Source organism: Clostridiaceae bacterium HFYG-1003, from assembly GCA_024579835.1.
Classification (GTDB): domain Bacteria; phylum Bacillota; class Clostridia; order Clostridiales; family Clostridiaceae; genus JG1575.
In genome coordinates this window covers 115,343-346,028 of record CP102060.1, presented here as the reverse complement: position 1 = coordinate 346,028, position 230,686 = coordinate 115,343, and the positions used below count along the sequence as shown (strand labels likewise).

Genomic DNA, 230,686 nt, shown 5'->3' with positions numbered 1-230,686 from the left:
AAAAAATACAGCCTGAAATCCCGCATGCTGCTCATGGTCACGTCCCTGATCCTGGCGGTGTTCGCGCTGACCTTCATCAGCTTCAACCTGCTCATTTCAAACTACATAGAAACCAATGCCACCGAAGCCCTCACCCAGTCGCGGTCCAATCTGCCCCCCGACCGGACGGAGGCCGGTCCCTCCGTCCGGGAACGCAAGCCGCCCCAGTCCGTCGGCGGCAACGCCGAGCGGCTGTTTGTGACGGCAGACCGTCAGGTTCTGCTGCCCGATTTCTATCCGGCGCTGGATGAATCCTCCCCCCTGTACGATTTCATCCAGCACGTCGAGGACGGAACTGTTCTCCTCGACCGTTCTGACATCCTGAAGCTCACCACGGATCAGGGGCTCTACTACTATACTGTGGTGCCGTCCGCGGAAGGCATCGCCACCTTTCAGGTCTACTTCATCAACATGACCAACCTCTACAGCTTTGAACAGAACCTCTCCCGCCTGCTGCTTTTGATCATGAGCGTCGCCCTGGTGCTGGCCGTTGCGGCCACCTATCTGATCGCTTCCCGGATCGCCGGGCCGGTCAAAGCCCTGAGCGTGTTTGCCCGGCACATCGGCAATGGCGATTATCAGACGCTGGAGGAAGATTTTGCCGACCGGGAGGTTCATGAGCTCAAACTGTCCATGAATGAATCCAGCGAGAAACTCAGACGTTATGACGAAGAACAGCGGGTCTTTTTCCAGAACGCCTCCCATGAGCTGCGCACGCCGCTCCAGATCATTAAAACCAATGCGGAAGCCCTGGAGCTGGATCTGATTCCGAAGCAGAAAGCCCTGCCGGTCATCCGGCAGGAAGTGGACAGCCTCAGCCAGCTGGTGGAAGACGTAATCCTCCTGTCCCGCCTGGATGCCCGTTCCCGCGATCTGGTGCAGACCACCGGTGATCTGAGGGAAACCCTGTCCTACACCGCGGAACGCTTCGCCTCGGTTCTGGCCGAACAGAAAATCCAGATCCAGTATGACTTTCAGGAAGACCCCGTTCTGTTTACCTATGACGACAAATCCATGGAACGGGCGCTTCAGAACCTGATTTCCAACGCGGTGCGGTATGCCCGGAGCAGCCTGACCTTAAGCTGCCGCGAAGAAGCCGGACGCATCGTAATCCGCGTAGCCGACGACGGCCCCGGGATCTCGCCGGAAGACCTGCCGCACATTTTCGACCGCTTCTACAAAGGAGCTAAGGGCAATCATGGCATCGGCCTGTCCATTGTCCGCTCCATCGTCACGTCCTACGGCGGACGGGTTGAGGTCGCCACCAGTCCAGAAGGAGCCGTCTTCACGATCTTCCTGCCTCCCCTGACCCCCTCGACCCGATCAAACGGATGAACCAGATGAACCGGATGAAGTGGATCAATCAGCTGAATCGGATGAAGTCAGAGTCGAAGATGAAACCACTCAAAATCTGTGCCTGCTGGGCCAGCTCCCTCCGGAGCTTGCCGGCAGGCTTTTTCGTGTCCCGGAGGGCCTCTGCAGAATCGTTCTGCTTTGCGGCAGTTCTGCGTATTGTTGCGTTCAGTTTTTCGGAGAAGTATTCCCGCATCGGGTCTAAGATAAAACCAGATCAGGAAATCGGAACCAGCTGACCGGGAGAAATCAAGGAACTCCTGCGATGGACAGAATCCGGTGGAAAGGAGAACCCATGATTCACCCAGGCTATCGCAATGAACTGAAATATCTGATCAGCCCGTCTTCCCGGCAGGTGCTGTCCCGCCAGCTCGAACGCGTCCTCCGGCGGGATCCTCATGCCATAGGTAAAGGCTACGCCATCCGCAGTCTCTACTTTGATACGGCTCAGGCCGACGCTCTGCAGGACAACCTGATGGGCAGCGCTGTCCGGGAGAAATACCGGCTGAGGCTCTACAATGAGGATCCTGCCAGGATCCGGCTCGAAAAAAAAGTCAGGCACGGCAATCAGGGCTTTAAGGTTTCGGCTCAGCTGACCCGGCAGGAAGTGGAATCGATCCTGAAGGGCTCCTTCGGGTTTCTGAAAGACCACCGTGAAGATCTGCTCCGCGAATTCTATGTCCGGCTGCGCTCGGGAGGCCTTTCGCCCTGCCTGGTTGTGAACTACTTTCGGGAGCCCTTCCTGTTTGATCCGGGCAATGTCCGCGTCACCCTGGACTATGACCTGGCCTACTCCCGGAATCCGCGCAGCTTTCTGGATTTCTCTCTGCCCCTGATCCCGGAATCCAGAAGCAAGTGCCTGCTGGAAGTCAAATACGATGAGTTTCTGCCAAGTCTGATCCCGTCCCTGCTGGAAGGGCATCAGCCCATGCGGACCGCTCACTCCAAGTATGTCACCGGACGCTTCCTGACCGGAGCCTGAAGTACAAACCATTACCGGAACGCTTTGATGACAGACTGAAATCCAGAGTTGTTCGAAATTCCAATCCCCGATGAACCGAAACGCCATTGGGCAAATATCACCCCCTCAATGTCCCCTATTAGCAATAAGGAGCTGATCTTATGACATTTCAGGATATCTTCAAGTCCAGCTATCTGGAAAAACTCGCGGAATTTTCTTTTCTCGATGCCGCCATCGCCCTGATTCTGGCCTTTCTGACCGGACTATTCATCCACACCATTTACCGGCGAACCTTTAACGGCGTTCTGTACTCCAAGCCGTTCAATACCTCTCTGGTGCTTCTGACCATGCTCACCACCTTCATCATCCTGGCGGTAACTTCCAATGTGGTGCTCTCCCTTGGCATGGTGGGCGCACTCTCCATCGTTCGCTTCCGAACCGCCATCAAGGATCCCCTGGATCTGGTCTTCCTGTTCTGGGCCATCGGCTCCGGCATCGTCCTGGGCGCCGGCATGGTGCCCCTGGCCCTGGTCGGCTCCCTGCTGATCGGTCTGGTCATTCTGGCATTTGCCCGCGGAACCGATCAGGATCAGCCCTTTGTGCTCATACTGGATCTGGAAGATGAATCCGCGGAGGTTGAATCCCTGACCTATCTGAAAAAGGAACCGCACCGCCTGAAACTGAAATCCAAGACCATTACCCCCGGACAGATCGAAATCATCTATGAGCTTCGCCTATGCGCCCAGAATACCGCCTTTGTCAATGAACTGGTCAGCCTGCGCGGTGTCCGCAACGCCACCCTGGTCAGCTGCAACGGAGATTATGCCGCCTGATGCCCAGTTTCCCCGGTGAACCAGAGTAGGAAACAGGCACCCAGGGATTTTGCGACATCAAACGAAGACTTGCGACATTCAACATGAGTCATTCAATTGAAAAGCTGCGACATACGACATTCAGACATATGATAAAAGGTATACAACATTAGACACCGCACCCGGCCGCATCCGACTTTGCCAGGGAACTCCGGCAGGAACGATGCTGTCAATCGGAATCATTTGATTCAGACCGGTCGGGCTCTGGAACATCAGACCTGGCCAATGATCAGGCAATGCCTGCAGAAAGGATGAAATCATGAATAAAAAATGGAACAGACGCTTACGAATCAGGGTCGTGGCCGCCCTGGCCGCAGTGACCCTCACTGCTGCCGGCTGCAGTGCATCCCCAGTGGGCAGCACTTTGGCAGGGACAGCTTCGACTCAGATCACGGTTGCAGGAACAGCTGCCGGTACACAAACCGCCGGCACAGCAGGCAGACCGGACACATCGGGCACTGCCACTTCCGGCGAATCCCAGGAGGCAGCCCTGACCGTCGAGTACAGTTCAAAAGATCTGGAGACGACGGTGGATGAAACTGCCGCCACAAAAATCCGGTTCGGGGAAAAAATCACAGTCAGCGGTGAAGGCGCTCAGGCCTCCGACAAAATTCTGACCATCAGCCAGGCGGGAACCTATCTTCTGTCCGGAGAATCCGCTGATGGCCAGATCGTGGTGAACGCGCCGGAGGATGCCGATGTCATCCTGGTTCTGAATGGGCTGAAACTGACCTGTCCGTCGGCCTCAGTGCTGCATATTCTGGAAGCGGATCAAGTGATCCTGACGCTGACTGCCGGCTCGGAAAATGTGCTGACCGACGGCGTCGACCGAGTTCAGGCGGACAGCGAGGCGACGGATGCGGCGATCTACAGCAAGGCGGATCTTACGATCAACGGCAGCGGCAGTCTCAAGGTTACGGGTCAGTATGCCCATGGCATTGTCAGCAAAGATGACCTGAAAATCGTCAGCGGTCAGATCACGATCACCGCAGTCAACGATGGGCTGCAAGGCAAGGATCTGGTTGCGATCCGGGACGGCAATCTGAACATCACGGCAGGCGGCGACGGCATCCAGTCGACCAATGATGAGGAGGCTGCCAAGGGCGGAATCCTCATCGAAAACGGCACCTTTGACCTGACAGCCGGCCAGGATGGCATTCAGGCTGAAACCAGCCTGTGGATCAAAAACGGTACTTTCCGGCTGGTCACCGGCGGCGGCAGCGCCAATTCCAGTCAGACCAGCGGCTGGGGGAACTGGGGACCGGCACCCGCTTCCGACAGCCAGACCTCCGATTCCGCCAAGGGTCTCAAAGCCGGCACTGCGCTGGTGATTGACGGCGGAGTCATCCAGCTGGATTCCTCTGACGACGCAGTCCACTCCAACGGTGATGTCACCATCAATGGCGGTGCCATCGAACTGTCCTCCGGCGATGATGGAATCCATGCCGATCAGGCTCTGCTGATCAATGCCGGCGACATCTACATTGAGACCAGCTATGAGGGACTGGAAGGCGCCAGTGTGACGATCCGGGATGGAAAGGTCCACGTCGGCGCGATGGACGACGGGATCAACACCTCCGGAGGCAATGACGGCTCCTCTGTCAGTGGCCGGCCCGGGCAAAACGGATTTGATCAGTCCGATGGCACCCTCCTCTCCCTGCTGGGCGGCTACGTTTTTATTGATTCCGCGGGGGACGGCATTGATGCCAACGGCGACATCGTAATGGAAGCAGCCACCGTCATCGTGAACGGCCCCACCAATAACGGCAACGGGGCGGTGGACTATGCCGGCACCTTTACCCTGAATTCAGGAACGCTTCTGGCCCTGGGCAGCTCCGGCATGGCTCAGAACATCAGCGAAACCTCCAGCCAGGCAGCTTTTCTCCTGAACACCAGTGAAATCAGTGCTGACACCCTGGTCCGGATCACCTCATCCGACGGAACCGAGCAGATCACCTTCTCCTCCCCCAAACCCTTCAGTTCCATCCTTTACTCCAGCTCCGACCTGAAGGCCGGTGACACCTGCCTCATCTCCAGCGGCGGCACCTCTGACGGAACCGCCACCGACGGAATCATCCAGGGCGGCACCTGGTCCGGCGGCACGCAGCTGACCCAGGTTGAGATGACCTCAGCTCAGACAACCATCGGAGGCGGCATGGGCCCCGGCCCGGGCGGCATGAAGCCCGGTCCCGGGAACCCAGGCAAACGTCCCTGATTTAATATAGATATCCTCCTTACCCTGCGCAGCGGTTCTTCTCAGAGCCGCTGTTCTTTCCTGTCCTGACCGCCCATCCAACGGTGGACTGATGGCGTCCACCGGACAGTGGACTGACTGCACGAACCGGCCGTGGACTGACTGCACGCACTGGCCGTGGACTGACTGCACAAACCGGCCGTGGATTGATTGCATCCAAACTTTCATACTCCCGAAACAATGACTTGGTATAATGATTTCATCGGGATGTTATCCCAGGTGAAAGGTGTGATGACAATGGCTCCTTATGAAACAGCCCCCTATCAGGTTCTGAAAGCAGAACCGCCCTTTGAGCTGCGGGCCTATGATGCGTTTGTCACCGCTTCAGTGGACAGCCGGGACTGGATAAATTCAGACGGATTTAACCAGATCTTCAATTACATCAGCGGCAGCAACGAAGCCGGTCAGAAAATTTCCATGACGACTCCGGTATTCAATGAACTGGAAAGCAGTCGGGCCACCACGGAGTTCGTCATGCCCCGGGAAGTGACCCCGCTCCTGCCTCGACCCCAGGATCCCTCCATTACGTTGAAGTCTCATTCCCCGGTGAAAACCGCAGTCATTACCTTCTCCGGCCGCATGAATGAAGCAGCGGTGCAGAAAAATAAAGCCCGGCTGACGGACTGGATTCACCGCCAGGGCCTGACCCCGGCCGGTCCCATCCGGCTGGCGCGCTACAATCCGCCGTTTATCCCCCCGTTCCTGCGCCGCAATGAGATTCTGATGGATGTGCGGGACGAATAAACCAGAGGAAGGAATACATGGTACACTCGATAATTACAGATCTTACTGACAATACAGAAACCAGCCTGGCGGCTTCCCCCGCCAGGCTCCTGGAGTTCGCTCAGGCGAATTTTCATCGGGCTGGTGATAATCATCCGGCTCTGATGGAATCCTGCAGCGCTTTGGCGCAGGCCCGCAATGAACAGGAACTCCGCTGTGTAATCGCCGGCCTGCAGGCGGACCTTGAGCCCTGGCGAGCCAAAACCGCGGCGGAGCTGACCCGGAATGACCTGAACCAGCTCCGGACAAAGATTACGGACCGTCTGACCGAGATTGACCGGAACGGCTCCCTGATGCCGGAACCCTGCCTGGAGTTCTTTATCGAACAGGGTTACCTGGAAACGGCAGAAGAATTTCTGCTCCAGGCCCGGATGCAGGATGGCAGCCTGACCATGGAGGAAGCATTCCAGGCCCTGCGCAATGTCTGGATCATGAACAGTCTGCAGCTGCTCTGGGGAATTCCCCTGTCCGTCACCCCCTCGGTCTATGCCTACAGCATGCTATACCCCTATACGGACAATTTCCTGGATGATCCCCAGGTGGATCCCCTGGAAAAAGAACAGTTTAATCACAAGCTGAGCCTTGCTCTGGGCGGTGAATTCCCCGCACCGGCGGGAGCGCATCAGCGGAGGGTATTTGAACTGGTGGACCAGATCCGGACTCAGTATGACCCGGTCCGGTATCCCCAGGTATTCGAAGGGATCAGACTGATCCAGCAGGGACAGATCCTCAGTCTGATGCAGGACCGCGGCAAGACAATGTCACCTGAGGAACTTCTGACCTTGAGTTTTTTCAAGGGCGGCGCTTCGGTGCTGGCTGATGCCCTCCTGGTCCGGCCCGACCTGACGGAGTCCGAACTGACCTATGCCTTTGAGTACGGTGCCTCCCTGCAGCTTCTGGATGACATGCAGGATCAGCAAAACGACCGCCGGGACCGCCACCAGACGCTGTTCAGTCAGGTGATTCCCCCCGCAGCCTGCGACGAGCTGATTCAACAGCTTTTATCTTACCTGCAGTTGATTCATCGCCACACTGCCACGGATTCAGTCCAAGCCGCCCGCCTGAAGCGAATCATCGCCACCTGGACCGGTCTGATGGTCTTTGATGCGGTGGGCCGAAATCCCTCCCTGACATCCACCGCCCTGTACCGGGCTCTGGAGGCAGCCTCAAAAGTCCGCCTGAATTTCTATCAGGAAATCGAAGCCTCACTCAGTCCTTATTTAGACCAGATGGATTCAATCCAGACCCTGGCCGACAGTCCCGCCAACCTGCCCTGATCCGTGCTCTGCCGCTATTTCAGGAGCAATCGGATCCGCGCAAGATGATCCGGAATACGTGTAATAAAATCATGCAAGAAAACATCTAAGAAAACATCTAAGAAATCATGTAAGAAAACATGAAAGTAAAACATGTCCGGACATAGGACAGCCCTTTATGGACAATCCTTTATGGACTAACATATGCCTTCAAACAAGTGATCGGCATACGCCTGAAGACAAGAGCTGAACGTAAATCCATACGAACGTGTGAAAGCTGCCGGCCCACTCTGAAATTCAGAGCAGATGGCAGCTTTTTTATCGTTTCAAAGGCTTGTTGGTATGAGTCATGCGCTGGTCGATTCGACCGGCGGCAAGTGCGCCGCTCGATGCAGGTGCCTTTGGTGTTCACGGATTCAGGGTTTGAACTCACGACGTTCCGAGCCATCCGGCTCCATCATGTGATAGGTGTTCATGTCATTGTTGTAGTAGATGATCTGATCTTCCAGAAAATGAACCAGCGAATAGGTGCCGGGGCCAAGAATCAGTTCTCTGGTCCGGTCTTCGAGGTGGAATCGAACCATCCCTTTGTCCTTGCCGGTAGCGTAGTAGTAGAGCCATCCCTGGTGGATGCCATAAAGGGTACCGGTTTCGCCATTGATGCTCTCGTTCTGGGTCGCGTCGGTCTTCATCCGGCGCAGTTCGTGATCTGATTCGGTGGTGTAGTAAATCCAGTCCTGATCCAGGGTCATCAGGGCGATGGCCTGGCCGGTGACCGGAAGAACTTCGCTTCCGTCGCGCCGGATCTTACTGATGCCCTCTTCCCCGGCCTGATCGTTGGTCAGCGAGGGTTCAAAGTAAATCCATTCGTCATCCAGCTTCAGATTGCGCACGGCCATCTGAGTCAGCTGCTGCAGCCCGGTGCCGTCCACCCGGATTCGACATAAGGTCTGGTCCAGGGACTGATTGACAAAGTACATCCATTCATCAAAGACCACGAGCTCGGAAGCGCTCTGGTCGGCAACAATGCCGTAGCCGGTGCCGTCGATCCGGACTCTGGCCAGGCAGTCGTAAAAACCGGTATCAATAAAATAGAGATAGTGGCCGGACAGGTTCAGATGATTCCCCGGCCGCTTGATGACGGTACTGATGGAAATTCCGTTGCGCAGCGTCTTTCGAATCTCGCCCATATAGTGATCCAGGGAAAAGTAGATCCAGTTCCCGCCTCGGACAAACCGGCTGTGGGCGTTCGAATTGGGGACTCCCAGACCCCTGGCATAATCCGGTTCTTCCGGATCATCCCGGATCCAGTCCACGGTGTAGGCCGGTTCCATGCCGGAGCCGTCCAGTCTCACCCGGTAAGGTCGATTGACATCATCGGCATTGGAAAAATAGATCCAGCCGCCGGCGATCTGTACCCCGAAGGCCCTGGTGTTCATCAGCAGCACCGGATCGCTTCCATCAAGCTCAGCCCGGTAAAGTCTGCCGGTCTCGCGAATGACATAAAACAGCTGATCCTGGTAGATCGTCATGCCGCACAGGCTGTCCCGAAGCAGTTCCATGGCGCCGCTGCCATCCAGTCGCATCCGCATGAGCACCCGCTGATCATCCGCCAGACTGGTATAGTAAATCCAGCCTTCGTAAGGAATGATATTGGTGCAGACCTCCTCGGCCAGGAGCCGGTCGTCAGTTCCATCCGGCCGGATCGTGCGCAGTTCGTCTCCCTGCGCCTCCTTTGCCACATAATAGATCCAGTCCCCTTCCAGCGTCAGACTCCGGCTGGTTCTGGCATTCAGCCGGACCGGTTCGGTTCCGTCTGTCTTCATCCGGTACAGCGACCCATTCTCCGCCAGGTTGGAAAAGAAAACATAGTCGCCCTTGACGAGAATATTGGCACAGGAATCGTAATCGCAGGGAATCGGGCTGATGCGCTCGATGCTCTTGCCCTCGGTGGTCATGCGATAAATATAAGCTTCATCCAGCCTGGTCCGCTTAATGTAATAGATCCAGCCGCCAGCCACATTGATGCTGCTGACCGGCTTTTCATTGTAATCGGTGATCTGGGTGTCGTCGGCCCGTTTGCGCATTAACCGGGCGCCCTGACTGGCGTCTGCATAATAAATCCAGCCGTCCTTTTCGGCAAAGCAGCCGTGAGTACCGTAATTGGTATTGGTGTTCCCCGGTTCGCAGCCGCAAAGCGTAAACTCCGTGTCAGAGGGAGCTGTCGACGGGTTCACCTGGACAGAGGTGGCAGTCGGTCCGGTACCGGGCTTTAAAGGCGCAGCCGCAGTCCCCGGCGGCGGGGAATGAGAACAGGCGGTGAGTCCCAGCGCCAGCGCCAGGACAGTCATCAGGCTTCGGTGCAGCGATTTCATGGAAAAGCTCCTTTTGGTCCGTCGGAGAAGCCCTGTGGGCACGTCGGTCAATGAAGCTGAAGGAACTGCCGGAGCGGTCCGGCAAGCTTCCGGGGCAATTCAGTTCTGATTTAATCACAGTTAATAAAACTGGTATTTCGTTACTATAATTATAATTTTTATCTCGCTCTTTGTCAAATTTTTAATTATCTTTTCATTTTTAGTATAAATTTATTATTGCTCCCCTGATTAAACCTTGCGCATATTAAGAGGCATATTTTGTGGTTTTTGAATGGAAGAACCCCCTGATTTTATTAGGACGCAATTGCACAGTTTTTAAATGAGATCGAACATTATGTTCAAGCTCCTCATCGCTCCTGGGACTTGGTTTTTTACTTATGCCACGTTTGAGATCGCTGTTGAGCAATTCATCAGGATTGTACTCTGGAGCATACGGTGGCAGGTAGAATAGCTCAATTTCTTCCTTGATGTATTTCTCAAAGGCTGGCTGCATCCAGAGCATGTCGCGGGTCGGCCGTTGCATCTACAACGGGCCGATGGAAGGGTTCTTGGGTATCCTGAAGTGTGAGATGTTCTACCTTAAGACCTTCCACACTTACGAGGAACTCAAGCAGGCGGTGGATGACTACATCCGCTTCTACAACACGAAGCGGTACTTGAGAAAGTACAAAGGTCTGGATCCTCTTGAGGTGAGGAACCAGGCACTGGCTGCATGATCTTGTTTTGGTTATTTCACTGTCCACTTGACAGGAAGCAGTTCAGAAGCGGCTTTCTTCTTTTTTTGCCTTTTTGTTCAACTGTATTTTATGCGATTTTTCCAAGGGTTATGCAAAGATAAGCTGAAACCAGAATTAATCAGAGGCCCCTAACTACTTGGAAGATTAATACCCCAACTAATGTATCCATTCATCCTTCGGAATGATGAGAACTCAGTTAGTTATTGTTTTTGTCTTTTTTCTGTATGATGTTATTTTTTAATCAATATATTTTCATTATGTGACTCTAAATATAAATTTAATTCTTGTTGTTGAGTTGTATTCTCATATTCCGCAAGATTGAAATAAAAAATTTCAGTTTCTTTATTATTTATAACTCCATACATATAAAATTCTGTAGTTGGGTGATATGATATTTGAAACAATATGACATTATTTTCTCCCTCACTTTCTCTAAGTAAAGGTTTTTTAGTGTTATTCTCGAAAGTTCCGACTTCAAAAAAATCGACAGGGAAATTCTGTGTGTTATTAATTTTGATCTGAACGAGGTATTGTATATTTCCTCCTTTGGAGGTATGAGGGCTTGAGATATTTAAACATGAAGTAAAAAGTGATAATAAGATTAAAAGATAACTTAAAAAAACTTTAGAATGTCTCATGATTATTCTCCTATAGTTTTTAGGGAAACAATAACTAGGCCTTGTTTGAAAAATCGACCCGCATGATCACTGCAACAGGATCATGATCGAGGCAAGGTAAACAAAGGCCAGAAAAGACTGGTCCTGTTTGTCATATCGGGTCGCGATCCGGGGAAACCACTTCCTTTACGAAAGTTTAGCATATTATTGCTCCCCTGATTAAACCTTGCGGATATTAAGAGGCATATTTTGTGGTTTTTGAATGGAAGAACCCCCTGATTTTATTAGGACGCAATTGCACAGTTTTTAAATGAGATCGAACATTATGTTCAAGCTCATCATCGCTCCTGGGACTTGGTTTTTTACTTATGCCACGTTTGAGATCGCTGTTGAGCAATTCATCAGGATTGTACTCTGGGGCATACGGTGGCAGGTAGAATAGCTCAATTTCTTCCTTATGCTTTTCTACCCACGCCATGACTTTTTTAGCGTGATGAACCCGCAGATTATCGAGCACCAGGAATACTTTCTTGTTGCTGTCATGCACTAACCGCCGCATAAAATCAATCAGTTTGTCGGCATTCATGTTGTCTTTATAGAGGACAAAGCGCAATTTTCCTCGATTGGAAATTGCTGAAAGCATGTTGATCTTGATATGCTTTGCTTCGGTTCGAACCACCGGCGTTTGTCCGATTGGCGCATACCCACGCAAGCAAGTTGACTGGTTTTGCAATCCGGTTTCATCTCCAAAGAAAATCTCTGCATTCTCAGCCTCTGCTCGTTCAGTAATGCCAGGAAACTCAGTTTCGACCCAGTGCTGCACCTTCTCTGTGTCTTGCTTGTAGGCGCGTTTCATCGGCCGCTGGACTGAGAATCCCCACCGCGCCAAGTAGACCCCTAAAGTAGATACGGGCAGGCTGATTTTATACTTTTCATAAATGAGCTCTGCAATGGTTTTTCTGCTCCACATGCAGTCTTTGAACTTCAATTGATCCGGTGTCTTATCAACCAGGATTTGCTGTATTTCCTTTTCCTGGGCAGGAGTAAGGGTTCGTTTCGCACCCTCTCGGCGACCACGCTTTTGGGGCTTGATCCCTGCGATCCCGCCTTCCTTGTATTGTTTCTTAGTGTTCTGGACGTGACGCAAGCTTACATCTAAGATTTCCGCTATTTCCTCATTCGTTTTACCTTTTTCTGATAGTCGGATGATGTTCTTGCGAATCTGATATTGCTCTTCCGGACTAAGCCGAACTGCTTGGGTCTTTAAATCATTATTCATAAGATTATTATATCAGAAATCATCAAGAAACGCAAGGTTTATTTAGTGAGTCAATAATAAAGCCAGGAATCTGCCTTCCAGCCATTGAAAAAGCCAGTTCAGCTGACACTGGATCCAGGAATCCTTTACAGGTATTTATGGGTATTCAGCTGTTGCACCGAGAACCGCCCCGGGTATGGGGAGGGCACCGGACCGTATCTTCCTTTCATTCATCAAAGGGATTACTCCTCCAGCTTCTTTTTCTCTCAAAAAAAAATTTCCTGAACCAGAGGGATCGGGTCGGATCGGAAAACAAACGGGGACAGTCGCCTGCCCCCTGGATCGCAGGCTGAATCGCGCTGCTGTTTGTTGTTGTCTATTGTTGTTTATTACCTGTTCCCGCCGGAAAGGCTGGATGGTAAATTAGTCGAACCAGCGGCCTTTGATCAGATCCTTCGCATCCCGGGTCAGTGGGATCAGATCCGTCTGATCCAGATATTTCATGTCAAACTTCCGGTTGAGGGCGGCAAAGTGCTTCAGTCCAAAGGCCAGTTTGTTCAGATACGAGAAGACGCCAATGGCTCCCGGAGAAAAATCATCGGCCGCTTTTCCATACAGTGCCCGCAGTTCCGGCAGATCGCCGTAGATCTGTGCCACACTGGAGCCGTACTTCTGGTACGCCTTGGGAACTTCCCCTGCCTCGATTCTCTGGCCAATGTGCTTGCCGGTCATGGCCGCAGCCATGGCGGCTCGGCCGATTCCAACGGATGTCACATGACCCCTGCCGTAGGCCAATGCCTTGAACACCTGATCTTCTGAACTGAATCCGCCGGTGATGGTGATGGCGGGCACATACAGCCCGTTGTTTTTCATGTCCCGGGTAATCTGCAGGACAGTTTCCTCCAGTAACACGGTGGGCAATCCCCACTCATTCATCATTTTGCAGGGGCTGTAGCCACTGCCGCCGCCGGCACCGTCAAAGGTGATCATGTCGACTTCCGCCTGACTGCCCAGCTGCAGCACCCGTCGGATGTCCTCCCGGTCATAGCCGGCCATTTTGAGATAGATATTCTTTGCCCCCAGCTGGCGCAGCTCAGCGATTCGGGGAATTAAATACTCCTCATCCCAGATTGGCAGCCGGGAATAGATATAGAAGTTGGGACAGACTCCGTCAGCCTCCGCCTGAACAATGGCGGGATCCGTGGGATCCGGCAGCACCAGATGACCCAGTGCCTGCTTAATTAACGCCTCTTCCCGGTCCTTCAGCCGGTTGACCGGCTGGGTGCCCTTGGCCCCCTGGCCAAACTTGAGCTCAATGGCCTGAGCGCCATGAACCTGGATGGCATATTCGGGAACGCCCATCATGTCATCCTCAATATTGCACTGAAGCACAATCTGACCATATCCCCGGTCATAGCGACGGAAGGCATCCAGCATCTTCTGCAGCGCCGGGAAATGAACCACTTTGCCATGCTCCAGCCGCAGTTCGGGATCCTTGGTTCGGGAATCTTCCCCAATGACGCAGGTGACGCCGGCCATGGCCGCACCGCCGAAATAATCCTCCCAGTTCATCTTGATCAGGGCTGGCAGAATCAGGGGCATGGCCAGCCGAACCGGATGGAATCGGCCGTATTCGCTCTCAAGGTTTACCCGGAAAATATTCGCCTCGGCAAAATTCAGACCCGCTCCGACGGCACCGAACACTCTGCCGTTGATGTTGAAGTGCGAGTAATCCAGGGGATAGTCCTTTTCCGAAGCGATCTGATTGGCCCCGGTGTTGGTGGGGTATACCGCCCGAGCTCCCAGAACAGCCGCCAGGGCAATCTCGCAGGGGCCTTCGCAATCCTCCGTACAGAATGAGCACATCCCGGACTGGGGTGAGAGATGACGGCTGCGGTGAAAGGTATCATTGAAGGCTGATGACAGGTTGGGTGAGTAGGTCATGACAAAATCCTCCTCTTTCTATAATCTTAAATTCGATTAAAAATCTCGCAAAAAATTTCGTTCATGGATTTTTACTTCGCTGCTTTAGCTGGTCAATGTTTGAACTCACAGACAGGCGCCGTATGATAACGATTTCCACTTCCATTATTTCACATCGGACTGGCGAATGGAAATACAAAGATCATCCGAATATGCCAAAAAGCTCAGGGGGGCAGCTGAAACCAGGTTCCCTGAGCTCATAGCGGCGCTGCGATCCGGCGCAGACTGTCCGTTTGGAGAATGTTCTGCGGCAGCCTGCAAACACATAACCATCAATGGGCAGGAACTCACTCCGTCAGCACCTGTGTTTTACAGGTGCTGCCCCCGGGAATCAGGCATGGCACTCCTCGTGATGACTATGTTCGTGGCACACCGAACCGGTGGATTTCAGTTCTCCGGCCAGATAAGCCAAGGCCGCGGCTCTGGCGTCGCCTCTGGCGCCGACGATTACTTCGATGTTGTGCTGGTTGAAAATTTCAATGGCTCCGCCGCCCATGCCACCGGAAATGATGACGTTGACTCCCAGGTCATTCAAAAAGTTCGGCAGAAAGCCCGGGCGATGTCCCGGATTGGGAATGCTGGCATGTTCCATAATCTCATCATTCTGAGCATTGTAGAGGTTGAAATTAACACAATGTCCGAAGTGTTCTGTCACCATGTCGTGTTCACTGGCTACTGCGATCTTAATCATTTTTGTTTCCTCCGCTTGTTCGATTTGTACTTACTATTTGTCTTTATTGTTCCGTTAATTCCTATGAGTTCCAACCGGTTCACTGCCTGCCGGAATCATGCCTTCCAGTTCCTGGGCCAGCTCATGGAGCCAGTCCCCGGCATACAGCTCGATCATGCCGCGGTCAGTGGCGGCCGCCAGTCTGGGATCGATGGGAAGCCTGGCCTGTACTTTCAGCTGATGAGCCGCGGCGACTTCGTCGATGTGGCTCTCCCCGAAGATCCGGTACTCCTTGCCGTTGTCCGGACATTTGAAGTAGGAGTAATTCTCCACCAGACCAATGATCGGAATATTCATCATCTTTGCCATTTTGACGGCTTTCCCCACAATCATGGAAACCAGTTCCTGCGGGGAGGTGACTACCAGGATGCCGTCAATCGGAATGGACTGGAAGACAGTGAGCGGAACATCTCCGGTTCCCGGAGGCATGTCGATGAACATGAAATCCACATCCTCCCAGATGACTTCCGTCCAGAACTGCTTGACCGTATTGGCCAGAATCGGACCGCGCCACAGCACGGGATCTGTCTCGTCTTCCAGCAGCAGGTTGATCGACATGATGTCAATCTCTGTTTTGGTTCGAATGGGAAGCAGGCCATACTCATTGGTTTCCGGCTGAGTTCTGATGCCGAAGGCTTTGGGGATCGACGGACCCGTAACATCCGCATCCAGAATTGCGGTATGATACCCCCGCCGATTCATTTCCACCGCCATCAGCGAGGTCACCAGCGATTTGCCGACGCCACCTTTGCCGCTGACGATTCCAATCACCTTTTTCACCCGACTCATGACATGAGGCTGTTCCAGGAAATCCTTCGGGCTGGTCTTTCGCTCAGAACAGGTTTCCCCGCATCCGGAACAGTTCTGGTCACATGTTTCACTCATAGATTTCTTCTCCTTTAATTACACGAAAAAATAACTACCTCCGGAGCAACCCGGCGGCTTCCCCGCGGCATGCCAGTTTCCAATGCATTGCTCCGATTGTCTATCTATTTATCTATCCATTTATCTATGTTCTCGGCTTCAGCCTTGCTGCGATTTCATATAGGAGTTCGTCGCGATCTTTGGGCAATACTCCCTTGATCTGGATCAGGTTGGTTGGGTGAGTGGTATTAAACAGCGTTGGCTGGCTGGGGTTCAATTCTTCCAGCAGCGTCCGGAGCTCCAGCAGCAGCTCAACGGGCTGGGCCGGAACAAACCGGCCGCTGTTCACCATGGTCTCCAAAGGGGGCCGCCGAAAATTTTCAGATTCATGGTGATGATGGTCCGGGTGGTGAACTGATTGATCATGTCGGCTGTCGCCCTGGCATATTTCTCACCCTGGCCTGCCCCGGCTATTCCATACATGATGATGGTATTGAACGGAAGCCTGGCCTGATTGAGCTTTTTCGCCTCGCGGATCGCGTCTGTCCGCCGATGAGATTTTTTCATCAAGCTGAGAACTTCATTATCCTCTGATTCGAATCCGATGTAGAGCAGTCGCAGACCGTCATCGTGCAGAATCGTAAGTTCTTCCACGGTATACTGCGCCAGATTCCGGATGGAGGCATAGGATGCGACACAGGCGCAATAGGGCAGATACTGACGAATCATGACCAGGAGCGATTTCATTTTTCGGAAGCCAATGGCCAGAGGGTCTGCCCCGGTCAGAAAGACTTTTTCCGTATACCGTCCCGCGTTCATCACGCACACTGATTATAGGAACAGCCGCGCGTTACCGGCAGAAGGAAGGTGTTGAGTTCATCCTGCGGATAGTAGACCATGTCTTTTTCCATGTTCTGTTCCCCTCCTGAAATCTGCGGGACCCATCAGTTTAGCATACGTTCAGTGGAAATTCTGATCCAGGTGATTCGCATCCGGCAGGACCGCACCCAGGTGTCAGCAGGTCTTACTCTTTTTTTGAGAGTATGGTCAGGCTCTTCCCCTTCCCCAGCTGAATCAGTGTTTTGCTGAATACTTCCCGAACCGCGTCTCCGGCCGGGCAATCCAGGTCAACAATGGTCCTGCCCGTGTTGATGGCCTGAACCGCCATGGGATCAAAGGGGATCCGACCGGTAAAGGGAATTCCGCGTTCCTCGCAGAATGACTCAATCAGGGCGGCGTTCCCTTCATTGGTATCGGCCTTGTTGATGCACACCGCCACCGGGGTCTGGAATTTAGCGGCAGTCAGCACAATTCGGTCCAGATCGCTGATGCCGGACAGAGACGGCTCTGCCACGATGAGCACCAGATCCACACCGCTGATGGAAGCGATGACGGGACAGCCAATGCCGGGAGACCCGTCGATGATGGCCAGTTCGGCAGATGGTGCCGCGGCCATCAGCCGCTTCTTGACTTCCGTCACTAAAAGTCCCGAAGTGCCTGAGCCCATTTTCAGCTGGGCCGTGGAGAAGACGCTCCGGTCATCACCATACAGCATCAGTTCGCCGGCAGTTGCCGGCTTCAGTTCAATGGCCCGGACCGGACAGACGGCTGCGCATACGCCGCAGCCTTCACAGGCAAAGGGATCCACCTGGTAGGTGCCATTGACATGAATTGCCTCAAACCGGCAATGCTGGCGGCACAGATCACACTCGATGCACTGATCGGTATATATCTGCGCTTTCGGCAGGCCATAATAATCAGTCCGGTCCAATACCGGAAGATTCTGCATGACCAGATGCAGGTTGGGCGCGTCGACATCACAGTCGGCATAGGCTCTGGCCTGAGATAATTTGATAAAAGCCGACGCGACCGTAGTTTTTCCTGTACCGCCTTTACCGCTCAGAATCAGCAGCTGTTTCATAGCCGGCCACCTCCCTGATTTTTTGATGCAGTCTGGTGAACATCTCATGATACTGGGGCAGTTCACGTGCCAGGATTCGTCCATTGGAATTCAGCCGGCCAATGGTTTTATCAAAGGGTATGGACTCCAGGATTGTAATCCCCTGTTCCAGACAGTAGTCTTTGGACGGGTTGTCGCCTTCGATGCATTTATTGAGAATGACTCCGTGCGGTTTCTGAAACAGCCGCACCAGTTCATGAACCATCTTCAGGTTATGCAGCCCAAACAGGGTCGGTTCTGCCACCAGGATGCAATAATCAGCATCCCGGATACTGTCCATGACGATGCAGGCGGACCCTGGCGGACAGTCCACGATCATCGGCTGGTCCAACGGCGACTCAGCGGCAAACAGCTTTCGGATGATCGGAACTCCGGAGGACTGACCCGGATCAAGCCAGCCGGTTCGAACGGTTACCCCTTCCGAGGTGCCAGTCTGAATCTCGCCGATGGATTTTTCCACTTCATGCAGTGCCTGCTGCGGACAAAGCAGGGTACAGCCCCCGCAGGAATGACAAATGTCATCAAACAGCATCCACCTGGTCCCGACCATCGCCAGGGCATGGAACTTGCAGAATTCAACGCAGGTCCGGCAGGCATTGCATTTCGTCTCATCCACTGCCGGAATTTTTACCGTAACTGCCTCCCGCTGAATGGACTTCGGACGAAAGAAGAGATGTCCGTTGGGTTCCTCGACGTCGCAGTCCAGATAGACGGAAGGTGCAATGGCGGCCGCCAGATTTACCGATACCAGTGTTTTCCCGGTGCCGCCTTTGCCGCTTAATACCGCGATCTTCATGGGCTGACTCTTAGTGTCCATGATATCCGGGATGAATCTCTTCCAGAAGCGGAAGCTGCCCGGCCTTGAATGCTTCAATATTTTCGGTCAGGCTGCCTTCGATGCTGCGATGAATCCGGACATTTGCCCCATTCAGAACCTTGGCTGCGTTTTCGCCGCACCGGGGCGTCAAAAGTACCTGGGCTCCTGAATCCACAACGGCCTGAGCAGCCTTGATTCCGGCTCCGCCCTGGCTTTGGGCTGCCTCGTTGACCATAAAGGTACCCGTCCCGGCTTCGGTGTCAAAGATCAGATAGTACGGGGTCCGGCCAAAGGAAATGCAGACATTTCCTTCCATTTTTTGTTCATCGGCTGGTATTGCTATTTTCATCGATTATTCTCCTCATGTTCCGACCCATCATCCGGGTCATTTTCTAAGCCACTTTGGAAGCATCGGCCATACAGGCCTCTGCGGCACTGATGGCATCCCATGCGCCGTTCCTTGTCATTGTACAACTGGTAATCACCGCCTCCAATCCGCAGACGGTCGCCGTATACCAGTGCCTGAGCGATTTTTCCCCTGGCTTCCTTGTAGATTGACTGAACCGTGGCTCGGGCAACCTGCATCCGTTCGGCGCATTCTTCCTGAGTCAGTCCTTCCAGATCAATCAGGCGAATCGTCTCATATTCATCGACTGTCATAGAAATATCCCGCTTGGAGTCATTCGTTCCGCTTAGCGGCCCGAACAGCTCCATTTCAGGCAGACAGCACACTTTCCGCCACTTTCTTGGTCTTGGCATTCAATCACCTCCCGTTCTTCCCGTTTCCCATTCCCTTCCAAATCGACTGTTGATCATAGCTTTTCTTCGAGTCTAATGGATCGATCAAGTTTTCGGCATATGCTATTTATAGTTTTATAATACTCCGTTAATGGCATATGTCAATAACGGAGAGTGCACAATTTGATGGAATGCCAGGAAACAAACGACAGCTTGCTTCTCCAGTCACTATACTGAGTTCGTTCAGGGCCGCTGCCGGTTTCCATAAGGATCTGTCCACGAAGATAAAAACCACGTCCGGTGAGATTAACTGATCTCTGCAGGCGTGGTTCTGACTGGTAAATATTAATTCAGAATGAAGTTTCATCCGGAGAATATTGAATCATTCGATCCTCCGTTTTCTCCGGCCGCTCTCTCCAGCTGCTGGATCATTTCCGCCAGGTCGATGTCATACCGCCGGGCAATGGTCTCAAGGGAATCAAACAAACAGTGACATAACAGACACTGTCCGATCTGTTCGTCATAGGCGCGAAATACCGGATCCGTCTGCGGATACTGTTCCACAATGTCCAGCGGCGTGTCTTGCTTTAAAATCATCCATTCATCTCCCCCTTTTTCTTTTTCTGATTATACCTTACCGGATCGATTCCTGATACACTGAAGTCATACAACCTCCCGCCACACCGACCCGCCAGGCCGATCCAAATCGGAGACTCCTTCCCATCAGCCTGGAAAACGGCAGGGCTGAATACCAGGCAAGTCGCTGCGCAAAGTCTGAGCCATGGGAGACGAACCGGTTTCGGAGCTGAAGAACACGCTGCACCATGTAGCTATTACCGGCCCGAAAATGAATTCACATTACAGCACGGGATAAGGGTATTGTTTCCGGATCGTATAATCGATTCATTAGGCCGAAAACATGTTTTGAGAACTCTTCTCGGAAACAACAGAAAATTAAGGAGATTCTATGGATAAAATAGCCTCGGAACGGATGGAACGTTACACGATTCACCCGGGCGATATGGAAAAAGTAAAGTTTGAGGAGTTAACCGATGCGCAAAAGGCCCGAGTGAAAGAAATCGCAGAGGAATTGGGCATAAAAATCAACGACCGGTAAACTCGAGTAAAAACGTGGCGAACGGAAAAATGATTTCATATCACACAGCGCATGTGGAGCCGCGTCGGCGACAGACTCCACACGATGAACGGGTAAACCCATTTTTGACAGTCTGGAAAGTCGTGAAAGCCGTCTTTTCCGGGATCGGATCCATCGGTCGGAAAACATTGACCCCATCCTGTCCGATCTGCTGTATGATCCCCAGACCTCCGGTGATCTCTCCATCAGTCTGAGCGGACGAGACGTACCCGCACTTCTTGAAAACCTGCAGGCCTCTCCTGTGGCGTATGCCGTCATCGGCCGGGTTGAGCCCTACGCTGGCCACTATGTCATCGTCGACTGATTACACCTGAAATTTAAACGGATTGTCCCGATCAATGAACAAACCTGGCAGAAGCGGCTCAGACCGTCTGCCAGGTTTGTTCATTGATCGGGTGGGTTTCTTTTTTACCGGCCTGCTGCTGCTCTTCTCCCACTGTAGGAATGAGTTATGATTACGTGGAAGGTGCGTGACTGGTTCTTATTAAGTACGTTAGGGGTTGTTAGGGGTCATTATGGGTATGTTGCGGGATGACTAAATAGATGACTTAGCAAAGGCTGACCATGCTTCCTTGAGCTAAGCCCTGAACCGGGGCAAGCCTGCCCTACTGGTCAAACTGCTCTGCCTTCCGGTATATTTCCTCTACCTCGGCCTTACTGATCAGACGGCTGAGAATCCAGGCAATGAGGATGATGCCGGGAATATCCACGGCCAGTCGGGTCAGGGCAAAGCGATTCCCCAAAGCAGCCATTTCAAACAGCAGCATGGGGATTTTCGTGGTAGACCACGCCCCGATGAAGATCAGGATGTTGGAGAACTTCACGCCCTTCTTCATGAACACGGCCGCAACGGGAAAGGCGCCGTACAGGGGGCCGGCCGCAGCCGATCCGATGAAGATGGCCAGGAGAATGCCCACCAGTCCGGATCCTTCGCCCATAAACCGAACCATGGTTTCCCGGGGGACCCAGACATCGAGGAGTCCCAGGAGAACAAAGATCGGCGGGATGACTAGCAGCATTTCCTTGAGGGTATAGCCGGTCACGTCGATGGCTTTTGTACCCAGTTCCCGGTTGACCAGGGTGAGCAGGCCAAGAGCTGCCGCCGCAATGAGAAAGGCCCGATACCGCCGGAGCAGGGACTTCGGTCCGCGACCTGTCATTTTCTCTTTCTGCATTATCTCACCACCATTCCAATGACCCAGGCTACCACAAAGGAGAAGGCAAACGCGATGCCGTTGCGGTACAGGGTCAGCTTTTTCCCGAAGTACTTCATTTCTACCGGCATGGTCACGACACCCACCATCATCAGGGTCGAGACGAAGGCGCCGATCTGCATGGGGCCGGCTCCGCCTTTCAGCAGCAGCGCTGCCATGGGGAAAGCGACAAATCCAGGAATCAGGGTAACGGCTCCCACCAGGGCTGCCAGTATCACTCCGGACCAGCCGGATTCACTTCCGATCACCTTCGAGATCAGGGCTGGATCGGCCAGTGCCAGCAGGATTCCAACCATCAAAATGACCACCAGAAATTCCGGCAGAATGTTTTCAAAGGATTTCCAGGCTTTTTTGATCGCCATGCGGGTCTTTTTCCGATCCCGGGTCCACGACAGGACCAGGAGCAATGCGGTCACAAGGTACAGTGCCAGATTCAAAATAACTTCCTCCCTTTCTTTCAGAAAGCTCCTCTCCGTATGTCCTCGAACGGCCACCGGATGAAGGGCTTTTTCTAACTATTAATTTAGCAGAAGAATCCCCTGCCTGCTACCGGAATAAATATACCATAGTTCGTTGTCATAATAAGAAAGATTTCCATCTCGAGAAAACTACAATACTGACTGGATCATACCGCCCTTTGTGCTCTGATTCAGAACTCTCAGCTTACCTGAGGCGGATGGACTGCGGAAATGCCTGAATTCTGGAAATATTCCACATCCGGTCGATATAGGCCGTGGTATAGATCTGCTCCACCTGATGATACAGCAGCATGCCCCGATCCGTCAGACGATACCGGGTTCCCTCCTGTCTGAGAATTCCCAGTTTTTGCGCCAGCCATATTTCCCGCCCGTACATTTTGGCCAGGGGCTGGCCGATCACCTGCTGAAAGCGCGCCGGATCGATGAGCAGGCCATAGCAGCTCCAGAACAGGAAATAGGCTGCCCGCTGCCTGGACGTAAAATCCAGGGTCAGGGAGGTCGCCAGCCTGCCCTGGGAGATTCGCTCAACATACCCGTCCAGGGAATGGGTATTGATTTTGAACTGGTTTCGCAGCAGACTCGTGGCCGACAGGCCGAATCCTAGAAAAGCTTCCCGGGTCACGGAAGAATACTGGGAAGTGCCCGGCTTGGCAAAGGTCCAGACGGAGGTCCGCACCAGTCCCTGATCCTTGCAGGTTTTGGCCAGGTGCTTCAGCAGACGCAGCTTATCCTTGTCCGACATAGGATGCCAGGTGTTATGGGCAAAGGTAAAATCGATGAATGGATAGGTCGACACTTGGGTAGCGCCATTGGCAAAGGCGGTCTGAATATCCCGGGTCAGGGATTCCTCCGTCTGGCCCGGAATCGCGAAGATCAGATCCACATCGATGACGTCAAATCCGGCGGAATGAACCAGGCGCACCTTGTCGGCAAAGGGTTCCCAGGAGCGGCCCAGCTTTTCCAGACATTCCCTCTCGAAGGACTGAATGCCCAGGCTTGCCATAGTCACCCCGGCCGATTTCAATTTTGTCAGCGTCTCCGCGGTCAGATCTGACGGATGGAGCTCCACTCCGATGCCCCCCCGGATTTCAAAATACCGCTCCAGGGCAGCAATGATCTCGGCCAGATCATCCCCCATCAGGGCAGGCGTCCCACCCCCGAAGTAGAGGCTGGTCACCGGCCGTCTTTCCCGGAGATGACCCGCCGCCAGCTCAATTTCCGCCAGCAGGCTCTCCTTATACTGCCCGGCCCGCTGCGGATCATAGATCTCCTTGCAGTAGGGACAAAAACTGCACAGCGTCCGGCAAAACGGAATATGGACATAAAGCCCGAATTCCTCCAGATCCTCAAAGGGCAGCGGCTGATCCATCCGGTTTCTGAACTCAAACGGAGCCATGGACCGTGTCAGGCCAAGGCGAAGCAATGTGGTCAGCATGGTAAACTCCCTCCCTTAAATGGATCTTGCGACAAATAAGCAGACGACTGACCGGTCAGAACTGTCTGAGATATGTCCTCAAAAACTCTCCGACTACGGGTAGATTCCCCTGAAATACCAGGGACAGCTCCGCGGCGAAGGCAAAGCCGCATTGTTCGCACAAACCTGGAATCTCAATGCAGCGGCCGCAGGTCCAGCCTGCTCCGTTCTCCATCACCACGCACTGCCGGCATGGCGCTTGAAATCTGTGCTCGATGAGCCTGGGCAATGCCCGGACCAGATTCAGAATGGGCAGGCCGTCCTGCTTCATTGCCGTGATGGCCTGAACGGCTGACCGGGCCTCTTCCCCTGACAGCTGCAATGATTCTACCCCTGGATAAGGTGTGTGAAAATTGAACGCGACGGCCTTCACCTTGGTCAGCCGTTGGGCAAGCCGGCTGACTTCCTCGATGTCCTGCCAGTTGATGTTGTTGACCGCCATATAGAGGCAGATATTTCGGTTCGGCGCGGCTGCGATATGATTTAGAATCCGGTCATAGGTATCGCCCCGGATTTCATTGTGATGGCGCCGGTTTCCGTCCAGACTGACCAGGATCAGATCCGCTTCGGGCAAGTCCAGAGGGAATGTTCCGTTGGTCACAACCTGGACCAGGATAAATCCCATGGCCTTGGCTTCGCTTACCAGATCCCGCAGCGTTCGGTCCGAATCCTCCCAGAGAAAGGGTTCACCGCCGTAAAACAGCAGGATTCGAACCCCCTGCCGGTACAGGTGCTCCATGTCACGCCTTACGCTGGAATAGGGGTAAATTACGCGGGCTTTGTTGGCCACGGCACAGTGCCGGCAGGCCAAGTTGCAGCGGTCTGTCAGGATGAGGGATCCCACCAGCGGATCCTGGCGGTGAAGCAATACGGTTGTCAGTCCAAAGCGAATCAGATACATCAGATCCCGCCCTTTCATGAATATCCCCTCCTCAGGGTTTGTCCGTTGGGGCAGTGTCAGCCAGATCCGCCGCTTTCTCGCGGAATTCCGCCTGATCGATTTCCCCCCGGGCGTAGCGCTCCCGCAGGATCGCCATGGCATCATCCGGTTTGGGCAGCCATCGCCCCAGACCGATCTTTCGGAGCAAACGCACGGCCAGCACGATGGCGCCTGCCCAGAACAGCAGATACAGGGCCATGGATACCAGCCCGACCCACCAGAAATCAACGTCTCCGATCATCATGCTGCTTGGTCCATAAAACGGATGCATGGCGTTCCTCCTCTCAAAAAAGCCGACCCGGACGGGTCGGCTGGCATCAGCTCATTGATCAGGCATGGATGCTGAGGGTACAGATCTTCCCTTCCTTGCCTTGAGTATAATCCCGATCAGGCCCTCACGCAACGAGGGAACAGCGGAGAACCCATTCCTTGGACTTCGTTACAGAATTCCCGACTGGCCATTGATGATGGCCTCTTCGTCTTCTTCCAGCGGAATGATGATGCATTTCTGGCCGTCGATGTACTGGGCTTTGATCTGAGCCACTTTTTCCGGCCGCACCTGCAGCTGGACATCGATGCCCTCCGTCTGCTCCATGGTCAAGGGCAGTGTCGGATCCTGAGCGCTGTCACGCAGCATCTGCTTAAGATTTTCCACCTGTTTTTCCAGAGCCTGCTCCTTCTTGCGCTTTTCTGCAGTTTTGAGGGCTTTGGGATCCAGCATCCGATCAGCCAGGGGCAGATCGCTCTGGAAATATTCCTCGTACACTTCCTCAATCTTCTGCAGGACTTCCACCGGAGCCTTGTCTGCCAGAATATCCTGAATCTGAATACTGGTCAGGACAACGGGTTCCGGATCCGACTCCGACTGGTTTTCCTGCTCCGCCACGATGCTGTGGAGCTCTTCCTGCAGATCGAGGAACAGGTTCTCGGCTTTCTCTTCCTCGTAGCCGACCGCTTCCTGAAGCAGAGTCTGCAGGGATTCACGCTGCAGAGCGGTGGTCATGACGCCTTCGCAGCCCAGGACGGTCTCCATCAGTTCAGGATGGGGTTCCCGCGGGTTTTTCGTATAGTACAGCAGGCTGTTGACGTCCCCGCTGTGCTCGGAAAAGGCGGGAAAGAGGAATCCCTGGGCGGGAGCGGAAACAACCCAGTCCCGTCCCAGCGCTCGCATTCTTTGTTCTCCGGCTTCGTAATGGAGACCCGGATCCGACAAAGTGACCGGACAAACGGCGCACAGAATGTATTCAAAGGTTTCCTCCGACTCATCCAGCTTGAGATTGTCCCTGGTTCGCTTCATGACGTCATAGGCATCGGAGAACAGCAGGATCAGAAAATTACCCTCGGTCTGGTACGTGTCGATGATCTGACGATAGAATGCCTGGATGAGCTCGTCATCCTTCAGACGGCTCCGCTTCAGATCCACCAGCATGGCCTGCCGGCCCTCGGCTCCGATCTCTTCTCTTTGAAATCCCAGTTCCAGCAGATGGTTGCCCCAGGTGCCGGAAAGGATCTTCTTGGCAATTTCCAGGTATTTAAAGAACTCGGATTCCTCCAGGTTCAGAAAGGTTTCACGATAGGTGGCGACAATCTGCTTCTCACTGTTGACATAGCAGCCGCTGACCTGGCTGATGGTGCAGTGATCCTTCTTCAGGCGTTTTTTCAATTCAAGAACATCTTTATGCTTCAAGTTGTTTTCCCCTTTGATTCATGCTTGGCCCGTTATGGGCACGCTTACTATTATACCATTTTCCTTTCCGGTCATTCCGGTTTGAGAATCACATCATTTGCTCACTGTTCCCTCGGCTCTGCCTGCGTTGTTGAATCCTTCTCACCGCAGCAAAAAAACTGCCGAAACAGGTTTTCCGGATTCCCGGACATTGTGTCATCCTGCCGGCTCTGCGCAGTCCCCAACTGACGGTCGGGCAGAACCCGTTTTCCTCAGTAATCGCCTCAGCGTTCCCCGGTTTCCGGGTCATCCATCCCCACGATGGCAAGGTAATTCTTTCCCTTGCTTTCTGCAAGCCTCCTGCCCGGCTGGAGCCGGGCACGTCAAAACAGACGGGAACGTTGCGGCACCCGTCTGTTGATTCCCGTATTCAAATGCCCTTGATTGATCCGCCATTCCGCCATGGTCTGTCCTGGCCGCTGACCTCACTGCTTCGCTTCATCCGGAGCGGGGGTCATCATCTCAGGCTGGTCTCCTGCAAAACAGATCTGATCCGGTCTCAGGACCGGGACAGCGCGACCCGATAGGGGAAAAGCTCTGCTGTCATAATCCCTTCCGCGACCCCGGGATCGCTGGCCATGATTTCCCTGGCTTCCTCCGGAGAATCGGCTTCAAAAACTACAATCCCAAACGTCGTTTCATCCAGACCCCCTGTCTTCCCGGCCAGAATCAACCGCCCCTCTGCCAGCATCCGTTCCAGACGGGCAAAATGACGCCTGGTAATGGCTGCCTCTTTCTCGGTCCAATGCTCCGCCACCAGAAGACGTTCAACGGGTCGAAGCACATAAAGATACTGCTGACGTTCTGCCATACTCTGTTCTCCTGCCTCCTGCGATTCGTCGGAAATGTCGCAATGCATCCCTTTCCTGCCTGAACTGAACCTCGTGGCTGAGGTCCCGGTCCATCCTCATTTTACTGCTTTATCTGAATGCCTTCCACTCACGATGGCAGCTGGCATCATCCATCTGTCTGAATCACCAAAGCTCTGACCAGCGGGGGCAGCTCAACCTTGTTCGTTCATATTGCCGTCAGGCCCTCCGGCTGCTCATTCCCGGGATGGGCTGACTGCCGGGAGCTGGCTGCGCCACGCCAAAAACCAGCTCAGGAGCAGCACCATAGTTTCAGTGGCGGGGAAGGACAGCCAGACACCGGGCAGACCCAGCAGACGGCTCAGCAGGAGGACCAGCGGAATCAGCAGGATGCTGCTGCGCAGCAGGGAAATCCCGATGGCGGGAAGTGTTTTCAGCGTAGCGCTGAGATAGGAGATGAGGAGAATATTGATTCCGCCGGCCAGAAAGCCGACGAAGTAGATCTTCATGCCCTGATTGGCCATCCGGGCCAGTTCAGGATCTCCGGCTTCATTGAATACGGCGCTGATCTGGGGTGCCCAGAGCAGGACGCTGCCCAGGACCAGGACGGCCAGGATGAAAGCGACCATGGCTCCCAGTCGTCGCAGATGGCGCAGGCCAGCATTATCCTTCCGGCCAAAATACAGGCTGGCCAGGGGCTGGATTCCCTGCGCCAGTCCGGTAAACAGTGCGGTGGCAATGATGGCAACATTGGCGACAATTCCATAGGCAGCAACGCCCAGGTTTCCTGCCAGCTTCAAGATAACCAGATTGAAGGTAAACAGGGTGACGGCGGCGGCCCATTCTGTGATCAGCGCCGGGATGCCCAGAGTCAGCACCTGGCGGAAGCGGAGGGAATCAACCGGTCCGCGGCTCCAGCCAAAGCGGCTGTGATGGCCCCGGAAGTGAAGAGCCAGGATGGCCAGGCTGATCAGAGGCGACAGTCCGGTGGCAAAGGCAGCGCCGAACATCCCCATGCCCAGGGGAAACATAAACACATAGTCCAGGACGATGTTGGACAGGCTGCTGATCAGCATAGCCCGCATGGCCAGACCCGGCTCTCCGTCATTGCGCACGAAGCCCAGCAGGATATTGTTCGCCAGAAACACCGGTGAAAACCAGAGAATGGTGGCAATATAGGTTCTGGTTGGCGCCAGGGTAATGGCATCCGCCCCGAGAAATCGGGAGATCGAAGCGGGCAGCCAGGCACCCGCCGCCACAAACACCATCGCGAAGGCCGCCCCCAGAATCAGGGTATGACGGAACGCCCGGTCATCCCGCTGTCCGCCCCGGGACTGATCTACGGCAAAATCAATGGCTCCCCCTGTTCCCAGCATCAGACCAATGCCCTGAATAACTGAATAGACCACAATGGCGAAGTTCAGGGCAGTCAGCCCCACTGCTCCCAGCGCTTTGGCGATAAAGAAGGTATCCGCCAGAATATAAACCGAGACTCCGACCATCGCCGCCATGTTGGTGGCAGCATATTTCAAGAAATCACGGGTGATTGATTGTTTCATGCCTGATGCTGCCGGCCGGGCCGGCTTTCTCCTTTATTTTTCTGTCGACGGACAGTCAGCCGATCCTTCGACCGGATGCTTCCTGTCCTTGATGTTCCGCCTGACCCACGCACAGCCTGATCCGGCTCGGGGCACAAACGGTTTGCTTCCAGTCGTTCGATCTGAAGCTGAAATCGACTGCTCAGTGACAAGCCACCCGCTCCGAACAAGAGCGGGTGGCTCAGGGTGCTTCGAAATTTAGTCCGAACCTTACTTTTCCTTTGGAAGCTCCTGCAGGAGCTCAGTCAAGCGTTCCTGCGCCTCCTCCGGATTAAAGGTGGAGAAGATCCGGCGATCGTCGGGATCCAGAATCCGGAAATGGCGGGAGAACAGATTCTGCTGCAGCCGATAGCCATGCTCATCATTCAGGCTCTTCCACCAGACTTTTCCGCCCCAGGTCTTGGGGTAATCCACCGTTATGTCCCGGAACGCAATCGCAATGATGATGTCATCCAGGTCGCCGCCGGTGGCATCCTGCAGCACAATACTGCCGGAGAAAATGCTCGCCAGCGCCACCGCTCCAGTCCAGCCCAGACTTTTCCGGTTTTTTTCAATTTCGACCAGCGTCTTTTTCGAAATCCCCAGCACAACAGCCATTTTATCCTGAGTCAGTCCATATTCGGTTCGGACCAGTTTCAGTTTTCCATCCATGAATTCCACAAAATCTGCTTTTGTCATATTATGCTCCCTAAGACGTCTTAATAGTGTAAGTTTACTCACTATCACTCTTCAGTTCAAGCTTCCTCCGATAAATTTTCAGTTCAGTCAAGCATACTTTCAAGTACCTATGTTTTTAAAACCATTCTTCAGAGCACCCCAGCAGGTAACAGCTGCCACATTCTGTCCGGGAATGCCCAAGCAATTTGTCTGGGACCCTGGTATTCTGTTTGGAGCAAAGCCACTCTGCATCAGTTAAGCGATGCCCGCCCCGGCCGACTGATGTATTCACCTTGCCGATTCATTGCTTAAAACGGCAGATCATCCGCCTCGAGATAAGGCAAAGCCGGGCTACCGGATTTATCATAGCCGCTAACACAATCTTTCCTCGATTCTATTTCCGCCTCGGTCAGAAGTCCTTCGTCCAGAGCTTCCTCCCAGGTGAGGCCGTAAGGGGTGCCGTTGTCATGGTATCCGGCAATCATAAAGAATTGATCGCTGCTTTCCCAGAATTCTCCGTCATCACGGAAAGACGCCTCAGCTTGTCGGGCCTTCTTTTTTCGCTTCTTCTTTTTCGGGATCGGCTTTCCGCTGATGGCTTCTGCCAGACGGCGAGCTGATATAGGCTGCGGCGACCGGAGTTTGATTCGGTCTAACCGATAACCCTGCCAGTTTTTTTCGGTCGGGACGGCTTTGCGCAGTTCCAGAAGATTCAGCACGCTGTATCCCCTGCTTTGGAGAAAGCGGAGCATCGTCTGATTGGTGGGATGAACCTGAACATAGACCATGTCTTCTCCAAACGACCGGGCCAGTGCTTCCGCCTGGGCAAAGAGAGCGGATGCCGTCCCCTGCCGCCGGGCATCCTCCCGGACAAACAAGGCTTCCACCCAGACGGTGGGTTCCACCACCCGGCAGATCATCAGACCGACGTACTCAACTCCCTGACGAGCCCCATAGATCCGGTGTCCGGCTTCGACCGCCTCCTGCAGTTCCCGCTTGCCTGCATCGGCATCCAGGATGTTAATGATTCCCTGGAATGCATACATATCCGTGCGAAATCCGGCCGCCAGCAATGCCAGATCATCCAGATTACCGCCTTCCATTTTCAAAACTTCCATCCGCCTCACTCCCATCGTTAAGCTCTCAGTTCCAGTTCCTTTTCCATTCATATCATATCAGACGGTCCGTGGTTTTGGCTTCCCCAGAAGAGGACTTCACTGACCTGACGAAGAACTTTGACCCGATCAAGTCCCAAATGAAAACCAACCTAATAAACAACCGCAGACTCCTGCCCCAGATCAATGGGCCGAAGGACTGCGGTCTTTTGTTACAAATTGTCTGTCATACGATCGATACGGACACCATTCGATCAGGCAACCGTGCCGCGATGGCCGTCATACTGCTCGTAAGCCCGGCTTTCCATGATTTCAATGAGGATATCAACCAGACGGTAGACATCTTCATAGGAAACATAGAAGGCCACCGGCGCCAGCCGGATCACATTGGGATAGCGGAAATCCGGGATCACGCCCCGGTCCTTCAGCGCCTTGTTGATGCGGATGGCGTCCTCATGCTCGAGGGCGACATGGCCGCCGCGGCGGTCATCCTGCGTCGGATTACCGTAGGAGAAACCCCAGGTCTTCAGCTTTTCGTCGATGAGGTACATCAGGTAAGCGGTCAGATTCAGCGACTTGGCCCGGACCTGTTCGATTCCGGCTTCAGCGAACATCCGAAGGCTGCCCTCGATGGGTGCCATGCTGAGGATCGGCTGGGTACCGGTCTGCCAGGCCCCGGCGTCATGTGCCGGTTCAAAGTTCATATTCAGATCAAACTGAGTGTCCTTGCGATTCCCCTGCCAGCCGGCCAGACCCGGTCCCCGGTCGAAGTGATTCTCGTTGATGTAGAGTCCGGCAATGGCTCCCGGCCCGCCGTTGAGATACTTGTAATTGCACCAGACGGCAAAATCGCAGTCGATGGCAGCAAAATCGTGGGGTACGCTGCCAATCGAATGGCTCAGGTCAAAGCCGCAGATGATGCCGCGGTCCCGGGCTGCATCCGCTATTTTCTTCATATCCACCAGATAGGAGCTCCGGTAGAGTACGGCGGGAAGCAGGATCAGACAGACATCCTCCGTCATTGCTTCAATCAGATCCTCCTCATGGAGTGTCTTGCCGTCCCGGCTGGGCACGACCTTGACCGCATCCGCCGGATCCAGGCCATGAAGCTTGACCTGGCTGTCCACCGCGTATTTGTCCGTCGGGAAGTTCAAGTCATCCAGCAGGATCCGAAACCGTTCCGGCGTGGGGTGATAGAACGTAGCCAAAGCCTTGTGGATGTTGATGGTAGTGTTGGTACAGATGGTCACCTCACTGCCCTTCGCGCCGATGAGCGGCGCCATGAGACTGGCCAGCCGGTCCTGATACAGGAAGTAATTGGCCTCGGGATGAGACCAGACATCAATGCCGTAGGTTTTCCAGTCATCCAGTGCCCTGAGCAGTGTTTCTTCCGCGTCTCTGGAACAAAGACCGCAGGAGTTCCCATCCATGTAGATCCCATCCTGAGGGATGTAGAAGCGTTCCTTGAACCGACGCAGCGGATCCTGTTCATCCATGGCCCGGGCAAACGCCAGACCGTCCTCAAACTGACGCACCATGATTCCTCCTTGTGCCCTCAAGGGCAGACATTCTCTGTGATTGCTTGGTTCTTGATACCTGATACTTGGTTCTTGGTTCTTAGTTCTTGGTTCTTAGTTCTTGATTCTTCCTTCATTGGTACTTAAGTACTCTGGTCCGGAATTCCGTTGATTCTTGGGTGGATCAGGGCATCTGGATTTATTTACCAAAATCCTAACACCATTGCATAACCTTGTCAATGGAATTATAATGTTAGTAAACAAGGATTTTCCACGCTTCGATCAGATTTCACAGGAAAGCGGCCAGGCAGAATGGCCGGAAAGGACAGCCGATGGGAAAGCAATTGACTGACAAAAATAATCAGCTGACAGCACCGTCTCCTGCTGACACAAAGCAGAGCGGCAGCGCTGCCCGCTCAGAAACAAGCGGTTATTTTACGATTCGGGAAGCAGCTGAACTGGTCGGGGTCTCACCAGCCACGTTGCGCAACTGGGAAAAAAACGGCCTCATTCAATCCAGACGGCGTGGCAATAACTATCGGGTCTTTGACTGGAACGATGTACAGGCCCTGCAGAGGATTCGTGCCTACTCCGTGGAAGCCGGTCTGTCTCAGGATGCAATCCGCGGCCTGATGGGCCGAACCGGGCAGGCTGAAGCTGCCTCAGACCGGGAGGAACGAAAGGACCGGACTGAAATTGATTCTTCTGTACAAACTGCTCTTTCATCCGAAACATCCCTGGTCTCTCCGGAGTCCCGTCTCCTGAGAGAATACCGGGAGCAGGCCGGTCTGACGTTGGATGATGCGGCCAGATCCGTCGACATTTCCCCTTCGTACCTGAGCCGCATTGAACAGGGCAAGACCAATGCCTCCTTCGACGTCCTCAGTCGCCTGGCCCGGTTTTACGGAGAGAGCCCGCTGCGCTTTTTCCGGCCGAATGAATCGAAGGGCAGCGCCCTGGTTCGGGCGGGCGAGGGAGCGATTCTGAACTCCGGACTTTCCGGGGTAGGAATCGAATCCCTGCTGGAATCCCCTTTAGCGCCTTTTCAGGCTGCCCGCTTTACCGTCAGCCCCGGCTGCGGCGACAACCGGTCCCATGCTCACCGCTCCGGTTTCGAATTTCTGCTGCTGCTTTGCGGTCAGCTCAGCGTAACCCTGGATGAGACCACTACCTGGCAGCTCGGTCCGCAGGACTCCCTGCATTTTGCTTCGAGCCGCCCCCATGCCTGGCATAATCCCGGCCCGGAGGAAGCTGTCCTGCTCTGGGTTCATTCCTATCTCTAGCACCCAATCTCTGGAAACCAGGTTGCGATCAGCAGTCAACGAGCTGCTGAGCTGCTGAGCTGCTGAGCTGCTGACCTGCCGGTTGATCGTTGTTTAATCGATGGATTTGCTGAAGGGTTGAGTTGCGATTTACTGAAATTCTATATTCTGAAATTCTATATTCTGAAATTCTGAAATTCTGAATTCTGAATTCTGAATTGCAAAGAACCAGACAGCCCTCCTGATGCTGGCATCAGGAGGGCTGTCTGGTTCTTTGGCTTACTCCGGCTTGATACTGGAGGATTTGTTATTCAAAGCGGATGGATTCCAGACGAACCGGCCGTTTTCGACGATTCGTCCGAATCAGCAGATTAAATCTCCAGGGCCCGATTGATACTCTCCATGTCAAACCCGACGATGATTTCACCACCGATGTCCAGCACCGGAACTCCGCGCTGACGGGATTTATGGATCATCTCCATGGCGGCTTCCCGATCCAGGGAGACATTCTTCTCGACAAACTCAACATTCTTGCTGTTCAGGTAATCCTTTACCCTGTAGCACCACGGTCAGGTGGGGGTGGAATAAACGATGACTTGCTTCATACTTGATTCCTCCGTTTCATTTGTTATGGTCCGGTCACTGGGGACATTCCTTTCTGCGGGATGGACTGATTTCCATCAGGCGGTCTGACACTGTAAGATATCTCTTAATTTTTTTATACCACGGGAAGAAAATTACTGCAACCGGCTGTTTTCCGAGGATTTCTCACCACCGGTGAGAGTCGCCTTGGGCACATCGGCCGCTTTCAGAAACTGAGTCTCGTAGAGCTCGCGGTAAATGCCGTTCCGAGTCACCAGATCCGTATGAATGCCCCGTTCGACAATGCGGCCGTCCTTGAGGACCAGGATTTCATCCGCCGCCAGAATGGTGGACAAGCGATGAGCAATGATGATGCTGGTCCGCGACTGAATCAAAGGATCAATGGCTTCCTGAATCGTAGCTTCGGAGATGGAGTCCAGCGCGGAGGTGGCTTCGTCAAAGATCAGTACCGCCGGATCCTTCAGGAGCACCCGGGCAATGGAGAGCCGCTGCTTCTCGCCGCCGGACAGCTTCAGGCCGCGGTTGCCCACCAGCGTGTCATACCCCTGGGGCTGCCGCCGGATGAAATCCAGGATATTGGCCTGATCACAGGCCCGATCCAGCTCCGCCTGCGTCGCCTCCGGCCTGGCATAGAGCAGGTTGTCGCGGATGGTGCCGTTGAACAGATAAGTATCCTGGGTCACAACGCCGATCTGCCGGCGCAGAAAACCCAGCTCCAGCCGACGGACATCGATTCCGTCCAGCCGCACCCGGCCGCCGGTGACATCATACAGCCGGGGAATCAGATTGATGATGGTGCTCTTCCCCGATCCGGAGGGACCGACGATGGCAATGCTTCTGCCGGGATCCAGTGAGAAGCTGATGTCCTTGAGAATCGGGCGGTCCGGATCATAGGCAAAGGAGACCTGTTCGAAGTCGACGCGTCCTGCCGCCGCTTTGGGAACTACCGCGTCCGGCGGGGAAGCGATGTCCTGGGGCAGGTCAAAATACTCAAAAATTCTGGTAAACAGCGCCATGGAACGGATCCAGTCTACCTGGATGTTCATCAGGGCATTGACCGGCGCATACATTCGGCCCAGCAGAGCTACCAGCACGGTAATGTCGCCCACGGTCAGGTTGGAGTCATAGCGCATCATGAGCACGCCCCCCACCAGGTAGATCAGCATCGGCCCGATGCTGGAGAAGGTCGTGAGCGCCACCCGAAACCAGCGGCCTGCCATCCGTTCGCGGATGTTCAAATCAATCATGGCCCGATTGGCAGCTTCATAGCGCCCGTACTCCGCATCCTCCCGGCCGTACAGCTTGACCAGCATCTGGCCGCTGACCGACAGCGTTTCATTCAGGATGCTGTTGATCTCATCGTTATGCACCTGCGCTTCCCGCGTCAGAGACCAGCGGGTCTTGCCCACCCGCTTGGTCGGCAGAGTAAACAGCGGAACCAGAATCAGTCCCAGCGTCGCCAGAATCCAGTTCTTACGGTACATCGCAATCAGCGCCACCGTGAGGGTGATGGAATTCGAAAGAATGCTGGTCAGCGTGTTGGTGATGATCAGCTGGACACCGGAAATATCGCTGGTCATGCGGGTGATGATGTCACCCTGCTGGTTGGTAGTGAAAAACTGCTGGGACATGCCCTGGAGATGCCGGAACATGCTGTTGCGCATGTCGAAGGTGATGTGCTGTGAGATCCAGGCATTGAGATAGCTCTCCAGCACTCCGATCAGATTGGCCCCCAGCGTAACGCCCAGAGACATACCAATCAGAGAAACCACTACCGGCAGATTTCTGCCGATGAGCCCCTCGTCAATAATTCGTCCGGTCAGGATGGCGGGGAACACCTGCAGAACGGATGCTGCCAGTATGGCGACGAACACCAGACTCAGCTGCTTCCAGTAGGGGCGCAGATATCCCCAGATCCGCAGAAGCAGTTCCCGGCTGACCTTGGGGCGATTCGCCTTCTCCTCGTCCGACAGAAATCCGCGGGACCCTCGACCCATTCCCTTTACGTCCATGGCGCTCCTTTCTCCGATGCGGAATCCGAATCCCTCTCCTGATGTTCCCGTTCTTCCAACCCAGCTGCCAGTTTTTGCGCCAGATGGGTCAGCTCCGCGGTTTCCTCCGGGGTCAGGATGCCGGCCAGCTGATCGGCCAGTTCTGTCCGCTCATGGCGCAGGTGCTCCAGATGCTGTCTTCCCCGGGGCAGCAGCCGCACGACAAAAACCCGCTGATCCTTGTCATCCCGGTCTCGCTGAATCAGCCCCTTCGCTTCCAGCCCTGCCAGTTTCTCATTCAGCGATGACGGCCGAACGTCCAGCCGATCCGCCAGATCCCTTGTGGAAATTCCATCCAGCAGCTCGATCAGCCGCAGCATCCGAAATACTCCCCGTCCGCCATGGGGACGCTCCGTCGGCCGCCGCCGCAGCAGCCGCATCACCCGATCCAGCGCTCCCAGCATTTGTTCTTCATTATTTTGATCGATCAACATGATCCACTCCTCTTTTGTAACAGGTACCTGTTTATTTGCTTTCATTTTATAACAGGTACCGTTCGAAGTAAAGAACTTTTTCAGAGACCCCCTCCCTCCCGGTCACCCGAGAGTCTCTGCCTGATCACCTGGTATGGAAATGTTGCCTGGTATGGAAATGGAGTGAGTGCAGGCACTCACTCCATTTCCATGTAGCCCGACATCATGCAGACACCGGCTGCACCGGCTGCAATGGCCAGATGAGCATTGTCCGCGCTGATGCCGCCGATGGCGAAGACGGGCAGGCTGACACTGCGGCAGACTTCTTCCAGAAACTCGATCCCTCTGGGAGACAGACCCTGCTTGCAGGCGGTGGCAAATATGTGTCCCGCCACCAGCCGGGTGGCTCCCATTTGCTGGGCTGCCTTGGCCTCTTCTGTCGAGTGGACGGATACGCTGATTTGTTGGAAATCAGCCAGTTCGTCCCGAAAGTGCCGGAGATGGTCAAAGGGCAGATGAATCGAAGCGCAGCCCAGCTGACGGGCAAGTGCGGGCCGACTGCGCAGAATGCATTCGATGCCATGGCGCCGGGCAAGCGCCAGGACCGCTTTGGCCATGGTGATGTACTCTGCATAGCTCAGATCCATTTCCCGAAGCAGAATCGCGTCCGGCATGGTCCGGGCGATGACTTCCAGCTGTTCCAGGAACGGCCGGCGGGACATTCTGCGGTTGGTTACCGCAATTCGACGGCCGCTAAAGGTAGACATATTCATTCCGCACCGCCTCCAGTCCCCTGCTCTGTATGGCGATCGTTACTTCCGCCACGGTTCTTGAATCGAAGATTTCGAACTGTTCATCGCCGGTGTCCTCCCCGGAGACATGGGACCCGATCCCGGTACTGACTCCGGCCGAAATTTTTGTAGCCATCCGGCCAATGACCTGGTCCCTGAACTGCGCCCGTTCCCGGGTGGATATGGTCAGATTGGCGTACGGCAGAAACAGCCGGTAAGCCGCCATGATCTGGAGCAGCTCCTCCTCACCGATGAGCTGAGGATCGATTGGCTCTTCCGTTCCGGCCGGACAAAGCCGGGGACAGGATATTGAGATCTCGGCATGAGGGTATTTGCGCTGAATCAGGTGAGCGTGCAGCCCGGTAGCGAAGGCATCTCTGCGAAAATCCGCCAGACCCAGCAGCGCACCGAAAGCAACTCCGCGCATTCCTCCCCGCAAAGCCCGTTCCTGGGCATGGAACCGGTACGGAAAGCTCCGTTTCCGCCCGGCCAGGTGCAGTTCCCCATACCGGATCGGATCGTAGGTTTCCTGAAACACCGTCACAAAGTCAGCGCCGGATTCATGAAGATGGGCATACTCCCGACTGTCCATGGGATAAACCTCAACTCCTACCATTTTGAAATGCCGGCGGGCCATGGCACAGGCCGCCGCGATGTACTCCACATCGGAAGCGGCCGGACTCTCTCCGGTCAGCAGCAGGATCTCTTCCAGGCCGGTATCGGCGATGGCCCGAAGTTCCTCTTCCATGCGCTGGGGATCCAGCTTCATCCGGCGAATCTGATTGCGGCAGTTGAACCCGCAGTAGACACAATGATTCTCACAGTAATTGGAAAGGTAGAGCGGAGTAAACAGATACACTGAGCTTCCGAAATGCCGGCGGGTTTCTTCCGTGGCCCGACGGACCATTTCCTCGAGATACGGCCGGGCAGCCGGGGACAGCAGGGCGGCAAAGCCATCCGCTGAGAGCCGGTCGGACTGAAGCGCCCGCTCCACATCCGCCCCGCTGAAGGCGCCTTCATTGTATGCCGCCCGGGAAGTCAGCACCCGGTTCATGATGTCCTCGGGGATTGCTTCCATGTCCGGCAGATATGCCATGGGATCCATTCCTCTCATCATCTGCCCGTCTCCTGCAGCAAACCGGTGAGGGGTGACGAAGCCGCCGCTCCCTGCCGGATGATCCGCCCCAGGCCGGAGCGGCACGCCAGCCGACCGGCCTCGATGGCCTGACGGAAGGCACCCGCCATCATGGCAACATCTCCGGCAGTGGCAATGGCGGTATTCGCCATAATCGCCGCCACGCCCATCTCCATGGCTTCACAGGCCTGCGAGGGCCGGCCGATGCCGGCGTCGACAATGACCGGCAGGTCCATCTCATCCACCAGGAGCTGAATAAACTCCCGGGTGCACAGGCCCTTGTTTGAACCGATGGGCGCGGCCAGCGGCATGATGCAGGCTGCGCCGGCATTGGCCAGATCCCGGGCCACATTCAGATCGGGATACATATAGGGCATGACGATGAATCCTTCCTTCGCCAGAATTTCCGTAGCGCGGATGGTTTCCTGATTATCCGGCAGCAGATACTTACTGTCCCGGATTACTTCAATTTTGACAAAATCGCCGCAGCCCATTTCCCGGGCCAGACGGGCAATCCGCACCGCTTCCTCAGCGGTGCGTGCCCCCGACGTATTGGGCAAGAGCGTCACCCCTGCCGGAATATGATCCAGGATGCTCTCCCCCGAGGTGTTGGCCCGGCGCAGCGCCAGGGTTACGATTTCGGCCCCGGCATGTTCCACCGCCGCCCGGATCAGCTCCATGGAATATTTCCCCGATCCCAGGATGAAGCGGGAAGAAAACTCCCGCCCCCCGATGATCAGCTGATCCTCCCGATTGCCTGCTTGTTCTGTCCTTCTGTCCTTCAATTCGTATCCTCCCCATGGATCATCTGATGATCCCTCATTGCGCGATTTGTCGTTCTGTTTATCCGTTTGTTCTTTCCAGCTTTTAGTCTGACCGATGGATCCATCGGTCAGATCTGTGTCTCGCCCAGGAGCAGGCGGATTGCCCCGTTGGCCTGATGGCCCGCACAGATGCTGACCCGGGCCGCCATCAGGCCGATGCCGGAGTCGATGTCGGTGGTGCCGTCACCGCACAGGCAGAGCCGTCGCCCCATCCGGCGAGAGCTGATGGCATTGGCGCTGCCATATCCCGCCATGCCCGAGCCCGCGATGACCACAGTTTCTGTGGTTTCACCCAGCAGGGTATTAACGAGCATGGCTTTGGCCTGCGGCCGGTCAAAGGCTTCACAGACGATGGGATCGGCCCGGAAGATCTCACCGGCGTTTTGCTCGGTCACCCGCAGCTGATCCGTCCGGATGTCCAGATAAGGATTGATCCGTTTCAGTTCTTCGCTCAGCGCCTGGGTCTTGGCCATCCCCAGGTGCTCCAGCCGGTAGGCCTGACGGTTCAGGTTGCTCAGTTCAACCACATCAAAATCCACCAGGTGGAGGCAGCCCACTCCTGAGCGGGCCAGCATCACCGCGATATGGGAGCCGAGCCCGCCCAGTCCCGCGATTCCAACCCGGCCCCGGCGGAGTTTTTCATGGACCGTCGGCGAAAAGCGCTCGTCCATGACCTTCTCAAATTCCTGTGGTGAGGGGATCCCTCCCTCGCAATGGTTTCGTTCCATAATCCTGTTTAACCTCCTCCGACAAACTGCACAATTTCCAATGTATCCCCCGCTGCCAGCACCAGATTGGCATACTCTGTCCGTCGCACCAGTTCTCCGTTGCGTTCCACCGCAATCCGGTCCTGTGCAAATCCTGCCTGTTCCAGAAATTCAGCCAGAATCAGGCCTGCGGCCTCTTCCCGGGAAATGCCGTTTACCCTGATCATGCGCTCACCCCCCTGTGTCATGAATGATCGGTCTGCATTCCACGCTGCCCGAACAAGCAAAAAAGGCCACACGAAGAAGCTACACCCGCGGTGGTGTACCCCTTCGTGTGACCTTTCACACTCTGGCAATATTATATCAATTGAACGAGAAATGTCAAATGGCTCCCAGGGCGGATTGGCATGACCTGCGGCTGATCGGGCGATCTCTTGCCCGGCGGAGCGGCGTGCCCTCATAAAAAAAGCCTGGGATCAGAGAAAAATCCCCAGAGGACATTTTTGCCGGCTATGGCCGGATTTTTCCGGTCCGTTTCAGCCACTCATCCTCCAGCAGGGCGTAGACGCAGTCGTCCAGCCACCGGCCGTCCTGCCGTAAGCTTTTGATGAAATGGGCTTCCTGGCGAAAGCCCAGGTTCTTCAGCAGGCGGATGGACCGCTCATTGTCCGGATCCACGGAGCCGGTGATCCGGTGTTTCCCCCGAACGGTGAACAGATAATCGATGACGGCTGACACTGCCTCCAGGGCATAGCCTTTGCCCCAGGCAGCGGGAGCGAGGGTATAGCCGATCTCCATCTGATGCTCATCCACAAAGTGAAGGCCGATGTCGCCGATCAGGCGGCCATCGGGCAGACAAACCGCCAGCTGAACCCAGCCGTACCCTTTTTCCGCCTGCTCCAGCGAATTGGTCCGGGCAAACTCCCGGACTTCCTCCACCGCCCCCGGCCGCCAGGACTGGTACCGGCTCACCTCAGGCAGGGAGCGGTAGTCAAAGAGCGCTTCGCTGTCGCCTTCGCCCAGAACGCACAGCTCCAGCCGCTCGGTCCGGATGCGGATCGTTGCTGTCTCATCCATGGTGTGTGCCTCCTTAATTCATAGGCGGGTCGTTCCGATCCGCCAATCATCTGATCTGCCGGAAGGATCCGGCGCCAGGATCGGTCCTGGCCCCGGGTTACTCGAAGGCCGGCGTGCTGGCCCAGCTGTACTGATCCTGCAGGAACTGGCGTACTTTCTGGCTCGTCAGATGCTTGATCAGCGCTTTCATGCCGTCGCTATCCTTGTTGTCGCTGCGCGCTACCAGGGAGATGGCGTAGCCTTTCGTCACATCATCCTGCTTCTCCACATAGAGGCGCTGTTCATTGCCTTCCAGCTTCAGGCTCTTGGCGTAGGTAGGATACATGACGGCCAGTCCGGTCTCGCTGTATTTCTGAGCCAGACTGGTCAGCGGCACCTGGTCATCCAGCTTCAGATTCTTGGGATTTGTTGCAATGTCTTCCAGGGTCAGACCCGTGGTCTTGCCATCCTTGAAGGTCAGAAGGCCGGCCTGTCCCAGCAGATACAGCGAACGGCTCAGGTTCGTGGCATCATCGGCCAGGGTAATGCTGGCACCGTCCGGAAGATCCGCCAGATTCTTCGGGTCTTTGGAATACAGGGCAAAGGTTGCGTGGTAGATGGGCTGAACCGTCACCAGATCGGAGCCGTTGGCCTTGTTGAAGGATTGCAGGAAATAGTCATGCTGAATCATGTTGGCATCGAGCTCCTTGCTCTTGAGCAGGTTGTTCGGAGCCTGATAATCCGAGAACTCGCTGATATTGAGTTCAAAGCCGTCTTTCTTCAGATCATCCTGAATCAGAAGCAGCAGCTCCTTCATCGGATAGAACGCGACGCCAACCTTGATCTGTTTGCTCTGGGCGGGAGCCGGGCTGCAGCCTGCCAGGGACAGGGTCATCGGGACCAGCAGCAGTGCGGCCAGCCAGGCGGTCGAACGGATTTTTTTGAATGATTTGTGAAACATGAAGAATTCTCCTTTATCGTTTGTCGTAATGTTTCGCGATCCAGTTTCCGGTGGTCTGGACCAGATGCACCATGAGGATCATGGCAATGATGATGATCCACATCAGTTCGTAGTTGAAGTTGTGATAGCCTTCGCTGATGGCCAGGTAGCCCAGACCGCCGCCGCCGATGATGCCCATTACCGTGGAATACGACAGCAGGCTGATGGTGGTGGAGGTAAAGCTCAGGACCAGCGAGCTGCGCGCTTCCTTCAGCAGAAAGTACCGGAAGTACTGCAGCGTGTTGGCGCCCAGGGCGTAGGAGGTTTCATAGGTGCTTTTGCCCACATCCAGCAGATCCTGCTCGGTGAAGCGGGCAAAGGTGGCGATGCCGATGAGGCTCAGCGGAACCTTGGAGGCGTTGACGCCAAAGCCGGTGCCGATGAGCATTCGATTCAGCGGAATGATGACGATGATGAACAGGATAAACGGAACCGATCGGATAATATTGATGGCCCCGGACAGCAGAAAATAGACGAGCCGGTTCTGCCGGATTCCGTCCGGCCGGGTCAGGAACAGAAAAAAGCCCAGGATCAGCCCGCCGGTCAGGGCCAGGATCATGGCGGTCAGCATCATGTCGCCGGTCTCCAGAAAAGCCTTCAGCAGGTCCCCTTGGAATTTCTCAAAGGCCTGCAGGGATCGATCAATCATAGCGGAAGGCCTCCTGATAGGACACCGGCTCGATTTTATGGGGCCGCAGCGTCAGGATGTCCGAAATCCGGCCGTTCTCGATGATGGCGACCCGGCCGCACATAGCCTTGATGACGGCAATGTCGTGGGACACCAGGACAATGGTTGTGCCAAAGCGCTCGTTGATCTCCTTGAGCAGCTTAAGCACCTCGTAGGTCATTTTCTCATCCAGCGCCGAAGTCGGCTCATCACAGAAAATCAGCTTCGGCCGGGTCATCAGGGTCCGTGCCATGGCAACCCGCTGCTTCTGACCTCCGGACAGCGTCCGGATATAGGCGTTCTCGTAATCCGCCAGCCCGACGAAGGACAGGAGCTCTCTGGCCCGGACCAGATGGTCCGCTTTACTGCCTCCCCGCCAGCGGGTGGGCAGCAGGACATTTTCGATGACATTAAGATTGCTCAGCAGATTGAAGCCCTGAAACAGCATGGAGGTTTCCCGGACCAGTTCATGGCGGGAGATCCGGTCCAGCTTTCTGCCCATCAGATGGATGACACCGGCTTCCGGCTCAATGAATCCGGTCATCATGCGCAGGATGGTGGACTTGCCGCTGCCGGTTTCCCCCACCAGGCCGAAGATTTCCCGCTCACGGACGCTCAGGCTGACATCGTTGATGACAACGGTCTGTTTGCCGTTGATGTCAAAGTGTTTGGACACTCCTTCAAAGCGGATCATCGGCTGCTCCGATCGGTCCGGGGAAAACCCCATCGGTTTTTCGGTTGTTTGCTCATAGGTCATTCCAAACCGTTCCGTCCGGGGACGGAGGTCTTCCTCCCTTATTGATTCAAGCGGTTGATCCCGGAGATGCCGCAAAGGGTTTCCCGGAACAACATAGCAATATTATATCTTGACGAAGCGCTTCCGACAAATCGCCGGGTAAAAATGAGCCGGACAATCAGTCCGACTCAGTGCTGGTCCGGCTTTGCTGCGACTGCCTGATTTGACCAGTCCAGTACGCGCAGGGCCCGCAGGGTGTTCCACCGGCTGGGTGTTCCGGCCTGCTCCATGTCAAAAAAAGTCGCACCGGGATGCTTGCGCGCCAGATTCCAGGTTCCTTCCCGGTTTCGGCGGGAATCCAGCCAGGACAGGGCCGGCTTCAGCCGGTCGTCCCGGCAATTGACCGCCCGAAAATAATCCAGAACGGTCAGGACATCATAGTGCCAGTAGCTGGGATAGGCCAGGCGCAGCCAGTCCGGTCGATCCGGCCGGAGCAGGCTCTGCTCCAGCAGGAATTCATGGGCTTTTGCCTGCGCCAGCTTTACCCCGGCATGCTGTGGATCCACCTGCCGCTGGAATTCGAACAGACCCTTCAGGATCAGCAGGGTATTTTCACAGGCATAGCGTTGCGCCCCCGGCTTGTCATCATACACCCAGGAGCCGTCGGCTTGCTGCAGTGTGACCAGAAACTCGGCAATGGCGGTAACCCTGGGATCTTCATAGCCAAACCAGGCGAGAATCCCGAGAACCAGGCCGGTCACCCCGGTGTCCCTCAACTTCTGGCCGGAGGAGTAGCGAATCTCCCGGTCCTCAAAGATGCCGCGGCGAAACAGCTGATCACAGGCCAGCGCAGTCTTTCGGTTTTGCGGCATTCCGCATTCCTTGAGCTGCAGCATGACATAAGTGGTGGAAACCCATTTTCCGACATACAGCCGGCCCGACCACAGTCCGTCATCATCCTGCTGTTCCAGCAGCGCCCGGCCCCAGCCAGTTCGCTCCATCCGGTTTCGCTCAGCTTCCACCTCCGTTTCTCGGGCTTCCGCCAGATCTCGGAGAACCTGCCAGCGGATGGCGGGATCCCCCGCCATGAGCCATTGAATCATTTCCTTGCGGTTCATCGGCAACCTCCTTGGTTCAGGTGATAGAAATCATCCCAGCCATTTCGATATCAGCCAGACGGCAAGAGCAATCCAACACAGGATCACCGGCACCGCGTAGAACCAGCGGCTGCGAGCTCCGCCGCTGCGCAGCTGCTGCGCCTGCTCCCGGCATTCATTGAGAATCTCCGGGGGAATCCGCCGGATCGTCAGCGCCGTCAGCAGAGGCAGGATCACCAGGTCATCCAGATAGCCCAGCACCGGAATGAAGTCCGGGATCAGATCAATCGGTGACAGGGCATACCCTACGGTAAGGGCCGCCAGCACCTTGGCTGAGCGCGGCGTATCGCTTCGCTTCATCGCCAGCCACAGGGCTGGAATCGAATCCATCGCTGCCTGGGCTTTTTCTTTCAGGTTCATTCGGTCCCCCCTCTAAAAAATCTAAGGATTCTTCGGTCTTGTCGCGATGGAATCCATTTTGAATAACGGGATCAGATCCTGGCTTCGGGATCTGATTCCCTGGACTCCCGCAGGAATCAGGCGGCGGCCAGTTGGGGTTAAAATTCGATCAACAGCGGCTGGTATCCTTTGGGCAGCGGCTCTTCCTCGAGAAATTCGAAGGTTTCATCGTTCAGAATCGGCAAAAACGCTTCAAAGGGCATGACCGGGAACTCGAAGGCATAATTGCTGGCCCCGAACCATTTGCCTTCCCGGGCTGACAGGTTCAGATCCCGGGCAAACTTGGTCTGGTTGGAGCAGTCATGGACCACCAGATCCCACTGCTCGTCATCGGCGATCTTCATGAATTTCAGTGTCAGTTCCCGGCTCCAGACCGGAGACAGATAGCCCTGGCGACACAGGTACATATTTTCGCCATAGTAGTTCTCCAGATTGTTTTCATTCAAATGGAGCTCTGCGCAGTTGATAAAATCCAGGCCGGTGGCCAAAATAGCCTCCTTCTTGCGGAAGAACGTCTCAAAGAATTCCGGAGTCATGGGGGTTTCGATGCCCACCAGCGGAATGTATTTCTTGGCCAGGGCAATGTTCTGAATCACAAAGTCCGAGCAGTTAGACGCGCCCAGGTTAAAGCGCAGTTCATTCAGACCGGCTTCACCCAGGGCCTTCAGCGTTTCCTCCGAGGCCAGGGTGCCATTGGTGTACAGATGCTGGTAGATTTTGGCTTGGCTGAACTTCTTGATCATGCCGTAGTATTTTTCAATTTCCATGAACGGTTCCAGATAGACATAAGCAACGCCGGATGGCTTCTTCTGGATGGACAGGAGCAGTTCCATGTCTTTTTCATAGAATTTCGTTCCGCCGATCTCCCACATGCCCTCTCCCACCGGACTGATGTTGTCAAGCTCGCCGTAGTTGTAGCAGAATTTGCAGTCCAGATTGCAGGTATTGGTTTTGCGGATGGCATTCAGTCCGGTTCCCAGGAGGCAGGATTTGCAGCCTCTGGGGAACTTATCGTCATTGCCCACGTAGTATGTCCGGTTCTCCAGGGTTTTCAGTCCACGGATCTGTTGCTTCAGTTCCTCATTACGCTGATCCACCACGGCTTCAATCTGGGCAAATACAGCATAGGTAATTTCCTCATGCTTTGCCGTAATTTCCTCTTCCCCGGTCAGCTGCGAAAAATAATCAAACCACAGCAGTGCGTCCGTTTTCGATATCTTCATTATATAGTTCCCTTCTTTTGGCAAAATTTTCAATCCAAAGTCATCTCAATTTCTGAGGCTTCATCCCTCTACTTTACCATATATTGGAAATGACAAAACCTGTTTTTTTTAGATCCTCCCGTATACCAGTCGGAATCCGCTCCGGACTGAAATCACCTCCGGACTGAAACCCACCCGGTCCGGTTTTTCCTGCGTCAGAAAGGAACCGCCCAGCGGGAGCGGTTCCTCGGGTTGTTATTCAATTCTCCGAACGCTCTATCCGGCATCTGACGGCGGATTCATCCGGCGGTAGAGGCCAAGAGCCAGAGCCATGGCAAACCCGATGCCGGTGATTATTACCAGCATGTTGGGATCATCGATGGTCAGGGGAGCCAGGATCTGAAGAATCTGGCCACGGATGGGGGCTCCCTGGTTAAAGGCTCGGACCAGAAATCCAAAGGGAAGCGCAGCCAGTCCGGAGATCAGGGCGAAAAATGTCATGGCGCGGAATCCGTAGAGGATGCCGCCGATCATAGCGCCGTATACGGCACCCATGATGCCGATGGCCAGGGCGTCCGCCAGTCCTGAACTGGAGAAGGACTCTGGCAGGATGGGCACCAGGTCAAACAGACCGGCGATGCCAAAGGCTGCCAGGATCGCAATGGGTACGCCGAACAGACAGGCCGCAACAAACTGCGGCAGTTTTTTCCATAAGCCCACCAGAATCGCCAGCAGCAGACCGCCGATTCCGCCGGCGACACCGGAGAGGAGGAAGCTTTGATCGGCAGCTGATCCGATCAGGGTGATCACCACCGCCCCGACGGCAAAGGCAATCAGCCCGGCCAGTGCGGTCCAGAGGACTCCCAGTGGTTTTGATGCAAGTCGTTCCATCATCTCATCTCCTTCGAATGCGTTGAGACTGGATGCCGGGGTAAAACCCCAGGTTCTTTAGTGTTATTTTACACTTTTTAGTGAATTAATTCAACCTCTGGACTATTCCCAATGGGTGATGTTGAAGCAGCTTGTCTCACCGGCCTGCCCTGGCTTTCAGAGCCTCGGCCATATCCGTTCTTTCCCAGGGCAGATCCAGCTCCGGGCGGCCAAAATGACCGTAGCAGGCGACCTGGCGATACAGCGGCCGCCGCAGGTCAAACTGGGCAATGATGGCTGCTGGCCGCAGATCGAAACTGGTTCGGATGAGGTCTTCCAGATCTGTTTCCGGAATCCGGGCCGTGCCGAAGGTATCCACCAGAAGGGCCAGCGGCCTGGCCACGCCGATGGCGTAGGATATCTGCACTTCACACTGATCTGCCAGTCCGGCAGCCACTATATTTTTGGCCACATAGCGGGCGGCATAGGCACCGGAGCGGTCGACCTTGGTCGGGTCCTTGCCGGAGAAGGATCCGCCGCCGTGGCGGGAATAGCCGCCATAGGTATCTACCATCAGCTTTTTGCCGACCCATCCGGAATCTCCTTCCGGACCGCCCACCACGAACCGGCCCGTGGAGTTGACGTAGATCTTGGTGTTCTCATCCAGCAGGGCCGCCGGCAAAGCCGCGGGAATGACCCGTTCGATCATGTCCCGCCGCAGATCCTCATAGGCAATGGTCTCATCGTGCTGACAGGCTATGACCACCGCTTCGATGCGGACCGGCTGATGTCCGAGGTATTCCACCGTCACCTGGGTTTTTCCGTCGGGGCGAAGATAGGGCAGCGCTCCGGTCTTTCTCAGCTCTGCCAGTCTTTTGGCCAGACGGTGAGCCAATGTGACCGGCAGTGGCATCAGTTCCGGGGTTTCATGGCAGGCGAAGCCAAACATCAGCCCCTGATCGCCGGCTCCCACCAGGTCCATTTCATCCTCGGATCCGGCCCGGGCTTCCAGGGAGGTGCTGACGCCGACTGAAATATCAGGGGATTGCTGATCAATTCCGGTCAGTACCGAACATTTGCCGCCGTCGATGCCATAATCCGTATCGGTATAGCCGATCTCCCGGATGATCTTGCGGGCAATGCCGGGAATATCGACGTCTGCTGTCGTCGTGATCTGACCGAAGATGGTGACCAGTCCGGTACTGGCTGATACGTCGCAGGCGACCCGGCTCATGGGATCCTGTTCCAGGATCGCGTCCAGAATTCCGTCCGCGATCTGGTCGCACAGCTTGTCCGGGTGCCCCTCCATGGTGGACTCTGAAGTAAAAAACCATCGTTTCATTGTTTTTCCACCTCCCTGAATCAATGGGCCCGATCGTTCGCTTTGTCGCCGATCAGACCGCTTTGTTTGACAGTACCGCCAGCCAGTGTTCGGTCCAGACAGGATCCATTTTCTTCAGCCGGTTTTTCTTCAAATTTTCCTTCATGATCCAACGAATGTCCGGATCGGTCTGAACCAGCCAATGCTCCATTCGGCTCTTTCCCGCGTCCGGTGCCGACACCGCCGCGACGCTCCAGCAGTAGCCCAGGCCCTGGCGAAGCACTTTCAGATCCTCTGATGTGCGATCCCGGCTCTCATAGAGACTCTGGGTCATCTGATCGAGCAGGTCAAAGACCGGTCCAGGATCTTCCATTCGCCGGAGCAGCCGGGGTTCGCACAGCGCGGCGGCCGCCGCCCGTTTTTCCAGCCAGGTGCCCTGACTCCAGGCTTTCATCTCCTGCAGCAGCCGATCCGGATTCCGGTCACCGTAGTTCTGCAGGGCCATGGCGGCTGCTTCCCGGATTCTCCAGCGAGGATCGGAGGCTGCCCGGCGCAGCTGTTCAAAGAGCTCCGTATGATCCTCTGAGAGGATTTCCCCCAGCCCCAGCACACCGCAGACCGGCAAAAATTCCAGGCAGGAACCGTACGGCGCTTCCTGCGCCGAGTACTGCAAATACCGAAGAAACAGCTCCAGATTTCCTTCCAGAGCCACCGCCTGAGCCAGCTCCAGATTGGCCCGGGGGCCCGGCAGGCGCGACTCTTCCAGCAGATACTGATCCCAGTCGCTGCGTTGTTTCAGACTTGCCCGGTACTCATCGACTCTGCTCACGGACTTTTCTCCTTCTAAATATTGCTGCTTATTGACATCCAATTGTTCCAAATCAGGCTGCTGGTTCAGACTTCGACGGTCTCTCCCGGCTTGAGCCGGAGCACGGCCACATCACTCCGACTGCGGACGATCTGCTCAAAGATCGCCGGATCCTCCTTGGATTCATGCATCGGAATCACCCAGCGCGGACGGATCCACTCCAACGCCTGGGCCGCTTCTTCGGGGTCCATGACAAAGGTGCCGCCGATTGGCAGCATGGCCAGATCCGGTGAGCCCAGTTCTTTCATCTCGGGGATCCGGTCCGTGTCGCCCGCGAAGTAGACGAACCAGTCCGGGCTCTGAATCAGATAGCCCACCCCATCCCCTGGATGATGGACTTTACGGGTGGAGTGACTCTCAGGTACATTGCATGCCATGACCGCCGTCATCCGAAGCGGGCCCACAGTCCAGACATCCCCCACCTCCACCACCGTAACCCCAGGCCGGGCAATTTTTGCGGCAGCCCGCCGGGGTGCAAAAATCATGGTTTTGGGGTCACTGATCAGATCCAGGGCAACCGGCTGGAGGTGATCCTTATGGTCATGGGAGATCAGGACGATATCCGCCTTCTCACTCAGTGCTTCCATGGGAATCCCCTGATTCTCAAAATATCCCGTATACCCGGGATCCAGATGAAGAATGCAGCCGGCGATGTCCAGCCTGAACCAGGACGCCCGCGAGCACCGGGTGATCCGGATGGTCAGTTCCCTCATTTGTCTGGTCAATTCCTTCACCTCCCTGGAGGGTCGGTGGCAATCCCTTCCAACAATCAGCCGCATTGTCTGGATTCATCGTTCGGTTGTCCGACTGATCATCCGGGTCCGGACCTGCCCTTGTCTTTTTTAGCAATCTGGTCAGCGGCCAATTTCCCGGTGATGATGCAGGTCGGGGTGCCAGCCGGACTGTAAGCCCATTGACCGACCTGAAAAACATTCGGGATTGGTGTACGGATCGATTGATTCACTTTGCGCATCTGATCGATGACCGGAATGTGCGCCTGAAACGACCATCCTACAATTGCCCCGTCGGTGCTGCCAACCCTTTTCTCAATGCTTAAGGGTGTAAACGAAAACTGTCGCTCCACGCGGTCTTTGAGTTCGGGAAATAAGCTCTCAGACAGAATCCGGAGGATGGTATTCTCAATTTCAATTCTGAACTCTTCATACCATCCGGATGCATCAACCTTTTTAAATAATTCCGCTTCCATCAGGACGCTGATGATTAAGCCGGTTTTTCCCTCCGGAGCAAGGCTTGAATCCCGTACCGCTGGGATGGAGATTTCAAACGTATTGTATTTCAGAAAACGGGACAGCCAGGACAGAATCTCTCCTTTCTCCAGCTGTTCCCACTTCTCGAGCAGTTGAGTCAGCTCATTTCGGTGAATGCTGCCCAGACCCTTTCTGGATGGGGTGTAAAAAAGATGCCCGATCAGAGCTTTCTTAAAATAGTCCACCGGGAGATCCACGCCCAGATACAGCGAGAAGACTGATTCACTGGGCTTGCCCTGAGCGATTTGGGTTTTTCGGTCTTCGACACGCCGCTTAACAGCAGGGGACAGGCTGCCCAGCTCGGTGATATCGTACAGCGTCTTTAAATCCGCGGCCCAGACCAGGTTCCGATATCGATATTCCATTCCCTGGTCGTCGACAACTACCTGCCGGTCCGCCTGAACCTGACGGATCACTGTATTGGTCAGTATCTCGCCCTGATGTTCCCGGATTTTTTTCGCCAATGCCTCCGTCACTGCACCGGTGCCGCCTTTGGGGTAAACATAACTTCTGTACAGCGTGAAGTAGCTCAGTGCAAAAAATGCTGGAGTTCCTTTGAAAAAGTGCTGCGCAATGATATCGGCGAGTCCCTGATCCTGCACGAGGTCCTGCACATATTCTTCGCATGGCTCTGACAGGGCTTCCATCCGGTTCATGGCATACAGAAATTTGGGCAGCCAGGGCAAAAGCTCCTTCAATAAATAGGATTTGTCCCCCGGAATATCCTTAAACAACGGATTGTCGATGCCGTAAATGATGTCGATCAACTTCATGATTTTCACCATGGCTCGGATGAAATGGTCAATCTCTTCCGTCCGATCCGGATACATCTTCTTCAAAAGATCCCGGTAATCCATCACCGAAGAGGCATCATCAATCAAAATGATATGATCTTCCACCCCAAGGGAAACTTTGCTGGGAACCACCTCCACCTCCAGCTTCAGTTCTTTGAGCATATTCAGCACGACACCTAAAATCGCCCGGGCACCCGCATCAAACACAAACCCGTCCCGATTGAAGGAATGGACCAGACCGCCTAATTCAGCATTTTTTTCAATCAGCAGGATCCTCTTGCCCGATTGAGATAAAAACACGGCACAGGAAAGCCCGGCCAGTCCTGCGCCAACGATGATCGCATCATAGGATTGTTGCTGTGTATGATTCATTCAGTCCCCCCATTTCCAGGCTTTTCTGCCAAAGAATTTTTGCACTGCTTTCATCCAATGCCGGCGGAGCAGGTTCTTCCCACGTGGTTAGATTGAAAAATTGGCCGCTGACAGATTCAATGTCCTGTGAAACGCCCAAATAATATATAGCCTGCGCGGCTATTGAAACGGAATCCAACTTTTTGTCCAGTAAATTCCGTTTAAACCACTGATAAAGGCGCCCATTATCCTGTCCGGCGGATGTTTTTACGGCTCCGGGATGCATGGCATTGATCGTTACTCCGGAGTCCTGAAAATACTCCTGAAACTGATTCATCGCCAAAAGTTGGGCCAGTTTTGCCGATCCATAACTTTTCAGGCCGGTATAATGTCTCTTCGACCAGTCCAGATCATCAAACCGAAGTCCCCAGGCCGCAAAGCGATGGCCCTCCGAGTTCACCAGGAGGATTCTGGCCTTCCCCTCAGATATTAAGCGATCCTTCAGGATGTAGTTCATAATAAATGAGGACAGATAATTGACCATGAAGACTTTCTCAATACCGCCGGCTGTGGTTTGGCGACTGGTCAGATAAATGCCGGCATTGTGAATCAGGATATCAATGGATCGCCCCATCTGCAGCAGCTGATGGGCCGCCTGGTGTGTCTGATCCAGATCACTGAAATCTGCCAGGATGTACTCACAGGTAATCCCAAACTCATGCTCCAACTCCTGCTTCAAAGCCAGCGACTGTTCCTTGTTTCTGTTCACGCAAATCAGGTCGGCCCCCTTTGAGGCAAACTTTCTGGCAGCAGCGTAACCGATTCCTGACGTAGCGCCGGTGATAACCACCAGTTTGCCCTGACACTCGTCCGGGCAAATCAGGGGCTGTTTCCTGCCGTTTTTGATCATGGCCAGTACATTTGAGATCCGATATTCCTTAAAATATATGCCGATTTTGATTCCATTGTTTTTCATGCGGCTACCCAAACTTTTTCTTCATGAATTTACGGTACCTGGTCCCGAATCGAGGAATGTTATCGAAGATGTCGCCCCACAAATCATAATAATCCCGCTGCTCGACGATTTTGCCCTTATCATTGATGGTGAACCGGGAGATGCCATATAAGATCGAACTAGGATACTTCGTATAACTGATCGTCATCTCCCATTCGATGAAGAGATCATTTCCGTTCTGCTGGGCTCTGACCAGATGCATGCTTAAATCCTTTGAGCGATTGGTCAGCCGTTCCGTCATCTCTCTGAACTCAGCAATTCCCCTGATTTCCTGGATGGAATCCCTGAAATAAATCTCATCGTCATAATACGGCAGGATATGGGACCAGTCGGGCTTTCCCTGACTATTGTAGGTTTTTGTCCAAAGATCCATCACTGTGTCCAGTGTCAGCTGATAGCCTGTCTCCACTTTGAAATCTTCCATCGATAGCCTCCTTGCTTCCTGGAAATCATGGCACTGTCCGTTTTAATTACCCATATTATACTGTTTGTCCGGTGAACTGGGCCATTCCCCCGAAGAATTAACAGAAAGAGGGGCTGGGGCTAGCGGCCCATTCCCCTCGAACTGAGACAGGTCTTCTCGTACAGTCCCCGGAAGATGTTGTCCGGATCGGTTCTGGCTTTCACCTGGTCAAAGTTGTCCTTGTTCCAGATGCTCCAGAATTCTTCTTCGGAATAAGCATTCGTCGAAATCAATGTTTTGATCGCTCCCAGCTCCATCAGCTTCTTCTCGATGATCCGGTACACATGCTGCGGGTCGTCCCGTTTCATCCCATAGAGGGCAATATCAAGAAAGAGTTCATCCTGAATCTGGCTGCAGTACTCTTTGGACAGCCATTCGTAATGACTGACGATCTTGTAGGGGACGCACCACAGCGGAAAGTGATTAACTTCCGCTTCGTACCAGTCCATGAAATCATTGATTTTGGAAAACGGAATAAAAGTATCCACCGTGATGGGAATCTGTCCCGACGGGATGATTTTCCGGAATTTGTTGGCGATCTGCAGGGTGGTGTTGGAGTTGATGATTTTGCCGAACAGGAGCCGCAGCAGGAAGGACTGGGGGTGGACATTTGTCACACCTTTGTCGTATCGGAAAAAATAATCCGCGGTCTTGAGGTAGTCTTCCTGACGCTGGGACGTACTGCGATAGTAGATCCGCATCCAGTCATAGCTGTGAGTATAGGGTGCCTGATCCACGAACTGGCCGATGCTCAGGACATATTCGCGGGGGGAATGGATGATGCCGTCCATGAAGTCAGCGTCCTGCAAGGTATAGTGCCGATGGATCGCTGCCTTGTATTCATCAAGAGTTGGATATTTCTCATAGGTCAGCCAGACATAGGGTTTGGCCGGAACCAGTCGGAAAGTCAGCCGGGTAATGATCCCCAGGGTGCCGAATGTTCCGTGCACCATTTGGAATACCAGCTGATTCTCATTGTCCGGCGTGCAGCTTACAACTTCCCCCTTGGCTGTCACGATCTCATACTCGAGGCAGCTGTCATGGAAACCGCCAAACTTGTAGGACATGGACTCGATGGAACATCCAGCCACCGCTCCGCCGATGGTGATGGTTTTCAGTTCAGGCACGACCACCGGCACCAGACCGTGCCGCAGTGTTTCCCGGACAAGCTCCTCAAACGTCACCCCCGGTTCGGCAATGCAGACCCGGGCCTGCGGATCGATCGAAAGAATCTCATTCAAATCGCTGACATCCAGCTTCTGATCAAGATGTTTTTTATCCTCTGGCCTGGGCACCACGTGCGATACCGTTTTTTTCTTTAATGACAAAGGTTGTGTACTCGTTCGTTCCTTGAGTTGCCTGGATATCCTGCCAACTTTCTCTTCATGTCTGCCCATCCTTCAGCCTCCGATGTCTTCATTTTTCCCGTAAGTGTTCCAACCTGCGCTACCTCTGACGAGCAGCCGCTGTTCCATCGCTCCGATGCCATCATGCTTATCTTCTTTTTTTCATCGGATCCAAATCCCTCTGAGCGGAAGTCCGGATCCGATGTGAAACCGAAGTCTTTCAATATAATTCTTAATCAATATATTTCTTTGGTGGCTTCAACAGGTTTTCGCCCTGAAGCGTCCGTCTTGCCTACGTTTATCTTACACTGATTCCGCCGGAGGCGATGATATCAAATTCATAATTTCAACGGATCTGATCATAAGTGACCATGGAACCACGCATAATCTCAAGCTTGCCTGATTTCATGCAGACACAGACACAGAAAGGCGACCACTTCAAAAAGGTGACAGACCTAATAAAACGGCAGACACAGAAAGGCGGCAGCCGGCTTCATCCTGCTGGATGATGCCGGCTGCCGGGAAGTATGGAAAAGGAGCTGGGCAATGAAGCCTGTTGGGAGAAGGAAGTTCGGTAAAATCCTCAGCGCTTCAGTTCCAGGGGAATGCGCAATGGTTGCTTTCGGGTAAACTGGGGCGAGCGCAGCGTAATGGTGCGGTGGTTGGTCAAACCCAGCCCCGGGTCAAAACTAAGGCTGAGGACTCCGTTCTCGACGGTCATGCTGTGGGATCCGTCCATGAAGAACCAGTCCAGCTCCGCTGTCTCCGGCCAGCTCATGGCAACCCGCACTTCATTCGGCGCGATAGGACTGCGCCGGATCTCCTGAATCCGGATGGGCACTCCCGCGAACAGGAAGGACGTGTCGGGCTGAATCACTTCACCCGGCTGCGGGATTTGGATTTTGACTTTGCTGGTATCCTGTGTCGTCCAGGACAGGGACGGGATCACCAGCTTGCCTTTTCCGGCCGGCGCATCCAGTGTCAAGGGCGGCATAAAACCGGTTCCGTAGCTGGCCGGAAGCACCAGCGGATAGGTTTTGCCGTTATCGGAAAGAAAGCTGACTTCGCCGTCGAAATCCAGAGATTCGGTAAAGCTCAGGGGTTTCACCACATCTGACAGGGCATACAGATAGACTTCCCAGCCTTGTTCGGCCGCTACCGGATCGGCCATGATCAGGATGTCTCCCAGCCTGGCATGGGGCAGGTCCGAGGGATCCTGCGCACTCAGGGAGCGCAGCGTGCCTTCCACGGAAAGTCCCAGACCCGGATGGTTGAAGCGGACCTGATCCCCGGCTTTCGCGGCTGTTTCAAAGAACACCTGAAAGACGGTCTCGCGGTCGGATCCGGAGGCGGAACCGACCGGCCTGGTCGTGACCGGCTCTCCGTTGAGGAGGGCCTGAAATTTGCCCAGGTCAAGACTTTGATCGGTTTTCGGCCCGCCCGCCGACTTGATCTGAACAGTCATCTGGATATGCTGACCGTCTGACAGCAGGACCGGACGGCGCAGAATCTGACTCTCCCCCGACAGGATCCTGACATCCGACGCGGTCAGCAGTTCATGCCTGCTTTCCACCATGCCGATTCCGGGAACCAGCGACACCAGCCGTCGAACCGTCGCCTGAACCTGGGGACTCAAAAGAGTCAATGTGCCGATGACGGCCAGGGCGGCAGCGATGCGGCGCAGGGTCCTGGTTCGACCAGGCTTTCTCTGCTGATCTCCTGCGCTGATTTTTAGGTCGCGCTGGGTTTGATCAACGGCGGCCATTCGGTGTGGATGACTTTGTCCGGATAGAGACTCCCCCATCCGCTGCTTCACCTTGGCCTGGATCCGATCCTTCACCTCATCGTCCAGGGCAAAATCCTGCGGTTCCATGCCGGCCAGAAGCCGATCCAGGTCTTCCTGGGTCAGCTGTTCCAAAAATTGATCTCGGTTGCTCATGCCAGATTCACCTCCCGGTACTGTCGAAGCTTTGCGAGGGCTCTGCGGATCCGCTGATCCACGGTATTGGGCGTCAGATCATGGACTTGGGCCAGTTCCCTGGCGGAGCGACCGAAGAAGTAGCGGCCGATCACCAGGCTTCGGTCCGGCTCCTTCAGGGTATCCACCAGATCCAGAACCTCCCGGGACTGCTCCCGGGTTAAAATCTGGGGCAGCACTTCTTCCTCCTCCGCCCCCAGCCAGTCTTCTTCCAGAGGCAGGTCGCACCGAACGCGGCGCCGGCGGTCAATCGCCCGGCGCAGCGCAATGACTCCAAGATAACTCTTGAGACTTCCCCGCTCCGGATTGAACCGGTGCCAGTTCTGCCAGGCCTCCACAAATACATCCGCGACCGTTTCTTCGATATCTTCGGGATCTCTTAAAATCCCTCCGGCGATATGCCAGAGCAGCCCCGAATATTGATGGATCAGTAGTTCCCAGCCTTTCCCGGGATCTTTGCCAATGGCCTTCATCAGCTGCGCATCGTCCATAGGATCACCTCTCTTTGCCTCTTAATTCGCAGGAGTCTCTCACAATCTGACAAAAATCTGAAACTATTATCGAAAAAGAAATCAAACCTCCCGTGGTCCTCTCAGGGGTCGTCGGATCGTCCGGTTATGGTCAACGGGCCAGTGGTGATTCCCGCTCGTATCCTTCATCAGGAAACCGCACGATCAACAAATTCCGCAACAGCAGAGCAGACGCACGTCTCTCGTCCGGGGAGACGTGCGTCTGCTGAGGTGTCATTCATCTGATTTTCCTCTCTGTGCCATGGTGGCTCCGGTGTTTAGAAATCGGCTCAGCGCCAGATTTCAGTGGGCACTTCCATGGAGGCCGGTGCGGCGTTCTGACTGACGGAGGATATTTCAAATGCAGCCGAGGGCTTTGTCTGGTCAGCGCGGTGGCGAAGATCCATTCTGGCCCAGTCCGAGGGCGGGATCATAATGTGCCACTCCAGATGGATTTCCCATTCATCAGAAAAGAAGAGGTAGTGGGCCACAACCAGCCACTGGGGGCTGACCATGGTTCCGGTCCACTGGGTATCCTTGGTGATTTTGTACTCGGGATGCGTCTCAGCCAGATAGGTGATGAAGGGGTCCAGCAATTCCTTCGCTCTGTCCTTGCGGTCATCCTCGCCCTCGATCACATCAAAGGTCATGGTCTGGCTGTTGGCAATGGATCCCCGCTTGCTTTCGATTTTGACTTTCACCGACTTTCCGACGCTGGCGGGCTTTGGCACAGCGATCACTTCAGCAACTTTTCCTTCAACAATGTTCTGCTGAACCACTTTGATCTCAGCGTCCTCGGATGTGGCAGACATGGTGACAGGATCGGTCTTTGCTTCCTCACTCACGGTAACCAGATAGTGAATTTCCTGTCCGGCAATCGAAAATCCTTTCAGTTCCTGGGGTATTACAGTCAGTTGAAACGGAGTGCTCAGTTCTTTCTCAGTACAGCCGCCGAGGAGAAGCAACGCAGTGACAAGCAGACCTGCTAACTTCCTTTTCATTGACGTTCACTCCTTCCAGATTCTTGTCCATCCGGGATCGGACGGCCAAGGCAAAGGCGGGAAGACCTGGGTGGTCATTGAACCATCCAGCTTTCTGCAACTTCATTATACTACTTTTCATCCGTCTCTTTTTTACCGTACAACCTGTTCCATCAGCCTCTGATCAGGCTTCGCCCCTGCCCGTCCATTTTTTACGATCCCCTGAGCTTGTAACTTTCACGAAACGTTAAGAACTTGATCGAATCATCGCCCTCACCGTCTCAGAGTCTGATTCTCCGAGTGGATCTTCTCATTTCTTCAGGTTCTGATCCTCCGAGAACATCCTCTGACTTTCTTCAGGTTCTGATCCTCCGGGAAACATCGTTCATTGCTTCGGACAGGACCTTCTCCGAGAACCGCCGCACACTTGATTGAATTAGCATCCGAGAAATCATCCGGTGGCAAGGACTTATCCTGATGACGATTGAACCTTGGTGCTCTTTCCTGAATAGTTGAAATAAACCCATTGAAAATTTGATCGTTCGGTAAGGAAGTCCCTCATTCGATGTGTATCGCCTGGTGATTCAGGTTCCTGTCAGAGGTTCTTGCCATTATCAAACAATCAGTTATTTTTGTCCGCATCCTTTTGTTATTTATATGTTACTTTGCACCTGGCTGAACCTACTAAAGTGAACGTAATGGGAAAATGCTTCCCGAAATCTAATGACAGAGGAGGTTCTGAAATGCTTATCCGAAAAAAGATCGCTCGATTCACCGCACTTCTGCTCGGTCTGGCATGCCTTGGCTCCTGCAGCCTGAAGGGCGTGAATTCCCCCGCAGCAACCCAAAAAACAACTCCCAAGCAAAACGAGGCTGCGCCGTCGTCCGGAGAAGTCGCTACTGCGGATCCGTCCGGAACTCCGACGATCACAAAAATAGTGCCCAATCTGAATTATGTCAAAGGCAAAGCTGAACTAAGCCGGGGTCATCTTCTGAAAATAACGTATGAAAATCTGACGGATCGTGTGTTCGAGTACGGGGAAGACATCATGCTGGAGAAGTGGGATGGTCAAAAGTGGGTCGCCGATCCGAAGGTAATCCCTTACCGCACCATCGCCTATTCGCTGAAATCCCATGGTTCGTTTGAAGAAACCACGGATCTGAACCGACATTTCGGAATTCTGCCTCAAGGCAAATACCGACTGACCAAGCAAATGTCCGAAGAAAATAGTAACTTCGGGGTGAGTACTGAATTCGACATCCCATGATTCGATGGTTCAGACGTTAAGCCCAAATGAACATGCTCTCCCATTCACCCTGAGTTCCGCATAAGCCTGCGAAATTCAGGGCTTTCTTCCGTCCGCTTCGATCGCAAGCAATCCAGAAGACACTGCCGCTGCAACAGTGCTGTAAAAATTTAACCTCTTTTCTGGATTCCTGCTGAAGATGCCTTGATTTGTCATCTTTATTAACTTTTTTTCCACTGGAAAATAGGCTATGATCGAACAAGACTGTCCTGCGGCCGACTTTCCTGCAGCTTTCTCTGAGTTCAGATTGATGGTGAACTGTTCATGGTGAACTTGTTCCTGATGGCCTTTGTCCTGTTGAAATTGCTATTGGGATCCTGTATCCAGGAGTTTCGAATCATGGCAGTGGGACTTCGTGGGTCGGAGTTCGGATGAATTGACCCATCGGATGGAAGCTCATGCGGGAAGGCGCCTGTTTTGAGCTTATGGGTGAAGTCTATGGTTACCCTGTGGGTGGAGCATCATGGGGGGAGCCGATGGTGGAGTCGGGGAATATATGACTGAAAAGTTTTTTCATATCACTGAAAAGTTTTTTTATTGAGGATGCAACCAAAGGGTCGAAATCCGGTCTATATGGTTGGGGACAAGACTGAGAGGAGAGAATGGAAGATGGAAGACGAACAGATCGTTGACCTATACTGGCGGCGGTCGGAGGAAGCAATCGGCGAAACCGCCCGGCGGTTTGGCCCGTACTGCCTTCGAATCGCGGTGAATATCCTGTGGGATCCGCAGGACAGCGAGGAGTGTGTCAATGATACCTACCTTCGGGCCTGGCAGGCGATGCCGCCGCATCGGCCGAATCGTCTGTGGGCATTTCTGGGGAAGATTACGCGAAATCTGGCCATCAACCGACTGGAGGAGCGGCAGGCTTTGAAGCGTGGGGGCGGTGAATTCGAACCCTCGCTGGATGAACTGTTGCCCTGCATTCCGGATTCCGGCGGACTGGATCAGGCTCTGGCCATTCGGCAGCTGACGGAGGGGATCAATCGATTCCTGGGGACTCAATCCACCCAGGCAAGAAGTATGTTTGTCTGCCGCTATTTTTACTGTGATGCCATCCAGACCATCGCCCAGCAGTTTCACTGCAGCGAGAGTCAGGTGAAATCCAGCCTGTTCCGGACGCGAAACCGCCTCCGGCATTTTCTGGAAAAGGAGGAGATCATGCAATGAATCGACTGGATCTGGCCAAAGCGCTGACCGAGATAGACGAAGAGTGGATCGAAGAAGCCTGTCAGGTTACGCCCAGCCCATGGTGGCGCAAGGTCTGGCCGCTGGCCGCTGCAGCCGCCCTGGCACTCATGTTCCTTTGGTCTTCGTGGACCCAGCCCACTGTGGTGGCCCGTTTCCAGGGCCAGGTTCTCACAGCGACCGCCTTCAATCTGGGGGACCTGTCCAACCTGCCTTCCCCCGCCACCTCAGGACCGCGAAGCTTTCCCGGCCTGACTCTGCCCCTTCGCCTGGAGCTGGATGAGCCCCGTCAAGTGGAAGCCGAAAGCGGACTCCTCTTTGCCCGGACCGATGCCGGTGCAGTTGTGCTGGAGGACGGCACCCGCTTCGAGGCTGCGGGAGTGCTGGACCTTTACTGGACCATCGATCCGGCTCAGCCCGGACCCTTCCGTCTGCTGATTTTTGGTGATGGCGATTGTCTCGAGATTCTCCTGACCCGAACCGCTGACGGAACCTGGCAGCTGTCACAGCTGCCCTGACCCGCTTCCTCCCCTTTCTCAGTCTGTGTCCCCAACACCTGACCGCATGGCCGGACGCCTGTCGACCTGGCCGTGCACCAAGAAAACGGAGGAATATTTACTATGAATAAGATGAAAACCCTGGGACTGATTCTGCCCCTCACCCTGGCGCTGACGCTCTCTGCCTGCGCCGCACCGACGCCTGCCACTTCACCTGCTACAAAGCCCGCCGTTGTCTCCACTCAGGCACCGGCCACTTCCACCCAAACCGTATTGAACACTCAGCCGGCTACTCAGCCTCAAACCGCGCCATCGGCAACGAAAGCCGAAGCCGGTTCATCGGCCAGCGCGCTGAACCTCCTTCAAACGATCTGGGCCGGCTATCCGGAAAGCGATCAGTTCCCTGCCACCGGCGGCGATCCTTCCGAAGCCAATTCCACCATGAAGGGGCCCGGAGCCTTTTCGCTGGAGGATCTGGCCATGGCAGACAACATCCTCGGCCTGCCGCAGTCTGCCGGACCGGACATTGCCGATGCCGCCTCCCTCATGCACATGATGAACGCCAATACCTTTACCGCCGGCGCTTTCCGGGTCAAGGATCCGGCCAAAGTAGCGGATCTTGGGGAGCAGCTTCAGGCGAACATTCAGAAGCGCCAGTGGATGTGCGGATTTCCGGAACAGCTGATCATCCTGTCCGTGGGCGATATTGCCATTTCAGCCTTTGGCCATTCCGAGATCATTGAGACGTTCAAAACCCAAGTCCTGGATGCCTTCGGGGAAGCCAAAGTCCTGGTGGAGGAACCGATCCGGTAGGCGCGGTATGGTATTTTCCAGCATCACCTTCTTATTCTGCTTTCTGCCGGCGGCACTGCTGCTTTGTCATGCGGTGCCCGCCCGATGGCAGAACGGGGCACTCCTTCTGGTCAGCCTGGTCTTTTATGGCTGGGGGGAGCCGCGTTCGCTGTGGCTCCTGCTGCTCAGCCTGCTGGCAGGCTGGTGGACGGGGCGGGCCATCGAAGACCGTCCGAAATCCCGAAAACGCTTCTGGCTCACGGCATCTCTGGTGGTTTCCCTGGGTGCCCTGGCTCTGTTTAAATATGCGGATTTTCTGCTCGCGACGCTCTCCGCCCTGACCGGAACTGCCTTTTTGCCGCTGGGCCTGAAGCTGCCCATCGGCATCAGCTTTTATACCTTCCAGATGGTCAGCTATACCCTCGATGTGTATCGCGGAACGGTTCCGGCCCAGCGCCGGCTGGTGGACCTGGGCGCCTACATCACTATGTTTCCCCAGCTCATCGCCGGGCCCATTGTCCGCTACAGCGACATCCAGCCTCAGCTGGAACGCCGCTCCGTGAATCTGGCCGATGCAGCGCTTGGCCTGCGCCGGTTTCTCCTGGGACTGGGCAAGAAAGTCCTGCTGGCCAATACCCTGGGCAGCCTGGTTGAAACCGCCCGCACCACCAGGGATCCGTCCCTGCTGTTTTTATGGCTCTACGCTGCGGCCTTCTGTCTGCAGATCTATTATGACTTCTCAGGCTACAGCGACATGGCCATTGGACTGGGCAAGCTCCTGGGCTTCTCCTTTATGGAGAATTTCAACTATCCCTTCACCGCCCGCAGCATCACGGACTTCTGGCGGCGCTGGCACATATCCCTGGGAACCTGGTTTCGCGATTATGTCTATGTGCCGCTGGGGGGCAACCGTTGCAGTCGGCCCCGCTGGATCCGGAATCTGATTCTGGTGTGGGGTCTGACGGGCCTGTGGCACGGAGCCGCCTGGAACTTCGTTCTGTGGGGACTGGGCTTTGCCCTGGTCCTGCTGGCGGAGAAGCTTTGGCTCAGCCGGATTCTGGAAAAAATCGGGAGGCTGCGCCATGTCTATGTCCTGCTGCTGATTGCGGTCAGCTTCGTCCTGTTTGATTCGACGAATCTGACGCTGGCATGGACCCGGATCAGCGGTTTGTTCGGCGCCGGCGATCTGCCCCTCGTCTCCCCCACTGCCTGGTATCAGCTGCGCAGTTATGGCTGGCTCCTGATCGTGGCAGCCCTTGGCTCCACCCCATGGCCCGCCCGCACCTGCCGCGCCCTGGAGGGCAGCCGCGCCGGCATGGCGATTCAGCTGACGGAACCCCCGTTTCTGCTGGGCCTGGCCGTTTGCATCACCGCCTTCCTGGTGGATGGCAGCTTCAACCCGTTTTTATATTTCCGCTTTTAAGGAGGCCCTATGGAAAAATTCAGGCAGCGTCTGCTGATCGGTCTGTTGGCCGGATATGCCCTCGTATTCAGCATCTGGTCGGCGCTGAGTCCCGCCGGTGACATGTCCTGGAGTGAGCGGCGGCTCCTGAACCAGCGCCCAGTGCTGACCCTTGCGAATGTAGCGTCCGGGTTCTACATGTCCCGGTTTGAACCCTACCTGCAGGATCAGTTCCCCTTGCGGGACAATCTGCGCCGTCTCAAGGCCCTGGTTTCGTCTAAGCTCCTGCGCCAAAGCGACCAGCACGGCATCTATCTGTATCAGGGCATCGCCGGAAAACTCGAAGAACCGCTGGATCCCGCTGGAATCCGGCGAAAAGCCGCCCTGTTCTCAGATCTCATCCGGACGCAGCTGTCCGCCAGCGCAGGCCGAATCTGGTTCGCCCTGATTCCGGACAAAGCTCAATATCTGGCTTCTGATGCCGGTGTCCCTTCCGTGAGTCACCAGGACCTGGCGGATCTGCTGCGGCAAGAGCTGTCCGGCTGCACCGTGCTGGATCTGAAAGACCAGCTGACTCTGGAGCATTTTTACCGCACCGACCTGCACTGGCGCCAGGAAATGCTGCCGGATCTGGCCGCGGATCTGGCCCGGCGGATGGGGACATCCCTGTCCGAAACCTGGCAGACCGAAACCCTCGACGCGCCCTTCCACGGCGTCTACCAGTCTCAGTCCGCACTGGCCATGGAACCGGACACCCTGCGCTATCTGACGAATGAGATTCTCGCGGCGGTAAGGGTCTATGACCACGAGACCAGCCGCTGGAGCAGCCTCTATGATCCCGCCGCTGCCGGCGGACCCGATCCCTATTCCCTCTTTCTGTCCGGACCCAAACCGCTGCTGACCCTGGAGAATCCTGCCAGCTCCAATCCCCGCGAACTCCTCGTCTTCCGCGACTCCTTCGGCTCCAGCCTGATTCCGCTCCTGGCTGAAGGGTATGCCCGCATCACCCTCATCGATCTGCGCTACCTTTCTGCATCCCGACTGGATCAGCTGGTCGACTTTCACGGTCAGGATGTCCTCTTTCTCTACAGTGCTCAGGTCCTGAACGAAGGCAATTTTCTTCCGTAGCTGACCGAGCGCCCGCACCAGCCCCCTCTCAACCGCCGTTTCGTACCTGTCCGATCTGGTCCGGACGCAAGCAGCCCCGACGCTTTTCCGGCGTCGGGGCTGCTGTCTTTTATTATGCGGCGGTTACGCCAGATGGCGTTCTACGATGGCGTTGCAGAAGAAGGTGGCGACGTCATCGGCGTACTTGCCAGGCCCGAATCCGGCATCGAAGCCGATTTCCTTGGCCAGGTCATTGCTGATGCGGGGGCCGCCGGCGATGAGGATGATCTGATTCCGGATGCCTTTGGCTTCGAGAAGTTCCACCAGTTCTGTCATGTTGGCCACATGGACATCCTTCTGGGTCACCGTCTGGGAAACCAGGAGGACATCGGCTTTGAGCCGGATGGCTTCCTCGATGAATTCCTCATTGGGTACCTGGGAGCCCAGATTCACGGCGTCAATCATGTCGTAGCGCTCCAGGCCGTAGTGGCCGGCATAGCCCTTCATGTTCATGATGGCGTCAATGCCCACCGTGTGGGCATCGGTACCGGTGCTGGCGCCCACTACCACGATTTTGCGGCCGATCCGGTCCCGAATGAAGTCATCGGTTTCCGGCATGGACAGAACGGTCTGCTCGATGACCTCGACCTTGATCTCATCCAGGTTCACGGTATGGCTGACCGCGCCGAAAACGACATAATTGGTAAATTCCTCGTCCAGGGAAATATGGGCAGCGATCAGCGGATCGGGAATTCCCATCTTGATGGCCAGCTGCTTGGCCGCTTCGGCTCCGCGGTCATCATCCTTGATGGGCAGGGTGAAGCTGAGCTGCACCTGGCCGTCATTCATCGTGTCGCCGTAGGGGCTGACCCGGGTCCGGTCAAAGTGCTGATTGTAATCCTTGGCTTTTGTGCTGTATAATCCGGAGCTCATTTATTCACCTCTTCCCAGTAACAGACTGATAAACGGATTGAAGTAGCTGCTGTCCTTCTGAACGACGCCGTCCAGTCCCTTGCCGCGGTCCTGGCCGCGCTTGATGCCGGCAAACTTGCCCTGCTCCAGGGTCAGGAACAGGCCCTCGCGCTGAATATCACGCAGGATATTGCGGGCGTCTTCCAGGACATTTTTCGCCCGGGTCTGCACCATCCCGTCTTCCTTGAAGGTGATTTCTTCCCCCAGGTCGGCCATGGTGCGGAAAATGTAGGAGGCGTTGTCAATGGAAATGGCCCGTTCGGACATGAAGGGGGTATGGATGGCTTCGGTGATCATGCCGAGCAGGTGGATCTTCTGCTGGGTCAGGATGGTCACGATGTTGAACAGGGTATCCTGAACCTGTGCCCGGAAGATGTCGCCGGTCTTGAATTTGGTCGGCGGCATGTACTTTAACGGCGCCTGGGGGAAGATCTCCCGAGCCATCTGGGCCTGAGCGATTTCGTAGACAAAGGCGTTGGGCAGGTCCGGGTTCATTTCAAAGGCGTGCCCCAGTCCCATCTGCTGTTCCGGCAGGCCGGCCAGCAGCGCGAACTGCTCGTTGATGAACTGGGAGGCCAGCACCGTATGGGCTTCTTCAAAGGCATCGGCTGTGGTCAGATAGTTGTCTTCTCCGGTGTTGATGATGACGCCGGCATAGCCGTTGATCATGCGGGAGAAGTACTGGTCGATCATGGTCCGCTTCATGTTGATGTCCCGGAACAGGATGCCGTACAGGGCATCGTTGAGCATGACGTCCAGCCGTTCCATGGCACCCATGGCGGCGATTTCCGGCATGCACAGGCCGGAGCAGTAGTTGCACAGGCGTATGTAGCGGCCCAGCTCTTCCCCTACTTCATCCAGGGCAGCCCGCATCAGGCGGAAGTTCTCCTGGGTGGCCACGGTTCCGCCGAAGCCTTCTGTAGTGGCGCCGTAGGGCACATAGTCGAGCAGGCTCTGACCGGTGGTGCGGATGACGGCGATGACGTCGGCGCCCTGCCGGGCTGCCGCCTTGGCCTGGACGATATCCTCATAGATATTGCCCGTGGCTACGATCAGGTACAGGTAGGGTCCGGTCTTGTCGCCGTAGCGGTCCAGATAGTCTTCCCGGATCTCGCGGTTGGCCTTGATTCTGGCAACTGCTGCCTGAGCCAGGGGGGTGATGGTGCTGACGATGTCGGCCTGGGGCGCCACCGGCAGGGTAGTCAGATCCAGTTCGCCCCGGTCAATGGCTTCCGCGATGTCCTGGGGCGTCTTGCCGGTCTGAATCATGGCGTTGGCCAGATAGAAGCTGACGCCGGCGGCCAGTGCGTTTTTGGCTTTCAGGTGATCCACCACCACATTGGGCAGCGGCACCTGGTCTTCATTGATGCCGTCGATGCCCAGCAGCCGGCAGATGGTCCGCTCCACCGTTACGGTGGTGTGACGCTCGACGAAGGTCTGGGTGTCCTCGGCGATGGCCCTGGCCAGGGATCTGGCCTCGGCGATGGTCGATTCATTTAAGTTCAGTTTGCTCATAGTCATCTCCTAGGATTTGTTTGATTTCCCGCATGAGATCCGGATCCGTCCCTAGGAATTCCATCACGTGGATGGCTTCTTTGGGCACTTCCGCAGTGGAAGACACTTCCCGGATCCGGTAATCCATATTTCGTTCCAGAGCGGCAATGGCATCTTTGGGCTCTTTGCCGCTCCACTCTTTGATGTTGTCTTGCAGTAAGTTCTTCAGGCCCATGATCTGGAAGTGGCGCATGCCCTCTTCCGGCAGATCCGGCAGATGGGTAGCCAGGAAGAAATAGTCGTCCCCGGCCTTGAAATGGCGGCACAGCGCCTTCACAATGGCCTGGGCTTCCAGAGGATTGGTGCCCCTGGCCGGCTCATCCAGAAGGATCAGCCCGCAGCCCGTTTCCGCCTGCTTCAGGATCTGGTTGATCTCCAGGACCTCCACGCCGAAGCTGGAGAGCCCCCGGGTCACGTCCTGGCCGTCTTCCGCTCCGTAGTGGACAAAGTCCGGGAGCTTCAGGCTGGCGGCGCGGCAGGGCAGGAAATACCCCAGGCGGAACAGTTCCACCTGGAGAAGGAAGGTTTTGAGGGTGACGCTCTTGCCGCCCATGTTGGCGCCGGTCAGGATGGCGCTGCCTGGGGTCAGGCTCAGCGTCAGGGGTTCCATCCGGCTGCCTTTCTCCTTCAGGATGGCTTCGACCATGGGATTGACCATCTGGTCGACGCACAGGCAGCTGGTCTGGGCAAAGGCCGGCCGGACACAGGCATGCTTGCGGGCGTAGTCCGCCTTGGCAATCCGGTGATCCAGTCTGCCCAGCTCCTGCATGTTGCCAAGCAGCGCTGGTGCCCACTCTTCCAGACCGGCGGACAGCTTCTGGCGCACCTGCCAGGTCACTTCTTCCAGTTCCTCGGACAGACGCTGCGCTTCCCCGGGATAATCCGGATGCTGCCGGCCGCGCCGGTCCAGCTGACGCTTGGCCTGGCGCAGTTCCTTGAGCAGGGGCGAATAGGCATCGTAATAATGAAAGGTTAACAGTCCGGTGCCCTCCGGATCCAGCAGCCGGGAAACCGGCGCCAGATCCTTCAGGTCAATGGCTAAATTCAGTTTGGCCAGGTGCCGGCGGACCCGCTGGCAGTAGGCGGCAAACAGCTTGATTTCAAAAAATTCCACCTCATCCAGGACGTGATTGCGGCTGAGCCGCTCCACGGAGCCTGAAATGTCCTTGAGCTGGCAGAACAGGTGCATCATCTCGCGCAGGGCGCCTGCTTCCAGGTAAGCCATGCACTTGTCGATTTCCTCGTGCTCCTGCCTCAGGTCCGCCTCCTGGCCGGGCTGCCAGGTCCTGAAGGACCGCTTGCGCTGTTCGCCGAAGGGCGTCATGGTGTTGACCCGCTCCAGGACATAGTCCAGCCCGATGAGTTTACGTTGACTGGCGTTTAAATTCATCGCGTTCCCTCCTGACATTGAGTACGGGGATGCCGCTGACTTCCAGAATCTCCCGGGCCCGGACCTCATCAAAGAGACGGCCGCGCGGAGACGTCGGATTCAGGGCGATGCAGAGCAGCCGGACCGGCTGCAGCACTTCAAAGGTAATGTGGCGCTGCTGGAGCTTCTGGAAGGTGGCCGGAGTGACCATCAGCCGGGTGGCATCCTCCAGGATCACGGTTCGGCCCCGGAATTCCTTCCACTGGAGCAGTTCCCGGACCATGGCTTCGGACAGCAGCCCCTTCAGGGCCAGCACCGGCTCGGCCTGCCAGGCCTTGAGGATCCGGCTGATCAGCGAAATGTGCTTACTGGTCTGAGCGGCCGGGAAAGCGACAGCCTCCTCCCCCAACAGCCAGGCATCCGCCTGGGAAAAATCCACGTCCTGGCTGGCTTTGGGAAAGCTCAGCTGAGCCGCGGTCATCAGGGTCTTGTCCATGACGCGCTGAAAGCTGGCGTCGACGCTGGCGCCGGTACAAAGAATGACCTCATCGGCCAGGCCGTGACCGGCGCTGGACAGGCGGGACAGGGCACCGTCAATGAGCGGGAGCACCTCATAGTCCCGGCGGACCGCTTCCACCAGTTTCTTCATGTCGGCTATGGCGGAAGGTCCGGCCAGTTCGACATAGCCGTCATCCAGGGCACGAAACAGAATGACCTCGCCCATGGCAGTGGCAAGGCCGGTGGTCTGTAGAATTTCCTTATCCACGGTACAGCGGGGCAGTACGCTCCGGGCCGTGGCGATCAAAGCCCCCGCCGAAACGAAGATCCGCGGTTTGTGGGTGCCAGTTACCTGATCCACGGATTCCCCGTCATAGCCGATGCTGGTGAGGAACAGCGTTCGTTCCTCACCGATGACATCGAGCAGGTGGTTGAGCACCGTGGTCTTGCCGGTATTCTTTTCCAGGCCGACGATGGCGATGCTCTTCGCCTGCCGCAGGGCTTCCTTTAGCATGGTCTAATCATTCCTTTTGTGGCGTTCCAGGTTGGCGGGTTCCAGGGAGATCCGGTTGCCGGCCAGAAGACCCGATACACCAACCAGTTTCTTGTTCAGATCCCTGCATTCTTCGCAGTGGCACTCTTCTTCGTAGTGTCCGGGCTGCTCGTAGGTGGTAATGACGCCTTCGTAGTTGCGCAGGACAACGCGCTTTTCGTTGCGGCTGATGACATAGTCGGGCATAACCGGAATCTTGCCGCCGCCGCCGGGGGCATCCACGACGAAGGTGGGCACGCAGTAGCCGGAGGTATGGCCGCGCAGGCCTTCGATGATCTCGATGCCCTTGCTGATGGTGGTCCGGAAGTGTTCCAGTCCCAGGGACAGGTCGCACTGGTAGATGTAGTAGGGGCGCACCCGGATCTTGACCAGTTCGTGCACCAGCTTGCGCATGGTGTGGACGCAGTCATTGACGCCGCGCAGCAGAACGGACTGGTTGCCCAGAGGAATGCCGGCGTTGGCCATGCGGGCGCAGGCTGCCTTGGATTCCTCGGTGATTTCATTGGGATGGTTGAAGTGGGTGTTCAGCCAGATCGGGTGGTATTTCTTCAGCATGTTGACCAGATCGTCGGTGATGCGCTGGGGCATGACCACGGGAACCCGGCTGCCGATGCGGATAATCTCGACGTGCTCAATGGCGCGCAGGCTGGAGATGATGTACTCGAGCATTTCATCCCGGATCAGGAGCGCGTCTCCGCCGGAGAGGAGGACATCGCGGACTTCGGGATGCTGGCGGATGTACTCAATGCAGCCGTCGATCTGTTCCTTCTTCACCGGGGCGTCGTGCTGGCCGGCAAACCGGCGGCGGGTGCAGTGGCGGCAGTACATGGAGCACTGGTCCGTCACCAGGAACAGCACGCGGTCCGGATAGCGGTGAGTCAGTCCCGGTACCGGTGAATCCTCATCCTCATGGAGGGGATCCAGCAGATCCGCTTTCGAGCGGTGTACTTCCAGTTCCAGGGGAATTGCCTGCCGTCTGACCGGATCATAGGGATCGTTGAAGTCGATCAGGGTCAGGTAGTAAGGCGTAATCGCCATGCGCAGCGTCTTCAGGGTTTCGGCCACGCCTTTTTCCTCGGTTTCGGTCAGGTTGACGAACTTGTGCAGGTCGTCCATGGATTCCAGGCGGTTTTTCAGCTGCCAGTGCCAGTCGTTCCAGTCAGCCTCGGATACATTGGGGAACAGCTTCTTTCTATTTTCAGCGGCGATTGAATTCATTATTTGTACGTCCCTTCAAAAATTTTTCTCATGGTCTCGGATTCTCTCAGTTCTTCCAGAGTGATTTCAGCATGGCCCTTGGTGTAGCCATTGCCGATGATCATGGTGATGTCCTTGCCGATGCCTTCCGCGCCCAGAGCTGCTTTGGTAAAGCTGGTGGCCATGCTGAAGAAGTAGACGGTGCCTTCGTCCTTGACCGGAACGATGCTGGACATTTCTGTATTGGGGACGTTTACCACGTTGATGGAGAGGTCGTATTCCCGGCCGTTGTTCGCAGCCAGTGCCTTCTCCAGGATTTCGATGGGCTTGGTGGCATCGCCGATGATGACTTCATGGCAGAAGCCGTAGCTTTCCAGTTTCTCGCGGGCGGCTTCGCCGTAATCCAGGCCGACAACTCGGCCGGTGGGTCCGACCCGCTTCTTGGCCTCATAGCAGCACATCAGTCCGCTCTTGCCGGCAGCTCCCAGGATCAGGACGCTGTCGCCGGGCTTGACCAGCTTGGCGGTCTGTGCCGGCGCGCCGGCGATATCCAGGGCCGCCAGAGCCAGGGACTCGGGCATGTCTTCGGGCAGCTTGGCGTAGATGCCGGACTCGAACAGAATGGCCTTGCCCTTGATGGTGACGCGGTCGATGTCCGGTTCGATGTTGGTGATTTCGTCAATGCGCAGCGGGGTCAGGGACAGGCTGACCAGTGTCGCGATCTTGTCGCCGACTTTCAGGTCGATGTCCAGGTCCGAGCCAATTTTTTCCACGGTACCGATGAGCATGCCGCCCGAACCGGTGACCGGATTCTGCATTTTGCCGCGCTCGTCCACGATCTGGCGGATCATGTCAGCGATCCGCGCCGTATCGTGTTCGGATGCTTCTTCGATCTGCGTGAAGCTGGCGGAATCGATGTTCAAGGCGATGACGTCAATGAGGATCTCATTGTCGTAGATGTCCATGTTGTTGTCTATTTTAACGGCGGTCTGAGGCATAACCCCTTTGGGTTCCAACACCCGATGCATGCCGTACTTATTTCCCTGTGCCATTTATTTCTCCTCCAAGCCTAAAATTCGTCTTGCTTCCCGGGGGGTAGCGATTTCACGTCCCAGTTCCTGGGCAATTCTTACCACGCGGCTGACCAGTTCACCATTGGACTGAGCCGGTACGCCTTTGGACATGAAGACATTGTCTTCAAAGCCCACGCGGACATGACCGCCCATGACGATGCCCAAGGCAGCCATGGGGAACTCGCTGCGCCCGACGCCGGCAACGGTCCAGGTGGAACCGGCCGGTATGCTGTCTACCAGGAACGCCAGATCCCGCGCGGTCGCGGTCATCTGAACGCCCAGCACAAAGTCAAAGTGCATCGGCTGCTTGATGTAGCCCTGTTTGGCAAAGCGAATGGCGTAATCCACCATACCCTTGTCGAAGACTTCAATTTCCGGCTTGATGCCCCGTTCGATGAGGATTTTGCCGAAGTTCTTGATGGTGTTTTCCGTATTGATGAATATTTCATCGCCGCCGAAGTTCAGCGTGCCGCAGTCCAGGGTGGCCATCTCGATGCCCGGGATTTCCGTGGGCTGGAGCCGCTCCAGGTCGCTCATGCCGACTGCGCCGCCGGTGGAAGGCTGAATGATGGCGTCGGGACAGACTTCCCGGATCGCCTGAATGCATTGCTCAAACCGGGCCTTGTCCTGGGTCGGAGTTCCGTCATCGCGCCGCACATGGAGGTGGATGATGGAAGCGCCGGCGTCATAGGCCGATTTGGCTTCCCGCTGAATCTCCGCCACCGTATAGGGTACGGCGGGATTCTGCACCTTGGTCACTTCCGCGCCGCAGATGGCAGCGGTAATAATCAGTTTCTCCATGCTATTTCCTCTGGCTGGCCTTGGGCACGACGCAGGTTCCGGAAGCGATGCAGACCACCACCGGCTCTTCCAGGAAATCCGCTGCCGAGGCCGAAATCTCCGGTCTGGCCACGATGACCTTGCGGGCCTCGAATTCCATTTTACGGGAGCTGTTGCCCTCGGACACAATCCGGCCCACTGCCTCAATATAGTCCCCGGCATAAACCGGCGCCTTGAATTCCACTTTGTCGTAGGCGACAAACAGTCCTTCGTCCCCGTCCCGGCGGATCAGCAGCTCCGTCGCCACATCGCCGAACAGGCCCAGCATGCGGGCACCGTCCACCAGATTCCCGCCGTAGTGGGCGTCATGAGAACTCATTCTCATTCGAATCATTACTTCTTCCATAAAATCTTCCCCTCCTGATGTTCTCTTTTTCTTTTTCTCTTACCTGGAATTGTTTCTTCCCCGGACTTTCTCTTCTGTATGGTTTTTTCGACTCGAAAATTTTTATCTTCTGTTGGCGGAATAAACGACAAAAAGCGCTATTCACAATTTCTTGTGAATAGCGCTTCATGCTGAGCATGACAGTGGTAAGCTTTTTGCCTTTCCACCAAGGAATAATGCGGGGATACACATTAACCCTTTCGGCCTTAACGCCTTCCCGGACTTCGGATTATCCCATCCCTGAAAGCCCGGTACCTCGTTTTGGCACCTCTATCCTAAAATATTATACTCCGTGTTAACCTTTTCTTCAATAATTTTTTAACAAGATCCTTAATAATCCGAATTGCAACTTAAAGTGAAAGACTTTTTTAGCTAAGCAAACATAAATGTAGTTTCATTCTGGACGGTGTCCTTCCCCTCGACGGGGTCCTTCGGTCAGGGTTGTTAACCCGATTGGGCCTGACCTTGATCGGTGGGCTCCGTCGAGGGATGCTACATCCTGCCAGAATGATACAGGGCCTTTGCCTCGTATGCTGTCAATCCGCCCAATACCCGTCTTGGGTAATTATTCAGCCACTCCTGAAGTTTCTGTATCTGAGCATGGCTATAATCTTTAATCGCAGCCCCCTTTGGGATGTGGTACCTGATCAGTCCATTGTTCTGCTCATTGGTTCCTCTCTCCCAAGAACTGTACGGATGACAAAAGTAAACTCTTGTCCGTGGCTTCTTACTGCCTGTCACCGATCGAATCAGTGCCTTCCAGTCGAGAAACTCAGAGCCGTTATCCACGGTGATCGATTTAAACATCTCACTGAATTTGACTCGCCCCATCCTACGCTCCAGCCGGTTAAGTACCTTCAAAACTTCGTCCTGGGTTTGCCGTGCAATCTTAAAGACCAGGCTCTCCCTTGTCATCCGATCATTCAGCGTCAGAAGGGCTGCGAGCCCTTTGCCTTTGCCTGATACGATGCAATCCATCTCCCAATGCCCGGGTTCACTTCGTTCAGTGCTTTCCACTGGGCGCTCTGTGATGCCAGGGGCATCCAACACCTTATTGGCACGTTTAACCCGACGATACGTACGCCTGGTCTGGTTCCCTTCCCGGGGCAGATTTTGATTGGAAACATCCGTGATATACCCCTTGCTGATGTAGTTATACAGAGTACGGGTTGAAACAAGGGTCTTGGATGGCATGATTTCCTTTTTCTTCAAGTCCATGATAATAGCATCCGGAGACCAGCGCTCTTCAAGGATCTTATGAGCTACATAAGCAACAAACTCATGGTCATCGCCAATTTTGAGGGCAGGTCCCTTGTTGGTGGCGGCATAATCATATGCCTCCTGTGCGATATCCGCGGAGTAGGACACATAGAGGGTCAAATCGGAGTTCATGAGTTCAACTCGCCCTTTTTTCAACTCCCGGCTTACAGTAGCCTCACTGCATTGTAAGACCGTCGCCATGTGTTTTTGGGTCATTTGTTTATGCTTCGCAAGAAGATGGTTTGATCGAACCATCCCCTCGAGTTGTTGACGATCCTTGTAGGATAAATGAGAGTATTTCTTTCTGGAGACCGAGGTGTTAGAATAGAGGTGGCTCATAGCTTTGCTCCTTAATGTTTGTTTAGTCACCTACATTATACCGCATAGCTATGGGCCACTTTATTTCACTTTATTCTACAACTCGCCCAAGATCCTTAATAATTGTAGAAACCACGCTTGGTCTTGCGACCCAGCTGATTTCCGCGCACCATCTTGCGCAGCAGGCTGTGGGCGCGGTATTTGCTGTCGCCGAATTCCTCATAGAGGACATCCATGACGGAGAGGCAGACATCCAGTCCGATCAGGTCGCCCAGTTCCAGGGGACCCATGGGATGGTTGGCGCCCAGCTTCATGGCGGTATCAATGTCCGCCGCACTGGCGATGCCTTCCGCGTAGATGCCGACCGCTTCGTTGATCATGGGGATCAGGATGCGGTTCACGACAAAGCCCGGCGCTTCCTGGACCTGGACCGGCGTCTTGCCCAGCTGGGCGGAGATCTCCACGATCCGGTCATTGACTTCATCGGTTGTGGCTACGCCGCGGATCACTTCCACCAGCTTCATGGCGGTGACGGGATTGAAGAAATGCATGCCGATGACTTTTTCCGGATAGCGGTACTGCATGGACAGCTCTGTGATGGACAGGGAACTGGTATTGGTCGCGATGATGGTGTCCTTGAGATCCAGTTCGTTCAGCGCGCTGAAAAACTCTTTCTTGGATGCCATGTCTTCCCGGATGGATTCCACGATGAGATCGCAGTCAGCCAGCTCCTGAATGTCGCTGACATAGCGGACACGAGCGAGCTGAGCGTCGCGATCCGCTTCGGACAGCTTCCCCTTTTCCACGGAACGGGCCAGACGCTTTTCCATGGCAGCTTTGCCCTGATCCAGAGAAGCCTGGCTTCTGCCCTTTACGACCACATCAAATCCGGAGGCGGTGAACTGCTGAGCAATTCCTCCTCCCATGGTTCCCATTCCAATGACTCCAACTTTCATACTATTTTCCTCCAAATGCAGGTTTGCGTTTTTCCAAAAATGCCGTCATGCCTTCCTTCTGATCGCCGTGCTCAAAACATTCGGCAAACCGTTCCACTTCAGCGGCCAGTCCCGCTTCAAAGCCCTCTGCCAGTCCCTGAGCCATGGCGCGTTTGGCCTGTCCGACCGCGGCCGCGGAGTTCTTCTGAATCTCCTGGGCCAGGGTCAGCGCGGCGGCTTCCAGCTCTTCCGGTTCCGTGATCTGACTGATCAGACCGATAGCCAGCGCTTCCTCGGCTTTGATGATCCGGCCGGTGTAGATCAGTTCCTTCGCTTTGGCCGGTCCCACGGCCAGGGTCAGGCGTTGGGTTCCCCCGAAGCCCGGTATGATGCCCAGGCCCACTTCGGGCTGACCGAACTTGGCCCGGCTGCTGGCGACTCGAAGGTCACAGGCCAGCATCAGTTCGCAGCCGCCGCCCAGGGCAAAGCCATTGACCATGGCAATGACCGGACAGGGCAGATTCTCGATGGCGGTGAAGACTTCATGTCCCCGCCGGCTGAATTCCTTCGCTTCCTGGGGATTGAGCGCTTCCATTTCCTTGATGTTGGCCCCGGCCACAAAGCTCTTGCCCACGCCGGTGATGATCAGAACATCCAGCGCCGGCAGGCTCTCTACCGCCTGGCGGATCTCGCCGAGGAAATCCGAGCTGAGGGAGTTGAGGGTCTCCGGTGAATCCAGGGTCAACAGGCCGATGCCTGACCGGTTTTCAAAATGCACTCTAGTCAATTTTCATTACCTTCAGGTGATCGCTCACGATCAGCTGGGCTTCCGTGGCTGCCTGGACATCCTCCAGCGTGTACTCCGGATTGATTTCAGTGAGCTCGATGCCCGCTTTGGTAATCTTCATGACGCCCATTTCCGTGATGATCAGATCCACTGCGTGGGATGCGGTCAGGGGCAGGTGACACTCCTTCAGAATCTTGTGAGCGCCCTTGTTGGTATGCTCCATGGCTACGATCACCGTCTTGGCGCCCGCGACCAGATCCATGGCGCCGCCCATGCCGGGGACCATTTTACCGGGGATCATGTAGTTGGCGATGTTTCCCTTCTCGTCGACCTGAAGCGCGCCCAGAACCGTCATGTCCAGATGGCCGCCGCGAATGATGCTGAAGCTCATGGCGGAGTCAAAGAACGCGCCCTGGGGCAGGATGGTGGCCGGAAGTCCACCGGCATTGACCAGATAGGGATCCGGGGTCTGGGGGTTGGGTCCCAGCCCGGTAAAGCCGTTTTCCGACTGGAAGGTGACACTGATGCCCTCCGGAACGAAGTTGCTGACCTTGGTGGGCAGTCCGATGCCCAGATTGACCAGGTCGCCGTCCTTCAGTTCCTGCGCCACGCGCCGGGCGATAAAATTCTGCATCTGTTCCTTATCCATCATTTATACCTCCACCATGTAGTCCACAAAGATTCCAGGCAGGCGAACCTCATCCTGGCTGATTCCGCCCAACGGTACGATTTCCACCGGTTCCATGATCACGGTCTGTGCCGCCATGGCCATGACAATGTTGAAGTTCTGGGTTGAACCGTGGTAGGTGGCATTGCCGAACTCATCGGCTTTTGAGGCAAAAATCAGGGCGACATCGGCCTTCAGCGGCTTTTCCAGAAGGTAGGTTTCGCCGTCGATGTCGATTTTGGTCTTGCCCTCTTCCACTCTGGTATCCAGACCGGTCTTGGTCAGGACACCGCCCAGACCTGCTCCGGCTGCCCGGATCTGTTCCACCAGGGTTCCCTGGGGAGTCAGGATGACTTCGGTTTCGCCGCTGAGCATCTGGCTGCCGGTTTCCTTATTCGTCCCGATATGGGAGGTAATAACCTTTTTCACCTGCCGACTGACAATCAGCTTGCCGATCCCCCGATCCACATAAGATGTATCATTGGCAATGATGGTCAGGTCCTTCCGGCCGCTTTCCACCAAAGCGTCGATCAGTTTTTCCGGGGTTCCCACTGCCAGGAAACCACCGATCATGATCGTCTGGCCGTCCTCGATCTTTGCGATCGCATCATTCAAAGAAATTCGTTTATTCATTCGTTGCACCACCGTGGCAAGGCTCCGCGTATCGCGAGCGTTGCTGATCCTTTCTATGTATTGCTAAGCTTGCGCAATTCTTTCGCATCTATCAGATGTTCCTGGTCCGGAAATAGCTCGAAAAGCAAATAATCTCCCCGAGTCGCCGGTTCGGACCTCCGCCGCTGCAGGAGCTGAAGTTCACTCCCGCAAGCGGCTGATTCTGACCTGGCCGCCCCAAACCAGTGATTTTAAGCAAAAGTTCCCCAGAGGCAGAGAAACAGAGCCATGCCGCTGGGGAATTCAGTCGATTAACTTTGGAAGTGGCTGGCCTTTTTACGGGCAATTTCCTCGGTGACCATCGGAATGATCTCCAGGGCATCGCCGACGATTCCCAGATTTGCCACCTGGAAAATGGGCGCCGATTCATCGGTGTTGATCGCGATGACAAAGTCGCTCTTCTCCATGCCGGCCAGATGCTGGACGGCTCCTGAAATGCCGCAGGCGATGTAGATCTTCGGCTTAACCGATTTGCCAGTCTGTCCGACCTGCAGTTCCTTGTCGATGAAGCCCGCGTCCACAGCAGAACGGGATCCGGAAACTTCCGCGCCGATCTTGTCGGCTGCTTCGCGCAGAACATGGAAGTTGTCGCCAATGCCCCGGCCGCCTGAGATCAGGATGGAGGCCTTGGTAATGTCGGCATGCTTGAGTTCCTTGTGGATGGTTTCCAGGATTCTGGTTCTGGCTTCATAGCCGGGAACTTCGAGGGTCAGGTTTTCCACCTGAGGATTGATCTGCGCCTTGCGCTCATTCAGAACCATGACGCCGGGACGGATCGTAGCCATCTGGGGCTTGGTCCGTTCGCACACGATGGTAGCGAAGAGGTTGCCGCCGAATGCCGGCCGGGTAACCATGAGCAGGGAGGAATTGGTATCCTCGGTCAGGTCGAGCTTGGTCGCATCAGCGGTGAGACCCGTTGTGCAGGCTGAGGCAATCCGGGGAGCCAGATCGCGGCCCAGAACCGTAGCCGGGAACAGGAAAACATCGGGCAGCTTCTGATCGATCAGCTGCTTAATCAGTTCCGTGTAAAGCACGGAGTCGTATTCTTTCAGGTGATTGTTGTGAATCTTAATGACCCGGTCAGCGCCGTAATGGAAAATCTCGTTGACCTGATTCTGCGGTTCGTCCCCGATGACCACGCCTACGATGTCGTAGTTCAGGTCCGGGCGCTTGGCCACGAGCCGGGTAGCCTCGGAAACCAGTTCGCAGGAAGCTTCAACCAGCTTATGATGCTGGAATTCACACAAAACGAAAATATCTTTGTAGTTCATCTGCCTGCCCCCTAAATAAAGTTCTGCTCGGACAGTACGCTGACAATCCGGTTCTTGGCTTCGCTGGCGTCAATCTTGAGGACTTCAATTTCGGAAGATCTCTGATTGGCGAAGGATCTGAATACCTTGGTGGGAGAACCGGTCAGACCGACTTCCTCCTTGGTCAGGTTCAGCTCCGCGTTGGTAACCCATTTGACTTCTTTATCAAAGGCTTCAAAGATGCCTCCGATGTTCATGTATCTCGGCTTGATGGCGGTTGCCAGCATGGTGATGACGCCGGGCAGCTTCATTTCGATGGTTTCCATGCGATCTTCCAGCGCCTTGACGACGACAATCTTATCCGAAGTCATTTCTTTGACATCCTGCACGTAAGTAACCTGGGGCAGTTCCATTTTGGCTGCTACCTGAGGTCCTACCTGTGCGGTATCTCCGTCAATGGCCTGGCGGCCGCAGACGATGAGGTCATATCCCTTGCCTTCCAGCGCTCTGGCCAGAACGTTGGAGGTTGCCCAGGTATCCGATCCGGCAAAAGCCCGGTCTGTGATCAGGGCACAGTGATCAACGCCCATGGCGTACAGTTCACGCAGCATGCTGACCGCCTGAGGGGGTCCCATGGAGATGACTGTGATTTCGATATTGGGATTCTTGTCCTTCAAACGCAGAACGGCCTCAACACCGGCCAGATCGTCGGGGTTGGTGATGGTGGGAACGCCGGTCCGGATCAGGGTACCGGTATTCTTGTCGACCTGCATTTCCGTGGTATCCGGAACTTGTTTTACTAATACTGCTATTTTCATATCTGCTACCTCATCATGGATCCAGAGATAACCATTCTCTGAACTTCGGACGTACCTTCGTAGATTTCTGTAATCTTGGCATCACGCATCAGGCGTTCCACCGGATACTCCCGGGTGTAGCCGTAACCGCCGAAGAGCTGAACAGCCTTGGTGGTAACTTCCATCGCGGTTTCCGATGCGAACAGCTTGGCCATGGCGGCCTCAGTGCTGTACTTTCCGCCCTGATCCTTGACGATGGCGGCGCGATACACCAGCAGTCTGGCAGCGTCAACCTTGGTCTGCATGTCAGCCAGCTGGAACTGTGTGTTCTGGAACTTAGCCAGGGACCGGCCGAACTGCTTGCGCTGCTTGACGTACTCCACCGTTTCGTCGATGGCGCCCTGAGCGATTCCCAGTGCCTGTGCGGCAATTCCGATGCGGCCGCCGTCCAGCGTCTGCATGGCGATCTTAAAGCCCTTGCCCAGTTCGCCCAGGAGGTTTTCCTTGGGTACTCTGACATTGCGGAAAATCAGTTCAGTCGTGGCAGAACCACGAATTCCCATTTTCAGTTCCTTTTTGCCGATGGTGAATCCTTCCATCTCCTTATCCAGGATGAAGGCGCTGATGCCCTTGGTTCCCTGGGTCCGGTCGGTCATGGCGAATACGACATAGATGTCAGCCACTCCGCCGTTGGTGATGAAGATCTTGGATCCGTTCAGCAGGAAGTGGTCTCCCATATCCTGAGCAAAGGACTGCTGCATTGCCGCGTCCGTGCCCGCGTTGGGTTCCGTTAATCCGAAAGCTCCCAGCTTTTCGCCGGAGGCCAGCGGCCGTAAATACTTTTCCTTCTGTTCCGGTGTTCCGAATGCCTCGATGGGCCAGCCTGCCAGTGACGTGTGAGCGGATACGATGACGGCATGCGTGCCGCACTTCTTACCCAGTTCTTCCACACAGATCACATAGCTCAGGTTATCCCCGCCGGCTCCGCCGTATTCCTTGGAGAATGGAATCCCCAGGGCACCGATTTTCGCCAGTTCTCTTACTGTTTCTTCCGGAAACCGCTCTTGTTCGTCGATTTCGTGGGCAATCGGCGCAACTTCCTTCTCCGTGAAGTCACGGATCATCTTTTGCACCAGTGCCTGTTTTTCATTCAACCTAAAGTCCATACAATCACCTCTTAAACGCTCTGCCTCAATGTTAACAAATTGATAATTTACAATCAACCAGCCCCAGTGAAAAAGGGAAATTGCGCATTAATGAACCTCATTTGATATATGTTTGGCAATATTTTGAAGTCCTATCCACCGGTTTTACCTGTCATTTAAACGAATACAGGGCTCGGTTCGACATCGATTTCAAAAAATCCGCCGATTAAGCGCTGATGCGGACTTTCGGGCCCATGCATAGTCTACATACTATACGGAAAAAATGTATTTTCATGTCAAAGCAGCCCGCGTTGGACGCGGGCTGCTTAAAATTCAATCCTTTATGATCTTTGATCTCATAAACAACGAGAGACGGTTATTTGCTGCATTTTTCCCAGATCGTTGCTACCCCCATGCCGCCGCCGATGCAGAGTGTTGCCAGGCCTTTCCTGGCATCGGTCTTGAGCATTTCATGAACCAGCGTGACGATAATCCGGGCACCGCTGGCTCCTACGGGATGTCCCAAAGCCAGCGCTCCGCCGTTAACATTCACTTTGCTCAGGTCAAAGCCCAGTTCGCGGGCAACGGCGATGGACTGAGCCGAGAAGGCCTCATTCCCTTCAATGAGATCCAGATCCGCAATGTCCAGTCCCGCTTTAGCCAGCGCCTGCCTGGAAGCAGGCACCGGACCGATTCCCATGATCTTGGGATCGACGCCGCCCTGACCCCAGGATACCAGTTTAACCAAGGGCTTGAGCCCGTATTTCTTGACGGCTTCGCCCGAAGCCAGAACTATGGCGGCAGCTCCGTCATTGATGCCTGAGGAATTGCCGGCGGTCACCCGCCCGTCCTTCTTGAAGACGGCAGACAGTCTGCCCAGGGCTTCCATTGAGGTAGCGCGGGGATACTCATCGGTCTTGAAGTCGATGACTTCTTTTTTCACTTTGATTGGGACCGAGACAATTTCATCGTTGAACCGGCCTTCGGCGATGGCCTTGGCTGCCTTCTCCTGGGACTTCAGTGCAAACTCATCCAGTTCGGTCCGGGTGATGCCCCACTGGTCACAGATATTCTCAGCAGTGATGCCCATGTGGTAATCATTGAACACATCGGTCAGGCCGTCGTTGACCATAGTGTCGACCATGGCCGCATTGCCCATGCGGGCTCCCCACCGGGCAGTGGGCACAGCGTAAGGCGCTGCCGACATATTCTCGGTGCCGCCCACCAGAATTACTTCGGCATCACCGGCGTGAATCGCTCGGGCGGCTTCAATCACTGACTTCATGCCTGATCCGCAGACCATGCCCACCGTATAGGCCGGGACTTCTACCGGGATCCCGGCGCCGATGGCAACCTGGCGCGCGACATTCTGCCCCAGGCCAGCCGTCAGGATGCAGCCGAACATTACTTCATCGAGTTGATCTCCGGTCAACCCCGCTCTTTCCAGAGCGGCCTTTGCCACAATGGATCCCAGCTGAGCCGCCGGTACATCCTTGAGACTCCCGCCATAGTTCCCAATTGCCGTTCTGCAGCAGCTTACCAAAAAAATTTCCTTCATTCTCTTCCTCCCCAATCCAATGAAATATATATCCCGGTGCGAAAGCCAGTACCTGCTTCCATCCCACCTGAATGCCAGTCACCAGTGACTTTCAGCCGATTCTCCCAGCAAACTGTGAACGGCTTTTAATCTATTCCTTGTTTCCATCACTAAGTTTGATTATTGTATCACTTCTGACTAACGTTTTCATTATTGATAACATTTTCTCATTTTCCCTATGAATTTCATTATTCGAAATTACAATCCGTTGATTCCAAAGAAGCAATAAAATCTCCTCACCGGTAAGAGACCGGAATTGAGGAAAGATGTTTAATCCAATTCTGATAAAGTCATTGCCTGCATTGCGCATTGTACGCGGATTCCCCCGAATGAACCCGGAATCCTCTGCTGTCCCTTGGAATCAGACAGGTTTTCATATCGGTAAGTATGAATGCACCTGGCAGCTTCCTCTCCTCATGGTTAAAATCTTGACTTTCAAAAGTCAATCCTGTTTCGCAGCATAATTGAATGCTCCCTCCTGATCAACAGAGCGTTCTGTTGATCAGCAAGGGAGCATTTCTGGATTTTATAAAGGGGATAAAACCTTAAGTCAGTCCATTCTTAGGTCCACTGGGGAATGCCAGAGATTCGGTAATCAGCTTATCGATCATCAGGCATATAAGAACTGCCCAGGTCTATTTCCTGAACTGGAATTTGGCTTCATGCCTGGTGCCGTCCTGAAATACGACAATCAGTTTCTTGCCCGTGCCGCTCCAGCTCTTTTCTGTTTTCCACACATAGATATACTGGTCAGCAATCGGATCGTAGGTCAGCTTGCTGGCACCTGCGGTAACGGTTGTTTCGATTATATCCGTGTCAGCATCTGTATCCACAATAAATGTCATTACCTTGGGATAGCCTTCAGCCATGATATTGAGTCCCATATCGCCACCGAGACTGAACTTAATCGGAATTGCGCTTCCAGCCTTCGCAATGTTTACTTTGGACATATCCACAGGCTGGAAGAAGCCTTTGAAATCGTACTTTACCGTAACGGTAAATGAGCCGGTTGCTGTATTGCCATAGTCATCCTTGGCTGTTACAACAACTGTTGATGTTCCGAGCGGGAACCAGGTTCCGGAATTCTGTGTATATGTGATCTCAACATCCTGATCCACCAGATCAATGGCTGTTGCGGGATCAAAATTGACCAAAGCTCCGGCCGAGCTTACCGCATTCACTGTGATATTGTCCGGGACTGTCAGTTTCGGAGGTGTGGTATCAACCACCGTTACAGTGAAAGCTGCTGCAGCTTTGTTTCCTGACGCGTCAGTGGCGGACAGATCTACTGTAGTAGTCCCTAATGGGAACGTTGACCCGGAAGTGGGAACTGAGATTACATCAACAGCTTCATCCACAAGGTCCCAGGCAGTCGGGTTAAAGGTGACAACCGCACCGGAGGGCCCAGTTGCTTCAACTGTCATGTCCTCCGGTACCGTAATGTCAGGAGGCGTTGTATCCTCCACGGTTACCGTAAAGGTCTTGCTGGCCGAGTTGCCGGCAGCATCTGTGGCCGACACCTTTACCGTCGTGGTGCCCAGGGGGAACGTTGACCCGGAAATGGGGGCTGCCATTACTTCGACAGCTTCATCCACAAGGTCCCAGGCAGTCGGGTTTAAGGTGACAACCGCACCGGAGGGCCCCGTTGCTTCAACTGTGATGTCATCCGGTACCGTAATGTCAGGAGCTGTCGTATCCACGACAGTTATCAGGAATGAATCCGTGGCGGTATTGCCTTTGCTGTCACTAGCTGTCAGGCTCACTGTTGTTGACCCCAAGGGGAATTTCGAGCCGGAGGCTGGCATTGCCGTCACGGAAACGGCTCCGTCCACTGCATCCAGGGCTGAGACGTTGAATTCAACGAACGCTCCATCCGGCCCAGTTGCTTCAACAGTCATGTCGGCCGGTTTTGTTATAACTGGCGATGTTGTATCACTTGGCAGATTGTTTGGAACTATAACGGAATACGTCGCTGCCTTACCCATTTCCAGTGGGTCCGTAGTACTTGTATTGGTTATGTCAAACGCTTCTACTGTAAGATCAAACGTCCCAAAGCCTTGGCCGGAGGCTACCGTTACTTTCCCTTTCTCGGAGAATGTTGTGGTAGTTCCCGGTGACTGAGGATCAACTGTAAAGGACTTGGGGGCTGATCCGGTGAAAACCCCATTGTTCAGGGTCCATTCGGTGTAAATCTGAAATGTAGCAGTACCCGTTTGCTTTTTCTTCACCGTGATGTCGATGGTGATTTCTGCTGAATCACCTGGAATCAGGGTTACTCTGTTAAACGGCGCATTAAGATCAACCACGCTGGTATCAAGAGTACTGGCGAACACGCTGGAGACGGAGCTAAAGAAGAACAATGCAGCAGTGAGAAGTGAGAAGTGAGAGTGCGGTACGCATAATTTTTTTCGGCATGTGTGATTCTCCTCCTGTTAATTTGTGAGTCCGTTATGATTCCTTTTCCTTCTAAAAATAATTCCGTCCGATCCCTCCCATTCGTAGAACAACAGCACCTCCTATAACCTTCAAAGCAGAAGAACTATAATTTTAGAATGATTATATCACGCAACCAACATTATTAATACTATTATTATTTTACTAAAATATTAATTAACGATAGGTTGTAACCAATATAAAACTGATAATTTGGTAATCAATGCTGATTTGATGGTTGACCGGGCTGAGCAGTAAGACCCGATCCTTGTGACCTCTTCTGACACATGCACCAGGGGCACCTCCCGTCGGAAGTGCCCCTGGTGATCATTCATTCTCGTTATTAAGATGGGGAATGCTGTGCGGGTCTTTTATATCCCTTCGCTTTTGGACTGGTAATGCTGGGCCTGGGCCTGGAACAGCCGGCGATAGAGATTGTCGCTTTCCATCAGTTCAGCATGGCCTGCAAAGGCGACGACTTTTCCCTGATCAAGCAGGAGAATCTTGTCGCAGAACAGGGAGGAACTCATCCGATGAGAGATGAAGACGGTGGTTTTGCCTCGGACCATTTGGGCGAAATGCTGGTAGATCTCGCTTTCGGCAAAGGGATCCAGCGCGGCCGTTGGTTCATCCAGGATCATCAGCTGGCCTTCCTTGAGCATACTTCGGGCAATGGCCAGTTTCTGATTTTCTCCGCCGGAAAAGTCAATGCCCCCTTCATGAACCTGTTTATCCAGATAGGTGTCCAGACCGTGGGGAAGCCTCTCCACTTTATGCTTCATGTCGACCATGGCCAGTCGCTCCCAGATTTCCTGCTCGGTTCGATCCCGGCCCAGATTTTCCTTCAAGGTGAAGGGGAAAAACTGAAAGTCCTGAAATACGGTGGCCAGCTGATCCAGGTAGCTGCTGTACTCATACTCCCGGATTGGCACCCCATTGTAGAGGATCTCGCCCGCCTCCGGTTCAAACAGCCGGCAGATCAGTTTCACAATGGTGGTCTTTCCGGCATTGTTGATGCCAACGATGGAGATATGTTCTCCCTGCTCGATCCGGAAGCTGACTTCTTCCAGAACGAGCTTTTCGGCCTTGGGATAGCGAAAACTGACATTGCGAAACTCCAGGCTTTCCAGTGGACCGGGCTGCCTGTTTCCGCTCTTCATCCGACTGTCCGGAATCTGCATGAATTCCACAAAGGGATCGAGCATGTCCAGGCTTTGAGCGATTTGAAAAACTCCGTTCATGGCACTTAAAAAAGACTGGGTGAACTGGATGGCGATTCCGACAAAGAACGTAAAATCACTGACCGAGAGTTTCCCGCCCAGCTGCCCCTGAGTCCGGTAGGCCGCAAACAGCGTAATGACAAGCGTAATCAGGTACTGCAGGACGGCCTGGGAAGCCGCAATTTTTCCTCGAACCATCCGCATCCGCATCAGCCACTGATTGGAATCCATGTTGAGCTGATGGACCAGCCGCACGATCATCGATCCCAGATTAAACATACGGAAATCTTTCTGCATGGCGTCATCATAAGCTTTCCCGAAATAATAGTTGTAGACCCGGTTGACCGGAATGACTTTTTTCATCAGCTCCCCGGCGCGCCGGATGCCCGCCCGGGAGATCAGGGTGGAGAGGATCGTCAGAGCGGCAATGATGCCGAACACCGTTGGACTGAAGGCCAGTAGCAGGACCGTTACCGTCAGAAGCGTAAACAGGCCTGAGATGATTTCCACCAGTGACGCGAACAGCAGATCGAAGGCCCGATACGCCGCCAGGGCAAACTGGCCGCGTTCCCGCAGATCCAGGGTTTCCGGATCTTCCAGGTGGGCATAGTCAATGGACATGATCTTATGGGAAAACAGTCGGATGTACTGAAAGTTCAGGATCTCCCGATTGATTGACTGGCGGTTTTCAATCCATTTGCTCAGGACTGACAACATCAGGCGAACTGCGACAATGACCAGGATGAGCAAGGCATACCGCTGAAAATCGTAGTTTTGCAGGTATCCGTCGATCATCAGCTTGGGAATGGATACCGTGAACAGGATCTGAACGGTGCTCACGATGCCTGAAGCCAAAAGCCAAAGGAGCGCCGCGGGGTTTTCCCGGAGAATCAGCCGGCTCAGAATCAGCAGCGGTTTAAAAGTCTTCATGGGCGCCCTCCTGGTAGTATCTCTTCTGGGTGTCAAACATCTGGCGATAAATCCCGCCTTGCTGCATCAGTTCGTCGTGAGTACCCCGCTCCCGGACCTGCCCCTGGTCAAGCAGGATGATTTCATCACAGAACTGGGTGCTGGCCAGGCGGTGCGAGATAAAGATCCCGGTCAGTCCGTCCATCAGATCATCAAAATTTCGGTAGATGTCGGCCTCGGCCAGGGCATCGAGTGCCGCTGTCGGTTCGTCCATCACCATGATTTTAGCCTCTTCCTGATACAGCGCCCGGGCAATCATCAGTTTCTGGTTCTCGCCGCCGGAAAGGATGACTCCTTCCGGATCCACGATCTTTTGCAGCGGGCTGTCCATTCCGCGGGGGAGCGCTGAGATTTTTTCCCAGATCCCGGCCCGGCGCAGCGCCCGCTCAATTCTGGGGTAGTCAGCCGGCTCATACTCGCAGGAGACATGCTGGGCAATCGTGATTGCCAGCGGTTCCACTTCCTGGAATACCACGGCAAACATCCTGCGCATATCACTGAGGGAATACCGATGGTAATCCGTACCGTTGATCAGAATCCGGCCCTGATCTGGCCGGTACAATCCCATGAGCAGCTTAATCAGAGTGGTTTTCCCCGCTCCGTTAATTCCCACCAGAGCAATGGTGTGTCCGGCGGCAATGGTGAAGCTGACATCATTCAGAACCAGTTTATCGCTTCCGGGGTAGCTGAAGCTGACCCCTTCAAACTCAATGGTCGGAGCACTTTCAAGGGTCTGATGGTTCTCTGCCGAGGCACTGCTCCAGTTCGTTTCGACATAGCCAAAATATCTTCGGACATCGCGAAACTCCGTAAAGACAAAGCTCACCGCCTGCGATACGCGCAGAATAACGAAGCTCATAGTGGTCAGCGTGGTGAGATAGAGCACAAACCGCTCAAAGGACAGGCCCTGCTCCCGGGCCTGAATCAGCAGCAGCAGCGACAGGAAATCCAGCAGGATCACGAGCAGGAAGCTGAGGGCATACCCGGTGGTGTCGATCCGATAGTGCCACAGCATGATCTGTTTCAGCTTGGTGATCTCCTTGCTAAAGTAGTCCATCAGGAGCGACCGCATGCGGTAGAGCCGGCTGTCCTTGCCGTATTTGAAATCAGTGGCGATCCAGCTGTACATGCTGTTCTTGCGGTGGGTCGACTGCCGCTGGGACCGACGGCGATTCTGGATCGAGCTGACCGCTCTGGCGATCAGGAGGCAGCCCAGAATCGGCAGCAGATAGAGGGGAAACAGCCAGGGACGAAGTGTGGCCATGACGGCAGCCAGGACCAGCCAGGAAGCAATGTCTGCTCCCAGCGGAAAGAATTTATGGTAGATTCCTTCCAGTCCGGTATCGTTGGTCCGGGTCGCCTGAGTCGCCGTTTCCATCTCATCCTGAAAGGTGGGATCCTCGAAGTACTTCAGATCCATGGTCGTCATGGCATTAATGTCCTTGAGAAAGTAATTCCCTCGAATCTGATTCAGCGGAGTGTAGGCGATCACCTCGCTTAAGATCATAAAGACTTTCAGGGCTCCCGCGCCGATGGCGAAGACCAGGATCACCCGGATTGCCCGGGGCAGCGCCCCCTGGTTGAGCAGTCCCGCAATCAGGCTCATGCTGAACACTTCGCTGAAAGACAGGGCTGCGCTGGCGATCCAATGGAGGATGTACAGCACCCGTTCCCTGGTTTCGACTTGCGCAAGCATCGTCCGGGCGGTTGCGCCCGACGGTGCGTCAATGATTCTCTGATTCTGCATGATGGTTCTCCTTGTCATGGCGGATCCGGTCCGCCGGATCCAATTGTCATCAAATAATAAGTTCAGCCTTCTGAAATGCCCAGCCGGGCAGGACATGATACAGGCAGCAACCCCATCACCGATCAGGTTGCTGCCTTGCAAATCAGATGTTTTAGCGTGGCGTTTCCTGCTTTGTGCTATTCTTCCAGTGCCCAGAGATGATGATCCCGCCGGAAGAATAAACAGACCGCAATGCCGGCGATGGCCAGGAAGAAGAACAGGAATGCTGCTCCTGAGCCTTTCTCCGCACCGAAGAGTGCGGTAAATACTCCTGGTTCCCTGGCCGCCATAAATGGTTCAAAGACCCGATCCACCAGGAATCCTCCCAGCAGATAGCCGAGCGGGATTGTAAAGAACTGCAGGGTATTCCTGGCTGAGAAGACTCTCCCCTGCATTTCAACGGGGATATGGTTTCGCAGCAGTACTTCCATGTTCGCCCCCATCACCGGGATGAAAATCCATCCCAGGACTGCCCCGATTGACCAGAGGGGAACGGTTCTGCCAAAGGCCAGAAAGAAGTTTTCTGTGCTCATGGAGAAGAGCAGGCAGTCGCAAATCACCTTCACCCGGCTTTTCGGGCGGGCAGGACCGAAACCATTACGCTGCCGGCTAGTGAAGCAATCCCCTCGGTTGCGTTGACAATGCCCAGACCAGCTTCCCCGCCGCTGCTGCGTGACAGAATCAGTGCGGGAAAGGCCGCATTGTACTTGGACGCAATCAGATTGATGGCGGCTAAAAAAAGAATTAAATCCAGAATCCCCCGGTGATCCCTCAGGAATTCAAGGCCCGCCTGAGCCGACTGGAACAGGGTTTCTCCGGGGCGATCCTTCCGTTCCAGTTCCGGAATATGAATCCAAAGGGCTAGGCAAAGAAATGCAATTCCGAATGTCAGCAGGTCAAACAGAATGACCGCATTCATTCCCCAGAGGGTAAGAATCATGGTTGCGATAATCGGAGTTAGAACTCCGGTCAATGAATTCGAGAAAGATCGCAGACCGCTGACTTTCTGATAATATTTCTGCGGGGTCAGGAGGGTAATCGCAACGCCGGCTGACGGCTGCTGGATCGTGTTCATCAGCCCATTCAGGGCATTCAGCAGATAGATGTGCCAGATTTCCAGCTTCTCAGTCTGCAGAAGTATCAGGATAGCGATCGTACAGCATGCGGCAAAGGTATCACACAGCAGCATGGTATGTTTTTTGTTCCACCGATCGCTCAAGGCTCCGGCGAATATGCTCATGATGACATAGGGCGCATAAGAACAGACCGCGATTAAGGCCGAATCATACTGCTGATAGGACCAGATGACTAACGCATAATTGGTCATGGCGCTGCCCAGTGATGAAAAGGACTGCGAAATCCATAAAATGATAAATTATTTCAAGTCTCTGAGACTTGTTCTGATTGATTCCATTTGACTTTACTCCTTTAATATATATTTTGATATTAAAATGCAAAGTCAAGATAGGACCTGATGTTACTCCATGCCTGTTGTCCTATATGACCGTGCATGGAGCTGAAACAATGCAAAGAATCACTTTCGCTGCCTCCTGATCAATTGAAGTTGATTGAATAAGCCAGTCTGATCCTGTGATCAGCCGGGCAATGATGAGTTGATGATATCGCTATCCTTTCGGATGGCCGGAGAAATAATCCGACAGAACCTGCCGGCCTTCCTCCCGGAGTAATCCGGCGCGAACGACTGGCTGAACATGCGAATGCCGGAACACCAGGTCAGAGCAATTGCATCCCGGTTCATTCAGAATCTCTGCCAGATCCTGATTGCTGGCGGCGTAAACCAGGGTTCCCAACTTCATCCAGACCAGCGCTCCGCTGCACATAAAGCACGGCTCACAGCTGGAATAAAGAGTATACGCACTTAAATCAGTGATCCCGGTTTCCTCGCAATATCTTCGAACCAAACCGATTTCAGCATGTTCCGTGGGATCTGTTTGGGAGTAGATCTGATTTTCATTGGTATAAACAATCTCCCCATCCTTGACCAGTACCGCCCCAAAGGGCTCGTTGCCATGTTCAACCGCCAGAGCTGACAGTCGAATCGCTTCTTTTAAAAACAGTTCATCCTTCATGCATTCTCTCCTTGGAATCATTTAGAAATTCGTTTACTACCTGATTGAAGCTTCCCTCAACCAGATGATGAGTGTTGATGGAGTAGTATAACTGCCATGCCTTCAGCTGCTCCCAGCTTCCCAGAAAATTTCATTTTCTGTTTCCCAAAGAATTTCATAACCCGCATCCGGTTGCTCCAGGAAGTTGTTATGGGACACGGGAATATATCACTTAGTAGGAAGGCCATTTATGCAACATTGTATATCAGCATTTGATTATTCTACAATAGCTATTCCCTCAACTCTGCATGGTGTGAGTTGCTGTTCTATATCTTCATGCTTCCCAGGAGGCCTTCCCGATCCATCTGGAGTCATCCCTTAGTCATGCCGGATTCCTTACGTAGTCACTTTCCTGTTGATTTGGTATGAAGTGAGCTTACATGATTGCCCCCTTGATTCGGATTCATCTCTTGATTCGGATTGATCATGAAACTGCTTCCTGGTCTGATGCTAAGCACTTGTACCAAAAACCGGATTTAACTGCTCCATCAAACAGCACTTGCTTCAAGTCACCAGAATTGCCTTGAAATCAATCCTCAGCTGGCTAACAATTCCGATCGGTTGATTCCGTACAGCGCCCCATCGCCTTCTCGGGATTTCTCAGGATCATGCCTCGTACCGGAACCATCCCGAATTTCTCATAAAAAGCAGTCATCGTCTCATCGCAGCATAGGTCGACCATGTAGAAATCTTTCGTCTCCTCAAGAGCCAGTTCTGCCAACTTTCTTCCGATTCCCCGATTCCTGTATCTGGGCACAACTTCAAGCAAAGGAATATAGGCAGACAGGATTCCATCGCTTATTATGTTGATGAATCCGACGATCTTCTTCCGATCGGTATCCAGTGCCACAATGGATTTGAAGCTGTCCTTCAAGATGCTTCGATGAACCGCCTGATCCGGGTGAGCTGGCCAGCCCTCAAAAAATCCCTCATCCAAGTCCCATCCGTTTAGTTCTTCTGTATATACTCCTTATTCGATCATCGATTTCCCTCTTCTTCATTCCGTTGTTCCTGACTCAACCAATGTTCCTGGCAGGGACGATTCGAACAGATATCATCCCCCTTTCATCAAGCAATATCCCAGGTTGCAGCATCAGTACATCAGCTCTGCATCTGGCTTGGCAGCCGGCCTGAATCCGCTTGATCCGGCAATCACTGGTGATTCTTTCAGAGTTCCTTGGTAAAGCAGATGATTCGGTTCGCTTCCTTGAACTTCATCGCCCTATGGAAATGATAGCTTTCTTCATTGTCCAGTTCACAGTCACTGGCATATTCCTTGCAGCCCTGTGCTTTTGCCCACTTCTCACATTCAGCTAACAGCTCTCTGGCATATCCCTTCTGGCGATACGTCGGCATTACATAAATTCCTTCCAGGTATCCCACCGGACTGGTTTCAGTTCCTTCGACATAGTCATGCCTTAGTTGACATTGTGCAAAACCGACAGGCGTTCCCTGTTCGCAGATCAGAAAGAATCTGGAATGGTCTTTAGAGATTAATTCTGAAATCTCCTGTTCCATTTCCTGAATGCTGCGACCGTTCCACAGCAAAACAGCCAGATTCGCCACTGCATCCAGATCCTCTTTCGTTGCTTCCTTGATCCGTGTTTCTTTCATCGGTATTTCTATCATCATTCCCTCTTATTTCTTCCAGTTTCTGGTAGTTCTGGTAGTTCTGGTAGTTCTGGTAGTTTCTTCAGAATCCTTAGGTTTTAGAGTACTTTGCAGTACCTCCTGTTTCTCTTCATCTCATTCAATTCGAATTCTGCGAATCCGTGTTATATGATATTTTTTCGGAACTCTGAAAGCGTCAAAACTTCGTCGAAGGATTCATCTATGTGCAGTTCAAACACAACGGGGAAAAATTTCAGCTTGCCCATTTGATCTGTCTCCACAATCCTCTGCTTCAGTTTTTCGGACAACGAGAGGGTCATGACTTCGGATCGTACTTTTTCAGGAAAATAGATGGTTAACTTGAAATACCCTTCCCAAACCGACAGCCAGAATACAGTAACTTCCTTTTTTCCGCCGCGACTGCCGGTCCAATGATGGAGGCCTTTGCCAAGCCATGCCTTTCCATCGTTATAGTACCGCCACTCCAAGTGGATCTCCCGGCGTTCCATTTCGCTGAGAAACTTAACATAGGTGCTGTAGGCCGTTCCCAGTATTTCCTCCAGCACCTCGCTTGTTGGCTCTATGTCTGGATTCCGAAGCATCTGTTTTTCAATTGGTTTCATGCTGAACAGCCTCCCGCTATGAGTTTGCTTTCCTGCAAAAATTCGGCTATGCCCGACAGGTGTTGTGAATTCTGTTTCCAGGCCAGATTCCTGTCAGCTTTCTGTCTGTTTCCCTTCTACTCCACTCTTTCAGAGCCTTGAAAATAGTCGAGTACACGCAGTGACCGCAGGGTATTCCACCGGCTGATCACGCCGGTTGACTCCATTTCAACGTGGACGGCACCTGGATAGGGTGCCGGCAATTTCCACCGGCCATCACTCGTTCGTTTTTTAAGGATTTCCTCTAATGCTTCCTGCAGTCTTTCATCGCAAGGAGCTCCGGCATTTCGAAAATATTCCAAGGCTCGGAGAATATCGTATTTCCAGCGTGTCGGAAATGCCAGCCGCAGCATGGCCGGATGGATAATTTCTCCGGTTCTGTCCGATCGGAACAACCGATGCCGCAGGAGAAATTCCTGAGCTTCCCCTTCGATCTGAACCAGTTCGTCTCGCCGATAGCCATATCCTTGATCAAGATATTCCCGGATTCCTTCCAGAGTGCTGATTGTGGTGTGCATCGAGCTGTGGCTGGCACCATATCGGTTCAGCATACAATTAAAACCGCCGTCTTCCATTTGCTGGCTGATCACAAAATCCACGACGGATGTGATCGCTTCTTCCTCAATGCCAAAGTAACAACCATAGTTCAGGAACATGCCATTAATGCACAAATCACTTTCGGGCACAGTCACTGAGCCGTTGATCCCGCCATCCATGCCTTTGCATGTTTCAACAATCACGTGGAGTGCCCTCGTGATGCCAGGGGTACACGGAGTACATAGGGATCTCAGGTCGAGCAGGGTGTAATTGGTCGAGGTCCACTTGGGCTGATAGAATGCACGGCCCCAGTGACCTTCCGGGTTTTGTCGCTTCAGCAGCTCATAACCCCAGCCTTCCGAGGCAATTCTTTTTTTTAACTCCCTTAATAACGCTGGATCTGATTTCAGTAAATCCCGATGTGTCTGGTATTGAATGGATACATCCCCCTCCAGCAACCAGGAAATAATTTCCTTGCGGTCCATGCTGATCCCTCCTATTGGCTGTTCATTCCAATGGCTGATAAATCCCAACAACTGATTTATCCCGGCAGTTGAATCGTACAGCCCTCAACCGTATCCCATGGTGGGCCGGTAACAAAGGTATTATCTTACTTGGTGACCGAGCGAAGAGGCAACCGTTGTTCCATCGGTGTGAAAGCGGTTCCTTTCAACCCTCTTCGATCAAAGTGCTTTGACCATAAACAGTTCCATGGGCTGCTCATACCCGGGAAGGTCTAGTGTAAGTCCACCGCAGTCTTTATAACCGAGTTTTCGATAAAAATTCTGGGCATCCTCATCCACCTGAGTTGATACCATCACCATGCCATAGCCGTGGTCTTTCATGTCATTCGCCCAATGCTCCATCAGGCGTCTTCCAAATCCCTTTCCACGAGACTGGAGCTCCACGAACAGCAAGGTGCAGAATGGCGTATTGTCCCAGAATAAGTTGTACCGCAGAAGGGCAATTATTTTATTATGTTCCAGCAGAACATAGCCCTGTCGGTCTCGTATTTTCTTTTGAAATTCACTCTCCGGCAAATGCCGGTCAAGACGGTACCAGCTTTCTTGATCTTCCGGCTGAACAGTTCGAATCTCTCCCATGCTTCCTCCTATCTCATGTTTTTACGGTATCTGGCACGGCCGGGCATAATGCCTGAACTATTCCTGCTTGACCGCGCTCATGACAATGATTGACAGGTCATTATTCCTATCGGAATTCAAGAAATCCACGTCATCAAACCCGAGATGTTCTTGTGCCCATATCGCCCACGGAAACCAGAGTTCTTTCGGATTCTCCATTTCATAACAGGCAGTGATTTCAGCAATACCCGTCTTTTCCCAGAGATGCCGCCACCAGTCCTTGCTGTGGAAGCTGAACATTTCCCCCACCCAGTGTTTTTTCAGAGTCTGGGGGTAGCCCTGATCGAATTCTCTGGTTAATCCGGGAACCACGATCCCGATCTGGCCGCCTGGCTTCACCAGTTTTGACAAGGTGCAGGGAAAATACAGTTCATCGGCTCCGTAGTACTGATAACTGTCGATGGAAATCACGGCATCAAAGAATCCCTCGGCATAGGGCAGGGCATGGGCTTCGGCATGGATCGGAAATACCCGGTCGCTGACGCCGGCTTCCTCGAACCGCTTCAGGTTCTCCGTTGGGCTGATCCATAAATCGTTGGCAAAGACCGTTACCCCAAACTCCTTCGCCAGAAACACTGAAGTAATGCCCTTCCCGCAGCCCATATCCAAAACCTTCATGCCTGGCTTCAACTCCAGGTGCTGGCACAGCTCTTCGAGCAGCCACAATGGATTCGGGCCCATCCAGTTCTCGTGGATCCAGTTCTCATCATATTGCTCTGTCTTCGGAAATTTTTTCAACAATGTACTCCCTCCCAATCTTTTCAAGTTCCACAGTCATCGATCAAGGATTAAATCACTATTTGCAGTCGGTTTTGATCATAGGTTGCCAGGCATTCTCAGGCTACCATCGTATGGCCCTTATTGCTGAATCCGAATGAACCCTCTGATATGCTCATCCAGGTCTCGTTCCACAATCGCGGAAACGTTATTGAAGTTCCCCTCAGCCACCATCATTTTGTTATCAAGATGTTCCAGAACGATGCCAATGTGGTCATGCTCTTTGTCTTCAAAGACTCTGTCATACAAGACGATATCACCGGGCTCCGGCGTAAAATGAGCTTTATGGAAATCATGCCAGTTATTGACATGCGGCAGTTGTGACCATTGTTCCCAAGCGTTGCAGCCTGCAAAGTTACAGGTTATGCGCTGGTCCGGGTATCGTACCGGCAGGTTGATTCCCGCCTTGGTGCAGCAGTAATACACAAATGCGGCGCACCAGTGATTATCCCATTTATCAAGATCCCAGGCCGGGAATAACGAGATGATCTCTTCAAAATTCGGTTGTGTTCCCATCACAAAACCGTGGAAGCCTCTCTGAGCTTCCTGCCGCGCAACGTTAGCAAGTCTTTGATTCATCTATTTCCCCCAAGTTTAATAGCTCTGCTGGTCTGTCTTGTTTTTTAGAATAGATTCATTTCCTTCTTCAATGACAAAAATGCTCCACTCCTGGATGGTTCATACAGTCTGAGCGAAGGCATTATTGCAGCCCCACTTTATGGATTATTCGACTCTGCCGAGGCTTTAAAATGCTGGCTTAAGCGCAGATCAGCAGCACTGCTTTCATCTTATCTTTTCGATCTCTTCCTGGATCAGTTGGATTGAAATGGTCATCGCGTCAATGATCTTCTGGCACTGCAGATGATAACGGGATCCAATCTCGTGCTTTTTCTGAGCGGCAGCGCATTTGCTGATGATCGAAATCATCGGCGGCAGCGCCTGAGTCAGTTCATCCTCTGAGTAGCGTCCAGTTTCTTTCTGCTCAGCGACACAGGTTATCAGATCCTTCGATAGAGCCAAGGATTTCAGTCGATTTCGAAGCAGTGTATTCTGCGGGGAGCCTTCCAGAAATTTCGGCTGGATCTGCTCACACTTTCTAATTGTGGATTCCATTACGCTCAATGCTTGAGCCAGGTCATTCTGTTGGTAGATCATCGTTTTACTCCAATAGTTTTCATCAGCACCCAGCAGCATGATTCAATGAATCCTCCATGGACACTCATAGACCATTAATAATTCTCGCAGAAACTATGAGAACAGGAAGGCATTTACAAGGCATCCATTCTGTCAGGATGCTCTCCTGCCGCATATGATCCAATGTTCGCAAGTCCAGATCAGATGTAAACTATAATATCGCTGTCTGATATCCTCATAATATCACCCTTTGATTCGGTTGGTTCTCATTTCAATCGATTCCATGGACTTGATCTCAATTTAGACACATGACTTGAGCACTGAATAAAAAAAATCACCGGATGCAAAGTAACATCCGGTGATTTTGAGTTTATTTCAAGATCCATGATTCCGAGTGACAGTTGTTTAGAAAAAAACTCTTCGAACCGACCACATTCATGCTCATTGAATGTGATTCCGTTTTGAGGAGGATTCAGCCATTAAAAGAAGAACGCGAAGGGATTTTCTTCATCCGGATCATTATAGATCTCGCAGGTTGACATCCATTCCTCAATCATTTCCTTGATCGTGGTGGTGAGCACTTCATAATCCATTCTGTCAATGTGTCCCCGTCCCAGCATGCTTTTATAGAACTTCTTAATGCTGGCTGCATTACTTTTGATGCTGGAGGGGGTTGACCAGGTACACTTCCTTATAAAGAAACAGCCTAAAAAATCATCAATTTTATATGGCGAGGCTCCTTCAATCATTTCCAAAGGTTCTTCCCTGGTGAGGTATACATTGATATAAAAATCCACATTGTTGCGATGCCGTTGAATCGTTTTTTCGGTTAAGCCTTCCTTTTCAAGATCCTTGCAGAATTCCTCCAGATATACCTCATTCCTGGCTTTGATCTCTTTACACTTCTCTAGATACTCTTCATAGGTCAATTCTATGTATTCCTGTTCTTCGTTTTCCATGTTCTTGTCTCCCTGCTTCATCTGATTTTTTGTCTTTCCAAGCTCAACTGATGTTATCCTATTTCAGATTATATCGTAATTCGAATCCTGATTGCAGGATGCAGTTCAATCTTTCCTTTGTCAAATCCTTATGGAGGGAGCACCAGGAATCCCAGAAGCACTATAAATTCTCAATCCTGTATATCCTGAACTACCGATTCGCATAGATAAAAAAAAATTTTTACCTTGATTCAACATCCCCTCTCAAGACCAAAAACTGATGGATCGAACATTACGCAGGATGACGGCTGTCTTTGTGATCGCTTCGAGCCAGATTACAGATTGATGCCAAGGCTAATGTGAAATCTGTTTTCTCACGCAGGATGGATGCTGTGGTAGAATAATACCCAGGCACTTTGGTGATGATCCTATTATTTGAGCTCTTGATGCTTTCATTTTCTTGGACGAGGTAAGACCACCTGCGAAAAATCCAGAAGAGATTTTCATGGCGGACTTATTGCTACGGAACTATTGTGGTTTCGCCTGGGTGTTTAATAATCCCTATTATTATCATTTACCTAGCGTTTACCTTACTGATTACGAGGAGCAGACGATATGAGCTTACTAACCGCAACCAATCTGTCAAAGAGTTTTGGAGATAAGTTGCTTTTTGAAAATATTTCTTTCAGCATCGCTGATGAAAAAATCGGGCTGATTGGCATTAACGGAACGGGCAAGTCGACTCTGTTAAAACTCATTGCTGGATTGGAGACCAGTGAGACCGGCACGGTTCAAAAGTCCAGTGGGATGAAAATCGAGTACTTAGCCCAGGATCCGGATTTTGACGAGGAATCCACGATCCTGGAACAGGTCTTTAAAGGAGATACCCCTGTCCTGCGATTGATTCGGGACTACGAGAACACATTGGAAGAAATGACAGCCGGCAGGCTGGATGAGCATATTCAAAAAAGGTTCTCTGAATTGAGCGATCAAATGAGCGCGAATCACGCCTGGGATATGGAAAGTCAGATCAAGACCATTTTAACTCAATTGGGGATTCATGATTTTACGAGAAAGATGAAGACCTTATCCGGTGGGCAAAAAAAGAGAGTAGCTCTGGCCGGGGCATTGGTAACGCCATGTGACCTGCTGATTTTAGACGAACCCACCAATCATCTGGACAATAAAATGATCGACTGGCTGGAAGGACATATCCGGCGGATGACAGGTTCCTTACTGATGATCACCCATGATCGGTATTTTTTAGATCGAGTGGTCACAAAGATCATGGAGATCGATCAGGGGAATTTATATGTATATGAAGGAAATTATACGTATCACCTGGAAAAAAAGCTTGAACGCCAGGAATTAGCTGGTGCCATTGAAAGAAAAAGGCTGAATCTTTATCGAAAGGAATTGGCCTGGATCCAGCGAGGCGCGAAAGCCAGAAGCACCAAACAGCAGGCTCGGATTCAGCGGTTTGATGCGTTGAAGGACGCAAAGATGGATATTTCTGATTCTCAGCTTGAAATCAGCAGCATCCACTCCAGATTGGGTCAGAAAATCATTGAACTCAACAACCTTCAGAAAAGTTACGGTGCAACAAAGATCCTGAACGGATTTACCTATACCTTCCAAAAGGACGATCGCATCGGCGTCGTTGGTGATAATGGAGTCGGCAAGACCACTTTATTAAATATTCTCATCGGAAAAGCACCGCTCGATGCAGGGACTGTGGAATTGGGTGACACCGTAAAGCTGGCTTATTTTTCACAGCGGATCGAAGGGATGAACGAATCCCTGCGAGCCATTGAGTATATCAAGGAGACCGCGGAATATGTGACGACTTCCGACGGACATCAGATCAGCGCTTCCCAGCTGATGGAAACTTTCCTGTTTCCATCAGATCTGCAATGGACACCAATCAATAAGCTTTCCGGCGGAGAAAAACGTCGTCTCTACCTGATGAAAATCTTGATGGAAGCCCCTAATGTCCTGGTATTGGATGAACCGACCAATGATATTGATATCGATACATTGAAGGTATTGGAAGCATACATCGACGACTTCCGAGGACCTGTCATCACCGTGTCCCACGACCGCTATTTCCTGGATCGAATCTGTAATAAGATCTTCCACATGGATGGAACAGGGAATGTAACTCAATATACCGGCAATTACTCTGATTTTGCCAGGAATAACCGAAATGCCAATACCCTTCTAACAGAAAGCAGTGAACCATTAAAAGATGTTAAAAGTAAGGCCGCACTGGTTGAAGACAAAAAAGCCAGGGTAAAAACCCCGACCAAATTATCATATAACGAAAAGCGTGAATTTGAGACCATTGATGACGAGATCCAGAAACTGGAAGAAAAGCTGGATTATATTTCCAATGAAATCATTCGTTATTCCACTGAGTATACGAAGCTGGAACCTTTGCTGGCTGAGAAAGATCAACTCGAAGAACAATTATTGAAAAAAATGGAACGGCAAGAGTATCTGACATCTCTGGTTGAGGAATACGAGAAACTTAGAAGTTGAGTTCATCGACAGTTAAAAAACTTTCAATTGCCAATCCCCTAGACCTGGTCGCTCCGATCAACCTCAAGGCACCGAAAAAGACTCATGCAGTGCCACCCTACCCTTGTTTACCACTCCCAAGGAACTTTTCCCTGAGACTATGGAAATGAAGAGAATTGGTTTCCGGTATCCGGTGATTCTTTCCGGAAAGTCTGGAAACAACAGATATCAGGCCTTTCCGGACCTTTTCCTTTTTCCGCAACTGTGGGTTCCTCAGGCGCTCATCGAGTACCTGACATTATCCTTGATCTGCTCACGGGCAATCCGATCCGTTAGCTCGTGAGTCTCCTGTACCACCTGATCCATGGTGAGGGTACCGCTTGCCATTCTTGAATCAAAACCTTGTCGGAGAGAGGTGAACATTGAGTTGAAATCTGTTAAGATAGGCATGAGAATAAGTCCTTTCGTGTAGTTTGTTTTTGGTTGTTACTAACGTTCTAGCACTTGGGCTTATTCTCTTTCATTTTCGACCTACAGTAACTTTACACTAAACATTGCGCTTTCTTATTTTATAGTATCTCAAAAATAAACTCGCAAGGTTTTTGCCCCTTGCTGTTAATCGGTGATGAAACAATTTCTTTTGTTTTTAGCTCAACGCCCAGTTGTAGCTGTAAGTGACACCGAAATGAGCCGGCACAACAAAAGCAATAAGAAAGCGGCATAGTGCGATCATCTTTATCGCCTGTGAGATCAGAAACCGTCATGCCCTTTTTTACGGCGGCGGAACAGACGCATTTGTATTTTTCATTTCCTTTGTATGAAAGAATTCCTGTCAATAAATTGTTCCCGTTGAAAATAATTTTTTCCCAATCAAAAATATTGTTATTCAGATGATTTACCTTTTCATCTAACGATTTCCCAGTCAGGTCTTTTCCAATCATTTTGCATTGTTCTAAAAATTTCTGTCCACCTCCACAAGCGCATGAATCTAAAATCTCACGCATCATATCATGGTCAAGCAGCCTCTCCATTCGCGAAATAACATCTACTAAATCTTCGTTGCCGATGATTTCTTTTACTATTTTTTCATCAACATTATTTAACGACAACTTCTTTTTTATTCCATAAACTCTTGCCATTTTTACTTTTCCCCCTTCAATTTGATTGGTTCATAAATGTTAATTTGATGATAGCCATGCCCTTTTGTACCTAGTAGGGCATTGGCGACTAATATTATCAAATTAATCTTATGTAAAAGCTATTTCTGATCAAAAACACAATGGAAAATTAATATGACATTCTTTGCTCCCAGTAATCTATATAATCGCATTATGTAGATTCATAGTGAAGTTCCGTAATTTGGATGAAGCGTGTTATACCTTAAAATAAAACGTGTTACGATATTCACCTTCTTAGAAAGAGGATTACCACCTCCAATGATAGTTGGCGCTGCATTGATAATCCATTCATCCACTAAGCGCTGCTCTCCAAAATCATGAAACAATTCCCTTTCTCCGAAAATCCAAATATTCAAACCGTTCATTTGTTTCAATTTCTTGGCAAAATCTGCAACATTATCATTTGTGGATAAGATAAAAATATCATGGCATTGCCTATTTTTCATGGGAAGTGGTCACCTGCCTTATCGTTCTTCGGCCTTATATAATTGTGTCTATTGTATCATAAGTCTCAGAATAACCATGATCTCCATCACACTCGGTACTAAATAGCAATTCTTGGAAACATAATTGTGAACTTCCCATGATTTCTCCTACTCAACACTAATTAATTCCATAATAAACCTATTTAAAGCAAGGAATAGAGCCTGTTCCCCGCGTTTTCGGTTGCGGAAATGCGGGGTTTTTGCTATACTTAATTGAGTAGGATATCATTCTTAAAAAGGAGTAAAAATGTACTACGATTTTCTCGTAAAGATTCCGGAAAATACAGGCAAAATTACGGTGAACCGGCGCGGTGAAACCACTTATATTGAATACACCTATGCCCGTCATTACAACGCCGAAAAGAAGTATAACGTTCCCCAGCGAACTACGATTGGAAAACAGTCCAGGGTGGATCCAGCGATGATGCAGCCAAACCAAAATTTTATCAAGTTTTTCCCAGAGGTCGCCCTGCCCGATGAACGGAATCATTCCGATCGCAGCAGTTGCCTTCGTGTCGGGGCATTTCTTGTCATTCGCAAGATCATGGAAGAATACAAACTACCTGAAATTCTTTCCGATTACTGGGACAACCGAGGTGTCGGACTGTTTCTTGATCTGGCTGCTTATTCTATTATCTGTGAAAATAATGCCGGGCAATACTATCCGGATTACGCCTACAATCATCCGCTCCTAACAGAGGACATGACGATCTACAGTGACTCCACGGTATCTCGGTTTCTCTCATCGATAACAAGCGATGACAAAGTCGGATTCCTCAATCAATGGAATGCATCCCGGAATCACCGGGAGCAGATTTATATTTCCTACGATTCAACCAACAAAAACTGTCAGGCCGGCGACATCGAGATGGCTGAATTCGGGCATCCCAAGGATGACCAGGGCGTCCCCATATTCAATTATTCGGTTGCCTATGATGTGGATAATAAAGAGCCGCTATTTTATGAAACCTATCCCGGCAGTATTGTCGACGTGTCCCAGTTGCAATTTATGTTGGAGAAGGCAAAAGGATATGGCTATCGTAAGATTGGTTTTATTCTTGATCGAGGATATTTCAGCAAGAAAAATATTCAGTACATGGATGCGTGCCAGTATGATTTCGTGATCCTGGTCAAGGGAATGGCTTCATTTGTCGAAAAGATCATCTTGAAACATAAAGGCAGCTTTGAGAAAAAGAGGTCTTGCGTGATTCCTGAATATCAGGCCTACGGGAAAACGATTCAGGAGAAGCTCTATGCGGATGATGAAACAGATCGATATTTCCACCTCTATCATAAAGTGAAAAAAGAAAGTGCAGAACGTGGATGCCTGGAAGATAAAATTCAAAAAATGGCGGAATTCCTGAAAAAACAGGAGGGAAAGTCGCTGACATTCGGAGATGCCTATCATGAGTATTTTGACATCTTTACCCATGAAAAGAATGATGGCACAAAAAAGTTTCTTTATGCAAAAGAAAAGAGCGAAGTGATCAAGAGGGAAATTGATCTTTGCGGATACTTTGTGATCGTCACGTCCAAAAAAATGACGGCAGCAGAAGCGCTCTCGTTGTATAAGAGCCGAGATGCATCAGAGAAGCTATTCCGTGGAGACAAATCCTATCTGGGCAATAAAAGCCTGCGAGTCGCGGGTAATGAGTCTGCCGCCGCGAAGATATTCATTGAATTTGTGGCGTTGATTGTGCGGTGCAAGATTTATACGCAACTAAAAGCAATGATGAAAGAAATGGCAAAGAAGCCGAATTACATGACCGTTCCAGCTGCGCTGAAAGAGCTGGAAAAAATCGAAATGGTGCGGCAGATGGATAACGTATACCGGCTTGATCACGCCATAACCGCAACACAAAAGACGATACTGAAAGCCTTCGGTATCGATGAAAACTATATCAAAACCAGCGCAACGAGATTAAGTGAGCTGTTAAAAGTGGCCGCGATGCCAGAAAGGGATGAGGAAGATGGCGCGTACGAGGAAGACAATCTCTATTGACGAGAAGATAGCCCAGGCAAAGGAGAATTTTGAAAAGGCTAAGGCCAAGTATGATAATGCCGCGAAGGAACTCGAAGACCTCCAGGAAAAGCAGAGGTCAATTCAAAGAAACGAACTGATCAAAGCTGTTGAGAAAAGCGGCAAAACTTATGCTGAAATCATGGCATTTCTTGGGAGTATCGATTGATAAGAAATGCAAAACCAGGTGCTGATTAGGACTTTGAGTAGGTAAAACGTGAGAAGTTAACAATAATTGATGCTATTAATCTATGCAAACTTGCAGCAATATTCAAAAATTTAATAAACATTATTACACATTATCCGGTCAATCGGTTCGCACTCTGGCTTATTCTGCACACTCTGTTCACTGTCATCTCGTCCATCGCCTCAACACTCCTCAAAAGCATATCTGTAGTCTCAAACCCTATCCTAATTCGTCTCAAAGCGGCATAACTTCCCCGAGGCTATGAGCATGATGAATAATGGCTTCCAGCCCCCGAGTGAAAATCCGAATTTCTGGAAACCATTTATATCAGGCCTCTTCAGGCCTTTTTATTTTTTCTCTCTTGTGATCAAGACGACGGTCTCAACGTGGCCCGAGTCCAGGTTTATGATGTCAGTTACCAATTCTCGTATCTTACGTTAGTGGGAACAGGTCAACGGCTTTTTAGCGTTTTCGGGGTATGAGGAAACATATCAATGGTTTTGTCTGTTCGTGAGAACATATCAACTCATATCATTTCATGGTTAATCCCTTATCAATGGCTTCCTGAATAATCTTATGGCAGCATACCCCCAAAGGATTTTTTTCTTTACAATTAGAATTTCTCATTGCTCCAGTTATGACATTTACTTCTTTAACGGTTTTCGCACCGTGCTTTACAACTGCTTCAATTACCTGATCTTCTGTGACTTTGTTGCAATAACAAGCATACTTAGGATCTGCATCCTTCTTAAACCAGATAGGAACCCTAACTTGGTCTTTTAAGAATTTAATTTTATTATCCGTATTATAGTAAACAACGTCGCAGTCCTCATTCAGACAAATCTTATATTGATCTCCGTCAACGGCATTACGATAATCATCTGTCACTAGATGTTCAATAGTGACTTTACTAACGGAAATCCCTTCTTTATTACACACAGGACAATTGTCTTTAATTTGATCTGGCTTTTCTGTTTTGCTTCCACAACAACATTCATTATTGATACTCATATAGTAAGCCTCCAATTGTTTTTTCCTTTTTCTTTCCATAATTCTTCGGGAAGTAGTCTTTCCCAAGCTGCCAAACATACTGGTCGATTTGCTTAAGTTTATGTTTTTCCAAGCCATAGAAGGCACGGAATTCAATCAGAATGTTTTTGAATTTTGCGTAGTCCTTCAAATCAACATCTTGAAAATCTGAAAAGCCATCACGCTTTCTAAAATAGCGAAGCACCTCATCCACGTAGCTATCATAAATTGGATAGTCGATCGGATTGTGATGGCTACAATATTTTGTGGAAAAGGAGTAAAAATTCTTCAATGTCTCACCGATTGTTACATACTGGATATCGCCAACCAGGGTAACATCACCGGCTTTAAGTCTCTCATCAATATCTATAGCGCAGATATGTTTAGCCACTGGATAGATTGAAAAAATGTTCGTGCTATAAAAGTTGTTAAGCGTTGAAGCTTTCAAAAGAATATCAGTTATGTCAATATTCTTCGGGCATAGCTCAAAGAACAGTTTATTAAGTGCATCCTCCTGGAGTCGGTAGTTCTCAAGGCCATCCCATTTTTCAAGATAAAGATCAACTTGATCGTTTGATGGATTGGGGACGATAACGCTCACTTTCTTCTTTCTTATATGCGTAGGTCTTGCTGTCTTTTCCTTCTTAGGCGCAGTCAGATCTGCAGTTCCATCAGAAGCTAAGAATAAGCGAAACCTTCTTAGATGAGACAAGTAACTACTCGCAAGCGATTTAACGTTTCCGGTCGAGTTCTCAGAAAGAACTTTTATTAGTTCACTCTTTGCCGCATTTTCAAAACCAGTATCTATCACTGTATTCCAGAAAAGTTCTTTGCTGCCTTTTCTCCAAAGGTAGAAGGTGTCACTATAAGCAGTATCGATTGTTAATTTTGAAATGTCTTGGCTATGTAGGAAGTTCCTATACAAAGCGCGCAGCTCATCATATGATAAAGCTTTCAATTTGTTTGTATCCAATTTTGAACCTCCTTCACACAATCAATTTTACTCATCCTCGTCCTCCTCAGTTTCGTCAATGCCAAATAACATCTGGAACTTATTGAAGTTATACGGGTAGGAGTTGTCACCATCGATTCTTACCGGTTTATGTCCATTGCTATATTCAAATTCCAGCTCCCACTGTGTACCATCACACACCGTATATCCGAAGCGCTGAGTTGAATACCGTCTGCGCCATTCACCAATATGAAGATCCATAAGAGCAGCCATGAAAGTGTCTCTTGTGAAGGGTTCTTCTTTATCAACATCCATCAGAGCGAGTGGTTCTTCGTCTTCCCATAATTTTGTATAGGCCTTCAATCCATCTGATAGTTCTACAACATAACTACGGTAGCCGCCAAAGAAACCGCCAATGCTGAAAGTAATCTTTGAGATGGCATCTATATTTGCATCAAAGTCAGCAACTTTTTCTTCTAATTTAGATAAGGTATAAGTGCCACCGGCTTCAGCATAAGCTTGCTTGGCTCGCTCCAAGTATTCACGAGTCCAGTGGAGGCGCGTATCTTCGCTCGGATGCATAATAAGCTCTTTGCCATAGTCCGGGCTTTCCATCGTATTCTTAAGATGACCTATTTCTTGTTTAAGACCACGTATAGCGGTCATAATCTGCTCTTTCGTTTTACCTTTAAGATGCTCTTCATAGTATCCTTCCGGGCTGATCATCATAGTAGGCCGCCTCCTTTACTCGCTTCCAGTCTTTATTTCCTTGCCATCAGATAGAATGAAAGACTGTTCAAACTTAACATCCATCACATCTGCTATGGCCTTAAGCTCTTCTAAGGTTATGGTTTCACGTTTCAGCTTCTTTCCAAAATTCTGTGGCGACTGACCTAAGCGTCTAGCCAATTCGGAGACACTGATATTCTTCTGTTCACATAGCTGTCGTATCATGTCCGAGGTTTTCATAATAGTCCCTCCATGCCTCAATAGAAATATTGTAAACCATTTGGTTTCAAATAACAATTGAATGTTTACAAATTGAAAACCCGCAACTCAATAAAAAGAGCTGCGGGTAAAATTGTGTTAAGAATTACTATCCGATATTGTCCTTGAAATCAGGTCCAGATTAAAATGATGGAGTCCTGTTTTTTCTCGGAAATCCGTGGGTGTACGTATATCCTTGTACAGCACACCAGCCAGTGTTTTTTTGTTCCTGCTTCGTTTTATTTCGGGTCTAATCTCAAAAGCATTGCATTGATCGCAACAATAACGGTCGATAAGGACATGAGGACGGCGCCGAAGGCCGGACCCAAGGTAATGCCGATAGGAGCAAGGAGGCCAGCAGCAATTGGAATCGCGATAAAATTGTAGCCTGCTCCCCATACCAAGTTTTGTTTCATTTTACGTGTCGTCTTGTTTGCTAACTCGATAAAGGATTCAATATCCCCTGGATCAGACTGAGTAAGGATAATATCCGCAGAATCCAAAGCTACTTGCGTTCCAGCTCCGATTGCAATACCTACGTCTGCCAAGGCAAGGGAAGGTGCGTCATTGACCCCGTCTCCCACCATGATTACCGTCTTGTTTTGGTTTTTCATGGACTCGACCAGCTTGTACTTATCTTCCGGAGATTGATTGGCTTGGTATTGAATACCTAGAACTTCTGCAACTCCTTGTGCAGCTTCCTCGTTATCACCAGTAGCCATGAGTGGTTCAATTCCGTATTTTTTCAGCACCTCGATCAAGTTTCTGCTGGTTTCTTTCAGTTCATCTCCCAATGCGACAGCGCCGATTGCTTCATTATTTTCTACAAGGATACTTAAAGTAGCGCCTTTCGGAATATCCATACGCAATGCTTTTCCGTATGCCTTTTGGCTGATTAATTGATAGTGGTGGCCGTTCGCCTCCCCTTCTATTCCTGCTCCCGAAACGATTTCAATGGAGTCAAAGGAAACTGACTTAATGCCTTTTGCTTCAGCGTGGTTCACAATCGATTGGGCAATCGGGTGACTGGAGCCCGCCTCTATACCCGCCAACAAGCCTGTAATTTCTTCTTCAGAATATTTATCACTCAAAACAGTGACGTCCAACACTTTAAATTCACCAGTTGTTAAAGTACCTGTTTTATCCAATACCATAACATCCGCTTTAGTAGTTAATTCCAAAGCTTCTCTATTTTTAACCAGTAATCCTCGGCTTGCACCCAAACTAGTACTACGTGATACTACCAAGGGAATAGCAAGACCCAAAGCATGTGGGCAGGCAATAACTAACGTAGTCACAGTAAAGATAACGGCTGTAGGTAAATCTGCAATGATCATCCAGGCTACTAGAGCGATTAAAGCTACTACAACGGCAATGTAGAACAACCAGCTAGCTACTTTGTGAGCCACATTCTCTGCTCGAGATGGTTGGCTTTGTGCTTGGCTAATTAATGTTTGTACTTGTGAGATAAAGGACTTATCCCCTGTTTCTGTTACTTCTACATATAGGACACCACTACCATTTGTTGATCCACCAATGACTTGATCTTTAACATTCTTTTCGATTGGCTTAGATTCACCTGTTAAGAGGGCCTCGTTTACACAGGATTCTCCGCGAATAATGATACCATCAGCTGGAACATTTTCTCCTGCTTGAACACGGATAACATCTCCAACCTGAAGTTCAGACACAGGACGAGTTTCAATCGAATCATCTTCTAAAACAACATGAGCGTCTTTTGGCAATAATTCTGCTAGAGCTTTTTGCGCATCCCCTGCTTCACCCAATGCCTTCATTTCAATCCAGTGTCCTAATAACATGATTAAAAGTAACGTTGCAAACTCAAAGAAGAAGTCCATGACATGTTCTCCGGTCACATATCGAGCGGCCACTGCGTAAACACTATAGGCATAAGAAACCGTTATTCCCAAAGTAATCAAGGACATCATGCCTGGAGCTTTTGAATTAAACTCATCTTTCGCACCCATGTAGAATGGTTTTCCGCCATAAATGTATAGAATTGTTGCCAATACAGCTGCTACAACGTCTGCATAAGGAAAGATGATTTGGAAAGGCAACTGAATATCCATCAAAGGAGTAATGAGCAAGATTGCAATTCCTAATGGGAGTGACTTCAAGAAAATCTCCTTAAAGCTACCGTGATGGTGGTGGGCATGCCCTCCCATTGCGCCATGATCCATTTCACTGTGATCCATCGCACTATGGTCCATCTTGCCTTGATCCATATTGCTGTGATTCATCTTGCCGTGATCCATATTGCTGTGATCCATCTTACTGTGGTCCATCTTGCCGTGATCCATATTGCTGTGATCCATATTGCTGTGATCCATATTGCTGTGATCCATATTGCTGTGATCCATCTTACTGTGGTCCATCTTGCCGTGATCCATATTGCTGTGATCCATATTGCTGTGATCCATATTGCTGTGATCCATATTGCTGTGATCCATCTTACTGTGATCCATCTTACTGTGGTCCATATTTCCATCTTTAAGATTGTTATCTTTTTTATTCATTATTGGCCTCCTTGTAAAATGGGTCAATCACAAATTCTGTGGGATTGACCGACTAGATCCATTCCCCAAACCGGCATAACATTTGATAATAGAACGAGCCCCGCGCTATGATGGAAATGCATCTGGACGGATGTACAAATCCAAGCACAGCGGAGGCTCTGAATGAATTATACACAGAATGGACAGGCTAACACAATCAATGATTCACAAAATTTTCTGCACATCCCTTCATCTCTTGTTGGGTTTACTACTACGCATAGTTCGCAGCATACCGCCGTTTCCGGTAAGAGTGTTGTTCAGTTGCATGGAGTCCTCAAGCTAGATGACACCGATCGCGCCTGCCCCAACTGCGGGGGCTTCATGCACATTAACAATACGTCCCCATGCAGTCTCTGGCACCTGAACTTCGGGCACACTTATACGTCCCTGGAGTTCGGCAAGAATCAGTTACTGTGCCCAACCTGCGGGATCACCAAGGTCCAACAGGTGTCTTTCCAGGCACAAGGCCATCGGATCACACAAGCCCTCCTGCAGTACACCAGGGACCTTCTCGCCATCGGAACCTACAATCTCAAACAGGTCGCTGAGATTACTGGTCTAGGCAAGAACACGGTCAAAGCGATCGACTTGAAACGCCTGGAGGAAATGTACACCCTTGATGGCAAGCTCATCAAGCCCCAGCGGCAGGCAAAGTGCCTCAGCATCGACGAGTTCAAGCTTCACCGGGGCCACCAGTACGCCACTCATATCATCGACATAGAGACTGGCCATATCCTCTGGATCGCCCATGGCAAGCGCAAGCAGGTCGTCTATGACTTCATTGAGCACGTCGGTCTCGAGTGGATGGACGGTGTTGAAGCAGTCGCCTCGGACATGAACTCAGACTTCCAAGAAGCCTTTGAGGAAAAGTGCCCCCACATCCAGCCGGTCTTCGACCATTTCCACATCATCAAGAATTTCAATGACAAAGTGGTCGCTGAAGTGCGCAAAGACGAACAGAGGCGTCTTCAGGCGATGGGTGAGTACAAAGCTGCTGAGTCCCTCAAGAGGACCCGCTATATCCTGATGTCTTCTCGGGAGACGCTGCAGCGCAAAGACCGGGAGGCCGCGGAGGGCAAACCCTTGTCCAAGGGCGGTACGCTCTTCCAAAGGGCAGAGATCACGCGTCGTCCTGGCAGTGAGGAGAAGTACGACCAGCTCATCCAGGAGAACCAGCTTCTGTTCACAGTTGACCTCGTCAAAGAGATGCTCTCGGAGGCGTACAAGGCCGCCAGTGAGCCGGAAATGGCTAGTCTGATCACGGAGGTCATGGAAGTATGCTATGCCTCGGAGAATGAGCACCTGCAGTGGTTTGGGCGCCTGATGGACAGACATTTTGAAGGGATTATAGCTTATGCGACCTACCGTATTTCGAATGGTCAAATCGAGGGGATCAACAACAAGATTAAGACATTACGTCGACAAGGGTACGGCTATCCAGATGATGAATACTTCTTCCTCAAGTTATTCGATATGAGTCGTAAAACGTACGTAAGGAATCCACCATCCCACAGGATTTATGATTGAGCCTGTAAAATCATACATTCCGTGAACTTGAAAGACTGTTGAGCGCCTCTATACTTCAATGAGATAATTATAAACCATTTGGTTTCAAATAACAATTGAATGTTTACATATAGAAAAACCCGCAACTCATAAGAGCGGCGGGTAAAATTGTATAACTGACTACTCGTCTATTTGGATTTCGATTCCGGACTTAAATTCTACAACGAAGTAATCATCATAGACCGTGATTTTGTCGATGAGTGTCCTGGTATACTGCTCATCGTATTCGTTAAGCTCGCTTGACAGACAGTCGAGGAAAGTCATCATTTCATCTACTCGTAACTTCAGGTCCTGATTAGATGCTTCCTCAGCTCGGAGGGCTTGCTTTTCATTACGCAATCTTCTGACCTCCATGCCAAGGTCATCACCCGTGTTCTTCATATCAGTTGTTGCTAAAAGCTCGTGCTGGATCACCTTTATCTGCTAATCAAGCGCCGCCATTTGATACGTTACATCCTCTGTCAGACTGCTTTCGATGTTTTCTCGTAAAAGAGGCAGGATGTTTTCTTTTTCCCGAAAGGCTTCATTTATCGCCTTTACCACCACTTCGTGAAGGAGTTCTTCACGAACTGTTCTTGCCGGGCAGTCAGGACCGTCTTTATCAACTCTGCTGGTGCAGCGCCAAACCGTAGATTTACACCCTCGATTATTCCATTTGATTCTGCGGAATATATCCCCACAATGTACGCAGAAAACCATCCCCGATAATGCATACCGACCGGAGTAAACTCGTCTACGCTCTGTGCTGCCTTTGGTAAGGTTCGCGCGTCGTGTAATTTCCTCCTGGACTTTTAGGAAGATGTCTTTTGGAATAATGCCTTCGTGGCTATTTTCAACATAGTACTTCGGCACCTGTCCCTTATTGGCTTCGCGCTTCTTTTCTAGAATATCCACTGTATATGTTTTTTGAAGCAATGCGTCGCCGATGTATTTCTCGTTGGTTAGTATCTGCTTGATATTAGTTTCATGCCATTTTTTGTGCCCAGCACCGTTCAGAATTCCATCCGCTTCAAGTGATCTTTTTATCTTTAAAAAGCCATCGCCACTTAGGTACTCGCGGTAGATTCGTTTTACGACCTCGGCTTGCTCCTGATCGATGATGAGGCGTCCATCTTCGTCCTTGGTGTAGCCTAAAAACCAATTGTGGTTGACTTGCACCTTTCCTTGCTGGTAGCGAAACTGCAATCCAAGTTTAACGTTTGCCGATAGGGACTCACTCTCCTGCTGGGCCAAAGATGCCATGATGGTCATCAAGACCTCACCTTTGGCATCAAGGGTGTGGATGTTCTCCTTCTCAAAGAACACGCCAATGTTCTTGCTCTTTAAAGCTCTGGTGTAATTCAGGCAATCCACGGTATTTCTGGCAAACCGGCTGATGGACTTTGTAATGACCAGATCGATTTTCCCTTCCAGGCAATCCTGAATCATCTTTTTGAATTCATCACGCTTTTTCGCGTTCATGCCTGAAATCCCATCATCTGCGTAAATCCCAGCCAGCTGCCACTCGGGATTATTCTGGATTAAATTTGAATAGTGCTCGATCTGCATATCGTAGCTGGTTTCCTGTTCCTCGCTGTCGGTGGATACCCGGCAATAGGCTGCTACCCTCTTCTTCTGGACGTTATCGGTAGTTTTTTGACTTCCGATGATTTTTTTTGCCGGAATCACCGTCACATTATTTGCCAATGAAATCATTTCTCCACCTCGATTTGACTATAAATGTATTCTGCTTGTTTAAAGGGATCCTCGAACTTTTTCTCAAGTTTTGGCATGTAGAATTTAGTGTCGAGGGTGGTCTCCTTCGTCTGAGTATCACTGAAGAGTCTGCCGCTTTTCGTCTGTCGGCTAATTCGCTCCGCCTCTGCTCGATCAAATGTCTCCTGATCAATGATTGCAGGATAGTAATCATCCCCCAGATAGCGTTTATTCATGAGCATTAGCCTTACTCCAGTGTGACGCATCGTCACCCCCGCGGCCTTCGCCGCTTCAATGGAGGAGAGTCCGGAAATATACCCTGCATAAATTGCTCTGATCTGTTCAGCCTGGACTTCATCAATAACTGCTTTTCCTTTTTCAATTTTGTAACCTAAAGGAACCGGCATTTTACTCACAACCTTTCTTTTAGTGTTAATCCGCATTTTAGTGAAAATCCTATCTCAAACCTTTGGTAAACTGTGATGTGATCCACCAAGTCTTGAAAGGCTTTTTCATCAAATCGGTCAAAAGTATCTGTGCTGCTGATGTGCCTGATCAACTTTTTAAGCTCATCGACATGTGCAAATTCATGTTGGGCTGATGCAGTCAGTTCTGCTTTTTGGCCTTCTAAAAACTTTCCCTCAGCCAGTAAACTTTCATTCTGGACCATGAAGACTGATGGCTCTAAATATTTTTTGGTGTACAGGTTCATCAATTGCTGCCTCTTATTTAGATTCTCTTCTAAAGCTGCCTCCAGCCGATTGATCCGGCCCAGTTCACTTTTTTGCTGAATACTCGTGAGGCTTTTTAGGAGTGGTTGTAATAATACCTTCTTTGAAAACACCAGTTTATTGAGCATGTTTAGAAATGCAGCCTCGAAACTTTTTTCTTGGATATAGCGCTGACTGCACCGGTCATTATGCTTTAAGTGCGTGGTGCAGTTATAGGAAATGAAATTCCCCTTCTGGCGGGTGTTAGTCTGTCGCTTCCAGGTCGCCCCGCATTCCCCACAAATTATTTTTCCGGTTAAGGGGTAGCGATTACTGTACTTTGGGTTTCGCTTTTGGATGTTTCGTTCCTTTGATCGCCGTTCAATCAGGGATTGGACAGCATCAAATTCTTCAGCGCTTATGATCGGTTCATGGTGATCAGTGATGTAGTACTGGGCTTTCTCTCCGTTATTGGGGTGCCGATTGAAGTATGAGTCAGTAAATGTCTTTTGAAAAAGAGCATCCCCTTTGTACTTCTCATTCTGAAGAATGCAACTTACCGCAGACTCGTGCCATCTTCCATGGCGCTTAGTTGGTATCCCCTTTTTATTAAGTTCCTTGGTAATCAAATACATCCCTTTCCCCGCCAAACACTCAGAGAAAATGAATCTTACGACCTCTGCTTCATCTTCCTTGATAACCAAAAGCCCCGCTTCGGTCTTATAACCGTAGGGTGGTGATGGAATCACATAGGTGCCGTTTTGGAAACGCTTTTGAATCGACCAGGTTTCGTTCTCAGAAATCGCCTTGGACTCACTTTCAGCGAGGCTGCTGAAAATGGTTAAAAGAAGCTCTCCCTCCATGTCACCGGTATTGATGTTTTCTTTCTCAAAGTAGATGAACACATTGAGCCGGATCAGCTTGCGAATGGCCTCCAGGCACTCTGCCGTATTCCTGGCAAAGCGGCTGATGGACTTAATCAGAATCAGATCGATCTTCCCCTCTTCGCAGTCAGCCAGCATTGAATTCAGGCCGCTTCGGTTAGCCATATTGACCCCTGAGATCCCCTCATCATAATAGAGACCTGCGTACTCCCAGTCGGGATTAGCCTTAATCCGAGTCTCATAATAGTTTTTCTGAGCCTCCAGACTGACCAGCTGATCCTCACATTGTGTTGATACGCGAGCATAGGCAGCTACTTTGAGTTTGGTTTTTGCCATCCTGACAGATGGCTCAATCTTTGTTATTCCTTTCATTGTCTCAACCTCCCGTACCATTCATCACTCTGAAAGGCTTATATATCAACCCATTTAGGACACTATTACCGCAAGAAGCGGTGAGAAACTTACTCTGTTTTTGGCCATGATCCGGTCAAATTCACCTTGATTGATCAGTCCGTTTTCCAGGAGATTCCTGCAAAGTCTTTCTGCCATCACATACCTGTGATCCTGATGATTGACTTCATCCTTCACTTCATCTTCTTTCATCATCTCGACTCCCTTCCGAGGGAATTCATCACCCTCTAATAGTCCTAGGACACTTGGGAGCCGATTGAACGAAAAAAAGCCTGCAAAAATTCCACGAAGGAATCTTTGCAGGCTTTTAAGTTATTCATTTTAAGAACACATCTTTGAATCCGGCTTTTCTGGCCTTCTCCAGTACCGCTTCAGCATTGGCACGTTCCAGGTAGGATCCTAAAATGACCCGGAAGAATTTTCTGGGCTCTGCGCATTCCGCGAGTTTGGCTTTCACATCCCTCCGGAAGTCATCCATGGACTTTCCGTGCTTGGGGAACCAGTGCAGCACATCGCTGTGGTTACTGGCGATACCAAGCTTATGAACTTCACTGTGGCAAATGATGGATTTCTCGGTGAGGTTGAACTCTTTGCAAAGACTCACGCAAAGCTCTACCGCTTCCTGATAGACCTTTGTAAAGTAGTCTTTGCTCTTTAAATTATCTTCGCAGATCTCAATGCCGATATGCGTATCATTGGCAAAGCCGGCCGCATGCCAGCCGCGGTGGTTCCAGGGCAGTGTCTGGTAGGTGGCGATGGTCCCGTCAGCGAGCTTTCCGATGAAGGCATGGACGCAGACCTTTCGGCCATCGGGCTTGTCCTGGTTCCAGTGGTTGCCATAGAAGTTCCGGCCCAAGAGTCCGTCGTCTGGCCCCACGTAACGCTTCAGGGTTGGATTATTAGCTCCCGTCGAGTGGATCATGATCCCCAGTGGGGTGATGGTCTTTCCGGCCTTGTAGCAGGCATTTTGAGTGAAGATCAGTTTCTTTAAATTCATTGGTTAGTCCTCCTCATTAAGCTGCGCAAGTATATTCTTTAGTTTCTCCGGGACCGGCAGACCGATCTTTGCTGTGTTCTCCAGGATGCTGATGCCTTCATCCGACTATCAGAAAAAGGTAAAACGAATGAGAAATAGCAGAAATCTTAGATGTAAGCTTGCGGCACGTCCAGAACACTAAGAAACAATACAAGGAAGGCGGGATCGCAGGGATCAAGCCCCAAAAGCGTGGTCGCCGAGAGGGTGCGAAACGAACCCTTACTCCTGCCCAGGAAAAGGAAATACAGCAAATCCTGGTTGATAAGTCACCGGATCAATTGAAGTTCAAAGACTGCATGTGGAGCAGAAAAACCATTGCAGAGCTCATTTATGAAAAGTATAAAATCAGCCTGCCCGTATCTACTTTAGGGGTCTACTTGGCGCGGTGGGGATTCTCAGTCCAGCGGCCGATGAAACGCGCCTACAAGCAAGACACAGAGAAGGTGCAGCACTGGGTCGAAACTGAGTTTCCTGGCATTACTGAACGAGCAGAGGCTGAGAATGCAGAGATTTTCTTTGGAGATGAAACCGGATTGCAAAACCAGTCAACTTGCTTGCGTGGGTATGCGCCAATCGGACAAACGCCGGTGGTTCGAACCGAAGCAAAGCATATCAAGATCAACATGCTTTCAGCAATTTCCAATCGAGGAAAATTGCGCTTTGTCCTCTATAAAGACAACATGAATGCCGACAAACTGATTGATTTTATGCGGCGGTTAGTGCATGACAGCAACAAGAAAGTATTCCTGGTGCTCGATAATCTGCGGGTTCATCACGCTAAAAAAGTCATGGCGTGGGTAGAAAAGCATAAGGAAGAAATTGAGCTATTCTACCTGCCACCGTATGCCCCAGAGTACAATCCTGATGAATTGCTCAACAGCGATCTCAAACGTGGCATAAGTAAAAAACCAAGTCCCAGGAGCGATGATGAGCTTGAACATAATGTTCGATCTCATTTAAAAACTGTGCAATTGCGTCCTAATAAAATCAGGGGGTTCTTCCATTCAAAAACCACAAAATATGCCTCTTAATATGCGCAAGGTTTAATTAGGGGAGCAATAACACATAGCACCGATACGGGGCATACGATGATTTCCCGTATTGATCTATGGAGGCAAAGAATGCTTTTAGCTCTACTTCCGTAAAAATATGTGCATCGTAACGGATCTGTTTATGCGGAACACCGCCCGGAATAATGCATGCTGGTTTTCCTGTCCCAGCGAGATATTTTCCAAACTGCCTTACAGGTGTCACCCTCCTAAATAAAGTGTTCTGATGGAGCTTTGAGCATTCTTCAATCCATGCGTTACAGATTTCCTTTGACAGAACATCACTTTCAGGGTAGTTCACGGCGATCATATCATCGAGATACCCCAAAATCTTCGCAGATGTAAGGTAAGGATAGCCAGCTGCTCGTTTCTGTATAATAAAAGATTCCAGGTCGTGACAGAGTTTACTGCGAAATACGGGATCAGCCACGGTATTCACCTTCTTCCCAGTACTTCTGCCCAATCATGGCAAAGCTAAGCGGGCACTCCCGCAGCATATATTCTTCCATTGACAGATAAGGCTTGTCGGATTCTTTGGAAACATGACCAAGCGTATCCGTAATGAGCTGATGAGGAACTTTTTTTAACAGCAGTTTATGCGTCAATGTATAACGGCAGACATGAGGACCGTGGCTCTTACGGTTTACCGTTTTTACTCTGAGTTTTACAGAGTTTTATACTAGAAACTATTCCTTAACGACCAATTGATTTTTACGTGGACGTCCGCGCTTACCCTTGTTCGTCTTTTTCACCACGTAGTCCGGGGCGCATCCCTCAGGGATCTCAAAGCCAAGAGCCTCGCATATGTCCACCTGTTTCCCCACAAATGGGGTAATGTACGCCTTCGTGTTGGGGTGCTCGATATAGCGAATCGGCCTCATCTCGTTTAACACATCCGCTACCGAATGAAACTGTTCGCCCAGCTTTGTTTTGCGGACATGGCTTAGGTAACAGCCCATGATCTGGGCAACAAAGAGAATAAAGGAACGACCAATTTTTCCAGTTTCCGTTGATGTACGCTGGCGGTCGGCTCCCAGGACCCCTTTCATCAGGGCAAAATACTTCTCCTGTTCATCCCGCAGCCTGTAATGCCGGTTAGCACTCAACGCATCCATGTCCAAACCATGGGTCGTGTTGGCAAAGAAACCTGCTTCTCGCCGACACCGGATGACCTTGGTCTCATCCAGGCTGAAGTCCTCCAGGATTCGAGTTTTCGCATTATACTTCAACCGATAAAACCGGTAGACCTGTTTCAGCGTTTCATCATCATCCAAGGGGATTTGGTTAACAAGGGACGCTTCCAAGGCTTCTTTTTGAGCTGCCAGAGCAATGTCCAGATCCGTCAGTTCATTGCCTCGGCGGATGGGATCAAAGTACAGGTTCAGTTTCAGATTATCTGCTTTCTTAAGGTTGTCACGCTGCCCTTCGATCTGGTAATCCATATCTTTCTGCAGATAGTAGATCCGTTCCTCCGGATCCACTTGCATACCCTCCGGGTGGTGGCCGAAGTTTCCGAATTCATCGATCAACTGACGAACGTGTTTCTGGCCGGTTTTGGTTCCCATGATCATGCGTTGCTGCTGGTCGATGTATAGTTCCAGATTGCGGATCGATTCATACCCCCGGTCAGTGATCAGGATAATTCGTTTCATGCCAGCCTGTTTCAAATCCTTCAGGATCACGGCCAGGCTTCGGGAGTCAGGGGTGTTTCCGGCAAAGCTTCGATAATAGACTGGCATGTGGCCATCCAGGGTGTAGACTACTACTTCCAGGGTCTGTGGAAGGGGCAGTTGTTCTTTGTTCCGCCCGTAATGGATATCCGCCAGCGAGTGTCCGTAGCTGGAACAGCTTGTGGAATCGACGGCACACAGCTCATTGTCGTGGAGTCGGCGTGCCCGCAGACGCAAGAACGCCATGCGATCCTGCTCTGTAATGGACTGGGTAAACCTGGTAATATACGGAGAAGAGAGTGGCTTTGCCCAGGGGGTCTTGGCTATGCGCTGCCAGGAAGCCAGCTGGTTATAGGTCTCTCGTCCACAAAGAAGATAGAGGGCCAATGTCATGAGGGTATCAACTTTTTCCTTGTCCCCATCAAATGTGCTCATTAGGTCGAATCTCAGGCCGGTCTGTTCCGCAATCTTCTCCAACAGCCATATGTCGCCATAGAGCCGGTTCTCATCCTGACTTTCAATAACCGGCCTTCCCGCCTTCCGTCGTCCTGACAGTTTGTCAATTTCACTTAGATCCCATCCTTCCGGGAAGATGAGTTTACCTCGTTCCTCAATAGACTCCAGAAGATAATTCTTTCCCGGAATAAACTTAAGATCATCTGTTACCGTCCCCCAATAAACGTGACGGTATTCCCGTTTTCCGGTCTTTGGGTTCACTCTGGCCGGCTGTGTACTGGCATAGTGGTATCCATTATTGTGATGAATCGATACCCGGTAAGGGCTGTTAGAATCCGTGGGACGAGCCATTGTTATCCCCTCCTATTTTTAGTATAATTATACTAAAAATAGGAGGGGATAACAAGATGGAAAGGACTGATTTTCTCAGACATTACAATGGTTTCAGGAGTTTGCAGATCGTTACTAGTATAATTGTTTGCAAAACTTAGATTCTCTAACATGATTGTCTGTGGTGGCTGCGGCGAGGTGTTCCGCAGGGTTCACTGGAACAACCGAGGCAAGAAATCAGTTGTTTGGCGGTGTGTCAGCCGCCTAGAAAACACTGGTCCTTTCTGCGAGGCCCGAACGGTACCGGAAAGCCAAATCGAGCAGGTGCTGGTTACCGCCATCAATCAGACGCTTTGCGACAAGGACAGCTTCCTTGCCACCTTGCGGGAGAATATCGAAACGGTTATAGCCCAAGAGAACGACCAGACTCTTGCAGGTATCGACGCGCGGCTTCAGGAGCTTCAGACAGAGCTTTTGAAGCTAGCCAACTCCAAAGTCGATTACGAGGACGTCGCCGACGAGATTTTCCGCCTACGTGAGGAAAAACAGAAAGTGCAACTCGAAAACATCGGCCGGGATGAACTGAAAAATCGCATAGCTGACATGAGCGTATTCCTACAGGAACAGCTCACCGCCATCGCCGAATACGATGAACCGCTTGTCCGTAGGCTGATTGAAAAAGTTACCGTTTACGAGGACAAATTCACCGTGGAATTCAAGTCCGGCATGACGGTGGATGTGGAGGAATAACCAAAAAACAAAACCCTGTCAGCCGTTAAGCTGTCAGGGTTTATTCTGTTTATTAAACCGCCAAATTGTCAGCATACTACTCTGGGTGCGTTAAGACTCATAAGAACCCGCTCATGACTAAGAAACATGAAGAGCTGCAGTTAACCATGAATAGCGACTTTTATCGTCCACTGAAATACTAATAAAGTCAGACTACATGATATTCCTTCAGTAGTTTTTCAATATCGGTACCGTTGGCTTTTTTGAGGATTGCTTTAAGTGCTAATTTCTCAATCAAGCCCTGGTCCATATCTGTAATTGTTTTGCCGTCGCGCAGCTGTACGGTCGCTTTCAGCAAGTCACGGATATCATAGGTGCTGCCCCAGACCTCTGGCACACCGCGATCAATATTAAGCAGGGTATAGACCGATTCCATACCGGTTCGGACGGAATATTCCGTCGTAAAAATCGTGTCCCGCGCCGTTTCGGCAAACTGCCCGAGGAACGCAAAATTTACGCTGCCCTGAGGTACAACAGCGGGACGATCACCATCACGGCGGGGCATGAAAAAGGCGGTAATATAAGGCATCATACAGGGAATGGTATTAGCGCTGTGTTCTGCCAACCCCTCGATCTCGCTCTCTGGCACACCCATGTGATATAGCCATTCCATGCAGATCTCCTTGCCGGTGCACTCGCGCATGGGCTTCTTCACATAATTTCCGGGCTTGTCGCTGAACAGCCCATAAATCCATCCAACCAGTTGACCCTTCGGCTGGCTGCGGAACTGCGGCTGACGGTTGAATGTCCAACTGAGCAGCCAATTGGAATCCCGGACGGTCACGATGCCGCCGGTGACCACCTTGCCGCTTAAGGGATCACGCTTGCAGATTTTTTGGATATATGGGGGAATACGGTCATCCAGCGTAGTCACAGTCGCTGACATCCAATTGCTTTGCTCAGGGTCGTAGCAGAATTTATCCGGGTGTCCAAAGGACGGGTCTTGCACCGCGATTTTGCGCCACATATCCCATCCGCCGCCTTCTTTGATTTCGGCCTTGAAGGGTGCGGCTTGGTTCTGACTACCAAGAGTCGAGTTTTCAACGCAACCGCCATTAGTGATAAAGATCAGGTCGTTTTCGGTCAGGTCGATGTTTTCCTCGTTGCCGTCCCGAATGACCTCAATCCGCCTTGCGACCTTTTTCTCCTTTTGAATGTCGAACTCCACGTTAATAACCTTGGTGCCGTAATGGAACTGGACGTCAAAGGACTCCAGATATTTTATCATCGGCAGGATCATGGACTCATACTGATTGTACTTTGTAAAGCGGAGCGCCTTGAAATCCGGCAGGCCGCCCACATGATGGATGAACCGCTTAATATAAAGCTTCATCTCCAGCGCGCTGTGCCAATTCTCAAAAGCAAACATAGTGCGCCAGTACAGCCAGAAATTTGAATTCAGAACATCATCGTCAAAAACCTCATTGATCCGCTTATCATACAATTCCTCATCCGGCGTAAAAAAGAGCTTCATGATCTCCATAGCACCCTTGTCAGAAAGGCCGAATTTGCCGTCAGTGTGGGCATCTTCACCGCGCTTGACCGTCGCTCGCATCAAAGAGTAGTTCGGGTCATGCTTGTTGAGCCAATAGTATTCATCAAGCACGCTAACACCCTCGGTTTCTATAGACGGTATAGAACGAAACAGATCCCACATACACTCAAAGTGGTTGTCCATTTCACGACCACCACGCATTACATACCCTAAGTTATCATACTGGTAGCCATCGCACGCACCACCTGGGATCGGGTCTTTTTCAAGAATATGAACCCTTTTTCCGCTCATTTGTCCATCACGGACAAGGAAGCATGCCGCCGAGAGAGCAGCCAGACCGGAACCAACAATATAGGCGGATTTACGTTCAACCCCTTCGGGTTTTTCAGGATGTGCAAATGCTTCATAATTTCCGTTTGAATAATACATAACCAAACCTCCATTTGTCTTTTTGTTTAAGCTTCTTATATTAGTAAGTTTAGTCTTTACCACAGAAATTACTATAGGCAATAAAAACACCATGATAAAAATTATATCATGGTGTTCAGAATGTAAAGTTTTTTATCAACTTAGAGAATTTGATATGTTTTATCGATCCGGTATTTGTTCAGGGCTCTTGTAATATCTCCCTCAATCAGGATGCTTAGCCGGTCGATGATTTGCTGTGGGTCTTTTTTCATCCCATTTCTAATCCAGTCCAGCATTAGACCGACAAACGCGAATTTGAAAAAATCGGCAATGAATTCTTTATCCTCGTCCCGGACCTGCATCCCAACAGCTTTTTCTTCAATCACCCCAATCAACAAATTATGGGTAAGCGAATACAGGTAAGTTTCGACCTGTTCTCGATTGACAAACTGATATACATTCTGAACAAACGGCTTATTATCCAAAACTGCTTGAAAAATCTGCTGAAATCCTTGTTGCCAGGTGTCGTATGTTTTCTTTCCGTCGAGCGCTCTTGCGGCATCTTCCACGCAGGACCACTCGACCAAATCGTAGATATCCTTAAAATGATAATAAAATGTCATACGATTGATTCCACAGTCTTCCGTAATATCCGAGATTGTTATTTTGTTAACCGGCTTTTTTAACAGCATTTTTTTCAATGATTCTTCTAATGCTCTCTTAGTTATTTGTGACATACAATACCTCCTTCAAAGTGGTCGAAATCCAAGCAGACCACATTTAATTTTAATTACATTCGAGTACCCATAACACTTTCTATTATACAGTTTAGAGCTGCCGTCGCAGCCTTCTAACCACACAACCTCGGATTTTTCAAAAAACATCTAAATCGACCACTCGCAAACACATGTTATCTAAATCGACCACTCGTCAGACCCTGCCATCTAAATCGCTCTGTCGCTTTCAACCTACGTTCCCGGAATCTATAACGATGGTGGAGTTATTCCCAACGACAGGAATAGCTCCTTCTGTTTTTTTGTCACTTCACCAATGACTTTTCCGACCTCAGGTGCCTGAAACACTTCAATGAGGTCCACTTCATCCAGTACTCCCTGGAGCGTCCATCGATCGAATAGCTTCGCTTCCTGCATCTTCTTTTTCAAGTAGGACAAGTAGATTAATGCGATAAACCCTACAAATAGCTTGCCATCAAGGGCAAGTTCGGAAGAAACCTGCATTCGTCTGAAGTTTAGACGATCTTTCAAATTGCCGAATCCTTTCTCCACAATGTCTTTGCTGCGGTACAGACAGAGCGCTTCGAAGGGATCGCGAACATCGTTGGACAGCATCGCAAAATAGCCATAGTTGCGGATTTCAGCCTTCATGACGTCTTCCTTTGCCGTTACCTTGACTCCACGCTTTGGTGTTTCGACGACATCAAAGTATTTGGCATAATCTTTGGCGTGATAGTCTTTGCGTTCGTTATGGGTCAGTTCATAGTAGAGCTGCGTGTATAGTTCATTCTGGTCCACTCGGTCCTTTGCGGCTTTCTCATCGTTATAGAACAGGTGCAGGTATGCCCGGCGTTTTTCGGTCAATACGTCGCCCTTACGGGGACGATCCTGCGTATACTCCCATTCGATGGAACGGCAGATCCCATACGTGCCAAATTGAGGATCCAGGTTGCTCCAAAGCTGCAGATTGTCCCGTTCTTGTTCCAAGACCTCTTTCACGTAGTTCAGATTCAAGCGCAGGCCGATCAGAAACTTCTGATGGCTCTGATAGACCCAGTTGATGTTCTCTTTGCTGTAGAACCCCCGATCCAGGACCATGTTGACTTTCTGATACCCCATCACATCAAACTCCTCAATCAGTCGCTTGATGGTTTTCACATCCGTGATGTTACCGGGGAGTTTGCGGTAATAGAATGGTAATCCGGATTCCTCGCCAAACAGCAGAGCCAGGTTGAACTGAGGCAGTCGGTCGCCTTCCTTGTTCTTGCCCATCTTAACCTGCGCCAGGGTGTCTGAGTAACTGGAGATGGAGGTTGTATCAAATGCCCAATATTCCTTCTCGATTCGACGCTTGCCTTGTTTCTTGAAGAAGTTCATCCGCTGATCTTCTGTGATGCTCTGAAACAGCTCACTGGAGCGCTGTGAGGCAATATCTTTACCGAAGGGATGGCGATGCAGTCTGTGCCAATGACTGAACCGGGACAGGGAATTATTCTCCTCCATGATCAGATAGTAGGCCAAAGAGAGGATCTGTTTGTATTCGTTGGGAAAGCAAAGCTTCAAGTCTTCTTCCACACCAGTCTCCTTGCCAATTTGATCCAGCAAGTAGGAAGCCCCCATGAACTTTCGTTCGGTGTTCAAAACAGGAATAGGGCCCTGCTTGGGTTTTTCAGAAGGCTCAGCTGCCCGCTTGCGATAAGGGCGAGTCTCCACGATCTCACCGGTCACGGGGTCTACTTTACCAATCAATTTGCGGGTAGCTCGGGACTGTTTTTTCTCTGGATCCCAATATGGCTTGTTATCATACGCGTAGGTGATTCCAGTCTTCTGATTTTTGCTATAAATGATGCCCATAAGTTTCACCGCCTCGTTCTAATTATAATATGTAACGATGTTGAAGTCAAGAAAAAAGTGCCAAAAACCATTGATTTTCAACACTTCTAGGATTTTTCATCGTTACATAGTTCGGGAACGTAGGTTTCAAAATCATGCCTTTGGACTTGTTCCCACGGAGCGAAATTTTCACGATTTTTGCACAGATGATTTTCACTCTCAAAACTCAAAAAGCCCTTATTTCAAGCCTTTTTCACACACTCACTTATCTACTGTGACATTATAAAATATAATGACGCAAATTTTTAATTATTGACGCAAACTGTAATTAATGACACAAACCGCGTAAACCTTTAGCGGCAACGGTTTCCTAGACTATTTTACTTTCTCTTTTAAAAATCCGTTTTTTGGATTGTGTCATTATCTATTAATATTCCGTGTCATTATTTATTACAAAGCAACAACTACCCTCGACATCAATACTACCGTCTCCACGTGGCCGGAGTTTAGACAACCGATGTCATTTGGCCAATTTCAATACCTCACGTTAGTGGGAACATGTCAACGCTTATAGGTTGAGACGTTGGAACTGATGTCTTGCCATATTGATTTATTTGAGAAAAAATATAGCTAGCTTTTTAATGTAATGGTACGGGCATTGTACTCTATCAAACCATCCCTTCTCATTTTATTCAGCTCCCTGCTCAGTGAAGTTCGCTGTACCCCCAACCTGTCTGCAAAGTCTTTTTTAGAAATACCGAGTGCTATGGTATTACTTTTTTGAAGGTAACATTCGTATTTTAAATAATCTATAACACACTGTCTTATTGTCTTAAGTGAAATTGCGTTGATCTTGTCCGTCAAAACGAGAGTTCTATCAGATATGGCAGTCATTAAACCGACCATAAAACCAACATTTTTTTTGCTAAGTTCAAGTATCAACTCTCTATACATATGAAGTACAACAGTTTTGGATTCAGCCACCACCGTCATAGGATAAGAATTTCTATGTGAAAATATCAGATTTGCTCCCAAGATATCCCCACCTAAAAAAACAGATATTGTAAGCACTCTTCCGTTTTCATCTATTTTCTGAACAGATACCGTTCCATATTAAATAATATCCATTGTATTACAGTGCTCATTTTGAAGGTATATGATTTGTCCTTTGTCATACTGGCTTATCCTATACCTGAATGAACCAAATACCGAATATAACTCTTCATTTGTAAATCCACTAAAAAGATCCATTTTCGAAATTACATCAACATAAATATCAAAATTTATTTTTCTCACCACCTAAATAGTTTCCTTGGTAACTATATTATACCCCACTCTGTTGTATGATTATATATATTTTATATTTTAAATTGAAAGGAGCTTTCGATATGATAGAAAAACTATATGATTTTTCTAAAAAAGATACAAAACAGATAGAGAAACTAGTTGATGACGAATCTATACTCATAAATCACATGATTTTACCTAAAGGAGAAGGGGTCCCCGAACATTATTCAAATTCGAATGTATACATGGTTATTATCAAAGGAATTATGACTTTAAAGCTTGATGATCAGGAACCTCAGAAATATGCACATGGCAAAATTGTCAGCATTCCCTATAACACTAAAATGAATGTCTATAATTTTGATGAATGTGTTCTGGATTTTTTTGTACTCAAATCTCCTAACCCTACGAACTATAAAGAGGTATCAGTATGAAAAAAACATTACAGCGTGTAATTCAAATACTCTTTCTTGCTCTTTTCGTTTTCCTAATTATTAGTGGTAAAGTACAGTTATGGATGGGGCTGTTTCTTTTAGGTATCGTCTCATCGTTTGTGCTGGGGCGTATCTATTGTGGATGGATATGTTCAATCAATACCGTCATGATTGGTGTTACATGGATAAAAAAGAAGCTTCATATAAAAAGTATGAAAATACCATCGTTTTTAACAAAAGCATGGGTACGTTATGTTGCCTTAGGTGTATTTGTCATAGTTTTTATTTTTACTATGTTTACCGGAAAGAAGCTACCCATTCTACCTATTTTATTTATGATAGGAATGTTATTAACCTTTCTTTTCCCTGAGGAGTTATGGCATCGCTACTTATGCCCATATGGCACTATTCTTAATCTGTCATCAAAAACATCCAAGTACCATATGGCTATCGATTCTCACAAATGTAATAACTGTGGTGTATGCATGCGCGTGTGCCCCGCAAAAGCCGTCGAAAAATATGAAGATCATCATGAAATTCACAAAAGCGATTGTATCGTATGTATGGAATGTTCAAGAAAATGCAAACAAGAAGCTATTAGCTATAAATAGTAACAAATAAAAACGTTGGCATTAATTACATCAACTGCCAACGTTTTTATCTATCAATTCTCCCGATAAAAATTTTTTACCCAGCCATCTTATATATTTTTCAATTGTTGAAAAAGCGAATTACATGACAAAGAAAACAACTTCAAGAAGTGATGTTTTAGTATTTAATAAATTTGTCCCCTGGAACACCGCAGATGCTGCACTTATCTGGCTGGAATTTTTCGATATTTCCGCAGACAGGGCAGAGATAATAGAAAACCTCCTCAGTCTGGTCAAGATTTTCTAGTGCATCCTGATAAAGCCCAGCATGAACCTCTTCGGCCTTCATCGCAAAGGTGAAGGACATAAGGGCGGCTTTATTTCCAACGGCTTCGGCTTCTTTTACAAAATCAGGATACATTTCCTTCCTAAATTCCCGCTATATTTTTATAACAACACTTTGGATACATTCTATCCCTTTGCAGAAGTCCGACCTAGAGCCACTTAGCTTATAAGTGCTTCCCTATAATTATTGAATACTCATCTGCTTGTTGTTATAATGTTTATAACAACAAGTGAGGTGGGTGTTATGAGTTTTGAGGTAATCCAAAAGGTGGGCCGGTATCAATATATTTATTTAGCCGAAGGGTTTCGCAATAAAGATGGCCAATCGCGGCAAAAACGGCGACCGATCGGCAAGATCGATCCTGAAACAGGACATAAAGTGTACAAAGCCGAATATCTTGAGGAGCTACGGATCTCTGGTAATCCCATTCAGATCCCTTCCACACAAACCATGTTTTCCATCGAAGATGTCCGCAAATCATCCGTTCGCTCCTATGGGCTGTTCTGGCTGTATCGTTCCCTATCTGAACGACTTGGTTTGATCGATGCCTTACGGCAAGCGATCCCTGATTACTGGCAGGAACTGTTCATGTTGGCCTGCTATATGATTTCTACCAGTGATCCACTTCTTGATTGCTCTGACTGGATCTCAGGCACAGAGTCGTATCCGGTGGGCTCGATGACCTCTCAGCGAATCAGTGAACTTTTGATTTCTATTACGGATCAGCAACGGAATGATTTTTATAAGAACTGGTGTGAGGCCAATCCAGCTGATGACTATTTGGCTTTGGACATCACCTCTGCATCATCCTATTCGGAACTGATTGATGATGTGGAATGGGGATACAATCGCGACCACGATCATCTCCCCCAGATCAATCTTTGTATGCTGATGGGGGAAACCAGACGGCTGCCGATCTATCAATCCCTATTCAGTGGAAGTCAAAAGGATGTCCGTACGCTGACGACCACCTTGAGTCAGTTTGAGGCGATCACAGAGAATCGGGCAATCACAGTAGTGATGGACAAAGGGATCTACAGCAAGCGGAATATCGATTTTCTGCTCAATGACACCGGCAATGGAACAGTGAAGTTTTTAATCGCGGTACCATTTACCGCCGCTTTTTCCAAGCAGCAAGTGGAGAGCGAGCAAAAAGACATCGATCGTGTGGAAAACACAATTGTCATCAATGACAACTCGATGAGAGCCGTCACCAAAGAGCGGTCCTGGGATCCGCAGAACAAAATATACACGCATGTTTACTACAGTGCCGTGAAGGCAATGGGAATTCGTGAGGACCTGTATGCATCCATTGCTCTATTGCGTGAAAAGGCCATTGAAAACCCAGAAAAATGGATTAATGACGAGGAATGTAGAAAATACCTGGTGATTCGAAAATCCGATAAACAAGCCAGCGGATACACCGTCAGCATTCGAAATGATGTCGTTGAAAAAAGTCTGGAAACGGCAGGTTGGGTGGTCCTGATCAGCAATGACATCAGTGATGCCAAAAGAGCCATGAGCATCTATCGAGACAAGGACGTTGTAGAAAAAGGCTTCCTTCGTCTCAAAAACAGTATTGACTTAGGGAGACTACGTGTCCACAGCGACAACGCCGCTCAAGGGAAACTATTCGTCGGCTTTATTGCCTCTGTTATCATGTCTGGGATTAATCAGGTGATGAGTGACAAGGATCTATACCGTAAATACACCATGAAAGAGCTTCAGTGGATCCTGGCCAAACTCCGAATCCAAGAGATCCATGAACACATCATCATTGCACCGCTAACAAAAGACCAGCGAATGATCTTTGAGGCATTCGACATTTCCTTGGGGGAGTGATGTTGTTATAAATTCGGGCGGGATTTCAGGTTCCTTGTATTCATGGGTTTCACCTGCAATGCCATCCTTTAGGTTATCAACTGTTGAGCTGATTTTTCCTGCTACTTCAAAGTGCTTTAAGGCATGGATGGTTTCTGCGTCGGATGCAGCCTTGAAAAGCTTAGCTGCGTTGAGCTTTCCATCTTTTTCTGCTTTCTTTGCATAAGCCAGGTACTTTCTGTTTGCCTGGGATTCTCCGGCGAAAGCCTCCATCAGGTTATCAAATGTTTTGTTTTCACTCACTTTATTGTCCTCCTTGTTTTTAAATAGAGATTCTAATAGTTTGTTCACAGCATCTTTTGGGAATCCTTCGGGTTGAGTTTGATCAAGAAGTGACTGCAGAAAATCCTTCGCATTTTGACTTTGGGGGATCATATAGCCTGCTTCTCGAATGATATCCTCAGCCATGATATGGTTGGATTTTTCGATGGCGGCTGCCAGTTTTCCTGGTAAACCTAAAGCGATATTTTCCTGCTCGGACTTACTGCGCATTAGCACCTTCATCGCACCGATTACAGCTTCTGTTTTAGGCTGCTGGGCTGGGTACTCAAAAGGCACCATCGAAATTGCACCGGATGGACAAGCATCAGCACAATCTCCGCAGCCGATGCACTTTGATACATCTATGATGCTGTTTTCGGTGTCAGTAGCACCGGTAGGGCAGACGTAGAGGCACAAGCAGTCTTTCGTGCACAGACGTATATTTCTCACCGCGTATTTTTTAGACATTCTCATGACCTCCCTTCAACTTTTTCAAATTTCCAATTCGGCACCTTACATACTGGACAAATATCCGGCGGTGTATCTCCTACGTAGACAAAGCCGCAAATGGTACATACGTATACGCCGGTATTTTGAAGCATGGTGTCACCCTCTTTTTGATACCGGTTCAAAAGAGATTTAAAGATGCGGGTAACTTTCTCGCTCCACACCAGGGCGCGAAGTGCACCTCGATCGTTGATATTAGATGCTACAGCATTGGCATTGGGGAAGCCTTCAGCCAGGTCTTTTTCAATAAGCTCGACCAGTTTATCTACACTTGGTTCTTTTGCAGGTGCTGTTACTGTCTTGAAGAAGCCAGCAAGTTCATTGAAAAGAGCAGCTTCTTCAGCTTTATACTGCTTCTCACAGCCTCGCGCTAGGTTAGTACAGAGTGCGCTGATTTCCAATGGCGACATTTCTTTCATATCGCTGGATGACTCAACGACCGATATCGGTTTTTTCACTACTGGAGCAGAGGGCTCACCTTGCTTTTCAAAATCCGATTTTGCAGCTCCACAGAGCGGACAAACCCAATCCTCCGGCAGGTCTTCCCACTTTGTGCCCGGTGCAATGTCAGCTTCAGGAATACCCGCTGCTTCGTCATAGATGTAACCGCAGATGGAACATACATATTTGCTCATGCTATCTCCTCCTTTTCATAACTAATTTTATCAAATATATTTGCTAAATATCTAACAATGATGCCTTTTAGTTTCCGCATTCGTCATGGTGCTGATGCTCGTGGCATACAGAACCTGTTGTCTTTAAATCACCTTTAAGATAGCTTTCGGCTGCTGCTCTCGCATCGCCAGATGCACCCACAACAACCTCCACGTTTCTTTCGTTGAAGATCTCCACTGCGCCGCCGCCCATACCGCCACTGATAATCACATTTACACCACGGTCAGCCAGGAAGTTCGGCAAAAATCCGGGCTTGTGTCCGGGATTGGGTATGGAGTCTTCATTCGTAATTTTTCCGTTTTCAACATCGAAAAGTAGGAAATTAACGCAATGTCCAAAATGCTCCGTTACGTTTTGACCTTCACCTGCAATTGCAATTCTCATCGTTTCTTTTTCCTCCATTTTTTCTAATATATTTGCTATAGGATCGAGCCAGGTTCCGTCATAAAGTTCTATCATGCCTCTGTCACAGGCGGCTGAAATCTTAGGATCAATTGGTAGCTTGGCAAGAACTTTCAATTTATGCTTTTCAGCAATTTCATCAATATGGCTATCGCCAAATATCTTATAATCCCTATCATTATCCGGACATTTGAAATACGACATATTCTCTACTAATCCTATGATAGGGATATTCATCATCTCCGCCATCTTAGCAGCCTTTGAAACTATCATAGAAACTAGCTCCTGTGGTGAAGTTACAATAATAATTCCATCTACAGGAATGGACTGAAAAACAGTAAGCGGCACATCACCAGTGCCCGGCGGCATATCAATGAACATGAAATCCACGTCGTTCCAAATGACTGTTAACTTCTCACGTTTTACCTACTCAAAGTCCTAATCAGCACCTGGTTTTGCATTTCTTATCAATCGATACTCCCAAGAAATGCCATGATTTCAGCATAAGTTTTGCTGCTTTTCTCAACAGCTTTGATCAGTTCGGTTCTTTGAATTGACCTCTGCTTTTCCTGGAGGTCTTCGAGTTCCTTCGCGGCATTATCATACTTGGCCTTAGCCTTTTCAAAATTCTCCTTTGCCTGGGCTATCTTCTCGTCAATAGAGATTGTCTTCCTCGTACGCGCCATCTTCCTCATCCCTTTCTGGCATCGCGGCCACTTTTAACAGCTCACTTAATCTCGTTGCGCTGGTTTTGATATAGTTTTCATCGATACCGAAGGCTTTCAGTATCGTCTTTTGTGTTGCGGTTATGGCGTGATCAAGCCGGTATACGTTATCCATCTGCCGCACCATTTCGATTTTTTCCAGCTCTTTCAGCGCAGCTGGAACGGTCATGTAATTCGGCTTCTTTGCCATTTCTTTCATCATTGCTTTTAGTTGCGTATAAATCTTGCACCGCACAATCAACGCCACAAATTCAATGAATATCTTCGCGGCGGCAGACTCATTACCCGCGACTCGCAGGCTTTTATTGCCCAGATAGGATTTGTCTCCACGGAATAGCTTCTCTGATGCATCTCGGCTCTTATACAACGAGAGCGCTTCTGCTGCTGTCATTTTTTTGGACGTAACGATCACAAAGTATCCGCAAAGATCAATTTCCTTCTCGATCACTTCGCTCTTTTCTTTTGCATAAAGAAACTTTTTTGTGCTATCATTCTTTTCATGGGTAAAGATTTCAAAATACTCATGATAGGCATCTCCGAATGTCAGCGACTTTCCCTCCTGTTTTTTTAGAAATTCCGCCATTTTTTGAATTTTATCTTCCAGGCATCCACGCTCTGCACTTTCTTTTTTCACTTTATGATAGAGATGGAAATATCGATCCATTTCATCATCCGCATAGAGCTTCTCCTGAATCGTCTTCCCGTAGGCCTGATATTCAGGAATCACGCAAGACCTCTTTTTCTCAAAGCTGCCTTTATGTTTCAAGATGATCTTTTCGACAAAAGAAGCCATCCCCTTGACCATGATCACGAAATCATACTGGCACGCGTCCATGTACTGAATATTTTTCTTGCTGAAATATCCTCGATCAAGAATAAAACCAATCTTGCGATAGCCATATCCTTTTGCCTTCTCCAACATAAATTGCAACTGGGACACGTCGACGATACTGCCGGGGTAGGTTTCATAAAATAGCGGCTCTTTATTATCCACATCATAGGCAATCGAATAATTGAATATGGGGACGCCCTGATCATCCTTGGGATGCCCGAATTCAGCCATCTCGATGTCGCCGGCCTGACAGTTTTTGTTGGTTGAATCGTAGGAAATATAAATCTGCTCCCGGTGATTCCGGGATGCATTCCATTGATTGAGGAATCCGACTTTGTCATCGCTTGTTATCGATGAGAGAAACCGAGATACCGTGGAGTCACTGTAGATCGTCATGTCCTCTGTTAGGAGCGGATGATTGTAGGCGTAATCCGGATAGTATTGCCCGGCATTATTTTCACAGATAATAGAATAAGCAGCCAGATCAAGAAACAGTCCGACACCTCGGTTGTCCCAGTAATCGGAAAGAATTTCAGGTAGTTTGTATTCTTCCATGATCTTGCGAATGACAAGAAATGCCCCGACACGAAGGCAACTGCTGCGATCGGAATGATTCCGTTCATCGGGCAGGGCGACCTCTGGGAAAAACTTGATAAAATTTTGGTTTGGCTGCATCATCGCTGGATCCACCCTGGACTGTTTTCCAATCGTAGTTCGCTGGGGAACGTTATACTTCTTTTCGGCGTTGTAATGACGGGCATAGGTGTATTCAATATAAGTGGTTTCACCGCGCCGGTTCACCGTAATTTTGCCTGTATTTTCCGGAATCTTTACGAGAAAATCGTAGTACATTTTTACTCCTTTTTAAGAATGATATCCTACTCAATTAAGCATAGCAAAAATCCCGCATTTCCGCAACCGAAAACGCGGGGAACAGGCTCTATTCCTTGCTTTAAATAGGTTCATTATGGAATTAATTAGTGTTGAGTAGGAGAAATCATGGGAAGTTCACATTTATAGTATCTCAAAAATAAACTCGCAAGGTTTTTGCCCCTTGCTGTTAATCGGTGATGAAACAATTTCTTTTGTTTTTAGCTCAACGCCCAGTTGTAGCTGTAAGTGACACCGAAATGAGCCGGCACAACAAAAGCAATAAGAAAGCGGCATAGTGCGATCATCTTTATCGCCTGTGAGATCAGAAACCGTCATGCCCTTTTTTACGGCGGCGGAACAGACGCATTTGTATTTTTCATTTCCTTTGTATGAAAGAATTCCTGTCAATAAATTGTTCCCGTTGAAAATAATTTTTTCCCAATCAAAAATATTGTTATTCAGATGATTTACCTTTTCATCTAACGATTTCCCAGTCAGGTCTTTTCCAATCATTTTGCATTGTTCTAAAAATTTCTGTCCACCTCCACAAGCGCATGAATCTAAGGAAACACTGATTATTTGAGGTTAACGTTTCCCAGTTCGGTCATTATGTTGTTTTTTTGCTCATGGGTGCACAAAAATGCTGGATTTTAGTGCGATTTCAGCCCGTTTTGTGGGCTAACCCCCAATTTTGGGCGCACTTATCCCATGCAGAATTCTTTCGTTCGTTTTGCACGAATACAATTCAACAAATTGGCGCTGGCAAACAAGATGTTGAATCTATTCAAATTTTTGCTGATCCCCCGATAAACTACTTTGGCATAACCAAAGAACCGTTTGACGATCAAAAATGGGTGCTCCACTTTGCTTCGAACGGATGATTTGCGTTGTTCAATTGCCCGGTCCCACTGGATCCCGGGATAGTTCTTATTGGTCTTGATCTTGGAAGGGCGAACATTGCTGCGAAATTCAATAGTAGATAAGTGCGGATCCTCGGTGAATTCTTTTCTTGACTCGACTCCATTATAGCCGGAATCTCCGTAAGCTACTTCATCATCGGGACGAATCAGTTTGTGTGTCTCGTTTATGTCATGGACATTGGCCGCAGTCCCTGTGACTGTATGGACATACCCACTGCCGGCGCAAACTCCGGTATGAACCTTCATCCCAAAGTACCACTGATTGCCTTTCTTTGTCTGGTGCATCTCAGGGTCTCGTTCTCCCGTCTGGTTCTTGGTAGAACTGGGGGCTGCAATAATGGTGGCATCCACGATGGTGCCGCCATGCATCATTAGTCCGGCAGATTCCAAGCGTCTGGTGACATCATGAAAGATCTTCTCCCCCAAGAGATGGCTTTCCATTAAATGGCGAAAGTGAAGAAGCGTGGTTGCGTCAGGCACTTGCTGCGAGATGAAGTCCAGCCGCATGAATTTGCGCATGGCATAACTGTCATAGATGGCGTCTTCCATTGCAACATCGGAGAGGTTAAACCAATTTTGCATCAGGTACATCCGAAGCATTGTTTCAATTTCGATGGGCTTTCTGCCGCGTTTTCCCTGAGGATAGTAGGGGCGAATCATCTCGACCCAATCTTTCCAGGGAATGATAGTTTCCATAGAATCAAGAAACTCTTCTCTCTTTGTAGTCTTGCGGCGATGTGCGTATTCAAAATCACTGAAAGTCTGCTGCTTCATAAGAAAAACCTCGCTGGTAACGTAATACTTAAATTATATCGTGAGAGCGTTCCTCAGAGTTACAGAAAACAGAATTAATCAGCGTTTCCTTAGCTCAAAAGCATTTCCTGGAGCCTTCTGATTTCGCCATCAATCTCTTCCGCTCGATTCTCCGTATCTTCCTCCAGAGTGCTCTGGATGTTTTCTCTTAAGATGGCCAGGACTTCATCCTTTTCATTGAAGGTTTCGTTGATGGCCATCACCACAGCCTCCTGCAGGGTTTCTTCTGCCAAGGTTCTGGCAGTGCAGCCAACGGGTCCTTCCTGAACCCTGCAGGCGCAGCGCCACACCGCTGATTTGCGGCCTCGGTTGTTCCATTTGATTCGCCGGTAAATGTCATCGCATCTTCCGCAAAACACAATCCCTGACAGGGCATATTTCCCACTGTAAATCCGCTTTCGACCAGTGCCAGTCAGATTGGCTCTTCGAGTAATTTCTTCCTGCACTTTCAGAAAAAGATCTTTTTCGATGATCCCCTCGTGACTATTCTCCACATAATACTTTGGCACCTGCCCCTGATTGGTTCCGCGCTTTTTCTCGAGGATATCCACCGTATAGGTCTTTTGAAGGATGGCATCGCCGATGTATTTCTCATTGGTGAGGATTTGTTTTATGTTACTCTCATGTCTTGCAACCGGAACAGGTTACCTTTGAGCTGTGACGGTCTTTGCAATACCCGCTAAGCTTACAGTTAAACCGGTAGCTGCAAGGATTATATGGCCGGTTAAAGCCCCCTTTTTTCACAACTAGTCTGCGCGTCTTGACCTCATTTGAAATCGTTGTAGGGGACTTGCCTAAATCTCTAGCGATTTTACGAAAGAGCAGGCGGCATCGAGTTTAATTTTTATCTGAGTTCTATCTTCCAAAGACAGATGCTTATTCTTAGTCATGGTGACCTCCTAAAACAGAAAGGACACCACACAACTAGAGCTGACTCCTTGTTTAATATACATTATTTAAAAGAAACTTGTCTAACTAAACTGGAATAGGCCCCTTGCCAAAGTAAATTAGACGGCCCCCGCCTAATAGTGTCCAGATTACTTTGGCATTCATCTTGAATCATTGTATTATAGACGATTTTTCTAAAATACTTGCTATACTTACCCATCTCAATTATAATTTACACAGTTAATATTTAAGAAAGAGGTTTTTAGTTTATGAAAAAGTTAGTTGTCGCCGGTGGCGGAGTTTTAGGTAGCCAAATTGGCTTTCAGGCAGCTTTTAAAGGCTTGGAAGTAGTATTCTGGTTACGCCATGATGATTCAATAGGCAGAACAAAACCGAAAGTTGATAATTTATATAAAATTTATTTAGGCGAATTAGAAGCCCTGAAACCTCTCTTAGGTAAAAAAGATGCTTCTTATCCACGTGGACTGATTGATGATTTTGCCGGCTTAGATGAAGCAAAAATAGAACAGCTGAAAGAGAATGTAAAGCGTGCTTATGAGAGTGTCACTTATACCACAAATTTAGCGGAAGCAGTTGAAAACGCAGATTTTGTGATTGAATCCGTTGCCGAAATTCCCGATGTAAAAATTGATTTTTATTCAAAAATGGCGGATTTATTACCTGAAAAGACGATTATCGCAACCAATTCTTCTACCTTATTGTCCAGCTCTTTCGCCCAATATACCGGCAGACCGGAAAAATATTTATCCATGCATTTTGCCAATCATATCTGGCGCAATAATCTTGCTGAAGTGATGGGACATTCAGAAACCGGCAAGGAAGCTTTTGAAGCCATTGTCAACCTGTCTCATGAAATTGGAATGATTCCTCTGAGAGTCAATAAAGAACAGCCCGGTTATCTCTTAAATTCACTTTTAGTACCTCTGTTAAGTTCAGCTCAGGCATTACTCGCGAATGAAGTATCTGATTATGAAACCATTGATCTGGCATGGAAATTGGGAACAGGTGCTCCCTATGGCCCATTCCAGATTTTAGATGTTGTCGGATTGGAAACTGCATATAATATCGCTTCAATGAGAGCGGCTCAGGAAAAAGATGAAAATGGTATACAGCATCGCATTGTAGCAATGCTCAAAAAATACATTGAGGCCGGTAAAACAGGTGTTAATGCCGGTGAAGGTTTTTATAAATATAAATAAAACTGATAAACCTAATTTATTTATTAAATATTGTCATTCATTTGCGCAGTCAAGTCCTTAATGTTGGTGTAAATTACCTTTCGGTTGAATAAAGTGCCCCCTATTGTCAAGACACGGATTTTGATTTCATCCGAACACCTTGTTCAGGCTGCGTGATGGGTTGATTGGTTCTGGCAGAAAGCATAGGGGGTAAGGCCCCTCAGGGATGCATGCGGACGAATGGTGTTGTAGGTGTGGATGTACTTTCTGATCCCTGTGATCATCTCCTTTGGTGTCTCGTACTCCTTGATGTAGAGGTCGTCGTATTTCAGACTGCGGAAGAACCGCTCGGTCCGTACATTATCCAGTGCCTGTCCTTTGCCGTCCATGGAGACCTTAACATCGCAGGAGTCCAGGAGCTTAAGGTAGGCGGGACAGGTGAAGTGGCTCCCCTGATCCGAGTTCATGATCTCAGGCTTTCTCTCGCACAAGGCACGCCTAAGGCAGCGCAGGACAAACTCCTTCTCGAGGCGATAGCTGATCTCATAGTCGACGATCCTGCGGCTGAACCAGTCGATGATGACGAACAGGTACAAGAAGCCTTTCTTGAGGGAACATAGGTGATGTCGATCCCCCATACCTGGTCGATTCGCTCGATAACCAGGTTCCTCAAAAGGTAGGGCCGGACGTACTGCGCGTGGTATCGTCGGGAGAGGTTCGGGCCAGGATACAGGGCCTGGATGTCCATCAGGCGCATCAGGCGCCGAACCCGCTTACGGTTGATGTCGTGGTCGGAATTGCGCAGATAGTGGGCTATCTTGCGGTAACCCCAGGCCGGGTGCTCCAGATGGATCTTGTCGATGATCGTCATTAGGGTAAGATTCTCTTCTGATTCCCCGTGGTCTATCCGCTCCTCCTTTGTACGGTAGACGCTGGTCCTGTTAACGTCAAGCATTCGCACTGACGCTTGACGGTCAGGGTCTCATTTTCTGGGGTTACGAGTTCGGTGCGCTCCTTGTGGTCCAAAGACTTCGTCAGATTTTTTTTTAGCCAGTCACACTCGATGCTGAGCTGACCGACTTTTTGCTGCAGGACCGCGATCTCTTCCTCTTTTTGGGCGAGCGCCTCTTCCTGATCGGACGGTCCGCTCTGGAAGATCTGGGCTGCCCGTTCCTGGAACTGGCGTTGCCAGCTGCTCAACGTGGCAGGTGCGATTTGATGGATCTGGGCTAGTTCATTGAGCGAGTGCTGTCCGCTTAAGAGCTCCAGCACAACCTTTGCTTTAAAATCAGGGCTATAGATTTTTTTCTTCTTACTCATACTCTCCATTCTATTCGGATGGAACCGGTTTGTCGTGTCTCAATTCCTGGGAGCATTATAAAGTGTTCCCCGAATATCGGTGGACGAATGCTAATATGGTCCAAAAAAATATCCGCACCCCCCTATAGGACGATTAGTTCCGGCATAAACAACTGATTCCTCTTTTCCCCATATAAATGCTCCCCTTTGTGTAGTCCTGATTTTTTGTTATTTCAGGTGTCTACTTTAAGGGGAGCATATCAGGTATCCCCTTGGCGGCAGGGTATATTTCATAAACAGTAGCCTGGGCAGGTCACTTTTGGGGTTATTCGGTGCCTGCTTTTGCTTTACAATTAAAGTAAATTGTAAGCAATAAAACCCTCAAAGATCAATCTTTGAAGGCTTTATTCGATACTGTTACTGCTATTGTTCCTTGTCCAGAAGTTGATGGTATTTCTTGTCCGGGAATTGCTGGAAAGAATGGCAAGTTGAGAGAAATTTCAACTTGCCATTTTGTTTAGCTCAGTTCGCCATTGATGACCAGTTTGACCATGTGGTCGTCAATGATTCGCTTTCCACTTTGGTAACCAAAAATCAGGGTGCTGGTACACACTTGGTTGACTAGCCTGGCGGATCCACCGGAATATCGATAGATTGCCTCAGTAGCCTCATCTGAGAAGAGCTCATGGTCGATCCCGGCATATTCCAGGTGGCGTTTCATGTATCCCTTCACCTGTGAGTGGTCCATCAATTGCATTTTGCACTGGATGTCGATCCGTTGCCGGATCGCCGTATAGGACTGCATCTGGAGTTTCTCCCATAGCTCGACCTGGCCCACCAGAACCAGTGCCATGGGACTGACGGCATCCATCCGGAAGTTGAGGAGAAAACGTACCTCTTCAAGCATTTCTCGATCCAGCAGATGCGCCTCATCGACAACGACCACCGGACGCTTATTGTGGAGTCCTTTCATCAACTCGATCTCTTTATGCAGCTGGCGTTTGGCATCCCCTCGATAGAATCTTGATTCGGCCCCTAACTGATCCAGCATCCCTTTGTAGAAATTTCTCGGCGTCATTTTCGAGTCTGCCAGATAGATCAGGGTGTATCTGGTGTCATCCAGTTGATCGCGGAATCGGCGAATGGTGGTCGTCTTACCAGTGCCGCACTCTCCGGTGAGTACACAGAAGAGTTGCCGTTCGGCGACATAGGATAATCTGCTTAGGGACTCCTCCAGCGTATTGGAAGGGAATAGTTCCGTAGTCGGCAGATCCCGACAGAATGGAGTTTTCTTGAAGCCATAAAACGCTTCAAACATCACTGCCACCCCCTTTTCTTATGTCTTTGAAAGAGATGGCCGTAGACTGCTGTTTGTCTTTTCGCTTCTGATTCTGCTTTTGGGCACCATCGAGTAACCTGGAAGAGGTTGGCTTGACTGGAGTCAGGAACTCCGGCAGCTGAGGCTTGGGCTCCACACGCTCCCCAATGACCAGCTTTCTCACCACAAAGGGTTTGTCATCCTGATACTCAATGCTCAGTTCCTCGGTGTTACTGGGGTCATAGACCACTTCCACGCTGCGAGCCACATAGGGTAGCCCAACTTCATACTTCGCGCCGCCAAAGCTGATGCAGCCACTCTTATCGACTTTTCTGGTCTCAGCGTGCAAAAAGGCGTTGGCGACCTTCTCCGCTGGCAGATATTTCAAGGGCCTGGGATCCAGATTATACGCCTGATGCGGGGTCGTTCCATTGAGTGCGGTATGCGGTTTGTTCTGGTAGCATTCTTCCAACCAGATCCAGAACCGCTCATTCATAACCTCGAGGGATCGTTCCGAGTTATCGAATTTATACTCATCGAGAAACCGATCGATATTCTGATTGAATTTTTCTATTTTTCCGGTGCCTTCCGGAGAGTAGGGCTTTGCGAAGATCAGCCGGATGCCAAGCTTTGCGCAGGCTCTGGACATCCACTTATTTTTAAACTGGCGGCCGTTATCGAAGTATGCCTGCTCTGGAATTCCCCACTTGAGGATGGCTTTGCGGAAGCAATCCTCAACGATGCTCTGCTCCAGGTTCGAGTAGAACTGGGCATGGAGGATCATCCGGGTAGCGTCGTCCAAAAACGCCACCAGATAGACCTGCTGCGGCTTGTTTCCAGGACCGATCGGCAGGTAACAGCCATACTTGATATCCGAATGCCACAGTTTGTTGCGGGTGCGTTTTTGAAATCGGCGGGTAGCTACCCCGCCAGCGGCATAGATGGCCATATGCTTCCCGCTGTAGCCCTTCTCCTGCAATTTCTCCTGCAGGCTGCTTCGCTTGATCGAGCCAGCTTCGGTGAGGCCTTCCCATTCCATGATTCGAATGATCTCAGCCACACTTCTGGACGGGATCTCTTTGCGCAGCCGCACGGCTTCGTCCAACACCAGCGCCGGGATGGCTCTTGAATCCTGCGATACCCTCGCCTGCGGTATCAGTCCGGAAAATCCCTTCTGCTGATAACTATTCAGATATCGCCGTAAGGTCCGCTCGGAAATCCCAGCCTCGCGGCAGATCTGCTCCTTAAGCACCCGGATCTGCCCCTTGTCCAAGTCATGGGAAAGAAGGGGCGCCAGTAGAATCGCCCGTTGCGTCGCTATTTCCTGTGCTTTTTCCTTGTCCTTCATGTCATGCCTCCATTCAATTTCGAGTGATGACATGATTTTAGAGGACTCCTCGGTGGACACCTATGCCAACTGGGTATGTGGCCATCGGTGATTGTTGACTAAAATCCGGACAACCTTTTTCAGCCAGCCCGCAGGCTCGCCTACAAAGAAGAAAATCCTCTCGAGTATGGACTGAGGCAGATCGGAAAAGTCGACCCCATAGTCCTGAGTGACTGTAGCATATGTACTGAGCAGAGCACCGACTAAAGCGTGGGCTCTGGAGTTGAACCAGGCTCGGACCCGCCGAATGGTCGAATTCTCAACGGGCACCGCTTCATGTTGACCGGTGATGATCTGCTCCAGGATCGTTGTGGTCTGCCGCTTATAGGGAGTTAAGAGATCCGGAAGTTCGTGATGGATCTTCCCGCAACCGGGGTTGGTACAGCGCAGGCGACGAAGCACCAGGATCATGACATCCCCATTCTCGTTGATCACTAATCTCCTGCGGGAGCCAATGACCTTAAGCGACTGATGACAGATGGGACATATGCTTTTCTCCATACTCCGAACAAAAAACACGCTGATCGGGATTCCATTCTAAAACGTATTTTGATATACTGATCATGCTAATAACTTAGTAAGGATCCTCCCTGATGACTCGGCGCTAACCATAGAGTCAGGGAGGATCTCTTTTTGTCCTCCAAAATATATTTATGGACATTATATCCGTCTATTTACGGACAGGCAAGGCTGGCTACTAGGGCATGCGGACAAAAACTTGGACTATAAATAATATCCAAGGAGGCCCGCATGTATTCATATGAGCAACGGTTAAAAGCAGTAGAGTTATTGATAAAGTACGACATGAGTTATGCTGCCGTTATTAGAGAATTAGGATACCCCAATAGTCGTAGCTTACGGAGGTGGTATTACGAGTATAGGGATAAGGGTAACTTAAGCAAAGAGTTTCCTATAAGGGAACAGTTCTCTCCTGATCAGAAGCAGGCAGCAGTTGACTACTATCTTCAACATGGAAAGAATTTAAGTAGAACATGTCGGATACTAGGGTATCCCCATCGCGAAACATTAGACAAATGGCTCAGGGAACTTGCTCCCGAAGAGAAAAAACTTTGTAGGGCCAGCCGGCCTGGTGTAAGATATACCCAAGATTATAAGGAGCAAGCCGTAATAGCCCTATGTAGCCGTGAAAAGACCGCTAAAGAGGTTGCGGCAGATTATGGGACAACCAGGGAGAACCTGTACAACTGGCATAATCAGCTCCTAATCAAGGAGCCGACGGTTGAAATGAAGCTTTCAAAAGCAAGGGCAAAGAAAAAGGATAAAGAAAATCTTAAGGCTAATAATGCAGAAGTAGACGAGCTGCAAAGCTCCGTATTGGCACTTACACAGGAACGTGATGATCTGAAGAAGGAGGTCCACCGCTTAAAAATAGAGCGTGATATCTATGAAAAGGCTGCTGAAATAATAAAAAAAGACGAGGGCATTAGTATTGAATCACTATCAAACCGTGAAAAGGTTATCGTTATTAATGCCCTTCGAAAAACATACAGCCTGGCTGAGCTGCTGGGTGTTATGCAGATGGCCAAGAGCAGTTACTGTTATCAAGCAGCGGCAATCCGCTATGACAAGTATCAAGAGGTCCGTGTTCAGGTAAGAGAGAGTTTTGAGGCATCTGGGCACTCCTATGGGTACCGGCGAATCCACGCAGAGTTAAGAGCCTGGGGCGTGGTTCTTTCCGAGAAGGTAGTTCGGCGCATCATGAAAGAAGAAAAGCTCATCGTTCCAATTGTTCGGCACTCAAAGTACAACTCTTACAAGGGCGAAATAACCCCAGCTGTAGATAATGTCATTAATCGCGACTTCCATTCGGAGAAACCAAATGAAAAATGGCTAACTGATATTACTGAGTTTGGTATTCCAGCCGGAAAGGTCTATCTATCTCCAATCATTGACTGCTATGATGGCATGCCTGTTACCTGGACCATAGGAACATCGCCCAATGCTGACCTCGTAAATACCATGTTAGATGACGCCATAGAAACATTGCAGGATGATGAAAAGCCCATTGTTCACAGTGACAGAGGCTCACACTATCGCTGGCAAGGCTGGATCGAGCGAATGGAACAGCATGGACTTATAAGATCTATGTCAAAAAAAGGATGCTCCCCCGATAATTCTGCTTGCGAAGGCTTCTTCGGTCGTCTTAAGAATGAAATGTTCTATGGTCGATCATGGAAAAATGTATCGATTGAGCAGTTCATCCATGAGGTTAACAAATATCTTTGCTGGTATAAAGACAAACGAATTAAGCTATCTCTCGGTGGTTTGAGCCCAATACAATATCGAAAAAGCTTAGGGTTAAGTGTTCCCCGAATATCGGTGGACGAATGCTAATATGGTCCAAAAAAATATCCGCACCCCCCTATAGGACGATTGGTTCCGGCATAAACACGATACAATTTCTTATTATCTAAAATGCATTTTGAAAAACTATTTTGTTTTGTGGTAGTATTGTTCAGCATAAGCTGATTGAATATGGCTAACATCAAGCTTATGAAGCGTAATAAGACGCTGTAAAGTCTCATCACTTATGTCTGCTAATGCAAATGGGGACAAGTCCTTTATGAAGTTTTTGATATTACCTTTTAAGTCACGTAATTTTCCTTTTCTAATAATACGAACATCATGTGTAAAGTTAGCATAATAGGACAGATCTTTGGTCGGAATTATTAAGAAACGGTTAACTTTGGCATCCTTTCCGTACTCTTCTTCAAACCAAGCACAATGGCTATTCATTTGTCCCGCTTCATATTTGCTTATTTCAGCTCGGCTCTCATCCACTTCATTTTTACACTCAAACATGAAGAATTGTTCATTAACGCCACACCATAAATTATCAGGGCCTTTTCTAATTTCTTTGTCAGGACGCTGGCTGATAAAGCCAAGCATCTCACCGATTTCTTTTAAAGCCTCTTCAAACTTATCAGACTCCATGCCAAATGATAAATTATCAAGCGTAGCATTAACTGATAACTGCAATTCTTTGTAATCTTTGAACTTACATAAATAAGACCTAATTCGGTTCATCCTATTTTCATTTATATAAGAAACCTTTGTGTACTCAACGCCTTCTCGTGGTTTAAGCAACTGCGTATTTATTTTGAATGCGGCTTTTTGTATTACATTTGACTGATCCTTCCTTATTCTATAAAGGTATCTTGCTAATTGTTGCATATACCAACCTTTTTCCAGGGGGCCATCGCACAGTTCATCAATAAATTTCTGCATGGCATCGCGAGCTTTATTATATTCACCCAGCAAATACATTTGCTCAATATTTCTTTCTGCTAACAATTTTTCATAAATCGTAGAACTTTCTGGCGGAATAGTAACGTTATTCATTTCTGATACATAATACTCCTTCCAACCATCATCCCTCCCAAGACTTTGCTTAATCAGGGATATTACAGTTTTAATAGGTTCATGATCATCTTGTAAATCTTCCTTGGCCATCTCAGCAATCGAAAGCCCTATTTCAATCTGCTTTCTTGTTTGTGCAGAGAAATATTTATTGGTACTAATGCTTCTAATAAATTTCACAATATCCGAACCAATGATGAGCAACACGCAGTAGTCTTTTTCACCCCGTACACCCCTACCAATTCCTTGCTCGATTTTTTGAGCAATCTTTTTATTGATTACCTCACTATGCGGTCTGCATCGCTCCTCATATCTATCAGATAATCCATCAAAGTAGGGCATAGAATCAATAATTAAAACTCTGCAAGATTCATCCGGCAAATCAATCCCGTCATAACGGTTGTTGATAACCAAGACATTTCCAAAGTTTCCTTTTTTCAGTTTATCTATCTGTGCAAAAATATTATCACTATCCGCGATAGTTGCTCCAAGATTTCTATAATGATCTGCTTTCTTCGTACTTGGTACAAGGGCAACAATGCCGAACTTTTGATTTTTCATTTTTGCAAAAGTTGTTACTATTAAGTCTCTGTCACACTCATCATGTATAAGCGACGGGAGGATAATCATTTTTTCGCCAGACCACTTTTGTTGGTCATTTTTCAGAGGATTTTTAACAGCGTCTATATCGAAGTCCAAACCTTTGATAAAAAAAGAATCGTCTTGCGTTGTGGCTGACATCAAGATCCTATGTTCTGCATTTGCAAATGTAGCAAACATTTTTACATTTGGATTATATGGGGATATTTCAACTTTACTACTCGTAATGTAACACCCATAATTCTCTATGGAGTCTTTTAAAAGTGGCCAAGCATATTTTACTTGATTATCTGCTATGTTTGCTGCCAACAACTTTAAAACTTCTGTCTTTTTATCAAACCAACTCCAATAAGGAACAGCCATCAAAGTTTCATAATTCCCTGTTTGTATATCAATAAAACTTCCTTCTCCTTGGTCTCTTAGATCTTCCTCAAACAGTGAAACCAAACTATTATATAGAGGTTGATTTTTTGTTTTATTTAATGTAATAGAAAAAGCGTTTTTAATTACATCGATACACGCATGGGAATCATCTAAAATAACCGTCCCTACTTTTGTATAATTATTACCTAAGCCAAAAACAGACATGCCATTAAAAAGTTTATGGGCATGCGTTATCAGAATTTTTTCACCAGATAAAAACTCATTCGGTATTTCTCTTCCGTCCTCCATTATACAATAGCTGATTCCAAATTTCTCCGCTTCCTCACACACTTGCTGTACAAGGTATTTGTTTGGACAAACATATAAACAAGGACCGGTATTTGAATTTAGCCTTGATTGAAGAATTAATAATCCAATAAGGGTTTTCCCCTCACCAGTATGCAATTTCACAACAAGGTCTTTTTTATCTTTGTATGTTTGGTACCAACTTTCTAAAATCGCTTTTTGTGCAGGCCTTAAAGGTCCAGTAACACTTTTTCTGTCAACAGTACCGTATATTTCAATTGGATCAATCTTTTTCTCGATTGCCCCTTTATTGAGTCTCTTTTTAAAGTCAACCATAGTTTTGTTCCTCCACATTTTCAATCGTAACCAATGGTGTGTTTATCATTACATTAAATCATTCGCTTGTCTTTGATAGTTCAATCAAGAGCTGACTATTATTTGAATAATCTTCTTCGCATAAAAGTTCATATTTAGCATTTTCAAGATAAATCACTTTATCAAACTGTACTCCGTCAAAGTCATCAGACTTGAACCCTATTCCTGAAAGAATAAGCTGGTTTTTATCATCAATATTTTGGGCGAGATATTCATATACTCGTACTCTCTTAGTCAAATCAGTCTCAGCGTTATTAGGACTGTCAAAAACAACAGGAAAATTTATCGCATCCGGGTTAAACTGATGTTTCAGCTTAATCAGATTGGTGTACCAGATAACTGTTGAAATTGGTTTGTTGCTTCCACCGGCAGAAAAGGAGTTGGTAATTTTCTCAAAACCTTTAGCGTCTATTTCTTCCAGTCCAAACTTTATTTTGTCAGCCAGCATCAATTCATAGTACCTCTGGTTTATTTCTTTTTTACGGTCATTATACACACGAATCTGCTTTTTCAGTTCCTTTTCAGATACCTCTTTCCCTTCGATGGCTTTTCTTGTGGTCACCAGGTCTGATGTAATACTATCACGGACTTCAATCAGTCCCTGATGCTTCAAAACGTCATTAACCTCTGCTGTTTTGTTGCCAAGTGATTTCTCATAGGCGCTTAATTTTGAAAGTCCATCTTTGTATTCCTCTTCCAGTTTAGCTATTTTCTTATCCGTCTGACTAATCGAAATCTGGAGATCACTACTGAGCAAAATAATGTCATCGTTAGTGTTGTATTTCATAACTCTCAAATGGAGCGTATCTGCAACTTCTGACTCACATAATGGGCACCTATGTTTTAGTAAAGATGAAATATGATTCTCATTCAGTTTTCCAAGGTGTTCAAGTGAATGCAAACTTCTTTGCAGCTCATCTTTTTCATTTCTAATTTCAATAAGTTTCGTCCTTGTTTCACTGAGCATCTTAGCAATGGAAGAATACTGCTCCTTTGACCTTTCTATATCATGGCGTAACAGGTCTATGCTCTTTGAATACGATACGTCTTTGATACTTACAAAGACTTTTTCAAGCATAGACTCTGACAGTTCCTTATCTTTCTTCAAGCGACTGATTTCATCGCTGAGAGACTCCAATTTGTGCATAATCTCATAATAATTACCATCAAACGCTCCAAAATGATAAAAAAGAGCATTTTCCTTATAATTAGGGTATTGGGCCAACTGCTTAAACGATGCAAAATTAGTTCCATCAAGTTTATCCTGGTCTAAGAAATAAAGCAAATAATTATAGGCAGGTGGCGTAATCTCAAGCGTATCTTCACTTCTGTTAGGAAGTTTGACTGCGAATTTAAAGATTGTACCCAAAGATGCAGCTAATTCATGTCTATCTATTGTTTTGAAAAGGAGACGACGATTGCTGTCAAACACCTTAAAAAGACGGTTGCACCTGAAGATATAATATTTTTCATTTGCAATGGTAAAATTGACGATATATGCTTTACCATCGTCCTGCCATTTATCATCAAAATAACAATCTGCTCCAAGAGCATGATAAAGAGACTTCATAATAACTGACTTCCCGCGGTCAGTACCATCAACAGGACTCGATGTGATAATATTTTTCCCTTCAGCAAATTCAATAACTTTTGCTTTTTTCTCAGAGCTGGAAAAGATGTACAGTTTCTTAAAAATCATTTTACGCATTTCTTCCATCCTCCCATCTCTTCAAAATTAATATAAGGAACACATAAATCTGTTCACGAGTATATTCGACCGAAAAAGAATCTCCAAAATTCTGGAGCAAAACATCAATAATCTCTTCAAATTCCTCTGGCAGATTTTCAATATTACTGTCTATATAAGAAGAGATTTCTCTCTCTTTATTTTTTAGCTCATTTGATCTTACTGACGCTTCTAAGATATGTACAAGCGCAGTTTTCAGCTTCCTGCGTTCTTTCACTGAGTATTTTGACTCAATATATTCTTGTGCCTGTTTCACTCCATTATCAGTGTTATCAACATATTGATTCAGCATCATGTCCAGCTGGGCTTTTGTTATTCCTTTATGCAAAATTAGCTCGTCATAATCATCCGACTTTAATTCATAGCAAGCCTTTGCATCAACTGTGTCTCGAATAAGCCGATACAATGCATTAGGTTTGATTGGTTCACAATTCTTAATTTTTTCAAAGCACCCGGCGATTTTTCCTTTAATATCGTTCTCTGGGTCCAACAAATTCATTGAGGTGTATATGTAATGGACATTAGAAATATCTATATCATCTTGTTGTAATTCCGTTTTAAGTGCATCGCATATCTTTTTTTGAGTAGCTTCATCTAAATCAGAAAATTTTAATACCTCAACATCAGAATAAACTTTCTTATCAATTTGAAAGAAAGCATTTGACACCAGCGCAACTTTCATACTTACTTGTTGGTCAGATATGTTTTTCAGAAGATATAATCTTCCTATGATAGATTTACCGGTGTTTTTGTCCGGCTTTGAAATAACGGTAAATTTATACGGTGACTGGACTTTATGAGTTTTTATTTGATAAAACTCCAAGGTATCATCAAAATGTATTTCAATATCGCATTTATAATCAAAAACAACACAAAAATCCGGCTTATCATATAAGTCGAACATTTTGCTAATTCCCCATAGCATTTCAAGGCGGAAACGATTTTTACTTGCTGCCCCGGATAGATCATACGGTATTGAATTGTATACGCTTATTACACCCAAGACAGCCACCGCCTAGCTCAATTACTTTATCCATTTCAACGCATCATTTACCCTAAATTATTAGCGCAAATAAAATGAGAACTTCTATATTATACCATATATCTAAGGGGAATTTGTAGAATTTTCTACTAATTTCAAGCTCTGCTTGAAAGCCTTTCAGTCATCTTTCAGTGATTTTATTTCTGAAATAATGTTATTAAGAGGGTTAGATTTCTCCGCTTTATCTCTTAAAACTAAAAGGTATTCTTCGATTATTTGCTTTGATTCGGTATCAGCTATTGTTGGCAGAAGCTCATCTATGTCATTGATATATTTCTTTAGGTTCTGGTATTTAAACCATTCTTCCATATGGCGATCTATATTCTGATGAAATTTAATTCGCCTTTGATTTTTCTCTTCTATTTTTTGGTTTTCTCTTAAGTTCTCCGCTTCAATCTCACATAGCCGTTGCTCTTCCTTTTTTCTTTTTTCATATTCCCGTTCTGAAATATATCTAGCAATAGCAGCTTCATTTGCAATTTTGAATAGGGATATGAAAATTTCACCCAACTGCTTTTCAAGCGGTTCATTTAAATGTTAACTTCTCACGTTTTACCTACTCAAAGTCCTAATCAGCACCTGGTTTTGCATTTCTTATCAATCGATACTCCCAAGAAATGCCATGATTTCAGCATAAGTTTTGCCGCTTTTCTCAACAGCTTTGATCAGTTCGGTTCTTTGAATTGACCTCTGCTTTTCCTGGAGGTCTTCGAGTTCCTTCGCGGCATTATCATACTTGGCCTTAGCCTTTTCAAAATTATCCTTTGCCTGGGCTATCTTCTCGTCAATAGAGATTGTCTTCCTCGTACGCGCCATCTTCCTCATCCCTTTCTGGCATCGCGGCCGCTTTTAACAGCTCACTTAATCTCGTTGCGCTGGTTTTGATATAGTTTTCATCGATACCGAAGGCTTTCAGTATCGTCTTTTGTGTTGCGGTTATGGCGTGATCAAGCCGGTATACGTTATCCATCTGCCGCACCATTTCGATTTTTTCCAGCTCTTTCAGCGCAGCTGGAACGGTCATGTAATTCGGCTTCTTTGCCATTTCTTTCATCATTGCTTTTAGTTGCGTATAAATCTTGCACCGCACAATCAACGCCACAAATTCAATGAATATCTTCGCGGCGGCAGACTCATTACCCGCGACTCGCAGGCTTTTATTGCCCAGATAGGATTTGTCTCCACGGAATAGCTTCTCTGATGCATCTCGGCTCTTATACAACGAGAGCGCTTCTGCTGCTGTCATTTTTTTGGACGTAACGATCACAAAGTATCCGCAAAGATCAATTTCCTTCTCGATCACTTCGCTCTTTTCTTTTGCATAAAGAAACTTTTTTGTGCTATCATTCTTTTCATGGGTAAAGATTTCAAAATACTCATGATAGGCATCTCCGAATGTCAGCGACTTTCCCTCCTGTTTTTTTAGAAATTCCGCCATTTTTTGAATTTTATCTTCCAGGCATCCACGCTCTGCACTTTCTTTTTTCACTTTATGATAGAGATGGAAATATCGATCCATTTCATCATCCGCATAGAGCTTCTCCTGAATCGTCTTCCCGTAGGCCTGATATTCAGGAATCACGCAAGACCTCTTTTTCTCAAAGCTGCCTTTATGTTTCAAGATGATCTTTTCGACAAAAGAAGCCATCCCCTTGACCATGATCACGAAATCATACTGGCACGCGTCCATGTACTGAATATTTTTCTTGCTGAAATATCCTCGATCAAGAATAAAACCAATCTTGCGATAGCCATATCCTTTTGCCTTCTCCAACATAAATTGCAACTGGGACACGTCGACGATACTGCCGGGGTAGGTTTCATAAAATAGCGGCTCTTTATTATCCACATCATAGGCAATCGAATAATTGAATATGGGGACGCCCTGATCATCCTTGGGATGCCCGAATTCAGCCATCTCGATGTCGCCGGCCTGACAGTTTTTGTTGGTTGAATCGTAGGAAATATAAATCTGCTCCCGGTGATTCCGGGATGCATTCCATTGATTGAGGAATCCGACTTTGTCATCGCTTGTTATCGATGAGAGAAACCGAGATACCGTGGAGTCACTGTAGATCGTCATGTCCTCTGTTAGGAGCGGATGATTGTAGGCGTAATCCGGATAGTATTGCCCGGCATTATTTTCACAGATAATAGAATAAGCAGCCAGATCAAGAAACAGTCCGACACCTCGGTTGTCCCAGTAATCGGAAAGAATTTCAGGTAGTTTGTATTCTTCCATGATCTTGCGAATGACAAGAAATGCCCCGACACGAAGGCAACTGCTGCGATCGGAATGATTCCGTTCATCGGGCAGGGCGACCTCTGGGAAAAACTTGATAAAATTTTGGTTTGGCTGCATCATCGCTGGATCCACCCTGGACTGTTTTCCAATCGTAGTTCGCTGGGGAACGTTATACTTCTTTTCGGCGTTGTAATGACGGGCATAGGTGTATTCAATATAAGTGGTTTCACCGCGCCGGTTCACCGTAATTTTGCCTGTATTTTCCGGAATCTTTACGAGAAAATCGTAGTACATTTTTACTCCTTTTTACCTGGATTCCCGGAACACATAACTATGATGGGGTCTCAACACCCATGAATTCATAGATCAACCTCTGTTTGTTGAGAATCTCACCAACCCTCAAGTCATGGCCTGGGTTTTCAAAGCACTCTATGACGTCCAGCTTGTCCAGCAGAGACTGCATTGTGTAATCTTTGAACATTCCTTTATCCTGCATCTGCTTTTTGAGGTAGGACAAATAGATGAGCGCGACGAAGGCCACAAAGAGTTTTCCATCCAGGCTTTTTTCTGAGGAAACCAAGAGTCGCCTCAGATTGAGCCGTTCCTTGATATTGCCGAAGGCCTTTTCCACCAGATCTTTATTCCGATACAGCGTCAAAGCCGTGATGGCATCCATCTTTTCATTGGTCATCAGCGCAAAGAATCCAAAATAGCGCTTCGTCTGTTTGACCACATCTTCTTTCACGGTAACTTTAATGCCCCTTACCGGGGTATCTGTCACTTCAAAGTATTTCTTGTAGAACGTCTCATGATCGGGATTACGTTTTCCGCTTAGGATTTCCCCCTTCATCGACAGCAGTCGTCGATCTGAATATTTCGAGCTAATGATTCCACCTATACCGCTTTGGAGTCCGCATGCTGAAATGAATAAGTCCATCATATATTAGAAGGTGTACACAAATGAAGTCCACCTGTATTCCTTCAGAGTCCGCTTCTCTTTAAAATTAATGTGTAACCCTTGGTTACCAATAATTTTGAGGAGGCTTATTATGGCCAGTAAAATCAAAGTCAAAACCATCTTGGAGCTACGATCCAAGAACTTATCTCGAAATCAGATTGCTGATCTTCGTGGAATGTCGCGTAATTCAGTGTCGCAAGTCATCAAGATTGCCAATGAGCTTGGTATCAAGTATTCGGACGTCGCAGATAAGGATCCAGAGTCAGTATACAAGCTCTTCTTTCCTGACAGGCATAGCACGGAGTCGATTTATGGGCAACCCGATTACGAGTATATCCATGGAGAGTTAAAGCGAGTTGGCGTCACCTTAAAGCTTCTGTGGCAGGAGTACCAGACTAAGTGCGCAGCAGAATCGACTATATCTATGGGCTACACTCGATTTTGCAAAGGTTATGCAGACCACACAGAGGCCAACATGATAACCAGTCATCTGGTCCACAAACCTGGACATAATGTTGAAGTTGATTGGTCCGGATCTACGATGCAGTATGTAAACCCTACAACCGGAGAGATCATCAAAGTCCATCTATTTGCCAGCACCTTGCCCTATAGCCAATATAGCTATGTTGAACCCACCATGGACATGAAGCAGACCACCTGGCTGAGGTGTCATGTCCACATGTTTGAATATTTTAATGGAGTGCCGCTTCGGATTACCTGCGATAATTTGAAGACGGGGGTAATTAAACACCCTAAAGAAGGTGATATCATCCTCAATGAAGAATATGATGCACTGGCCCAGCACTATATGACCACAGTAATGCCCGCTAGAGTTCGTAGGCCACGTGATAAGCCTAGCATTGAAAGCACAGTGGGTGATATCGCCACTGCGGTCATCGCTAAACTTAGGAATCGAAAATTCACCTCTTTTGAGGAACTCAGGCAGGACGTCTGGTTAGCTCTGGAAGAATACAATGTTGCTGATTTTCAAAAGCGCGAGGGTAGTCGGATCAAAGTATTCCTGGAAGAAGAGCAGCGGTACTTGCACCGTCTTCCTGACATTCCTTATGAAACAGCTGAATGGGTATACAGTCGCTCGATCGGATTAAACTCTCACGTGGTATATGCTAAAAACTACTACTCATGTCCCTTCCAATACTTTGGAAAAAAAGTGGATTTGAGGATCACTGACATGCAGCTGGCCATTTACTGCAACAACCAGCGGATCCAAACGCATCCGAAATTTCCAGCCTATGTCACAAACAAATATTCAACCCATGAAGAGGACATGCCTGAAAAGCTTAAGTATACCGAGTGGGACGATGTGCGCATAAAGCAGTGGGCGGTTAAAATCGGGCCATCCACAAGGCAAGTTGTTGATTTGATCTTCTCGATGGTAAAAATCAAAGAACAGGGATATAATTCTTCCCTGTCCGTTCTTCGTCTCACCAAAAGCTACTCAGAGGCTAGGCTGGAGACCGCCTGTGAACTAGCACTGACTAAAGTCAGGGTTCCACGTTACCACCATCTTAAAGCAATCCTGTCAGCCAATCAAGACGTTCTATACTCAAACGGTAAACAGAGCGCTCAAGCTCCTGAAGTTGCTCCGAAAGGCTATGTACGAGGAGCCGAATACTACAGAGGGCGAAACAAATGATAAACGAAGAAACGCGCAGAAAGCTAAATGAATTGAACTTGTCGGAACTCATCAGCTATCTGGAAATGCAGCATATTGAGGCTCATAGCAACAGCCTGACGTTTGATGAACGTCTGCAAATGATGATCGACTACCTCTATCAGGAAAAATTCGTAGCCAAGTTTCACCGTCTTCTTAAGTCTGCCCGACTGAGAATACCCTCTGCAGATATCGGCGATGTCCTCTACGCACCAAGGGGTGTGGAAAAATAAATGATCTTGGAGCTCGCGACCTGCCAATATATCAAAACTAACACGAACATTATTCTGCAGGGTTTCACCGGATCCGGCAAAACATATCTGGGGTGTGTGCTGGGAAAACAAGCCTGTAAGATGCAATTTCGGACTCGATATATTCGGATGCCTGATTTGCTCATGGAATACGATGAGTCCACACTAATAACCGGTGGACCACATAAGCTCTTAAAGAAATATTCTGGAATCCCATTACTGATTATCGATGAGTGGCTGATGGATGAGATTTCTGACTTAGAACAGCATTTCCTGTTTGAGCTTATTGAACGGCGATACGATTCTGGTTCGACTATATTCTGTACCCAATTTCGGAAGGAAGATTGGCACAACAAACTCGGAGGGGGCGTCCATGCGGACGCTATTATGGACCGAATCATACACAATGCCGTTTTCATAGAAACTGGGATCATCAACATGCGAGAAATTGCCTCAGGGAAAAAAACATTGGACTTAACTGGACTCTAAACCCAATGTTAGTGGACTTCAAAGTGAATATTACCGGTCTTAGCTTCCGCTAAGGCCGGTATCATTAGAGTGAAATAACCATCGATCAAAATGAGCTTCTTCATCCGCGTATTTTTCAATGTTGAAGTAAGCGTGCAGGTAGACCCGGCGTTTTTCTCGGATGACATCTTTCTTGTTGGGGCGTTCTTTTTGAAACTCCCAGTCAGTCAGAATGGTTGAGGAGTATAAGCCATATTGCTCATCCAGGTTTTCGAAGGATCGGATGCTGTCATAGATCCCGTCGATATGTCTTCGGATATAGGCCAGATGCGTGCCAGCGGCAATGATGAACTTCAGTCGCTCCCCAAGAAGCGCATTGATATTGGCTTCACTGTAAAATCCCCGGTCCATGACCAACTTGACTTTATCGAAGCCCAGCACTTTGAAATCAGCCAGCAAATTTTTGATCGTGCTGACATCTGGAATGTTGCCAGAGAGCTTTCTGTAATAAAACGGCAACCCTAAGTCTTGTCCAAAGACCAAGGCCAGGTTCAGCTGCGCCAGGGGGTCACTTTCTTTGTTTTTACCGTACTGGACCTGACGAAGGGTTTGGGAATAACTCGACACCGAGGTGGTGTCATAGGCCCAATACTCATCGGGCTGATGGCGCTTGGCAAGGCAGCTGAAAAAACGTTGTTTGGACTCTTCCGAGATGCCTGCAAACAGCTCGCTGCTGCGCTGAGATGGGATATTGGCTCCATAGGGATGCCGGTGGAGCGTACTCCATTTTTCAAATCGAAACAAGGGGGAATCGCTCTCCAGGATCAGATAATAGGCGATGGATTGAATCTGCTTGTAGAGAGAGGGAAAGCAAGCCTTGAGGTCCTCTGTAAGCCCGAGAGAATCTCCGATTTGATCCAACGGTTACGTGGCACCGTAGAACTTACGATCAGCTACGGTAAAGGGCACAGGGCCAGGATTGACTTCAGTTGTACCCGCCTCTGGGTTCCGACGTTTTTTACCCCGTCCATCCGTTGGGATGATTTCGCCGGTGACCGGATCTCGTTTGCCGATGAGCGACCGTTTGGACCGAGGCTGTTGTTTTTCCTTATCCCAATGGGAAACTGATTCATAAACGTAAGTAATTCCGCTGCGCTTATCGAACTGATTAACAATGGCCATAATACGCCCTCCTAGTTATGTATAGTGTAACACATAACTATGATAGCCGCAAGGTTTAATAGATAGAAAGTAAGTGATATCAATAGTTTTTGAGAAAATACAAAGGATTCCTCGTTAGGTGAACCGGGAATCCAGGTTTTTAAGACCCAAATTCCTGGGAATTCTATAGTCTACACTTCAAAGTGGAGAATGGTTTGAAGAAATTCCTCCGGTTCGATGGCGAACGCGCTAAGAATGTCCTTTTGTTTCCTGGTCAGTGGCTGGAGCAAACTGCAGCCTGATCCATAATCGGTCCGCTTGATCGTTCCCATCTGTTTGACCAACCGGTTGATGGATTTCTCCCCGCTGTTTTTCCCATGATTGGTCAAATCCGACCACAGAATAAGACTCAAAAAGGCGACAAAGGCTTTCCCTTCTGTCGTCTTTTCTGTGTGCGTCAGAAAGCGGTCATAGTCGATGCTGTTTTTTAAATTCTGGAAGGCCTTCTCCACCATGTCCCGTCGCCCATAAAGTCGTAGTGCCTCCTCTGCGCTCTTATCCTGGGTATTGCTCAGCAGGCAGAACATGCCGGCCAGCTCAATCATCTCGGTGATCTTCTCGTGATTGCGTTCGTACTCCTCAATCGGTGATGCATTGCGTGTCACATCATAATACTTGTTATACCGAGTAATACTGATGGGCTTCATCTGATTTTGCAGCTCTTCCTCGAGACGATCAACATGCTGGTAGATCCGGGCTTCTTCATCCGCCGCACTGGATGTGTTCAGGTAGATGTGGAGGGTATAGGGCAACTCATTGATCTGGATCACTTTGGACAGTCCATAGCAGCTGGTCTGGGGGATGTGATAACGAGAGTGACGGATCACCGCGGTTGCCTCGATTAATGCCTGACGATAGATTTTCTGGGATTTGGGAGCAGCCATCAGGAAATTGAGTTGGTTCTGGGCCATGAAGCTCAGATTGTCCAGGGTGAGAAAGCCTCGATCCATGATGTAGAACAAATCATTGAGACCGACCAATTCGCCCAATTCCATCATATAGGGGAAAAAGGCCTTGTCCACGATACTTCCGCTGTAGATCTCATAGCAAAGCGGGAGGGCTGTCTTGGTGCCATAGAGCATGCCGATGTTGAGTTGCGGTAGGGTTTCCTGATCCCGATTATAGCCGTACTCTGCCATTTGGATCTCCGCATAGGTCGATATGCTCGTCACATCATAAGCCAGGGTCTGTTCCTCGTCTTTGTGGAGAGCACTCCAGAGCTTAAAAAACCGAAAGCGCTGCTCTTCGCTGATCTGTGCAAACAGTTCGCTGCTGCGCTGGGAATTCAGACTGAGCCTTGTAGAAAGTAGGCTCTCCCGGATGAACAGATCCAGATTCATCATGACATTGCCTTCGCAGACCATATAGATGGCCATCGCCAAAAGCTCTTGTGCCTGCAAGGGAAATACCTGTTGTAAAGCCTTGGTCAATCCAATAGCCTCAGCTCGCTGCCACAACAGAGCGATATGACCAGCCGCCAGAACCTCTTGAGGCGGGGTCAGGGAAATGGCATCGACTGGCAGCGGATAGAACTCAGTGAATCGTTCATTGGGGATCATCCAACCGGGACGAGTAGGATCCTCTTTGCCAATGGCAACTTCCTTGGCTGTAGGGGTACCCAATGCGTTTCTGTAGCGTTTTTCGACATGATAGACGCGTCTGGGCTTATCCGGGCCATCTTTTTTGTAGGTGATGCGCTCCGTGGGAATTGGGATTGAAATATTGAGCATTGCCATAATATCCCTCCTCTGTAGACTACTTATATTGTAGTCTACAGAGGGGTAATAAGCAAGATAAAAATAAATTAAGTCACAGAGCCATTTCGTATGAAATCGGCTCTGTGACTTAATTCGAGGGAAATCCAACATCTATGTCACCCAATTGGGAGATCAAACCGAGGGTGTAGACTATACTATTTCCGGGAATTGGGGTTAAGAATGATATCCTACTCAATTAAGTATAGCAAAAACCCCGCATTTCCGCAACCGAAAACGCGGGGAACAGGCTCTATTCCTTGCTTTAAATAGGTTCATTATGGAATTAATTAGTTTTGAGTAGGAGAAATCATGGGAAGTTCACATTTATTGATTTTTTGCTAGCCAAGCGGAAATAAAAGTTGAGCCACGTATGGGTGTAATTTTATATAACTCCCTTCCGGAAAAAATCCGGGGGATGAATATAAAAAGAAGGAATATTTCGCCAAATTTCATTGACGATTTTTTTATGTTACTCTGTTAGCATCAGAGACGTTTCCAAACCATCTAATAGCTTGTATTGATGTGAGTTTCATCATAACAGCAAAGCTCCCTAATTGATCCAACGGGCATTCCATTCCCTTCATCCTGTAGTTACTTTTTGCATGAGAGAGATAGTTCCGTGTATCGGAAATAGCACTTGATAGCTGATCGAAAGCAGCCTCTATAATTTTTTCTCTATTAGCTTTCGGATCAATATTATTTATATTTTTTACTTTACCTAAGTACCTCGGCACAAAAGCTGATATTTCAGCAAGGTCACAACATGCTTTGATTGTCACAGCAATTGCTTCTCTGTCATCTTCAAACTTTTTCCCAGTTTCAATAAAGAATTTTTCAAGCTCCCTAATATAGTTTGCGTCTGGTTTTAGCGCTCTTTTACTTTGCAATTTATTTAGTGTCTTTTCATTAATTTCCGCTCGCACAGCCGTTCGAGAAATATACTCCAAGATCTTGGTAAATTGAATAATTGAAAAGTCAGCATTATCAACAACTGAATTCGCAGAATAAAATAACCTGATTACGTTATCCATTCCCTTCCCAATCAATAAGGGCCTTAGTAAAAAATCGTCTAAAAGTTCGAGCTCTGGCTCCTCAAAAAATTCCTCGAAATAAAAATCTTTTAATTTATAATTCTGATTATGACTTGAACTAAGTTCAAATAAATAGGCATATACCAACTCATATACTTCTTCTACGCTTAACTCTTCTTCGAAACCGATTTTGACAAAATAGTCCAACTCAGTAAATGATTCAAAAAGACCACCGTAAAATTCTTTGAAATGGTTTATCAAAGCGAATAGAGTAAGTCCTCCTGCCATAGACAAGGAAACGTGCTTATTGTTGATAAATGCTGTTGTTTCAAATATACTTTGCTCAGTGCACAGTAACTCCCTAGCCACTCCATTATCATTATATGAACAGTCTGCCACTCTCACTAACGCAGTTTTATTTGAGAGACACATTGATTTATTGTGAATTCTAATACCTTGTGCTTCTTTAACCATATCGATTAATGCCCTAATTGTAATCGGTGTTTTAGGACAATTGTCTAAGGTTATGGCGATTTCGGAGTATTCATTTAACTGGACATCCTCCCGTAGGGTTTTGTCCATTTCAGGTATCAAATCTACAATTATCCCCTTATCACCCGTTTGTTTTTGTTTTAAAAATTTGATGCAATCCTCAATTTCTATTTCTAAGGATTCCGGCTTATATACTATCATACTGTCCCTCATATCTTCATGGTCTCTAAATTTTGTCGCTTTCACCCTGGACGTTCCTATGTGAATATAGCAAGACCCTGACGCAGTTACCATTTTGAGATCTTTTAGAGATTAGAGCATCTCTGGGCTAATTAGTCTACCTTCTTTACCAGTTGGTTTGTATATGGTAGAAGTTCTTCTATCTTCTCCACAATACGTTTTTGTTCTGCAAGCGGAGGAAGGGGGAAAGGAGCTTCTAGAACATTTTTCCTTTCTATCCCAGGAATCATACTCTTTGCCAGCGATTTCAAAATATTAACATAGCTCTTAAGAAAGTACCGTATAAACTCAGCATCGACAACTATAGTTCTAATTGACATAATTTGTCTAGCAATATGTACTTCATCCTGTTCAAGGATTGTTGTTTTGCCAACTGTACCTTTACAAGTCAACAAAACATCGCCTTTAAGAGCTATTGCTTTAGGTTCTTCTGTCCATCTATTAATCAAAATTTCTCCATCTTGAATGTTACTCGCACCTGTTAGATAAGGGATACCTTTAGAAATATCATTATACTTATTTGGAGTCATGTCCTGACCAGATGTCAAATGGATTACATCACCCAACCTAACCCACTTCCAATTCTCCGGGATATCGAATGGGATCTCATCTTCTGTAATCTCTGGAAGCGCCTTGGTCTTTTTAATCTTGCCTTCCTTAATCAGTTTCTTCTTCTCTTCCTGGATTTTCTTATAAAGTTCTTCAGCCGTTCCCTCTTCTTCTCGCTGTTCTACGAGCTTGCCTTGGATGGCATATTGCAAAATGGAATTTTGCATATCTTCCGGGAACTTTTTATTGAGCTCCTCCACTTCGGAATAGGCTGCATCGTATTTATCGACATATGGCATCAGTTCTTCGATCTTTGCTACGATGCGCTTTTGTTCTTCAAGTGGGGGGAAGGGGACTAGGTATTTTCTTAAAAACGTTAGTGAAACAAATGACTGCACACCACCAGCAGCTTTACTTTTCATGTTTTCTTGTTCAAGCTGTAAATAATTAAGTAGATACTCCATGTTGAATATTGTGTTTTTTATAGGTTTAAATAACGCCATGTTTTTAATAGAAAAGTCTCTAGTTTTATTAACAAGTACAGGGTTTCCAATTGAGCCAATCATTGCAAACAGAATATCACCATCGTCAACACCAGATCTCATATTGATTTTTTCGGAATCTTCTACAGAAATAAACTTGACGTTATCGAAGTCAATCTTACCTTGCTTCAAATTCTTGCTTGTGACTAAAGGAACACCCTGTACAACATACTTTGGTGTATCATGCGTTCCATCACGAACATCTATTATTTCGGATAATCTAACCCATTCCCAGCTCTCAGGGATATCAAATGAAATCTCATCAGCTTTGATTTCCGGTAGTGTCTTTTGTTTTTTGATTATACCTTCTTTAATCAGCTGTTTCTTCTCAGCTTCAATCTTTACTAATAATTCTTTTGCAGTACCTTCCTCTTCCCGCTGTTCTACAAGTTTTCCCTGTATGGCGAGTTGAAGAATACTGTTCTTTAAGTCCTGTGCATTCATTTAATTACCTCCAAGCATAGAAGTAATCTGTTCTAATACGTGATCAATTTCTGCATTTAGTGACGCCCGCTTCTCCTGGTATTCTTGAATCAAGTCCATCGGTTCAAGAATCACTTCCTCTTCGTGGGGGAATCCGCAAAGATCAATGTTGTAGCTTCTTTCCACAATTTCATCGATCGTATACCTCTTTGCTTTAGGGAATCCATCTACTTCGATCTCTTCTCGGTTATTCCACCAGTTGAGGGCCTCATTGAAATGCTCAAATCTCATTGGTCTCGTCTTGGAGAAGTTCTTATACCCTTCCGGCATATCTACACGATAGAACCAGGTTTCTTTGGTTGGTTCTGTATTATCAAAAAATAAGATGTTGGTTCTAATCGATGTGTAAGGTGCAAAGACACTATGCGGCATTCTTACCACTGTGTGAACATTAAATTCACTGAATAGTTTTTTCTTAATATTAGACTTTGCATTATCTGTACCAAACAAAAATCCATCTGGTATTATGACCCCAGTTCGACCATTTTTCTTAAGTCGATACATAATCACATTCATAAAGAGATCTGCAGTCTCTGAACTTCTCAGCTCCATCGGAAAGTTGGACTTCACGCTGTCCTTCTCGCTGCCACCATATGGTGGATTCATCAGGATCACATCAAATGGCTCGAGTTTTCTCATCTCTTTGTAGTCAATTTCGAGAGCATTTCCATGTAGGATATTGGGGTCATCAATATCGTGGATGAGCATATTGGTGACGCATAGCATGTGGGGAAGCCCTTTTTTCTCAACTCCATAAACTGAATCATTGTAGATCCTACGATTCTCCAATGAGCTTCCGACTTGCCTTTCCAGTTCTTTCAGAGTTGAAGTCAAAAATCCCCCTGTGCCGCAGGCGAAATCAGCTATCTTTTCTCCCAATACCGGCTTCACTACTTTGACCATAAAATCAGTAACAGCCCGAGGAGTATAAAATTCTCCAGCATTTCCTGCGCTTTGAAGGTCTTTTAGGAACGATTCGTAGATCCCTCCAAAGGCATGCCGCTCTTTATATTCGGTAAAATCAATTTCATCGATGATGTTGATGACCTGTCTTAGCAGAACTCCGTCTTTCTGGTAATTATTAGCGTCTTCAAAAGCGTAGCGAACGATGACTTGGCTCATTGGAGTTTCTTCATCGATTTCAAGGTTCTTAAGGGTTGGGAAAAGAGTAGTGTTTACAAAGGTAAGGAGTGCTTCTCCAGTGAGTGCTTCCCCATCCCTATGATCCACCGCCCAGTCGCGCCATTTTAATCCAGCTGGGATGATGGATTTGTAGTTATCATTCAGAAGCTCCCAGGTTTCTTCTTTTGCATCATATATTTTCAAAAAAAGAATCCAAACCATTTGCTCAATTCTCTGTGCATCACCATTAACGCCAGAGTCATTGCGCATTACATCCTGAATTCTTTTCACAAAGTTACCAATTGCCATTAAATGTACCTACTTTCTTATGCATAATAAATTTCATTCTCTAGTTCTTGAACTGCTTTTAAATATTTTTCTTTTCCACCAAATGCTTTTACAATTTTCATTGGACTGCCTATTTGGGCAAACTCGTTTAACTGAAGTATTTTTGTATCCTCAATCTCTTTAATGCCATCATTGGCATACTTATCAAGGAGCGTTTCAATTACTTGCTGAGCAACGTCCGAATATTTGTAAAGATAATGTCTCTTCTTAACATTTTCCGCCCGTTCCTTTTTAGTTAAGGGTGCTTTGTCATAGGCAATGTGGCAAATAAGGTCAAAGTCATCCAGCTCCGACTTGCCCAGTTCTTCTCTTACAGCCTCTAACAAGACACCATCGTCCTTGAGTTCTTCGATGATAGCCTGCTTTTTTTCAGCTTCAGTCCAAGTGCGCAGGAAATCATCCAGCCTGGAATACTGCTGAAGGATATTTTTCCTAGTGTAATCGATCAGGCTTTCTGTGATGAGTTTTCCATCCTTATCGAGGTATTGAACTCTCTCAGACAGGACTCGAACAGTCACATCACCTACATAATACTTTTTCGGTTTATCATCCCACTCATCATCGCCACTACCTCCTTCACCATCATCTGGGGGATTTTCGTCATCTCCCTCACCATTTGAATTGTCTGGATCTACTGGTGGATCAAAAACTGGATCATCTTCATCAAGGTCAATAACGACTTCCGGTAGTCCATCAAAAGCAGGATCCGCAAAAAGTCTGCTGGCATTTCTGAAATCCATAATCGTAAAATACGTTTTCCCGTATTCTTCAAGCAGTCTAGTGCCCCGCCCAATGATCTGCTTAAACTCAGTCATACTGTTGATGTTGTTCTCAAGGACTATCAGCTTACACATTTTTGCATCAACACCGGTAGTCATGAGCCTACTGGTCACAGCAATAACTGGATAGACACTTTCTTCATCAATAAAGTTTTCAAGCTGCGCCTTTCCGATTTCATTGTCTCCAGTTATGCGCATTATATAGCGATCATTTACTGCATAAAGATCATTGTTTTCATTGATGAGTGCCTGGCGCATCCTTTCGGCATGCTCAACATCGATGCAAAAGACAATCGTCTTACTAAAGCGATCCGTCTTTTGCAGAAACTCAGTAATCTTAGAGGCTACAACACGGGTTCGGTCGTCTATGACGATTTTCCGATCAAAATCCTTTACGTTATATTCTCGATCTTCGATCTCGAATCCATTCTTATCCAGTTTTCCTGCTTCCGGGCGATATCCTTCCAGGTCCTTGTCTAAGCCAATGCGAATAACTTTATATGGCGCAAGGAAACCGTCATCAATTCCTTGCTTTAAGGAGTACTCATAAATAGGTTCGCCAAAATATTTATAACTAGACGCTTCTTTCGTTTCGATCGGAGTAGCTGTGCAGCCGATATGGGTTGCTTCAGAAAAATAGTCTAAAATTCTCCTCCATGCCGATTCTTCTTTGGCGCTTCCCCTATGGCACTCATCTATGACAATAAGATCAAAGAAGTTTGGCTGAAATTGACGAAATGCTTCTACTCCTTCATCCCCGGCCAGCTGATGATAAAGTGCTGTATAAATTTCATAGGAACTGTCTAATTTTCTATCCTGTACTTTTGTCAGCTTACCACTGAACGGTTTAAAGTCTCCCGAAATTGTTTGATCAATAAGAATGTTACGGTCTGCAAGGAAAAGAATTTTCTTCTTTAAACCAGATTTCCATAACCGATAAATGATTTGAAAGGTCATATAGGTTTTTCCAGTTCCAGTGGCACTAACGAGAAGCACGCGATTTTGGCCTTTTGCCACAGTATCAACAGCGCGATTAATAGCCACTCGCTGATAATAGCGAGGTGTCTTATAATTTGGAACGTAATAATATGGCTCCAGAATCACTTTTTCTGCAGCCGTATCTATTCCCTTGTCGACTTTAAACCTTTGATATAACTCTTCAGGGGACGGAAATTCATCGAGTTTTAAATCTCTAACTTCGCCAGAAATCAGGTTTTGCTCAACAAATCCATCACCGTTGGAAGCATACACATAGGGAACATCTAAAGCCTTTGCATACTCGATAGCTTGCTGAAGTCCAGCTCCAACCGAGTGCTTATTGTCCTTGGCTTCCACAATCGCTAATGGAAAATTCCTTTTGTAGGATAAAAGATAATCAGCACTCTTTTTTCTTCCTCGAGCCGTGATGTTTCCTCGCAAAATGATACGTCCGGCAGTAAAAGTGTATTCCATACGAACTTGCGTATTTCGGTCCCATCCAGCTCCTAGTATTGCCGGAGTGATGTATCTTAACTTGATATCTTCCTCTGATAATATACTCTTACCCACAAGCCCCATCCTTTCGAAGACTAAACCACTAGATAAATGTAATATAAACCAATAAATTAAACTATCTTCGTAAATTATAACATGTTAATGAGACATCAGCCTGAAAACGATACATTGATTTGATCCAGTCATAATATCAATTTCCCCGAACATTCAGCGAGAAAGTCTTCAAAAATCTTGAGCGGTTTTATTAAGTAGGAAATTGCTGCAAGATACGAAAAGGAGCCCTAAACAGGCTCCCCAGTCATATCAAACATCTCTTTGCACTCCAGGCACCAATAGATCTCGTCCCGGATCTTTCTCATCAGGGAGGTCCGTCACTCCGGGCAGATGGAGGTAGCTTCATAGTCTGTCGGGTCCTCAGGCAAAGCTTTATACTTTGTGACGGTCTCAAGGCTTACCAGGACAGCCTTGCCCTTGTTGTGATAGAATCGATTTCCGGTCTCAAAGTAATGATCCAATGCTGCTCTCAAAAACTGTTTTTCTGTCATGATGTCCACTCCTTAATATCGTACATACATTCTACCATTGAAGGTGGACAAAAAATCCTTGGGTTTCTTAAACTATGACTTTTCAATATAAATTTCAGAGCAAAATGATAACATCTCATCCATTGCCTCAGCACTCTATTACATCTTGTCTGTAGTCTCGCCAAAGCAAAAAGCGTGTCTGTAGTCTCAACCCTATCTTTTTTGACTGTCTTTAGGCAAATTTGCCCCGAGACAATGGATAGGATGAAAAAATGGTTTCCAGCGTCTAGGGGAAGTTATCGAATGTCTGGAAACCACTGATATCAGTCCTTTGCGGACCTTTTATTTCATTTCTCTTGTGATCAAGACGACTGTCTCAACGTGGGGGGAGTTTGACCAACTGATGTCAGACGGCAAATCTCAAATTTTACGTTTGAGGGAACATGTCAACCGCTTTCGAGGTATGAGTGAACAGTTCCACGGTTATGATGTTTGCGGGAACATATCAAAACATTTTGTACTTCGCTTTGATTTTCTGCAACGCCCACTCTACCGCATCTTGAATCATCTCGTCAGGGTTATTTAGTTCCATTTCTAAATCAGGAATGAATGCGATATCTTCCAGATTGCCCATGGCAATCGCTGCATTTCTCTGGAAATAGCGTTTATCCTTGATGTAATTATACATGATAGGATTGATTCTTTTGTTATAAAACTCTTCCGTCATGTGCAGAATGTTTGGCAGTGTAATATCCTTTGCAATAGCTTCGATGAAAGGATCCATCTTTTTCGGCATCTGGCGTTTTATATGATTCCGAGGACAAACATCCTGACAAATATCACACCCATGGATATGACAGCCCATTTTTTCCCGTAACTCATATGGAATATGGGGTGAGATTGGTTCTCTGCCCGCCTGTGTCATCCAGTTGTTGAAAGAAATACATTTCTTTGGATTCAAATGGAACGGTTTATAGATAGCCTGCATTGGGCAAGCATCCATACATATCCTGCAATTTGGAGGACATTTACATTCCATAGTGGGTTCATCATATTCCAATTCTCTATCTACAACAATAGTGCTGATGATTATATAAGAGCCACAATCTTCTGCGTAGGCAAAATTATTTCGTCCGAAAGTTGTCACACCAGCCTGTGCACCCGCCCACCTTGCAGGTACTCCGATCGATGAATCAACTTTGCATCCATTTTCAGACAAATAATCCTTCATCAATTGGAGTCTTGCATAATTTATTGTTCCTGGTTGTGGTCCATAACAACGCCCCAAATAAGCTTTGCCAATCATTTTTGTAAGCTCTTCTGGGTAATCGTATTTGAAATAATCATAAACCAAAACAATTATAGATTTCGCGTCGGACATCTTTATTTTTGGAAGCGCATCTTTCAAAGGATTGGTTGTCGTATAAGACAGAATACTGAATTCATCACCTCTGGACTCCACCTCCTTTACATAATCGGGAAAGCCCTCCGCTGAGGTTATGCCTACTTTGCTATATCCTAATTGCAAGCCAAACTCCTTGATCTCTTTTGAATCCATATTTACCCCCTATATGCTTAGATCACATCTTCTTTATGATTTCCGTGCCGGAAGAACTGAAATGTTCGTTTAATATTCGCAAAAACAGATCCATCGCTGGACTCATCCATTTGATTTTATTATATGCATAAATTGCCTTGATCTCTCCATCTGGGATTTCCGTTTCGATTTCGATCATCTTGCCCTGTTGCAGCTCAGTCTCCACTGTAAAACGTGGCAGATAGGCAATCCCCAAGTTGCTCATTACGCTCTGTTTAATCGTTTCTATGCTCCATAGTTCAAGCCCTGTATCTAAGCATATATCTTTTCCCTTCAAATATTGATGGAAGATTTTAAGATATAGTGCATTAGGATCATTCTGAATATGACATATGGACTTCTTCTGACCCGAACTTATGAAATCACGCTGACCTTCATCTAAAGCCGGTGATGCAACCAAAACAAGAGGATAAGTTTTTATTGGGTTAGTTGTAATGCTTCCAGGGTATTTGCCAATTTCGTAGTGGATGGCAATATCTATTTCTCCATTTTGTAAATGCTCCTGAATTGCATAGCAATTCATAACCTGAAGCGATAATTTTACGTTGGGGGCTTTTTCCTTGAAAGCCCGAAGTATCGGCTGAATTTGATATGTGATCAGTGTCTCGGGCAAAGCAACTTTGAGCGTACCCCGAACCTCACCGGTGTTGTCTCTGTAGCTACAAAGCTCTTCCGTTGCGCCCAGGATTCGATCGATGATTGGAAGAATGCCTAATCCTTCCTGCGTCAGCTTCATTCGAGTGCCATCCTTTTCAAAAATCTGTATGCCCAATTCGCTTTCAAGCTGTTTTATTTGAAACGTGATGGTCGATTGCGCATAATTAAGCGCCCTTGCAGCGTTTTGGTAGTTACCGGTTTCTACTATTTTTTTGACTGTAAACAGATTTTTTAGTTCCATTAATTACCTCGCTTTGATTCAAAATAATTGAATCAGTGATTCAATCATTTCAATTTGACTGAATTTATTAGTTGAAATATAATATCATATAGAAATGTGAAATACAAGTCTTTGAAATACAAGTTTTCCGCATTTACAAAAATTAGATTAAGGAGAAGAACTAATGGAATTTGATACCAAGATAAAAATTGTTTTAAGAAATGATCTCGAACCATGGCAAGAACTGAATGTTACCGCTTTCTTGATGAGTGGTATTGCCGGAACCCAAGATATCGTCGGTCAACCTTATCAAGATAAGAATAATGTTCAATATCTACCTATGTCGCAGCAACCAATACTTATTCACTCTGCTACTGGAGAGCAATTGAAAGAACTGTTACAGAAGGCTTTGACAAAGGATGTTGTACTCTCGATATATACCGAGGAGTTATTCAAAACCTACAATGATGATGATAACCGCGCAATGGTCGCACAATTTGCAACAGAGGAATTAAATTTAGTTGGGATTGGCATTAGAGGGAAAAAAAATCATGTCGATCGTCTGCTGAAGGGATTTGAACTGCATAAGTAGGTAAAATCTCCGCTATCGAATTTTTTTTTCTTTTTCGGTGGCTTATTGAAGCCACCTTTTTCAATAAATTATTTCTCATAAATATCCAGTATATGGTGTAAGGCGGTCAAATATGAATTTAACATCTTTTTTAATATATTGTGTATTAGTTACTGTTACTCCAGGACCCACAAACGTGGTGATTCTATCAACAGTCCACAATTTAGGAGCCAAAAAGGCGATGGAATACACATACGGTGCAACCATCGCCTTTGGAATATTGCTTTCTGTCTCTGCTATGCTTAATGTGGCCCTCATGTCTGTTTTGCCAACAATTCTCCCTGTTATGCAGGTCCTTGGAGGATTGTACATAGCTTATCTGGCACTTCAAATCTTCAGAATAAAACCATCAAAGCAGGCAGATACGCAATCAGGGACCTCATCTTTCATGTCAGGTTTCCTGATGCAATTCATAAATCCTAAAGTCGTACTTTTTACAATGACTGTAATCCCAAGCTTTGTTTTGCCTTACTATAAATCCACGCCAATGTTACTGTTGTTTGTGTTAATTATAACGATTATTGGATTTTTGGCATTCATTACTTGGGTTCTTTTCGGCAGTGTATTTAAGGATTTTTTACAGAAACACCAAAAAGCAGCAAATATAGTAATGGCCTTATTTTTATTATATTCTGCAATCATGGTATCGGGTGTGTATTAAATGCTCAATCGAGCACTATAAAAAGATGTAAAGCCTTCGAGGGCGACGGCCTAACTTTGTTCATAAAATTTGATATCTATCTCAACACTAGATTGGAATTCAGTTGTATCGATTACTCATCAATTTGTATTTCGATTCCTGACTTGAATTCCACTATGAAATAGTCATCGTAGACAGTTATCTTATCTATGAGCGTTTTTACAAACTGCTCATCGTATTCGGTAAGCTCGCATGACAGGCCTTCGAGAAAGGCTTTCAGTTCATCGATTCGTGTCTTCAACTCCTGACGGGAAGCTTCCTCCATCTGAATGGCCTGCTTCTCATCGCGTAGCCTTCTAATCTCCATGCCAAGTTCATCACCTGAGTTCTTAACACCAGCCGTTGCTAAAAGTTCGTGTTGGAGTGCTTTTATCTGTTCATCAACCGCTGCAATGCGAACGGAAGTATTCTCTTCCAGACTGCTTTCAATATTCTCTAGTAAAAGCGGTAAAATGACTTCCTTCTCACGGAAGGCTTCGTTGATTGCCTCCATCACCACTTCCTTACAGGGAGGTCCGTCACTCCGGGCAGATGGAGGTAGCTTCATAGTCTGTCGGGTCCTCTGGAAGCGCCTTGTACTTTGTCACGGTCTCAAGACTCACTAGGACCGCCTTGCCCTCGTTGTGATAGAATCGATTTCCGGTCTCAAAGTAATGATCCAATGCTGCTCTTAAAAACTGTTTTTCTGTCATGATGTCTACTCCTTAATATCGTACATACATTCTAACATTGAAGGTGGACAAGAAATCCTTGGGTTTCTTAAACTATGACTTTTCAATATAAATTTCAGAGCAAAATAATAACATCTCATCCATTGCCTCACCAGCCCATTACATCATGACTGTAGTCCCACCGGCCCCAAAAAGCATATCTGTAGTCTCCTGAGTTTGGGAGTTAGCATCAACTAAATTATGATTTCAGGGTCTGCAAAACGTTCAACAGAGCGGGTTGCAGATTTTTTTATGTTTCAAAAAAATGGAACGAGTGTAAAAAGTATTTGACAGCTATTCCATTTTGTTTTACAATAAAGGTGTAAAAGATGTTTTACATGATCTCAAAGGTGGGATTCATATGCAAAATAAAATTAAAGAATATCGAGAAAAGAATAATCTTTCCCAAGGAGGGTTGGCAGATTTATGTAATGTAAGTAGACAGACAATCAACGCTATTGAAAACAACAAATATGATCCGAGTTTACAATTAGCATTTAACATAGCAACAACACTAGGTGTAAAAGTAGACTACTTATTTTTAAATGAAGGAGAGGAAAAAGATGATAAAAAGACGTAATCTAATGCGTGTATTTGGTGTTGCTACTTTAGTGCTGATAGCAAATATTATTTATAAAATTGCATTAGGAAAAACTATCGAAATGTATGATGTGTTAGCAATGGGAACTTTTGTAATGATGTTTGTAGCTACCATTACTTGGGTGTTACTGCTATTGTTCCTTGTCCAGAAGTTGATGGTATTTCTTGTCCGGGAATTGCTGGAAAGAATGGCAAGTTGAGAGAAATTTCAACTTGCCATTTTGTTTAGCTCAGTTCCCCATTGATGACCAGTTTGACCATGTGGTCGTCAATGATTCGCTTTCCACTTTGGTAACCAAAGATCAGGGTGCTGGTACACACTTGGTTGACTAGCCTGGCGGATCCACCGGAATATCGATAGATTGCCTCAGTAGCCTCATCTGAGAAGAGCTCATGGTCGATCCCGGCATATTCCAGGTGGCGTTTCATGTATCCCTTCACCTGTGAGTGGTCCATCAATTGCATTTTGCACTGGATGTCGATCCGTTGCCGGATCGCCGTATAGGACTGCATCTGGAGTTTCTCCCATAGCTCGACCTGGCCCACCAGAACCAGTGCCATGGGACTGACGGCATCCATCCGGAAGTTGAGGAGAAAACGTACCTCTTCAAGCATTTCTCGATCCAGCAGATGCGCCTCATCGACAACGACCACCGGACGCTTATTGTGGAGTCCTTTCATCAACTCGATCTCTTTATGCAGCTGGCGTTTGGCATCCCCTCGATAGAATCTTGATTCGGCCCCTAACTGATCCAGCATCCCTTTGTAGAAATTTCTCGGCGTCATTTTCGAGTCTGCCAGATAGATCAGGGTGTATCTGGTGTCATCCAGTTGATCGCGGAATCGGCGAATGGTGGTCGTCTTACCAGTGCCGCACTCTCCGGTGAGTACACAGAAGAGTTGCCGTTCGGCGACATAGGATAATCTGCTTAGGGACTCCTCCAGCGTATTGGAAGGGAATAGTTCCGTAGTCGGCAGATCCCGACAGAATGGAGTTTTCTTGAAGCCATAAAACGCTTCAAACATCACTGCCACCCCCTTTTCTTATGTCTTTGAAAGAGATGGCCGTAGACTGCTGTTTGTCTTTTCGCTTCTGATTCTGCTTTTGGGCACCATCGAGTAACCGGGAAGAGGTTGGCTTGACTGGAGTCAGGAACTCCGGCAGCTGAGGCTTGGGCGTCACACGCTCCCCAATGACCAGCTTTCTCACCACAAAGGGTTTGTCATCCTGATACTCAATGCTCAGTTCCTCGGTGTTACTGGGGTCATAGACCACTTCCACGCTGCGAGCCACATAGGGTAGCCCAACTTCATACTTCGCGCCGCCAAAGCTGATGCAGCCACTCTTATCGACTTTTCTGGTCTCAGCGTGCAAAAAGGCGTTGGCGACCTTCTCCGCTGGCAGATATTTCAAGGGCCTGGGATCCAGATTATACGCCTGATGCGGGGTCGTTCCATTGAGTGCGGTATGCGGTTTGTTCTGGTAGCATTCTTCCAACCAGATCCAGAACCGCTCATTCATAACCTCGAGGGATCGTTCCGAGTTATCGAATTTATACTCATCGAGAAACCGATCGATATTCTGATTGAATTTTTCTATTTTTCCGGTGCCTTCCGGAGAGTAGGGCTTTGCGAAGATCAGCCGGATGCCAAGCTTTGCGCAGGCTCTGGACATCCACTTATTTTTAAACTGGCGGCCGTTATCGAAGTATGCCTGCTCTGGAATTCCCCACTTGAGGATGGCTTTGCGGAAGCAATCCTCAACGATGCTCTGCTCCAGGTTCGAGTAGAACTGGGCATGGAGGATCATCCGGGTAGCGTCGTCCAAAAACGCCACCAGATAGACCTGCTGCGGCTTGTTTCCAGGACCGATCGGCAGGTAACAGCCATACTTGATATCCGAATGCCACAGTTTGTTGCGGGTGCGTTTTTGAAATCGGCGGGTAGCTACCCCGCCAGCGGCATAGATGGCCATATGCTTCCCGCTGTAGCCCTTCTCCTGCAATTTCTCCTGCAGGCTGCTTCGCTTGATCGAGCCAGCTTCGGTGAGGCCTTCCCATTCCATGATTCGAATGATCTCAGCCACACTTCTGGACGGGATCTCTTTGCGCAGCCGCACGGCTTCGTCCAACACCAGCGCCGGGATGGCTCTTGAATCCTGCGATCCCCTCGCCTGCGGTATCAGTCCGGAAAATCCCTTCTGCTGATATCTATTCAGATATCGCCGTAAGGTCCGCTCGGAAATCCCAGCCTCGCGGCAGATCTGCTCCTTAAGCACCCGGATCTGCCCCTTGTCCAAGTCATGGGAAAGAAGGGGCGCCAGTAGAATCGCCCGTTGCGTCGCTATTTCCTGTGCTTTTTCCTTGTCCTTCATGCCATGCCTCCATTCAATTTCGAGTGATGACATGATTTTAGAGGACTCCTCGGTGGACACCTATGCCAACTGGGTATGTGGCCATCGGTGATTGTTGACTAAAATCCGGACAACCTTTTTCTTTGCCCTTGCTTTTGAAAGCTTCATTTCAACCGTCGGCTCCTTGATTAGGAGCTGATTATGCCAGTTGTACAGGTTCTCCCTGGTTGTCCCATAATCTGCCGCAACCTCTTTAGCGGTCTTTTCACGGCTACATAGGGCTATTACGGCTTGCTCCTTATAATCTTGGGTATATCTTACACCAGGCCGGCTGGCCCTACAAAGTTTTTTCTCTTCGGGAGCAAGTTCCCTGAGCCATTTGTCTAATGTTTCGCGATGGGGATACCCTAGTATCCGACATGTTCTACTTAAATTCTTTCCATGTTGAAGATAGTAGTCAACTGCTGCCTGCTTCTGATCAGGAGAGAACTGTTCCCTTATAGGAAACTCTTTGCTTAAGTTACCCTTATCCCTATACTCGTAATACCACCTCCGTAAGCTACGACTATTGGGGTATCCTAATTCTCTAATAACGGCAGCATAACTCATGTCGTACTTTATCAATAACTCTACTGCTTTTAACCGTTGCTCATATGAATACATGCGGGCCTCCTTGGATATTATTTATAGTCCAAGTTTTTGTCCGCATGCCCCTATAGGACGATTGGTTCCGGCATAAACACTTGGGGAGACAAAGAAGAAAAAAAAGGTCTATATCAAGAAGATGAACTTGGAAAAAAAATAATAGAGAAAAGTTCCAAAATAAGTTATACTATTTTATTATTCATCATGATGTTGGCTGTATTTGCTGATAAAATCGTAAATGGTACAGTTAATCTGTTTTTGCTGCTTGTGTTAGGCTTTGCGATGATAACATACCCTTTGGTTGAATACTTCATTGCAAAAAAATACAAGTAAATTCTTAATGGAACATCTTTTTTTAAACATATAAATTTTAAACAAAAAAGCATTTTGTACCATTTAAAAGCTCAGATTTATATCTGGGTTTTTTCTTTGTTACTTGTACTGTTAATTTGTTGTCAAGATGTATGCTCATTGCTGTATTAATTATAATGATATTAACTTTTTCTCCAAACTGAATCTGCTACACTCATATGCAATATTAAGTAATGCTTTGATATCAACGGTTTATAAATTCATATAAAATAGCCCTGCTTTGACATCACACCCATAGCCTCAGCACTCCCCCACATCATGACTGTAGTCTCACCAGCCCCAAAAAGCATATCTGTAGTCTCAACCCTACCCTTTTGTGACTCCTGAGGTAAAAAATCCCCCGAGGCAATGGATATGATGAAAAATGGTTTCCAGTGTTCGGTCGGTTTTACCGAATGTCTGGAAACCACTGATATCAGGCCTTTCCGGACCTTTTATTTGTTTTCTCTTGTGATCAAGACTACCGTTTCAACATGTACTCCAAAGTACCACAGAGCTCCAGACAGCTACATCAATATAACCGTAGCCTTCGGTAATGGTGATGGGATGATTCCATTGGATAACCTTGATGCTTTTCGCAATAAACTCTTACTTACTAATATAGCCTCAAAAGCGGAAGCATACAAGCCAAAACCACGAACCACTTACAAAATGATACAAGAATATATCGTTAAAAAACATAGCTTCAATGTACATACGGCATACATCGCTGAAGTCAAACGCAGTTTGGGTCTGCCAATGTACGATGCACCTAATGCAGTGGAGACATTAAAGCATCCAAGAAAACAACCTACTCCTATTCAAGTGAACGCCATTAAAGAAGCTCTCGTACATTTTGAAGTTATTTAGAACAGAAGTTGCCTTTTGCATTTTGCAAAGGGCTATTTCTGTTTGTACAAATCAGTTAATATCAGTCTTTTTATCGCTAACTCGAAAGGAGGTACAGAATTGAACGCAAAAGTAATCGCCATCGCCAACCAAAAAGGCGGTGTTGGAAAAACGACCACCTGTGTCAACTTAGGCATAGGACTGGCTCTTAATAGCCAAAAAGTCTTGCTGGTAGATACCGATCCACAAGGCAGCTTATCTATCAGCTTAGGATATCCGCAACCAGACAAACTCCCTGTCACCCTCTCTACTGTCATGGGCAAGGTGCTGACGGATAAGCCTATTGAATACAAAGAAGGCATCTTAACACATGCTGAGGGTGTAGACTTACTCCCTGCCAACATTGAGCTTTCCGGCATGGAGGTATCCCTCGTCAATGCCATGAGCCGTGAAACCGTCTTAAAGCAATATATCGACACTTTAAGAAAGCAATATGACTATGTGCTTTTAGACTGTATGCCTTCCCTTGGTATGCTGACAGTCAATGCCCTTGCAGCTGCTGACAGTGTGATTATTCCTGTACAGGCTCAATATCTGCCTGTTAAGGGATTGGAACAGCTCTTACAGACTATTCATAAGGTTCGCAAACAGATAAATCCCAAATTAAAGATAGATGGTGTTCTGCTGACAATGGTAGACAACCGCACCAATTTTGCTAAGGATATCGGCTCCTTGCTCCGTGAAACCTACGGAGGCAGCATGAAGGTTTTTTCGGCAGAAATATCCCATTCTGTGCGTGCTGCTGAAACCAGTGCGGAGGGCAAGAGCATTTTTTCCCATGACCCAAAAGGTAAAGTTGCTGAAAGCTATAAAGAGTTGACGAAGGAGGTGTTAAAAATTGAAAAGCTCCGCCAAAAAAATAAGTCTGACATCGGTAGATGATTTGTTTTCCACTGAAGAAAGCCGTGTCGATGAGCAAAGAGAAAAAATTGCTGAAATACCCCTATCCGAACTTCATCCCTTCAAAGATCATCCCTTTAAGGTGATTGATAATGAAGCGATGTTCGATACTGCTGAAAGCATCAAACAGTATGGTGTGCTTGTTCCTGCTATTGCAAGACCCCGTGAAGATGGCTGCTATGAGCTTGTATCAGGACACCGCCGTAAAAGAGCTTGCGAGCTGGCAGGGCTTGAAACCATGCCTGTCATAATCCGTAACCTTGACGATGATGCTGCCACTATCATTATGGTTGACAGCAATTTGCAGCGTGAAAATATCCTGCCAAGTGAACGAGCCTTTGCTTTTAAGTTGAAATTAGAGGCTATCAAGAGGCAAGGTTCAAGGACAGATTTAACTTCTGTCCAAGTTGGACAGAAGTTAAATGCAAGGGAAGTGGTAGCAAAAGAAGGAGGTGCAAGCTCTGTACAGGTACAGCGCTATATCCGCCTGACCGAGCTGATTCCCGAATTGCTTTCAATGGTCGATGAAAAGAAAATAGCTTTTAATCCCGCCGTGGAGCTGTCCTATCTGAAATCAGAGGAGCAACTCCTTTTGATTGACGCAATGGACACAGAACAGGCTACCCCCTCCCTTTCACAGGCTCAACGGCTTAAAAAATTCAGTGCAGAAGGCAACTGCACCCTTGAGGCAATGTGCGCCATTATGAGCGAGGAAAAGAAAGGTGAGCCGGATAAAGTTACGTTGACAGGCGATAAAATCAAGAAGTATTTCCCTAAGAACTATACCCCACAGCAAATGGAGGCTACCATCATCAAGCTCCTTGAAGGGTGGCACAAAAAGCGCACGCAAGATCAGGAACGATGAAAAATCTGTTAAACAAAGGAGGTGATCGGATTGGCAGTTTTCAGAGTAGAAAAGACAAAGAATTATACCGTTATGGCTAATCATCATTTGCGAAATACCCTGCTTTCCCTTAAGGCAAAAGGACTGCTCTCCCTCATGCTTTCTCTGCCGGAAAACTGGGACTATACCACAAAGGGACTTTCCTGTATTTGCAAAGACGGTATTGATAGCATTAACGCCACTGTGAAAGAACTTGAGGAACAAGGCTACGTTGTCCGCAAACGAATACGCAATGAAAAAGGACAACTCACCAGCATAGAATACACAATCCTTGAGCAGCCGAAACACCTTGATACAAGCGAATTTCAACCTAAACGGGAAAACCCAATCTTGGAAAACCCAATCTTGGATAACCCAACACTGGAATACCCTGTATTGGAAAAACCTGAACTGGGTGAACCTATCTTGGTAAAACCCCACCAATTAAATACTAATACATCAAGAACTAATTTATTAAATCCTGATTTATTAAATATTGATGTATCAAATCCTAATCAATCAATTCCTTATCCAATAAAGGGCAGCCCTCAAAATCTGAATGGATATGATGAGATAGGATGTGAAAATATCCAAGAAGTAAAAGAATTAGTTTTTGAAAACCTTGAATACGAGTGCATCAGGGAACGCTACAAGGACGATCGGCTCGATGAAATTGTTGATCTCATGGTGGAAACGCTCTGTTCAACCAAACCCACCATCAACATTGCCGGCGATGAATATCCCGCACATCTTGTAAAAGAAAAGCTTCTGCGGATAAACAGTATGCATATCGAGTATGTGTTTCACTGCCTCGATAAAAACACCACTTACATCCGAAATATCAGGCGGTATCTTCTTGCTACCCTTTTTAATGCCCCTTCGACCATCGACCATTATTATTCGGCACTGGTGAACCACGATTTTGGTGGCAGACCTTAAAAGTAATCTCATGAAACCAAGAAAGGAGGCAACTTCATGCAAGAAGAAGTAGAAAATAAGACGGTGGCATTGGCTATCAACACCACTAAACTAACCGTCAGGGAGCTGCGAGCTGCTATTCTCAAATACTTAGAATCACAGAAAAATAAAAGCAAAAGCCGTGACAGTCCTGAAATCCCGCACGGCAAGCAGAGTGTCAAATCCCTGGCCAAACAAAATCAAGGCATGGCAAGTATTGAAATAACCGATAAGAACATCAAGAGCTTTGAGCGTGTGGCAAGAAAATATGGTGTGGATTTTGCAGTCCAAAAAGACAAGAGTGTAATACCGCCAAAGTATATCGTATTTTTTAAGGGCAGAGATGCCGATGCCATCACAGCTGCTTTTACTGAATTTACTGCCACGGCTGTTAAAAAAGCCGCCCGTCCTTCAGTGCTTACGCAGCTTAAAAAGTTTACCGAGCTTGTGAAAAACACGGTTTCAGACAGAATCAAGAACAAGGAAAAGGAGCAAAGTCGATGAAGGAAAAGACAAAAAAGCTCCTTATTCTAAATATTCCATACCTTGTGTTAGCTCTGCTATTTACAAAGGCATCGCAGGCATGGCGACTTGCAGCAGGCTATGACTTTGCCGGTAAGTTATTAAACCTGACAAGCGGATTTGCCAGTGCCTTTGAAAATCCCTTGCCGAGCCTTCACGCTCAAGACCTGCTAATAGGCTTTCTATTTGGGGCAATTCTTCGCCTTATTGTTTATATCAAAGGCAAGAGCGCTAAAAAATATCGAAAAGGCATCGAGTACGGCTCTGCAAGATGGGGCAACACTGAGGATATTCGCCCTTTTGTAGACCCTTTATTTCGCAACAATGTAATCCTGACAAAAACAGAAAGTCTCACCATGTCGAGCCGCCCTAAAAACCCAAAACACGCAAGAAATAAAAATGTGCTGATTGTAGGCGGCTCTGGCTCAGGTAAAACACGATTTTGGTTAAAGCCAAATTTAATGCAGTGCCATAGCTCTTATGTGGTCACTGATCCAAAAGGTAGCATTGTAGTGGAATGCGGAAAGATGTTGCTTCGAAACGGCTATAAAATCAAAATCTTAAACACCATCAATTTCAAGAAGTCCATGCACTATAACCCCTTCGCATATCTGAGAAGCGAAAAGGATATCTTAAAACTCGTCACGACTCTGATTGCCAACACCAAAGGCGAGGGCAAGGCAGGCGATGATTTTTGGATCAAAGCTGAAACCCTGCTCTATACCGCACTCATTGGCTACATCTACTTTGAGGCTCCAGAAAATGAGCAAAACTTTTCCACCCTAATCGAGTTTATCAACGCATCGGAGGTGCGTGAGGATGATGAGGATTTTCAAAATCCCGTTGACCTCATGTTTGAAGCCTTGGCAAAAAAAGATCCACAACATTTTGCTGTAAGGCAATACAAAAAGTACAAATTAGCCGCAGGAGTTGTAAGCTGTAAAAGACTTATTCATCACGTTTTGGTGAATAATACTTTTACAGCTTATTCTATATACGGAGGTACGCGCAATGAGAGAAACCAAAATCACGCCGCTATACGAGCGGTTAAGCCGTGACGACGGCGATGACAAGGAAAGCAACAGTATATCCACGCAAAAAAATCTGTTGGAGCAATACGCGAAAAACAACGGGCTGCCCAATCCAACCCATTTCACTGATGATGGGATTTCGGGCACTCGGTTTGACAGACCCGGCTTTATGGCGATGATGGAGGAAGTCGAAGCCGGGAATGTTGAATGTATCGTAATTAAAGATATGAGCCGCTTGGGGCGGGATTACCTCAAGGTCGGGCAGATTATGGAGATGCTGCGGCAAAGAGGTATACGGCTAATCGCGGTAAATGACGGCATAGACACAGCGCAAGGCGAGGACGATTTTCTTCCATTTCGGAATATCATGCATGAATTTTATGCCAGAGATACCAGCCGGAAGATAAAATCCACGTTCAAAACCAAAGGCATGAGCGGCAAGCATTGCACTGGCACGGTTATTTACGGCTACCTGTGGGATGAAAAGCGGGAGCATTGGCTTGTGGACGATGAAGCTGCCGAAGTTGTAAAAAGCATTTTCCGCATGACGATGGAGGGCCTCGGCCCATACCAAATATCGCAAAAGCTCTCGGAGCAAAAGGTTTTAATCCCCGCCGCCCATTTAGCAAAGCATAATGAAGGCGTGAACAAAAACAAGACCTTCAAGGACGTTTACGGTTGGGGTTCGTCCACCGTTGTCCATATTCTCAAAAATCGTGAGTATCTTGGTCATACCTGTAACTTCAAGACCCGCAAGCATTTCAAGGACAAGAAGAGCCGCTATGTCGATGAAAGCGAATGGACGATTTTTGAGAATACCCATGAGCCGATTATTGACCAGGACACCTTTGATAATGTTCAGCGTATTCGCGGAAGTGTGCGGCGGTACCCAGACGGATGGGGTGAAGCGCACCCACTGACTGGGCTTATGTACTGCGCCGACTGTGGCGGGAAAATGTATGTCCACCGCACCAACAACGGCAAGCGCATAGCGCAATATACCTGTTCCCAATACTCAAAAGTGCCTGTCGGCGTTCTCTGCTCCACCCAGCATCGCATCAATGCCGAGGTCATTTTAACACTGATTGCGGATATGCTCAAGGCCATTGCGGAATATTCCAAAAATGACCGCGCCCAGTTTATCAAGGCGGTCACAGAAGCGCAGGAAACACAACGCAGCAGCGATATTGTCAAAAAGAAAAAGCGGCTTGTCGTAGCGCAAAAACGAGCCGCCGAACTGGAAAAACTCATCTGCAAAATCTATGAGGATTCCATTCTCGGCAAGCTGCCCGAAGCGAGATACGCCGCCCTCGATGAACAGTACGCAAAGGAGCAGGGCGCGTTATCTGATGAAATCAAGGGGCTTGAAGCCGCCATAGACGGCTATGAGCAAAGCCGGAAATCAACCGACAAGTTTATCGCCCTCGTTGAGAAATACGAGAACTTTGACACGCTGACCACGCCCATGCTGCTTGAGTTTGTGGAAAAAATCCTTGTCCATGAGCGTGACCGCAAGGGCAGCATTGAAACAACGCAGGAGGTTGAAATATTCTTCAATTTCGTTGGCAGATACATTCCCCCGCACTTCGGGGAAGTGACCTTGACCCCGGAGGAATTGGAAGAAATCCGCAAGCGTGAGGAACGCAAGGACAGGCTTCACCAAAACTATCTGCGCCGCAAGGAAAACGGCAAGCAAAAGGAATATGAGGACAAAATTAAGGCGGCAAAAAAAGCCGAGATGGACGCGAAAAAAGCGGCCATCCGCACCGAGGATATTGCCAAAGGCGTGTTTGTTCCGGTGAGTGCCTTGCCGAAATCCGAACCCACGGTAGTAGAGAGGATAGGGTGATATTATCTTCGACCATATCTTAACCAACATCGGAAAAGGCATAGCCACTGGATATACAAAACTTCACCACCCGGTTGAATAGGGTTTAGCTTTTCCAAACGAAGCGCAGTAGATATTTGACGATTTGTAAGCAAGGCTCGTTTCCCAAACAACCCAAATTTCATTCCATGAGAAAGAAACTCACCATAGGTTCTTTGCTCTGACCATGCAAGATCAGGTATGGCTTTTTTTGAAATATGCAACAGTACCACATCAACACGGGGCGCGGGATGAAAGTCCTCACGTTGAAAATGGTAAACGATATTTAAGCTGAAAAATGGTTTTAGCAAAAGGGATTGTAACGTGTCCTTGGGCTTTCCGCAAAAGCGTTTCGCGGCACCTTTTTCCATTACAAGCCATGTGTCTTGCGGGGTGTTTTTGCTTTGTGTCAGTTTCCTAACTATATCGGTTGTGATTGCAAACGGTATATTGGAAAAAACCTTGTACTCTTCTTGTGGTAGATTACTTTGCATAAAATCACTGTGGAACAAATTGAGGTTTTGACTGTCGCAAAATTTAATGCAAAGCGCATTATACAGTTTTTCATCAAGTTCTGAAGCAATTACCCGACCGCTTCGACGCAGCAACGCTTTCGTAATATGTCCCTTGCCTGCTCCGATTTCAAGCACTGTGTCATGTTTATCAATATTAGTCAGCCTTAAAAGACGTTCTATTATTTTTTGTGAAGTTAAAAAGTTTTGCGAAAAAGAAATGGGCACAGCTCGCCCATGTTTTTTGGACATAAAAAATACACCTCATTTGTGGCTCTTCGGTAGTTTGTGTGGGTAATAAAAACTGAATAAAGCCTTGGTAGCAAAGGAAATGCTGCTATGATTTTATTAACAAAAATGAAATCAGGAAAGCAGGGCTTCCAAATGCGTACCAAAGGCCTCATTCAGCCATTAGTCGGCACCGAAAAAATCATTGTCAGGGATGTTTTTGCGGAAGCCGAGACCAATGCAATCGTGATTCTGGCCCGCCCGCCTAAAAGAGAGCAGGGTCGATGCGGAATTTGTGGGCGCAAGGCCAAGTACTACGACAGAACGTGCAAAACGCGCCGATGGCGGTGCAATGACCTTGGAGCTGCCCAAGTATATGTCGAGGCCCAATTGCCTCGCGTAAGCTGCAAGAAGCACGGCGTCGTCACGTCTTCTGTTCCGTGGGCCCGGCACAGCTCCCGGTTCTGCAAGAGCTTTGAGGAAACCGTGGCGTGGTTGTCTGTCCATGCTTCCAAAACAGTCGTTTCGGAGCTCATGCGAATTGAATGGCACACAGTGGGTGACCTCTGCGGCAGGGTCTACAAAGAGCTGGAAGCCATGGCTACATCACGCTTTGACGGGCTGGTAAGTATCGGTATTGACGAAACCAGTTACAAGAAGGGCCACAAGTACATGACCGTCGTTGTTAACCACGACACGGCTTCCGTCGTCTGGTGCGGCAGGGGATTTGGGAAAGAAGTTCTCTCCCTGTTCTTTGAGCAGTTAAGCCCGGAACAACGGGCCTCCATCCGGTGCGTCAGCGCGGACGGAGCGCGGTGGATTGCGTCCTGCGTGGAGAAATACTGCCCCAACGCGGAGCGCTGCGTCGATCCGTTCCATGTCGTTTCATGGGCTACCGAGGCTTTGGACAAGGTGCGCCGCCAAGCGTGGGCTGAGGCTCACGAAACGGCCAAAACAGCGCCGAAGCGAGGCCGGGGACGCCCGGCCAAGGGCGAGGAAGCGGCCCCCGAAAAGAGTCTGGCCAAGGGTATCAAAAATCTCCGCTATGCGTTACTGAAGAACCCAGAACATCTCTCCGAGAACCAGCAAGCGCAGCTTGACTTCCTCACGAAAGCGAACCCTCGGCTCTACCGCGCCTACTTGCTGAAAGAAAACCTTCGCCTGGCGCTCAAGGCGGGTCCGGACGAGATTGTCGCCGCCCTGAATAAGTGGATTTCTTGGGCGCAGCGGTGCAGAATCCCTGTGTTTCGTGACCTGCGCTTGAAGATTCAGCGGCACTTCCACGCCATTGTAGCGGCTGCGAAACACCATCTCTCCAACGCCCGGGTGGAGGCTGTTAACAACAAGATCAAACTGCTTATTCGCACTGCGTTTGGCTTCCGCAACACCGACAACATGATCGCCATGGTCATGCTGTCCTGTTCGTGCGTCCAACTGTCGCTCCCGGGCCGCTAAGTTACCCACACAAACTACCGAAGCCTCTCATTTGTTTTATTCGTAAACATAACAAGGCGCAACAAAAGACCGATTTTTTATCGGATTTGCTGCGCAATGCTAACGAATACGAATATTACAAATACCCATGAGATGTATCTACGCCCCTTTATTAAAACTTGTTTTATTGTAACATAGGATTTTGATGTGCGCAAGAGCATGTTGTGCATTTTTGCGTTCTGCTGAAATGTGTTTGCGTGAGCAGAACATTTCAGCAGAACGCAGAGCCGCCCACAGGCGGCACGTTCCCCCGCGGGAGCGCCCACGGCACTTTGCCCGCGAAGCGGGAAAGTGTCATAGTGGGTTACATACTTTGAAAAAGTATGTAAATCGTTCTCCGACCCGGATGCAATTCTAACGATAGTATATCATAAAATCGAGATAATTCCCACAAAATATTGTAAGCCTCTCTGCGGTCGGACGTCGCCGCCGAGGGGCTTTTTATATATACAAACCAAACAGCAAAGGAGATTATTTTATGGCAGACCAGAACGAACCATTGAAGCTAATCCGCATGAACGAGGTGGAGGCCACCGAAATTGATTGGCTGTGGTATCCGTATATCCCATACGGCAAAATCACGGTCATTCAGGGCGACCCCGGCGATGGAAAGACAACGTGTGTACTGGCAATCGCCGCCGCACTGACAACAGGCGCAGCGCTGCCGGAAAGCAAGGCCGCCGCAGAACCCATGAGCGTTATTTTCCAGACCGCCGAGGACGGTTTAGGCGATACGGTGAAGCCCCGCCTTGTCCAGTCCGGCGCGGATTGTGAGCGCGTGATTGTCATTGACGAGAGCGAAAAAGAGTTATCCCTTTCCGACATTCGGATTGAACAGGCCATCACGCTGACAGGCGCGAAGCTGTTTATCCTCGACCCGCTGCAAGCGTATATCGGCGCGGATGTGGATATGCATCGGGCAAATGAAATCCGCCCGGTACTCAAACGCATCAGCGCGGTTGCGGAGAAAACAGGCTGTGCCGTGGTGGTCATCGGCCACCTCAACAAAGGCGCGAACAAGAGCCAGTATCGTGGTCTTGGCAGCATCGACATTCAAGCCGCCGCCCGAAGCGTTTTGACCGTTGGGCGCATCAAGGGCAAGCCTTACACCCGCGCCATCGTGCAGGGCAAAAACAACCTTGCGCCGGAGGGCGCGGCCATCGGCTTTGAACTCGACCCGGCGACAGGCTTTCGGTGGATTGGAACGCTCCCCGTCACAATTGACGAACTGCTGTCCGGCATCATGCCGGAACGCGATAGCACCTATGACCGCGCGGTGGATTTTCTCAAAGCAGAACTGGCGGACGGTGAGAAAGCCGCCGCTTTTCTTTTTGAAAAAGCCGCTTCAAAAGAAATACAGGAGCGAACGCTCCGCAGCGCAAAACAAGCCCTTGCGATTCCATCATTCAAGCGTGACAAAAAATGGTTTTGGGGCGCGTTGCCACAACAAAAAAATGAGTAGATTTAAGGCTGCAACATTTCAAGGCTGCAAGGCTCTACTATTAGCATCTTGCAGCCTTCCTTTCTTGCAGACTTGGAAAGGAGCTGCTTATGGCCGATAAATGCGTTGTCCGAAACGTGGCCTACACTCGCGCAAAGGTTGGCAACATGGAACGGCACAACGAGCGAAAAAATGAGCATTACGGCAATGGCGATGTTCAGCTTGACCGCGCTGCCCTCAATGTCCATTTCAAAAAATGCGAGGGCGGCTATCTGCAAGCATTTGACAGGCTGATTGAGGGCGGAACCATCAGCACTCGCGGCCTGAAAAAGGATGCCAAAATCATCGATGAAATGGTTTTCGATGTGAACACGGATTATTTTGAGCGAGGTGGCGGGTACGAGTATGCCAAATCCTTTTTTGAAGAAGCGTACCGCATGGCGGTCAAGGAAGCCGGGGGCGAGGAATATGTTTTGTCGGCAGTCATGCACGCCGATGAGCGCAACAAGGCTCTCTCCGAACAGCTTGGGCGGGATGTGTACCATTACCATCTGCACGTTGTATATATTCCAGTTGTGGACAAAGAGGTTTTGTGGACGAAGCGTTGCAAAGACCCTGCGCTCGTGGGCACGGTCAAGGAAGTCATTAAACAGGTCAGTAACAGTAAAAAGTGGAAGTCCGAAAAGGTGATGGGCGAGAACGGCAAGGAGCGCCTTGTCTACTCGTACTCCCTGCTTCAAGACCGCTACTATGAGCATATGAGGGCAGCGGGATTTACTGATTTTGAGCGCGGGGAACGCGGCAGCACCGCCGAGCATTTGGATGTTTTAGAGTACAAAAACAAGCAGGAAACGGAACGCGCCGCCGCTCTCGGCAAGGATGTTCAGAAAAAAGAAGTTCGGCTTGGCAAGCTCGATGAAAAGATTGCCGTCAAGACCAAAGCGGCGGCTACTGTTTCCGAAATTGAAGCGATGGGCAAGCCCGCCCTGCTCGGCGGTTTCAGCGTATCGGCTGATGAGATGAAAACGCTGAAAACACTCGCCAAAAAGTCCGTGAAGGCTGATGAAAAGGTTGCTGACATGAAGCGCAGGCTGACCGCCGCCGAGAGTGAGCGCGATGTGCTGAAAACGCAAGTTGAAGCGGAGAAAAAAGCCCGTCCGTCAATCAAGCAGCATTTGTCGTGGTTTGACAAGTTTACGGCGGCGATGAAACGCGCTCCGAAGCGGCTGATGGCGGTCATTGAGGACATTTTACGCCAGCCGCCCGAAAAACAAGAGCCGGAACGCTCCGCGCCAGAGCGCAAGCGTAGTCAAGGCTTGGATATTTAAGGAGATTATGATGATAGATGAAAAAACAGTAGAACAGGCGAGAAACGCCGATGTTGTCGCGTTTTTAGAACGGCGGCACGGCTTCACCTTCGCCCATCGGGGCGGCGCGTACCGTTGCCGGCAGCACCCCAGCCTTGCCGTGAAGAATGACCGTCTTTCTTGGTTCTGGCACAGCCGAGGCGTAGGCGGTCACGGTGTAATTGATTACCTGATGAAAATGGAGCATATGCCCTTTCGTCAGGCGGTAGAAGCCGTTTCCGGCGTTACGCCGCCGACAGTACCATCACAGCGGGAAGAACCGCCGAAAGCCCTTATGCTGCCCGAAAAGGCGGGGATTTCATTGCGGCTGTATGATTATCTCTGCGGTCGGCGCGGCATTGACAGCGATATTGTAAATACGCTTATTCAAAAAGAAAAGCTGTACGAGGACAGGCGCGGCAATGTTGTGTTTGTCGGGCATGACGAACACGGCAAGGCGCGGTTTGCCAGTCTGCGCGGCATTTATGGCGACCCGCCGTTCCGTGGCGACTGCGCGGGGAGCGACAAACGGTACAGCTTCAGCATGGCGGCCTGTGCGCCCTCTGGGCGGCTTTATATCTTTGAAAGCCCCATTGATGCCATGAGCCACGCAAGCCTTGAAAACGCCGCTGTGGGCGATGCCGGGGCATGGGAACAGCATAACCGCTTGTCGCTTGCAGGAACGAGCGACACGGCCTTGCCTTTCTTTTTGAATCAGCATCCCACCGTTCGTGAACTCGTATTCTGCCTTGACAATGACCCGGCAGGGCGAGAGGCTGCCGCGCTTATGGCGCGGAAATATGCCGACAAAGGCTACCACACAAGCATTATACTCCCTGCGGGCAAAGACTTCAACGAGGATTTACAAGCCCATGTGAAGCAAATCCGAGCCGAAAAACAACCTAAATCGTTACACCGGGATGTCACGATTTAGGCACTCAAAAAGCCTGTTGTATCAACGTTTTTCAGCCCTGTTTTTGAGGTGGTAAGGGTTTTATATTACCCACCCCCGAAACTGGGTTTTGCGCGTTTTAAGGGCATTTACAGCCCGGAAAGGAAAATGACTATTGAATACTGAAAATACCATTACAACGACCACGCAGGCCGAACAACCCGCCCTTGTGAAGCAAATCGGCAAGACCACCTACAAGGTCAAGGTTCATTTCAGCGAGACGAGCAAGGAAACCATGAGCGACAAAATTGTGCGTATGCTCAAAAGCGAGATTAGCAATATGCAATCCTTGCAGTGAGTGAAGCTGTGCCCCGTGGGAAACTGCGGGGCATATCTTTGGAGTGATGAAAAAGTCCTTGACATTTCGTTTCAGGCAAAACAGCTAAGAGCATACTGATCAGTTGCGGTGCAAGACTTGCTCCCTTTGATATTCAGGAACTGCGTGAGCTGACCGCTTACGATGAAATGGAGCTTGATACCTTGGGAGACAAGAAGACCGCCCTCTTTATTATCATCAGTGATACTGACGATACCTTCAACTTCTTGGTATCCATGGCATACACACAGCTTTTCAATCTCTTATGTGATAAGGCTGATGACGTATATGGCGGCAGGTTGCCTGTTCATGTGCGGTGCTTGATTGACGAGGCAGCAAATATCGGTCAGATTCCCAAACTGGAAAAACTCATGGCAACAATCCGTAGCCGTGAAATCTCTGCCTGTCTTGTATTGCAGGCACAAAGCCAGTTAAAAGCTCTCTACAAGGACAATGCCGATACCATTATTGGCAACTGTGATAGCATGATTTTTCTTGGTGGCAAAGAGAAAACCACCCTCAAGGATTTATCCGAAACTCTTGGCAAGGAAACCATTGATATGTTCAATACTTCCGACACCAGAGGTACGCAAAGGAGTTATGGGCTTAATTATCAAAAGCTGGGAAAGGAGCTAATGAGTATGGATGAGCTTGCCGTAATGGATGGAGGCAAGTGCATTTTACAGCTTAGAGGTGTTCGCCCATTTCTCTCGGAAAAGTACGATATAACAAAGCATCCGCAGTACAAATATCTATCCGATTTTGACAAAAGAAACACCTTTAATATTGAAAAATATCTATCCACAAAACTGAAACCAAAACCTGATGAGGTCTATGATGTTTATGAAATCGACATCACAGACGAAACCGAAACCGCTGAATGAGCGGTTATTTTTGTTCAAAAACAATAATAAAAATTTAGGAGGATATGAATTATGGAATTTTTTAATGAAGCAGTAGACGTTTTACAGACACTGGTTATTGCCCTTGGTGCAGGTCTTGGAATTTGGGGCGTTATCAATTTGCTCGAAGGTTACGGTAACGATAATCCCGGTGCAAAATCTCAGGGGATGAAACAACTCATGGCAGGTGGTGGCGTAGCACTGATCGGCATGACGCTTGTTCCCCTGCTCTCCGGCTTGTTCGGTTAATTGGTAATACTTTATGCAGAGCATCATCGACAGTATAACTGAATGGCTCAAAGAACTACTTATCAGCGGCATTACTTCGAATTTGGCGGGGATGTTCGATACCGTCAACAGCAAAGTTGGCGAGATTGCAGGAGAAGTTGGCAAGACACCATCGGCGTGGAACGGTGGTGTCTTTTCCATGATCCAAAGCCTGTCCGATAATGTCATCATCCCCATTGCAGGTATTATTCTTACCTTTGTGATGTGCTACGAGCTGATACAAATGGTCATTGAGAAAAATAACCTCCACGATATAGAAACCTTTATGTTTTTCAAATGGATTTTTAAAACCTTTGTGGCTGTGCTGATTATTACAAATACCTTTAACATCATCATGGGAATTTTTGATATATCACAGCACGTTGTAGCAAATGCCGCAGGTGTAATCATCACCGATACCAATATCGACATCACTGCTGTCATCGCCAATATGGGAGAAAAGCTCAAAGAAATGGAGCTTGGCCCTCTTTTGGGTTTGTGGCTGCAAAGCACTCTAATAGGCTTCACCATGCACGCCCTGTCTATCTGCATTTTCGTCATCATCTATGGTCGAATGATAGAAATCTATTTAATGACCTCAATGGGTGCAATCCCCTTTGCCACAATGGTGAATCGTGAATGGGGCAGTATGGGACAAAATTATCTAAGAGCCATGCTCGCCCTTGGCTTTCAGGCCTTTCTAATCATGGTTTGCGTAGGCATCTATGCTGTACTCGTGCAGTCCATTGCCATCGATGAAGATATTATCAAGGCAGTATGGACTTGTGTTGGCTATACGGTGCTGCTCTGCTTCACCCTGTTTAAGACAAGCTCAATGGCGAAAAGCCTGTTTAATGCCCACTAAAGGCAGAAAGGAGTTTATATGGCCTATGTATCCGTACCCAAAGATTTAAGTACAGTTAAAACAAAAGTTGTATTCAACCTGACTAAACGACAGCTCATCTGCTTTTCTGCCGCACTTGCAGTGGGATTGCCTCTGTTTTTCCTCACGAAGGACAGCGTCGGTACAAGCAGCTCAACGCTTATGATGATTTTCACCATGCTCCCTCTTTTTATGTTAGCCATATACGAGAAGCACGGGCAGCCACTGGAAGTCATTCTAAAACACTATATTGAAGTGCGGTTCTTAACACCCAAACAGCGCCCTTATAAAACTGATAATTTTTATGCCCTACTCATGCGACAGGATAAATTGGATAAGGAGGTAAAGCACATTGTCGAACGTAGAAAAACAATCTCGCCCAAAGCTAACAAAGGCAGAAAGACAGAAAATTAACGCTGCCATTTTGAGGGCAAGAAACAAGAACAATAAAAAAGAGAAAACTGCACAAGATACCATCCCTTTTCAAAAGATGTACCCCGATGGTATTTGCCGTGTGACGGATATTCTCTATACCAAGACCATTCGCTTTCATGACATCAACTATCAGCTTGCCCAAAACGAAGACAAGACCGCTATTTTTGAGAGCTGGTGCGATTTCCTCAATTACTTTGACAGTTCGATTCACTTTCAGCTCTCCTTTCTCAACATGACCGCCAATGCCGATGACTATGAAAGTAGCATTTCCATCAATCCGCAGCAGGATGACTTTGACAGTATCCGCAGCGAATACACAGAAATGCTTCACAGTCAGCTTTCTAAGGGAAATAACGGCTTGATGAAAACCAAGTATTTAACCTTTGGCATAGAAGCTGAAAACATAAAGATAGCAAAGCCACGGCTTGAGCGTATTGAAAATGATTTGTGGAACGGCTTTAAACGGCTTGGTGCAACCGTGGATTCTCTCGACGGCAAGGAAAGGCTGAAGCTCTGCCACAACATTCTGAGAATGGACGGCAATGAGCCATTTCACTTTGACTGGAAGTGGCTTGTGCCTTCTGGACTATCGGTAAAGGATTTCATCGCACCATCGTCTTTTGAGTTTCGTGAAGGAAGAGTATTCAGGACAGGTGGTAAATTTGGGGCGGTATCCTTTTTACAGATACTTGCCCCTGAACTGAATGACCGCATCTTAGCAGACTTTCTCGACATAGAAAGCAATCTCCTTGTGACCATGCACATTCAATCAGTAGATCAGACCAAAGCAATCAAAACAATCAAACGAAAGATTACCGATTTGGATAAGATGAAGATTGAGGAACAGAAAAAAGCCGTCCGCAGTGGCTATGACATGGATATTATCCCCTCTGATCTCGCCACCTACGGAGGCGAGGCAAAAAAACTCCTTGCGGATTTGCAGAGCCGAAATGAACGAATGTTTCTTGTGACCTTTCTTATCCTGAACACAGCAGAGACTAAACAGCAACTTGAAAACACAGTGTTTCAGGCATCCGGCATCGCCCAGAAGCACAACTGCACACTGGTAAGACTGGATTACCAACAAGAGCAGGGCTTTATGTCCTCCCTCCCACTTGGCTTGAATCAAACGGTGATTCAGCGGAGCTTAACGACATCATCAACGGCAATTTTCGTTCCCTTTACTACGCAGGAGCTATTTCAGTCAAGCGGTGAGGCTCTTTATTATGGACTGAATGCCCTTTCCAATAACCTCATCATGGTAGACCGAAAAAGGCTAAAAAATCCAAACGGTTTGATTTTAGGAACACCCGGCAGCGGAAAGAGTTTTTCAGCAAAACGTGAGATTACCAACATCTTTCTCATTACTACAGATGACATTATAATTTGCGATCCAGAGGCGGAGTATTATCCCCTTGTTAATCGCCTGAACGGGCAGGTGGTGAAAATTTCTCCAACAAGCACCGACTTTGTCAATCCCATGGATATCAACTTGAATTACAGTGAGGACGAAAGTCCGCTTTCCTTGAAATCTGACTTTATTCTCTCCCTGTGTGAGCTGATTGTTGGAGGAAAGGAAGGACTTATGCCGGTAGAAAAAAGCATCATCGACCGCTGTGTCCGTCTTATCTACGCCGATTACCTGTCTGATCCAATCCCTGAGAAAATGCCGATTCTTGAGGACTTGTATAATGCCCTAAAGGAACAGGATGAAAAAGAAGCACAGCATATCAGGGCAGCTCTTGAAATCTATGTTACAGGCTCCCTTAATGTATTCAACCACCACACCAACGTGGATATTAAAAACCGGCTTGTCTGTTTTGATATTAAGGAACTTGGCAAACAGCTGAAGAAGCTGGGTATGCTCGTGGTACAGGATCAGGTTTGGAACAGAGTAACGATCAATCGTTCAGAAAAACGCTCCACCCGTTACTATATGGATGAATTCCACTTGCTTTTAAAAGAAGAACAGACTGCCGCCTATTCCGTGGAAATCTGGAAGCGCTTTCGTAAGTGGGGAGGCATACCCACCGGAATTACCCAAAACGTCAAAGACCTTCTTTCCTCTCGTGAGGTAGAAAACATCTTTGAAAACTCTGACTTTGTGTATATGCTCAATCAGGCATCAGGCGATAGGCAAATCCTTGCAAAGCAGCTCAATATTTCGCCACATCAGCTTTCCTATGTAACCCATTCAGGCGAAGGTGAAGGGCTGCTCTTTTATGGCAACGTGATTTTGCCCTTTGCAGATAAATATCCGAAGGATACTGAGCTGTACCGAATTATGACTACCAAGCCTACAGAAGCATTGAAGGAATAGGAATTGGCAGTTTTGTTCTATTTATAATTACCAGAAATTATGATACAATGTCTTAATAGTATTTTAAAAGAGGTTATGAATATGGATAAAGATAAATCAATTAAGCTATTTGAACAAAAAAACATTCGGACACATTGGGATGAAGAACAAGAAAAGTGGTTTTTTTCAATTATTGATATTGTTGAAGTTTTAACCGGAACTGATAGACCAAGAAAATATTGGAGTGACCTGAAAGCAAAGCTTATATCAGAAGGTAGTCAACTGTCCGAAAAAATCGGACAGTTGAAAATGAAAGCTGAAGATGGAAAAATGCGACTGACAGATGTTGCTGACACCGAAGAAATTTTAAGACTTATTCAATCAATCCCATCACCCAAAGCAGAGCCGTTTAAAATGTGGCTCGCAAAGGTGGGTAGTGAAAGAATAGATGAAACCGCTGATCCAGAGCTTACTATAGAACGGGCACTCGAAACCTATCTTAAAAAAGGCTACTCTCAGGATTGGATCAACCAACGCTTAAAGACAATTGAAGTTCGCAAAGCGTTGACAGACGAATGGGACTCTCGTGGTGTGACACAGGGATTGGAATATGCCATTTTAACTGATGAAATCACACGGGCGTGGTCTGGAAAAACAACCAAGCAGTATAAGGCACTGAAAGGCTTGAAGAAAGAAAACCTGCGAGACAACATGAGCAATGTGGAGCTTATCCTCAATATGCTCGCCGAGGCGTCCACTACGGAAATTTCGCAAAACGAAAAACCTGAAACCTTTGAAGAAAACAAAAATGTTGCACGAAAAGGCGGCAAGGTAGCCAAAGCTGCACGGGTACAGCTTGAAGAAACCACTGGAAAAAGTGTTGTGACAAGCAAAAATGCAAAAGACCTGCAATCATTGCCACAGCCGTCCGACCATAACGAAGATGAGGAATAGCCACATTTCTACGATTTTGTTGACCCTAGCAAAATCGCAAAACTGAAAAAAGATTGCGTGCAAGCCGCTTGTAGAGATACAGGCGGTTTTTTGCGTGGAAGGAGGATCATTGTTTGAGCAAAAAGAGACAGAAACCTTTCAGACCTGCGGATAAGGTATCTCGCCTTACCTTTACGGAAGAAGATCGTGCTGACGTCACCCTTGAAAAGCCCCTTAAAAAGGCAGAAAAGGCGGCTGACAAATTAGAAAAATCCGATGAGAAAATCCCTATAAAGAAAACCCTTGTCACAGAACGCACCCTAAATGCCAGCACCGGCAAAAATGAGGTGCGTTTATATTTTGAAGAAACCGATAAACCAAAACCACCATCCAAGCTTGCCCATGGCATCAAGTCCGTTCCTCAAAAGGAGTTACTTTCTCAAATCCATAAAGAAATTAGAAAAAGCGAGCAGGACAACGTAGGTGTGGAAGCAGCACACAAAACTGAGGAAGGTGCTGAATTTGTAACAAGGCGCTTACAAAGTGCCTATCGTAGCCATAAGCTCAAACCGTACCTACAGCTTTCAAAAGCAGAAAAAAGCACAGTAAAGGCAGAGATTAACTACCTTTACCATAAGCGTATGAAAGACAGTCCACAGCTCGCCTCTAATCCGCTTTCAAGGTGGCAGCAAAAGCAAATGATAAAAAAAGAATATCTCGCTGCAAGGTACGGCAAGGGAGCAAAGACCTCGCAGCAGGCTGCTTCCCATACCAAAAAGGCAGCCGCCACCGTAGCAGAGACGGCAGATAAACTTATTCAGTATATTGGCAGTCACCGGAAAGTGGTATTTATGCTGCTTGCCATTGCTGCTGTTATCATCGTGCTGATGAGTACGGTTTCTTCCTGTTCACTCATGCTTCAGGGCGGCTTAAACAGTATTATCAGTACTTCCTACACCTCAGAGGATGCGGATATTGTCGCCACCGACAACAAATACACCGCCCTTGAAAATGCCCTGCAACAGCGGATTGACAACATCGAAAGTGAGTATCCCGATTATGATGAGTATCGCTATGACCTTGATACCATCGGGCATAACCCCCATGAGCTGGCAGCCTACCTAACTGCACTTCTCCAGACCTACAAGCCAAACGAGGTGCAAAGCGAATTGCAGCGTGTTTTTAATTCCCAGTATAAGCTGACCTTAACCCCTGTGGTGGAGGTTCGCTACCGTACTGAAACAAGAACGGACACTTGGACGGATGCGGAAGGAAATAAGCACAGGGATACTTATACCGTACAAGTTCCATATAATTACTACATTCTAAATGTAAAACTTGATAATTTCACTGTCACTGCAATCGCAAACAGACTGCTGAACAACGAACAACTTAAAATGTACAGTGTCTACCTTGAAACAAGAGGCAACAAGCCCTTTATTTTTGGTGGCGGCACTGACAACTCTGCTCCTTCTACCGATTTAAGCGGTGTTAAGTTTCAAAACGGCACACGTGTGGGCAATCAAAATATTGTTAACATCGCAAAAACGCAGGTTGGAAATGTTGGCGGTCAACCCTACTGGTCGTGGTATGGCTTCAACAGCCGTGTAGAATGGTGCGCCTGCTTTGTGTCATGGTGTTTAAATCAAGCGGGCTACAGTGAGCCAAAGTTTGCCGCCTGCAACTCTCAGGGTGTTCCTTGGTTTCGTAATCATGGACAGTGGGCAAACGGCAACTACAAGGATTTAGCTCCCGGCGATGTGATTTTCTTTGATTGGGAAGGTGACGGCAGCGCAGACCATGTAGGCATTGTCATCGGAACGGACGGCAAGAGAGTTTATACCGTGGAAGGCAACAGCGGCGATTCCTGCCGCATCAGGGATTATGACCTAAACAGCAAAGTCATCATGGGTTATGGATTAATGAATTGAAAAGGAGATCAGCTATGAATAACAAGCTTACCAAACTCCAAATGGAGATTGACAAGATTAAGCAAAAAATATCAGAACAGCAGACAAAGCTTCGTGAACTGGAACATCAAAAAACGGAAATCGAGAACACTGAAATTGTGGAGCTTGTCCGCAGCATGAAGATGAATACCAGCGAGCTTTCCACCTTCCTAAAGGCGTATCGAGGAAAAAACGATGCGCCTATTTTAATGCCGGAAACGCAGGAGGATAATGACCATGAATAAAATTAAAACAAGGCTTTCTACCGTGCTGCTTATGGTAATGATGTGCATTTTCATATTCCCCGCCACTGCTTTTGCAGGTGGTGGTGAAAATATCGAGACAGTACCTCCCAAAGCACCTGAGAAGCCCATTACTGTCACTGCTCCTTTAACTCCTGAAGGAAACCTGACCCTTGTGGATGATATCAAGGTTGAAGAATCCAGCGACAAACAGTTTGTAACACTACAATCTAAAAACGGCAACTACTTTTACTTAGTCATTGATCGTGCAGGCGATAAAGAAAACGTCTATTTTCTTAACCTTGTAGACGAAGCTGATTTAATGGCACTCATTGAAGACAATGGCAAAAAGACTGAGCCGCCCAAAGTGTGTACCTGTAGCAAGAAATGCGAAACCGGCACTGTAAAAAATGATTGCCCCGTTTGCGTAAACGATCTAAACCAATGTGTCGGCAAGGCAACAGAGCCTGCTGAAATAGCACCTGAGAAAAAGAGCAACACCGGCAGTCTTCTTATTATTCTGCTTCTTATAGGTGGCTTGGGCGGCGCATTTTACTTTTTCAAGACGCTTAAGAACAAACAAAAAACCAAGGGTGATATCGACCCTCTCGATTATGACTACGATGAAGATGAGGATGAGGACGATAACAATGCCACCGATGAAGAATATGAAACTGAAGATGATGCAGAAAGCGAGGATGATGTAAAGTGAGTTCATCTACTGAAAGCGACAATAAAAAAGCTACAAATAAGAAGCCTCAATCCGGGCAGGTAAATAAATCCCCTGCTCCTTCCGCTGAAAAGCATCTAAAAAAAGAGGATAAGTCCCAGCATTACCGTGGAATCATATTCCTCCAGAAAGAAAGGAAAACAAGCGAATGAATTTAGTTATAGCAGAAAAACCATCTGTAGCGCAGAGCATTGCTGCCGTTCTTGGTGCAACCAAAAGGCAGGACGGATACCTAGAGGGCAACAGCTATATCGTATCATGGTGTGTTGGGCACTTGGTGGAGCTTGCCACTGCCGACACCTATGATGAACGCTATGCAAAGTGGGAATATGCCGATTTACCTATCCTTCCCGAAAACTGGCAATACAGCATTTCCAAGGGCAAGGAAAAACAGGTGAAAATATTAAAGGAGCTGGCGAATCGAAAGGATGTGGCTGTTATCACATCTGCCACAGATGCAGGGCGTGAAGGCGAGCTGATCTTTCGGTTAGTCTATGAAAAAATCGGCTGCAAAAAACCTGTAAAACGCTTGTGGATCTCCTCTATGGAGGAAAGTGCCATTTCGGAGGGCTTCAAAGCCCTCCGTGACAGCACCTATTATGATGCCCTCTATCAAGCTGCTCTTTGCAGGGCAAAAGCCGATTGGATTGTGGGCATCAATGCCACAAGACTGTTTTCCGTTCTCTATGGGCAAACCTTGAACGTGGGCAGGGTCATGTCTCCCACCCTTGCCATGATTGTGGAGCGTGAGGCAGCTATCTCAGCATTTAAGCCCGAACCGTTCTATACGGTTCAGCTTGATTGCGGCACTTTTATACTCTCATGCGAAAAGCTAACGGATAGGCAGGCGGCAGAAGCCTTGCTCAAAGCCTGCGATGGTCAAACCATTGCCATCCATAGTGTGGAAAGCAAAGAAAAAACCGAAAAGCCCCCCAAGCTCTATGACCTCACCACCTTGCAAAGGGAAGCAAACAGACAGCTTGGCTTTACGGCTGAACAAACTTTGTCTTATGCTCAAAGCCTGTATGAGAAAAAGCTCGTGACCTATCCTCGTACAGACAGCCGATATTTAACTTTCGATATGTCCGAAAGCACCCCTGCCGTGGCAAAAGCCGCAGCAGGGATTTTTATGCCCAAAAACTTAGAACCCTCCATATTTATGGAGCAAGTGACGGATAACGGCAAGGTGTCCGACCACCATGCCATTATTCCAACCATGAATATACAAGACTGTGACCTATACTCACTGCCCTTTGGTGAGCGTGAAGTCTTGCTGCTCATTTCCCTGCGTTTAGCCTGCGCCGTGAGCGAGAGCTGCAAGTATGAGGAAACCACTGTCACAGCTATTGTCAGCGGTGCGGAGTTTACCGCAAAGGGCAAAACAATCCTTTCAGAAGGTTTTCGTGGCATTGAAAAACGCTACCTTGCCATGCAGAAGGATAAGCAACCGGTTGAAAAGGAAAAAGTGCTTCCATCCATTACAACGGGTCAAACCTTTGATGCCAAAGCAATGATTAAGGAGAGCAAGACCAGTCCACCCAAGCATTTTACTGATGATACCATCCTTGCAGCAATGGAAAACGCCAATAACGCACTGGAGGATAGCGAGCGAAAAGGCATCGGCACACCTGCCACCCGTGCAGGTATTTTAGAAAAGCTGATAAAAACCGAGCTTTTAGAGCGTAAAGGCGATAAAAAAACGAAGCACTTCCTGCCTACCCAAAAGGGTGTTTCCCTGATTACTGTATTGCCGGAGGCGATCCAATCTCCACAGCTTACTGCCGAATGGGAGGAAAAATTAAAACAAATCGAACATGGTATTCTCTCCCCCGATAGCTTTTTGCAGGAGATTTCGCAAATGACCAAAAGCCTTATCAAGACTTATGAAGTTATAAAGGGGTCTGATGTCCTATTTCCCTCTACTCAGGAAGCCATCGGCAAATGTCCTCGTTGCGGCAATGATGTAATAGAAAATAAGAAAGGGTTTTGCTGCTTAAACAAGACTTGCGGCTTTGCACTTTGGAAAGAAAACAAATTTTTTACCGCAAAGAAAAAGAAACTCACCAAGACCATTGCTATTGAACTGCTTAAAAACGGTAAAGCAAAACTTTCAGGCTGTTATTCCGAAAAGACAGGCAAGACCTATGATGCAATTGTCCTAATTGATGATACAGATAGTAAGTATGTAAACTTCAAAATGGAGTTTCCAACAAACAGATAAGGAAAGGAAGGTAGATTATGAGTATTAAAAAATTGATTAAAATACTTTTAGATATTGAAGTGAATGCTGAGGATATATTAAAACTTAGAGAAAATCCCAAGGAATATGTCACTAACGAAAACGATGCTGAAAAGCTACAAGACTTATTTCTGCTCATTGACTTAGCAAAAAGTCAGGAGGTGAATGAATATGGCAAATACTGATGAACTTCGCTATATTCAAGCCTTTTCAAGAATTATCGGTGTAAAGGAAGATGATGCTATAGAATATACTCAGAAAAAGGGGCTTAACGCCTTAGTAGACAATGCCACACAGCTCCTTACTACACCTGCTCAACGAGAGAAGCACCAAGCATTTCTTGATTTATACCGAATGAGTAGCGGTATCAATGCAAGAAATCCCATAATTAACTCACCGGAATCTGCATCTGACTTCTTTCATTCTGTGATGGATAAAATTTATGATAAAGAGGCATTTGTCGTAGCTTTTCTAAATACCAAAAACCGTGTTATCGACCACGAAGTTGTGTCTGTAGGAACAATTAACAGCTCTATCGTGCACCCTAGAGAAGTTTTTAGAAATGCTATTATCAATAAAGCCAATTCCGTAATTCTATGTCATAATCATCCATCGGGAGATCTAACTCCTAGTGCAGAGGATATAAACATTACAGAACGTCTAAAAGAGACCGGTAATCTTCTGGGGATTCCAGTGTTAGACCATTTGATTATTAACGGAATCAACATGAGCGAAATCTATTCTTTTAAAACTCATGGTGTACTGGAAACCCCAAAAACTTATAATACTGCGAAATCAGTACTTAATGGGGAAACTGATTATAATTTTAAAAAGGCCACTAATAAACAAAGTGTTGTTTTTAATGTGCCCATGCAAGAGCATAATTATCCCCTACCCGACCCTGACATAAGCATTGCAGACCGCAACTCCTATGGCTACCTAAACGATGAAATGCTTCCCCTCTCACAAGAGCGAGCTGCTGAACTATTTGAGCAAGATTTGACCGTATATATGCTTTATGAAGATGATACCGAGGCCATGGCTTTTGAGCGTGAGGACATCGATAACCATAGCGGACTGTTTGGCATTGAAAAAAACGACTGGACTGCACTTCAAGACTATGAAGAGCTGAAAGGTGATGGCAGGCTCTCCCCTGAAATACAAGAACAGCTCTTCTTGGAGAGTACAAAGGATGCCTTTGCCATTTATCAGCTAAAAAGTGGTGAAGAATATCGTGATTATCGCTTTGAAGGACTGGAGCGTTTACAAAATGCCGGACTTGAGGTAACACATGAAAATTATGATTTTATCTATACGGCATCTATTGCTGACTTTAATGGCAGTGTAAACAGTGCCTTGAACCAGCTATACGAACAGTTTAATATAAACCACCCTACCGGATTCACCGGACATTCCCTGTCCGTCAGCGACATCATTGTCTTAAAGATAGATGATAATGTATCCTCTCATTATGTAGATAGCTTTGGCTTTCAGGAGCTGCCACAATTTTTAGAGCCTACCCCCCTTGTGCCGGATCATTTCCTGACCGGGGAAAGGATTGATACGCCACGGGGAAGTTTCTCCTTGAACTCCATGACAAAGGAACAGATGTCGGTAGCCGGTTATGGTTATCACCATTCTTCCGATGATGGCAAGCATCACATCATGGGAAACGGCACACGTGCATTTGCCATTAGAAACGAGGACAACCCCCTTCGCACTGCTGAAATGTCAACGGAGCAAAACTTCAATAAAATTGATGGCATCTTAAATAATCAACCAACTGTGGCAGAGCTTGAAGCGACCGTAAAATCAGGAGGCACAATCTCCATTTTAGACCTTGCGAATGCTGTGCAGGCAGAAAAGCGGGAAAAACGCACTTCCGTAGTTGAGCAGTTAAAGACCAAGCCGTTACAAGAGAAAGAAAAATCAAAAAAAGCACCTTCCGTGGATGCAGAAATGGAGAGATGATTATGAGCAGATTTACAGTAGAGGAAACCAATTTAATGTGCATTTATAATATCGGTTCAAGGGCAGATTTGCTCTCTGAGCTTTCTGAGATGCAGAAACACCTTGAAGCTGACGAAACCGAGCTGCTTGACCTGACCAAAACGGTTATGGATAAGCTATCAGCTATGAGTGACACTGAGTTTGAAAGTATTTCAGTAGAGCTTATCCCTGACTTTGAGGAACAGGAGGGCTAAAGATGCCAACAAAAGCACAATCCTTTGCACAGCTTGCAGAGTATACCGCTGAGCACCTGACAAGCAGCCTCGCTAACTGGACTGGATTTCTTACCACCGCAGGGCGGCTGTATAAATACCCTTACCATGAACAGCTGATGATTTACGCACAAAGACCTGATGCAACGGCTTGTGCTGATTATGAGCTTTGGAACAATAAAATGAACCGTTATGTTCGCCGTGGTTCAACAGGCATTGCGCTTCTCGATTCCACAGGTGACAAGCCAAGGCTTAAATATGTATTTGATGTTTCCGATACGGGCGGCAGAGAAAATTCTCGCCGCCCTTTCCTTTGGGAGATGCAAGACCACCACAACGAGCCAATCCTTGAGATGCTTGCAGATAAATTTGATGTAAAAGAAAGTTCTCTTTTCGAGGCATTTGACATCATTGCCCGAAATCTTTCTAAGGAGTATTATGAGGATCACAGGGAGGATATTCGGTATCTGACAGAAAACAGCTTTTTAGAGGAATATGATGAGGACAACCTCCAATCTGCCTTTGTAGATGCTGCCGCCGTAAGCACCGCCTATACCTTGATGAAGCGATGCGGGCTTGAGACAGAGGAATATTTCAGCCATGAGGATTTTCTCCCCATTTTCGATTTTAATACAGCTGATGCCGTTTGCCTTTTAGGTACAGCCGTTAGCGAACAGTCCGAGAAGGTATTCAGGCAAATAGCCATAACCATTACAAAAACAGAGCGTGAAAGGAGCAGCGAACATGAACAACATCACTTATCAGAAGAACGGAGATTATCAGATACCAAACCTGAGCATAGCCTCACAGGAACAGCCACTCGGCAAATATGGGAGGATGCGCAAAACTTACCTTCAGGAGCATCGGTCAGCTTTGTTCAACTCCCTGATCCTGAGCGAGAAACTCTATCCCCATCTGTTGGAGATAGACCAAACAGCAACCAGACGGATGGAACAGATTATGACCGATCTACAGAAAACGCAGGCACCTCCCGACAAGATGACCCATCAGATGGAATGGGTGGGATACATGAACAGCTTGAAATCGCAGGCCGAGGAACTGATACTGGCGGAGTTAATCTACAATTAACTCTTTTCCCAACAGAAGAAGAACAAATCCAGCGTATAGCAGAGAGCAAAATGCCCTCTGCTTTTTCTTTATCCTTGGCAGAGATAGAACACGAGCTTTTGCGTGGCACAGGCACGCAGGATGGAAAATTCCGTGTCCACCAGCTTTACCAAGCAATGCCTGATCGCAAAACTGCCATTGATTTTTTAAAACAGGAATATGGATTTTATGGCCATAGCCACACCTTCACCGATGGCACAAGTGGATTCGTTGATTATCAACCTTCAAGAGGCATGGTGATACAGCACTACCATTCCAACAATAAGGTGGCTTTAAAATGGGAAGATGTCGAAAAACATCTTCGTGCCTTGGTTATGGCTGACCGCTATTTAACTGCTGAGGAAAAAACCGAGCTTGAAAGCCGTGAAAAAACTTCTGCAGGACTGGATACCTCCCTGCAAGAACGTGAACTGGTGCAACCCCCTCCCATTCCATATGCCCCCGGCGATACGGTCTATCTTGAAAGTAATACTGCCTTCATCATTGAAAAAATCGGACAACATGATGTTACCCTTCGTGACCCCTCACTTTTCAATCCTATCCTTAGAGCAGAAAGCAGAGAAAGCTTCTTACAGCTATTGGAGCGCTATCCGCAGCCCAAACCCGAATACGAAAAGGCTGATAATTTCCGCATTACTGATGAACACTTAGGCGAAGGCAGCAAGCGCGAGAAATTCCAGAGAAATCTTGCTGCTATTACTACCTTGCAGGTACTTGAAAAGGAAAACCGCCCCGCTACTAAAGCGGAACAAACGATCATGTCGAAGTATATCGGTTGGGGCGGCTTATCAGAAGTCTTTGATAGGGATAACAACAGCTTCTCAGTGGAATTTGATCAACTTAAAGCAACCTTGTCTGAAGACGAATACGATATGGCACGAGCCTCCACGCTAAACGCTCACTACACCAGTCCTACCGTAATCAAGGCAATCTACAGTGCCGTTGAACGCATGGGCTTTAGCACAGGCAATATTTTGGAACCCGCTTGTGGCACTGGCAATTTTTTCGGCCTTCTCCCTGAAAGTATGGCAGATTCAAGACTCTATGGAATTGAGCTGGACAGCATCACCGGCAGGATTGCAAAACAGCTTTATCCCAATGCCAATATTGCCATAACTGGCTTTGAAAAAGCAGAGCTGCCTGACAGCTTTTTTGACCTTGCAATCGGCAACGTTCCCTTTGGCAATTATAAGCTTAACGAAAAGCGATACAATACCCAAGGCTTCCTCATTCACGACCATTTTTTTGCCAAGGCACTTGATAAAGTCCGCCCAGGCGGTGTTATTGCTTTTATTACCTCGAAAGGCACAATGGATAAGCAATCACCTGAAGTTCGCAGATACCTTGCACAGCGAGCTGAGCTTTTAGGAGCCGTCAGGCTGCCGAACAATGCTTTCTTGAAAAATGCAGGCACGGAAGTCACCAGTGATATTTTGTTTCTGCAAAAGCGTGATAGACCCATTGATGTAGATAGAGATTGGATTTACCTCGACAAAAATGAAAATGACATTACCCTGAACAGATACTTTACCGACCATCCTGAAATGATCCTTGGAACGATGGAAATGAAAAGCGGACCCTTTGGCATGGAAAGTACCTGTTCACCGATTCCCGATATTGACCTAGCCGAACAGCTAATGACAGCTATGGCAAGCATCGATGGTCATATCCCCGAAGCTGAGCTACCTGATATAGAAGTAGGCTCCTCCACTACGCTTCCTGCAGATCCTACAGTAAAGAACTTTTCCTATACCCTCATAGACGGTGAAGTCTACTACCGTGAAAACAGCCGCATGGTGCGCCCTGAGTTGAATCAAACGGCAAAGGAGCGCATTGCAGGATTGGTGAACTTAAGAGAATGTGTCAATGACCTTATCCGATATCAGCTTGAGGATTATGGCGATGATACGATCAAGCAGGAACAAGCTCACCTAAACCAACTTTATGACAGTTTTACCTCAAATTATGGACTGATTAACAGTCGTGGAAACAGTCTTGCCTTTAGCGAGGACAATTCTTATTATCTTCTTTGCTCTCTTGAGGATGTAGACGAAAACGGCAATTTGAAAGCCAAAGCCGATATGTTCACCAAGCGCACCATCAAAAAAAGAGCTGCCATTACTTCCGTTGATACTGCGAGTGAGGCATTAGCTGTATCAATAGGAGAAAAGGCGACAGTGGACATGGCATACATGGCAAAGCTCACAGGCTTACCGGAAGAACAGCTTGCCGAAGAATTGACGGGTGTTGTTTTTCGCCTGCCGGATCTCCAGAATGAAGAGAAGCCCGCCTATGTGACTGCCGATGAATACCTCTCTGGAAATGTCCGTGAAAAGCTCCGCACTGCAAAGCTGGCAGCAAGGTTATCGGATATTTATTTACCAAATGTATCTGCACTGGAGGCGGCGCAGCCAAAAGACCTTGAAGCATCTGAAATTGATGTCCGTCTTGGTGCAACTTGGGTAGACAAAGGCTATATCGAGCAGTTCATGTATGACCTGTTTGATACCCCTTGGCGGCATCAGGGAGATATTGAAGTAAAATACGCCCCTTTCACTGCTGAATGGAGCATCACCAATAAAAACAGCATCGGCTACAACAACGTGGCTGCTTATGTAACCTACGGCACTGACAGAGCCAATGCCTACCGCATTTTAGAAGACACCTTAAATCTTCGTGATATTCGTATCTATGACACCGTAACCGATCCCGACGGAAAGGAACGGAGAGTGCTCAACAAGGATGCCACCACCTTGGCACAGCAAAAGCAGCAGACTATAAAAGACGCCTTTCAAGAATGGATTTTCAAAGATGCAGACAGACGGCAAACTCTTGTCAGGCAGTACAACGAAAAATTCAATTCCATCCGTCCCCGTGAATATGATGGTCAGCACATTAAATTTGGCGGCATCAATCCCGAAATCGCCCTAAGACCCCATCAGGTCAATGCCATTGCTCATATTCTTTATGGCAACAACACCCTGCTCGCCCATGAAGTCGGTGCAGGCAAGACCTTTGAAATGGTAGCCGCAGCAATGGAAAGCAAACGCTTAGGGCTATGTCAAAAGCCGCTCTTTGCAGTACCCAATCACTTGACCGAACAATGGGCAAGCGAGTTTCTAAGGCTTTACCCCGCCTCAAATATCTTGGTAGCTACGAAGAAAGACTTTGAAACGAGAAACCGCAAAAAATTCTGTGCGAGGATCGCCACCGGAGAATATGATGCAGTCATCATTGGTCACAGCCAATTTGAGCGTATCCCCATGTCTATAGAACGGCAGGAACGCTTACTCCGTGAGCAGATTGATGAAATCATTGATGGTATTGAAGAAATCAAGGCAAGCGGTGGTGAACGTTTTACAGTTAAACAGCTTGAACGCACAAAAAAAGGACTGGAGGAACGGCTAAAGAAATTGGAGGCTCAGGAGCGCAAAGATGATGTGGTGACCTTTGAGCAGCTTGGTGTTGACAGGCTTTACGTTGACGAAGCACACAGCTATAAAAATCTGTTCCTATATACCAAAATGCGAAACGTGGCAGGACTCTCCACCTCTGACGCTCAAAAATCCAGTGATATGTTTCTCAAATGCCGCTATATGGACGAGCTGACCGGCGGAAAAGGCATTGTTTTTGCCACCGGCACACCAATATCCAACTCCATGACGGAGCTTTATACCATGCAGCGATATTTGCAGTACAACACGTTACAAAAAAACGGGCTTACCCACTTTGATTGCTGGGCAAGCACCTTCGGCGAAACAGTTACGGCTATTGAGCTTGCCCCAGAAGGCACCGGATACCGTGCAAGAACACGTTTTTCCAAGTTTTTTAATCTTCCTGAGCTGATGTCGATGTTCAAGGAAGTAGCGGATATCAAAACCGCAGACCAGTTGGACTTGCCGACCCCAAAAGTAATCTATGAAACTGTTGCCGTAAAGCCTACAGAAATTCAATCAGATATGGTAAAGGAACTGTCTAAACGGGCTGCCGAAGTCCATGCAAATAAGGTTGATCCTTCCGTTGATAATATGCTTAAAATCACCTCCGACGGTCGAAAGCTTGGGCTTGACCAACGTATCATTAACCCCCTCCTTCCTGACGATGAAGCAAGTAAAGTCAATGCCTGTGTCAACAACATCTACCGCATATGGCAAGAAGGCTCTGCGGATAAGCTGACACAGCTTGTATTTTGCGATATCTCCACACCTAAAGGAAGGGCTATGTCTCAGGACGAACGGGCGGCAAAGGCAGGTTCACAAACCATTAACGGTATTAAACTTGCAGCACTTGAGGACACCCTAGCTGATTGCGTGGCTGAAACTGGCACGATTGGTTTTAATGTTTATGATGATATTCGTAGCAAGCTGGTATCAATGGGAATGCCCCAGCATCAGGTGGCTTTTATCCATGAGGCAAATACAGAAGTGCGAAAAAAAGAACTATTTGCAAAGGTACGCAGCGGTGATGTCCGTGTTCTGCTTGGCAGTACTGCAAAGTGCGGCGCAGGCACAAATATCCAAGATCGGCTTGTAGCCCTCCACGACCTTGACTGCCCATGGCGTCCGGGAGATTTGACCCAGCGTTCAGGCAGAATAGAGCGGCAAGGCAACCTCAATGAGGAAGTCGGGATCTACCGCTATGTAACTGAGGCGACCTTTGATGCGTACCTCTGGCAGACCGTCGAAAACAAGCAAAAATTCATCTCGCAAATTATGACTTCCAAAAGTCCTGTCCGTTCCTGCGAGGATGTAGATGAGGCAGCTCTCTCCTATGCCGAAATCAAGGCTCTTTGTGCGGGCAACCCCAAAATAAAGGAAAAGATGGATTTGGATATTGATGTGGCAAGGCTCAAGCTTTTAAAATCAAACCACCAAAGCAGCCAATACCGTCTTGAGGATAATTTGCTGAAGTATTTTCCAGAGAACATAGAAAGAAATAAAGGCTACATCAAAGGCTTCGAGCAGGATTTGCAGACCCTGAAAGCGCACATCCCAAAAGACGGTGAATTTATGCCGATGGTCATTAAAAGCGATACCTTAACCGATAAGGACAACGCAGGCGCAGCACTCTTGGAGGCCTGCAAAGAAGTAAAAGGCAGTGAATCCGTGGAGATTGGCAGCTACCGTGGTTTTTCCATGCATCTATCCTTTGACAGCTTTAACAGGGAGTTTCAACTCACACTAAAGGGTGCAATAAGCCATCCTGCTAAGCTCGGTATGGATGCAAGGGGCAATCTCATTCGTATTGACAATGCTCTTGCTGCAATGCCTGAACGCTTAAAAGCAGTCACGAATCAGCTGGACAATCTCTACAATCAACAAGCTGCTGCAAAGGCAGAGCTTGGCAAGCCCTTCCCTCAAGAGCAGGAGCTAAAGGAGAAAACCGTTCGACTCTCTACCCTCGATGCTGAGCTTAATATGGATGCAGGCGGCCATGCCCCTTCCAGCGATGCTCTATGTAAAAAAGACCGACCCTCCATCTTAGAGAGCCTAAAACAGCCGCCAAAAGTTGGAAAGGAGCTAAAGGTAAAGCACGAGAAAGAAATGGAGGCACGATAATGGCAAAAAGAATACGAAATATTCAACTTCACTTTATGGTGACGGAACAAGAACGCAGTTTTATAGCAGAAAAAATGGAACAGCTCGGCACAAAAAATTTAGGAGCCTATCTCCGCAAAATGGCGGTGGATGGCTATGTCATACAGCTTGATTTATCCGATATACTGGAACTGGTAAGCCTCCTTCGTCGAACCAGCAATAGCTTAAACCAACTCACCAAGCGAGTGCATGAAACAGGCAATATCTACGATGATGACATTGAAGAATTAAGAGTAAGCTATGACAAGCTTTGGGAGACGGCAGATGAAATACTCTGCCGCCTTTCTACAATTTAAATTCCATATCATGGACAGAAAGAAAAAGCTTTGGTACGCTTATCTCATAGAAATGGAGGTCGGTTTTTATGCGAATACTGCTTAAAATATTGTTGTTCCCTGTAACCCTTATGATATCTGTCGTTTTACTTGTGTGCCAGTTTGTCTGTATATTTAGCTCGATGCTGCTTTCAATTTTAGCATTTTTCTTCTTCGCACTTGGACTGGCAACAATGCTGATTCTGGGCGAAACAAAACAAGGCATAAGCGCATTATTCATTGCCTTTCTCATCAGCCCTTATGGAATCCCCATGCTCGCTGCTTGGCTCATCGGCACAGTGGGTGGAATCAATGAAAGGCTAAAATCAATTTGATGATATAAGGGTGACAAAAGTATTTTTAGGATTTCTTCCTTAAATGACGCAAAGCAGGAGCATTCTCATAAAACAAAGTCGCAAAAGCCGTTTATTTACTCTTGTTTTGATTATTATGCTCCTGCTATTTTATTCTCTTTGCATTTTTTTAATTTGTTGTAGTGCAGCATTTGCTTTTCCAAGTAAGGATTTTACTTCTGGGCTTGTATCGCATTTGAAAAGTCCGTTTACAACTGCTAGAAACTCCATATTTATTGATTCATATCCGAAATTGCTCTCAATCCTTTTGGTCAATGAGTCTACAACATATTCCCAAAATTCCTGGCTCAGAAAATCTGTCCTTAGCTCCATTAAATCCGTTTTATCACCTGTTGACTCAAAGATTCTTTCATAATATGGATTTACAAGCCAATATGCTACTTGAAGTGGACGATTTTTCTCAATAGAGTCATAGTCCGATATGATTTTATCTCCAATCATATCGTTGAACATTGCTCCAAAATGTGGATGCTCCCCAGATTTAATTAACTTAGTATACCGTGCTTTATAATCTGATATAAAACGATGCATTTTATCGGTTTCACTTTTACGTGATAGCATATGAACTAAAATGCTTAGATCGAGCAGCAACTCGTAAGCAAATATCTCAGCCGATATTCCATTATTGAAAAGAGTTTTGTAATTACCATGCGCAATACGATTGCGAATTATGTTGTTGAAATAGTACATGAAATATTCAACTACTTCAGGATATATGTCGACCTGTATATCTTGTAAATGTTGGATTTTTTCTTTTAGAACATCGTTTATGTGAATTGTCATACTTGTAAACCGATTAAACGTAGTAGCGTCTTTCAAAAAATCCCCAAACATCCCTTCTATTTGCAACGGAATAATATGATTGAATATTATAAAGTCATTGGATTTAAACAGAGTCAAACTTTTAAGTAATACCTCTTTCCTTTCTCTTAGACAAACACTTAATTCAATCAAGTTAGATAATTCATTTATTACATCGTGATCCTGTACATATTGCCTTAATGTATTTAGATATAATTGAGAATTAGAATTTTTATGTGTATAAAGTTCGTCAACAGAAGGAATTTTTTCTTTGGCAAGATTAAGATCACTCACTCGTTCTTCATCACTTTTAATATGAATAGAACGATGCCAATTCCTGTGCAGAGCATCAATAGCAGTATATAGTTTCACTTTGAAAAACAAGGCGTGCGGTCTATCTAAATGATCACCTGCAATTTCGAGAGCCTCTTTATAAAATGAAAATTCAAGGGCAGCATCAATCATAGTATCCTTCGACAGATTTAGGGCCAAGCCCTGAAGAGTCTCGCTGATACTTTGTGGTTCTTTTAAATTACAGAAACGGTTCAATTGCCTTTCCACGTGTTGTTTTGAGAATAATATCATTTCTTTCTGTGTTCTCAATTCATTACACTTTTTATGGTACTCTTGTAAAAGATTTTCTTCGGTAGCTAAATCCCTAATTAAAGAAAGACTTGGTGTTTTTGATTCTAAAGATGCTATACTGCCTTTTGTTGATAAAAGTTGAGAATCAATAATATTGATTCTCGTATTTACCTTATGTAAAAACGAATTATACAGTTGAACGAATATTTTGTCGTATTCTTCCTGAATTATAATAAGCTTATCCTTTGGCAATTCTTTTATGCCAATCATGTTGCACAGAGATACATAGAAATCATCTGGAGTACTAATTTCTATTTTTAGAACAGATTTAATGACCGTGTTAAGCAGTCTGTTGTTTGCACCGTCAACACTCTCAACAGCTTTATTGAAATAAAACTCACCTAACTCCTGAACCGTAGATTTAAGAAATATTTCTGAATCAATACAATCATATAAATCGATTTTTATGTATCTATATAGGTTTTTGCATATATCTTTTTCATTTTCTGACAGCATAATAATTCCCCTTCCGTAAAGTATTATATTAGAATATTTTACCATATTGCAGGCCTTAAAGACAGCCATTAGATTTTAATATAGGAGGTGTTATCCTGGCTACCACACGTTTAATTTCTATGCACCAAAACAAAGGCAAATCCATTGCGGATTGCCTTGCAGATCGTACCGATTATGCGAAAAATCCAGACAAGACAAACGAGGGCGAATACATCAGCTCTTATGAGTGCGACCCCAAAACCATACAGGGAGAATTTCTCCTTTCAAAAAGGCAGTATTCTGATATTACAGGCAGGCAGCAAGAGAGCGATGTGATAGCCTATCAGATACGCCAGTCCTTTAAGCCGGATGAGGTTTCACCTGAGCTTGCCAACAAAATCGGCTATGAATTAGGTATGAGCTTTACAAAAGGAAACCATGCCTTTATCGTTGCAACTCACATTGACAAAGCCCATATTCACAATCATATTATCTTTAATTCAACTTCCTTGGACTGCACAAAAAAGTTCAGGGATTTTTTAGGCTCCGGGAAAGCAGTCCGCAAAATTTCTGATCGCCTATGCTTAGAAAACAGTCTGTCTATCATCGAAAATCCAAAGCGTGGAAAGAATCATTATGGCAAGTGGTTAGGCGATAAAAAGCCGCTCTCCCACTCTGAAAAGCTACGCCGGATTATTGACGAAATCCTTACAAAAAAGCCTACGAATTTCACAGTCTTCTTGGAAGAAATGAAACTGGCAGGCTATGAAATAAAACAAGGAAACCACCTGTCCTTCAAGGGTGAAAATCAGAAGAAATTCATTCGCCTGCGTTCTCTCGGTAATGATTATTCAGAAGAAGAAATCAAGGCAATTATCAGTGGCGAGAAAGCTCAGGCTACAAAGAAAGACCTCCACCAAAAGCCTCAGCCCCGTGTCAATTTACTTGTGGATATACAGGCGAAATTACAGACCGGCAAAGGTGCAGGCTATGAACAGTGGGCTAAAATTTTTAACCTCAAGCAGATGGCACAGACTATAAACTTCTTAACGGAAAACAAGCTTCTTGCCTATGAGGATTTAGAGAAAAAATCACAGACCGCCACCAACAATTTCAATCAACTTTCTACGGAAATCAAGGCTGCGGAAAAGCGTATGGCAGAGATTGCGGTACTGAAAGCTCACATCATCAATTACGCAAAAACCCGTGATGTTTATACTGATTACCGCAAAGCAGGCTACTCCAAAAAATTCTATGAAGAACATACTGCCGACCTTCTATTACACAAGGCGTCTAAGGCGGCCTTCGATGAGCTTGAACTGAAAAAACTGCCAACGGTTAAGTCTCTGCAAGCCGAGTATGCCGAGCTGCTTTCCAAAAAGAAACAAGCCTATGGGACATACCACGCTGCAAAGAAAGAAATGCAGGAAGTATTGACCGCAAAGGCAAATATAGACCGGCTTTTACAGAGTGAAGCACCTGCAAAAGAGAACGAAAAGACACAGAATCAACGATAGTATTGCCTATGCTTTTTCAGCTCACGCAATGAGCGCAGCCACACAATTTATTGTGTGTTCAGTGGGGATTGGGGATGCTCCCCAACAAGCAAAATTGCAAGGTGTGTACCACCTTGCCCTGCTTGCCACGATTGTTTCCAGAAAAAACAGGACATTAAGACAGTACAATTTCTCTTCAACTACGCCTCTTTTTATCCCACTTCATTAAATTGTAGTCATTTATCACATAATGTTGTGAGTTTCTTTACTGATTTGCTATTAATTCTTGTAAGTTTACGATATCTGGTTTATAATGTAATGGTTATTATAATGCCCGGATTACAATGCCCGCAAAGCAAAAGTCGGTGATAAAAGAGGGATGAATATGAATATCAGTTATAAGAAATTATGGATTGAGCTTATCAAGCGAGATATCAAGAAAAGTGATTTGAGAAAGCTAACCGGATTATCGGCAGGAACAATCACAAAGCTGAATAAAAACGAACCTGTTTCTGTTGCCGTATTGCTATCAATTTGTGAAGTTTTACAATGTGACATCGGTGATATTTGTTCAGCGGTTTCAGATGGCAATGTTACAGAAAATAATTGAAGTATTCAGCGGAAAGGAGTGTTCACATGGGAAACGTAATCGCTTCAACAGAGCAAATGATTGAAAAAATCAACGATGTTCTAAAATCAAAAAGGAATGCCGTTGTTAATATTGTAAATGACAAGCTGACACTGTCAGTTTTTGCATTACTCGAACAAAATCTTAAAAATGTAAAGGAGATAAACTTTGTAATCAGAGATACAAAGTTTGTCCCTGAGAAATCTGAAATATCGCATGAGTTTGAAATGGCTCCAACGGATATCTTATACAATTCCTATGATATTGTCGAAAAAAACAAATTGAAGCACTTTGCAAAAGCAAAGGCTATGCACGATTTTATCAAGGCGAATGTAAATGTTAAAAGGGCAAACCCTAAAACCAAAATAGGTGGAAATATCATCATTATTGATGATGATTTTATGATACAAGGATCATCCTCCTTGGAGGTATCTCCAAAGAAAAGCAAAAACTCTTACAGGAATATCAATTTTGACACGATGCTCAATGGCACGATGGACAAAGATCAAATACTTTCGGCATTAAACATATTCAATCAAATCTGGTTTAACGATCAGGTTTCTTCGGATTACAAAGAAGAATTGTTGCAGAGTTTGTCCTTTGTTTATAAAGAACATTCCCCTGAATTTCTGTACTATTATACCCTCAACGAACTGTTTGGATATCAAATAGATAGCGGTATAGAAAGATTCGAAAGAGACAGCGAAAGATTCAAAAAGACTGAAATATGGCAATCGCTTTATGATTTTCAGAAGGACTGTGTTGTATCTGCCATTCAAAAGCTGCAAAAATATAGAGGCTGCATCATAGCCGATTCAGTTGGTTTAGGTAAAACTTTTGAAGCCCTCGCTGTTATAAAATACTTTGAAATAAAGATGGATAATGTTTTGGTTCTCACCCCTGCGAAGCTCTATGACAACTGGAACTCATTCCGTGGTACATACAAGGACAGTTTTTTGAATGAGATTTTTAATTACAGGATTATGTTTCACACAGATTTGTCCAGATACAAAGGCATGTCTCAATCTGGACAAGACCTAAAGCGATTCGACTGGGGCAATTATGACCTTGTCGTCATTGATGAATCACACAATTTCAGAAACAGAAATGACCGTTACGATGACAACGACCAATTGATTATGACAAGGTATGCCAGACTTATGCAGGATGTAATCAAAAGAGGCAAAAACAATACCAAGGTGCTTCTCCTTTCTGCCACTCCTGTTAACAATAGCTTGGTAGACCTTAAAAACCAGATTAGCATCATAACCGGCGATAGAGATTTCGCTTTTCAGGATGAAGGCATCTCCAGCGTGGAGAACCTTCTCAGGAAGTCCTCTGCTGTTATCAATCAATGGGAAACTACTCCCAACCATAATAAAAATGATTTGTTAGACAGCCTTCCTTCGGACTTTTATAAGCTCCTTGAGCTTATGACTATTTCCAGAAGCAGAAAGCATATTACCAGCTATTACGGCAACAGCAGCGTTGGCAAATTTCCCAGTAAAAACAAGCCGGAAACCAGACGCCCTGAAATTGATACTCATGAAGAACTCCTAAAGTTTGCTGATACAAATGAATTGCTAGAATCCCTTGAATTGTCGGTGTACACGCCTACAAAATATATTAAAAGCGAATACCAGAAAATATATGCTGAGAAATATAGCTTGAAGGGAAAACGTGGCGGAAAAATGGACTTCCAAACCCAGTCTAAGGGTATGATTGTCATGCACCGTTTCAATCTCTTTAAACGCTTGGAAAGCTCGGTCTATTCCTTTGCGGAAACCATCAGAAGATTGATGGAAAAGATTGATAGAACCATGGAAATACTTAATCGAGGCGGATTTGTTGACGAGGAAACAGGCACAGCCGATGAAGAATATGAATACCTGGAAGGCAAATATGAAATTGAAGTTGCCCACCTTCGTGTTGCGGATTATCTGTACGATTTAGAGGGCGATAAAATTATCCTTGAAAAAATATACAATGATGCAAAGAGCATTTTAGATGAAAATAGAGATTTGAAAATCCGCACCCTACAAGACGAAATTGTTAAAAAAGTAACGCAGATGCCTTACAACAGCGGCAACAAGAAGATTATCGTATTCACTGCTTTCTCAGATACAGCAGAATACATATATCAGCAAATTGCAGACGAGCTTAAGAAAATCCACTTACACACTGCCTGTGTGACAGGCAAAGGCGTAAAGACAAACAACAAACATGTGGATAATGATTTTAATTCCCTGCTCTGCGCCTTCTCTCCAAAATCAAAAATGAAAAAGGAGATTCTGGCGGATAAGCAAATTGATATCCTTATTGGTACAGATTGTATTTCGGAGGGTCAAAACTTGCAGGATTGCGATACGGTTATCAATTTTGACATCCAGTGGAATCCCGTATCCTTAATACAAAGATTCGGTCGAATTGACCGTATCGGCAGCACCAACGAACGTATTCAAATGATTAACTTCTTCCCTAACCTTGAGCTGAATGAATACTTAGGTTTGGAGCAGCGAGTAAAAGGAAAGATGACAACCTTGAATATTGTTTCCACCGGCGATGAGGATTTCTTGTCCCCTGAAATGAACGACTTCAACTTTAGAAAGAGGCAACTCGAACGCTTGAAGGATGAAGTCATTGACATTGAAGATGCCAATGAGAATATCTCTCTTACCGACCTGAATATGAACGAATACCTGTATGAATTGTCCGATTACGTGAACAACACTCCGGCAATAAAAGGTGTGCCTAATGGGCTATATTCTGTAACAGACGGTGAAAAGCAAGGTGTTTTATTCTGCTTTAAGCATAGCAATGATGATCAAAAACCTAAGTCTGACAGCTCTCTGTACCCCTACTATTTGCTTTACCTTGATAATAACGGGGAAGTGCTCTATGGGAATGGCAAGGCTCGTGAAGTGGTTAAGCTCTTTAGAAAGCTCTGCTATGGAAAAAACTTACCTGTTCAGCCCTTGTTTGACCAGTTCTTTCAGAAAACAAACAATACAAAGGATATGAAGATTTATTCCGAGCTTCTCAACAAGGCGGTACATTCCATCAAGGGTGAAGAAGAAGAAAAAGCCTTCCAAGCCACCTTTGACTTTGGCGGATTCAACAATGCTTTTGCTGAAGAAACGACAGATGACTTTGAGCTGATTTCATTTTTGGTGGTGGAATGATTATCACATAATTCCCAATAATACCGGTAATATCAGGAGGTACCTAATGCCAATATCCTTAACAAATATTAGAGTGAATAACTTCAGATCATTGGAAAACATTGATTTAACAATCAATAAAACCAATATTATCATAGGACAGAATAATTGTGGAAAATCCAACCTGCTCAAAGCAATAAATATTGCTTTTGGTAACGTTCGAGATATTTCTGAATCTGATATTTTTATTTCATCAGAGGAAAGAATTTCAAGCACTAAAACAGCAACAATAGATATTTTATTGAAGCCAGTAGACTTAGAAGGTACTTTTCAAAAAACATTTTCTGATTTCTGGATAAGTGTATTTACAGATTCTTGGATTACACCTGACGAAACCAACGGAGATTACGTCGGAATTAGAACTGTCCTTCAATACGATATAAGAAAAGATGACTATATTATTGTCAAAAAGCCTATTCAGGAATGGAATGATTCTATTGAAACATCAGTTGTTGGTGCAAAGAAAAGCTTTGGAAATGATATGGTTGATTCATTGACATCTTTTTATATGGATGCTCATCGTGATGCTGTTGAAGATATCAAAAACAGAAAATCATTTTTTGGTAAAGCTACGTCTCAAAGTGATTTATCAGATCAGCTAACTTCGGAATTAGAAGGACAGCTAAACTATATAAATTCAGAAATTGTTCGAAATATACCTGCGCTGCAACAAACAAATAGAAGAATGTCTTCTATAGGTAAAACAATGGGTTCATCAACAGGTACTGTGGAAATTGAACCCCTCGCTAGAAAAATTTCTGATTTGCACAAAGGAATGGACATTGTATATAAAGACGGCGTAGCTGCTCAGTTTTCCATATCACAACACGGAATGGGAACACGAAGTTGGATATCTTTTTTAACACTAGGTGCTTATGTAGATTGGCACAACGAAAAACTTAAGCAAGATGATGAAGATGCTGAAAATTATACAATGTTGACAATGGAAGAACCCGAGGCGCATTTACACCCTCAAGCTCAACGTCAACTGTACTTTCAAATAAGTGAATTTGATGGGCAGAAAATTATTAGCACTCACTCTCCTAGCGTTCTTGCTCAGGCAGACCTAAGGGATATTATTTATATTAATAAGCAGCAAGGTAAAACTAGTGTGAAGCGTTTTAATGTAGGTCAATTTACTCCGGAAGAATTGAATCGAATAGAGCGAGAAGTTATCAATACAAGAGGTGAATTGCTGTTCTCTAATGCTATTGTTCTATGTGAAGGTATAACCGAAGAACAAGCCTTACCTATATACTTCAAAGAATACTTCGGAGTTGAAGCAATTTGTAGCGGTATAAATATAATCGGAATTGGCGGTCAGAATTACAAAACATTTCTAAATTTAATTAAAGACCTTGATATCCCTTGGTTTATTTTCAGCGATGGTGAAACTGAAACCAAAAAGACTGTTAAAAAAGCCGTCGGCGTTGAAAATATTGAAGAATTGAACAGCATGTCAAACATTGTTATTTTAGACAACGAAAATGATTATGAAAAATATTTAATATCTGACGGTTATAGGGACATTATTATTTCTGCAATAAATGAGTGCGAAAATGATGAAGAATATTTTGCTAACTATATTCTTACTAAAAATCATACATCTATGGGTAGAGAACGTACTAATGATCCTACGTGTGGTACTTGTCAGCAACATATATATAAGGACGTTTTAAGGGATTTCGATGGTGAAGGTGGATTGGAACGTGCATTATATGATTGTTGTACCGGAAAAAAAGCGAAAGCGAAATATGCTACATATGTGGCTGAAAAAATAGTGTCACAGCAAGACGTTACCAAACGAATTCCATCGAAAATTAATACTCTTTTAAAAGAAATTGGGCGTCTTTTAGATTTAACAGAAAAGGAGGATTACAGAACTCATGAAGTTATCGAATAAGCAAGAACAAATTGTTAAGCATGTGGAAGGGGCTATTCTAGTCAAAGCAGGACCGGGAAGCGGAAAAACACGAGTCCTCATAGAAAGGATTAAACATCTTCTTCTATCCAAAAAACGTTGTAAAATTTTAGCACTTACATTTAGTAACCTCGCTGCTGATGAAATGAAAAATAGACTTAAGGAAGATACTTTAATCAGTGATTTAGCTGAAAATGTTACCGTAGGCACTATCCATTCGTTTTGTTTAGATTTAGTGCAAAGCAGAGGCAACTTAATTGGCTTAGGAAAAGAACTGATGATTTTTGAAAGCAATTCAGATCAGCTTTCAATATTGCGAGATGTTTTCTCCAGCGATCCTCAACTAATGACAATATTAAAGTCAAAAGAAAAGCCTACCGCTTTTCTACAAAAATGCTTGTCTCTAATTTCCGAACAAAAAAAGAAATTCATTTCGCCAGAAATGTGTGAAATGAACGAACCATTTCCAGTAATCTATCGTGAATATAATGAACGTTTATTGAGCCAAAATGCTTTAGATTTTGATGACATACTGTTTTTTGCATACAAAATTCTTACAGAAAACCCTTCCGTTGTGAATTTATATACCTCGCTATATAAGTTTGTATGTGTAGACGAAGCACAGGATTTGAATTTTGCACAATATCAAGTTATCAAAGCACTCTGTGGAGATAAGTGCAAAAATATAATGCTTGTAGGAGACGAAAATCAGTCGATATATGGGTTCAATGGGTCAGATAGCACTTTAATGTCTGAAAAGTTTGTTAAGGACTTCAAGCCCACTATTTACTTGTTGAATGAAAACTATAGATCTGCAAAAACGATTGTAAATTTTGCGAATAAATTAGGAAATTACGATAGCGTCTCCAATTATGTTTATTCAGGAGAATTAAAGGCATATTCTTTTTCGGATGAAAAATGTGAAGCTCAATTTGTATTAGATAGAATTAAGGAATTACTATACAGCGGTCATCCTGACATAGAAAATGGGTTAAGTTATGATTCTTTTTCAGTTATTGCACGAAACAAATATGTACTCTCGCCTTTGGAAACTATTTTTTCAGAACTTAATATTCCATTTGTTTATAAAAAAAGCTCAAATGGCCTTGAGAACGAATCAGACTACATGAAAGTATTTGAATTAGGAATCAGAATATTGTTAAATCCGAAAGATATTGTTCATTTAAGAGAATTGTGCAAAATTACTGACCGAAAATCATCTGGAATTGTTAGTGATGATAATTCAATAGCAATCTTAACACAAGCTATAGAAAATACAGCATTCACTGACTTGCTCTCTTGTTTTCAATCGTTAAATAAAGAGGAAATTAATTTCTCTAAGGTTTTACTGCAACTTAAAGAACAACTTCCTGCAAACATGTCGGATGAAGAGAGATATCTAATTATTAACGATATTGAGCAATGGGATAAGCATTGGAAAAAGTACTCTGGCCAAGTACAGCGTGAGAATAGAACACTACTCTCTTTTAGAAATTATATATCCCTTGGGAAAACTCAGGACACCTCTTCTTCCAAAGGAATTTCCTTGCTTACCGCACATATGTCTAAAGGTTTACAGTATGATGTAGTTTTCGTTATTGGACTATCTGAAGGCACATTCCCAGACTATCGTGCAGTTAGCGCCGGTGGTTCAGAAATGGAACAAGAAAAGAATAACATGTACGTTGCCGTAACAAGAGCCAAACGTCTATGCTATCTTTCCTATCCTAGAAGCAAAAAAATGCCTTGGGGCGATAATAAACGGCAAACTCCGTCAAGATTTTTGAAAGATATAGATATTCTTGAATCTTAGATTATGTTAGAGTTTGCTTTTAACTACAAGGTGGTGGAATGATGTTTAACTTACCCGATAAATATAAAGTCGGCAAAAAAATACCCATGAAGGATTTGATCCCTAAAGAGTATAAATCCGATGTAAAAAAGAAAATCAAAGAAAGTGTCAAAGCTGTGATCTTGCGCTATCAAATCATGGGAGAGGACATCCCTTCTTTAGTCAATGATGAATACAATTTTCAAGTGATTCAGTTTTATGATTTTGAGTTAACTGATATCAAAAAGGCTGCCTTCATTGCGAACTTGTACCAAGAGATTATCAAATCTCCTTGTGTGATCAAATTGCATGATGCCAACAACGAAGCATACTCTTTCGCACTAAAAAGATTGAATCAAAATGATAGTACGCAAATTGTGGTTACAGACAAGGTTCTTACAGCCTTTTACCCCATTGCTCTACCCAGTTCAGATAAAAATACACTACTTAGGGAGCTGGCCTACGAAAATATTAAAAACCATGACAATAAAGGTGCTTTTTATTTTGAATCTTTCCTACGAGCCTATATTTTGACAAATGACAAGGTGTACGCAGATTCAAAATCATTTTTATCTAAACCAATATGGTACAGCTTTAGTAAAGCGAAAAACGTTTATTCACTACTAAGCACGCTCGCTAGCACTAAAGACAAGATACAAAAGGCCATTACTAATAGTGAGAAAATGAAGCTGAATCAAGAAATAAGACAAACTATATCAGAACTAGACAAACTATAAACATGGAGGAAAAATAAATGGACTACTCAAAAGTACCTCAGGAAATAAACAACATTGTCGGCGACAATGTAAAGCTACTCGCGCAGCTATTCCCCTCTGCTGTTAAAGATGGACAAGTTGACCTTGAAGCATTAAAAGAAGAGCTTGGGCAATTTGAAGAAGTGGACAAAGAAAAATACGAGCTTACTTGGGCTGGCAAGCAAGACGCAAAGAAAAAAGCTCAAGAAGATGTCTATAATAGAACACTTAACTATATCGAATCAGATAGCAAGAACCCTGAAACTACTGAAAACCTCTATATTGAGGGCGATAACCTTGAGGTTCTAAAGTTGCTTCGTCAAAACTATTACGGCACCATTAAAATGATTTATATTGATCCACCATACAACACGATTAAGTCCGTATAATGGTGTAAAAAGGAATTTCAAATAAAACGAGCCAAAATGCTCAACCTCGGTTAAAATATTGTTACCACAACAAATACCTAATCGAGGAGATGAACATATGGCTCAATTAAATATTACATTGGAAACCGAACTTTTGCACGGACTTTTTTCAAAAGATAAACGAGATGATGCTTTTGCTAAACTGCTTGAAGAGATTCTCAATCAGGTCCTTAGTGCTCAATCCACAGAACAACTGGGTGCGGAGCCTTACGAACGCTCTGGCGACCGTACAGCTTACCGTAATGGATTTCGGGAGCGAGAGCTGACCACTCGCATCGGAACCATCACGTTGAAGGTCCCAAGGCACCGGAATGGGAATTTCAGCACGACCATGTTTGAGCGGTATCAGCGAAGCGAGCAAGCCCTTGTCCTTGCCATGATTGAAATGGTCATCAATGGAGTCTCTACAAGGAAAATCGAGAATATCACCGAAGAGCTTTGTGGAAAATCCTTCTCTAAATCCATGGTTTCCGAACTTTGCAAAGGGCTGGATCCGGTTGTTGATGGGTTTCGAAATCGCCCTTTGGAAACGGATTATCCCTTTCTTCTTGTGGATGCTATCTATATCAAGGTGAGAGAAAATCATCGTGTAAGATCTAAGGGTTTACTCATCGCTGTCGGTGTCAACGAAGACGGAGGGCGGGAAATCATCGGCTTCCATCTAGCAGACAGCGAATCAGAAACCAGTTGGGGCGAATTCTTCCAATCGTTGAAATCCAGGGGATTGAAAGAACCGAGGCTGATCACTTCTGACAATCATGCTGGCCTTGTGGCCGCCGTACGAAGACACTTCCAGGGATCCAGCTGGCAACGATGTCAAACTCATTTCTCAAGGAACCTTCTGGATAAAACACCTAAATCCCTGCAGCCTGCATTGAAGGAGGACCTGCGCCAGATCTATGAAGCAACGGATGAAGAGAGTGCCAGAGCTGCAAAACAACGAATTATTCAGCAATACGAAGCTGCCGCACCCAAAGCGATGGATCTCCTTGACCAGGCATTTGATGATATCACTGCGGTACTGAGTCTGCCTTTAAACATACGAAAGCGTCTCAGGACCACCAATGGGGTGGAGCGGCTGAATCAGGAAATCCGGCGTCGGGAGCGGGTAATCCGGATATTCCCCAACGAATTATCAGCCATTCGACTGATGGGAGCGCTCCTCATCGAGCACGATGAAAAATGGTCTTCTGGTAGGATTTATCTGAACCTGGATACCTATCATCAGGCTTGCTCAGGCACTTCCAATAATGAACAGCAAGCGGCATAAGCAAGAAATTCTAGAAATAGATATTGTACCAGGTTTCCTGGTTTAACATAGAATCTGATGTACCCGAGGTAATTTACACACTAAAATGGACTTGACTATACAACACTGATGGTGATTTTGTTTATAATGATAAGTTTAAAATCAGTAAAGAAGAAAGTGACATTCTAGAAGGTTCTCGTGATGAATCTGGCAACGCATTGCAAAAAAACTCAAAATCATCTAACCGTTTCCATGCTAATTGGCTGAATATGATGTATCCACGATTAAGGGTAGCGAAGGATTTGTTGACCGATGATGGAGTAATCTTTATCAGTATAGATGAACATGAATACAGTAATCTAAAAAAAGTATGCGATGAGATTTTTGATGAAGCTAATTATTTTGGAGATATTACTTGGGAATCTACTACACAACCGATAAATGCTGGTTCAGCTAAGTTCGGTTTACAGAAAAAAACTGAGCCAATATTAATATATTCTAAAAACAAGAGTAACGTGCCAGGTTTTAATGTAGAAGAAGTTAATAGTGACTTATCCTATCCCCACATTGGAAAACATGGTGCATGTAGATTTGAAATAATAGAGAAATCCGATGCTGGAAGCTATAATAGACCTACTATGAAATTCCAAATTCTAGGCCAAAATCCTAGAGAAGGCAAACGCTGGCAGATCGGAGAAGATACCGCTCGTCTTTTGGAAAAGGAAGGCAAAGTAGAAATAGTTGATGGTATTGTTAAAAAAGCTATATACCCAGAAGATGAGTTAGATAAAATACAATTTAAACCTTTTTGGTCATTGTTCAGTGCCTCAGAATACGGAACCGCACAGACAGGAAAAGACGAGTTAAATACTATAATGAGGACACCTGTTGGATTTGATACTGTAAAATCAATATCACTAATCAAAAAACTATTATTCCATATGGGCAAAGAATATACAGTTCTCGACTTTTTCTCTGGTTCTGCCACTACTGCCCATGCTGTTATGCAACTTAATTCTGAAGATGCTGGAAACAGGAGATTTATTATGGTTCAGCTACCTGAAGAAACTGGCGAAAACAGTGATGCATACAGAGCAGGATACAAAGATATATGCGAACTTGGCAAAGAGCGTATCCGTCGCGCAGGCGAAAAAATAAAGCAAGAAATCGAGGCAAGCAATACTAAGCTTAAAATCGGTGAAGAAATCCAAAAAGCTCCTGATATAGGCTTTAAAGTATTCCGTACAGCGGATACCAATATCAAGTGGAACTTGTATGATACTCTAGGACAGCTTGATACCAGTGCAATAACCCATACCCCTGACCTTGCTGACTTTACATTGGGCTTTACTGACATTGACGTTGTATATGAAGTGATGCTTCGCCAAAAAGATGTACCTCTCTCTTCTAGCTTGGAAACACTAACTGACATTGGTCACCGAACCTATTTGTACGGAAGCACATATTTGATTTGTCTTGAAACCGAGATTACTGAAGTGTTAATTGATAAATTGGCTGCCCTTGATCCATTGCCTATTAAGTTCGTCTTTAGAGATTCTGCTTTTAAAGATGATATCAACCTGAAAGATGAAACTTTTAGGAGACTTAAAAATCTGATTGAAAGAAATTCAGGGCTTGCGAAAAAGGCATATACCGTAGAATTCTTATAAGGAGGAAGTATCCATGGCAAAAAGAATTGCGTTCCAATTCGACGATGAATTGGACTATCAGCTTAAAGCAATCCACTCCACCGTGGACTTGTTTAAGGGACTTCCTCGCCAAACAGATGGAATATATCGACCAAACCGCACCAAGAAGGTTGGCGAAGGAGATCCCGTAAGGAACCAGAGCATTGTAGCGGGCAGTAGACTGCTTCAAAATCTAAGACAGGTGCAACTTGACAACAAGTTGTTCGCAGATAATGTACTTGAAAACAATAACTTTTCAATTGAAATGGAGACAGGTACAGGTAAAACATATGTGTATCTACGAACCGTTTTAGAATTATACAAAGAGTATGATTTTAAGAAATTTATGATTGTTGTGCCAAGCATTGCCATCCGTAAAGGTGTTGAAAAGTCCATCGATCAGTTAAGAGATCACTTTAAAAGACTTTATGATGTTGATTTGTCCAAACACAGCTTTATATATGACAATAACAACCCTAAAAAAGTTAGTTCAAGCCTTGTGGAAACAAATGACTTAAGCATCTGTGTCCTGAATATTCAAGCCTTTAACAAGGACAACAATAAAATCCGTAGTGAAGATGAATACGGTCAGGTTTTGTGGGATGATATCAAATATATTAAGCCGATAGTGATCATTGACGAGCCACAAAAAATCGAAGGTCAAAAAGGGAAAAAATCAAAGTCATTACAAGCCATTGATGATATTGAGCCATTATTTGTCCTCCGTTATTCAGCCACCCACAAACAACTATACAATCAGATTTATAAACTTGACTCCTATGCCGCTTATAAAAATGATTTGGTCAAGAAAATTACAGTCAAGACTGTAAACGGAGTTATTGAACGTGATTACCCCTACATTCGTTATGTAGCTTTCACAAAAGACTTGAAGGCAAGAATAGAAATGTTCTCACAAAAGCAAGGCGATTCTATACGCTTCAAAACCTTCGAAGTTTCAGCAGGTGCTTCACTTGAGGATTTATCGGGTGGTCTGATACAATATCGAAATATGCGTGTGGCAGAAGAACCCCATAAGCTCAAGCCATTAAAAATAGCTACCACGGATGGTACGATAACCCTTGAGCTTGGTGAAAGCAACAATGGATTAGAAGATAATGAAGCTACCCGCATTCAAATCAGACTTGCTATCAGAAATCACTTTGAAAAGCAGTTTTCAATTTTAAAGAGCGGAAAGAAAGTTAAAGCTTTGACCCTTTTCTTTGTGGATGCAGTTAGCAAGGTTAGAGATAATACCCGTCCTGATGGACGCGGTGAGTATCTGCGCATTTTTGATGAAGAGTATCAAAGTGCGATAAACAGCTACGAAAAGCAGCTTGCAAAATATAAAGAGTATTTCCCCGAGCACCAAGACATTTTAAAAGTGCGTGAAGGCTATTTTGCCATCGATAAAAAAAACAATGAAGTAGAAATTGAAGATTGGGACGACAGCAAAAGCGAACTAGATGTAAAGGCTAAATCCCAGGAAGATATTGATCGTGGAATCAGCTTGATTCTTGAGAAGAAAGACGAACTTATCTCCTTCGAAGAACCACTGAGCTTTATCTTCTCGCATTCAGCGCTTCGTGAGGGTTGGGATAATCCAAATGTATTTACCCTTTGTACACTAAAAAACGGGAGTTCTGATATTGCTAAGAAACAAGAGATTGGACGTGGCTTAAGGCTTCCGGTAGATATCACAGGCAACCGCTGCTTGGACTCCGAAGTTAACGAGCTGACAGTTATTGCAAACGATAGCTATGAGAATTTTTCAAGAGTTCTGCAAGAAGATTTCAATCAAAATATGAATTTTAACAAAAATGAAGTAACAGCCGATATCCTGACTGTCACTCTTGAAAAAGCAGGCGTTCCAAAAGAAAAGATTACCGCTGAGTTGGTTGACACCTTCAAGCAAGAGCTAATGCGTAAAGGCATCTTTGACAGCAATAATATCCTTAGCAAAAACGTGGAGCAAACTTCAAAACTCCTTGAAAGTCTTGTTTTTGAGAATGAAGTATTAAATGAACACACCCTATTGCTGAAAGAAAATTTTGTAGAGTACATGGTTCAGAAAGGTTCTCAGCGCATTGAAATTAAAAATGGTGATAATGAACCTTATGTAAATGCGATTCGTGCTTTTGTATCTCAAGAGGAGTTTCAGCAAATTTACTTTGGACTGAGTAGCAATTTGACCAAACGGACGATTTACAAATGTAATGTAGATAAGGACAAGTTCATTTCAGACTGCATCGAGGAAATAAACACTTATCTGCAATTCTTTAAAGTCAATAAGTCTGTTAATATAGCAACAGGCAAGGCTGGATTTAACGATGCCCAGATGTTTGAAATGGTAAAATCAGGTGATAAGACATTCGATATTGATGTAGGTATAAAGGTTATTCCGAAAAGCGATTTTGAAATTGTAAACTATATCATGCACCATACTCTGCTGCCTCGTCTTGCAATTTTTAAAATGTTATCTGGTATTGAAAAAAGGGACGCTCTCAATTTCCAAGACATTCTTGACAGAGTGACGCAAAAGATTTTGGTGCGATTAAATGATGCCAAAGCGGCAAATATAACTTCCTACGAAGTCATTGATGGCTATGAGCTGGACGAAGGGCAGATTTTCGCTACAGACACCATTAGCGAAGAAGATTTTAACAATGAATGGCGTATTTTTAAGTCGAATCCACATAGAAAAAATGCCTTGAATGAATACTACAAAATGGATAGCAAGGGCGAAAAGGAATTTGCAGAAAAACTTGAAGCAAATGACAATGTTATCTTATTCACCAAACTTAAAAAAGGCGGTTTCGTAATAGACACCCCTTACGGAAACTACTCCCCCGACTGGGCGGTTGTATGTAGAAAAGATGGACTTGAAGCAGGTGCTGTAGGAATTTACTTCATCGTAGAAACAAAAGCCGGAAAACTTGAAAAGGACTTAACCGATGTTGAAGTAAACAAAATACGTTGCGGCGAATTACACTTCAAGGCTGTATCTGAATTGGTTAAATTCAATTGGGTCAATAGCTATGAGGATTTTAAAACAAAGTTCGGTGTAAAAGAAAGTATGTAAGATAACCTGCTTGTTTGATCATATAAGGAGCTGTCACTTATGGTATGTTTGAGAGCAATGAGCTATTTCACTTGTAAACTTCATACCAAGGGCTCTGAACGGAGCTTACTCAAGTAACATATATAGCCGAATTACGTCCTGCCATAGAAAACGTCATATTTTAAAAAATAAAGACACCGTAACTCATAGGAGGGTTATGGTGTCTTTTCGTCTTAAACTCAAAACAAGCTTTCTTGTTGTGTTTAATGCATCGAACCATTCTGGCTCGGTGCGTTTTTTTATTCTAAAGATTTATCGGTTTTTAAAATTAAAATCCGGGCGTTCTCCGCCGTCTGTCCTTTCAATCAGATTAAAAAAATTGAAAGGATGGTCAAATATGAAAACCATAAACCTAAAGGATATTTACCCTTATTACTTCACGGAAGATAAATGGATTGATGTGCCAGACGAGCTGGCGCAGATATTCGTAGATTTTATCAAAGCAGAGGAAACCTACGAGCGAACAAAGCGCCGCTATAAAGCTACATACTCCCTTGACCGTGGGGATGGTATCGAACGGGATATTCTCTTCGTCTCCCTCTCTCCCCATGAGCTTTACGAGCGCAAACTGACCCAAGAGCAGCTCCATGCAGCGATAGCCTCATTACCCGATAAGCAAGCAAAACGGATCTATGCCCATTTCTTCTTAGGCATGAGCAAAACTGCCATCGCACGCTCCGAAGGTGTCAGCAAAGTGTCGGTTTCAGAATCTATTGAACGAGGATTATGCTCGATTGAGAAGTTTTTGAAAAAGTTTCTTTAATGCCCCTTACTTTCACCCGATTTTTGTCCTGATTAGTAAGACGAGTTTAGCGTCATGTGATTTTTTGTTCCTTGACAACTAAATATACGGTATTTTGAGTACGAATCCTATGTGGCTGAAAAGCGAAGCGACATAATGGGCAGCGCCATGATGACAGTACATTGCACAGTCGGAGCGATAAATGCAGCCATTAGACCAACCATTGGCACGGTTGGTGCGATGACACACATAAGGAATAATGATACTTTCTCACGACCTCCCACAGACTTGAGGGGGAGTTCCTGCGATATTTGCGGCCTCTTGAAGGGACAAGGCTAATCGGTATTGCGGGGCTATGATGTCAAGCCAATGACAGCTCAAAATACCCCCCTTGCCTGGGTGCGTGGCAAATAAGGCACATGAACATAAAAACAAGGCACACCACATTTCTGCACAACGCAATTTGTGGTGTGCTTCTATTGGTACAGTGACAAACTTCTCAAATAGATAATAAGTGCTTATAATCAAAATAAGCACCTCACTTGGAGGTGATTACAAATGGAAAATATCAAAAGCTTACCCGAAACCACGGTCGAAGTTGCCCTGCCTCAAGAACTGTATGCAGCAAGGGCATCAAAATCATTTCAGGATTTTATAAAGGTGCTTTCGCAGATTATAGAAAAGCATGGTGCTGATGTACTGGATGAAATAAACCGTGTTGAGTAAATGGCTGTGTTTGAACTATCGATATTTTCCAATATTATATTGGAGGTATGACTATGAATAGGAGTGGAAAAAAATGTGTACTTTATCCCCGTGTTAGCACGGAAATGCAAGTAGATGGTTTCAGCTTGGATGGGCAGAAAAGCAACTTAAGGCGTTTTGCTGATAGAGAAGAAATGGAGATTGTAAACATCTACGAAGATGCAGGCAAATCCGGTAAATCCATCGAGGGCAGACCTGCCTTTAAGCAAATGCTGCTTGATATTGAAAATGGTTTAGAGATTGATTATGTATTGGTATACAAACTATCCCGCTTTGGCAGAAATGCTGCTGATATTCTAAACTCTTTGGAGCATATTCAAGCTTTTGGCGTGAATTTGATCTGTATTGAGGAAGGTATTGATTCATCACAAACAAGCGGAAAACTTTTGATTTCCGTTCTATCTGCCGTGGCTGAAATAGAGCGTGAAAATATCATCGAGCAGACAATGAACGGACGGAAGGAAAAAGCTCGTCAGGGCGGCTGGAACGGTGGTTTTGCTCCTTACGGTTACTTCCTCAAAGACAAACAGCTTTTTATTCAAGAAGATGAGGCTGAGGCTGTACGCATTATCTTTGATAAATATCTGAATGGAAATATGGGATTTCATAAAATCGCCAATTACCTCAATCTGCAAGGTATTCAGAAAGTACAACGAAATAACGGCACCCTTTCGCTCTGGGGCACACATTTTATCAGGATGATTATTGATAATCCTGTATACTGCGGCAAAATCTCTTATGGCAGACGTGCCCGTGAAAAAGTAAAAGGCAGCAAGAATGAATATAAGCAAGTCCCGCAGGAAGATTACATCATAGCCGAAGGTCAACATGAGGCAATTATAAGTGAAGAGCTGTGGAATGCTGCACATGAAAAAAGAGAGCTGACAGGCGTTAAGTCACCTTCCAAAATAGGTCGTGACAGAGCACATTTGTTAAGCGGTATTTTAAGGTGTCCTAAATGCGGCGGCCCAATGTATACCAACAAGCACGCATGGACAAACAAAGACGGTACCTATAAAGAAGTTTATTATTATGTGTGCAGCAAAGCTCGTGCAGCCAGAGGAAAAACCTGCGAGTATACAACCATGCTCAAGAAAACCGACATCGAGCCGTTAGTCATTGAAGCGATCCGAGAGCTGATTCAGAATCAGGATTTTGCAGGAGAAATTAAATCAAGGATTGGGAAAGAAATTGATACCTCTACCTTGAACAGAGAGCTGAAAAATTACGAATCCAAGCTAAAAGAGACAGAATTGAATAAAACTCGGCTTGAAAATGAAATCGACAGCCTGCCTGAGGATACTCGTTTCAGAGAGCGCAAAATCCATGATATGACCCTCAGGCTTGATGGACTATATGACATTATCGTAGAACTTGAAGAGAAAATTGAAGACGTTCTGCTGCGCCGCAAAGCTGTAGAGCAGGATGCAATCACTTTAGAAAACATCTATACCCTGTTGGCAAACTTCGACAAGGTGTACGACAAAATCAGCGATGAAGAGAAAAAATCCCTAATATCTTCGTTAATCAAAGAAATAGAGATTTTTCCATGTGGTGAGGCAGAGCTGCCCCTAAAGTCTATTTTGTTTAATTTCCCTGTTTATAAAGGCGGTGAAGATGCCTGTGATTTCTTGTGGGACAAAAGTACGCACGTCTCAACGTGAGAAGTTTGAGGGAACATGTCAACTGGCTGGATCTTCTGAACGTGGTATCCGTGATTCAGCAGATATTCCAGGTCTCTGGCCTGTGTTTCAGGATTGCAGGAAATATAGATGATCTTTTGGGGCTTCAGGCTGCATAACGAATTTAAGAATGTCTCGTCGCTGCCGGATCTGGGAGGATCCATGATCACTGCATCAATGGGTTCGTTCCTCCTGGCCAGCTCTTGCATGAACTCGCCTGCGTCTGCCTTATAAAAATGCACATTGGTCACCTGATTGGTCTGTGCATTCTTGATGGCATCGCGTACGCCATCCGGGTTAACTTCAACGCCAATGACTTCTCTGACTTGTCTGGCTGCAATCAGTGAAATGGTGCCGATCCCCGAATAGGCATCCAGGATTCTTTCGTTCCCCTTAAAATCAGCCATTTTCAGAGCCGTGTTGTATAGAACTTCCGTCTGCTTGGGATTGATCTGATAGAAGGACTTGGAGGAAATTCGGAATCTCATGCCGCAAAGGATATCCTCGATATACCCCTTGCCATAGATTGTGGTTTCCTTATCCCCCAAGATCATGGAGGTACTTCGATTGTTAATGTTCATGATGATGGTCGTAATCTCCGGGTGTTCCTTCGTCAGAAGCTGAATGAAGTTTTTCTTACCGGTAAAGATCGAATGAGCTGTTACGAGCACCAGCATGACTTCTCCGGTGGTAAAGCCAGTCCGGATCAGAACATGCCGAAGAAAGCCGGTTTCACGATCTTCCTGATACGGCTCCATCTTGTATTTTTTCATGATCTTTTTGATGGTATGGATGATTCGGTCCGCTCGGGGATCCTGAATGATGCACTGATCAATATCAATGATGGAATGAGAGTTCTCAGCGTACATGCCTGCGATCAGCTCTTTCTTTCTTCCATATCCGAAGGAGTACTGAATCTTGTTGCGATACTCATACGGATGCTCCATTACCAGGATGTCTTCAACCTTCCCGAAGGAGCTCAGATACTTCTCAGCGATCTCCTGCTTCACCTGATTCTGGCTTTCATTGGACAAGTGCTGGAGCTGGCATCCTCCACAGCGTTCATAGTATATACAAGGCGGTTTCACGTTAACTAATTGTGTTTTATTCATTCTATGTCTTTCCCGGTGATTCCGGCGTCTGATTTTGATTGAGCGAACTGGATCTCTGCAACACCTTTGTAGTATCGAAAGGGTTGCAGAGATCCAGACTTGTACTAATTCGTTCCGATCTGTCGGCTGATTGAAACGTCTGACAGCCTGCCGACAAGTACCTGCCGATGTCATGCTCGAGGTTTCGCCACAGAATTAGAACATGGTATCCTTTTCCTCGACTGGCTCCTTAAAAAAGCAGTTGCCATCCAAGCTCAGCTTGTTTCTGTGCCCCTCCAGATTGTCTCCCTTCTGATCATCTATATAATGAACGCAGTCCGTGCAGATCCTGGCAATGCACTCGACCAGTCTCTGATCGTATTCTTCCTTCGACAAAATTGTCACTTCGCTTTCCCGGAGTTTCTCCATCCGGGAAACATTCAGATAGCAATCTGCCTGTTCCGATTCAATGAAGTAGGGTTCTACACAATTATCATCCAGCAACTGCACGAGGTGCACAAACCGGCTTTCCGTGGTATTCAGATACGCCCCCATTTGATGCAGCTCCGGATATCCTTCTGGATAAAGATAATACTCATGGTCGATTTTCAATGCTTTCACTTTCATTCTAACTTCCTGCCTCTCTTAGCTTTTTTTATTAGAAATCCAACTTTAC

210 protein-coding genes, 12 pseudogenes and 1 riboswitch (2 of these 223 cut by a window edge) are annotated in these 230,686 nt (G+C 47.7%); of the genes and pseudogenes, 76 read left to right on the top strand and 146 right to left on the bottom strand.

From position 1 onward, the window contains the following. Positions 1–1,374: the 3' portion of a HAMP domain-containing histidine kinase gene (locus NQU17_01555; GenBank protein ID UUM12267.1), read on the top strand. The gene continues 9 nt to the left of window position 1, outside the view; only the last 1,374 of its 1,383 coding nucleotides appear in the window; the start codon falls outside the window, past its left edge; its stop codon occupies positions 1,372–1,374. A 28-nt stretch (positions 1,375–1,402) separates the two neighbouring features. On the opposite strand, the gene NQU17_01550 is transcribed toward NQU17_01555, so the two are convergent. Then, positions 1,403–1,588, bottom strand: a complete 186-nt coding sequence (locus NQU17_01550; GenBank protein ID UUM12266.1) for a hypothetical protein — start codon at positions 1,586–1,588, stop codon at positions 1,403–1,405. 99 nt (positions 1,589–1,687) lie between these two features. Between NQU17_01550 and NQU17_01545 the strand changes: the two genes are divergently transcribed. The 5 genes from NQU17_01545 (at position 1,688) to NQU17_01525 (ending at position 7,539) form a co-directional block, all read left to right on the top strand. After that, on the top strand, positions 1,688–2,374 hold the full coding sequence (locus tag NQU17_01545; protein UUM12265.1) for a polyphosphate polymerase domain-containing protein: 687 nt from the start codon (positions 1,688–1,690) through the stop codon (positions 2,372–2,374). Between the two features lie 140 nt (positions 2,375–2,514). Beyond that, positions 2,515–3,186, top strand: a complete 672-nt coding sequence (locus NQU17_01540) for a DUF4956 domain-containing protein (protein ID UUM12264.1) — start codon at positions 2,515–2,517, stop codon at positions 3,184–3,186. 298 nt (positions 3,187–3,484) lie between these two features. Continuing rightward, positions 3,485–5,440: a carbohydrate-binding domain-containing protein gene (locus tag NQU17_01535; GenBank protein ID UUM12263.1), complete on the top strand. Its 1,956-nt coding sequence runs from the start codon at positions 3,485–3,487 to the stop codon at positions 5,438–5,440. 276 nt (positions 5,441–5,716) lie between these two features. Then, positions 5,717–6,223, top strand: coding sequence for a heme-binding protein (locus NQU17_01530; GenBank protein UUM12262.1), 507 nt, complete (start codon positions 5,717–5,719; stop codon positions 6,221–6,223). A 17-nt stretch (positions 6,224–6,240) separates the two neighbouring features. Further along, a complete protein-coding gene (locus NQU17_01525; GenBank protein ID UUM12261.1) occupies positions 6,241–7,539 on the top strand; it encodes a hypothetical protein in 1,299 nt (432 codons plus the stop codon). A gap of 395 nt (positions 7,540–7,934) precedes the next feature. Here NQU17_01525 and NQU17_01520 read toward each other — a convergent pair whose 3' ends face one another. Both NQU17_01520 and NQU17_01515 read right to left on the bottom strand, forming a co-directional pair. Beyond that, the gene (locus NQU17_01520; GenBank protein ID UUM12260.1) at positions 7,935–9,893 is read right to left on the bottom strand and encodes a DUF5050 domain-containing protein; all 1,959 of its coding nucleotides are present in this window, start codon (positions 9,891–9,893) and stop codon (positions 7,935–7,937) included. 244 nt (positions 9,894–10,137) lie between these two features. Beyond that, complete coding sequence (locus NQU17_01515; protein UUM12259.1) at positions 10,138–10,416, bottom strand: transposase; 279 nt, start codon at positions 10,414–10,416, stop codon at positions 10,138–10,140. Positions 10,417–10,429: 13 nt separating this feature from the next. Between NQU17_01515 and NQU17_01510 the strand changes: the two genes are divergently transcribed. Next, positions 10,430–10,609 carry an integrase core domain-containing protein gene (locus NQU17_01510; GenBank protein UUM12258.1) on the top strand — a complete coding sequence of 60 codons (180 nt, stop codon included), beginning with the start codon at positions 10,430–10,432 and terminating at the stop codon, positions 10,607–10,609. A 251-nt stretch (positions 10,610–10,860) separates the two neighbouring features. Here the strand turns inward: NQU17_01510 and NQU17_01505 are convergent, their stop codons facing one another. The 12 genes from NQU17_01505 to NQU17_01450 all read right to left on the bottom strand — a co-directional run bounded on the left by NQU17_01505 (position 10,861) and on the right by NQU17_01450 (position 20,194). Beyond that, positions 10,861–11,268, bottom strand: a complete 408-nt coding sequence (locus NQU17_01505; GenBank protein UUM12257.1) for a hypothetical protein — start codon at positions 11,266–11,268, stop codon at positions 10,861–10,863. A 214-nt stretch (positions 11,269–11,482) separates the two neighbouring features. Further along, the gene (locus tag NQU17_01500; protein ID UUM12256.1) at positions 11,483–12,526 is read right to left on the bottom strand and encodes an IS630 family transposase; all 1,044 of its coding nucleotides are present in this window, start codon (positions 12,524–12,526) and stop codon (positions 11,483–11,485) included. A 402-nt stretch (positions 12,527–12,928) separates the two neighbouring features. After that, entirely contained in the window at positions 12,929–14,449 is a 1,521-nt protein-coding gene (locus NQU17_01495) for a glutamate synthase-related protein (protein UUM12255.1), read from the bottom strand. 370 nt (positions 14,450–14,819) lie between these two features. Then, positions 14,820–15,179, bottom strand: a complete 360-nt coding sequence (locus tag NQU17_01490; protein ID UUM12254.1) for a dinitrogenase iron-molybdenum cofactor — start codon at positions 15,177–15,179, stop codon at positions 14,820–14,822. A 54-nt stretch (positions 15,180–15,233) separates the two neighbouring features. Continuing rightward, positions 15,234–16,103, bottom strand: coding sequence for an Mrp/NBP35 family ATP-binding protein (locus NQU17_01485; GenBank protein UUM12253.1), 870 nt, complete (start codon positions 16,101–16,103; stop codon positions 15,234–15,236). A 124-nt stretch (positions 16,104–16,227) separates the two neighbouring features. Further along, positions 16,228–16,443, bottom strand: a complete 216-nt coding sequence (locus NQU17_01480) for a hypothetical protein (protein UUM12252.1) — start codon at positions 16,441–16,443, stop codon at positions 16,228–16,230. Next, positions 16,428–16,901 carry a hypothetical protein gene (locus tag NQU17_01475; GenBank protein UUM12251.1) on the bottom strand — a complete coding sequence of 158 codons (474 nt, stop codon included), beginning with the start codon at positions 16,899–16,901 and terminating at the stop codon, positions 16,428–16,430. Before NQU17_01475 ends, NQU17_01480 begins: the two co-directional genes overlap by 16 nt. A 205-nt stretch (positions 16,902–17,106) precedes the next feature. Further along, positions 17,107–18,003, bottom strand: a complete 897-nt coding sequence (locus NQU17_01470) for an ATP-binding protein (protein UUM12250.1) — start codon at positions 18,001–18,003, stop codon at positions 17,107–17,109. Further along, positions 17,975–18,838, bottom strand: coding sequence for an ATP-binding protein (locus NQU17_01465; GenBank protein UUM13444.1), 864 nt, complete (start codon positions 18,836–18,838; stop codon positions 17,975–17,977). The genes NQU17_01470 and NQU17_01465 overlap by 29 nt, the downstream gene beginning before the upstream one ends. A gap of 10 nt (positions 18,839–18,848) precedes the next feature. Then, on the bottom strand, positions 18,849–19,208 hold the full coding sequence (locus tag NQU17_01460; GenBank protein UUM12249.1) for a NifB/NifX family molybdenum-iron cluster-binding protein: 360 nt from the start codon (positions 19,206–19,208) through the stop codon (positions 18,849–18,851). Beyond that, the gene (locus NQU17_01455) at positions 19,205–19,618 is read right to left on the bottom strand and encodes a DUF134 domain-containing protein (protein UUM12248.1); all 414 of its coding nucleotides are present in this window, start codon (positions 19,616–19,618) and stop codon (positions 19,205–19,207) included. The genes NQU17_01460 and NQU17_01455 overlap by 4 nt, the downstream gene beginning before the upstream one ends. Before the next feature lie 342 nt (positions 19,619–19,960). Beyond that, the gene (locus NQU17_01450; GenBank protein UUM12247.1) at positions 19,961–20,194 is read right to left on the bottom strand and encodes a hypothetical protein; all 234 of its coding nucleotides are present in this window, start codon (positions 20,192–20,194) and stop codon (positions 19,961–19,963) included. Between the two features lie 370 nt (positions 20,195–20,564). Here NQU17_01450 and NQU17_01445 point away from each other — a divergent pair, with 370 nt between their 5' ends. After that, complete coding sequence (locus NQU17_01445; GenBank protein UUM12246.1) at positions 20,565–20,714, top strand: hypothetical protein; 150 nt, start codon at positions 20,565–20,567, stop codon at positions 20,712–20,714. A 644-nt stretch (positions 20,715–21,358) separates the two neighbouring features. Here the strand turns inward: NQU17_01445 and NQU17_01440 are convergent. The 11 genes from NQU17_01440 to kynU all read right to left on the bottom strand — a co-directional run bounded on the left by NQU17_01440 (position 21,359) and on the right by kynU (position 32,303). Further along, on the bottom strand, positions 21,359–21,928 hold the full coding sequence (locus NQU17_01440) for a permease (GenBank protein ID UUM12245.1): 570 nt from the start codon (positions 21,926–21,928) through the stop codon (positions 21,359–21,361). Then, on the bottom strand, positions 21,928–22,407 hold the full coding sequence (locus tag NQU17_01435) for a permease (protein UUM13443.1): 480 nt from the start codon (positions 22,405–22,407) through the stop codon (positions 21,928–21,930). Before NQU17_01435 ends, NQU17_01440 begins: the two co-directional genes overlap by 1 nt. A gap of 223 nt (positions 22,408–22,630) precedes the next feature. Continuing rightward, positions 22,631–23,881: a radical SAM protein gene (locus tag NQU17_01430; GenBank protein UUM12244.1), complete on the bottom strand. Its 1,251-nt coding sequence runs from the start codon at positions 23,879–23,881 to the stop codon at positions 22,631–22,633. Positions 23,882–23,936: 55 nt separating this feature from the next. After that, on the bottom strand, positions 23,937–24,839 hold the full coding sequence (locus tag NQU17_01425) for a radical SAM protein (protein UUM12243.1): 903 nt from the start codon (positions 24,837–24,839) through the stop codon (positions 23,937–23,939). Positions 24,840–24,852: 13 nt separating this feature from the next. Further along, a complete protein-coding gene (locus NQU17_01420; GenBank protein ID UUM12242.1) occupies positions 24,853–25,131 on the bottom strand; it encodes an SHOCT domain-containing protein in 279 nt (92 codons plus the stop codon). 168 nt (positions 25,132–25,299) lie between these two features. Next, on the bottom strand, positions 25,300–26,547 hold the full coding sequence (locus NQU17_01415) for a DUF4317 domain-containing protein (GenBank protein UUM12241.1): 1,248 nt from the start codon (positions 26,545–26,547) through the stop codon (positions 25,300–25,302). 538 nt (positions 26,548–27,085) lie between these two features. Beyond that, on the bottom strand, positions 27,086–27,397 hold the full coding sequence (locus NQU17_01410) for a YciI family protein (protein ID UUM12240.1): 312 nt from the start codon (positions 27,395–27,397) through the stop codon (positions 27,086–27,088). 234 nt (positions 27,398–27,631) lie between these two features. Further along, positions 27,632–28,954 (bottom strand): MATE family efflux transporter, encoded by a 1,323-nt coding sequence (locus NQU17_01405; GenBank protein UUM12239.1) that lies wholly within the window; start codon positions 28,952–28,954, stop codon positions 27,632–27,634. A 249-nt stretch (positions 28,955–29,203) separates the two neighbouring features. Continuing rightward, positions 29,204–29,671 carry a helix-turn-helix domain-containing protein gene (locus NQU17_01400; GenBank protein ID UUM12238.1) on the bottom strand — a complete coding sequence of 156 codons (468 nt, stop codon included), beginning with the start codon at positions 29,669–29,671 and terminating at the stop codon, positions 29,204–29,206. Positions 29,672–29,958: 287 nt separating this feature from the next. Then, a complete protein-coding gene (locus NQU17_01395; GenBank protein ID UUM12237.1) occupies positions 29,959–30,768 on the bottom strand; it encodes a GNAT family N-acetyltransferase in 810 nt (269 codons plus the stop codon). Positions 30,769–31,019: 251 nt separating this feature from the next. Further along, positions 31,020–32,303 (bottom strand): kynureninase, encoded by a 1,284-nt coding sequence (gene kynU, locus NQU17_01390; GenBank protein UUM12236.1) that lies wholly within the window; start codon positions 32,301–32,303, stop codon positions 31,020–31,022. Between the two features lie 323 nt (positions 32,304–32,626). Here kynU and NQU17_01385 point away from each other — a divergent pair, with 323 nt between their 5' ends. Next, entirely contained in the window at positions 32,627–33,565 is a 939-nt protein-coding gene (locus tag NQU17_01385) for a helix-turn-helix domain-containing protein (GenBank protein ID UUM12235.1), read from the top strand. A 350-nt stretch (positions 33,566–33,915) separates the two neighbouring features. Here the strand turns inward: NQU17_01385 and NQU17_01380 are convergent, their stop codons facing one another. The 26 genes from NQU17_01380 to NQU17_01255 form a co-directional block, all read right to left on the bottom strand. Next, positions 33,916–34,149, bottom strand: a complete 234-nt coding sequence (locus NQU17_01380; GenBank protein ID UUM12234.1) for a glutathione S-transferase N-terminal domain-containing protein — start codon at positions 34,147–34,149, stop codon at positions 33,916–33,918. 132 nt (positions 34,150–34,281) lie between these two features. After that, positions 34,282–36,159 (bottom strand): ABC transporter ATP-binding protein/permease, encoded by a 1,878-nt coding sequence (locus NQU17_01375; GenBank protein ID UUM12233.1) that lies wholly within the window; start codon positions 36,157–36,159, stop codon positions 34,282–34,284. Next, entirely contained in the window at positions 36,150–36,632 is a 483-nt protein-coding gene (locus NQU17_01370; GenBank protein ID UUM12232.1) for a MarR family transcriptional regulator, read from the bottom strand. Before NQU17_01370 ends, NQU17_01375 begins: the two co-directional genes overlap by 10 nt. Before the next feature lie 176 nt (positions 36,633–36,808). After that, on the bottom strand, positions 36,809–37,384 hold the full coding sequence (locus NQU17_01365; GenBank protein ID UUM12231.1) for a thiamine phosphate synthase: 576 nt from the start codon (positions 37,382–37,384) through the stop codon (positions 36,809–36,811). Continuing rightward, positions 37,365–38,519 carry a 2-iminoacetate synthase ThiH gene (gene thiH, locus NQU17_01360; GenBank protein UUM12230.1) on the bottom strand — a complete coding sequence of 385 codons (1,155 nt, stop codon included), beginning with the start codon at positions 38,517–38,519 and terminating at the stop codon, positions 37,365–37,367. The genes NQU17_01365 and thiH overlap by 20 nt, the downstream gene beginning before the upstream one ends. After that, entirely contained in the window at positions 38,516–39,322 is an 807-nt protein-coding gene (locus NQU17_01355) for a thiazole synthase (protein UUM12229.1), read from the bottom strand. The genes thiH and NQU17_01355 overlap by 4 nt, the downstream gene beginning before the upstream one ends. 107 nt (positions 39,323–39,429) lie before the next feature. Then, the gene (gene thiF, locus NQU17_01350) at positions 39,430–40,089 is read right to left on the bottom strand and encodes a sulfur carrier protein ThiS adenylyltransferase ThiF (GenBank protein ID UUM12228.1); all 660 of its coding nucleotides are present in this window, start codon (positions 40,087–40,089) and stop codon (positions 39,430–39,432) included. 8 nt (positions 40,090–40,097) lie between these two features. Continuing rightward, complete coding sequence (gene thiS / locus NQU17_01345) at positions 40,098–40,295, bottom strand: sulfur carrier protein ThiS (protein ID UUM12227.1); 198 nt, start codon at positions 40,293–40,295, stop codon at positions 40,098–40,100. Between the two features lie 283 nt (positions 40,296–40,578). Next, entirely contained in the window at positions 40,579–41,145 is a 567-nt protein-coding gene (locus NQU17_01340; protein ID UUM12226.1) for a GNAT family N-acetyltransferase, read from the bottom strand. A 97-nt stretch (positions 41,146–41,242) separates the two neighbouring features. Beyond that, positions 41,243–42,085, bottom strand: coding sequence for a MetQ/NlpA family ABC transporter substrate-binding protein (locus NQU17_01335; GenBank protein ID UUM12225.1), 843 nt, complete (start codon positions 42,083–42,085; stop codon positions 41,243–41,245). A gap of 13 nt (positions 42,086–42,098) precedes the next feature. After that, positions 42,099–42,773 carry an ABC transporter permease gene (locus NQU17_01330; protein ID UUM12224.1) on the bottom strand — a complete coding sequence of 225 codons (675 nt, stop codon included), beginning with the start codon at positions 42,771–42,773 and terminating at the stop codon, positions 42,099–42,101. Continuing rightward, entirely contained in the window at positions 42,766–43,548 is a 783-nt protein-coding gene (locus NQU17_01325) for an ATP-binding cassette domain-containing protein (GenBank protein UUM12223.1), read from the bottom strand. The genes NQU17_01330 and NQU17_01325 overlap by 8 nt, the downstream gene beginning before the upstream one ends. A 167-nt stretch (positions 43,549–43,715) precedes the next feature. Further along, complete coding sequence (locus NQU17_01320) at positions 43,716–44,645, bottom strand: hypothetical protein (protein UUM12222.1); 930 nt, start codon at positions 44,643–44,645, stop codon at positions 43,716–43,718. 30 nt (positions 44,646–44,675) lie between these two features. Next, the gene (locus NQU17_01315; GenBank protein UUM12221.1) at positions 44,676–45,044 is read right to left on the bottom strand and encodes a YkvA family protein; all 369 of its coding nucleotides are present in this window, start codon (positions 45,042–45,044) and stop codon (positions 44,676–44,678) included. Positions 45,045–45,181: 137 nt separating this feature from the next. Further along, on the bottom strand, positions 45,182–46,306 hold the full coding sequence (locus NQU17_01310) for a radical SAM protein (GenBank protein ID UUM12220.1): 1,125 nt from the start codon (positions 46,304–46,306) through the stop codon (positions 45,182–45,184). Positions 46,307–46,561: 255 nt separating this feature from the next. Next, positions 46,562–47,176 (bottom strand): hypothetical protein, encoded by a 615-nt coding sequence (locus NQU17_01305; GenBank protein ID UUM12219.1) that lies wholly within the window; start codon positions 47,174–47,176, stop codon positions 46,562–46,564. Positions 47,177–47,312: 136 nt separating this feature from the next. After that, a complete protein-coding gene (gene metK, locus NQU17_01300; protein ID UUM12218.1) occupies positions 47,313–48,497 on the bottom strand; it encodes a methionine adenosyltransferase in 1,185 nt (394 codons plus the stop codon). Positions 48,498–48,549: 52 nt separating this feature from the next. Then, on the bottom strand, positions 48,550–49,305 hold the full coding sequence (locus NQU17_01295) for a HEAT repeat domain-containing protein (protein ID UUM12217.1): 756 nt from the start codon (positions 49,303–49,305) through the stop codon (positions 48,550–48,552). A 65-nt stretch (positions 49,306–49,370) separates the two neighbouring features. Continuing rightward, complete coding sequence (locus tag NQU17_01290; protein UUM12216.1) at positions 49,371–50,069, bottom strand: MBL fold metallo-hydrolase; 699 nt, start codon at positions 50,067–50,069, stop codon at positions 49,371–49,373. An 86-nt stretch (positions 50,070–50,155) separates the two neighbouring features. Continuing rightward, the gene (locus NQU17_01285) at positions 50,156–51,778 is read right to left on the bottom strand and encodes an NAD(P)/FAD-dependent oxidoreductase (GenBank protein UUM12215.1); all 1,623 of its coding nucleotides are present in this window, start codon (positions 51,776–51,778) and stop codon (positions 50,156–50,158) included. Continuing rightward, positions 51,750–52,733, bottom strand: a complete 984-nt coding sequence (locus NQU17_01280; GenBank protein UUM12214.1) for an SDR family NAD(P)-dependent oxidoreductase — start codon at positions 52,731–52,733, stop codon at positions 51,750–51,752. The genes NQU17_01285 and NQU17_01280 overlap by 29 nt, the downstream gene beginning before the upstream one ends. 4 nt (positions 52,734–52,737) lie before the next feature. Then, positions 52,738–53,196 carry a nuclear transport factor 2 family protein gene (locus NQU17_01275; GenBank protein UUM12213.1) on the bottom strand — a complete coding sequence of 153 codons (459 nt, stop codon included), beginning with the start codon at positions 53,194–53,196 and terminating at the stop codon, positions 52,738–52,740. Positions 53,197–53,315: 119 nt separating this feature from the next. Beyond that, positions 53,316–54,632: an FAD-binding oxidoreductase gene (locus NQU17_01270; protein ID UUM12212.1), complete on the bottom strand. Its 1,317-nt coding sequence runs from the start codon at positions 54,630–54,632 to the stop codon at positions 53,316–53,318. Positions 54,633–55,164: 532 nt separating this feature from the next. Continuing rightward, positions 55,165–56,520: a hypothetical protein gene (locus NQU17_01265; protein UUM12211.1), complete on the bottom strand. Its 1,356-nt coding sequence runs from the start codon at positions 56,518–56,520 to the stop codon at positions 55,165–55,167. Then, a complete protein-coding gene (locus NQU17_01260; GenBank protein UUM12210.1) occupies positions 56,517–57,050 on the bottom strand; it encodes a sigma-70 family RNA polymerase sigma factor in 534 nt (177 codons plus the stop codon). The genes NQU17_01265 and NQU17_01260 overlap by 4 nt, the downstream gene beginning before the upstream one ends. 308 nt (positions 57,051–57,358) lie before the next feature. Continuing rightward, entirely contained in the window at positions 57,359–58,069 is a 711-nt protein-coding gene (locus NQU17_01255) for a hypothetical protein (GenBank protein ID UUM12209.1), read from the bottom strand. A gap of 722 nt (positions 58,070–58,791) precedes the next feature. On the opposite strand from NQU17_01255, the gene NQU17_01250 reads away from it, so the two are divergent. The 6 genes from NQU17_01250 (at position 58,792) to NQU17_01225 (ending at position 64,362) form a co-directional block, all read left to right on the top strand. Next, positions 58,792–59,316 carry a hypothetical protein gene (locus NQU17_01250; protein ID UUM12208.1) on the top strand — a complete coding sequence of 175 codons (525 nt, stop codon included), beginning with the start codon at positions 58,792–58,794 and terminating at the stop codon, positions 59,314–59,316. Between the two features lie 648 nt (positions 59,317–59,964). Beyond that, complete coding sequence (locus tag NQU17_01245) at positions 59,965–60,525, top strand: RNA polymerase sigma factor (GenBank protein ID UUM12207.1); 561 nt, start codon at positions 59,965–59,967, stop codon at positions 60,523–60,525. Beyond that, positions 60,522–61,061, top strand: a complete 540-nt coding sequence (locus tag NQU17_01240) for a hypothetical protein (protein ID UUM12206.1) — start codon at positions 60,522–60,524, stop codon at positions 61,059–61,061. Before NQU17_01245 ends, NQU17_01240 begins: the two co-directional genes overlap by 4 nt. A 102-nt stretch (positions 61,062–61,163) precedes the next feature. Continuing rightward, positions 61,164–61,853 carry a hypothetical protein gene (locus NQU17_01235; GenBank protein UUM12205.1) on the top strand — a complete coding sequence of 230 codons (690 nt, stop codon included), beginning with the start codon at positions 61,164–61,166 and terminating at the stop codon, positions 61,851–61,853. Between the two features lie 7 nt (positions 61,854–61,860). Next, on the top strand, positions 61,861–63,255 hold the full coding sequence (locus NQU17_01230) for an MBOAT family protein (protein ID UUM12204.1): 1,395 nt from the start codon (positions 61,861–61,863) through the stop codon (positions 63,253–63,255). 9 nt (positions 63,256–63,264) lie between these two features. Beyond that, entirely contained in the window at positions 63,265–64,362 is a 1,098-nt protein-coding gene (locus NQU17_01225) for a DHHW family protein (GenBank protein UUM12203.1), read from the top strand. A gap of 123 nt (positions 64,363–64,485) precedes the next feature. Here the strand turns inward: NQU17_01225 and NQU17_01220 are convergent, their stop codons facing one another. The 31 genes and pseudogenes from NQU17_01220 to NQU17_01070 all read right to left on the bottom strand — a co-directional run bounded on the left by NQU17_01220 (position 64,486) and on the right by NQU17_01070 (position 97,569). After that, entirely contained in the window at positions 64,486–65,274 is a 789-nt protein-coding gene (locus NQU17_01220) for a cobalamin-dependent protein (GenBank protein ID UUM12202.1), read from the bottom strand. After that, complete coding sequence (locus NQU17_01215) at positions 65,275–66,828, bottom strand: lysine 5,6-aminomutase subunit alpha (protein ID UUM12201.1); 1,554 nt, start codon at positions 66,826–66,828, stop codon at positions 65,275–65,277. It abuts the gene before it with no gap. Beyond that, a complete protein-coding gene (locus NQU17_01210) occupies positions 66,806–68,257 on the bottom strand; it encodes a hypothetical protein (protein UUM12200.1) in 1,452 nt (483 codons plus the stop codon). The genes NQU17_01215 and NQU17_01210 overlap by 23 nt, the downstream gene beginning before the upstream one ends. Beyond that, positions 68,232–69,248: a hypothetical protein gene (locus NQU17_01205; GenBank protein ID UUM12199.1), complete on the bottom strand. Its 1,017-nt coding sequence runs from the start codon at positions 69,246–69,248 to the stop codon at positions 68,232–68,234. The genes NQU17_01210 and NQU17_01205 overlap by 26 nt, the downstream gene beginning before the upstream one ends. A 3-nt stretch (positions 69,249–69,251) precedes the next feature. Further along, on the bottom strand, positions 69,252–70,505 hold the full coding sequence (gene ablA, locus NQU17_01200) for a lysine 2,3-aminomutase (GenBank protein ID UUM12198.1): 1,254 nt from the start codon (positions 70,503–70,505) through the stop codon (positions 69,252–69,254). Further along, positions 70,505–71,536, bottom strand: a complete 1,032-nt coding sequence (locus NQU17_01195; protein UUM12197.1) for an L-erythro-3,5-diaminohexanoate dehydrogenase — start codon at positions 71,534–71,536, stop codon at positions 70,505–70,507. The genes ablA and NQU17_01195 overlap by 1 nt, the downstream gene beginning before the upstream one ends. Continuing rightward, positions 71,537–72,358, bottom strand: a complete 822-nt coding sequence (locus tag NQU17_01190) for a 3-keto-5-aminohexanoate cleavage protein (protein ID UUM12196.1) — start codon at positions 72,356–72,358, stop codon at positions 71,537–71,539. 1 nt (position 72,359) lies between these two features. Continuing rightward, positions 72,360–72,743 carry a hotdog fold thioesterase gene (locus tag NQU17_01185; protein UUM12195.1) on the bottom strand — a complete coding sequence of 128 codons (384 nt, stop codon included), beginning with the start codon at positions 72,741–72,743 and terminating at the stop codon, positions 72,360–72,362. A 150-nt stretch (positions 72,744–72,893) separates the two neighbouring features. Beyond that, positions 72,894–73,063: riboswitch (Lysine riboswitch) on the bottom strand. A 211-nt stretch (positions 73,064–73,274) separates the two neighbouring features. After that, positions 73,275–74,381, bottom strand: coding sequence for an IS30 family transposase (locus NQU17_01180; protein UUM12194.1), 1,107 nt, complete (start codon positions 74,379–74,381; stop codon positions 73,275–73,277). A 95-nt stretch (positions 74,382–74,476) separates the two neighbouring features. Continuing rightward, entirely contained in the window at positions 74,477–75,316 is an 840-nt protein-coding gene (locus NQU17_01175) for a 3-hydroxyacyl-CoA dehydrogenase NAD-binding domain-containing protein (protein ID UUM12193.1), read from the bottom strand. Position 75,317: 1 nt separating this feature from the next. Then, entirely contained in the window at positions 75,318–76,082 is a 765-nt protein-coding gene (locus NQU17_01170) for an enoyl-CoA hydratase-related protein (GenBank protein UUM12192.1), read from the bottom strand. Continuing rightward, positions 76,075–76,731 carry a 3-oxoacid CoA-transferase subunit B gene (locus NQU17_01165; protein ID UUM13442.1) on the bottom strand — a complete coding sequence of 219 codons (657 nt, stop codon included), beginning with the start codon at positions 76,729–76,731 and terminating at the stop codon, positions 76,075–76,077. Before NQU17_01165 ends, NQU17_01170 begins: the two co-directional genes overlap by 8 nt. Positions 76,732–76,734: 3 nt before the next feature. Then, positions 76,735–77,382, bottom strand: coding sequence for a CoA transferase subunit A (locus tag NQU17_01160; protein UUM12191.1), 648 nt, complete (start codon positions 77,380–77,382; stop codon positions 76,735–76,737). Positions 77,383–77,672: 290 nt separating this feature from the next. After that, the gene (locus NQU17_01155; protein UUM12190.1) at positions 77,673–78,692 is read right to left on the bottom strand and encodes an electron transfer flavoprotein subunit alpha/FixB family protein; all 1,020 of its coding nucleotides are present in this window, start codon (positions 78,690–78,692) and stop codon (positions 77,673–77,675) included. 11 nt (positions 78,693–78,703) lie between these two features. Beyond that, a complete protein-coding gene (locus NQU17_01150) occupies positions 78,704–79,489 on the bottom strand; it encodes an electron transfer flavoprotein subunit beta/FixA family protein (protein UUM12189.1) in 786 nt (261 codons plus the stop codon). A 5-nt stretch (positions 79,490–79,494) separates the two neighbouring features. Beyond that, a complete protein-coding gene (locus NQU17_01145; protein ID UUM12188.1) occupies positions 79,495–80,634 on the bottom strand; it encodes an acyl-CoA dehydrogenase in 1,140 nt (379 codons plus the stop codon). Positions 80,635–80,989: 355 nt separating this feature from the next. Continuing rightward, on the bottom strand, positions 80,990–82,171 hold the full coding sequence (locus NQU17_01140) for an acetyl-CoA C-acetyltransferase (GenBank protein ID UUM12187.1): 1,182 nt from the start codon (positions 82,169–82,171) through the stop codon (positions 80,990–80,992). A 674-nt stretch (positions 82,172–82,845) separates the two neighbouring features. Then, positions 82,846–84,516, bottom strand: coding sequence for an HYR domain-containing protein (locus NQU17_01135; GenBank protein UUM12186.1), 1,671 nt, complete (start codon positions 84,514–84,516; stop codon positions 82,846–82,848). A gap of 498 nt (positions 84,517–85,014) precedes the next feature. Continuing rightward, on the bottom strand, positions 85,015–86,793 hold the full coding sequence (locus tag NQU17_01130; protein ID UUM12185.1) for an ABC transporter ATP-binding protein/permease: 1,779 nt from the start codon (positions 86,791–86,793) through the stop codon (positions 85,015–85,017). Then, positions 86,780–88,579, bottom strand: a complete 1,800-nt coding sequence (locus NQU17_01125; protein UUM12184.1) for an ABC transporter ATP-binding protein/permease — start codon at positions 88,577–88,579, stop codon at positions 86,780–86,782. Before NQU17_01125 ends, NQU17_01130 begins: the two co-directional genes overlap by 14 nt. A 176-nt stretch (positions 88,580–88,755) precedes the next feature. After that, positions 88,756–89,990: pseudogene (locus NQU17_01120) on the bottom strand (MFS transporter). Positions 89,991–90,243: 253 nt separating this feature from the next. Continuing rightward, complete coding sequence (locus tag NQU17_01115) at positions 90,244–90,708, bottom strand: nucleoside deaminase (GenBank protein UUM12183.1); 465 nt, start codon at positions 90,706–90,708, stop codon at positions 90,244–90,246. Positions 90,709–91,291: 583 nt separating this feature from the next. Next, the gene (locus NQU17_01110; protein UUM12182.1) at positions 91,292–91,684 is read right to left on the bottom strand and encodes a GNAT family N-acetyltransferase; all 393 of its coding nucleotides are present in this window, start codon (positions 91,682–91,684) and stop codon (positions 91,292–91,294) included. Positions 91,685–91,914: 230 nt separating this feature from the next. Next, positions 91,915–92,361: a GNAT family N-acetyltransferase gene (locus NQU17_01105; GenBank protein ID UUM12181.1), complete on the bottom strand. Its 447-nt coding sequence runs from the start codon at positions 92,359–92,361 to the stop codon at positions 91,915–91,917. A 161-nt stretch (positions 92,362–92,522) separates the two neighbouring features. Further along, positions 92,523–92,981, bottom strand: a complete 459-nt coding sequence (locus NQU17_01100; protein ID UUM12180.1) for a DUF3788 domain-containing protein — start codon at positions 92,979–92,981, stop codon at positions 92,523–92,525. 116 nt (positions 92,982–93,097) lie between these two features. Then, positions 93,098–94,042 carry a hypothetical protein gene (locus NQU17_01095; GenBank protein ID UUM12179.1) on the bottom strand — a complete coding sequence of 315 codons (945 nt, stop codon included), beginning with the start codon at positions 94,040–94,042 and terminating at the stop codon, positions 93,098–93,100. 198 nt (positions 94,043–94,240) lie between these two features. Further along, positions 94,241–94,660, bottom strand: a complete 420-nt coding sequence (locus NQU17_01090; GenBank protein UUM12178.1) for a GNAT family N-acetyltransferase — start codon at positions 94,658–94,660, stop codon at positions 94,241–94,243. A gap of 57 nt (positions 94,661–94,717) precedes the next feature. Continuing rightward, positions 94,718–95,440, bottom strand: coding sequence for a methyltransferase domain-containing protein (locus NQU17_01085; protein ID UUM12177.1), 723 nt, complete (start codon positions 95,438–95,440; stop codon positions 94,718–94,720). A gap of 117 nt (positions 95,441–95,557) precedes the next feature. Then, positions 95,558–96,055: a CHAP domain-containing protein gene (locus NQU17_01080; protein UUM12176.1), complete on the bottom strand. Its 498-nt coding sequence runs from the start codon at positions 96,053–96,055 to the stop codon at positions 95,558–95,560. Positions 96,056–96,259: 204 nt separating this feature from the next. Further along, positions 96,260–96,631 (bottom strand): hypothetical protein, encoded by a 372-nt coding sequence (locus tag NQU17_01075; GenBank protein UUM12175.1) that lies wholly within the window; start codon positions 96,629–96,631, stop codon positions 96,260–96,262. A 458-nt stretch (positions 96,632–97,089) separates the two neighbouring features. Beyond that, positions 97,090–97,569 carry a hypothetical protein gene (locus NQU17_01070; GenBank protein ID UUM12174.1) on the bottom strand — a complete coding sequence of 160 codons (480 nt, stop codon included), beginning with the start codon at positions 97,567–97,569 and terminating at the stop codon, positions 97,090–97,092. A 594-nt stretch (positions 97,570–98,163) separates the two neighbouring features. On the opposite strand from NQU17_01070, the gene NQU17_01065 reads away from it, so the two are divergent. Beyond that, complete coding sequence (locus tag NQU17_01065) at positions 98,164–100,089, top strand: ABC-F family ATP-binding cassette domain-containing protein (protein UUM12173.1); 1,926 nt, start codon at positions 98,164–98,166, stop codon at positions 100,087–100,089. A gap of 252 nt (positions 100,090–100,341) precedes the next feature. Here the strand turns inward: NQU17_01065 and NQU17_01060 are convergent, their stop codons facing one another. The 3 genes from NQU17_01060 to NQU17_01050 form a co-directional block, all read right to left on the bottom strand. Beyond that, a complete protein-coding gene (locus NQU17_01060) occupies positions 100,342–100,518 on the bottom strand; it encodes a hypothetical protein (GenBank protein ID UUM12172.1) in 177 nt (58 codons plus the stop codon). A 119-nt stretch (positions 100,519–100,637) separates the two neighbouring features. Next, the gene (locus NQU17_01055; protein UUM12171.1) at positions 100,638–101,207 is read right to left on the bottom strand and encodes a hypothetical protein; all 570 of its coding nucleotides are present in this window, start codon (positions 101,205–101,207) and stop codon (positions 100,638–100,640) included. Positions 101,208–101,407: 200 nt separating this feature from the next. Further along, positions 101,408–101,692: a dihydrofolate reductase family protein gene (locus tag NQU17_01050; GenBank protein ID UUM12170.1), complete on the bottom strand. Its 285-nt coding sequence runs from the start codon at positions 101,690–101,692 to the stop codon at positions 101,408–101,410. Between the two features lie 286 nt (positions 101,693–101,978). On the opposite strand from NQU17_01050, the gene NQU17_01045 reads away from it, so the two are divergent. Then, entirely contained in the window at positions 101,979–103,733 is a 1,755-nt protein-coding gene (locus NQU17_01045) for a transposase (protein ID UUM12169.1), read from the top strand. Beyond that, positions 103,693–103,920 (top strand): ErpK protein, encoded by a 228-nt coding sequence (locus NQU17_01040; GenBank protein ID UUM12168.1) that lies wholly within the window; start codon positions 103,693–103,695, stop codon positions 103,918–103,920. Before NQU17_01045 ends, NQU17_01040 begins: the two co-directional genes overlap by 41 nt. A gap of 549 nt (positions 103,921–104,469) precedes the next feature. Here NQU17_01040 and NQU17_01035 read toward each other — a convergent pair. The 5 genes from NQU17_01035 to NQU17_01015 form a co-directional block, all read right to left on the bottom strand. Continuing rightward, on the bottom strand, positions 104,470–104,949 hold the full coding sequence (locus NQU17_01035; protein ID UUM12167.1) for a (2Fe-2S)-binding protein: 480 nt from the start codon (positions 104,947–104,949) through the stop codon (positions 104,470–104,472). After that, a complete protein-coding gene (locus tag NQU17_01030) occupies positions 104,936–105,940 on the bottom strand; it encodes a hypothetical protein (protein ID UUM12166.1) in 1,005 nt (334 codons plus the stop codon). The genes NQU17_01035 and NQU17_01030 overlap by 14 nt, the downstream gene beginning before the upstream one ends. 27 nt (positions 105,941–105,967) lie before the next feature. Further along, complete coding sequence (locus NQU17_01025; protein ID UUM12165.1) at positions 105,968–106,648, bottom strand: hypothetical protein; 681 nt, start codon at positions 106,646–106,648, stop codon at positions 105,968–105,970. Positions 106,649–106,663: 15 nt separating this feature from the next. Then, positions 106,664–106,888: a helix-turn-helix transcriptional regulator gene (locus NQU17_01020; protein UUM12164.1), complete on the bottom strand. Its 225-nt coding sequence runs from the start codon at positions 106,886–106,888 to the stop codon at positions 106,664–106,666. A 257-nt stretch (positions 106,889–107,145) separates the two neighbouring features. Then, entirely contained in the window at positions 107,146–109,287 is a 2,142-nt protein-coding gene (locus NQU17_01015) for a copper-translocating P-type ATPase (GenBank protein ID UUM13441.1), read from the bottom strand. A 318-nt stretch (positions 109,288–109,605) separates the two neighbouring features. On the opposite strand from NQU17_01015, the gene NQU17_01010 reads away from it, so the two are divergent. Further along, positions 109,606–111,009, top strand: coding sequence for an ISL3 family transposase (locus NQU17_01010; protein UUM12163.1), 1,404 nt, complete (start codon positions 109,606–109,608; stop codon positions 111,007–111,009). Positions 111,010–111,168: 159 nt separating this feature from the next. Here NQU17_01010 and NQU17_01005 read toward each other — a convergent pair. The 6 genes and pseudogenes from NQU17_01005 to NQU17_00980 form a co-directional block, all read right to left on the bottom strand. Then, a pseudogene (locus NQU17_01005) lies at positions 111,169–112,743 on the bottom strand (recombinase family protein). Beyond that, the gene (locus NQU17_01000; protein UUM12162.1) at positions 112,740–113,186 is read right to left on the bottom strand and encodes a recombinase family protein; all 447 of its coding nucleotides are present in this window, start codon (positions 113,184–113,186) and stop codon (positions 112,740–112,742) included. The pseudogene NQU17_01005 and the gene NQU17_01000 overlap by 4 nt, the downstream one beginning before the upstream one ends. Further along, positions 113,156–114,709, bottom strand: a complete 1,554-nt coding sequence (locus tag NQU17_00995) for a recombinase family protein (GenBank protein ID UUM12161.1) — start codon at positions 114,707–114,709, stop codon at positions 113,156–113,158. Before NQU17_00995 ends, NQU17_01000 begins: the two co-directional genes overlap by 31 nt. Before the next feature lie 54 nt (positions 114,710–114,763). Continuing rightward, positions 114,764–114,943 (bottom strand): hypothetical protein, encoded by a 180-nt coding sequence (locus NQU17_00990; GenBank protein UUM12160.1) that lies wholly within the window; start codon positions 114,941–114,943, stop codon positions 114,764–114,766. Positions 114,944–115,064: 121 nt separating this feature from the next. Continuing rightward, positions 115,065–115,745, bottom strand: a complete 681-nt coding sequence (locus NQU17_00985; GenBank protein ID UUM12159.1) for a peptidoglycan recognition protein family protein — start codon at positions 115,743–115,745, stop codon at positions 115,065–115,067. A 3-nt stretch (positions 115,746–115,748) separates the two neighbouring features. After that, positions 115,749–115,862, bottom strand: a pseudogene (locus NQU17_00980) (phage holin family protein). A gap of 26 nt (positions 115,863–115,888) precedes the next feature. Here NQU17_00980 and NQU17_00975 point away from each other — a divergent pair. Then, complete coding sequence (locus NQU17_00975; protein ID UUM13440.1) at positions 115,889–116,815, top strand: IS630 family transposase; 927 nt, start codon at positions 115,889–115,891, stop codon at positions 116,813–116,815. Between the two features lie 16 nt (positions 116,816–116,831). Here NQU17_00975 and NQU17_00970 read toward each other — a convergent pair whose 3' ends face one another. The 3 genes from NQU17_00970 to NQU17_00960 all read right to left on the bottom strand — a co-directional run bounded on the left by NQU17_00970 (position 116,832) and on the right by NQU17_00960 (position 119,310). Then, the gene (locus tag NQU17_00970) at positions 116,832–117,143 is read right to left on the bottom strand and encodes a hypothetical protein (GenBank protein UUM12158.1); all 312 of its coding nucleotides are present in this window, start codon (positions 117,141–117,143) and stop codon (positions 116,832–116,834) included. Positions 117,144–117,255: 112 nt separating this feature from the next. Beyond that, the gene (locus tag NQU17_00965) at positions 117,256–117,438 is read right to left on the bottom strand and encodes a hypothetical protein (GenBank protein ID UUM12157.1); all 183 of its coding nucleotides are present in this window, start codon (positions 117,436–117,438) and stop codon (positions 117,256–117,258) included. 81 nt (positions 117,439–117,519) lie between these two features. After that, complete coding sequence (locus NQU17_00960) at positions 117,520–119,310, bottom strand: transposase (protein UUM12156.1); 1,791 nt, start codon at positions 119,308–119,310, stop codon at positions 117,520–117,522. Between the two features lie 123 nt (positions 119,311–119,433). Between NQU17_00960 and NQU17_00955 the strand changes: the two genes are divergently transcribed. Beyond that, positions 119,434–120,039 carry a recombinase zinc beta ribbon domain-containing protein gene (locus NQU17_00955; GenBank protein ID UUM12155.1) on the top strand — a complete coding sequence of 202 codons (606 nt, stop codon included), beginning with the start codon at positions 119,434–119,436 and terminating at the stop codon, positions 120,037–120,039. A 187-nt stretch (positions 120,040–120,226) separates the two neighbouring features. Here the strand turns inward: NQU17_00955 and NQU17_00950 are convergent, their stop codons facing one another. The 5 genes and pseudogenes from NQU17_00950 to NQU17_00930 all read right to left on the bottom strand — a co-directional run bounded on the left by NQU17_00950 (position 120,227) and on the right by NQU17_00930 (position 125,646). Continuing rightward, positions 120,227–122,002: an oleate hydratase gene (locus tag NQU17_00950; protein ID UUM12154.1), complete on the bottom strand. Its 1,776-nt coding sequence runs from the start codon at positions 122,000–122,002 to the stop codon at positions 120,227–120,229. A 140-nt stretch (positions 122,003–122,142) separates the two neighbouring features. Next, positions 122,143–122,718 carry a TetR/AcrR family transcriptional regulator gene (locus NQU17_00945; GenBank protein ID UUM12153.1) on the bottom strand — a complete coding sequence of 192 codons (576 nt, stop codon included), beginning with the start codon at positions 122,716–122,718 and terminating at the stop codon, positions 122,143–122,145. Positions 122,719–122,964: 246 nt separating this feature from the next. Next, positions 122,965–124,569: an IS1634 family transposase gene (locus tag NQU17_00940; GenBank protein ID UUM12152.1), complete on the bottom strand. Its 1,605-nt coding sequence runs from the start codon at positions 124,567–124,569 to the stop codon at positions 122,965–122,967. Positions 124,570–125,178: 609 nt separating this feature from the next. Then, positions 125,179–125,442: a helix-turn-helix domain-containing protein gene (locus NQU17_00935; GenBank protein UUM13439.1), complete on the bottom strand. Its 264-nt coding sequence runs from the start codon at positions 125,440–125,442 to the stop codon at positions 125,179–125,181. Positions 125,443–125,478: 36 nt separating this feature from the next. Next, positions 125,479–125,646 (bottom strand): annotated as a pseudogene (locus tag NQU17_00930) (cyclic nucleotide-binding domain-containing protein). Between the two features lie 290 nt (positions 125,647–125,936). On the opposite strand from NQU17_00930, the gene NQU17_00925 reads away from it, so the two are divergent. Further along, entirely contained in the window at positions 125,937–126,269 is a 333-nt protein-coding gene (locus NQU17_00925) for a cupin domain-containing protein (protein UUM12151.1), read from the top strand. After that, positions 126,266–126,880: a 4Fe-4S binding protein gene (locus tag NQU17_00920; GenBank protein UUM12150.1), complete on the top strand. Its 615-nt coding sequence runs from the start codon at positions 126,266–126,268 to the stop codon at positions 126,878–126,880. Before NQU17_00925 ends, NQU17_00920 begins: the two co-directional genes overlap by 4 nt. A gap of 157 nt (positions 126,881–127,037) precedes the next feature. Here NQU17_00920 and NQU17_00915 read toward each other — a convergent pair. Next, a pseudogene (locus NQU17_00915) lies at positions 127,038–127,295 on the bottom strand (rubrerythrin family protein). 588 nt (positions 127,296–127,883) lie between these two features. Here NQU17_00915 and NQU17_00910 point away from each other — a divergent pair. Then, positions 127,884–129,047, top strand: coding sequence for an IS1634 family transposase (locus tag NQU17_00910; GenBank protein ID UUM13438.1), 1,164 nt, complete (start codon positions 127,884–127,886; stop codon positions 129,045–129,047). On the opposite strand, the pseudogene NQU17_00905 reads toward NQU17_00910, so the two are convergent. The 9 genes and pseudogenes from NQU17_00905 to NQU17_00865 all read right to left on the bottom strand — a co-directional run bounded on the left by NQU17_00905 (position 129,030) and on the right by NQU17_00865 (position 135,708). Beyond that, positions 129,030–129,329 (bottom strand): annotated as a pseudogene (locus NQU17_00905) (rubrerythrin family protein). The gene NQU17_00910 and the pseudogene NQU17_00905 sit on opposite strands and share 18 nt — an antisense overlap. A 288-nt stretch (positions 129,330–129,617) precedes the next feature. Continuing rightward, a pseudogene (locus tag NQU17_00900) lies at positions 129,618–129,815 on the bottom strand (4Fe-4S binding protein). A 524-nt stretch (positions 129,816–130,339) separates the two neighbouring features. Beyond that, positions 130,340–130,489, bottom strand: a pseudogene (locus NQU17_00895) (rubredoxin). A gap of 67 nt (positions 130,490–130,556) precedes the next feature. After that, positions 130,557–131,333: a P-loop NTPase gene (locus NQU17_00890; GenBank protein ID UUM13437.1), complete on the bottom strand. Its 777-nt coding sequence runs from the start codon at positions 131,331–131,333 to the stop codon at positions 130,557–130,559. A 65-nt stretch (positions 131,334–131,398) separates the two neighbouring features. Next, a complete protein-coding gene (locus NQU17_00885; GenBank protein ID UUM12149.1) occupies positions 131,399–131,626 on the bottom strand; it encodes an ErpK protein in 228 nt (75 codons plus the stop codon). Beyond that, the gene (locus NQU17_00880) at positions 131,586–133,340 is read right to left on the bottom strand and encodes a transposase (protein ID UUM12148.1); all 1,755 of its coding nucleotides are present in this window, start codon (positions 133,338–133,340) and stop codon (positions 131,586–131,588) included. Before NQU17_00880 ends, NQU17_00885 begins: the two co-directional genes overlap by 41 nt. 162 nt (positions 133,341–133,502) lie before the next feature. Further along, the gene (locus tag NQU17_00875) at positions 133,503–133,874 is read right to left on the bottom strand and encodes a hypothetical protein (GenBank protein ID UUM12147.1); all 372 of its coding nucleotides are present in this window, start codon (positions 133,872–133,874) and stop codon (positions 133,503–133,505) included. A gap of 188 nt (positions 133,875–134,062) precedes the next feature. Beyond that, positions 134,063–135,055, bottom strand: coding sequence for an IS5 family transposase (locus NQU17_00870; protein UUM12146.1), 993 nt, complete (start codon positions 135,053–135,055; stop codon positions 134,063–134,065). Positions 135,056–135,144: 89 nt separating this feature from the next. Further along, positions 135,145–135,708, bottom strand: coding sequence for a recombinase family protein (locus tag NQU17_00865; GenBank protein UUM13436.1), 564 nt, complete (start codon positions 135,706–135,708; stop codon positions 135,145–135,147). Positions 135,709–136,251: 543 nt separating this feature from the next. Between NQU17_00865 and NQU17_00860 the strand changes: the two genes are divergently transcribed. Continuing rightward, positions 136,252–137,202, top strand: coding sequence for a 3-hydroxyacyl-CoA dehydrogenase (locus tag NQU17_00860; GenBank protein UUM12145.1), 951 nt, complete (start codon positions 136,252–136,254; stop codon positions 137,200–137,202). A gap of 143 nt (positions 137,203–137,345) precedes the next feature. Here NQU17_00860 and NQU17_00855 read toward each other — a convergent pair. From NQU17_00855 to NQU17_00840, 4 genes and pseudogenes are all read right to left on the bottom strand, one after another. Beyond that, a pseudogene (locus NQU17_00855) lies at positions 137,346–138,501 on the bottom strand (IS3 family transposase). 496 nt (positions 138,502–138,997) lie between these two features. Then, on the bottom strand, positions 138,998–139,798 hold the full coding sequence (locus NQU17_00850; GenBank protein ID UUM12144.1) for an AAA family ATPase: 801 nt from the start codon (positions 139,796–139,798) through the stop codon (positions 138,998–139,000). Then, a complete protein-coding gene (locus NQU17_00845; protein UUM12143.1) occupies positions 139,791–141,179 on the bottom strand; it encodes a DDE-type integrase/transposase/recombinase in 1,389 nt (462 codons plus the stop codon). Before NQU17_00845 ends, NQU17_00850 begins: the two co-directional genes overlap by 8 nt. Before the next feature lie 27 nt (positions 141,180–141,206). Next, positions 141,207–141,686, bottom strand: a complete 480-nt coding sequence (locus tag NQU17_00840) for a DUF6431 domain-containing protein (GenBank protein ID UUM12142.1) — start codon at positions 141,684–141,686, stop codon at positions 141,207–141,209. Positions 141,687–141,935: 249 nt separating this feature from the next. Here NQU17_00840 and NQU17_00835 point away from each other — a divergent pair, with 249 nt between their 5' ends. After that, positions 141,936–143,540: an IS3 family transposase gene (locus NQU17_00835; protein ID UUM12141.1), complete on the top strand. Its 1,605-nt coding sequence runs from the start codon at positions 141,936–141,938 to the stop codon at positions 143,538–143,540. 96 nt (positions 143,541–143,636) lie between these two features. On the opposite strand, the gene NQU17_00830 is transcribed toward NQU17_00835, so the two are convergent. The 7 genes from NQU17_00830 to NQU17_00800 form a co-directional block, all read right to left on the bottom strand. Further along, the gene (locus tag NQU17_00830; GenBank protein ID UUM12140.1) at positions 143,637–146,171 is read right to left on the bottom strand and encodes a DEAD/DEAH box helicase; all 2,535 of its coding nucleotides are present in this window, start codon (positions 146,169–146,171) and stop codon (positions 143,637–143,639) included. Positions 146,172–146,229: 58 nt separating this feature from the next. Beyond that, positions 146,230–147,927 (bottom strand): hypothetical protein, encoded by a 1,698-nt coding sequence (locus NQU17_00825; protein ID UUM12139.1) that lies wholly within the window; start codon positions 147,925–147,927, stop codon positions 146,230–146,232. Next, on the bottom strand, positions 147,911–148,960 hold the full coding sequence (locus tag NQU17_00820) for a DUF4297 domain-containing protein (GenBank protein ID UUM12138.1): 1,050 nt from the start codon (positions 148,958–148,960) through the stop codon (positions 147,911–147,913). The genes NQU17_00825 and NQU17_00820 overlap by 17 nt, the downstream gene beginning before the upstream one ends. A 156-nt stretch (positions 148,961–149,116) precedes the next feature. Further along, positions 149,117–149,509 carry a hypothetical protein gene (locus NQU17_00815; protein UUM12137.1) on the bottom strand — a complete coding sequence of 131 codons (393 nt, stop codon included), beginning with the start codon at positions 149,507–149,509 and terminating at the stop codon, positions 149,117–149,119. Between the two features lie 87 nt (positions 149,510–149,596). Further along, on the bottom strand, positions 149,597–149,824 hold the full coding sequence (locus tag NQU17_00810; GenBank protein ID UUM12136.1) for an ErpK protein: 228 nt from the start codon (positions 149,822–149,824) through the stop codon (positions 149,597–149,599). Further along, complete coding sequence (locus tag NQU17_00805; protein ID UUM12135.1) at positions 149,784–151,538, bottom strand: transposase; 1,755 nt, start codon at positions 151,536–151,538, stop codon at positions 149,784–149,786. The genes NQU17_00810 and NQU17_00805 overlap by 41 nt, the downstream gene beginning before the upstream one ends. Before the next feature lie 37 nt (positions 151,539–151,575). Beyond that, on the bottom strand, positions 151,576–152,094 hold the full coding sequence (locus NQU17_00800; protein ID UUM12134.1) for a transposase: 519 nt from the start codon (positions 152,092–152,094) through the stop codon (positions 151,576–151,578). Between the two features lie 199 nt (positions 152,095–152,293). Between NQU17_00800 and istA the strand changes: the two genes are divergently transcribed. Genes istA through NQU17_00785 form a run of 3 tightly spaced genes read left to right on the top strand, consistent with a single transcriptional unit; the run spans position 152,294 to position 154,617 of the window. Further along, the gene (gene istA / locus NQU17_00795) at positions 152,294–153,859 is read left to right on the top strand and encodes an IS21 family transposase (GenBank protein ID UUM12133.1); all 1,566 of its coding nucleotides are present in this window, start codon (positions 152,294–152,296) and stop codon (positions 153,857–153,859) included. Next, positions 153,856–154,110: a hypothetical protein gene (locus tag NQU17_00790; GenBank protein ID UUM12132.1), complete on the top strand. Its 255-nt coding sequence runs from the start codon at positions 153,856–153,858 to the stop codon at positions 154,108–154,110. The genes istA and NQU17_00790 overlap by 4 nt, the downstream gene beginning before the upstream one ends. Then, positions 154,111–154,617 carry an ATP-binding protein gene (locus tag NQU17_00785; GenBank protein UUM12131.1) on the top strand — a complete coding sequence of 169 codons (507 nt, stop codon included), beginning with the start codon at positions 154,111–154,113 and terminating at the stop codon, positions 154,615–154,617. Positions 154,618–154,656: 39 nt separating this feature from the next. Here NQU17_00785 and NQU17_00780 read toward each other — a convergent pair whose 3' ends face one another. From NQU17_00780 to NQU17_00735, 10 genes are all read right to left on the bottom strand, one after another. Next, positions 154,657–155,517, bottom strand: coding sequence for a hypothetical protein (locus tag NQU17_00780; GenBank protein UUM12130.1), 861 nt, complete (start codon positions 155,515–155,517; stop codon positions 154,657–154,659). Between the two features lie 3 nt (positions 155,518–155,520). Beyond that, the gene (locus NQU17_00775) at positions 155,521–155,778 is read right to left on the bottom strand and encodes a hypothetical protein (GenBank protein ID UUM12129.1); all 258 of its coding nucleotides are present in this window, start codon (positions 155,776–155,778) and stop codon (positions 155,521–155,523) included. 170 nt (positions 155,779–155,948) lie between these two features. Next, positions 155,949–157,553: a transposase gene (locus NQU17_00770; protein UUM12128.1), complete on the bottom strand. Its 1,605-nt coding sequence runs from the start codon at positions 157,551–157,553 to the stop codon at positions 155,949–155,951. Between the two features lie 485 nt (positions 157,554–158,038). After that, positions 158,039–159,343, bottom strand: coding sequence for a hypothetical protein (locus NQU17_00765; protein UUM12127.1), 1,305 nt, complete (start codon positions 159,341–159,343; stop codon positions 158,039–158,041). A gap of 86 nt (positions 159,344–159,429) precedes the next feature. After that, entirely contained in the window at positions 159,430–160,872 is a 1,443-nt protein-coding gene (locus NQU17_00760) for a restriction endonuclease subunit S (protein UUM12126.1), read from the bottom strand. After that, a complete protein-coding gene (locus NQU17_00755; GenBank protein UUM12125.1) occupies positions 160,873–162,342 on the bottom strand; it encodes a type I restriction-modification system subunit M in 1,470 nt (489 codons plus the stop codon). It lies immediately after the preceding gene. 17 nt (positions 162,343–162,359) lie between these two features. Next, positions 162,360–164,717 carry a DEAD/DEAH box helicase family protein gene (locus tag NQU17_00750; GenBank protein ID UUM12124.1) on the bottom strand — a complete coding sequence of 786 codons (2,358 nt, stop codon included), beginning with the start codon at positions 164,715–164,717 and terminating at the stop codon, positions 162,360–162,362. A 308-nt stretch (positions 164,718–165,025) separates the two neighbouring features. Beyond that, entirely contained in the window at positions 165,026–165,199 is a 174-nt protein-coding gene (locus tag NQU17_00745; protein UUM12123.1) for a hypothetical protein, read from the bottom strand. A 484-nt stretch (positions 165,200–165,683) separates the two neighbouring features. Then, the gene (locus tag NQU17_00740; protein ID UUM12122.1) at positions 165,684–166,736 is read right to left on the bottom strand and encodes an epoxyqueuosine reductase; all 1,053 of its coding nucleotides are present in this window, start codon (positions 166,734–166,736) and stop codon (positions 165,684–165,686) included. Positions 166,737–166,758: 22 nt separating this feature from the next. After that, on the bottom strand, positions 166,759–167,673 hold the full coding sequence (locus NQU17_00735; protein UUM12121.1) for a LysR family transcriptional regulator: 915 nt from the start codon (positions 167,671–167,673) through the stop codon (positions 166,759–166,761). 163 nt (positions 167,674–167,836) lie between these two features. On the opposite strand from NQU17_00735, the gene NQU17_00730 reads away from it, so the two are divergent. After that, positions 167,837–168,244, top strand: coding sequence for a DUF2000 domain-containing protein (locus tag NQU17_00730; GenBank protein ID UUM12120.1), 408 nt, complete (start codon positions 167,837–167,839; stop codon positions 168,242–168,244). Positions 168,245–168,356: 112 nt separating this feature from the next. Further along, positions 168,357–168,944 (top strand): LysE family transporter, encoded by a 588-nt coding sequence (locus NQU17_00725; protein UUM12119.1) that lies wholly within the window; start codon positions 168,357–168,359, stop codon positions 168,942–168,944. A gap of 112 nt (positions 168,945–169,056) precedes the next feature. Here the strand turns inward: NQU17_00725 and NQU17_00720 are convergent, their stop codons facing one another. Together NQU17_00720 and NQU17_00715 are read right to left on the bottom strand one after the other, a co-directional pair. Then, positions 169,057–169,476: a DNA recombinase gene (locus NQU17_00720; protein ID UUM12118.1), complete on the bottom strand. Its 420-nt coding sequence runs from the start codon at positions 169,474–169,476 to the stop codon at positions 169,057–169,059. A gap of 25 nt (positions 169,477–169,501) precedes the next feature. Then, complete coding sequence (locus NQU17_00715) at positions 169,502–169,675, bottom strand: hypothetical protein (GenBank protein ID UUM12117.1); 174 nt, start codon at positions 169,673–169,675, stop codon at positions 169,502–169,504. A 379-nt stretch (positions 169,676–170,054) separates the two neighbouring features. On the opposite strand from NQU17_00715, the gene NQU17_00710 reads away from it, so the two are divergent. Further along, positions 170,055–170,273 carry a helix-turn-helix transcriptional regulator gene (locus tag NQU17_00710; GenBank protein ID UUM12116.1) on the top strand — a complete coding sequence of 73 codons (219 nt, stop codon included), beginning with the start codon at positions 170,055–170,057 and terminating at the stop codon, positions 170,271–170,273. Then, on the top strand, positions 170,257–170,493 hold the full coding sequence (locus NQU17_00705; protein UUM12115.1) for a hypothetical protein: 237 nt from the start codon (positions 170,257–170,259) through the stop codon (positions 170,491–170,493). Before NQU17_00710 ends, NQU17_00705 begins: the two co-directional genes overlap by 17 nt. Before the next feature lie 25 nt (positions 170,494–170,518). Here NQU17_00705 and NQU17_00700 read toward each other — a convergent pair whose 3' ends face one another. The 3 genes from NQU17_00700 to NQU17_00690 are packed head-to-tail and all read right to left on the bottom strand — an operon-like array spanning position 170,519 to position 173,309. Continuing rightward, on the bottom strand, positions 170,519–171,319 hold the full coding sequence (locus NQU17_00700; GenBank protein ID UUM12114.1) for an AAA family ATPase: 801 nt from the start codon (positions 171,317–171,319) through the stop codon (positions 170,519–170,521). Further along, a complete protein-coding gene (locus NQU17_00695) occupies positions 171,312–172,700 on the bottom strand; it encodes a DDE-type integrase/transposase/recombinase (protein ID UUM12113.1) in 1,389 nt (462 codons plus the stop codon). The genes NQU17_00700 and NQU17_00695 overlap by 8 nt, the downstream gene beginning before the upstream one ends. A 27-nt stretch (positions 172,701–172,727) precedes the next feature. Then, positions 172,728–173,309 (bottom strand): hypothetical protein, encoded by a 582-nt coding sequence (locus NQU17_00690; GenBank protein ID UUM12112.1) that lies wholly within the window; start codon positions 173,307–173,309, stop codon positions 172,728–172,730. Positions 173,310–173,345: 36 nt separating this feature from the next. Between NQU17_00690 and NQU17_00685 the strand changes: the two genes are divergently transcribed. The 8 genes and pseudogenes from NQU17_00685 (at position 173,346) to NQU17_00650 (ending at position 180,693) form a co-directional block, all read left to right on the top strand. Then, positions 173,346–173,624: a hypothetical protein gene (locus NQU17_00685; GenBank protein UUM12111.1), complete on the top strand. Its 279-nt coding sequence runs from the start codon at positions 173,346–173,348 to the stop codon at positions 173,622–173,624. A 528-nt stretch (positions 173,625–174,152) separates the two neighbouring features. Next, positions 174,153–174,512, top strand: a pseudogene (locus NQU17_00680) (hypothetical protein). Between the two features lie 99 nt (positions 174,513–174,611). Continuing rightward, positions 174,612–175,433, top strand: coding sequence for a ParA family protein (locus NQU17_00675; protein UUM12110.1), 822 nt, complete (start codon positions 174,612–174,614; stop codon positions 175,431–175,433). Further along, positions 175,390–176,316: a ParB/RepB/Spo0J family partition protein gene (locus tag NQU17_00670; protein ID UUM12109.1), complete on the top strand. Its 927-nt coding sequence runs from the start codon at positions 175,390–175,392 to the stop codon at positions 176,314–176,316. The genes NQU17_00675 and NQU17_00670 overlap by 44 nt, the downstream gene beginning before the upstream one ends. A 30-nt stretch (positions 176,317–176,346) precedes the next feature. Further along, positions 176,347–177,273: a helix-turn-helix domain-containing protein gene (locus NQU17_00665; GenBank protein ID UUM12108.1), complete on the top strand. Its 927-nt coding sequence runs from the start codon at positions 176,347–176,349 to the stop codon at positions 177,271–177,273. A 36-nt stretch (positions 177,274–177,309) separates the two neighbouring features. Continuing rightward, entirely contained in the window at positions 177,310–177,795 is a 486-nt protein-coding gene (locus NQU17_00660) for a PcfB family protein (GenBank protein ID UUM12107.1), read from the top strand. Continuing rightward, positions 177,792–178,742: pseudogene (locus NQU17_00655) on the top strand (type IV secretory system conjugative DNA transfer family protein). The gene NQU17_00660 and the pseudogene NQU17_00655 overlap by 4 nt, the downstream one beginning before the upstream one ends. An 82-nt stretch (positions 178,743–178,824) precedes the next feature. Further along, complete coding sequence (locus tag NQU17_00650; GenBank protein ID UUM12106.1) at positions 178,825–180,693, top strand: recombinase family protein; 1,869 nt, start codon at positions 178,825–178,827, stop codon at positions 180,691–180,693. Between the two features lie 2 nt (positions 180,694–180,695). On the opposite strand, the gene erm is transcribed toward NQU17_00650, so the two are convergent. Beyond that, positions 180,696–181,475 carry a 23S ribosomal RNA methyltransferase Erm gene (gene erm / locus NQU17_00645; protein ID UUM12105.1) on the bottom strand — a complete coding sequence of 260 codons (780 nt, stop codon included), beginning with the start codon at positions 181,473–181,475 and terminating at the stop codon, positions 180,696–180,698. A 132-nt stretch (positions 181,476–181,607) separates the two neighbouring features. On the opposite strand from erm, the gene NQU17_00640 reads away from it, so the two are divergent. The 22 genes and pseudogenes from NQU17_00640 to NQU17_00535 all read left to right on the top strand — a co-directional run bounded on the left by NQU17_00640 (position 181,608) and on the right by NQU17_00535 (position 207,475). Beyond that, positions 181,608–182,906, top strand: coding sequence for an ISL3 family transposase (locus tag NQU17_00640; protein ID UUM13435.1), 1,299 nt, complete (start codon positions 181,608–181,610; stop codon positions 182,904–182,906). A gap of 517 nt (positions 182,907–183,423) precedes the next feature. After that, complete coding sequence (locus tag NQU17_00635) at positions 183,424–184,407, top strand: AAA family ATPase (GenBank protein ID UUM12104.1); 984 nt, start codon at positions 183,424–183,426, stop codon at positions 184,405–184,407. An 89-nt stretch (positions 184,408–184,496) separates the two neighbouring features. Then, on the top strand, positions 184,497–185,714 hold the full coding sequence (locus tag NQU17_00630) for a plasmid recombination protein (protein ID UUM12103.1): 1,218 nt from the start codon (positions 184,497–184,499) through the stop codon (positions 185,712–185,714). 10 nt (positions 185,715–185,724) lie between these two features. After that, entirely contained in the window at positions 185,725–186,666 is a 942-nt protein-coding gene (locus NQU17_00625) for a DUF3991 and toprim domain-containing protein (protein UUM12102.1), read from the top strand. Between the two features lie 133 nt (positions 186,667–186,799). Next, positions 186,800–186,982, top strand: a complete 183-nt coding sequence (locus NQU17_00620) for a transposon-encoded TnpW family protein (protein ID UUM12101.1) — start codon at positions 186,800–186,802, stop codon at positions 186,980–186,982. Between the two features lie 71 nt (positions 186,983–187,053). Continuing rightward, positions 187,054–187,884 (top strand): annotated as a pseudogene (locus NQU17_00615) (TraG/TraD/VirD4 family protein). Between the two features lie 51 nt (positions 187,885–187,935). After that, positions 187,936–188,151: a Maff2 family protein gene (locus tag NQU17_00610; GenBank protein UUM12100.1), complete on the top strand. Its 216-nt coding sequence runs from the start codon at positions 187,936–187,938 to the stop codon at positions 188,149–188,151. 13 nt (positions 188,152–188,164) lie between these two features. Then, a complete protein-coding gene (locus NQU17_00605) occupies positions 188,165–189,034 on the top strand; it encodes a CD0415/CD1112 family protein (GenBank protein UUM12099.1) in 870 nt (289 codons plus the stop codon). Positions 189,035–189,052: 18 nt separating this feature from the next. Continuing rightward, a complete protein-coding gene (locus NQU17_00600; GenBank protein UUM12098.1) occupies positions 189,053–189,466 on the top strand; it encodes a PrgI family protein in 414 nt (137 codons plus the stop codon). Beyond that, positions 189,405–191,807, top strand: coding sequence for an ATP-binding protein (locus NQU17_00595; protein UUM12097.1), 2,403 nt, complete (start codon positions 189,405–189,407; stop codon positions 191,805–191,807). Before NQU17_00600 ends, NQU17_00595 begins: the two co-directional genes overlap by 62 nt. Positions 191,808–191,888: 81 nt before the next feature. Then, a complete protein-coding gene (locus NQU17_00590; protein UUM12096.1) occupies positions 191,889–192,740 on the top strand; it encodes a BRO family protein in 852 nt (283 codons plus the stop codon). Positions 192,741–192,853: 113 nt separating this feature from the next. Beyond that, positions 192,854–194,650 carry a CHAP domain-containing protein gene (locus NQU17_00585; protein ID UUM12095.1) on the top strand — a complete coding sequence of 599 codons (1,797 nt, stop codon included), beginning with the start codon at positions 192,854–192,856 and terminating at the stop codon, positions 194,648–194,650. A gap of 14 nt (positions 194,651–194,664) precedes the next feature. Further along, positions 194,665–194,913: a DUF4315 family protein gene (locus NQU17_00580; protein UUM12094.1), complete on the top strand. Its 249-nt coding sequence runs from the start codon at positions 194,665–194,667 to the stop codon at positions 194,911–194,913. Continuing rightward, positions 194,906–195,622, top strand: a complete 717-nt coding sequence (locus NQU17_00575; GenBank protein UUM12093.1) for a DUF4366 domain-containing protein — start codon at positions 194,906–194,908, stop codon at positions 195,620–195,622. The genes NQU17_00580 and NQU17_00575 overlap by 8 nt, the downstream gene beginning before the upstream one ends. A gap of 166 nt (positions 195,623–195,788) precedes the next feature. After that, positions 195,789–197,861: a DNA topoisomerase 3 gene (locus tag NQU17_00570; GenBank protein UUM12092.1), complete on the top strand. Its 2,073-nt coding sequence runs from the start codon at positions 195,789–195,791 to the stop codon at positions 197,859–197,861. 17 nt (positions 197,862–197,878) lie between these two features. Then, positions 197,879–198,064, top strand: coding sequence for a hypothetical protein (locus tag NQU17_00565; protein ID UUM12091.1), 186 nt, complete (start codon positions 197,879–197,881; stop codon positions 198,062–198,064). Further along, positions 198,051–199,850 (top strand): DNA repair protein RadC, encoded by a 1,800-nt coding sequence (gene radC, locus NQU17_00560; GenBank protein ID UUM12090.1) that lies wholly within the window; start codon positions 198,051–198,053, stop codon positions 199,848–199,850. The genes NQU17_00565 and radC overlap by 14 nt, the downstream gene beginning before the upstream one ends. Positions 199,851–199,852: 2 nt before the next feature. Beyond that, on the top strand, positions 199,853–200,083 hold the full coding sequence (locus NQU17_00555; GenBank protein ID UUM12089.1) for a transposon-transfer assisting family protein: 231 nt from the start codon (positions 199,853–199,855) through the stop codon (positions 200,081–200,083). A 762-nt stretch (positions 200,084–200,845) separates the two neighbouring features. Continuing rightward, positions 200,846–201,190 (top strand): TnpV protein, encoded by a 345-nt coding sequence (locus tag NQU17_00550; protein ID UUM12088.1) that lies wholly within the window; start codon positions 200,846–200,848, stop codon positions 201,188–201,190. Next, positions 201,118–206,787, top strand: a complete 5,670-nt coding sequence (locus NQU17_00545; protein UUM12087.1) for an SNF2-related protein — start codon at positions 201,118–201,120, stop codon at positions 206,785–206,787. Before NQU17_00550 ends, NQU17_00545 begins: the two co-directional genes overlap by 73 nt. Next, complete coding sequence (locus tag NQU17_00540) at positions 206,787–207,122, top strand: plasmid mobilization relaxosome protein MobC (protein ID UUM12086.1); 336 nt, start codon at positions 206,787–206,789, stop codon at positions 207,120–207,122. The genes NQU17_00545 and NQU17_00540 overlap by 1 nt, the downstream gene beginning before the upstream one ends. A 68-nt stretch (positions 207,123–207,190) precedes the next feature. Beyond that, a complete protein-coding gene (locus tag NQU17_00535) occupies positions 207,191–207,475 on the top strand; it encodes a CD1845 family protein (GenBank protein UUM12085.1) in 285 nt (94 codons plus the stop codon). 129 nt (positions 207,476–207,604) lie between these two features. Here NQU17_00535 and NQU17_00530 read toward each other — a convergent pair whose 3' ends face one another. Next, positions 207,605–209,485, bottom strand: coding sequence for a hypothetical protein (locus tag NQU17_00530; GenBank protein UUM12084.1), 1,881 nt, complete (start codon positions 209,483–209,485; stop codon positions 207,605–207,607). Positions 209,486–209,535: 50 nt separating this feature from the next. Between NQU17_00530 and NQU17_00525 the strand changes: the two genes are divergently transcribed. From NQU17_00525 to NQU17_00465, 13 genes are all read left to right on the top strand, one after another. Beyond that, a complete protein-coding gene (locus tag NQU17_00525; protein ID UUM12083.1) occupies positions 209,536–210,912 on the top strand; it encodes a relaxase/mobilization nuclease domain-containing protein in 1,377 nt (458 codons plus the stop codon). Between the two features lie 364 nt (positions 210,913–211,276). Next, the gene (locus tag NQU17_00520; protein ID UUM12082.1) at positions 211,277–211,501 is read left to right on the top strand and encodes a helix-turn-helix transcriptional regulator; all 225 of its coding nucleotides are present in this window, start codon (positions 211,277–211,279) and stop codon (positions 211,499–211,501) included. A gap of 26 nt (positions 211,502–211,527) precedes the next feature. Continuing rightward, entirely contained in the window at positions 211,528–214,701 is a 3,174-nt protein-coding gene (locus tag NQU17_00515; protein ID UUM12081.1) for a helicase-related protein, read from the top strand. A 46-nt stretch (positions 214,702–214,747) separates the two neighbouring features. Beyond that, complete coding sequence (locus tag NQU17_00510; GenBank protein ID UUM12080.1) at positions 214,748–216,643, top strand: AAA family ATPase; 1,896 nt, start codon at positions 214,748–214,750, stop codon at positions 216,641–216,643. Continuing rightward, positions 216,627–218,474, top strand: coding sequence for an ATP-dependent helicase (locus tag NQU17_00505; protein ID UUM12079.1), 1,848 nt, complete (start codon positions 216,627–216,629; stop codon positions 218,472–218,474). The genes NQU17_00510 and NQU17_00505 overlap by 17 nt, the downstream gene beginning before the upstream one ends. A 38-nt stretch (positions 218,475–218,512) precedes the next feature. Next, the gene (locus tag NQU17_00500) at positions 218,513–219,229 is read left to right on the top strand and encodes a DUF4391 domain-containing protein (protein UUM12078.1); all 717 of its coding nucleotides are present in this window, start codon (positions 218,513–218,515) and stop codon (positions 219,227–219,229) included. Positions 219,230–219,246: 17 nt separating this feature from the next. After that, positions 219,247–219,636 carry a DNA methylase gene (locus NQU17_00495; GenBank protein ID UUM12077.1) on the top strand — a complete coding sequence of 130 codons (390 nt, stop codon included), beginning with the start codon at positions 219,247–219,249 and terminating at the stop codon, positions 219,634–219,636. Positions 219,637–219,733: 97 nt separating this feature from the next. Continuing rightward, on the top strand, positions 219,734–220,945 hold the full coding sequence (locus NQU17_00490; GenBank protein ID UUM12076.1) for an IS256 family transposase: 1,212 nt from the start codon (positions 219,734–219,736) through the stop codon (positions 220,943–220,945). Between the two features lie 197 nt (positions 220,946–221,142). After that, positions 221,143–222,594: a site-specific DNA-methyltransferase gene (locus NQU17_00485; protein ID UUM12075.1), complete on the top strand. Its 1,452-nt coding sequence runs from the start codon at positions 221,143–221,145 to the stop codon at positions 222,592–222,594. Between the two features lie 13 nt (positions 222,595–222,607). Beyond that, positions 222,608–225,691, top strand: coding sequence for a DEAD/DEAH box helicase family protein (locus NQU17_00480; protein ID UUM12074.1), 3,084 nt, complete (start codon positions 222,608–222,610; stop codon positions 225,689–225,691). A gap of 376 nt (positions 225,692–226,067) precedes the next feature. Continuing rightward, complete coding sequence (locus tag NQU17_00475; GenBank protein UUM12073.1) at positions 226,068–226,493, top strand: sigma-70 family RNA polymerase sigma factor; 426 nt, start codon at positions 226,068–226,070, stop codon at positions 226,491–226,493. 537 nt (positions 226,494–227,030) lie between these two features. Beyond that, entirely contained in the window at positions 227,031–227,198 is a 168-nt protein-coding gene (locus NQU17_00470) for a hypothetical protein (GenBank protein ID UUM12072.1), read from the top strand. Between the two features lie 53 nt (positions 227,199–227,251). Further along, positions 227,252–228,901 carry a recombinase family protein gene (locus NQU17_00465; GenBank protein UUM12071.1) on the top strand — a complete coding sequence of 550 codons (1,650 nt, stop codon included), beginning with the start codon at positions 227,252–227,254 and terminating at the stop codon, positions 228,899–228,901. Here NQU17_00465 and rlmD read toward each other — a convergent pair. From rlmD to NQU17_00450, 3 genes are all read right to left on the bottom strand, one after another. Continuing rightward, the gene (rlmD, locus tag NQU17_00460) at positions 228,838–230,031 is read right to left on the bottom strand and encodes a 23S rRNA (uracil(1939)-C(5))-methyltransferase RlmD (protein ID UUM12070.1); all 1,194 of its coding nucleotides are present in this window, start codon (positions 230,029–230,031) and stop codon (positions 228,838–228,840) included. The genes NQU17_00465 and rlmD overlap by 64 nt on opposite strands. A 195-nt stretch (positions 230,032–230,226) precedes the next feature. After that, the gene (locus NQU17_00455; protein ID UUM12069.1) at positions 230,227–230,637 is read right to left on the bottom strand and encodes a hypothetical protein; all 411 of its coding nucleotides are present in this window, start codon (positions 230,635–230,637) and stop codon (positions 230,227–230,229) included. Positions 230,638–230,682: 45 nt separating this feature from the next. Beyond that, positions 230,683–230,686 carry the 3' portion of an RNA polymerase alpha subunit C-terminal domain-containing protein gene (locus NQU17_00450; GenBank protein UUM12068.1) on the bottom strand. Its footprint extends 293 nt past the window's final position, so the window shows 4 of its 297 coding nt (coding positions 294–297); its start codon lies off the right edge, out of view; the stop codon is at positions 230,683–230,685.

Coding starts and splice junctions, on each gene's coding strand:
- NQU17_01325 (UUM12223.1), bottom strand. CDS start 43,548: ATGACCTATGAGCAAACAACCGAAAAACCGATGGGGTTTTCCCCGGAC.
- NQU17_01225 (UUM12203.1), top strand. CDS start 63,265: ATGGAAAAATTCAGGCAGCGTCTGCTGATCGGTCTGTTGGCCGGATAT.
- rlmD (UUM12070.1), bottom strand. CDS start 230,031: ATGAATAAAACACAATTAGTTAACGTGAAACCGCCTTGTATATACTAT.
- NQU17_01395 (UUM12237.1), bottom strand. CDS start 30,768: ATGGAAGTTTTGAAAATGGAAGGCGGTAATCTGGATGATCTGGCATTG.
- NQU17_01365 (UUM12231.1), bottom strand. CDS start 37,384: ATGAATATGTCTACCTTTAGCGGCCGTCGAATTGCGGTAACCAACCGC.
- NQU17_01035 (UUM12167.1), bottom strand. CDS start 104,949: ATGAGTATCAATAATGAATGTTGTTGTGGAAGCAAAACAGAAAAGCCA.
- NQU17_00760 (UUM12126.1), bottom strand. CDS start 160,872: ATGAATGCACAGGACTTAAAGAACAGTATTCTTCAACTCGCCATACAG.
- NQU17_01370 (UUM12232.1), bottom strand. CDS start 36,632: ATGTTGATCGATCAAAATAATGAAGAACAAATGCTGGGAGCGCTGGAT.
- NQU17_00845 (UUM12143.1), bottom strand. CDS start 141,179: ATGTCATCACTCGAAATTGAATGGAGGCATGACATGAAGGACAAGGAA.
- NQU17_01440 (UUM12245.1), bottom strand. CDS start 21,928: ATGCAGAAAGAGAAAATGACAGGTCGCGGACCGAAGTCCCTGCTCCGG.
- NQU17_00705 (UUM12115.1), top strand. CDS start 170,257: ATGATAAAAAGACGTAATCTAATGCGTGTATTTGGTGTTGCTACTTTA.
- NQU17_01025 (UUM12165.1), bottom strand. CDS start 106,648: ATGATGATCAGCCCGGAAGGATACTATGAAGAGCATCTTAAAGGTAAA.
- NQU17_00495 (UUM12077.1), top strand. CDS start 219,247: ATGGACTACTCAAAAGTACCTCAGGAAATAAACAACATTGTCGGCGAC.
- NQU17_00650 (UUM12106.1), top strand. CDS start 178,825: ATGAGAGAAACCAAAATCACGCCGCTATACGAGCGGTTAAGCCGTGAC.
- NQU17_00710 (UUM12116.1), top strand. CDS start 170,055: ATGCAAAATAAAATTAAAGAATATCGAGAAAAGAATAATCTTTCCCAA.
- NQU17_00800 (UUM12134.1), bottom strand. CDS start 152,094: ATGAAGGGGGAAATCCTAAGCGGAAAACGTAATCCCGATCATGAGACG.
- NQU17_00770 (UUM12128.1), bottom strand. CDS start 157,553: ATGGCAATGCTCAATATTTCAATCCCAATTCCCACGGAGCGCATCACC.
- NQU17_00920 (UUM12150.1), top strand. CDS start 126,266: ATGAAAAAAACATTACAGCGTGTAATTCAAATACTCTTTCTTGCTCTT.
- NQU17_01000 (UUM12162.1), bottom strand. CDS start 113,186: ATGCGGATTAACACTAAAAGAAAGGTTGTGAGTAAAATGCCGGTTCCT.
- NQU17_01230 (UUM12204.1), top strand. CDS start 61,861: ATGGTATTTTCCAGCATCACCTTCTTATTCTGCTTTCTGCCGGCGGCA.
- NQU17_00990 (UUM12160.1), bottom strand. CDS start 114,943: ATGATGAAAGAAGATGAAGTGAAGGATGAAGTCAATCATCAGGATCAC.
- NQU17_00565 (UUM12091.1), top strand. CDS start 197,879: ATGAGTATTAAAAAATTGATTAAAATACTTTTAGATATTGAAGTGAAT.
- NQU17_01185 (UUM12195.1), bottom strand. CDS start 72,743: ATGGAAGAAGTAATGATTCGAATGAGAATGAGTTCTCATGACGCCCAC.
- NQU17_00885 (UUM12149.1), bottom strand. CDS start 131,626: ATGAGGAAGATGGCGCGTACGAGGAAGACAATCTCTATTGACGAGAAG.
- NQU17_01155 (UUM12190.1), bottom strand. CDS start 78,692: ATGAACTACAAAGATATTTTCGTTTTGTGTGAATTCCAGCATCATAAG.
- NQU17_00810 (UUM12136.1), bottom strand. CDS start 149,824: ATGAGGAAGATGGCGCGTACGAGGAAGACAATCTCTATTGACGAGAAG.
- NQU17_00660 (UUM12107.1), top strand. CDS start 177,310: ATGCAAGAAGAAGTAGAAAATAAGACGGTGGCATTGGCTATCAACACC.
- NQU17_01410 (UUM12240.1), bottom strand. CDS start 27,397: ATGGCAGAACGTCAGCAGTATCTTTATGTGCTTCGACCCGTTGAACGT.
- NQU17_00535 (UUM12085.1), top strand. CDS start 207,191: ATGCGAATACTGCTTAAAATATTGTTGTTCCCTGTAACCCTTATGATA.
- NQU17_00870 (UUM12146.1), bottom strand. CDS start 135,055: ATGAAGCAGCAGACTTTCAGTGATTTTGAATACGCACATCGCCGCAAG.
- NQU17_01500 (UUM12256.1), bottom strand. CDS start 12,526: ATGAATAATGATTTAAAGACCCAAGCAGTTCGGCTTAGTCCGGAAGAG.
- NQU17_00575 (UUM12093.1), top strand. CDS start 194,906: ATGAATAAAATTAAAACAAGGCTTTCTACCGTGCTGCTTATGGTAATG.
- NQU17_00490 (UUM12076.1), top strand. CDS start 219,734: ATGGCTCAATTAAATATTACATTGGAAACCGAACTTTTGCACGGACTT.
- istA (UUM12133.1), top strand. CDS start 152,294: ATGGCCAGTAAAATCAAAGTCAAAACCATCTTGGAGCTACGATCCAAG.
- NQU17_01065 (UUM12173.1), top strand. CDS start 98,164: ATGAGCTTACTAACCGCAACCAATCTGTCAAAGAGTTTTGGAGATAAG.
- NQU17_01545 (UUM12265.1), top strand. CDS start 1,688: ATGATTCACCCAGGCTATCGCAATGAACTGAAATATCTGATCAGCCCG.
- NQU17_01160 (UUM12191.1), bottom strand. CDS start 77,382: ATGAATAAACGAATTTCTTTGAATGATGCGATCGCAAAGATCGAGGAC.
- NQU17_01450 (UUM12247.1), bottom strand. CDS start 20,194: ATGATTTTAAAGCAAGACACGCCGCTGGACATTGTGGAACAGTATCCG.
- NQU17_00790 (UUM12132.1), top strand. CDS start 153,856: ATGATAAACGAAGAAACGCGCAGAAAGCTAAATGAATTGAACTTGTCG.
- NQU17_01485 (UUM12253.1), bottom strand. CDS start 16,103: ATGAGTGAAACATGTGACCAGAACTGTTCCGGATGCGGGGAAACCTGT.
- NQU17_00860 (UUM12145.1), top strand. CDS start 136,252: ATGAAAAAGTTAGTTGTCGCCGGTGGCGGAGTTTTAGGTAGCCAAATT.
- NQU17_00840 (UUM12142.1), bottom strand. CDS start 141,686: ATGGAGAAAAGCATATGTCCCATCTGTCATCAGTCGCTTAAGGTCATT.
- NQU17_01305 (UUM12219.1), bottom strand. CDS start 47,176: ATGGAACGACTTGCATCAAAACCACTGGGAGTCCTCTGGACCGCACTG.
- NQU17_01470 (UUM12250.1), bottom strand. CDS start 18,003: ATGAAACAGCTGCTGATTCTGAGCGGTAAAGGCGGTACAGGAAAAACT.
- NQU17_01400 (UUM12238.1), bottom strand. CDS start 29,671: ATGACAAAAGCAGATTTTGTGGAATTCATGGATGGAAAACTGAAACTG.
- NQU17_00610 (UUM12100.1), top strand. CDS start 187,936: ATGGAATTTTTTAATGAAGCAGTAGACGTTTTACAGACACTGGTTATT.
- NQU17_00740 (UUM12122.1), bottom strand. CDS start 166,736: ATGGATTCAAAAGAGATCAAGGAGTTTGGCTTGCAATTAGGATATAGC.
- NQU17_00510 (UUM12080.1), top strand. CDS start 214,748: ATGCCAATATCCTTAACAAATATTAGAGTGAATAACTTCAGATCATTG.
- NQU17_01335 (UUM12225.1), bottom strand. CDS start 42,085: ATGTTTCACAAATCATTCAAAAAAATCCGTTCGACCGCCTGGCTGGCC.
- NQU17_01210 (UUM12200.1), bottom strand. CDS start 68,257: ATGAATTTAAACGCCAGTCAACGTAAACTCATCGGGCTGGACTATGTC.
- NQU17_00540 (UUM12086.1), top strand. CDS start 206,787: ATGGCAAAAAGAATACGAAATATTCAACTTCACTTTATGGTGACGGAA.
- NQU17_01270 (UUM12212.1), bottom strand. CDS start 54,632: ATGGGCAGACATGAAGAGAAAGTTGGCAGGATATCCAGGCAACTCAAG.
- NQU17_01140 (UUM12187.1), bottom strand. CDS start 82,171: ATGAAGGAAATTTTTTTGGTAAGCTGCTGCAGAACGGCAATTGGGAAC.
- thiS (UUM12227.1), bottom strand. CDS start 40,295: ATGATCAGGGTAAACGGCATTTCCCGGGAAGAGGCCGCAGGCCTGATT.
- NQU17_00700 (UUM12114.1), bottom strand. CDS start 171,319: ATGTTTGAAGCGTTTTATGGCTTCAAGAAAACTCCATTCTGTCGGGAT.
- NQU17_00590 (UUM12096.1), top strand. CDS start 191,889: ATGGATAAAGATAAATCAATTAAGCTATTTGAACAAAAAAACATTCGG.
- NQU17_00805 (UUM12135.1), bottom strand. CDS start 151,538: ATGTACTACGATTTTCTCGTAAAGATTCCGGAAAATACAGGCAAAATT.
- NQU17_01175 (UUM12193.1), bottom strand. CDS start 75,316: ATGAAAGTTGGAGTCATTGGAATGGGAACCATGGGAGGAGGAATTGCT.
- NQU17_01265 (UUM12211.1), bottom strand. CDS start 56,520: ATGAGCAACCGAGATCAATTTTTGGAACAGCTGACCCAGGAAGACCTG.
- NQU17_01465 (UUM13444.1), bottom strand. CDS start 18,838: ATGAAGATCGCGGTATTAAGCGGCAAAGGCGGCACCGGGAAAACACTG.
- NQU17_01260 (UUM12210.1), bottom strand. CDS start 57,050: ATGGACGATGCGCAGCTGATGAAGGCCATTGGCAAAGATCCCGGGAAA.
- NQU17_01045 (UUM12169.1), top strand. CDS start 101,979: ATGTACTACGATTTTCTCGTAAAGATTCCGGAAAATACAGGCAAAATT.
- NQU17_00715 (UUM12117.1), bottom strand. CDS start 169,675: ATGACAGAAAAACAGTTTTTAAGAGCAGCATTGGATCATTACTTTGAG.
- NQU17_01215 (UUM12201.1), bottom strand. CDS start 66,828: ATGAGCAAACTGAACTTAAATGAATCGACCATCGCCGAGGCCAGATCC.
- NQU17_01505 (UUM12257.1), bottom strand. CDS start 11,268: ATGAGACATTCTAAAGTTTTTTTAAGTTATCTTTTAATCTTATTATCA.
- NQU17_00500 (UUM12078.1), top strand. CDS start 218,513: ATGATGTTTAACTTACCCGATAAATATAAAGTCGGCAAAAAAATACCC.
- NQU17_01455 (UUM12248.1), bottom strand. CDS start 19,618: ATGCCAAGACCAAGAAAGTGGCGGAAAGTGTGCTGTCTGCCTGAAATG.
- NQU17_00635 (UUM12104.1), top strand. CDS start 183,424: ATGGCAGACCAGAACGAACCATTGAAGCTAATCCGCATGAACGAGGTG.
- NQU17_00515 (UUM12081.1), top strand. CDS start 211,528: ATGGGAAACGTAATCGCTTCAACAGAGCAAATGATTGAAAAAATCAAC.
- NQU17_00935 (UUM13439.1), bottom strand. CDS start 125,442: ATGACTGCCATATCTGATAGAACTCTCGTTTTGACGGACAAGATCAAC.
- NQU17_01090 (UUM12178.1), bottom strand. CDS start 94,660: ATGGGAGAGATTCGAACTGTTCAGCCGGAAGATCAAGAAAGCTGGTAC.
- NQU17_01040 (UUM12168.1), top strand. CDS start 103,693: ATGAGGAAGATGGCGCGTACGAGGAAGACAATCTCTATTGACGAGAAG.
- NQU17_00985 (UUM12159.1), bottom strand. CDS start 115,745: ATGAATTTAAAGAAACTGATCTTCACTCAAAATGCCTGCTACAAGGCC.
- NQU17_00970 (UUM12158.1), bottom strand. CDS start 117,143: ATGATCGCCGTGAACTACCCTGAAAGTGATGTTCTGTCAAAGGAAATC.
- NQU17_01240 (UUM12206.1), top strand. CDS start 60,522: ATGAATCGACTGGATCTGGCCAAAGCGCTGACCGAGATAGACGAAGAG.
- NQU17_01320 (UUM12222.1), bottom strand. CDS start 44,645: ATGAACCGCAAGGAAATGATTCAATGGCTCATGGCGGGGGATCCCGCC.
- NQU17_01145 (UUM12188.1), bottom strand. CDS start 80,634: ATGGACTTTAGGTTGAATGAAAAACAGGCACTGGTGCAAAAGATGATC.
- NQU17_01075 (UUM12175.1), bottom strand. CDS start 96,631: ATGATCTACCAACAGAATGACCTGGCTCAAGCATTGAGCGTAATGGAA.
- NQU17_01130 (UUM12185.1), bottom strand. CDS start 86,793: ATGAAGACTTTTAAACCGCTGCTGATTCTGAGCCGGCTGATTCTCCGG.
- NQU17_00625 (UUM12102.1), top strand. CDS start 185,725: ATGATAGATGAAAAAACAGTAGAACAGGCGAGAAACGCCGATGTTGTC.
- NQU17_01535 (UUM12263.1), top strand. CDS start 3,485: ATGAATAAAAAATGGAACAGACGCTTACGAATCAGGGTCGTGGCCGCC.
- NQU17_00750 (UUM12124.1), bottom strand. CDS start 164,717: ATGGGGCTTGTGGGTAAGAGTATATTATCAGAGGAAGATATCAAGTTA.
- NQU17_01540 (UUM12264.1), top strand. CDS start 2,515: ATGACATTTCAGGATATCTTCAAGTCCAGCTATCTGGAAAAACTCGCG.
- NQU17_00830 (UUM12140.1), bottom strand. CDS start 146,171: ATGGTTGACTTTAAAAAGAGACTCAATAAAGGGGCAATCGAGAAAAAG.
- NQU17_01205 (UUM12199.1), bottom strand. CDS start 69,248: ATGCTAAAGGAAGCCCTGCGGCAGGCGAAGAGCATCGCCATCGTCGGC.
- NQU17_01180 (UUM12194.1), bottom strand. CDS start 74,381: ATGAGCCACCTCTATTCTAACACCTCGGTCTCCAGAAAGAAATACTCT.
- NQU17_01105 (UUM12181.1), bottom strand. CDS start 92,361: ATGAAAGAAACACGGATCAAGGAAGCAACGAAAGAGGATCTGGATGCA.
- NQU17_00875 (UUM12147.1), bottom strand. CDS start 133,874: ATGATTGGAAAAGACCTGACTGGGAAATCGTTAGATGAAAAGGTAAAT.
- NQU17_00925 (UUM12151.1), top strand. CDS start 125,937: ATGATAGAAAAACTATATGATTTTTCTAAAAAAGATACAAAACAGATA.
- NQU17_01080 (UUM12176.1), bottom strand. CDS start 96,055: ATGAATCAAAGACTTGCTAACGTTGCGCGGCAGGAAGCTCAGAGAGGC.
- NQU17_00945 (UUM12153.1), bottom strand. CDS start 122,718: ATGTCACAAATAACTAAGAGAGCATTAGAAGAATCATTGAAAAAAATG.
- NQU17_01055 (UUM12171.1), bottom strand. CDS start 101,207: ATGGCAAGAGTTTATGGAATAAAAAAGAAGTTGTCGTTAAATAATGTT.
- NQU17_01010 (UUM12163.1), top strand. CDS start 109,606: ATGAATTATACACAGAATGGACAGGCTAACACAATCAATGATTCACAA.
- NQU17_00600 (UUM12098.1), top strand. CDS start 189,053: ATGGCCTATGTATCCGTACCCAAAGATTTAAGTACAGTTAAAACAAAA.
- NQU17_01095 (UUM12179.1), bottom strand. CDS start 94,042: ATGGACCGCAAGGAAATTATTTCCTGGTTGCTGGAGGGGGATGTATCC.
- NQU17_00550 (UUM12088.1), top strand. CDS start 200,846: ATGAACAACATCACTTATCAGAAGAACGGAGATTATCAGATACCAAAC.
- NQU17_01550 (UUM12266.1), bottom strand. CDS start 1,588: ATGCGGGAATACTTCTCCGAAAAACTGAACGCAACAATACGCAGAACT.
- NQU17_00640 (UUM13435.1), top strand. CDS start 181,608: ATGCGTACCAAAGGCCTCATTCAGCCATTAGTCGGCACCGAAAAAATC.
- NQU17_01340 (UUM12226.1), bottom strand. CDS start 41,145: ATGGATGAGACAGCAACGATCCGCATCCGGACCGAGCGGCTGGAGCTG.
- radC (UUM12090.1), top strand. CDS start 198,051: ATGGCAAATACTGATGAACTTCGCTATATTCAAGCCTTTTCAAGAATT.
- NQU17_01020 (UUM12164.1), bottom strand. CDS start 106,888: ATGAAAACCTCGGACATGATACGACAGCTATGTGAACAGAAGAATATC.
- NQU17_01495 (UUM12255.1), bottom strand. CDS start 14,449: ATGACCTACTCACCCAACCTGTCATCAGCCTTCAATGATACCTTTCAC.
- NQU17_00910 (UUM13438.1), top strand. CDS start 127,884: ATGACCTCTCAGCGAATCAGTGAACTTTTGATTTCTATTACGGATCAG.
- NQU17_00775 (UUM12129.1), bottom strand. CDS start 155,778: ATGGCCATTGTTAATCAGTTCGATAAGCGCAGCGGAATTACTTACGTT.
- NQU17_01515 (UUM12259.1), bottom strand. CDS start 10,416: ATGCAACGGCCGACCCGCGACATGCTCTGGATGCAGCCAGCCTTTGAG.
- thiH (UUM12230.1), bottom strand. CDS start 38,519: ATGATGAGAGGAATGGATCCCATGGCATATCTGCCGGACATGGAAGCA.
- NQU17_01490 (UUM12254.1), bottom strand. CDS start 15,179: ATGATTAAGATCGCAGTAGCCAGTGAACACGACATGGTGACAGAACAC.
- NQU17_00835 (UUM12141.1), top strand. CDS start 141,936: ATGTATTCATATGAGCAACGGTTAAAAGCAGTAGAGTTATTGATAAAG.
- NQU17_00470 (UUM12072.1), top strand. CDS start 227,031: ATGGAAAATATCAAAAGCTTACCCGAAACCACGGTCGAAGTTGCCCTG.
- NQU17_00580 (UUM12094.1), top strand. CDS start 194,665: ATGAATAACAAGCTTACCAAACTCCAAATGGAGATTGACAAGATTAAG.
- ablA (UUM12198.1), bottom strand. CDS start 70,505: ATGAATTCAATCGCCGCTGAAAATAGAAAGAAGCTGTTCCCCAATGTA.
- NQU17_01275 (UUM12213.1), bottom strand. CDS start 53,196: ATGGAAGATTTCAAAGTGGAGACAGGCTATCAGCTGACACTGGACACA.
- NQU17_01315 (UUM12221.1), bottom strand. CDS start 45,044: ATGAACCTGAAAGAAAAAGCCCAGGCAGCGATGGATTCGATTCCAGCC.
- NQU17_00530 (UUM12084.1), bottom strand. CDS start 209,485: ATGGCTGTCTTTAAGGCCTGCAATATGGTAAAATATTCTAATATAATA.
- NQU17_00995 (UUM12161.1), bottom strand. CDS start 114,709: ATGAAAGGAATAACAAAGATTGAGCCATCTGTCAGGATGGCAAAAACC.
- NQU17_00745 (UUM12123.1), bottom strand. CDS start 165,199: ATGACAGAAAAACAGTTTTTGAGAGCAGCATTGGATCATTACTTTGAG.
- NQU17_01310 (UUM12220.1), bottom strand. CDS start 46,306: ATGAAGATATCGAAAACGGACGCACTGCTGTGGTTTGATTATTTTTCG.
- NQU17_00465 (UUM12071.1), top strand. CDS start 227,252: ATGAATAGGAGTGGAAAAAAATGTGTACTTTATCCCCGTGTTAGCACG.
- NQU17_00720 (UUM12118.1), bottom strand. CDS start 169,476: ATGGAGGCAATCAACGAAGCCTTCCGTGAGAAGGAAGTCATTTTACCG.
- thiF (UUM12228.1), bottom strand. CDS start 40,089: ATGGAACGAAACCATTGCGAGGGAGGGATCCCCTCACCACAGGAATTT.
- NQU17_01060 (UUM12172.1), bottom strand. CDS start 100,518: ATGCCTATCTTAACAGATTTCAACTCAATGTTCACCTCTCTCCGACAA.
- NQU17_00850 (UUM12144.1), bottom strand. CDS start 139,798: ATGTTTGAAGCGTTTTATGGCTTCAAGAAAACTCCATTCTGTCGGGAT.
- kynU (UUM12236.1), bottom strand. CDS start 32,303: ATGGTGCGTCAGTTTGAGGACGGTCTGGCGTTTGCCCGGGCCATGGAT.
- metK (UUM12218.1), bottom strand. CDS start 48,497: ATGAAACGATGGTTTTTTACTTCAGAGTCCACCATGGAGGGGCACCCG.
- NQU17_01165 (UUM13442.1), bottom strand. CDS start 76,731: ATGGATAAGGAACAGATGCAGAATTTTATCGCCCGGCGCGTGGCGCAG.
- NQU17_01520 (UUM12260.1), bottom strand. CDS start 9,893: ATGAAATCGCTGCACCGAAGCCTGATGACTGTCCTGGCGCTGGCGCTG.
- NQU17_01430 (UUM12244.1), bottom strand. CDS start 23,881: ATGCTGACCACATTGCTTCGCCTTGGCCTGACACGGTCCATGGCTCCG.
- NQU17_01150 (UUM12189.1), bottom strand. CDS start 79,489: ATGAAAATAGCAGTATTAGTAAAACAAGTTCCGGATACCACGGAAATG.
- NQU17_01190 (UUM12196.1), bottom strand. CDS start 72,358: ATGGAGAAACTGATTATTACCGCTGCCATCTGCGGCGCGGAAGTGACC.
- NQU17_00785 (UUM12131.1), top strand. CDS start 154,111: ATGATCTTGGAGCTCGCGACCTGCCAATATATCAAAACTAACACGAAC.
- NQU17_00940 (UUM12152.1), bottom strand. CDS start 124,569: ATGGGCATCATTTATAGCAAAAATCAGAAGACTGGAATCACCTACGCG.
- NQU17_00475 (UUM12073.1), top strand. CDS start 226,068: ATGAAAACCATAAACCTAAAGGATATTTACCCTTATTACTTCACGGAA.
- NQU17_01255 (UUM12209.1), bottom strand. CDS start 58,069: ATGAAAAGGAAGTTAGCAGGTCTGCTTGTCACTGCGTTGCTTCTCCTC.
- NQU17_01460 (UUM12249.1), bottom strand. CDS start 19,208: ATGAAAATAGCAATACCAGCCGATGAACAAAAAATGGAAGGAAATGTC.
- NQU17_00555 (UUM12089.1), top strand. CDS start 199,853: ATGAGCAGATTTACAGTAGAGGAAACCAATTTAATGTGCATTTATAAT.
- NQU17_01530 (UUM12262.1), top strand. CDS start 5,717: ATGGCTCCTTATGAAACAGCCCCCTATCAGGTTCTGAAAGCAGAACCG.
- NQU17_00690 (UUM12112.1), bottom strand. CDS start 173,309: ATGTATTCATATGAGCAACGGTTAAAAGCAGTAGAGTTATTGATAAAG.
- NQU17_01245 (UUM12207.1), top strand. CDS start 59,965: ATGGAAGACGAACAGATCGTTGACCTATACTGGCGGCGGTCGGAGGAA.
- NQU17_01220 (UUM12202.1), bottom strand. CDS start 65,274: ATGAGCTCCGGATTATACAGCACAAAAGCCAAGGATTACAATCAGCAC.
- NQU17_01070 (UUM12174.1), bottom strand. CDS start 97,569: ATGGAAAACGAAGAACAGGAATACATAGAATTGACCTATGAAGAGTAT.
- NQU17_01125 (UUM12184.1), bottom strand. CDS start 88,579: ATGCAGAATCAGAGAATCATTGACGCACCGTCGGGCGCAACCGCCCGG.
- NQU17_01285 (UUM12215.1), bottom strand. CDS start 51,778: ATGAATCATACACAGCAACAATCCTATGATGCGATCATCGTTGGCGCA.
- NQU17_01330 (UUM12224.1), bottom strand. CDS start 42,773: ATGATTGATCGATCCCTGCAGGCCTTTGAGAAATTCCAAGGGGACCTG.
- NQU17_00725 (UUM12119.1), top strand. CDS start 168,357: ATGAATTTAACATCTTTTTTAATATATTGTGTATTAGTTACTGTTACT.
- NQU17_00525 (UUM12083.1), top strand. CDS start 209,536: ATGCACCAAAACAAAGGCAAATCCATTGCGGATTGCCTTGCAGATCGT.
- NQU17_00695 (UUM12113.1), bottom strand. CDS start 172,700: ATGTCATCACTCGAAATTGAATGGAGGCATGGCATGAAGGACAAGGAA.
- NQU17_01375 (UUM12233.1), bottom strand. CDS start 36,159: ATGGACGTAAAGGGAATGGGTCGAGGGTCCCGCGGATTTCTGTCGGAC.
- NQU17_01525 (UUM12261.1), top strand. CDS start 6,241: ATGGTACACTCGATAATTACAGATCTTACTGACAATACAGAAACCAGC.
- NQU17_01445 (UUM12246.1), top strand. CDS start 20,565: ATGGATAAAATAGCCTCGGAACGGATGGAACGTTACACGATTCACCCG.
- NQU17_00505 (UUM12079.1), top strand. CDS start 216,627: ATGAAGTTATCGAATAAGCAAGAACAAATTGTTAAGCATGTGGAAGGG.
- NQU17_00480 (UUM12074.1), top strand. CDS start 222,608: ATGGCAAAAAGAATTGCGTTCCAATTCGACGATGAATTGGACTATCAG.
- NQU17_00950 (UUM12154.1), bottom strand. CDS start 122,002: ATGTATTATTCAAACGGAAATTATGAAGCATTTGCACATCCTGAAAAA.
- NQU17_01195 (UUM12197.1), bottom strand. CDS start 71,536: ATGGCACAGGGAAATAAGTACGGCATGCATCGGGTGTTGGAACCCAAA.
- NQU17_01510 (UUM12258.1), top strand. CDS start 10,430: ATGGAAGGGTTCTTGGGTATCCTGAAGTGTGAGATGTTCTACCTTAAG.
- NQU17_01405 (UUM12239.1), bottom strand. CDS start 28,954: ATGAAACAATCAATCACCCGTGATTTCTTGAAATATGCTGCCACCAAC.
- NQU17_01015 (UUM13441.1), bottom strand. CDS start 109,287: ATGGATCACAGCAATATGGATCACAGCAATATGGATCACAGCAATATG.
- NQU17_00730 (UUM12120.1), top strand. CDS start 167,837: ATGGAATTTGATACCAAGATAAAAATTGTTTTAAGAAATGATCTCGAA.
- NQU17_00755 (UUM12125.1), bottom strand. CDS start 162,342: ATGGCAATTGGTAACTTTGTGAAAAGAATTCAGGATGTAATGCGCAAT.
- NQU17_00455 (UUM12069.1), bottom strand. CDS start 230,637: ATGAAAGTGAAAGCATTGAAAATCGACCATGAGTATTATCTTTATCCA.
- NQU17_01475 (UUM12251.1), bottom strand. CDS start 16,901: ATGAACGCGGGACGGTATACGGAAAAAGTCTTTCTGACCGGGGCAGAC.
- NQU17_01100 (UUM12180.1), bottom strand. CDS start 92,981: ATGAAACCAATTGAAAAACAGATGCTTCGGAATCCAGACATAGAGCCA.
- NQU17_00545 (UUM12087.1), top strand. CDS start 201,118: ATGGGTGGGATACATGAACAGCTTGAAATCGCAGGCCGAGGAACTGAT.
- NQU17_00520 (UUM12082.1), top strand. CDS start 211,277: ATGAATATCAGTTATAAGAAATTATGGATTGAGCTTATCAAGCGAGAT.
- NQU17_01425 (UUM12243.1), bottom strand. CDS start 24,839: ATGAAAGGGCGGGATCTGATGTATCTGATTCGCTTTGGACTGACAACC.
- NQU17_00880 (UUM12148.1), bottom strand. CDS start 133,340: ATGTACTACGATTTTCTCGTAAAGATTCCGGAAAATACAGGCAAAATT.
- NQU17_00825 (UUM12139.1), bottom strand. CDS start 147,927: ATGGAAGAAATGCGTAAAATGATTTTTAAGAAACTGTACATCTTTTCC.
- NQU17_00570 (UUM12092.1), top strand. CDS start 195,789: ATGAATTTAGTTATAGCAGAAAAACCATCTGTAGCGCAGAGCATTGCT.
- NQU17_00735 (UUM12121.1), bottom strand. CDS start 167,673: ATGGAACTAAAAAATCTGTTTACAGTCAAAAAAATAGTAGAAACCGGT.
- NQU17_00630 (UUM12103.1), top strand. CDS start 184,497: ATGGCCGATAAATGCGTTGTCCGAAACGTGGCCTACACTCGCGCAAAG.
- NQU17_01420 (UUM12242.1), bottom strand. CDS start 25,131: ATGCATCCGTTTTATGGACCAAGCAGCATGATGATCGGAGACGTTGAT.
- erm (UUM12105.1), bottom strand. CDS start 181,475: ATGTCCAAAAAACATGGGCGAGCTGTGCCCATTTCTTTTTCGCAAAAC.
- NQU17_01280 (UUM12214.1), bottom strand. CDS start 52,733: ATGAAAAACAATGGAATCAAAATCGGCATATATTTTAAGGAATATCGG.
- NQU17_00605 (UUM12099.1), top strand. CDS start 188,165: ATGCAGAGCATCATCGACAGTATAACTGAATGGCTCAAAGAACTACTT.
- NQU17_01115 (UUM12183.1), bottom strand. CDS start 90,708: ATGAAGGATGAACTGTTTTTAAAAGAAGCGATTCGACTGTCAGCTCTG.
- NQU17_01235 (UUM12205.1), top strand. CDS start 61,164: ATGAATAAGATGAAAACCCTGGGACTGATTCTGCCCCTCACCCTGGCG.
- NQU17_01250 (UUM12208.1), top strand. CDS start 58,792: ATGCTTATCCGAAAAAAGATCGCTCGATTCACCGCACTTCTGCTCGGT.
- NQU17_00960 (UUM12156.1), bottom strand. CDS start 119,310: ATGGCTCGTCCCACGGATTCTAACAGCCCTTACCGGGTATCGATTCAT.
- NQU17_01050 (UUM12170.1), bottom strand. CDS start 101,692: ATGAAAAATAGGCAATGCCATGATATTTTTATCTTATCCACAAATGAT.